This is a genomic window from Elizabethkingia sp. YR214, assembly GCF_003058195.1.
Classification (GTDB): Bacteria; Bacteroidota; Bacteroidia; order Flavobacteriales; family Weeksellaceae; genus Elizabethkingia.
In genome coordinates, this window is sequence record NZ_QBUH01000001.1 from 230,685 (window position 1) to 461,370 (window position 230,686).

Consider the following 230,686-nt stretch of genomic DNA (forward strand, 5'->3'; position numbering starts at 1 on the left):
CCTCTGCAACAGAGTGGCTCTGCCCGCCAGAATCTAGTTGTTGAAACATCTGATAAAAAATATATCCTTACTTTCAACGAAAAAATTGATGAAAATGAGAGTTTCTTCTATCTGACAAATACATTTCGCAATTTAGAGCTTCTCGTACCAAAAATTTATGCAATCAATGCTGAGAGAAATATTTACCTTCAACAATATGTTGGTTCCAATACTTTATCCGAAGTTATCACAAAAGAAGGACACAGCGAAAGGGTAAAGAATTTAGTTGGTAAGACAATTAAAGCATTAAGCAATTTTCAACAGAAAACATCAGGAAATATAGACTTCTCACATGCTTACGAATACGAGGCATATGATAGTTTTCCAATAACCCACGATCTTTATTACTTCAAAAACTTTCTGGTTGACGTACTAGAAATCGACTACCATAAAGGAAAAATATTACAGGAGTTCAAACATATTTCTGACAAAGTTCAGTCACTTCAGCCACTCTCCGTTATGATGCGGGATTTTCAGGCCAGAAATATTATGGTCGATGATTGGGATGAAATTTATTTTATCGATTACCAGGCAGCAATGCTTGGACCCGCTACTTATGATCTTGTTTCATTTCTTTTTCAGGCCAAAGCTAATTTTTCCACAGAATGGAAAAATGAGTTTCTTACCGAATATCTAGCGTTGAACAAAAAATCCTTTTCTGAAGATTCTTTCAAAGTAGCCGTAAACTACTGCAAACTTATGCGTTTCCTTCAGGTATTGGGAGCATATGGCTTCCGTGGCCTTATTCAGCGAAAAAAACACTTTATAGAAAGTCTTAATCAGGGCATAAAGAACATTAGTGAACTGAAAGAGCAGTGGAGAGAAATCAATGATTATCCCGAGCTCTCAAAAGTAATAGCAGAACTACAATCAGTCAATACACAACAAAAAGTAAATCAACTTATCAATGGACAATAAATTAACTATAGAAGTACATAGTTTTTCATATAAAAAAGGAGGTATTCCGAAAGACAATTCCGGTAACGGAGGTGGTTTTGTATTTGATTGCCGCGGAATACTAAATCCGGGTAGAATTGAAGAGTACAAACAACAAACCGGCAACGACATATCTGTACAGGAATATTTGGAAGAAAAAACCAAGATTCAGGATTTTCTGAATTCAGTTTTCAGTATTGTTTCTATTAATATCGATGATTACCTGGCACGTGGATTTGAGAATCTGCAGATAAACTTCGGCTGTACTGGTGGACAGCACAGATCTGTATATTCGGCTATAAAAACAGCTGCTTTTATACGTGAAAAATATCCGCAGGCAAACGTTATCCTGCATCATGATGAGCAACCTCAACTCAACTAATCTATGAAAGCTTTACTTTTTGCGGCAGGAAAAGGCACACGTCTAAAGCCTTTTACGGATGCCCACCCAAAAGCTTTGGCGAAGGTAAACGGAATTACATTATTAGAACGTAACATCAATTACCTGCAGTCTTTTGGCATCAATAATTTTGTAATCAACATTCACCATTTTGGAGAACAAATTGTTGATTTTCTGAAGAAAAAAAATAACTTCGGAGCCCAGATAGAAATATCCGATGAAAGTGAACTATTATTAGAAACCGGAGGTGGCTTAATGTTTGCAAAACCTTTTCTGGAAAAGGAAGAATGTTTTCTTATTATGAATGTGGATATCTTAACTAATCTGAATATTACAGATTTCATTAGTTTCCACAAAGAACAAGAAGATTTTGTTACTCTTGCTGTTTCGGACAGAGAAAGTAGTAGAAAATTACTTTTCGATGATTCTATGGTATTAAAAGGTTGGATGAACACCAATACCGGAGAACAAAAGCTTGCAGAATTCAACAAAGGTTTCCGCCCCTTAGCATTCAGCGGAATCCATTGTATTAATTCTCTTATTTTTGATAAAATAAAACGTACCGGAAAATTTTCCATTATGGAAGAATACCTGGACTTTATGATGACAGAAAGAATCAATGGCTATCTTCACGATGCATATCTTGTAGATGTTGGAAAGCCGGAGAGTATTCTGTTGGCGGAAGAATATTTTAAATAAAAATGTAGACACATGAAAAAGAAAGATACACCTAAAAATGATATTATTTTAGATGAAAGAGTAAAAGAAAGTTTTCGCCAGAAAAGCTGGGACGAGAAATTGACTAAGGACAGCTGGATGGTTTTTAAAATCATGGCTGAATTTGTTTCCGGATTTGAAAAGATGACGGAAATAGGTCCATGCGTTTCTATCTTTGGCTCTGCAAGGTTGAAGGAAGACCACAAATATTATCAAATGGCTACTGAAATAGCCGAAAAAATAACTGAATTAGGATTCGGAGTTATTACCGGTGGTGGCCCCGGAATTATGGAGGCAGGAAATCGTGGCGCATTCGGGCATGGAAAATCTATCGGTCTGAACATAGATCTTCCTTTCGAACAACATTTTAATCCATACATTGACAATGGCTACAATATGGATTACGACTACTTCTTTGTAAGAAAGGTAATGTTTGTAAAATACTCTCAGGGATTTATCGTTATGCCTGGAGGTTTTGGAACATTAGACGAACTAATGGAAGCCCTTACTCTTATTCAGACCAATAAAATCGGACGATTCCCTATTGTATTAGTAGGAAGCGAGTTCTGGGGAGGCTTAATAGACTGGTTTAAAAGCTCATTACTTAAAAACGGTCTTATTTCAGAAGAAGATCTTAATCTTTACAGAATTGTAGACAATGCGGATGACGCTGTTGCCCATATTAAAGCATTCTACGAAAAATATGCAATTAGTGTTAATTTTTAGTTAATTTGTGGCATATATTTTGACTCTTATTATTTGGAAATGAAATTAATTCTCTTAAAATGAAAAAGTTATTAGGAACATTAGGCATATTATCATTGCTAATTTTCGCATTTAGTTTTATGGAATTCCATTCTTCTATGACTAAGATAGATTACAATGAAGCGAACGGAGTTCTGAAGTTTACTACCAAAATGAACGCTTCAGATTTAGAGCAGGCTCTTAAAATGGATTCTAAAAGCGGAAGTTTTGATAATGCTGCTAAAAATTATGTAAACGCTAACTTTAGTACTAGTGTAAACGGAGCTCCTGTGAGACTTACATATACCGGAAGCCAAGTAAATGGTGAAGCAGTTTGGGTATATTTTGAGGCTTCAGGCATAGGAAATATCAGTACTATAAAAGTTAAAAACACAATACTTCTGAATGAATTTTCTAGCCAGATGAATCTGGTAACCGTTTCTTATAAAGGTAAACAGAAGACAATGACCTTCCAGAGAGGTAAAGAAGTCAATGAAGCTGCTTTTTAGAATTACTAAACAACAATAAAAAAACACTCAGGCCATATGGCCTGAGTGTTTTTTTATAACAATATAAGAAGCCGTACCTTTTTCTAGCTTAATTTAAAGTCTATTTAACCACTTTTATTATAAAAACAAATTATAGAGAAGGTTCGGACATATAATGTCCTCATTATTTCAGCACTATTAACATCTTTAAAATAAAAAAACCGGAAGAAATTTTCTTCCGGTTTTTTTATTTATATAATCAGATTATATTATTCTATTTTAATATTATCAATAAGAATATTATATGCAGAGTTACTTCCTACTTTTATAGCAAATAAACTTTTTCCAGCTGTTCTGTTAATATCTGTGATACCATCTAAAGACAATTCAACTAATTTCCATTGACCACCAGTATCAATTGACCCTGTATATGAATTGGTAGTAGCATAATCCAACATTGCTCCATTTCTGAATGTTCCTAGGTTATAGGCATAATAAGAAGCCCCCCCTTCCTTGTATACATTAAATGATAATGTTTTGCTCGCCGCTGTTCCTTTTATATAGAATGTGATTCGTTTAGGAGTTGCTGGTAATGTTGCATTATTTAACGCCGTAAATACAAAATCATTTTTTAGAGGAGTAGCATCAATCTGAAGAGCCGCCCCTCCATTATATCCCATACCTATACCTTGTTTTGAATATAACAATCCGAACTTATTCAATGATCCTAAGAAGTCAGACCAAGTTTCAAAATCAGCACCTTTAAAAAGAACAGTCGCAGAAGCAGAAGGAGCTTCAGGGACTCCTGGCTCGAATCTGTCTTTTGTAAAACTAATATCTGCAAGACTTCTTATATAAGCCTGTTCCGTAATAGCATTGTTAAACTGATTAGTGTAGCGGCTAAGAATAACTACTATACTACCACTTTTAGCATAATTCGGAGAGATAGGTGTAGTAGAGAAAGACGCATAATTACTAAATCTAAGATTTAATCTGTTAGATTTTTTATCTGTTATATAACGGTCTGATGTTTTATCAGTCTCCGCAAATGTCTTGCTAAGTTCAGCATCTTCAAACTGTACCTGATTAATTTTCACCAATTGGTTGGCATGTGCCCCATCTTTTACAGCCTCACTAATAGAATTAAATTCTAAAGGAACCATTTTAGCAACAACAGGCCCGCTTTCTCCACAAGACCTTGCAATATGATTTGGTATTCTTCTTGGGTTTATTCTTCCAACAGGATAATTTGGGTCATAAGGTCCTATTTTTATATTGTTGTTTACCCCCTGCACTACTAATCCTTTCAGATTAATTCTGATTTTAGATCCTTCAGGAAAGTTTGTATACTGATTTCCCTCATCAACATCAATTTCAATCCCCTGAGTAGGATTTTGAGGTTTATCCTGAACAAAAATAGCTTTGTAAATATTTCCGCTCTGATCATTTGAAGATACATAAGCATCCACAATATAATCCTCCTTAATTATATCTGATTCAGCCGGATTTGCTTTAGCTAATGCATTAAGGTCTGACAAGGCATGATTAGTTGCCGGAAACTTGTCTGTACATGTAATAGGTGGTACAGAGTAATCGTCACTTTTTACACACGAATTAACTACAGTTAAAACTGTTACAGTGCATAGTGTTTTAAAATATATTTTATTAATCATTTTTTGAGTTTTAAAGTTAGAAACGGAGCTGAACATTGAAGAAATAAGATCTTCCCTGTGAATAAAAATACTTTGGTGCAAAGCTTGGGTTTTCCTGATTAAAGCCCTCAACATAATTTTTATAATTAATATTTCTGGTTTGTTCAAAGCCTCCAGTAATATACTTGTGGCTATTAAGAATATTATTAACCGTCGCTGAAAGCACAAAATAATATTTCCCTATAATCCATGATTTCCCAGCACTTGCATTAAAGAAAAATGCTTCAGGTAATTTCACCTGCTTCAGAACCCTTCTTAATTCCGCTTCTGTAATGCCATCATATGGTACTCCCGGTGTATTCGGATTATAAATAAATGAATTTGTTCTGGTTGCAGGAGCCGGATCCAGATACGAATCACGTAAATAATTCCAGTTACCACTAATCCACCAGTATTTCGGGCTGCTGTATCTTAAGCCTACCGAAAAAGCCTGTTGTGGTGTTCCTCCTTGTTTGTAATTCTTCAGATAAGATTCACCTAAATCCTTGTAATCCCTTCTTTCAAGCTCTCCTTTATTATTATAATCAAAGAAAGTTCCCATTGCATCAGATGCAAAATAAAGTTTTGGATTATTTGTATAAGTATACTGACCAATACTTGCTAAACCACTTGCAGTTAAAGTCGGAGTAATCTTTACCTGAACGCCAACTTCAACACCCATGTTTCTCTTATTTACATTAGAAAGAACTTGGGTAACCATTGCTCTGTTATCCCCTTCAATTTCTTGTCCCTGAGAATCCAAAGTATTGAAAGATACACCATCTGCAAAATATCTTTGTATTTCGGTATCGTTCTGACTATTGGTAATATATCCGGTAAGTCTCAATTTGAAATTTGGAGCAGAAATAATGTAGCTAAGATCATTAGCATCTATAACTGTACTTCTGATATTTGGAGCTACAGTATTATTAGCTCTCGGATTAATAAAGATATCGTTAAGGAATGGCGACTGAGAATAGTATGCTCCGTTATAAACAAAGAACATTCTACCATTTAGTTTATAAGTCAACTGCCCTTTCATCCCAAAATTCCAGAAGTTCTGTGCTCCACTTTCTCCGTATGAATTATCATAAAGGTAGTGATTGAACAAACCTTCTCTGCTATTGGTTGAATAACCTACCAAAGCAGATATAAATGCATCAAACCTTCCTGTAGAGAATTTTAATCCCGGATTAAAATTAATATCCTGACGTCTGTAGATATAATCATAACCAATCTTATCTCCTACTTTTTTAGTAACATTATTGTCCAGGGTATTAAAGTTTCCACCTTTTGCTTCTTTCTCGAAAGGATTCAGATTAAGTGCAAAATCAGCTCCTAAAAGATCTTTAACTTCTCTGTATTGCTCTGAATAGTAATTCTGATAAGACAAGTTTAAAACAAGCTTTACTTTATCACTCAGATTATTAATATAATGTGTAGCAAAATTCCAGATTTTATTATTCTTCACATCGTTTTCCAGAAAATAAACTGCTCTATTACCTCCGTACTCACGCTCATAGTTTCCGGAATTTTTACGATAGAAACTATCCCAATCTAACTGAGTATATCTTTGATCATCATTCTGCCATGAATCTAGTGACTCCGCATACCTCTCAGGATTTGAGAACTTACTTCCTGGTGCATAGAAACTAGGTAAATTTCTGTAATATGTTGGAGAAGGATTATTGGCTTTATACCAGTCAAGACGAGCACTCTTTTCTTTTCCAAATTGGTAAGAAACAGTTGTCCATAGCTCAGATTTTTTGTTAATTTTCCAATAATCTGTTAGCTGAATCATTGGAAGGAATCCTGTCTTTACTCTTTCACTACGTTTTCTTCCATCTTGCCATCCCCAATAAGCATTATAATGAATACCTCTGTAATCATATACCTCCTGAGTATTTGGACTGGATGTACTTCTTCTGTAATCAGAACCAATAGCATTAAGTGTTACAGTATGTTTATCACTAAATTTCTTTTCAACCCCAAGATAACCACTGATAGCATCGTAGAAAGTTCCGTCCTGGATACCTTCCTGTGCCCATCTTCTGGCAATCATCCCCGTAAATGCCCACCCTTTCTTATTCATTCCGGAAGAGAACCTGTATGATAGTCTGTTATTGTAGTTACGATTAGTCAGAGAGTAGGTTAGTTGGCTACCTTTACGGTAATCACTCGCTTTCGTATTTTTATAAAATACAGATCCTACGCCACCAAAACCATATTCAGATGGACTGTGGTTCAGCGCAATTTCCGGATAACGTGTAATTTCATTAAGTCCACCCCACGTACTAAAATCTACCATTCCTGTATCCGGACGTGCAGTAGAAACACCATTAATCATATTTTCCCCTAGCCTCGAATCAATCCCTCTCGGGCGGAACCAGTAAAATCCAAGATCAAATGCTGCTATATTACTAAACACATCTCTGGATGATTGTAGTAAACCAACTGTTGATTGGTTATTAAGCTCATCAGACTGGTCGCTGTCATCAAGAATAGTAAATCCTTGATCTATATCATTAAAATTAGTGGATAATTTGATAACACCTAAATCCTGTCTTTTTTTACCTCCTTCAACGTCAAATTCTACAATCTGAGATTCAAAAGGAGGTTTTGAAACTGTAATCTGATAGTGTCCCGGCTTCAGGCCTACAAATTGGAAATATCCAATCTTGTCCGCTGTTACACTATACGATGATCCTTTCATGCTTACATCCGCACTCTCTACAGGTTTCCCCGCAGTATCTTTAATATACGCAAAAGCAGTAGTTTGCGCGTAATAAAAAGATGCCGGCAGCAATGTAAACAATGACAGCAATGATAGCTTTTTAATCATATCTTAAATATTGTTTAGTAATTATCGAGGTCATTTTCCGCAAATTTAGTTTAATTTTATTTAGCGGAGGGTATGAGCCCACCCCATTGATGTCATGTAAAATTAAAGATTTATTTCGGTTATCTTTGTAATTTCAAACCAATCTGACATGAGGAAATTTTTATTCATTACTCTATTATTTACGAATATATTACTTTTTTCACAAAGTAATATAAGAAGAGTTGCTGCTGTAGGATTTTATAATGTGGAAAATTTATGGGACATCTATAAATCCGCAGATTATATTGACGGAACAAAAGATGTAAGTAACCCTGCATTTCACAGGAGTATTCCTGTAGATTCTATACAGTTTCTGGAACACGAGCCTTATAAAGGACAATGGAGTGATGCTCTTCTGAAAGGAAAGAAGGCCGTAAGACAGCAATACTCGAATGGTGAATTTACGCCACAAAGTGCCAAAAATTATACTGAGAAAGTTTATCAGCAAAAACTGGGGAATATTGCTCAGGTTATTTCTGAACTGGGCAGTAAGTATACCAAAACAGCTCCTGCAGTTGTAGGTCTTGTTGAAGTGGAAAACAGACAGGTTATTGAAGATCTGGTAAAGCAACCTCAGCTTGCAAAATACAAATATGGAGTTGTTCATTTCAATTCTTATGATGCCAGAGGAATAGACAATGGGTTAATTTATCAAAAAAGTCGTTTCAAGCTTGAAAAAGTATGGAAAAAAGAGCTAAAAATATTTAATAACGGAAAGCGTGAATACACCAGAGATTTATTAGTTGTTCTTGGAGAATTAGACGGAGAAAAGTTTGCCTTCTTTGTAAATCACTGGCCTTCCAGAAGAGGTGGTGAAGCTATTTCGCTTCCGAAAAGAAATGCAGCGGCAGCACTGCTCAATCAGCAAATGGATAGTATAAGAAACAGCAATCCGGAATACAGATTAATGGCAATGGGTGACTTTAACGACGATCCGGTTAGTCCAAGTTTCAAAAATTATGTAAAAGCTACAGGTGATATCGATAAAGTAAGTGACGAAACACCATATTTTAATCCGATGTTTAAAATGTTTAAAAATGGTGTAGCTTCTTTAGCATACCAGGATGCACCAAATTTATTCGACCAGATTATTTATTCAAAAAATCTAATCGGAGACAAAGGAAGATCTGCACAAAAAAATTATACAGTATATACAACCGAAGTATATGCTCCGGGATACCTCATCAATAAAGAAGGAAGCTATAAAGGTTATCCTTTCAGATCATGGGATGGGGATCGATTTACAGGAGGATACAGTGACCATTTCCCGGTTTTCAGTATTCTGCAAAAATCTGCACAATAAAAAATTTAATAACCGCTAACCAAGCGGTTATTTTTTTGCACTAAATTTGATATATATTTAAAAATATTGATTATGAAAAACTTTATTTTTATCATTATCCTTAGTGCAGTGACATTCTCCTGTACATCCAGAAATGTTGCACCTCCAACCGAAGGCTCTCATCAGCCTGCAAAAGTAGAAAAGGGTGACGATGGAGAATGGGAGCTTACTGTTTTCGATACAGACTACGAAAACTTCCTGCTTACCAGAGCAAGACCTAAATCCATGTATACAGAATCTTATCTTAAAAGCAGAAATACGATTCTGGTAAACGAATGGAACAGTTTATATATGTCCGGAAGATATAGGAACATTGTAGAATCTCAGATTGATTATGATCCAAACGAAAAATACGGAATGGATTTCGAGTACAGGCTTTATCAGGTATTTGTTTATGTCAGATGGAAATACGGACTGAAACTATACAGCCTTAGCAACGTAGAAGGCTTGAGATAAAATATTTTTGCCATTAATATTATAATAACAATTGCCGGATATAATCCGGCAATTGCATTGAAGTTAAAGTAACTATATGAAAAAACTTTCATATTAAAATTAGTATCCTGGGTTTTGTTTAATTACGGTATTGATTAATTCCTTATATGGTATCGGAAGAATTTCATTTTTATTTGGCTTAAATCCTCTGTTTCCAAGTACTACAGGTGCATCTCCCCATCTTACCAAATCAAACCAACGGTGTCCTTCACCGGCGAGTTCTCTTCTCCTCTCATCTTTTATAGCCTGCATAGAAACGGGTACGGATGGCAGCCCCACTCTTTGCCTTACGGCGTCCAGCAATGCCTGAGCTCTGGCTCCGGAAGCATTTAGTGCTTCTGCTTCCATCAGATAGGTATCTGCCAAACGAATAGCATATATATCCTGATTAAAATTAAGTTCAACCGGTCCTGTTCCTGTCGTTTTGTTAGACTGCATTGGCAGGAATTTATTCAGAAAATAGCCTGTATCTTTATAAGCGGCCCCATAGGTAGCATATCCATCTGCAACAAGTTTTTTCACATTCATTATAGTTGCATTCAGCCTAGGATCGTCTTTCATAAAATTATAAAGATCCTCCGTAACCGGATTAAATGCCCATCCTCCCGAATATATATCCGGAGCATTAGCAGCTACACCAGCCTTAGTTCTATTAAAAGATCTGGGACCTATCATCTGGTTTACAGAATTTCCTTCATCATTTCCTTGACCCCACCATCCCCAATCTGTACTACCTTTACTTGTATATACAATTTCGAGTACCGATTCTGTATTGAATTTACTACCAAAACTCCACAGATCATTATAATTAGCCAGAAGTTTATAGCCATATTGGCTGGTTCCACCCGGAGTGCCATTTACATCTGCAAATTGTGCTGCTGCCAGATCTTTCTTTCCATCATATAAATAAATTTTCCCCAACATTGCCTTTGCTGCTCCCTGGCTTAGTCTTCCTTTCTCACCATCTGCCACTATTGCTGGTAAAGCAGCAATCGCAGTTAGCAAGTCGGTTTCAATCTGCTGGTAAATCTTTTTAGGATCTTCCTGTGGTACATTATACAAATTGTCCTGAGAACTGAGAATAGGCTTTAGCATTAACGGAATATTCCCAAACATTCTTAGCAACTCGAAATAATAAATAGATCGTAGAGCCAGTGCCTCAGCATTAAATCTTGCTTTTTCGTTAGTATCCATTGGTACTGCGGAAAGCTTATCCAATAATAAATTTGCTCTTGCTATTCCCTGGAAATAATTATTCCAGTAACTCTGTGGTATTTTATAAGAGTCTATTGAATAATTAGAAAAACTTTGTATACCTATTCCATCCGTAGCATTTCCTCCTCCTGCATTAAAATCATCTGAGGCAGCATTAAAAAAAGTAATTGTATTCTCAAAACCTGCAGCATATTTATTAATAGGATCATAGACCCCTATCAATGCCTGAAAAGCCTGATTTCTGTCTTTAAAAAATTCATCAGTATTGAAAGCTCCTTTATTCTGAACATCTTCTACATAATCGGAACTACATGATTGTATAGCTCCAAGTGATAAAACAGCCACACATAATCCAGAGATCGTTTTATTTTTTATATAATTTTTCATTGTAATATTCATCTTAAAATTCAATGTTAGCTCCAAAAATGAAAGTTCTGGCCTGTGGATAATAAGCTCTATCTATACCCAAAACATTTTTATCATTTGTATTTACACCTGCAACTTCAGGATCATAACCTGTATATTTCGTGAAGGTTACTAGATTCTCTCCTGTTACATAAAATCTTACTCTGCTTGCACCAAAGCTTTTTACCACATCTTTTGGCAAAGTATAACCTATCTGTACCAACTTCAGCCTTAGGTAATCTCCTTTTTGTAGGTAAAAATCTGACATCCAGCTAAAGTTTCTGTTTGTATCATTGGTTGTTAAACGCGGATAATCATAAGATGTACCCTCTCCATGCCAACGGTTCAGCACTTCTCTCTGATAATTGGCATCCTGAAGATCTAATCTACGCAGCCCCTGGAATACTTTATTCCCTGCCTGCCCTTGTGCAAATAGCATTAAGTCAAAATTCTTATAATTAAGATTCACCGTCAAACCAAAAGTAAACTTAGGAATGGCATTACCCAGATAAGTGTAATCATTGTTATCAATAACCCCATCACCATTAGTATCTACCCAACGGAAATCTCCTGGTTTGGCATCCGGCTGAATAAGTTGTCCTTTCGCATTTCTATATGAGTTAATTTCCGTTTGATTCTGGAATACACCGTTATGCTTCAGACCAAAGAAGGAGGAATAAGGCTGCCCAACCTGAAGTCTCTGCACATCTCCCATAGACTGAAAACCTGCATCACTGGTGGTTGTCCATAATTTATTATCTTCCAATGAAAGAATTTCATTCTTCAGGTAAGAGAAATTTCCATTTACAGAAATTCCGAAATCATCCGAAAAGCTTTTTTTATAACCCAATTCTACTTCAATCCCTTTATTAGACATATCGGCAATATTAGCAGCTGGTAAATCCGTAATACCTACATATCCCGGGATGTCATAATATCTCAGGATTCCTGTGGTTTTCTTCTGATAAGCATCAACTGTTAAGCTGAAATTATTGAACAATTTTAAATCAACAGCAATATTGGTTTGTGCAGTTCTTTCCCAAGCCAAGTTTTCGTTTGCCAAAGTTCTCAAGCGGTATCCGATATTGATAAATTCGCCCTCGCGTACTGAATAAAATGGATAGTTACTTTTACCAACAATAGTTGATTTAAATAAGAAGTCACCAATAGCATCATTACCCGTTTCTCCATAGCCTCCTCTAATTTTCAGCATATTAACCACCTTATTTTGCGGCCAAAAGCTTTCATTAGAAACAACCCATCCTAGTGAGAAGGCAGGAAAAGTCCCCCATACTTTATTTGATCCGAATTTCGAAGAACCATCTCTTCTGATTGTACCTGTGAATAAATACTTACCTGCATAATCATAAATTACTCTTCCGAAGTACGATGTTTTTTTAGCCTGAATACCATCATAGGCAGATGTTGTTCTGTCACTCTGACTTACATCAAAATTAAAAGATGCATCTCGCCAATTGTTTACAGGTAGGTTAGTATAAGTGGTTGTTTGCCCTTCTGCAATATTATATAGATAAACACCTTGCCCCGCTAATACATCAAAAGTATGTTCACCTACCTTTTTATGGTAATTAATGGTATTTTCCATACTCCATTCAAACTTCCTGTTTGTAGCTCTGGTTAGATTGTTTTTTCCTGTATTACTATAAGTTGGACTTAAATAATAAAGCGGTGTAAAACTCTGATTACCCCAGTACGAAAGTTTACCATTCAATGCTGACCGAACTTTAAAATCCTTTAATAGTTTCAGTTCACCAAAAACATTTCCTACAAAGTCGTCTGTCCAATTATAATTACCTTGCTGGGTCTGCTGAAATGCCAGTGGATTGGCCATTTCCTGATTAACTAAAGAAGAAATACCATAGGGCCTGCCTTGCGGATCTCTAATAATATACTGGTTGCTATAATTAGGTCCGTTTAGTTTTGCCGGATCTGTTTCCACAACAGGCGTTGTAGGATCTAAATTGATCGCCGAACTTAAAGGTCCGCCAAATTCACCATTAGCATTAATTCCCTGTGATTTGGTATGCGTATAATTCAAAGTCTGCCCTAACGTTAAAAAAGGCAATACCTGATGTGTAGAGTTCAATCTTGCTGTATATCTCTTATAATGTGAAATATCCCGCATCACAATCCCTTCCTGATCAAAATAACCAAAAGAACCAAAGTAAGTAGACTTATCATTTCCTCCGCTTACAGTAATATCATGCGATGTTTTAGCTGCCGTATTGAATATTTGTTTCTGCCAGTCTGTTCCTACTCCAAGAGAAGAAGGGTTTGAGAAAAATGGCTGCTCATTATTGTTAATCCTTTTTTCGTTAACAATCATTGCATATTCAGATGCATTCAACAGATCCAATTTCTTTGCTGCACTTCCAATTCCATAGAAACCGTTATAAGATAATGTCAGCTTTCCTTTTTTTCCCTTCTTAGTGGTAACCAGAACAACTCCACGAGCTGCCGAAACCCCGTAAATAGCTGAGGAAGCACCATCCTTCAACACTTCTATACTTTCAATATCCGACTGATTCAGGAAACCTATGTTATCCACGGCAATACCATCTACAATCCACAAGGGATCGTTACCGGCGCCAAAACTGGTAATACCTCTTACTCTAATGGTTGCTGAAGATCCGGGTTGTCCGGAGTTGGACACTACAGAAACCCCTGAAGCCCTACCTTGCAAGACCTGCTCTGGTCTTCCGGCTGGAACATTTTCTAGGTCCTTTGCTTTTATACTGGCAATAGCCCCGGTAACATTACTTTTTTTCTGTGTCCCGTACCCAATGACTACTACCTCTTCAATCTTTTTCTCATTAGCAGTCGTATCCTTTTTCGACTGCTGTGCATTAATATTTGCTGTAAAATATAAAACAGCAATTAAGCTTAGATTACGAATTGGTGATTGTTTCATATTATTATCTCTCTTAGAGACAATAATAATAAATATTATGATATGTTAACAAAAAATTTAACTTTTCTTAATATTCATCGGTTATAAAAGCTTATTTTTGAATACTAAATATTCGTTTTTGGGCAAAAAAAATTCACTAAAAATAGGACTCGCAATGAGTTTTTTTACATTTTCAATGCTTTTGAACTGTTTAAGCATTGTTATTCTTAATTATTTTGGACAAAAAAAATTCGTCCTCCTTGGTTCATTAGAAGTATTTAAAGATTTACCTATTGCCTTGCTGGCAGCATTTATATCTCGTTACATCCCTCGGATAGGTCACCTTAACTCTATTATAATAGGTTTATCCATAGCCTTTATTCTATGTATCATAACGCCTTTTGTCAATGATTTTTGGTTTTTCAAAATCTGGTTCTTGTTAATCGGATTATGTTTTATACTGGTGAAAATTTCTGTACTCTACATTACCATTAACCTGAGTAAAGCAGAGGAAAATGGCAGTCGTTTTATGCAGTTTATCGAAGCCTCTTTTATGGCAGGAATCGTTATAGTAAACCTTATTTTTGGACTTATTATGGGAAGTTCTTCACCATATCTATGGAAATATGGCTTTTGGGTAATTGCTTTTTTCAATCTTTTAACAATGGGCTTTCTATACTTCGGAAAATCTGCATGGCAAAAAGCCTATACCAACACATCCGATCAGAAAAGCACAATAGCATTAAGCAGCTGGCAAGTGATGAAAAAGTCTTTCTTATTTCTGGCAATCGTCTTTTTTATCATAATAACTGAACAAAGTTTTACAACATGGCTTCCAACATATTCTAAGGCTATATTCAATGCCGATCCGTTCTCAGCCACACAAACCACTGTAATATTTGCCTTTTCAGCACTTGCCGGAAGAATTATTTATGGCATGCTGATTCTTAAACGTTCCTGGAGCAAGCTGTTTGCAGGGCTATTAGTATCCATTCTTATTATTGTGTCCTGTATTAGCGGTATACTTATATTCGAAAAACCACATCAGGTATTTTTATATCTTATCCCTTGTATGGGCTTTTTTATTGGCCCGTTATACCCTATTATCAATGCACATCAGCTCTACAGCTTACCAAATGAACAGGAAAGAGGCACTCTTTTGGGACTTATTATTGTCTTTTCATCTCTGGCTTCGTGTACAAGTTCTTTGGTTATTGGTCTTACTCTGGATCATATACAACCAGAATATGCATTTACTTTACTATTTTTGCCAACAATAGCATTATCTGCATTATTTTTAAATTACAAACGAAAACCAATCTCATAAATACTATATGAAAAAAAATACAACTTCTGAAACCAATAATAACCTACAGACCCTTGTTGAAACTAATGATTTTATCAGACAGCTTTCAATAGACTGCGTGATTTTTGGTTTTCATAATAAAAGCCTGAAGGTTCTGATGCTTAAGTACTTCAATCTTGATACCTGGGCACTACCCGGTGGATTTATCTTTAGAGATGAAAATGTAGATGATGCGGCTTACAGATTGTTATACGAAAGAACTCATCTGGATGAAATATTTCTGGAACAGTTTTATACTTTTGGTAACAAGAACCGTACAGAATCAGATATCCACAACCGGCTTACAAAAAATAAGGAGATAGATCTTCCGAAAGATCACTGGCTTTTCGAGCGACACATTAGTATAGGTTATTATGCACTTATAGATTATACTTTGTCTTCTACATTCCCGGATGCATTTAGTGAAAAGTGCGAATGGTTTGATGTTCATAATCTTCCTAAGGAAATAGCATTTGACCACCGCGATATTATTGAAAAAGGCATGGAATTTTTACGTAAAAACCTGGACTACAAAATCTACGGAAGCAATCTGTTACCAGAAAAATTTACCATGAAGGAGTTGCAAAATTTATATGAATGTATTTTAGGAGAACCCCTTAGAAGGAATAATTTTCAGAGAAAAATGCTAAGCCTTGATTTTCTGGAACGACTGGAAAAGAAATTCGACGGATCAGCAAACAAAGCTCCATACTACTACAAATTCAAAAAATAAAAAAAGGGAACAGAATGTGTTCCCTTTTTTATGCTGAAGAAAAGTCTTATTTGTTATAATTCTCTTCTACTTTATCCCAGTTGATTACATCAAAAAAAGCCGTCACATAGTCAGGTCTCTTGTTCTGATACTTTAGGTAGTAAGCATGCTCCCATACATCAATACCTAATACAGGTGTACCTGCAACACCAGCTCCCGGAGTGATTGGGCTGTCCTGATTAGCGGTAGAGCCAACAGATACAGATCCGTCTGCATTTTTAATTAACCAAGCCCATCCTGAACCAAATCTTGTTTTAGCAGCTTCAGCGAAATCAGTTTTGAATTTTTCAAGACCGCCATAATTTTCGATAGCTTCTTTTACTTTTCCTACCGGCTCTTTTGATCCGCCTGGAGTCAAAATCTCCCAGAATAATGTATGATTGAAGTGACCTCCACCATTGTTTCTAACAGCTGGTTTGTCGCTACCTTCCTTAATTACTTCCTCGATAGTTTTACCTTCAAGATCAGTTCCTGCAATTGCCTTATTAAGGTTATCTACATAAGCCTGGTGGTGCTTTGTGTAGTGTATTTCCATTGTCTGAGCATCGATAGTTGGTTCTAATGCATCGTAAGCATATCCTAATTTTGGTAATTCAAATGACATTTTTAATAATTTTAAAGTTAATACTCAAAATTAAGGAATAAAACCCGGCAAAGCTAATTTGATTTTTAAATTTTATAAATCTTTAACATAGAAAAAGCCGTTTACTAGAAACGGCTTTGATATGATTTATAATCCAAATTCTTTTTTGATATCGTCCACTCTGTCGAGCTTTTCCCATGTGAAGAATTCAAGATCTTTTAGTGTAAGTTCATTAGCAGATCCTCTGTTAAAAGTTTTGTCTGCCACATAATATTCTTTCCCCATATGGCCATAAGAAGCTGTTTCCTGATAAATAGGATTTCTAAGTTTCAGATTCTGTTCAATAGCATACGGACGAAGGTCGAATACTTTTGAAACTTTGTTAGCGATCTCACCATCAGTTAAACCAACTTTAGAAGTTCCGTAAGTATTGATGAATAAACCACAAGGCTCTGCAACACCAATTGCATAAGAAACCTGCACTAAAACTTCGTCTGCAACTCCTGCAGCAACAAGGTTTTTAGCAATATGACGGGTTGCATAAGCTGCACTTCTGTCTACTTTAGAAGGATCTTTTCCAGAGAAAGCACCACCACCGTGTGCTCCTTTACCACCATAAGTATCTACGATGATCTTTCTTCCTGTAAGACCTGTATCACCATGAGGACCACCAATCACAAATTTACCTGTCGGGTTAATGTGATATTTGATCTGATCGTTGAATAATACCTGAATATGTTCTGGTTGAGTCGCAACAACTCTCGGAATTAATATATTTTTGATATCCTCACGGATTTTAGACAACATTTCTTCTTCAGAAGCAAAATCATCATGCTGTGTAGAAACAACGATAGAATCTATACGGATTGGCTTATGATCATCTGAATATTCGATAGTTACCTGGCTTTTAGCATCCGGACGAAGATAAGTAATCTCTTTACTTTCTCTTCTTATCGCTGATAGTTCTCTTAGAATAGAGTGTGCTAAATCAAGTGCTAAAGGCATATAATTAGCCGTTTCATTGGTTGCATAACCAAACATCATACCCTGGTCTCCTGCTCCCTGTGCATTCGCTTTAGCCTCGAAGCTCTCATCAGTAACTTTTCTGTCAACTCCCTGATTAATATCCGGAGACTGCTCATGAATTGCTGAAATTACACCACAAGAATCACCATTAAACATGTATTCTCCTTTGGTATAACCAATTCCGTTAATTACTTCTCTGGCAATATGCTGTACATCTAAATAAGCTGAAGATTTTACTTCTCCGGCTAATACAACCTGACCAGTCGTTACCAAAGTTTCACATGCTACTTTGGAATCTTTATCATAAGCTAAGAAATTATCAATTAGGGCATCGGATATCTGATCTGCAATTTTATCCGGGTGTCCTTCAGAAACAGATTCTGATGTAAATAAATATGGCATAATACAATATATTATTGTGTTAAAATACTGGAATATGCACTGATTGAAAAGACAAGAAATACCGTTTTAGCATTTTTTTAATGAGGTTGCAATCAGCACAAATTTTTCCTCTCAATAACTTGGTTGCAAATTTACATCTTTTATTTAAAAAACAATTAAACAAAAGATGCTTTTTATCATACTAAGTTAGTAGAGGTTTAGTCTACTCCGGCTTAACCCCCACAAAATCTGCAGGTGCGGCATCATACTTCAGTTTATTTTTCAGTGATTCACGAATAGAATCCGTCATTTCATCCAGAAGTTTTTGCTTGTATGTTGGCTTATAATAAATAAGACTTATTTCTCTTTTCGGGTAAGGTTTTCTGAAATGGAAGACCTTTTCTCTTTGTCCTTCCGTAAGGTGATCCACAGCCATTTCCGGAATAACCGTCAATCCTCCGACTCTGTCTACCATCTGAACCAAAGTATTAACGCTGGATGCTTTGAAATCCAGATTAGATGGCTTCAGTTCGTTTTCTTTTAATTTACAGATATTTTCTACCTGCGTACGAAGGCAGTTTCCTTCTGATAATAACCATACGTCTTCCAGATCAATATCTTCAGGGATAATGAAGCTGTCTCCGTCTTTGTTAAGATCTTTATTAGAAGAATAAATCAACAATTCTTCGTTGTACAGAAAATCACTAAAGAATTCATCTGCGGCGGCATAAGGCGTAGAAATAATCCCCGCATCAATCTCACCGGATTTTAGTGCCTTAATTACATTCTCTGTAGTCATTTCCTTCACATTCATTTCAATCTTAGGATTTCTTCTGAGGAAATCAAAGATCTCATTAGGCAGCAGGAATGCAGATACTGTAGGAATAATTCCAAGATTAATTTTCCCTGACACGATATTGTTCAGGAGATTGGCCCTGTTACGGAGTTCCATAACATCATCTATAATCTTTTTGGCTTGTTCTATAATTTGTTGACCGGCATCTGTCGTGCGAATAGGATGGCTTGTACGGTCAAAAATCTTGATATCCAACTCTTCTTCAAATTTCTGAATCATCGCACTCAATGTTGGTTGTGTTATAAAACATGCCTGCGCTGCTTTACCGAAGTGTTTATACTTGTCAACAGCGATCAAGTATTCAAGTTGTTGGATATTCATAGAATATATAAATTAAAAGTATAACAAATATAGCTATTTTCTTTTTGATAAAATGCCTAATTTTACTAATCCAAAAATACTTAAATAAAAATACAGTTATGGAAAATAAAAAGAAGCTTACCAACGCAGCCGGGATACCATACTACAATCATGAAGATTCACAAACTGTTGGTTCCAGAGGCCCTGTTTTATTACAAGACTTTATTTTACAAGAGAATTTAGCTCATTTTGTAAGAGAAAGAATTCCTGAAAGGATTGTACATGCTAAGGGTTCTGGTGCTTACGGAAAATTTACTGTAACTGGTGATATTAGTAAATATACCCGTGCAAAGCTTTTCTCTAAAGTAGGAAATGAATGTAAGATGTTTGCCCGTTTCTCTACCGTTGGTGGAGAAAAAGGAAGTGCTGATACGGAAAGAGACCCAAGAGGATTCGCTCTGAAATTTTATACTGAAGATGGTAACTGGGATCTGGTTGGAAACAATACTCCTGTATTCTTCATTAAAGATGCAAAGAAGTTTCCGGACTTTATACATACCCAAAAGAGAGTACCAAGAACTAACCTTAAAGACCATACTGTAATGTGGGATTACTGGTCTCTGAATCCAGAATCTCTACATCAGGTATTAATACTGATGTCCGACAGGGGTACTCCTCATGGCTACAGACATATGCATGGCTATGGTTCTCATACTTTTGCAATGATTAATGACAAGAACGAAAGACATTGGGTAAAATTCCATTTTAAAAGTCATCAGGGAATCAAAAATTTCAACAATGAAGAGGCTACTGAAATGAAGGGTAAAAACCCGGATTTTGCTCAGGAAGATCTTGTAGATGCAATAGACAACGGAAATTTCCCAAAATGGACAATGCAAATACAGGTAATGACTGAGGAACAGGCTAAAAACTTCCGTTGGAATCCTTTCGATGTTACTAAAGTATGGCCACATAGTGAATATCCATTAATCGATGTTGGTGTTATGGAACTGAATGAGGTTCCTGTAAACTATTTTGCACATGTTGAGCAAAGTACATTTGCACCAAGTAATCTTGTCGACGGTATCAGCTTCTCTCCGGATAAAATGCTTCAGGGACGTTTATTCTCTTATGCTGATGCTCATCGTTACAGAGTTGGTGTCAATTCCCATTATTTACCGGTAAACGCATGTCCTTTCCAGGTAAACAACTACCAGAGAGACGGTTATATGGCTATGGGAGACAACGGCGGAGATGCACCTAATTATTTCCCGAATAGCTTTGACAACATAGCTCCGGATCCGGCATATAAACCTTTCGAAGAGGAATTGGATAGCGCTCACGTAGCATTCTTCGATAGAAATAAGGATGATAACGATCACTACACACAGCCCGGACTTTTATATTCCAAAGCGATGAATGACGAGGATAGAAAAAATCTTATTCACAATATCGTGGAACATATGAAAGGAATAAAAGGGGAGAAAAAAGATCTTATTATCAATAGACAATTATGCCATTTTTTCAGAGCTAACATTGATCTGGGGATAAAAATAGCAGCCAGCCTTGGAGTAACTATAGACGCCAGCCAGATGCAACATTCAACCCAATAAAATATCAATTTTTTATAGATAAAGCCAAACTCATATTTTGTAGTTTGGTTTTTTTTATTACTTTTAACTAATATTCTTTATTTTTTTTCAAAAATTAGAGATATAATTCTTACAAAAAGAAGCTAATATGAACATTAACACACGCCAGGAAAACAATATTTTTACAATAGAAATTAATCGCCCTGAGAGTCTGAATGCACTAAACGGACAGACCTTGCAGGAGATTAATGAGGCTGTTTCCCATGCTGAGGAAAATCCGGAAGTCCGGGTTATTATTATTACCGGAAGTGGTGAAAAATCTTTTGTTGCAGGAGCCGACATTAAAGAATTCTCAGATTATAATGCTGCTCAGGCAGAAGAAATGTCCAGAAAAGGACATATAAATGTTTTTGATAAAATTGAAAATTTAAAGAAACCGGTTATTGCCGCAATTAATGGTTTTGCACTGGGTGGAGGACTAGAACTGGCAATGGCTTGTCATATCCGTTATGCATCTGAAACTGCCAGATTAGGCTTACCAGAAGTTACTTTAGGCCTTATCCCTGGATATGGCGGGACACAGAGGCTTCCAAAATTAGTAGGTAAAGGCCTTGCCAACGAAATTATATTCTCTGCGAAAATGATTCCTGCTCAAAGAGCTAAAGAAATAGGATTGGTAAATGATGTTTTTCCATTAGCTGACTTGATGGATAAAACAAAAGAGTTGGCATCTACAATTGCTAAAAACTCACCTCTTGCTATTACGGAAGCTATTGCTGCTGTAAATGCTTCATATTCTGAAAACGGATTTGAAAAGGAGATAAAATCTTTCGGAAAATTATTCGAACTGGAAGATAAAAAAGAAGGAGTTGCAGCGTTTATAGAGAAGAGAAAACCAAATTTCTAATGGGGGGTGAGATTACTAAATTTGATATCGCATATCTCCGTATGGCTAAAGAATGGGCCAAACTTTCTTATTGCAAAAGAAAGCAGGTAGGGGCACTGATTGTGAATAACCGTACCATTATTTCGGATGGTTATAACGGGACACCTTCAGGATTTGAAAATTGTTGCGAGGATACAGAGGGAAAGACACATTGGTATGTTCTTCATGCTGAGGCTAACGCAATTCTGAAACTGGCTAATTCTACACAATCATGTAAAGGAGCAACGTTATATCTTACTTTATCTCCTTGTAAGGAATGTAGTAAGCTTATACACCAGTCCGGCATTAAACGTTTGGTATACATCGATGCCTATTCCGATGATGCGGGGCTTAAATTCCTGAAAGAAGCAGGGGTTGAAATATTACAAATACACGACACACACCTTGAGAATATAATATAAAAATAATATCAAAAACACACACATGGATGAAAAAAAGAATTGGGATACACAAATTAAAAACTTTGCAGAATACTTAAAATTCGAGAAAAACTTTTCCAACAATACTTTAGATGCTTACATCAGAGATCTAAAAAAACTGGCAGAGTATGCTCAGGAATTTTTAGGAGACCTTTCGCCTGAAAATATCACTTATGATCATTTACTAGACTTTATGCAATATCAGTCTAAACAAGGCATTAGTGAAAGAACTCAGGCTCGTTGGGTATCTTCTACAAAAGCTTTTTATAAATATCTCTTCGAAGAAGAATTGATACAGGAAAATCCTACATCTTTACTGGAGGGTCCAAAATTGGGTTTATACCTGCCGGATACCCTTAGTTTTGATGATGTGGAAAAACTAGTTTCAGTTATTGACCAGAGTACTGATATCGGACAGCGGAACTTTTGTATAATCGAAGTTCTCTATGGCTGTGGCCTCCGTGTTTCAGAATTAATTGACCTAAAACTATCTGATATTAATTTTAATGAATCTTATATCAGGGTTGAAGGTAAGGGCAAGAAAGTAAGGTTTGTTCCATTGGCTCCTTACACTCAAAAAATTCTTCAGAATTATATTCAGCATACCAGAAGCCACATGCGTGTAGCTCCAAAAAGCACAGATGTAGCTTTTCTGAATACCAGAGGAACCGCTTTATCCAGAGTAATGGTATTTATCATGATCAAAGAAATGGCTGCAAAAGCTGGGATCTACAGAAGTATTTCTCCGCATACATTCAGACATTCTTTCGCAACACATTTATTACAAAATGGTGCCGATCTTAGATTCATACAGGAATTATTGGGTCATTCCAGTATTACGACTACCCAAGTATATACACATTTGGATACAGAGAACCTACGGACTGCTATTATTGATTTTCACCCACGAAACAATAAACATCATATAGAATAATATGCTAAATCTACAATTCTGCCCGAGCTGCGGAAAAGGGAGTCTGACTTTTAACGGAAGGAAAATGCATTGTACATCCTGCGATTTCGTTTTTTACAATAATACGGCTGCTGCTGTTGCAGTTGTAATAAAGTGTGGCGACGAGGTTATGCTAACCCGAAGAAATCAGGAACCTTCCTATGGAAAGCTGGATCTTGCCGGCGGATTTATAGATTTTGAAGAAACTGCAGAGAATGCCTGCCGCAGGGAATTATTTGAAGAAATGCAGATAGAAGTTGACGAAAGCAAACTAAAATACATTTGTAGTATTCCTAATACCTATCCTTACAAGGATATATTATACCATACTATGGATCTTTTCTTTGAATATGAAGTAACAGAAAAATTTGATGTTGTACTTGAAGAGCATGAAATTTCTGATACGATCTGGATTAAAAAAAATGAGATTGATCTGAATGAAATTGCTTTTGAATCGCAAAAGCAATTTTTTGAAAAATACAGATTACAATAAATAGAATGAAAGGCCCTAAAACAGGGCCTTTCTTATTTTCAGATATTCTTATAAAACTTGTATAATAAATTGATATTGCCGGAACAAAGTATCGGCACTGCTTCTGCAAGAACCTCTTCATTCCATTCCCACCATTTTATTTCGAGCAATATTGCTATATCGTTTTCACTAAATCTTTTTTTAATCAGTTTTGCAGGATTACCTCCAACAATAGCATAAGGTTCTACATCTTTTGTTACTAATGCACGGCTGCCTATTACAGCTCCATCCCCTACTTTTATTCCCGGCATAATCATCGCTTCGCCTCCGATCCATACATCGTTCCCGATGATTGTATCACCTGCATTTTTAAAGGCATCAATACTGTTTTCAAAGACTTCCACTTCATTCATATAAAAAAATGGAAAGCTGGATATCCAGTCATATCGGTGTCCCTGATTGCCTGCCATTATAAAACTAGCCCCAGTTCCTACAGAACAGTAAGATCCTATAACTAATTTATCTACATCGTCTCTGTCTGGCAACAAATAGCGGGCGCAATCATCAAATGAATGTCCGTGATAATAGCCTGAATAATAAGAATATTTACCGGCAATGATATTAGGATTCTGGATATGGTCTTTTATGATTTTCCCTTTGAAAGGGCTTTCGAAGAAATTTTTCACGTTTATAACTTTTAAATTTAACAATAGAAGAATTGGAGTTATATAGTAATAACTCCTAAAAAGTGATGTATGTTAATTTAAAAAAGCTAATGCGTTAATTTCATAAGACAAATTTATAAAAATATACCGAAACTATGACTAATAAAGCATTTAATACTTATTATCAGTCAGCAGCTTCTTAAAATACTCAGTGAGTGTATTTCTTTCAGTATTATTTAGATTTGCTTCCGGATGCTTTAATATATATGCTGGCATTGGCATAGAACGCTGCTCTATTGTAGCAACAGATTTCTGTAATATAGTTGTTTTCTGATCTTTATTGTACTGACTCCATTCAGAATAATTCAACCGTGCTTTACCTTCATTTACGTGGTCTTTTACCGTCCACGAAATAGGCGCAATATAAGAGTACCATGGATACTTCGTTTCATCAGAATGACAATCATAACAGGCACGTTGTAAAAGCTGCGTAACGACTGCCGGAGATTGTTGTATACTGACAAAGCTATCTTTCTTATCTACAGGTTTATTGGTTCTGTTTACAGGAATAAGCTGTATAACAACTAGTACAACAAGTCCCCAGAAGAAAATTTTCTTTATCATAGGCTATCGCTGATATCCCGGGTTTTGTAACTGCTGTTGTTGTTTCTGATACAGATCGTTCTGCTCTTTCTTCGTCTTATCGTCTTTATCTTTAGCCTTTTCTTTGGCTTTTTCTTTTTCCTGTTCTTCTATACTCTTAATTCCAGCTCCCGAAGGCATTAATGAATCCTCCTGGTCTTCTTTATCATTTACTGCTGTATCTTTTAGATCCCAGTTTTCTACCTTATCCCAAAGAGGTTTTACAGTCATTTTTTTACGATATAGATAAGCCTCTTCCGGCTGGATATGCTTTTCGAAATCGGCTCCGTCCCATACCCCGTTTTTATTATTATCTACTAATATCCTTATAGAGTAAGTTTCTGCTTTCAGGTTTTCGAATTTTATTTCTGTTTTACCTTCAACCTTCTGCTCTTTTACAACATCAAAATTATCATTCAGCAACTGAACCCAGAATGGTGCAGTAGGAGCATTAGCTAAACGGAAAACTAAAGACCCATATTCATCGCTTTTACCAACATCAAAATTGAATATAATTGGTTTTGCATTTTTAAAATAGAATGCAGACACACTTTCTTTTCCTACTCTAAGGCTATATTTTTTCCCAGCCAGAAGCTGGGCGTCAACCTGAATTTCAAATGGATTTGTTTTAGAAATTTGTGCCTGAAATGGTACTACAGTAGTACTATCGGCTTTCAGTTCCCACTGTGCGAAATCCACTTTATCCAAAGCCATATTGGCTTTAAGCCTCAGATTACTTCCCGGAGGAAGTGTTGTCCCGGAATTATTGTTTAGGGTTAACTCGTCTTTAGTATTTACTTTATAATATGTTGAAACAGTATCAACCTTTTTCTTCACATTATTGTAGAAAGAGAATTTCACATTCGTTGAAGACTCTTTGAAATCATTTCCTTTGGGATTTATCCATATATATGCAGAATCCGATTTAGGCTTACGCTGTATTTTAAAATCAGAAAGAGCTGATCCTACTTGTTTTATCTGAAGACTATCATCCGGTTTCCCTTCGAAAACCATATTAAGACCTCCCGGAATAGGTTTGCTCTCAACAAACCTGAATTTTTTCTTTGGTGGAGACAGCAAAAGACGCAATCCCTTTTTAGGCTCTGTCAGGTGCAAAGGTTCCGGTAAAAAGGCAACTCTCTCTTTCCCTGAATCGTAAATACTGTTCTGATTGTCATCCTGAAAAGCAACAAGATTATAATCTCCTGCAGCCAGATAATTTAATTCAAAATATCCATCCGGATCTACTCTCGAAATATAGTATGGTTTTTCTTTATAATCTTTTGCATCTGCTTTATACAAACCTACCACAAGAGGTTTATCCTTATCGTTTGTATTGGTATCCTTACTATTCTTTTTCCTTGGACGGAGAACATCATCTACATTACCACTTATATAAAGGCTATCGATAGTACTACCTGTTGAAAAAACAAAGTTGTAATACGGAAGCACATTTCCCTCATTATTATCTGCAATACTATTCCCGAAATTGAAATTATAGGTTGTATTTGCCTTTAATGTATCCTCCCATTGGATCAGGATATACTTATTCGCCATAGTAGACGGAATAATCTTCTTTAGCTTTTTTATAGGCGGAGAAATAACCAATTGCTTGGATGCATCTTTCAGGGTAATATACTCATCAAAATCAATCCTCAATTCTTTAAGACTCGTCGAAACGTTCTTTGCTAAAGAATCGGGTTTTGAGGATACAACTCTTGGCGGTGTTTTATCTTTTTCTCCTCCAACAGGTGCTCCCACCCTTGCGCAGGAAAAGAAGAGAATTATAAATAACAAAAAGAAGGCATTTCTCATACGGCAAATTTAGCAATTTTCTATTCGCCCGCGTCAGAAGGTTTTTCATCTACGGGAAGTCTATCCAGTTCTTTACTCAGACGCTCTCTTTCAAACGGAAAATCTTCAAATAATCCGGATAAAGCTAAGGTAGAGTATACTCTGGAAGAATATTTATTTCCGATGGCTATAATCGTTACTTTAGATTTTAGCAAATGTCCAAAAACAGCATTAGAACCATGCCACCATCCATTGTGATAAGTAAGTTTTTCTCCATTATTGAAGATTTTCATTCTGAAACCTATACCATAATTATTTACGCCTGCTTTTTCATTAGAATATGGCTGAAATACAAGATTCATAAGCTCTGGCTTTAGAAAATCTTTAGAGTACAAAGCTTTGGAAAAATTATACAAATCCCGAGGTGTTGTATAAACATTCTTATCTCCATAAATCAGGTCCAGATAATCCAAAGGAAATAATCTTTTCCCATTGTTATAGAAGGATTGCCCTGCCGTAGGAATATCTTTTTCCTGAAAGATATAAGTATTATTCATCTTTAAAGGCTTGAAAACCATCTCCTGCATAGCCTCCGGGAAAGGAGTCGCTGTTACTTTTTCTACTACCAGAGCAAGCAATGCAAAGTTGGTATTGCAATACATAAATCCGGTATCTGGCTTTCTCGCTAATTCAGGTTTATTTTTAATAATAAAATCCAGAATAAATTTATTACTGATATAATTGGCTTTCGGAACTTTTGCATCTTCCAGAAAATGTTCATATTTAGGCAATCCACTACGTTGCTTCAATAACATTTCTACAGTAATTTCCGGATAAGGAAAACCTGGAAATAATGTAGTAAGTGGCTCATTAATTTTTAATTTACCTGCCTCTATCAGCTTCATCACTGCCATAGCTGTAATCGGCTTACTAACCGATGCCACATGCAATGCTACATCTTTTGTAATCGGAATGGTATTATGCTCACGGGCAAATCCTCTGTACTTTTCATACAGAATATCATCTCCTTTAGCAACTAAAACACCACCACTAAGATCTCCCTTTTCCCATACATGTTTATAATAAGCATCTATAGCCTGAACTGTTGCATTCCTATCTGCAAGTTTAGAATCTTCAGGAGAGAAAACTTCTTTTAAATTGACACTTCCATAGTTGGGAAGCTTACTTTCATATTTTTCATCATTAGACTGTGCTTTTCCACCTTCTTTTTTACAAGCCGTAAAGGTTAAGGTGCAAAGTAAAAAAAGAGCACTATACTTCTTCATAAATAACATTTGAATTAAGGAACGGCAATTTATAAATTTAATTGCAAAATCTTGTCAACAATAAATTGCGCCAGCTTTATTTTGCTTTGAACAGTCCAGCCAGCAATGTGAGGAGTCACAATTACTTTTTCAGAATTTAATAAATAGTCTAAATCGGAATTTCCTGAGGTCTGAATATTCTCGAAAGAGGCTTTTTCAAATTCCAGAACGTCCAGACAGGCAGCTTTTACTTTTCCTTCTTTTAAGGCTTCTACCAATGCCGAGGTTTTCATATGTTTTCCTCTTGCAGTATTTACCAGGTAAAAGTCTTTATTCATATTACGGATGAAGATTTCATCTATTAGATAATGAGTTTCGGGAGTCTGTGGGGTATGAAGACTAATAATATCAGCTTCTTTCTGCAACGTTTCCAAACTCACCTGTGTCGCGTATTCATCACCAAGATCAGGAAGAATATCATAAAAGATAACTTTCACACCAAATCCTGATAATCTTTTAGCAACAGCCTTTCCCATATTACCATAGCCAATAATACCAAAGGTTTTGCCCATTAGTTCATCTCCGCGATTCTCCTCACGTAGCCATATTCCGTTTTTAACCTCCAACGAAGCTATGAATAAGCGATTCATCAGAATAAGTAGCATTCCAACAACATGTTCGGCTACAGAGTCTCTATTGCCTTCCGGCGAATTGATTAATGCGATACCCAACTCTTCTGCTTTTGGGGTATCTATATTTTCCATTCCGGCTCCTACACGGGCCACAAATTTCAGTTTTTTAGCTGCTTCAAAAAACCTGGCATCTACAGGAATCCGGCTACGGATAATGATACCATCATAAAGGTGAATTTTGGACAAAACCTCATCATAAGAAGAAGTGTAATCTTCTTCAAACTGAAATCCTTTTGCCGAAAGCTGTTCAACAATCAGGGGATGGTTTTTATCCAATAAGAGTATTAAGGGTGCTGACATTACAATTGGGCGTTTATTAGTGAATGGAGATAAAACAACCAGCAGATTTAAATATTAAATCTGCCGGATTATTTTTGTTATTTAGAAGATTTAAATCTCTCCTGCAAAAAGCTTTTTCAGCTCTACAGATTCTGTAGGCTTCATTCTTCCGGATAAAATTAAGCTTAGCTCTTTACGACGTAAAGCAGCCTTATAGCGCTCAATCTCCTCATCTGTTTCTGGTTCCAATTCAGGAACAGGAACAGGTTTATTGAATTCGTCTACTGCCACGAATGTATAGATTCCGGCATTAGTATGAATCTTTTTTCTGTGAATGGGATCGTCCAGCCATGCATCTACATATACTTCCATAGAAGTAGAAAATGCACGAGAAACTTTAGATTCCAAAACTACAACACTTCCTTCCGGAATAGGTGCATTAAAGGAAACGTGATTTACAGAAGCCGTTACTACTCTGCGCTCACTATGTCTGGATGCCGATATAGAAGCACATCTGTCCATTCTTGCAAGCAATTCTCCTCCGAAAAGATTACGCAAAGAGTTTGTCTCATTTGGCAATACAATATTGGTCATTACAGTTAATGACTCTAGTGCTTTTTTCTTTTTCTCCATTTTTTATCTTTTGAACTCCAGTGGGGAGTAGCCTTTTTTATTGAATCTTTTTTTATACTATCTGCCTTTATACTATCCATCTTCAGCTTTACTGCTTCCTGTTGCTGTTTTTGCAACAATTCTTCTTTAGTAGGTACATGTACTTTCTTCGGTTGTGCATTATCAAAAGATTTCTTTCCAAAAATTTCATCTTTCTGTGTAATTCCGAAATAAGAAATAGCGCCTACACCCCCAAGTGCTAAAAGTATCCAGATCCATGATCTGTTTGCTTTATAATCACTGGCTTTCTTAGCTTCATTTTGTAAACTTTGAACTGGCTGAATGCGGGTAACTTTAGGTAATGAAATTTCTTCAAGACCATAAAAAGAGTTACTCAGAATTTTTTCTTCCGGAAAAAAAATAACTTTTCCGGCATTATTCATCCATTTTCCCAGACCTTTAACCTGAACTTCTCCTGTTGACATCAGTTCTCTTATCCATTCCTGAGCGTGACTGGTATAGCTATTTTCTACGGCTTTTTTATCTGCAATAAACTCTATTTCCTGTTTCGGCGGAAGAATTTTATCATTGGCCTCATCTACTTCTGCATGCTTGGTAATGAGGTTCAATGTCCCTAAGCCAGAAAGCTCTACTCTCTTCCGGCTTTGTAAATCATGTATGATTTGCTGTGCAATATTCATCATGGGCAAATTTATTATTTTATTACAGGACTGCAAAATAGAAGTAGAGAGTCACTTGTATTTTTTAAAATATAATCATTCAATATCTTACCTATCTTATCCATAGTAAAAACTACAGCACACATAAATGCGTGCTGTAGCCAAAATAAAGTAAATTAATATAGAAGATGATTTAGTGAAATTTTAAAGAGATCCCTGCTAAGAAATTGGTTCCTGCCTGTGCATAATAGAATGGACCAGAGTAACCATTATTAATATATTTTTGGTTAAATATATTGTTTACCAACAGGCTGAATCCTATATCAGTTCTGCCCCATGCAACCTGATAACTCGCTATAAAATCTGACAGATAATAAGACTTTATTTTGCTCTCCGGCGCATTCGTGTTATCTAAATATTGAGAACCAACTAATTTATTCACCAGTGAAAACTGTAAATCTTTAACCGGAAGATAGTTCAGAGTAAGGTTTCCGATAAAGTTTGGAGAGAAAGAAGTGTTCGTCGTTCCTAAATTTTCAGTCTCCGTTTCTGAAAGCTGGATGATATAGTTTTTGTTTTTATTCTGACTAAAAGTAGCATTTAGTAAAGCATTAAACTTTTCTGAGAACTGATATCCTGCTCCCAATTCTATTCCGGCACGGTAGCTTCTTCCTACATTTTTTCGCAGTGAAGCCCCCACTCCATTAATAGCTCCGATAAGAACCAATTGATCCTTATACAGCATGTAATAAGCATTCGCCGTTATTGATAATCCGTTGAAAGTTTTGTTATATCCTAATTCAAAATCATGAAGCGTCTCAGGTTTTACATCCGGAGCATTTACAATATCATCTCTTACCGGCTCACGGTGAGCATTTGCATAGGACAGATATAGTGTGCCTCCATCCAGATGATAATTAAATCCAACTTTAGGATTAAAGAATGTAAACTTTTTATCAAATGTCGGAGCTTCCTCAGCATTCGCTTTTATCACATTGGAATGATAAGTAATATTTCGCAATTGCAGATCACCAAACATTTCTAAGCTACCAAATCTATACAAAGCTTTGGCATAACCCGAGATCTCATTTTTAGTTGCATTATTTCTGTAATATTCAATTGGAAGATTGATTTGCTGTAGATTGGATCCGCTTATAATTTGCCCGTAGTGTCTGCCATAATACTGATTGACAACTACACCAAAATTAAGATCCCAATTGTTTACTTTACCATTTAGCTCCGATACAATACCATAAAAATCATTATCCAGCCATTTTCTGCGAATCATATCACCACTTGTAACAGTTTCGGCTCCTATCACATATGGCGGAATTCCATATTTACTGAATTTCTGATTGGATTTATAATTTTCGTAATACCCCAAACCACGTGTATAGTGTAAAGTAGTATTTAGTTTCCAGTTATCATTGAAACGTTGCTCCCATAATAAATGATAATGTTGTTGCTTGTAGTTATCTGTTTCATTTTTATAGAAACCTATGACTTTACCATCTTTATCATAAATTTCTCCTGATGGATTGTAGCGCGGATTAATCTCGTACTGAGCCTTGGAAATTCCGTTCCATGCCTGATAAGTCTGTTGATCTCCACCAAAAGTCTGAAAACGGATCTTTGTATTTCCATCCTTATAAACTCCGACGAAATTATAGGAATTAAGATCCGAAAAAGCCCTGTCTATATAACCATCGGATTTTATAATGGAATAACGTCCCATAAAGGAGAGCTTACCATTTAGTAAACTTCCTGTACCAGCTTCAAAGGAGTGTTTATGAGTGTTAAATGAACCTACAGAATTTTGAGTAGAGAAATATGGTTGTTCTTCCGGGTCTCGTCCAATAATATTAACGCTTGCTCCAAAAGCAGCAACTCCGTTGGTAGATGTTCCGACTCCACGCTGGATAATAACATTGGAAGCTGAAGATGTAACATCCGGAATGTTTACAAAAAAGGTTCCCTGAGATTCACTATCGTTATATGGAACACCATTCAGCATTACATTGATACGAGTACCATCTACACCCCTAATTCTTAAACCTGTATATCCTACACCGTTACCGGCATCGGTTGTTGTTTCTACTGATGTTTGATTTTTAAGAAGATAAGGCAAATCCTGTCCCAGATTTTTTCTTCCCAAATCTTTTTCTACATTAACGATATCTTTCGTTATGGGAAGTCTCTTGATAACCCTAACTTCGTCAATTTCCCGAATCGTATCTTTTTTGCTTTGTGCAAAAGCTATTGATGCAGCACTTAGTGCTGATAAAAAAAATAATCCTTTCATTCTCACATATTAGTTGTGGAATAAAAGGATGCGCCTAAAATGACCTGGTCATTTTTACTTAGTTTCCCTTGGCAGCATTACCCGCCCAGGTTCATAGGGTATAATCTCAGCCTCCTAGAGGCACCCCTTTTTCCGGGAACAAAGCTAAAGCAAATTTCTGATATTAAAAAATTTTAACACAACGGAATATTAATCATTTAACTTATTCATTTACAAAATAATTAGTATTTATCAATTTCTAATTCTGGCCTCGTGTTTTAATCTGATATTTATTAGATGCTTTGTCCATAAAGAAGTATTTCTTTCCGTCTTGGCTTACCTCAAATAAATGAGCTTCTTTCCATGACATATTCTTCTTGATATCTTCATATTCAAATCCAATAACAACTCTGTTATTTTTATCTACAACCCCAAATTTATCATTCTTTATTGCAATAATCATCGGATTCTCCTGATCATCGGAATCCATAACAAACAAATACTGATATTGCGGTATTATATAAACCTGCGATAAATCGGCAGCACCCTGAAGATCTTTTTTTACGAGCCCATAATTCTCCCCATTCTTGTAGATCGTAAATGCAGGCATCTGAAAATCTTTTTTGCAGCGCCCCAAATCTTCACTCTTATATCGGTATAAAGCTTTACCTGTTTTGTCGATCCGATAAGCAACTTTATCTATCTCTACTGTAGCATAATTCTGTTTACCATACAGCCTAATTTTCTCATTTGGCGACTGTGTAAGATTGCAATCTTCGGTAAAGAATAAAGCCAGATTAAATTTTGGAGGAATCATAAGCCTTCCTGTAGTACTGATATAACCATACTTTCCGTTTCTGAAAACCGGGATCAGATCAGGAATATCATTCTTATCGGAAGTAGCCTGTACAACCTTATTCTGTTGTCCGTAAGCAATTATACTGCAAGAAAAAAACAAAATTGTTACAGCAAATATTTTATTCATTTGCGTTGTGTTTACTCACAAATTTGAGAAAACTTCTTCCGTCGGGCAAATTTTTAAGATTTTTTATAGGTTCCTCAGAAGCCAGAAAGCAATAACAACAAAAAGGATAATATAAATGGCTTTTTGCCCGAACAGAGCTTTTCTAAGCTTTGGATATTTGATTTTCACTTTATCCTGATTAAAGATAAGGCCTACAATAACATACGGAATTGCTATGATAAATAAAGGATTATAAGCAAAAGCCCCGTTTACATCTCCATGTAGTAAAGCATGTAAAGCCCTTTGCGATCCACATCCCGGACAGTCATATCCCGTCAGTAATTTAAACGGACATTGTAAAAAGAATCCTGAAGTTTCAGGATTATATTGGTAAAAGATATAAACTCCCCCTCCGCACAGCAAAAGCAGCACGACTACAGAGAGGAACTTATACTTTTTTATTATTTCCATTCACCTGTTGTAGTAGAAAGTACAATTGCGAAGACATAAAACGCCACTACAATTGCAACGATAATAAACCATGAAATCACAGACCATATTACCATTTGCTTTGCCAGTTTCGATGCTTTCTGGGCACCTAAAACATCGCCTCTGTAGAATTTAGATTCCACCGAAGCGGCATTAACTATTCCTATAATTCCAAGGATCTGGCAGCAAAATACAGTAACCAATACAGACTCAACCAGCCATGTTTTCGGAGGAAAGCTTTGTTGTGGATTAGGAGTCATTATAGAGGTATCATCAATGTGTTCCATAGCAATTTTAATTCAGCGTAAATATAATGCAAAACAGACAATTTACACTATATTTATAACCAATCTAAATAAGATTCACCTTAAAAGCCCGTATAAAATTCGTATTTTTGTATACTTTTTCACACCAAATGTGTGATTTACTAACGAATAAAACTTTGTAGCATATGACCTTTGATTTGGATATGATCAAAAAAGTTTATTCTGATTTCGACAACAGAGTAAACGCAGCAAGAGAGTTTATGGGAAGACCTCTTACTTATTCAGAGAAAATTTTATGTTCCCACTTATTTTCCACTCAACAGCCAGAAGCTTTCAAACGCGGAGAATCTTATGTAGATTTCGCTCCGGATAGAGTTGCTATGCAGGACGCTACAGCACAGATGGCTTTATTACAATTTATGCAGGCTGGAAAGAAGAAGGTTGCAGTTCCTTCTACGGTACATGCAGACCACCTTATCCAGGCTAGAGTTGGAGCAGACAAAGACCTTCAAGAAGCAGAAAATAAAAACAACGAAGTTTATCAATTCCTTCAGTCAGTTTCCAACAAATATGGTATTGGATTCTGGAAGCCGGGAGCTGGTATTATTCACCAGGTAGTTTTAGAAAATTATGCATTCCCTGGAGGAATGATGATTGGTACCGACTCTCACACTGTAAATGCAGGTGGTTTAGGTATGGTTGCTATTGGTGTTGGTGGTGCAGATGCTGTGGACGTAATGGCAGGAATGGCATGGGAGCTTAAATTCCCTAAAATGATCGGTGTAAAATTAACCGGTAAACTTAGCGGATGGTGCTCTCCTAAAGATGTAATTCTGAAAGTTGCTGGTATCCTTACTGTAAAAGGAGGTACTGGTGCTATCGTAGAATACTTCGGAGAAGGTGCTGAATCACTTTCTTGTACTGGTAAAGGTACAATCTGTAACATGGGTGCAGAGATCGGAGCAACAACTTCTATCTTTGAATTCGATAAGAACATGGCTAAATACCTAAGAGCTACAGGAAGAGAAGCTGTTGCTGCAGGTGCTGAAGCTATCGCTGATAACTTAAAAGCTGATAAAGAAGTTTATGCAGATCCTGCTAAATACTTCGATCAGGTTATTGAAATCAATCTGGATGAATTAGAGCCGGCATTAAACGGTCCTTTCACTCCGGATTTATATACTCCAATTTCTCAGATGAAAGAACTTGCTGAGAAAAACGGATGGCCAACTAAAGTTGAGGTTGGTTTGATCGGTTCTTGTACAAACTCTTCTTACGAGGATATCTCAAGAGCTGCTTCTATCGCTAAGCAGGCAATTGACAAAAACTTGGTAACTGCTGCTGAATACACTATTACTCCGGGATCCGAATTAGTAAGATATACAGTAGAAAGAGATGGTTTCCTAGATACTTTTGCTCAAATTGGTGGTAAAGTATTCGCTAACGCTTGTGGACCATGTATCGGTCAATGGGCTCGTGAAGGTTCAGAAAAACAAGAGAAAAACACAATCGTTCACTCTTTCAACAGAAACTTCTCTAAGAGAGCAGATGGTAACCCAAATACTTATGCATTCGTAGGTTCTCCTGAATTGGTAACTGCACTTGCTATCGCTGGGAAACTAGATTTCGATCCAAGAACAGACAAATTAGTTAACAAGGATGGTGTTGAAGTTCTTCTAGACGAACCTCAAGGTTATGAATTACCGATTAAAGGTTTCGACGTTGAAGATGCTGGCTATATCGCTCCTGCTGAAGATGGTTCAAATGTTGAGGTTATTGTAGCTCCTACATCTGACAGACTTCAGTTATTAGAAGAGTTTACACCTTGGGATGGTAAAAACATTACAGGTGCTAAATTATTGATCAAAGCATTTGGTAAGTGTACAACTGACCACATCTCTATGGCAGGTCCATGGCTGAAGTACAGAGGTCACTTAGATAATATTTCTAACAACATGTTGATCGGAGCTGTTAATGCTTACAACATGGAAACTAACAACGTGAAGAATGAATTAAACGGTGAGCATATGGAAGTTCCTGCATCTGCAAGATCTTACAAAGCTGCCGGAGTTCCAACGATTGTTGTTGGTGATGAAAACTACGGTGAAGGTTCTTCAAGAGAGCACGCTGCTATGGAGCCTCGTCACTTAGGTGTAAGAGCTGTATTAGTTAAATCTTTCGCTCGTATCCATGAGACTAACCTTAAAAAACAAGGTATGCTAGGATTAACTTTTGCTGACAAAGCAGATTATGACAAAATCCAGGAAGATGATACAATCAACTTCTTAGATCTTGATCAGTTTGCTCCAGGTAAGCCGTTGACATTAGAGTTTGTCCACGCTGATGGTTCTAAAGACATTATTCTTGCTAACCATACTTACAACGCAGGACAAATCGAGTGGTTCAAAGCTGGATCTGCACTTAACCTAATCAAACAACAAGGGAAATAATTAATTTAATTTCTCATTGAAATAGAAAAGCCTCGCAAATGCGGGGCTTTTTCTTTGAAATAATATAGAATTATGGATTGAAGGAATTAACTCACTTTAATCTCTTGTGCAGGGATGTTATTTTCAGGATCCTTTGGCAGGATTACGGTAAGAATACCATCTTCATAACCAGCAGAAATATTTTCGGATGCAACTTTCTCATTAAGCTTAAAAGAACGTTCAAAAGATGAAGCATATACTTCCTGATAGATATAATTTGCTTTCTCCTTGTCTTCAGTTGCTTTGTACGAAATAGTCAGTACCCGGTCTTTTAGCGCTATACTAAAAGCCTCTTTTTTCAGTCCGGCAGCAAATAATTGAAGCGCATAATATTCTTCATTTTCAGAAATATTTACGGGTTTGAAACTGCTAATTTTTTCAGCAAATACTTCTTTCATCGGATGTTTGCTATTGAAGAATCCTTCACGGAATTTATCGAATTTGCGGTCGAATTTTCCATTACAGAAATCTTTTTTGTTTCTAAAATCTTCGTTGTTATGATGTCTTGTATACATTGTTATTTTTTTTAGTTTAATAAATTAGTTAATTGGGATAATAGCGATATTTTCTGTTCTTGAATTTCTATAGTTTGGTCTTACAGCAAATTCACTATTATTTGAAGGATTAAAGCCTATTGGCAGATTTTCCTGATAAGGTTCAAAGTATCTTTCTCTCCTTCTTCTGAATTTTGAAGCTACCAGAGTTCCTATTCCTGCGATTAAGGTAACGGCCAGAAGTAATTTAAAAACCATACCTATAATCAGTGTTGCTAAACCTGCGATCACAGTAATTCCGATCAGTTTAGGCAATATATAACGCATTTTGTTTTTCATTTTTTTTGATTTTAAAGTTTAATAATAAAGGCCTTTGTATTGAAGACGAATAAAGAATTTGTTTTACTTTAAAATTTTTGAAAATAATTTCAATTCATTCACCAAATACCCTAGAACAGGAGAAAAGATATTCAAATAAAATATCCAGCAAACATTATAAACCCTGTAAATGACTTTAAATAAAAAACCCGAAACTTAAAAGTTCCGGGTTTCATTATTATTTAAATCGGCATCGGTCTCCAAACCGTTTTTGCCATTCCTCACGAAAGCGCTCCCTGTCTTCATCTGAAAACTCTTCCATTCGTCTTTTCATTTTTTCTTTAAAATTTCTTCCGCCACTACGACCTTTAAAATGGAAGCCACCGAATAGAATCTTACAAAGTACCATAATTCCGAAAGCCTGCCAGAAAGTAATTGCTTTTACCCCTAGTATTTCTGGTAATAATAAATTCCATAGCCATTGTACTACCCAGACTAGCAGAAATATCAATCCGATAATTAACGGAAAGATCAACCAAAATTTCTTCTTATTTCTATGTCTAAATCTACGATCCATATACTTAGTCCTTAAGTTCGTTGTATAAATGTTTTAATCTTTTGCGAAGGTGTTTTACAGCATATCCTTTTCTGCTGATAATAGTCTTTAGATTCTCACCTTCTTCGTCCGCAATCTCTTGCAAAGTTCTTTCCTCAACCTCATTCTGAAAAAATACCCGCCTTTGGTTATCCGGTAATTCATCCAGAGCCTTCATTAGTTCATCCCAGAAAATGTCTTTAAACATCTTTAATTCCGGATTGTTGGAGTCATCTGCTAAAAGAATTTCCTTAATGCTGAAACTTCCGTCTTCATCTTCATAAGTGTAGTCTTCCAGTGAATCATTTTTCTTTTTCCTGTAATTATCGGTAATCTTATTTCGGGTTACCGAATACAGCCAGGCACCAACATTTTCCAGATCATCTATATTTGTTAAACGGCTGGTCTGATACCAGACCTCCTGCAAAATATCTTCTGCATCCTCAGTTTTGCTCACTTTTCCTTTGATAAAGCGAAACAATTGTGAGCCGTAATCCTTTACGACTTCTGACAGTGAAGCAGTTTTTTTTTCAGCCATTTCATTCAAATATAGCAAGTCCATATTTATGAAGACGAACCAAAAGCAAAATTACTTTAACTTTTTCAAAAAATTTAATTTATAGCTCTCACCAATAGGAATTTCTCCTCCGGAGATAAGGTTTGCAGACTTAATGTTGACTGTTTTTATCTTGTCCAGATTAATGATATAAGATTTATGAACCCTGATAAAAGAAGTATCCGGTAGCTGTTGCTCAAAAGACTTTAGAGTATCCAGCACTATATATTCCTGATGCTCTGTTTTTATATTCACATAATCCTTGAGGCTTTCAATATACAATACCTCATCAAAATTAATACGGTGCTGCTGACCGGAAGATTTTACAAAAAAATACTGACCTGCTGAAGATTCATTATTAGAAAAACGTTCCTGAGCCTTCAGCGCACTTTTATAAAGTCTGTCGAAGGAAACTGGTTTTAATAAATAATCGACTATATTATACTCATAGCCCTCCAAAGCATATTCTGCGTAGGCAGTTGTAAGGATATATTTTAGCTTATTACCTGCAATTCCCATGAAATTAATACCGGTAAGTTCCGGCATTTGAATATCTAAAAATGCCAGGTCTGTCTCATTTTTCTGAATAAAATCTAATGCTTCTAAAGGATTCTCTGTACTAAAAACAAGCTCTAAAAACGGAACCTTCTGAACATAGCTACTCAACAGAGAGACTGCCAGAGGCTCATCGTCTACAACAATACATTTAATTTTCTCCATATTTAATACACCGCCGATTTATTTGTATCCAGCTCAATTTTCAAATCTACGATAAAAGTATCTTCAGTTTCTGTAATTTCTAGCCAATGTCTATCAGGATAGATTAATTGCAATCTCTTTCTCACATTCGCAATACCAATACCGGATGAAAAATCTTTCATTCTCTGCTTTTTGGAATTTTTAAGATAAAAGTACAATCTGCTATTATCATCAGACACTTTCAACTCCATTCCTTTACCATTAATATCACCATGTTTAAAGGCATTTTCTACAAACGGAACTAATAGCATTGGTGAGATTAATAATTTCGGATTTTTGAGATTTTTATTGAATAATATCAGATCCGGATTTTTAATCCTAAGTTTTTCCAAAGCAATCAGACTCTCCATATAGCCTACTTCTTTATCAAGCTGAATAAAGTCCTTCTCCAGATCCTTTGTACTATACCTCAACAATTGGCTTAGTTCTTCCAACGCTGGTAATGCCTTATCGGAATTCTGATAAACCAAAGAGTAAATATTATTAAGTGAATTAAATATAAAGTGTGGATTTATCTGAGTTTTCAATGCTTGGAGTTCTGCATTCTTCTTTTCCTCTATAAGCTGTACCCTTTCTTTTTCCAACTTCGAATAATATGTAAAGAGCCACAAACTAGTGCTAACAAAAATGGACAAAGCGGAATAATAAATATTATCGTAAAAATAGAAAACAAAACTAGTTCCTTCCGCGTAATTTCTAAATCCTGCAAAGATTGGTAACAAAACCTCTTCAAAAGAATATCTAAAAAACACAAAAACAACAACACCTAAAAAGTATCCCAGAATACTAAGATATAAGCGTTTAGGGTTAAAAAATTTGGGAGCAATAAAAAAATAGTTAATATAAAAACTAAGAAAATTGGCTGTAAAAAGGGTTACATTGATAAGATTAATATGATAATCTTCACTGTTCAAATATGTCACAACATATTTGAACAACAACAGCAGCCAATAAAAGACATGCACAAAAATAATTTGGTTCTTTTTCATGCTCAAATTTAATGCTAGTAAAACATTTTCCAATAGCCATTTTCGACAAACCTGCTTTTTTCATCGACGAAAAAAACAATCATCCCGTAAATACCCTGCTTCGTCTAAATGCTATTTCAGAGGGCATTCACACATTATACCTTTGGCATATCAAAACGATCAAAAAAACAACTAATTATAAAATATAACAATGAAAACTATAATCACTTTCTTTTTTATTACCCTTTCAGCTTTAGGTTTCAGCCAGGAAAAAATCAATGTAATCCTTATCGGAACTTATCACTTCAACAACCCGGGCTTTGACGCAGGAAAAGTAAAAGAAAGAAATATTCTGGAACAATCTAATCAGAGCAACCTGAACCAGATTACACAGAAAATTACTAATACATACAGACCGGATAAAGTTTTTGTAGAAAGTCCATATGAAGACAGAGAAAATCTGAATAAAATGTATGCTTTATACAAACAAGGAAAAGCCTATTATAAAGCAGATACATTGAAGAATAATTTTCAGAAACGGATGCTTAGTGAAAATGAGATCTTTCAGTTCGGTTTCAGATTAGCTCGTGAAGCTGGTAACCAGAAAATATATTCCATGGATTATGAATCACAAATGAATATTGGAGCTTTAAAATCTAAACTGAGCCTTAACCCTTCTCTAACTTACTCAGACTTTGAATCAAAAGTAAAACAACTATCCGACTTCATGAATAGCTGTATAAGTGAGAGTTCTCTGCAAAAGACCTTCAAATGCCTTAATTCCGAAAAACAATACTCCCTGAATAAAGGATTGTACATCACATACTTCAACAAAATAAATAAAGCTCCGGATTTTTATGGATCGCAGCTAGTAGCTGATTGGTATAAAAGAAATCTGATTATGTATTCCTACATCCAGAATCAAATCGAAAAAGAAGATAAAAACATTGTAATTATTGTCGGAGCAGGGCACGCAGCCATGATGTATGATTTTATTAAAAATGATCCGCAGTTTAATCTTATCGAAGTGAAAAATATTTTCTAAAAACTAAACCATTAACTATCCTCTATAAAAATATATCCATGAAAAAGGCCTCTATATTCATCGCAACTTTATTATACAGCTTATCATTCGCTCAGAAAAATCAGGATACTACTAAAGTACAAACAGTAAAAGCTGTAACTATTCAGGCAAAGAAAAAATTAATTGAAAGAAAAGCAGACCGTTTAGTCTTCAATGTTGAAGCATCGATGGCCTCACAAGGTATGGATGCCGTGGAGACTTTGGGCAATGTACCGATGATGAAGGTAGACGAAAATAAAGGTCTTATATCAATTGTTGGAAAAAGCAGTGTATCGGTCATGATCAATGGCCGTATGCTAAATCTTTCCGGGGACGCTTTAATGAGTTATTTAAAAACCATTCGTTCTGAAAACATACTTAAAGTAGAAGTGATTACAACTCCTCCGGCTAAATATGAAGCACAGGGAAACAGTGGGATAATCAATATTGTTCTGAAGAAGAATCCTAACATGGGTTTTAGTGGTAATGTAGGTTCAACATTTGTTCAGAGAACTTATTCTGGTGCATTAGGCAATGCTACACTCAATTACCAGACTTCAAAGTTTAGCATGAGCCTGAAAGGCAATTATACCAATACTGCAAAACGTACGGAAGAAAATTATGATATTATCGGCGCTACATCAAGTTACAGTCGCTCTGTACGTAAAGATATGTGGAAGGAATTTTCTCCAAGTCTTAACCTTTCCTATAAACTTAGTAAGAATTCAGAAATAGGGCTGAATTACCTTTATACCCGCCAGACACCAAATATGAATATTTTCAATAATACAGCTTATTTTAAAGGAGAACAACCAACAGAGACGCTAAGCACTCCAACAAAACATCGTGAAACAAACCGAATGCAGACCTTATCTGTTTACTACGATTTAAAATTAGATACATTAGGTAAAAAACTAAGTTTTACCGGAAATTATTACGAAAACAACTCTAATACAATTGTAGATTTCTCCACTTTCAAAGCTTCTGATCAGACAACCGAAAACGTACAGACCATTTCTAAATTAAAACCACAAGTCTTCTCTGGGCAAGCAGATTTAGAACTTCCTTTTTCTTTCGGAACCATAGAAACTGGAGTAAAATTCAATCAATTCAGGAATTTAGCCAATTTAAGCTATATTGATATTACCAATCATAATACTCCAGATGATAAATCTACGGCAAGCTTATTCGAGTATGATGAAAAGAATTATGCTGCCTATTTTAGTTTTGCTAAGAATTTCGGGAAAAATTGGGAAACAAAATTCGGCATCCGTTATGAAGATGCACACATAGATGGCTATGCTCCGGAAACTAATAAACGTACTAAATATGTATATGGACAATGGTTCCCATCAGCATATGTCGCTTATAAAGAAGGGAAAAATGCTTTTAGCCTTGCTTATTCCCGCAGAATTAACCGCCCTGATATGAGCAACCTGAATCCTTTCCGCTGGTACAGTAACATCAACTCTTATTCTTCCGGAAACCCATTATTGCAACCTGCGTACATCAACAATACAGAACTTGCATACACCTATAATAATAAATTATCTGTAAGCCTTTATTATTTAAGATTAACAAATGCTTTCGGACAAGTAGCTACCCTTGATGGTATTAAAGAAAGCAGCACATACCTAAATCATTACAACAATAATTTTTATGGTCTGAATGCCAGCTATACCGATAAGATTCTGCCTTGGTGGGAAACCAGTATCTCTGCAACGGCTACATTACAAAATTCTTCTGTATTCAATATACAAGCTGAAACCAAGAGTGGAACGTTCTTCAATTATTCTGCAAACAATACCTTCACCCTAAATACAAAGAAAACAATTGTATTCTTCCTAAACTACAATCAAACCCTTCCTTATAAAAATGTAAACTCATATTTCAAGAACTTTTCTGACCTGTCTTCCGGAATAAGAGTTTCCCTAATGGACAAGCAATTGCAGATCAATGCTAGTGTATCCAACATTTTTGCACAAAGATACCGTGCTGATAAATATTTCTCAGATAATAGGCAGTCTTTCAATAATTATTGGGATGGCAGAACACTACGCCTGAGTGTAAATTACACCTTCGGAAACTCAAAAGTAAAAGGAGCTCAGAAGGATATCAAATTCGAGGAAAAAAACAGAGCAAATTAACATTACCCTTCAAACAAGGAAATAGTTAATGTAACAAAAACAAATCTAGAATTGTCTTATATAAAGTTATAAACCGATACTCATGAAAAAGATACACATATTAGCCGCTACTTTAATCTCATATGCAGCATTTTCGCAAAATGTACAGGATACCACTAAAGTAAAAACAGTAGAAACAGTTGTTCTGGAAGGAAAGAAAAAACTGATTGAAAGAAAACCGGACCGCTTAATCTTTAATATCGGTAATTCTGTTGCCGCTGCCGGTGGGACTGCATTGGATGCCCTGAAAGCTACTCCGAATGTAAAAATAAATAACGATGCCATCTCTATCGTCGGAAAAAGTACAGTCCTTGTATTAATAGATGATAAAGAGGTCTATATGAGTGGTGAGCAGCTTAGTAGATATCTGGAAGGTATTAGTGCCGAAAATTTGTCTAAAATTGAAGTGATCACCACTCCACCGGCTAAATATAGTGCTGAAGGAAACAGCGGAATAATCAATATTGTTACAAAAAAAATGAAAGTTAACAGCTGGAATGCCAACGTTGGTTCTTCATATCAGAGATCGAGACGAAACACTTGGCGTTCCAATGCTGCCTTCAACCTTCAGAAGGATAAAATAACGCTACAATCATCCATAGATTTAGGCGACAGAAGATTTTTAAGAAACTGGAACAACGATCTTTATTATCCGGATGCTCATTGGGAAAATCGCGGAATTACAGATTTTAAAAACAATTATTATGCAGTAAAAGCAGCTCTGGATTATAAGGTAACAGAAAGGTTAACTCTGGGCACCAAATTCAATGCAAGCCTTTTCGATACTAAAAACAGCGGAACGCCAAGTTTTTCAAATATTTATGATTCAGCTGGGGCACTGCAAAAGTATATCTCTACGTCATCTTTCCAACGAGTCAAATCCCAGCAACAAATCTATAACCTGTATTCAGAATATAAACTAGATACTTTGGGAAAAAAAATTACGATGGATCTGGATTATGTAAATTATAATGGTCCGGGAAATCGACCATTTTCTTATGCCACATACAAACCAAATAACGAAATAGTACAGGGAAGCCAATTTATAGGGCTTAACAATACCGAAAGTCAGATTCAGAATTTCTCAGCAAAAATTGACACAGAACTTCCATTAAAATTTGTAAACCTGAGCTTTGGGGGCCGCTTTTCTACTGTGAAAACCACTAATGATATTGCTGCCTATAAAGAAGTAAACAACGAAATGGTACCAGACACCAATATTTCTAATTACTTCAGATACAGAGAAAATAACGAAGCTCTATATGTTTCCGGAAGCAAAAAAATTGGCAAGTGGGATTTACAGGCAGGATTACGAATGGAAGCAACCCAGACCACTGGATATTCCCGTGAATTGGATAATACTCATAAAAACAATTACATCAAGCTATTCCCTACGTTATATGCGATGTATTCTATTGCTGATAAAACAAGCATCAGTTTCAATTACTCCAGAAGGATTAACCGTCCTTCTTATGAAAGTCTGAATCCATTCAGAACCATTAACAACAGCAATAGTTATAATGAGGGTAACGCATTTTTACAACCGGCTTTCACAGACAATGTTGAACTTACTTTTACCTACAAAAATTTGGACAGCAGAGTTTATTTCTCAAGTCTGAAAAATGGAATCAGCCAGGCTTCTTTAATAGATCCTGCTACTATGAACAATAATTTTGTCTGGATGAATTATGTAGATGCTAATTCATTCGGTTTGGCAGAAACATTTACATGGAAGCCTGTGAAATGGTGGTCCAGTATGAACACCTTCAACCTTAGCCACAGCAATACTCAACTTAGCATTGGACCTGAACGTTATAAGGGCTGGACCGCAGATTTCTCTACAAGCAATGATTTTACATTAAACAAACTGAAAACTGCTTTCTTTAATCTTACTTATACTCAGGATTTTGGAGGTGTATATAATAATTTTACAAGCAAAGCATATTCAACTGTTGACATATCTTTTAAATATCTTGCCTTCGATAAAAAGCTAGTAATAAGCCTTGTTGGCAGCAATATATTTAACGGAATCGGTTATAGTTATCAGATGATGAATGGTGTAAAACAAAGTTTCAGAAACATCTGGGATAATCAAAGCTTCCGAGTTTCTCTGAATTATAAATTCGGTAATGATAAGATAAAAACCAGCAATCGCCAGTCCGGAAATACTGAAGAACTGAACAGAATGTAAAATAATCTATAAAACCAGTATTCCTAAAAATACCTTGAAGGCCATTTTATCCACCAAATCTTGAGTTTTAATAAACTTTAACAATTCCCAGCTGTAACAATACTGCAATTCTTAAGTCATATTGATAAAAAGTAAGATAACAGTATGAAAAACAAAATTATTATTTTAGGAATGCTCGCTCTAAGTATTTCTGCATTTGCCCAGGAAACTGGTTCAAAAGAGAAATCCAGAGAGAAGGAAATCCAGGGGGTGAGCATGACCAAAACCAAAAAAGCAGTAGAACAAAAAGCTGATAGAACAATTTTTGATTTCTCTGAACAACCCAGCCTAAATTCTGGTTCATCTTTGGATGGTATAAAAAAGCTTCCGGGTATGGTTGTTACCGATATTGCCGGTATGATGTATCAAGGAAAGCCTTTAGCTGTGTTTATGGATGGGCGCCCTCTTAATATCTCAAGTAATGATTTAACAGCTTTCTTGGAAGGAATGCCTGCTAATTCTATCGAAAGAATTGAAGTAGTTACCCAACCAGGTGCAGAATTTCCGGCAACTTCTGGTGGTGCTATTCTGAATATTATTACCAGTAAAAGTGCTAAAAGCTACCTTACAGCTACTTATTCCGGAGGTTATCGTTTTACCAATTATGACAAATTCAGAAGCCGATTCAATAATAGTATTTCCCTTAACTCCAGAAATAAAATATTTGGATGGCAGCTAAGTGCCGGACAAACCTACACCGAAGGTTTTAGCAGCAACAAAATGGATGATTTATCCAACAATTTCGTTGACAGATATGCCAGAGGATATTTTACAAAAGCTGCAATGACTTTTGATCTTGGTAAAGACAGATTACTACTAAACTACGACTTTTATCAAAATAACAACGATGGTCTTCTAAACGGAAGTGGGATCTCTCTTTATAAAAATGAAAATTTTGACCCTTCACTACCTGCTAGCGAAGCCAACCCTCAACTTGTTCCAAAATCTTATGCCAATACAGGGAAAAGCAAAAATAAAAGTTATAGAAATGAAGTTGCTGCTACATACCAGAAGCGTTTTAATGACAAAAACCAAAAACTGGATTTTAAACTGACTTACTCCAACTTCAGATCTAATTTCGATCAGTTTAATAACTTTACACAACCTTTTATTGCGTATCAGGAAGGCTATAATAGCTCTAAGCAAAACTTCTATAACTTCCGTGTTGATTATTCACAGCCAATTAAGCTATTGGAGGAAGGTAAAATTAGTTTTGGAGGTTTATATGAGAAAGTAGACTTTACTACCGATAATATGGGTATCAAAAATCTGGACTACCAAAGACAAACGGCATCCACCTATGCTGAGGTTAATGCAAAATTGAAGAAGTTTAGCTTTGTTGTAGGAGCTCGTGCTGAAGATTATGACATTTCAGGAGCCTCATTGAATTATAAGACTGCAAAGTGGGACAATTTAACACCTTTCAAAAAGTTTAAAATATTTCCTAATGCAAGTGTACAATATGATATTGCAAGATCTGTAAATTTTAACCTGAATTATAATAAAAAGATTTCTCTTCCAAGCACATCACAGCTAAATCCAAATAATAATACACTACAATCTCCGAATGTTGAGATTACAGGTAATCCAGATGTACAGCCTACAATATACGACAACTTCGAGGCAAAAATAAGTGCATTCGATTATGCTTTCGTCAGCTATAACGTAAGCCATGTAAAAGATCAGGTAATGATGTATGTAGAAAGAAAAGGTTATAATCTTTCTCAGACCAATGTAAACATCAGCAGTCTTACCCAGCATAGTTTTAATGTCGGAATGCCATTACCATTTATGATTTTCAGCAAGCCAATGAGCGAAATTATGAAATTTAATTTCAACCCGGATAAAATCAACTTCCTATATCTCTATGCTGGATATCAGTTCCAGGACATCAAGGATATTCAGGATAAAAAGGGGATGTGGTTCTTTAATGTTTCTGGTCAATTTATTCTTCCTAAGGGAATCAAATTTTCACCAACATTAATGTATTCTACGAAAGGGAATTATTATTTTTTCCAATCCACTACTCCTATTATGAATCGTCTTGATTTAACTTTAAGCAAAAAATTCAATCATGACAGACTGCAGGTAACATTATATGCTAATGACATTTTCAACAGCAGCAGAATGTATTTCAAAACTGTCAACAGCCCAAATCCAATTTATCTCTATAACAGAAATGACACTAGAAGTTTTGGAATTTCCGTTAATTATAAAATACCTACAAGAAACAAACTTGCAAAAGTGGATCAGAATATGTTGAATCAGGATGCTCCAAAAGAGGATAATGGGGGCATAATGAAACAATAATATTTTTTCTGATGGTAATTTGATTAATAAAAGATAAAATCACTATCTTTTCATTTTAATTCAAATACAAAATGAAATATAATCTCGACGATAAGAACCGACAAATTTTAGATATCCTTCAGCAGGATGCAAAGCTATCCGTCAAGGAAATAGCTTCCCGTATACAACTTTCGTTCACACCAACTTACGAAAGAATTAAAAACATGGAGGAAGCAGGAATCATTAGCAAATATGTTGCATTGGTAGACCGCCAGAGAGTAGGTTTAAAAGTTGCAGCATATTGCAATGTAACCCTGAAAGAGCAGTCTAAATTTGCTTTATTAAAATTTGAAGATGCTATTAAGGATATTCCCGAGATTATAGAAACGATCAGTGTTTCTGGAAATTATGATTATATGTTGAAGATTGTTTCAACAGATATTGAAAGTTATAACAAGTTCATTATCGATACCATTTCCAACTTACCAAACATAGGGCAATACCACAGTAGTATTGTAATGACAGAGGTGAAGAAGGAAACGGCATTCAAAATTCCGCATCCGGAAGAACTTTATTAATTAAGTTTATTGAAAACTTTATAAAAGTTTTCTCTGATTTCTTCAGTCGATAGATTACCTATACTGCCTTTGTGCGTATGATTTACAGATGTACTGGCCTGGAATTGATTATTTTCGATCTCCAGGCCAATTTTTTTATAGGCCTCGCGGAAAGGCAATCCATTCAATACTTCACGGTTTACAGCTTCTACACTGAATAGGTATTTATACTTTTCATCAGTTAGAATTCCGTCTTTTACTACAATATGCTGCAGCATAAAGTCTAAAATCTGGAGACAGTCTTTTAGAGTCTCTATTCCCGGAAAAATAATTTCTTTTGTAAGCTGCCAATCTCTGTGGTAACCAGATGGCAGATTATTTATCATTAAGGTTAATTCATTCGGTAAAGACTGAATTCTGTTGGATTTTGCTCTTACCAATTCAAATACATCAGGATTCTTTTTATGTGGCATAATAGAGCTTCCCGTTGTTAGAGAGTCTGGGAAACTAATGAATCCAAAGTTCTGGTTCATATACAAGCATGCATCATAAGAGAACTTACTAAGCGTACCTGCAAGGTTAGCCATTGCCATTGCCAGAATTTTCTCGGTTTTCCCACGTGTCATCTGAGCATAGACAACGTTGTAATTCAGAGTTTCGAAATCTAATTTCTCCGTTGTAAATTCGCGGTCAATTGGAAAAGAAGATCCATATCCTGCAGCCGATCCTAAAGGGTTCTTATTAGATACATTATAGGCTGCTACCAATAACTCCAGATCATCAGTCAAAGCTTCTGCATAAGCCCCAAACCAAAGCCCAAATGAAGAAGGCATTGCAATCTGTAAATGTGTATAACCCGGAATCAGTTTATCCTTATGAGCTTCGCTTAAAGACTGTAGTGTTACAAATAATTCTTCAGACAGCTTTGCAATCTCCTTAATCTCTTCTTTCAGATACAATTTAATATCAACAAGAACCTGATCGTTACGGGATCTTGCGCTATGAATCTTTTTGCCTGCATCTCCGATTTTCTGAGTAAGGTTAAACTCTACCTGAGAATGTACATCTTCTACTCCATCTTCAATTGTAAAATTACCTTTCTTTACTTCTTCCAGCATGATAAGAAGCTCTTTCTCTACCAGTTTCCATTCGGATTCTTCTAACAGACCAACACGGGATAACATCTCGGCATGAGCAAGATTTCCTTTTATATCATATTCTGCCAAAAGCAAATCGAAATCACGATCGTTTCCAACCGTAAATTTTTCAATGATCTTAGCGTGTTCAGCTTCTTTGCCATCAATATTTTTATCCCAAAGTTTCATAAAATGGATATTTTTAGGGCCTCGTCAGGGCTTGAAACCCTTACAAGACATTTTTAGTAAATAATTTTTTCTAGAATTTTAATATATAGTTCTATTCCTTCTTTTATTTCATGAAGGAATATATACTCGTCTGCACTATGGGATCTGGTAGACAATCCTGGTCCCAGTTTTAGCGATGCAAATGGTATTACAGCCTGATCTGATGATGTAGGCGAACCATAGCAGGTTCTTCCTAATTCTAATCCGGCCCTTACAATTGGATGCCCTTCAGATATCGACGATGAGTTTAGTCGAAGAGACCTTGGCTTAACTTCAGATTTCAGGTTAGCTTTAATCTTTTCATATACTTCCTGATTGGTATACTGATCTGTAACGCGTACATCTATCGTAAATCTGCATTCATCCGGAACCATGTTGTGTAGGGATCCCGCATTAATCACCGTAGTAGTCATCTTAACTTTTCCTAACCATGGTGATTCTTTCGGAAATTCATAGTTTTTTACCCACTCAATATCTTCAATTGCGTTATAAATGGCATTATCATTATTTGGGTGAGCAGCATGCGATGGAGTTCCTTTTGCTACACAATCCAAAACCAAAAGTCCTTTTTCAGCTACTGCCAATTGCATTTCTGTTGGCTCTCCAACAATTGCAAACTCCAGATTTCCTAAATGTTTCAGAATTGATTCTACACCATTCACACCTGAAATTTCCTCTTCTGCTGTTGCCGATAAAATAATATTATACTTTAAATCTGTCTTATCATAGAAATAAAGAAAAGTAGCAATAAGAGAGACTAATGGTCCACCAGCATCGTTGCTTCCTAATCCATAAAGCTTTCCGTCTTTTTCAATAGCCTTAAACGGATCATTCGTATAACTAAGATTAGGCTTTACCGTATCGTGATGGGAATTGAATAATATTGTTGGTTTGGCATCGTCAAAGTATAGATTCTTCGCCCAAATATTATTTTGCTCCCGATTATATGTTACTCCTTTAGCTTCAAGAAAATCTCCAATCACCTGCGCCGTCTGATCTTCTTCTTTGCTAAAAGATTGTGTTTCTATAAGTCTCTTCAGGAGTGCTAATACCTCCTGATATAAATTTTCCACTTCATTATGCAGTAATCCTTGTTCCATAAGCTTTTTTGGTTAAAATTAAAGAAGAAAGGTCTTCTGCCTGTAAGATATATACTGCTTTAACTCCTTTCTGTATTGCCGAAAATGCATTATCCAATTTCGGTATCATTCCCTGAAAAATCTTGCCTTCTTCTTTTAGTTTTTCATAATTAGAAGGGTTGATTTCGGGAACTACAGACTCTTCATTATCTACATCCTCCAGTACGCCTTTCTTTTCGAAGCAATAATACAAAAAGCTTTCGTAATTTCCGCTCATAGCCGTAGCAATTGCAGATGCCATGGTATCTGCATTGGTATTCAGCAACTGCCCGTTTCCATCATGTGTAATTGCACAGAAAACCGGTACAAATCCTGCCTGCAATATCTTATCAATATTTCCGAAATTAACCGTGTCCACGTCTCCTACAAAACCAAAATCTATAGAATTAACGGGTCTTTTATTAGCCAATACACTATTAGCGTCTGCTCCGGACAGCCCTATAGCTGTATCTCCGTTTGCAGATAAGGCTGCCACAATATTTTTGCTGATCAGCCCTCCATAAACCATTGTAATAAGCTTTAGCGTCTCCGCATCCGTAATTCTGCGCCCGTCTATCATCTGTTGCGGAATTTCCATTTTCACTGCCAACTCTGTTGCTATTTTCCCACCGCCATGTATCAGAATCTTGGGTTCTTTTATGCCCGAAAAGTTTCTCAAAAAAGCAGAAAGCTTTTCCGGATTATCAATGACGTTTCCCCCGATTTTAATAATATGCAGTGGCTGCTTCATACAATCTTGTTATGGTTTGTTATTTATAACCTCATAGATTTTGGAAACCTATGAGATTTCTTTATTATAAAATATTCTTCAGTACCCATTGTGCAGTAATCAAACGATTTCCTGCCTGCTGATATACTAATGCGTTTTCGCTGTCCAGTACCTCGTCACTAATCTCCACATTTCTTCTTACCGGAAGACAATGCATTACTTTAGCATTATTGGTTTGTTTCAGCTTTTCCAATGTTAGCAACCAGTCTCCTTTTACTTCCGGAGTAGCTCCATAATCACTGAATGAAGACCAATTTTTTACATAGATGAAATCCGCATCTTTTAATGCTTCATCCTGATCGTTCGTAATCGTTAATCCATCAGTATATTCTGTATCCAGATCATAACCTTCCGGGAAAGTAACCGTTACATCCGCATCTATTTCTTTTACCCACTCACAGAACGAGTTCGCTACTGAATGCGCAATAGATTTTACGTGAGGTGCCCAGGTTAGTACAACCTTAGGTTTTCTGTCCTCTTTCCAGTTCTCTTTTATAGTCAGCATATCCGTAAAACTCTGCAGCGGATGCCGGGTTGCCGATTCTAAAGAGATAATCGGAACTGTAGCGTGTTCAATAAACTGATTCAATACCTTATCCTGTGTATCTTCTTCTTTATCTTTGAAAGCGGGGAAACAACGAATAGCAATAACATCACAATATTCGCTTAACACTTTTGCAGCATCTTTAATATGCTCCACAGTAGTTCCGTCCATTACAGCGCCATCATGTAGTTCCCATGTCCATGCATCTTGTCCTGCATTAATAATAATGTAGTTTAAACCAAGATTCTGACATGCTTTCTGCATGCTAATCCGCGTACGAAGGCTTGGGTTAAGAAAAACCAGTCCTACAGTTTTGTTTTTTCCAAAATCCGGTGTTCCCAGCGGATTATTTTTAATATCTATACATTCCTGCAACGCCTGTTCCAGATTGGGGACATCGTCTACGCAAGTAAATTTCTGTAATTTAGCCATTGAGTTCCGTTTTTAAAGCATTAACAAATTGATCAATCTCCGTTTTGGAAACCGCTAATGACGGTAAAATTCTGAGTGTATTTTTGTTAGAAGCGTTTCCTGTAAGAATCTTATGTTTCCATAATAAGTTGTTACGCACCTCAGCACATGGCATTTCCAACTCTATTCCGGTCATCAGCCCAACACTACGAACCTCTTTTACTTTTGGCAAATCTTTTACCTGCTCAACAAGATAGTCACCCATTTCCTGAGCATTTTGAATAAGATTCTCTTTCTCCAGAATTTGTAATACAGCCAAAGAAGCAGCACACGCTAAATAGTTCCCTCCAAAAGTAGTCCCCAGCATTCCTTTTTTAGCCTCTATTTTTGGAGAAATAAGTACTCCCGCTACCGGAAAACCATTTCCCATTCCTTTTGCCGTTGTAATAATATCTGGCTTTACTCCGGAAAACTGGTGTGCAAAGAACTTACCTGTTCTTCCGTATCCTGATTGTATTTCATCCAGAATGAAAACAGCATTATGCTCCTTACACAATTTCTCTATTTTCTGAAGGAAAGAATCTGTTGGAATCTGAATTCCACCGACTCCCTGGATCCCTTCAATAATTACAGATGATATTTCATTTTCAGCAAAGGCTTTTTCCAATGCTTCTTCATTATTGAACTCTACAAACAATATGTTATCCGTTTCATTAACAGGTGCAACAATACTTGCATCATCTGTAGCAGCTACTGCAGCAGAGGTACGACCATGGAAAGCTTTGCTGAAAGCTATTACTTTCTTTTTGCCATTATGGAAAGAAGCCAGTTTCAATGCATTTTCATTGGCCTCAGCACCTGAATTACACAGAAATAACTGATAATCATCGTAACCACTTAATTTCCCTAATAATTCTGCTACCTGACCCTGAATCGGAATGTTTACTGAATTTGAGTAAAAGCCAATGTTCTGTAATTGTTCAGAAATTGTTTTTATGTAATGTGGATGTGAATGTCCCACTGAGATTACGGCATGTCCACCATATAAATCTAAATATTTTTCACCTTTATCGTCCCACAGATAAGAAGCTTCTGCTTTTACCGGCGTAAGATCGAAAAGGCTGTATACGTCAAATAAATTCATTTTTGTTGTTTTTATCAGAACATTATGTTCTTTAAGGTTAGTTTTCTTTAGGTCTCAACAAGCTCATCAGAAATTGAAATTCAACTCACAGAGCCTGCTGAAGTCCCTAATAAAAATCAATATGCTAAAGGTTTTAGTTTTAATCCTGCCTGCTCTTCAAAACCAAACATTAAGTTCATATTCTGAATTGCCTGTCCTGAAGCCCCTTTTAAAAGATTGTCAATTGCTGAATGTACGACAAGCATATTGTCTTGTTTTTCCAGCTGAATTGCACACTTATTGGTATTTACCACTTGCTTCATATTAATAGCTTCCCTGGAGACCCATACAAAAGGCTGGTCTTTATAGAACTCTTCATAAGCCTGATAAAGCTCTTCCAGAGAATGATCGCATTCTAATGTTGCACTTACAAAAATTCCTCTTGGCCAGTCTCCTCTCCATGGTACGAAATGTACACCAACTGTATTTTTATTTTCACTTTCCAGCGTCTGCTTTATTTCATCCAGATGCTGATGAGAAAGTGTTTTATATGCCGATATATTATTATTTCGCCATGAGAAATGTGTTGTATCCTGTAACTTTACACCAGCGCCTGTACTTCCGGTTACACCGGTTACAAAAATCTGGTTAAGTAATTTTTTTCCTGCCAGTGGCAATAATGCATACTGAATTGCAGAAGCAAAACATCCCGGATTAGCAACTTCATTAGCGCCTTTTATCTTTTCTTTTTGGAATTCCGGTAAACCATAAACAAAGTTTTTATCCTGAAACTCGCCTTCTAAACGAAAATCATTACCCAGATCAATAATCTTTGTTTCCGGAGAAACTTTATTCTTCTCCAACCAAGGCTGACTCTCTTTATGTGGCAGACACAGGAAAAGTATATCTGCAGGCTGCAATTCCGAAGAAAATTCCATTTCTGTTTCACCCAAAAGATCCTGATGAACACTGTAGATCTTTTTGCCAGCTGCATTTCTGCTCAAAGCAAAAGCCAACTCTGCATAGGGATGATTTAGTAACAAACGGATTAATTCTCCACCTGTATATCCTGTTCCGCCAACAATTCCGGCTTTAATTTTATTTTCCATATCCCGGATTTGTCTGGTGGTATATTGTTAATGAATTTGCCAGAATTTTGGAGAAGCCTTTTACATCATCACCTGTCCATGCATTATTCATCTCTCCATACTGGCCAAACTTTCCGGACATTAAATCAAATTGTGATTCAATTCCGTTCAAAACAAATCGGTAAGGCATAAAGGTTACAAACACTTTACCACTTACACTGGTCTGAGAGCTTTTGAAGAAAGCTTCAATATTACGCATCACAGGATCCAGGAACATTGCTTCATGCAGCCAGTTTCCATACATTACAGCTAATTGGTCTTTCACAACCAGCTGATTTTTAGAAAGCGTATGCTTTTCTAATAAATGGTGCGCCTTTAGCGCTATTAATGCTGAAGCAGCTTCAAAGCCTACCCGTCCTTTTATTCCGATAATTGTATCTCCTACGTGGATATCTCTTCCAATTCCGAAAGGAGCCGCTAGTTCTTCCAACTTTTTAATGGCTTTAGTAGGATGGTTATAAACTTCACCATCTATTCCTACTAATTCGCCATTATCAAAAAGTAAAGTATGTTGCTCCTGCTCAGTTTTTTTAACCTGAGAAGGAAATGCGTCTTCCGGTAAATATTCATGAGAGGTAAGGGTCTCTTTTCCTCCTACTGAAGTTCCCCACAATCCTTTATTAATTGAATATTTAGCTTTCTCAAAATTCATATCTACTCCGTATTCCTTCAGGAAGTTTATTTCCTCCTCACGGCTTAACTTAAGATCACGGATAGGTGTTATAATCTCCATCTGCGGTGCCAGAATATTGAAAACTACATCAAAACGAACCTGGTCATTACCAGCTCCCGTACTACCATGACAAATAGCCTCAGCACCAACTTCCAATGCGTATTCTGCGATTACTTTAGCCTGAATTGTCCTCTCTGCACTTACGGACAACGGATAAGTGTTATTTTTCAACACATTTCCGAATAACAGGTATTTAACACAAGACTCGTAGTATTCCACTACACTGTCTACGCATCTGTAAGAAGCAATTCCTAACGATAAAGCTTTTTGCTCGATCGTCTGAATTTCTTCAGCTGTAAATCCTCCTGTATTTACAGTTACAGCATGAACTTCGTATCCTAATGTTTTCGACAGATACAAAGCACAATAAGTCGTGTCCAGACCGCCACTATAGGCTAAGACTACTTTCTTCTTCATTGTTTTGAGATTTTTTAGGTTTATATAACATTGCCGTGCAGAGGCAATTTTTTCTTTCTTTACTCATCAGGATATCATAATTCACGCAGCTTTTACAACCACTCCAGAAATCTTCATCCTGAGTCAGTTCCGAATAAGTTACCGGCCAGTATCCTAGTTCGCTATTAATTTTCATTACAGCCAGCCCCGTAGTTAATCCAAATATTTTAGCTTCCGGATATTTTTTACGGGAAAGACCGAATATAGCGTGTTTAATATCCCGTGCCAGCCCAAACTTTCGGTATCTTGGATTAACAATTAATCCTGAGTTTGCAACAAACTCTCCTGTCCAGGTTTCTATATAACAGAACCCAGCCCATAAGCCATCGTCAGAAAAAGCAATTACAGCCTTCCCCTCCTGCATCTTTTTCTGAATGTATTCCGGTGTACGCTTAGCAATCCCCGTTCCGCGAAGTTTCGCGGAATTCTCCATTTCATCACAAATCATTTGCGCGTATTTGCCGTCTTCAGCAATAGCTTGTCTTACAACAAACGTCATTTTTAGATCAAATTTTAAAAACAGGGGACAAATTTAGGTAATTAATTTGCAAAAATGCAAATTAATTTAATTTTAAATCTTTGAAAATTACATACAGAAGATAATATTTTGGAATATCGGATTTAAAAAGATAAAATATCTAAAAACAAAAACTCTAATCTTCGAGATTAGAGTTTTTATTTATTTTCGTGTAAAAAATTATTTTTCGCAGGCCTGCCAGATTTTATCCTGAGGGTTGGTTGGCGCAATAATTTCAATTGCTTCTTTTGTTACCGGATGGACAAAACTAAGCTTTCTGGCATGTAAATGAATTCCGCCATCGGGATTAGATCTTGATGCCCCGTATTTCAGATCTCCTTTTATCGGAATCCCAACTTTAGCCAACTGAGCTCTGATCTGATGATGCCTTCCTGTTTCCAGGTCTATTTCTAAAAGATAATAATTATCCAAAGTCCTGATTACTTTATAATGCAAACGGGCTTCTTTCGCTCCTTCAGTTACTTTTTCGAAAACCGTGGCTTTATTATTTTTCTCATTTTTACGAAGATAATGTACCAACTTCTGCTCCAAAGGAATCATTTCTTTAGGTACTATTGCCCAATACGTCTTTTCAATTTCACGATTTTTCACCATCTGCGTCAGCCTCGACAAGGCTTTGCTGGTTTTAGCATAAATAACAAGGCCAGAAGTTGGCCTGTCTATACGATGCACTAAACCCAGAAAAACATTTCCGGGTTTATGATCTCTTATTTTAATAAAATCTTTAATTTCGTCCAGAAGGGATTTATCGCCAGTTTTATCTCCCTGCACTAATTGCCCTACCTGTTTGTTAATCACCAAAAGATGATTATCCTCATAAACGATCTGAGATTCTGTCATGTATTAATAACTTTCCTGCTGATTAGGGAAATCCTGAGATTTCACATCTTTTACATACTGTCCTACAGCACCAGCCACTTCATCAAAAAGATCAAGATATCTTCTTAAGAATTTAGGACTAAAACCTTTATTCATTCCTACCATGTCGTGGAAAACCAATACCTGTCCGTCACAGTCAGATCCTGCACCAATACCAATTGTCGGAATATTTATACTTGCAGTTACCTGCTTTGCTAGGGAAGCCGGAATTTTTTCTAATACAACAGAAAAACATCCTAATTCTTCCAATAGTTTAGCATCACTAATCAATTTCTGAGCTTCAGCTTCTTCCTTCGCTCTTACTTTATAAGTTCCAAACTGATAGATAGATTGTGGCGTAAGCCCCAAATGTCCTATTACCGGGATACCAGCATTAACAATTCTTTTTATAGATTCCGCTACTTCAGCACCACCTTCCAGCTTTATAGCATGCGCTCCGGATTCCTTCATAATTCTTACAGCAGAATCCAGTGCCTTTTGCGGATCGGATTGATAAGTACCAAAAGGAAGATCTACTATAACCAGCGCACGGGTTACACCACGTACTACACTTTGTGCATGATAAATCATCTGATCCAGTGTAATTGGCAAAGTTGTTTCGTGTCCGGCCATTACATTAGATGCAGAGTCGCCTACCAATACAGCATCTACTCCACCTGCATCTACCATTTTTGCAATAGAAAAATCATATGCTGTAAGCATGGTGATTTTCTCGTTGTCAAACTTCATTTTACGGAATGACTCTGTTGTCACCCTTTTAATTTCGCTGTGTACTGACATATTTCTTTGTGCTAAGGTTGAATGGGACTAAATAGATACGTGTCCCAGTTTTTTTAATTTATCGTGATTCAGAATTCTGATATTCCTTCCGTCTACACTGATAAGTTCATCCTGCTTGAACTCGGAAATTAACCGGATAGCGCTCTCCGTTGCTGTCCCTACAAGGTTGGCAATTTCCTCTCTTGTTAATGATATTTTGATAAAACCTTCTGGATCGGTTCCAAGCTTTTGTTCTAATAACAATAGTACTTCCGCAAGTCTTTCGCGCACTGTTTTCTGTGCCAGGAAAGTAATTGTTTTAGACGCTTCACCCAATTCGTACGCTATCTTTTGCAACATAGCATAAGAAAGTTTTGGGTCTGCTTCTAAAAGATGATTGAAGGTCTCGGCAGGAAGGAAGGTAATCTCAGCATCTTCCATTGCTTCAGCTGTTGCTCCGAACGGTTCATCACAAAGAAGGGAACGATATCCCACTAAATCTCCTTCTACACAAAACCTTAGAATTTGTTCTTTTTTGAAAAAACCTGACTTGGAAAGCTTAACTGTCCCTCTGTCAATAAAATAGACACCTTGTGGAAAATCTCCTTCGTCAAAAATAGTGTCTCCTTTTTTAAGACTTAGAACTTCTTTACCTTTAAGGTATCTTTCAAAATCTTCTTTAGAGAGATTTTCTTTGAAAGATTTTTCATTGAAAGTTTTTAAAAAAGCTGTCTCAATCTGTTGAAATTTAGAATCTGGCATCTTTTTGAAAGCTAATATGATAATAATCAGACAAATTTAGCGTAATTAAACTGCTCCTCAAAAGTTTTTGTCATAATTTTGCATGCTAAAGCTATAATAAAATGAAGGAAAGCTGTTTCCATTGTGGACAGGACATTGACAAAGAGATCATAAGCTTTGACGAAAAAACATTCTGCTGCAACGGATGTAAGTCTGTATATGAGATCCTTAATATGAATAACCTTACCGGTTTTTATGATTTAAATAAGAAAGCCGGGATAAGACCTAGTGATGACACAGCTCCTTTTGACTATCTGGACACAAAAGAAGTTTTCGACCGTCTTGTAGATTTTTCTGAAGGCGCTACTTCTTTGGTAACCTTCAAAATTCCGGTAATCCATTGTTCTTCATGCATATGGTTATTGGAAAGTTTACAGACATTAAATAGCTCTATACATTATTCTACCGTGAATTTCACTAAGAAAACAGTACAGATATCCTTTAATCATGAAGAATTAAAATTAAGTGAACTGGCTCAATTCCTTTCTAATCTTGGTTACAAACCAGTAATCAACCTCGAAACAGCCGAAAGAAAGACTGAAAAAGTCGATAAAAGCTTAGTGATTAAGGTTGCTATTGCCGGATTTGCATTTGGTAATGGTATGTTCTTTTCTCTTCCTGAATACTGGTCTAAATGGTTTGGACGGGACGATGTCTGGTTAGAACACTACACACCTCTTTTCCGTTGGCTAATGTTTATGATGGCAACGGCAGTTGTTATATTCTCCGCTTCCGATTACTACAAATCGGCATGGTATGGACTTAAAAACAAAAGAATTACGATAGATATTCCTATTGTTATTGGTATTCTTGTTCTATACTTCAGAAGTTGCTATGAAATTTTCTCGAACTACGGCCCGGGATATTTTGATACCCTTTGTGGACTTTTATTCTTTATGCTATCCGGAAAAATTTTCCAGCAGAGAACATACAATGCATTGTCCTACGACAGAGATTATAAATCCTTCTATCCGATAGCAGTTACGAAAGTTGATTTTGGCGGAGAACAGAAAAACATTCTGCTTTCCGAAATCAATATAGGCGACCGAATTTTGGTAAGAAACGAAGAAATTATACCTGTTGATGCTATCCTTATCAATGGCGAAGGTAATATAGACAACAGTTTCATCACTGGTGAAGCGGCTACTATTAGCAAAAAACCGGGAGATAAGATATTTGCTGGAGGAAAACAAAAGGGTTCTGTTCTGGAACTGGAGGTTATTAAAAATGTTGACCAGAGTTATCTTACCCAATTATGGAACAAGGAAGCTTTCAAAAAGCATGAAACTGGGTTAGATACACTTACCAATGCAATTAGTAAGTACTTTACTATCATCATATTAGCGGTCACTCTTTTTGCCGGAATCTATTGGTCTACTGTGGATATGCAAAAGATGTTTCAGGTTACCTGTGCTATCCTTATCGTTGCATGTCCGTGTGCATTAGCACTTTCCGCTCCGTTTACTATGGGACACATCATGCGTATTATGGGACGTCATAAAATGTATGTAAAGGATGCATTAACAGTAGAAAAGATGGCAAAAATCAACACATTGGTTTTTGACAAAACAGGTACAATTACCTATAACAAAAGAGCAAATATTGCTTTTGAAGGTATTGAACTAAGTGCTTTTGATAAGGAAAATATCAAGACTCTTCTTAAGAACTCTAATCACCCACTTTCTAAATCCCTGTATGAATTTCTGGATATTCAGGATCCTTATTACCCTACAGAAGATTTTGTTGAAATATCAGGAAAAGGTTATGAAGCAAAGGTCCGCAACCACTTGTATAAAATAGGTTCTGCAAAATTCACAGGAACAACTTCTGACACGATAGAAACCGCCGTTTACATCTCTAAAGACAGTGCTATTTTAGGTAAATATATTTTCAAGAACGAATACAGAACAGGTCTTAAAGAACTATTCAATGATCTGCCGGGATACGAAAAACACATCCTGAGTGGTGACAACGAGTCTGAAAGAGCTAATCTGGAGCAGATTTGCAGCATTAACGACCTTCACTTTAATCAGTCTCCTGAACAAAAGCTGGAATATATCCAGTCGTTACAAAACCAGCATAAAAAGGTTGCAATGGTTGGTGATGGACTGAATGATGCGGGCGCACTAAAACAAAGTAATGTAGGTATTGCCATTGCAGATGACAGCAACTCGTTCACCCCGTCATCCGACATTATCATGAACGGTGATATGTTGGGCTATCTTCCGGATTTCTTCCGTCTCTCGAAGGATGCAATCCGCATTGTAAAAGCAACCTTCATCATAAGTTTACTTTACAATGTTGTAGGTCTTACTCTCGCTGTAATAGGGAAAATGTCGCCTCTTGTAGCTGCTATTCTTATGCCTGCGAGCTCTATTAGTGTAGTCATATTTACATCCGCAACAACATGGCTGACCTCTCTAAAATATTTCAGATCACGCCGAACATAGTCGAAACCCCAATATACGCTTTTGTTATTTAGAAACGTTTTAAATTAACGCTTTTTAACGTTCAATGACTAATCTCATAGATAATATGTAAATTTGCAGAAGCAATTGTTTCATATATTTGCACAACTTATGGACATTCTATATTTAATGATTATATGCAGCGTTTCGTTGGCTGTTATCTTCTTAATTATTTTTATTATAGGAGCCAAAAACGGGCAGTTTGAAGACGACGAATCCCCTGCTGTAAGAATGCTTTTTGATTCTGAGATCCAGAAGGAAAAAGATCAGGAGAAAAAACAGACAGAGGACGAGATAGAAGAAGACGAAAAAATAGATAAAAAATAGCGATTTTATAAAATGGAGACACAAAAGTTTAGTTATGACAATAATATCGTCCGTGCATTTTTGTACGCAACGATTGTATTTGGTATAGCAGGATTTATATTAGGGCTTACAGCAGCTCTGATGCTTTTCTACCCTGAATTACCGGAATTCCTTTTCGGTACAGATGATACAACTATTCAGAGTTTGAAAAGCGGAAATATTCAGGGACTAATTAATACGCAAGGAGCACTTGGTTTTGGTAGAATCAGAATGATGCACACCAATACTGTTATCTGGGCTTTTGTATGTAATTCATTTTTCTGTGCCGCATACTACAGTATGCAAAGGCTACTGAAAACCAGAATGTACAGTGATACACTTTCATGGATACATTTCTGGTCTTGGCAGATTATGATTGTTGTAAGCTGGGTTACTTTTGCAATGGGCTTCAACACTTCAAAAGAATATGCTGAACACGAATGGCCTGTAGATATACTTATCCTTATTTCATGGGTAGTTTTCGGTCTTAACATGTTTGGTACGATTGCTAAGAGAAGAGTAAGGCACTTATACGTAGCCATTTGGTTCTATCTTGCAACATGGATTGGGGTAGCTTTACTTCACATCGTAAATAACTTAGAAGTTCCATTAGATTTCTGGAAGTCATATTCAGTATATTCAGGAGTAAAAGATGCTATCGTACAATGGTGGTATGGTCACAATGCAGTAGCATTCGTACTGACAACACCAGTATTAGGTATGATGTATTACTTTATGCCGAAAGCTGCAGACAGACCAGTATTCTCTTATAAATTATCTATTATTCACTTCTGGTCTCTAATCTTCGTATATCTTTGGGCTGGTCCTCACCACCTTCAGTATACAGCTTTACCAGGTTGGGCTCAGGCCTTAGCAACAGGTTTCTCTATTATGCTTATCGCACCGTCTTGGGGAGGTATGCTAAATGGACTACTGACACTAAGAGGAGCTTGGGATAAAGTAAGAGAGAATCCGGTACTTAAATTCTTCGTAGTAGCTGTTACATGTTATGGTATGGCAACTTTCGAAGGACCGTTATTAGCAACAAAAACATTAAATAAAATTGGTCACTTTACCGACTGGGTAATTGGTCACGTACACTTAGGTGCACTAGGATGGAATGGCTTTATGGCGTTTGGGGTTATTTACTTCATGGTTCCAATCTTATGGAGAACTAAACTTTGGTCAATAAAACTAGCTAACTGGCATTTCTGGTTAGGTACATTAGGAGTTATCTTCTATGCAGTACCAATGTATATCTCTGGTTTCACACAAGGTTTGATGTGGAAACAATTTAACCCGGATGGTACTTTGATGTACAAAAACTGGTTAGATACTGTAACAGCGATTATTCCTTACTTTAAATTAAGATTCCTTGGAGGATCTCTATATTTAACAGGTGCTATTCTAATGGTAGTGAATATCTTCAAAACTGTTAAGCAAGGTTCTTTCCAAAAAGAAGTTCCGGCAGAAGCTCCTGCATTAGCTAAAATTGGTAATGACAGAAAGGCTGGTGAGCCTGTTCACTTATGGATTGAAAGAATGCCTGTTTTACTTTCTATCGGTGCATTCATTACACTATCTATTGGTGGTGCTGTAGAGATTATTCCTACACTAACAATAAAGAAAAACGTGCCTACAATTTCTGCGGTTAAACCTTATTCTCCGTTAGAATTAGAAGGTCGTGACTTATATATCCGTGAAGGATGTAACTCTTGTCACTCTCAGATGATCAGACCTTTCCGTGATGAGATCGTGAGATTTGATGGTAAAAATGGTCAGTATTCCAAAGCTGGTGAATTCGTATACGATCACCCATTCCTTTGGGGATCTAAGAGAACTGGTCCGGATTTACAAAGAGAAGGTAATAAGAACCCAGATTCTTGGCATTTCAAACACATGTATAACCCGAGATCAACATCTCCAGGTTCTATTATGCCACGTTTCCCATGGTTAATTACAAACGAGTTGGATCGTACTCATATGGTAGACAAAATGAAATTAATGAAGAATTCATTTGATATACCTTATACTAAAGGACAAATAGATTCAGCTAACGCATGGGCAGATAGCCAGGCTAAAGTAATCGTTAAGAAAATTTTATCTGAAGCTGCGGATGTTAAAGATCAAGTAGATAAAGAAAAAGTTGCTAAAGGTGACAAATTTGTTCCTATAGAGAAGAGAGAAATTGTAGCACTTATCGCATACCTTCAGAGATTGGGTACTGATATTAAGACTACAGATGTACAGACAGCAAGCAACAACTAAAAAATAATAATAAAATGATCCCTCAGAACTTTAAAGACATACTAAGCAACGGCGAAAATGTAGGGTTATATCAGACTCTGGCGCTTATCTTATTTGTATTGTTCTTTATCGGATTGGTATATGTGGTTTTTAAAAAACCAAAAAAATACTACAGGGACAGAGAAAATGCACCATTGGAAGATGGTGACGAAATCAATAATAATCTACATTAAGAAAAAAACGATATGAAACCAAGAACGCCCGTATTTGTAAACTTTGTAATTGTGGTGGCTTTGCTAATCATTGTTTACAATATGTTTGTGCAAAACACTTCTTTCTTTGGCTCTCCATACTTCTGGGCTACTATTATTATTGCCGGAATTATGGTATTTATAGCAAACGGAATTGGTGATCTTATAGAAAACAATCGTTTTCAAAAGTTATCCGAGGAAGAGAAGAAAGCTTATCTTGAAGACAAGAAAACTCCATACTACAAAAGATTATGGGCTTCTGCATTCAAAAAGCAATCTAACGCTGAAGAGCAGGATATGATCATCGACCACGGTTTCGATGGCATTACCGAATTAGATAATGCACTTCCAAAATGGTGGTTAGGTCTATTCTACTTCGGATGTATATTCTGCGTAGTGTATGTTTCTGCTTATGCATTTACTGACTATGCTCACCCGGTAGCAGAATATGAAAAAGAATACAAAGAACAGTTAGCTGCAATTGCAGAGTATGAGAAAACAGCTCCTAAGATTACAGTAGAAACTGCAAAATATGACCCTGCGAACATCCCTGAAGGACAACAGTTATTCGACTCTAACTGTGCTTCATGTCACGGACAAGGTGGTAAAGGGGGAATCGGTCCTAACTTAACAGATGATTACTGGATTAACGTTAAAGAACCAGACGTTTTCCACAATGTTTTCTGGATGGACGAAAACGGATCTCCTAATAACCCTGCGATGAGAGCCTTTATTAAAGAAGGCGTAATTACAGGAAAAGATGCTGAAAAAATTGCAGCATATATTTACCACATTAATCAGGAGATACCTCCGATTACGCAAGCACAAGGAGGAGCAGCTCCGCAAGGAGAAGTCGCCCCATGGGTTAAAGGAACACCAAGAAAGTAATAGCCCAGCTATTACTTTTTATTTTTTATATAGGACTGAGTTATGGCAACAGAAAAACAAAAATCAGATTTTGAACAGGCTTACGTTGTAGAAGCCGAAACATTTCGGGATTCTGTAGGTACAATGGATAACACCGGTAAACGGAAATGGGTATTCCCGAGAAAACCAAAGGGAAAATACACCAATTACCGAAACATTGTAAGTACACTCCTGCTAATTGTATTTTTTGTTTTACCGTTCCTGAAAATAAATGGGAACCCGGTTCTGAAATTCAATATTCTGGATCGCGAGTTCTTTATTTTCGGACAGCCATTCTACCCTCAGGACTTTTTTATTCTGACAATAGGTGCTATTACAGGATTGATCTTCATTACACTCTTTACTGTTGTTTTTGGTAGAATATTCTGCGGATGGATATGCCCTCAGACAATTTTTATGGAAAGTGTTTTCCGTAAAATAGAATATCTTATAGAAGGTGACAGAAACAAACAAATTCGTCTCGACTCACAGCCATGGAACACAGAGAAAATCTGGAAACGCGGACTGAAGTGGAGCATTTTTATTCTTATCTCATTAATTATTTCTCACTTAATGTTCTCTTATATCGTAGGATATGAAAGAGTATTGGCAATAATGAAAGAAGGACCCGTTAAGAATTATGATAATTTCCTTGTCATGATTTTGTTTTCTGCTGCATTCTACTTTGTATTTGCATGGTTCAGAGAACAGGTATGTACACTGGTTTGTCCATACGGAAGGTTACAGGGAGTATTGATTGATAAAAAGACCATCAACGTATTTTACGATTTTAAACGTGGTGAAAACCGTTCTAAATGGAGAAAAGGTGAAGACCGTAAGGCTGCAGGAAAAGGAGACTGTATCGACTGTGGACAATGTGTTGTTGTGTGCCCAACCGGTATCGACATCCGTAATGGCCAGCAGCTGGAATGTATAAACTGTACAGCATGTATTGATGCCTGCGACGAAGTAATGGACAAAGTAGGCCTTCCAAAAGGACTTATTCGTTATGCTTCTGAAGATGAAATAGAGAAAGGAGAGAAATTTAAATTCACAACAAGAATGAAAGCGTATGCAGCAGTTCTTCTTTTGCTTGTTATAGGATCTTCATTTATCATCCTTAATCGTTCTGCTGTTGAAGGTAAATTTATAAAACCTGCAGGATCTACTTATTATGTAAAAGACAGCCGAACTGTCAATGTATACAATTATACCCTTCTTAATAAAAGTAACGAAGACAAGGTTGTTACTATTAAAATAATTTCACCTCAAAATGGAGAAATTGAAGTAATCGGCGGGGTTAACAAAATTATTATGAAGCGAGATGTTTCTACTAAAGGAACTATTAACATTTCCTTCCCTTCAAAAGAAATAAACCTTTCAAAACAAAATATAGTTATCGGAGTTTATGACCAGAAAGGAGCCCTTATCGACTCTTATGAAACCTACTTCGAGGGACCATTTAAAATGACGTTGTAATTATGAAATCTAAATTCACTTGGGGACATGGGATGGTCCTTGCATTAGCAGGCTTTATTGCTTTTATACTTGGAATGATATTCTTCTATACAAGAGGCTATCAGACCTCGGAAATGGTATCCGAAAACTACTATGAAGATGAATTAATATACCAGGATGTAATCGACGCTAAAACAGCAGCAGCTAGCTTACCTGAAAAACCTGTATATACTCAGAATGCTGATGGAATAAGAATTACTTTTCCAAAGCAGTTTACCAATGCTAATTCAAAATTCAAATTTTTCCTGTTCAGAACCGAAGATTCTAATCTGGATATTAAAAAGGAAACTGAATTAGACAGTAATAATTCTATTTTTATACCAGCAAAAGCAGGTATACTAAAAGACGGATCTTATACATTAAAACTTAACTGGAAAGAAAATTCCGGTAAAGCATATCAGATAGATTATAACCTTATATGGACTTCGCATTAGTCATATCAGCTATAGGATTAGGTTTTGCATCCGGGTTTCACTGTATCGGGATGTGTGGCCCTATTGCTCTATCTATGGGGCTGACTAAACAGCAGCAGACCAATTTTTATTTGCAAAATCTGACTTACCAGTTCGGACGTATACTTACATATACTATTTTAGGCGCCATTTTGGGCGTAATAGGCGAAGGATTTGAGATGGCCGGGTTCCAACAGGTTCTTACCATTTCCGTTGGAATTATGCTTATTATTATGGCTTTATTTTCTTTCGGTGGAAAAGACTTTGCTTCCAGATTACCTTTTATCAATAAAGCATTGTTAAAAGTGAAGATTAATCTGAGCCAACTATTACAGAAAGCAGATTACAAATCCCGTTTTACTACAGGATTACTAAATGGTCTTCTACCATGTGGCATGGTCTATATGGCGCTTACAGCTTCACTGGCTGCTGGTGGTGTATGGCAGGGTGCCACGTTTATGGGAATCTTCGGGCTTGGAACTTTTCCTTTTATGTTCGCAGTTGTACTGGTTGGAAATTTAATGAATCAGGCTTTAAGAATAAAAGTTTTAAAAGTGATTCCTATCGTTATGATTATCCTTGGCGGACTTTTTATTCTCCGTGGTATGGAAATAGGTATTCCATATCTTTCTCCTGCTTCTGAAGCTATGGGAATCTCTAAAGACCCTGCAAGCTGCCATACTCCGGGACACAGTTCCGAAGAACATTCACACTAAAATTTATTTTGTTAATTATAAAAAGAAAGCGACCCGATTAATAATCAGGTCGCTTTCTGTATATTATTGAATCTGATTAGATTTTATCAAATCCTGTATAAGCTCTTAATTTTTCCGGAATAGCAATTCCGTCAGCAGTCTGATTATTCTCTAAAATTGCAGCCATAATACGTGGCAATGCCATCGCAGAACCATTAAGTGTATGTACTAACTGAGTCTTACCATCAGCTTTATAACGACACTTAAGTCTGTTAGCCTGGAAAGATTCAAAGTTAGATACTGAACTTACTTCTAACCATTTCTCCTGTGCAGCACTCCATACTTCGAAATCATATGTCATTGCAGCTCCAAATCCGGTATCTCCACCGCATAGTCTAAGAATACGGTAAGGAAGTCCAAGGTCTTCAAGAATACCTTTTACGTGCTCTACCATTCCGTCTAAAGCAGCATAAGAGTTTTCAGGCTTTTCAAGTCTTACAATTTCTACTTTTTCAAACTGATGCAATCTGTTTAATCCTCTTACATGGGCACCATAAGATCCGGCTTCTCTTCTGTAACACTGAGAAAATGCTGTATGAAGAATAGGCAATTGTCTTTCTTCCAATAATTCGTCTCTGTAAAGGTTAGTTACCGGCACTTCTGCAGTAGGGATAAGGTATAACTGATCTTCGTTAATGTAGTACATCTGACCTTCTTTATCAGGCAGCTGACCTGTTCCGTATCCAGAAGCTTCATTTACCACATGTGGCGGATTTACTTCAATATATCCGGCTTCAGTATTCTTATCCAGGAAGTATTGTACTAATCCACGTTGTAAACGTGCTCCTTTGCCCAAATAAACAGGAAATCCTGCTCCGGCAATCTTCACACCCAATTCAAAATTGATGATATTATATTTAGCCGCCAGCTCCCAATGTGGGATTGCTCCTTCACCTAAACCTTCAACATCACAATTCTGGAATACAATTTCATTATCAGTTTCAGATACACCTGCTTTCACAAGCTCATTAGGGATATTCGGAATCTGATAAAGGATATGTAAAAGTGATTTTTCAACCTCATTTAATTCATGCTGAAGTTCTTTACTTCTTTCTTTAATGTCAGTAGTCTTTTGCTTCGCTGCTTCAGCTTCTTCTTTTTTGCCTTCTTTCATTAAAGCACCAATCTCTTTCGAGATTTTGTTCATTTCGGAAAGTTGTGAGTCAAGTTCAAACTGAATTTTCTTACGTTGGTCATCAGTGGACACAGCCAAATCTACCAATTCAGGGTTCTTGAAATTTCTCTTTTGTAAACCTTCTAAAACGCGTGCTTTCTCATCACGCAAAAAATTAACTTGTAACATAATATGAATTGTTTTGCAAAGTTAAAAAAACCATGCTGTAAATTATAAAATTCTGAAACGATGTGTGTATTATACCGGAAAATTATTGTTTGGTAATCGTGATATTCTTTTGCTGGCCACTGGAGCCATTAAAAACTTCAGTACCATTTAACTTGATACTCGATACGCTAAAAAGTGTTGGGGTCCAGGAGTAGACAATATCTAATTGATCCTGTGCCATCACTTTTGTATCATTAGTTACTTTATTATAATTAATTAAAATCTGTGATATATACGTCTTGCTGGTAGCTGTTGAATCGGATAATCCCTGCCTTGTAGCTCCGGCAATATACTGCATATAGTTTTTCTTGGCATCATCCACTCCCGGTGTTATACCCGAAACTGCAGTATTACCCGTAATAGACAAATCATCTATAAAGGTAATTCTACTGGCATATCCTGTAGGATCATTTGGAATAATCAGATCATTGCCATTAGTATCCTGAAAATAAAAATTGATCGTCTGATCAATATTCTGGTGCACACCATCATCCTGCCTGCAAGCTGTCACAAGCAGAAAAATAAATGCTAACCCGAAAAAAAATTGCCATTTCCTCATATACAAAACTAACAGCTATAATTTAGGCAATATGACCTGCCCAACTTTTTTTAAGCGGAAGTAAAAAGTTGCTTAAGAAATCCAGATAAGTATTTTTAGAAAAATCAAAAACTTCAACGTTCTCATCAATTTCTCCGTTTTTTACTTTAGAACGGAAATCTGTAAGTTTTAATGTTTTTACTTCTCCATTCTCCAGATAACAAGCTTTCATTCTGTCGAAAAGCCCAAGCTGATAATCCGCATCAATTTCATGCATTAGTTTACCCAATGCATCTATGCTGCAGCCAGATGCCATTTCTTTCTCCTCGTCTACACAGATAATAATAAATTGATTTTTTTCAATTTTAAAAGAAGCTTCAAGCTCTTTTCCATGAGCTTTCCATCCACCTAAAAAATCATAAATTCTTTCTGTAATATCTTTAGCTTCCTTAGCCGTAAATGCTCTGCTTGCCGGATAAGTAATAACTCTGTAATCGTTAGTTTCTACAACTTCTGAAGATTCAATTTTCATCACAATACAATTTAATTCTACAATTCTTCTGCTTCAGCTATAAGCTCAACAATATCTTTTACCTGAACTTCTTCGTTTTTATTAAAATGCTTCACACCATCTGTCATCATTGTATTACAGAACGGGCAACCCGTTGCTACAATATTTGGTTTCAGCTCCAGTGCTTCTTCTGTTCTTTCTATATTGATGTCTTTATTACCTTTTTCTGGCTCTTTAAACATCTGTGCTCCACCTGCTCCACAACATAGCCCATTGGTTTTGCAACGCTTCATTTCCACAAGCTCTGCATCCAGTTTTTCAAGGAGTTGTCTTGGTGCCTCATATTCATCATTTGCACGACCAAGATAACATGGATCATGGAAAGTAATTCTTCGTCCTTTAAAGCTTCCGCCTTCTATTTTCAGTCTTCCATCAGCCATTAACTCCTTTAGGAATTGTGTATGATGTAATACTTCATAATGACCACCCAGTTCCGGATATTCATTTTTCAGAGTATTGAAACAGTGTGGACAAGCTGTTACAATTTTTTTTACTTCGTATGCATTTAGGATTTCTATGTTGGTTAGTGCCATCATCTGGAAAACAAACTCGTTACCTGCACGTTTTGCAGGATCACCTGTACAGCTTTCTTCCTGCCCCAATACAGCAAATTCTACTCCTATTTTATTCAGAAGTTTTGCAAAAGCTTTTGTTATTTTTTTAGCACGATCATCAAAACTTCCGGCGCAACCTACCCAGAATAATACTTCCGGAGCTTTGCCTTCAGCCATATAATCAGCCATTGTTTTTATAGTGAAGTCCATAATAATTTATCAATTTACTAATGTGAAAAATGTAGCAATAACTTAGTTCTCGTTTGCCCAGTTTAATCTGTCTGCCTGATTATACTGCCAAGGTGCAGCATTGTTTTCAATATTCGTCATCATCAGATTAAGCTCCTGAGGTGCCGAAGACTGCTCCATTACCATAAACCTTCTCATTTCGAATATAATGGAAAGCGGATCAATAAGTACCGGACAAGCTTCTACGCAAGCATTACAAGTTGTACATGCCCATAACTCTTCACGGGAGATATAGTCGTCCAAAAGCTTTTTACCATCGTCTACAAACTTTCCGTTTTTATTAATGTTTTTGCCAACCTCTTCCAGTCTGTCTCTCGTTGCCATCATAATACGACGTGGAGAAAGCTTTTTCCCGGTAATGTTTGCCGGACAAACAGCTGTACAACGACCACATTCTGTGCACGAGTAAGCATTAAGCAATTGTACTTTATTCAGATCGAACACATCATTTGCTCCAAATTTATCAGGAACTGCGTTTGGATCTGCATCGGCAGGTGCTGCTGCATACGGATCTGCATTTGGATCCATCATTAGCTTTATTTCTTTTGTCACAGAATCAAGGTTGTTAAACTTCCCTTTCTTCTGAAGATTTGCAAACCATGTATTAGGAAAAGCAAAAATAATATGTAAATGCTTAGAGTAATACAAGTAGTTCATAAAGAAGAATACTCCTATAATATGAAACCACCATGCTCCTTTTTCTAAAATATGAAGTGTCGTATCTCCAAATCCATTGAACACACCAAACAGGCTCTGGCTAAAAGGAAAATATCCTTTAACATCACCTTCTCTTGTCATCAGCACGAAGTCTGATGAATTCATTAAAAAGAAAGCCATCATCAGAGAGAATTCAATTACAAGAATCCAGTTGGCATCATTCTTTGGCCAACCCAGAAGCTCTTTCATATTCAAACGACGGATATGTATAATATTCCTTCTGATAAAGAAAATAGCAATAGATACGGCAACTAAAAATGCCATAACCTCCAAAACTGCCGTAAATACATTATAAAAACCTAGTCCCAATACTCCCGCCAGAAAACGGTGAGTACCAAAAAGCCCGTCAACAAAGATTTCTGCAAGCTCAAGATTTACAATAATAAATCCTAAATAAACCAATATATGCAATATTCCCGCAACGGGTCTTTTAACCATTTTGCCCTGACCAAGCGCCACTCGGCCCATAACAGCCCAACGTTCATTTTTATTATCTGAACGATCGATATCCTTACCTAAGTTTACATTTCTTGTAAGTTCTTTCAGACTTTTAAAGAAAAGTCCGAAACCTACAACAATAAGGATAAGAAACAAAATGTTATCAATATATTGCATATCTAAATTTAATATTATTTAGCAGATTTACCAAATACCGAAATATTAATATAACGTTTCGGGTTTGCTTTAAGGTCTTCCATCAATGCATTAAGCGAAGCGGCAGACTTATTAAGGTTGTTATACAGGTCCTCGTCTTTGGTCAGTTTACCTAAAGATCCTTTTCCAGATTCTATCCCTGCAATAACCTTATTTAGCTGATCAGATGTTTCGCTTAATTTAGCAACCGCATCATTCAGCTGTTTTGTATTAATGCTTTCAGCGACCTTACCATATTTATCTACAGTACTGTTAGCTGTAATCATTGTTTTATTAGCATTATCCAGCACATTGTTCAGTCTACCTTCACTACCAGCCAAAAGCTTGTTGGTCTGTTGTGATGTTATTTTGAATGACTCAACCGTACCATTAAGATTTCTCAAAAGAAGCTTAATCTCTCTTCTGTTTTCATCATCCATAATTTTGTTGGTACTTGCCACAGCAGAATCAAGACGGGATAATACAGATGTTAGTTTATCTTTTACCGGCCCTACCTGAGACGAAAGGCTATTCATCATCGACTGTTTGAAAGCTCCCTTCAGAGTATCACCATTTTTAGCGTATGGTTGATTATATGCAAGATTAACTCTGATTTCTTTACCGGACATTAGTCCTGGCTCAAAAATTTCAACATTTGAATTTTTTGAAAACACAAAATCATTATTAACACTAATTTTCACCACAAAATAAATATGACCATTACTCTGGGTCATCGGCTTAATCTCTGTAACCTGACCTACCTTCAATCCATTGATGGACACAGGGCTTGATTTTGCGAGGCCTTCTACGTTGTCGTATTTTACATAGTAGTTATCATCTGTTGAGAATAAACTCTTCCCTTTCATAAACTGAAAAAGAATAACAAAACCAACGATGGCCAAAATTGCTATAAGTCCTGCTTTAACTTCTTTGGAAATTTTCACGAATATATATTTTAATGAGCAAATATAAGGTTTTTTAAAGTATGAAAAATTATTCAATAAATAGAAAAAGCAACCGTTATCGGTTGCTTTTTATGTTGTTAGAATATCTTTATTTTTAGTGCTGACCTGCAGCTGCCTTATTATAAATCTCTATTCTGTAATCTTTGATATCAGATTTGTCCTGAAGGCTCTTTAATAAAGCCTGTCCGTACATCTGTGATCCTTGCTGCATCAATGCCTGAGCAATTGACTTCGCATCTCCGCCTTGTTTGTTTTCAGCAACAGACTTTTTAACCACTACATATACTCCGGCAACACCTTCAACTGGCTTAGAGAGCTGATTAGCTTTTGCGCCGAATGCAGCACCTGCAACTTTAGGTTCCATACCACCGCCTAATGCAGGGTTTAGGATATTAATCTGTCCGCTTTCTTTAGCAACTCCGAAAAGTTTTGCAACCTGATCCAATGAAGAAGGCTTTTGAGCATCCATCTTTTCGATAATCTTTTTAGCTAAAAGTTGGTTCTTTACAATTGGTTCAATTTCTGAACGTACAGATTCAGGATCAGCAAGACCTGCATCTTGTTTTCCATTCAGGTAAGCTACTACATAATCACCATTACTTGTAGTAAAGATATTAGTATCTCCTGCTTTTGTTTTCTTATCAAATGCCCATGCTAATACATCTGCATCTTTATCTGTATTGATTCCCTGGATTTGTCCCTGGAAACGTTTTGCCATTTTTGGGTTAGCAAAAGTATAGTTCTTTTTCTTTGCAATGTTGCTAAAGTCATTGAAGCTCTTACCTTGTACTTCCTGAATAAATTTATTTGCTTCAGTATATACGGTACTATTTGTTTTATCAGAAGCTTTGATCTCTTTTACAAGATTAGCCACTTTGTAGCCCATAGCTCCTGGTTTCTTATCTTCGATGTTGATGATATGATAACCAAATTGCGTTTCAACAACTCCTGTAGCTCCTTTTGGATTTGCAGCTAAGTACGCTTTAAATTCAGGAACAAATGGCGTTTCTGGCGTAGTCCATCCCAATTCACCTCCTTGTGCAGCAGATCCCGGATCAGCTGAAAACTTAAGGAACTCGGTAAATTTAGCAGGGTTAGCTTTTACAACAACTCCAATACTATCTGCAAGTTTTTTAGCCTGCTCTTTTGTTCTTTTCTCTTTTCCTGCCTGATCAGCCGGGCTTCCTTTGAAAGCAATAAGAATATGTCTTGATTTTACAGAATCGCTAGGCTGTTTTCCAACTAATTTAGAAACAACATAGTAACGGTCTTGTACTTTGTATGGTCCGAATGACTGTCCTACAGCTGCACCACCTAAGAAGCTTCTGATTTCTTCTGGCTGCTGAGCCAATGCTAAGAACTGAGAATTGAAAGGTACGTCAGAATTAACAGTAACGAACATTGAATCGTTCTTTGTATTCTGGAAGCTTTCAACGCCTGCACCCATATCAGCACCCTGAGTATTCAGTTTGTTAATTTCTGTCTGAGTAGCAGCCTCATCCTGAGCACTTGGTTTAGCCGGGAACAATACTATCCCAATATTTCTGCTTGGATCTGCTTTGAACATCAATGGATGTTTTTTAATATAGTCTGCAAGATCCTGAGTTGTAACTTTTACATTATTGACACGTGCAAATGCAGCATAATCTACTTTCACATAATCAATATTTGCTAGCTGATCTCTTTCTTTCAAGATTTCAGCCGCTTCTTTATTGTTGGCAGTAACTCCGGCAGTAACGTTTGCAAAGAACTGTCTTGCCATGATACGGTATTCAATACCTTTTCTCATTTTAAGCCAGTTAGCATACTGCTCCGGGTTCTGGGCTTTCATAGCCTCAATTTCTTTTTTAAGTTCCTGAACTTTAAAGTTCCCTTTTTCGTCTACCAATTGAGGATTCTGAGCAAACATCGGATCGTACTGAATTTGATTCCAGAACATTTCGTCAGTTAATTTCAGCCCCATTTTTTCAAACTGTTGTTTGATTAGTTTAGACTGAATAATCATTTGCCATGCCTGCTCTTCTAAAGCCTCTCTAGGCTGTCCCTGAGACTGTTGTTGTAAAAGAAAAATCTGATCATCCAGTTCTTCACGGGTGATTTTTTCTCCGTTTACTTTTCCTAAAATATTAGGGTCTTTACCAAATACTTTGTCCAAGCTATCTGGATTAACCAGGAAAGCCAAAAGCGCGATGGCTAAAAAACCTATCAGGATCCAAGGCCTCTTTCTAATTTCACTTAAAACTGCCATTAATAATGTATTTTCGTTTTAAAATTATTTGTAAACTTTTATTGAATATCAAGGTGCGAAAATAAACATTTTTAATGGAATAAAGAATTTTTTTTAGTATACCTCAATAATTTTGAAAGCAGAAATTTTGTCCTAAAAAAAAAATTATTTCACAATGGCATATCTATTGTGCCATCTTAGCTACTCCCGAAAATTCAGTTGTTTATATACGAAGCTGAAACGGAGTTTATTTTTTTATGACAAACTGACATAGTATGAGCGACAAAGAAATATTAGAAATCGAAGATTTTTTAGAAGAAGGTTTCAACATTATTGAAGAGGAAATAAAAGACAGTATAGACAAAGAAACTGAGAAAAACCAAAAAATCTTCCCATTACTTGCAGTTCGCAACATCGTTCTTTTCCCTAAAGTAATTATGCCTATTACAGCAGGAAGAGAAAAATCAATTAAACTACTGCAGGAAGCACACAAACAAGGCAAACTTATCGCAGTAGTAAGCCAGAAAAATGCGTCAGAAGAAGAACCTACACTATCTTCTCTGAATACGATCGGAACCCTTGGTAAGATCCTGAAGATTATTAACCTTCCTGAAGGAAACATCACAGCCATCATTAAAGGTGTAGACCGTTGTAAAGTAAAAAAGATGTTGACTGAGGAACCTTACTTTACCACCGAAATTACCAGATTAAAGGATACAGAAGTTAAAAAGGACAAGCAGGAATTTGCTGCTTTAATAGATAACATCAAGGATATCTCACTGCGCATTATCGAAATCGACCCTAATATACCAAATGCAGCCAACTTTGCTGTAAAAAATATTACCGGAGAAGCAGATTTGCTCAACTTTATATGCTCTAACGCAAGTTTCCCAACCGAGACAAAGCAGCAGCTATTAGAAATTAAAGATCTTTATCAGCGCGCAGCCAAATGCTACGAGTTATTATCTGAAGATTTCCAGAAAATAGAATTAAAAAATCAGATACACCAAAAAACCAGTCGCGATCTGGATAAACAACAACGAGAATATTTCCTTAACCAACAGATCCGAACTATTCAGGAAGAATTAGGAGGCGGACCAGAAGGTGATGCCGACGAACTTCGCGAGAAAGCACAAAAGAAAAGCTGGAATGAGGATGTTGAACAGCATTTTCAGAAAGAATTAGGCAGACTGTTAAGACAAAACCCTAATTCACCAGATTACAACGTTCAGCGTAATTATCTGGATTTCTTTACAGATTTGCCATGGGCAACCTATTCTAAAGATATTTTTGATCTGAAGAAAGCACAAAAAGTTCTGGACAAAGCTCATTTTGGACTGGAGGATATCAAGAAAAGAATACTGGAACACATGGCTGTTCTAAAGCTGAAAAACGACATGAAATCTCCTATTTTATGTCTTGCAGGCCCTCCGGGAGTTGGTAAAACTTCTTTAGGAAAGTCTATTGCTGATGCTTTGGGAAGAAAGTATATCCGTATCTCTTTAGGAGGACTTCATGATGAAAGCGAAATCCGAGGCCACCGCAAAACATATATTGGTGCTATGGCCGGAAGAATCCTTCAGGCAATAAAAAAAGCAGGAACATCTAACCCTGTCATTGTTTTAGATGAGATTGATAAAATTGGTACTGGTGTACACGGTGATCCGTCTTCAGCACTTTTGGAAGTTTTAGATCCGGAACAGAACAATTCTTTCTACGACAACTTCTTAGAATATGGATATGATCTGTCCAAAGCAATGTTTATTGCTACAGCCAATAACCTTGGTGCTGTACAGCGTCCGTTGTTAGACAGAATGGAAATTATTGATATCTCTGGATATACACTGGAAGAAAAAACCGAAATTGCCAAAAGACACCTTATCAGTAAGCAGCTAAAAGAAAACGGATTAACATCCGACGCTATAAAATTAGGAAATAAGGAAATTGCCCATATCATTGAGGCTCATACTTCAGAAAGCGGTGTAAGAAGGCTGGAAAAAAATATTGCTTCTGTTGTTCGCTGGGTTGCTTTACAAAAAGCAATGGAGCAGGAATATGATTCAAAAATTACTGTAGAAAAGATTGATGAAATCCTTGGAGTACCTCGCCCTAAAAGCCTTTCTGAAACAACAAATGTACCAGGAGTTGTTACCGGACTTGCATGGACAAGCGTAGGTGGTGACATTCTGTTTATTGAAAGCATATTATCTAAAGGTAAAGGCACAACCATAACAATGACCGGTAACCTAGGTAATGTTATGAAAGAGTCAGCTACTATCGCCTTAGAATACATCAAAGCTAAGTATGAAGAACTGGGTATGACTGAAGAACAGCTAACAGATAAAAACATCCACATTCACGTACCTGAAGGTGCTACCCCAAAAGACGGACCTTCTGCAGGTATTGCAATGCTGACTTCTATGGTTTCCAGTTTTACCAATAAAAAAGTAAAATCTAATCTGGCGATGACCGGAGAGATTACACTTCGTGGGAAAGTTCTTCCTGTAGGTGGAATTAAAGAAAAATTATTAGCTGCAACACGTGCTGGTATCAAAGATGTCATTTTGTGCGAGGCCAACCGTAAAGATGTTGAAGAAATAAAGAAAGAATATCTTAAAAATCTAAACATTCATTATGTAAATAAAATGAAAGAAGTAGTAGAAATAGCACTTTAGTCATTCACAACATAAAACCAATATAATTATAAACTTCACATATTTTGTGAAGTTTATTTTTTATAACTTTGGTCTAAACTATTAAATTATAAAATTATGAAAATTGTAAAATTCATCATTTTCCTATTGTTTGGGCTAATGTTTATTCAGGCTGGGCTAGATAAGTTTTTCCATTTCATGCCAACCCCACAGTTAACCGAAGAGCAGAAAAAAATATTTGGAGCTATTATGGAAATTGGCTGGCTTCTTCCTTTGGTAGCCGTTGTTGAAATTACCGGCGGACTATTGGTTATCTTCCCTAAAACAAGAGCTTTGGGAGCTATTATTATCCTTCCTGTTATGGTAGGTATTGTTCTGCACAACCTGAAAGACACTACTGGCTTACCTATTGCGGCTCCTTTAGCATTAATCAATCTTTGGATGCTTATAGACAACAGCAGCAAATACAAAAATCTGATCAGCTAAATACACTAATCACTAAATATTTAATTAGCCGTCCAATTTTTTGGGCGGTTTTTTTATACTTATCTAATAGCCTAACCCTCATCAAAGAGAAATATTTTTTTTACAAAGAACTAATTATCAATTCATTAAAAACCAAAATTCATTTACAAGAATTTTGCGCTCAATTTTCAAGTGGCCAGATCAGAACTTTTAGATCTTTGGAATAGCTAACGATCAAAAATTCTAATTATGAAAAATAACACATTAAATCTAGCCCTTGCATCTGTACTTATTCTTAGTGTTTTTTCTTGCAAAAAACAGGAATCTGCTTCTATGTCTGATGCAAATTATGAATCCGCAAAAGCAGTAACAGCAGAAGCCCCTACATCTACCGGAGACAGTATCTCTTCTGCAGCCTCTACACAGGTAAAAGGTAAAGAGTTTGTAAAAACAGCAACAGTAAACATGGAGGTTAAAGACGTCTATGACGCAACTATTAAAATAGAAAATCAGCTGAAACAAATAGGAGGTTATGTCATCAACAGTGAACTCAAAAACAATTTGCTATCAGAGGAAACTTATAACCAGTCTGATGACAAAGCTGTTATGGTAAAAAAATCAAATATGCAGAATGATATGGTTGTAAAAGTACCCACCATGCAACTGGCAGATTTCCTGCAGCAGATTAATACCCAAAATTTGTTTTTAAATTCCAGAATCATCAATGCCGAAGATGTAACAGCGAATATCAAAATGGCCCAGCTGGAACAGCAAAGAATGAAGAAAAAAGAAGGCAATATCGAAAAGCTTAAGCCTACAACCACATCTGTGGAACAAGGGGACAACAATGAAAGGGATCACAATCAGAATATTATAGATTCTTATAATCTTAAAGATAATATTGCTTACAGTACTGTAAATCTGAGTATAAAGGAGCCCAACACCAGAGTTGCAGAAATAGCTGTAACAAATACCAAATCGATAGATGCAAAGTATAAAACCAACTTCTTTTATGAGGCTAAATTATCTATCATCAACGGATTTTATCTTATTCAACAATTTTTTATCCTTCTGCTAAATTTATGGCCATTTGCTCTTATTGTAGCAGGAATTATATGGTTTGTTCGCGCTAAAGGCGTGAAACGACCAAAATCTCCAAAACCAACAGTAAATGACTAAGTAAAAGGACTGCAAATGCAGTCCTTTTACTTTACAATCTATTCATACTCAAAAAAGTAAAAAATTCAATACGATTGCGTAAATTTGCGTCTTAAAACGATTACGAAAATGTCTTTAAACACAATCAATCCTACTGAAACCAAAGCCTGGGCACAACTAAAAGAGCATTTCGCAGAAACAGATTTCGATCTGAAGCAGCTTTTCACAGAAGATAAAAGCAGATTTTCGGAGTTTTCTATCCAGAAGGAGAGCCTTCTGTTTGATTTTTCAAAAAACCTTGTAGATAAAAAAGCTTTTCAGCTTCTTTTAGCGCTGGCAGAAGAGTGCCAACTGAAGGACGCCATCGAAAAAATGTTTACCGGAGATCTGATTAACCAGACTGAAAACAGAGCTGTACTTCATACTGCCCTTAGAAATTTTGGAGAAGAGAAGATTGTGGTAAATGGTAAGAATATCGGTGAAGATATTCAGAGGGTACTCAACCAAATGAAAGTTTTTTCTGAAAAAATTATTTCAGGAGAGCATAAAGGGTTTTCAGGAAAAGAAATCACAGATGTTGTAAATATCGGGATCGGAGGTTCTGACCTTGGCCCTGTAATGGTTTGCAGCGCGCTGAAGCATTATAAAACAAGATTAAACACACACTTCGTATCTAATGTAGATGGTAATCATATTGCTGAAGTTGTCAAAAATCTGAATCCGGAAACAACTTTGTTTATCATTGCATCCAAAACATTCACCACTCAGGAAACAATGACCAATGCTCTTTCTGCAAAAGAATGGTTCCTGAAGGCAGGAAAAGAGGAAGATGTTGCAAAACATTTCGTAGCACTTTCTACAAATGTTGAGGCTGTAAAGAATTTCGGAATTGCAGAAGAAAATATCTTCGAATTCTGGGACTGGGTTGGCGGAAGATACTCGCTTTGGAGTGCAATCGGATTAAGTATTGTACTAGCTGTAGGATACGACAACTTCGAAAAATTACTTCGCGGGGCACAGGACACAGATAAACACTTTAGAAATACAGAATTTGCAAACAATATTCCTGTATTAATGGGGGTATTAGGTGTTTGGTACCGCAACTTCTTCGATGCAAGTTCATATGCGATATTACCATACAGCCAGTATCTTGACAGGTTTGCAGCATACCTGCAACAAGGAGATATGGAAAGTAATGGTAAATCTGTTGACCGAAATGGTGAATTCGTAGATTACGAAACAGGACCTATCATCTGGGGAGAGCCGGGAACAAACGGCCAGCATGCTTTCTACCAATTGATTCACCAGGGAACTGAGCTTATCCCTGCTGACTTTATTGCATATGCAAAAGCAAACAATAACCTTAGTGATCATCAGGACAAATTAATGTCTAACTTCTTTGCACAGACAGAAGCTTTAGCTTTTGGTAAAACAAAGGAAGAAGTAATTACTGAGCTAAAAGCATCTGGAAAAAATGAAGAAGAAATTGCCTTTTTAACCAATTTCAAGACATTTACGGGTAATACACCTACCAATTCTTTCATTTTTGAAGAATTAACACCATTTACTCTGGGACAGCTTATTGTTTTTTACGAGCATAAAATTTTTGTTCAGGGCGTTATCTGGAACATTTTCAGCTTCGACCAATGGGGTGTAGAATTAGGAAAAGCTTTGGCAAACAAAATCCTTCCGGAACTAGAAAATACTGCAGAAATTACATCACATGACAGTTCTACCAACGGGCTGATTAATTTCTACAAAAATCATAAATAAATCGGATAAATCTAAATAAAGTAAAAAGAAAGAAAAATGGCACAAATCCTTGACGGGCTTAAAGTATCCAAAGAAGTAAAACAGGAAATAAAGGAAGAAGTTCAGAAAATTCTTTCCAACAAAAGACGTGCTCCGCACTTAGTTGCAATTCTTGTTGGAAACAATGGTGCAAGTAAAGCATATGTAAACAGTAAAGTAAAAGACTGTGAAGAAGTAGGCTTCTCCTCTTCACTAGTTAAGTTTCCTGCAACTGTTCCTGAAGCTGAACTTCTGGAGAAAATAGAGGAACTGAATAAATCAAAACATGTAGATGGTTTTATCGTTCAGCTACCTCTGCCTAAGCAGATTGATCAGGAAAAGATCATTATGGCAATTGATCCAAGAAAAGATGTAGATGGTTTCCACCCTGAAAACTTTGGAAAAATGGCATTGGAAATGGATACATTCCTTCCGGCAACGCCATTCGGGATTCTGACACTATTAGAAAGATACAATATTGAAACAAAAGGTAAAGACTGTGTAATTATCGGAAGAAGCCGTATCGTAGGACGTCCGATGAGTATCCTTATGGGACGTAAAGACTTCCCTGGAAATTCTACAGTAACCCTTACACACTCTTATACTAAAGATATAGAAGAATACACAAAAAAGGCTGATATCGTAATTACCGCTCTTGGAGATCCACACTTCCTGAAAGGAGAAATGATCAAAGAAGGTGCAGTAATTATTGATGTAGGAATTACCAGAGTAGATGATGACTCAGAAAAAGGCTATCACCTGGCAGGAGACGTAGATTTTGAAAGCTGTGAGAAAAAAGCAAGCTGGATTACTCCGGTTCCGGGAGGTGTTGGTCCAATGACCAGAGCTATGCTGATGAAAAATACCCTGATTGCCTACAAAACATCAGTGTATAATGATTAATGAAAATGAATAAAGAACAAGATATTTTATTAAAAGAAGGTAAAATGCTCCCTGTAATGGAGCATTTTTACACTTTACAAGGAGAAGGTGCTCATACAGGAAAAGCTGCATATTTCATTCGTTTAGGCGGATGCGATGTAGGCTGTCACTGGTGCGATGTAAAGGAAAGCTGGGATCCGAATTTACATCCGTTAATGAATGCAGAGGAAATTGCAGAAACCGCAGCAAAATACTGTAAAACAATTGTTTTAACAGGAGGTGAACCATTGATGTGGAATCTTGAAATTCTGACATCAAAATTAAAAGAATTGGGTTGTACCATCCATATTGAGACTTCTGGTGCTTATCCTATGAGTGGGCATTTGGACTGGATTACACTGTCCCCGAAAAAAACAGGTTTACCATTAGAAGATATTTACAAAGAAGCCAGCGAATTAAAGGTTATTGTTTTCAATAACAACGATTTCAAATTTGCGGAAGAGCAGTCCGCTAAAGTTTCTGACAACTGTAAACGCTATCTTCAGAGTGAATGGAGTAAGAGAGATGAAATGTACCCTAAGATTACGGATTATATATTAGAACACCCGGAATGGCAGGCTTCTGTACAGACTCATAAGTACCTGAACATTCCATAACCAAGACATTTCAAAGATCATTTTTGCAAACTGTTCATTCGGAGCAGGCAGATGCAAAAATTCTTAATTTAAATAAAAACATTAATTTCGCAGCATGTTAAAACTTTTTGGCGCAATTGGCGAATATTTTATGCTTCTGGGAAAGACCTTCCAGAAACCTCAGAAAATGAAGGTTTTCATGAAGCTACTGATGAGAGAAATTTACGACCTTGGAGTCAACTCCTTTGGTTTAGTACTTTTCACCTCTATATTTGTGGGGGCCGTCGTTGCCATACAGATGTATAATAACTTCAGTGCTTCCTCTTTTCCTATCCCGAATTCATTTATCGGATATGCAACCAAAGTAGTTTTGATTCTGGAATTTTCACCAACTATTATTAGTGTAATTCTTGCCGGAAAGGTAGGATCATATATTGCTTCCAGTATAGGAACCATGCGTGTAACAGAGCAGATTGATGCATTGGATATTATGGGAGTTAACTCTCCAAATTTTCTGATTTTACCAAAGATTATTGCCAGTGTTTTATTCAACCCATTGCTTATTGCCATCAGTATTGTATTTGGTATTGTAGGAGGCTACTGGGCCGGGGAACTAACCGGAAACTGGACACAGGCCGACTATATCACTGGTATCCAAATGTATATGCCAGCCTACTTTATTTGGTATGCATTCTTCAAAACAGCTGTATTTGCGTTCCTTATCGCTACAATCCCTGCATATTTCGGATTCTTTGTTAAAGGCGGATCTCTGGAAGTAGGACGTGCCAGTACGCAAGCTGTAGTATGGACTATCGTAGCTGTTATTATAGCTAACTTAATATTAACCCAATTATTCCTGAGCTAATGATTGATATAAAAGATTTAAGAAAGAGTTTCGGTGATGTAGAAGTACTAAAGGGCATTTCTACCTCTTTTGAAGACGGAAAGATCAATCTTGTGATTGGACAAAGTGGATCCGGAAAAACGGTTTTCCTGAAATGTTTATTGGGTGTTTATGAACCTTCATCTGGAATTATTGATTTTGACGGAAGAAATTTTGTACAAATGACTCCAGTTGAAAGGCTGAATCTACGTTCGGAAATCGGTACCGTTTTCCAGGGAAGTGCACTTTTTGACTCTATGACAGTGGAAGAAAACATTATGTTTCCACTGGACATGTTTACAAATTTAACGTACAGGGATAAGAAAAAAAGGGTTATCGACGTTATAGGTAGAGTGAAGCTGGAAAATGCTAACAATAAATATCCTTCGGAAATTTCCGGAGGAATGCAAAAAAGGGTTGCTATTGCCCGTGCTATTGTAAATAATCCGAAGTATTTGTTCTGTGATGAACCCAACTCCGGACTAGATCCAAGTACTTCAATAGTAATTGATGAATTGTTGAAAGAGATTACTGAAGAGTACAAAACAACAACTATTATCAATACCCACGATATGAACTCGGTGATGACAATTGGTGAAAAGATTGTCTATCTGAGAAACGGACTGAAAGAATGGGAAGGCTCTATGCACAACATTCTGACAGCTGATAATGAACATTTAATAAACTTCGTCTACTCTTCAGCTTTGTTTAAAGAGCTAAGAAAGACACTATTAGAAAAAAAGCAAAATTTATAAGTTATGAAGTCAAAGATTCAATCGACCTCTGTAATGAAGAAATTATTCATTCCGGTAATGCTAGGTGCAGCAGCATTTGCTCACGCTCAGGTTAGTCTTGGTGTAAGAGCCAATGCATTATTCAACACCTCATCTTCAAGATGGAGTGATATTAGCACGACGGCTAAAGGAGCTTTCAATAATCCTAAAGATGTTGCAGGTTTCAATGTAGGTCTTTCTGCAAAAATAAAGTTACCAATCGTTTCTTTATTCGTAATGCCGGAGATCTACTATACTAATTTCAAAAGTAAAGCAACTTATATAGAAGCTGATGGAAGTAATATTGAGCTTTCTGCAAAAAGCAACAGAATTGATATTCCGGTAATGGTTGGCTTTGATGTTATTGGCCCATTAAGCGTATTTACAGGTCCTGTTTTCTCAACAAATCTTTCCAGTAACAGTACTTTTGAAGGTTATAAAGAAGATACTTCTAAAAACTTTTCTGTAGGTTATCAGTTTGGAGCGAATGTAAAGATCTCTAAATTAATTGTAAATGCGCGTTATGAAGGTTCTTTCTCTAAAGACCAACGTAAATTCATCAACAATGTTACAGGTAATGGTGTAAACTATGACAACAGGCCAAGCTTGTTTATGGTAGGTCTTGGGTACCAGTTCTAATCTAAAACAGATTTAATAAAAAATTAAAGCCGGATTGTTATACATTCCGGCTTTGTTGTTCTTGCTCTTGTTGTGTAGCATCCTGCATTAGCTGAGCCTGTTTTTTTTCCAGCTCATCTTTTTCTTTTTGCAGTTGCTTAAATTGGCGCATTTTATTTTCCTGCTTTACAGCGGATCCTTTGCTTACATAACCTACAATTCCTCCGAAGATAAGGCCAACACCGATTCCGCATAAAGCACCATATACTACTCTTAGATCCAGAGCCATATTATTAAGGTAGAATAATACTACTCCAATGGCTAATAATATAATTCCGACAAATGTTAAATTTTTCATGTTGTGTAATTTAGTAATCCTCTCCAAATATATGTTTTTTGAAGAGGATTAATTAGTGATCGTTATAATTTGCCTCCTGCGGCTCTGTAATACTCCAAAGCTTTTGGCATCATAGCCTCTAAGGCTGCTTTTCTATTAACTGGGTTCGGGTGGGTTGACAAGAATGCCGGAGTACCAGCTCCTCCTCCCGAAGCATCCTGCATTCTTTGCCAGAATGCTGGTGCAGTACGCGGATCGTATCCCGCCATAGCCATTAGATAAAGTCCCATTTGGTCTGCCTCAGATTCTTGTTTTCTACCATAAGCAAGAAGCCCTACCTGAGCTCCCATAGGATATAACTGATTAAAAACGCTGGCCATTTGGCCATTGCTAAGTGAAGCACCAACTAATTGGCCTCCATATTGGGCTAATGTAGCCTGAGATATTCTTTCGTTCCCGTGTCCCGCTAATGCATGGGATATTTCGTGTCCCATTACAACAGCTAAACCGTTGTCGTCTTTAGTTACTGGTAATATTCCTGTATATACAGCAACTTTTCCTCCTGGCATACACCATGCGTTCAGTTGTTTGTCCTGAAGCAGGTTGAATTCCCATTGGTAATTTGCCAGATCCTGCTCTCTACCGATACTTCTGTAATAGTTTCTCGCTGCATTTGCAATCCGGGCTCCTACAGTTTTTACACGTGTTGCATCTGCACCAGCAACTACTTTAGATTTAGACAATGTGGTCTTGTACTCTTGTAAAGCCATCGTATTGATTTGATTAGCGTCAGCAAATTGCACTGACGACCTTCCTGTAATAGGATTGGTTACGCAACCTGTAAAAGTTGCGGCAATAGCTGCTGCACCTATAATGCTTGTTATTTTCATAGCAGTAAAATTTATCGTGATTTCGCAAAATTCAAATTCTATTCCAAAAAACAAAAACCAATTCAGGAATTGTGTAACTTTATTTAATAAAATCTGAATCAGACCTTTATTTGGTATAAAATTAGTATTTTAATAAAAGCAACGATCATTTAAATTCCAAAAAAATGAAAAAACAAGTATACATCTATCTATTAGCAGCATTAACCGTTACCTCTGTAATCTCGTGTGCTGCATCCAACAAGCCGACAGATATTGCTAAATCCGAAGAAGTTGCTAAATTAGTTAATCAGGATAGCTACACCTTTATTGCGACAAGAGCTTATCCAATGGATCAGTCGACCATTAATAATGTAATGAGTGCTATGAGACCAGCTGGTGCAGCTGCAACATTGTTTGACCTCAGCTATGGTTATGGTTTTAAAATACAACCAAATGATCTGAGCGTAGATCTGCCATATTTTGGCCGCATCTTCACACCGAGTATGGATCCTTCCCGAAACGGACTGAAATTTAGTTCTAAAAAGTTTACAATTGCTAAAAAAGAAAGTAAGAAGAAAATATCTTATACCATAAATGTTAATGATGTACAAAATATTCAGACTTTGTATATAGACGTTTATAATAACGGAAGAGCATTTTTGTCTGTAAATGCTAACGACAGACAACCTATTAGCTATGACGGATACATCAAAGCTACAAAAGCTGAGAAATAAGTTACTCGTTAAATAGCTTCTTAACAAAATCTTTTGCTTCAGAGATAGGATTTACCGCCAACTCTGAAGCATTTTTTTTATGTTCGTTGTAAGCATCTTCCAATTCTTTAGATGATCTTGTTTTACTCAGGATCAGTTCTTTAACCCAATAATCGAATCTCTTTTCAGCCTGCTGATGGCGTTCTTCTTCAAAAGTATTGTCTTTATGTTTCTGAAGAATATAATCTTCTATTCTTTCATAGCACTCTTCCAGTCCTTTCTTCTTTAAGGCAGAACCTAAAATAACCGGAACTTTCCAGACTTTATTCTTATGTGTTATAAAATGTAGTGCACGCATCAACTCAAGTTTGGCGTTCTTCACTGCCGGGTTATTATCTTCATCGGCTTTGTTAATGAAGATAATATCCACCATCTCCATTATGCCCCGTTTTATTCCCTGTAATTCATCTCCAGTACCGGAAACTTTCAGGAACAGAAAAACATCTGTAATATCCGCCACCATTACTTCACTCTGCCCTACACCAACAGTCTCAATTAATATATAATCATATCCTGCAGCTTCACAAATTAGCATTGTCTCGAATGTTGTATTGGCTATTCCTCCAAGAAATCCACCACTAGGACTGGGCCGGATAAAAGCATTTGGATCTTTAGCCAGCTCTTCCATTCTTGTTTTATCCCCGAGGATACTCCCATGATTCAGACTACTGCTAGGATCTATTGCCAATACTGCAACTTTATTTCCTTTTTCAATAGCCAGTTTTCCGAAGCTTTCTATAAAAGTAGATTTTCCGGCACCCGGAACTCCTGTTATTCCTACTCTTACCGATTTTCCGGTAAAAGGCATGAGCTGTCTCAGAAGCTCTTCCGCTTGCACACGGTGTTCCGGTTTTTTGCTTTCAACAAGAGAAATAGCTTTTCCCAGCAATCGGGTATTATTGCTTCTGATTCCGTCAATAAGCTGTTCTGTAGAAAGCGTTTTAGCCATACTATATTCAGTCTGAACAACAAAAATACTAAAGAAACAGTAATTTACAGAATCCTATCTATAAAAAGAAACCGGAAGAAAATCTTCCGGTCAGTTTTAAAGCCTATCAGGCCTTCTTTTTCTTTTTTCGGGATATTTTCCCTTTAAGAAATTTTTTACGGTCTTCAAGCTGATGTACCATTCCTTCGTCAAAGCTATGTTCCCTGACCTCTGATAGTATCTTTAACGCCTTTTTTATTTTCCCTTTTCGTTCCTTCAAGATAGATCTTAAGAAGAGAATATCAGCTTTATTGATTCCTTTCAGAGTAAGACTATAAGCAATAAGCTTTTCGGCTTCCTCATAATCTTCATTATGCAGCAGACACTTAATATAAAAATGGGGTATACTGATACTGGTTACATCATTTTTCATAGCTTCCTCAAAGTATGCCTTCGCAGTATTATAATCTTTCAGTATTTCGGAATACACTCTGGCCATAAGGCAGAGGCTATCCGCATCCTGAGGATCATAAGACAAAGCATAATTCAGAGCTTCTACACAATCCGGTATACTGTAAGGATAATGGTCTAAAGCTTCAAAATAATATTTGTTTTTAGTTAAGTTCATTTCTGTATTTTTTTAGCTCGCTTTTCAGGAATTGCCTTTGTTTTTTAAAGGATTTATCCTGATGATTTTTTTTAAAATCTGTTCCGGAATAAGTACGAATCGGACTTCCACGCTGCACCTGCATATGATTGCTCCAGGTCTCCTGCATTCTGCGCTGCATTTGCAAAATATGCTGTGCCATAACCTTTTCCTTTAAACGTGTAACTGATTGTTTTTTATTCTCCAGCTGTGAACGGGAATCCTGTACAAAAACACTTTCTCCGGTTGGTATATGGGTCGCCCGAACTGCCGTATTTACTTTGTTTACATTCTGCCCTCCGCTTCCCTGACTGCGTGTTGTCTGAAACTGAATTTCTTTTTCATCAAAATGAAATTCTTCTGCATCTTCAATTTCAAATACTCCAACAAACCAGTTACTCCTTTTATGCAGCTTCCTGAATGTACTCTTTCCGACCCAACAAATACTCCCTAACCAGCTTTTCAGAAATGTTGTTAATTCTTTATCCTTTAAAAGCAGGGTCACGGATTTTAGTGTCAGGTTTTCATCACCGTTTTCACGATGAATAATTTTATAATCTATTTTTTCTTGTTTCACTTCCTCCAGAAAAACCTTCAGAATTTTAGCGACTACCCACTGGCATTCTAAAGGTCCTCTTCCCGAGGTTATTTGTATGAGTTTTTCCATTTTTGTAAAATCTTTAAGATAGCGTCTCTGTTTTTCGCTTCTTTAATAAATGTTGGCAATCTTTCAACCATACGCATTTTGTATGGCAATCTGGTTCTCAGCTCAGAAGAGATATAGTTTTCCATTTCTAAAAGGTGCTCCATATTTCTAGCCCAGAATAAATTTCCTTTGAAATCTTCCTGAAAATAAAACGGGCATCCAAACACCTTATCACGAATCAGTCCTGCTTCTTTTGTAGAATAGTTCAGTACATATTTTTCTGTTTTGGACTGAATCTGAAATATAGAATCACATGCTTCACACTTTACAGGCAGGCTTTCTGGTTTTGTTTTCAATCCTCTTTGTATATGGTGAATAAAATGTCCACATGCAGGACAATTGAGCTTTACGATTGCTTTATAAAACTCCAAATCTTCCTTCTTCTTTCTGAGATTACAGTGCTGACATTCCAGTACTGCATTTTTATCACACCCACATTTACTTTTTACTGTCGCATCTTTTCCGCAAGACGGGCAGACAACCAGACAATCTTCGTGGTAGGCATAATATTGTTGTTTATATCTCTTTTTCATTTCTTTATTTTTTTTGTTAACACAAGGCTACTTGTCCATTCTTACAATTCTTGGTTGAAATGTCCCCAGAATATCAACTAATTCACTTTGTGCATTCATTACTTCATAAATATCTTTATAAGCCATTGGAGCCTCTTCAGTATTCCCGCCCATTAGTGTCACATTTTTCAATTTCAGTTCTTTCCTGATATCACTTTGTGTGAAAAGGCTTTTGCATGCTCCTCTGGAATGAGCTCTTCCGGCACCATGTGAAGCTGAATGCAATGAATCCGGATTGCCTTTTCCACGGACAATAAACCCTTTCGCCGTCATGGATCCCGGAATCATTCCCAGCTCATTTTCATTAGCCGGCGTTGCTCCTTTACGATGAACAATCACCTCTTTTCCGTTATGGATTTCTTTCCAGGCAAAGTTGTGATGATTTTCTATTTTAGCTTTCACTCTTCCTCCTACAGCTTTAACCAATCTGCGGTGAATATCATCGTGACAGGCTGAAGCATAATCTCCGGCCAGACTCATTGCGGTCCAGTATTCTAGGCCCATATGAGTACTGAGATCTAGCCATGCAAACTGTTGTGCTTCCTTAGGCAGCGGACATTGCTCTACAGCGACTCTTGAGTAATACTGAGCAATTTCCGCACCCAGACCACGGGAGCCGCTGTGAGACAAAATCCCCAAATATTTTCCTTTTGGAAGGCCGATTTGGTTATCTTCTTCCGTGATTTCCACTTCACCAAATTCTACGAAATGGTTCCCTCCTCCGGATGTTCCCATCTGTTTAATAGCCTTTGCTTTCAGTCTTCGCAACACCGGAATCATTCCGAAAGTATCTCTTTCGAAGATCTCATGTTCAATATGAGACTTATGAGTTTCGTACATCCCGAATTTGGTATGTTCGGCCAATGCCTTTTCATATTTATCTCTTGCCCCGTCCAGATATGAAACTGGTGTATCCAGGATGCTAAGACTCATTCTGCAGCCAATATCCATCCCTACACCGTATGGAATTACAGCATTCTCTACCCCCAGAACACCACCGATCGGAAGACCGTAGCCACTATGTGCATCGGGCATTAATGCTCCCTGAACCGATATTGGCAATTTTAGTGCTGTATAAAGCTGATTCTTTGCTTCCTCTGAAATATTGTGTCCGAAAACCTGAAACGCAGCTCTTCGGCTATTCAGCATTCGTTTTTCAGTTTTTTTAGATAATAATAAAGCTTCTGCTATTTGTCCGAAACTTAGGTCTTTTTCATAGTTTTCCGGATGTAATAGAATTTCCTTTAAAAGAGATTTTACATAATGAATATTTTTGGTTGCAAAATTTCTTTTCATAACTTCCAGAGCAACATTAACACTCTGATTATTAGGATAGCCAATCTTTAATATATCTTTTCCTTTAAGTTTTAAATTTCCCATTGTATTATTCTTTAAATTCATGATGCAAATACTTTAAGCAATGCATCGGCTATGCAGTCCACAAATTTTAAGGCCGCATTATTTTACTCAACTATACAAATAGTCGAAAAAGTTTATCACACTAAAATTTGTGATAAAAATTAATTTTGAAATAGAGATTCGGGGAAACTAAGTTTGAAATATTGCGCAATAAAAAACCCGAAATCTCTACGACTTCGGGTTTTGATATTTCATTGTACTGTTATTCTAAGAATGTACCAAACCACGAAGCCTCACCACCATAGGTGGCAATCCTGCTGAAGAGTTTTTCTGAAATCTGAACATTACTTCGTTGTTTTTAATTGGTTAAACTTTATTTTGAGCTGCAAATATATTAATTTTTATAAAAACCGGTATATTTTTTTGTTATCAGCTGCTATACATCCTATTTTTTTATTCAGACTAAATAACAAATGCGTGTCAGACAGCCTTTCTCAGGCGATTTTATGGCTAAAACCTGTACATTTAAATAACTAATTAATAAATAATAAGATATGAAAAAGACACTGATAGCAGGAGGACTAATGTTGTTTATATTTTCATGCAGCACTCGGACACAAGGTACCGCCAGTACCGGAAAGCCGGTTTACAAGCTGACTGAACAACAATTTGCAGCTGCCAAAAATCTTTTTGAAACCCGATGTGGTAAATGTCATGATCTGCCAAAACCGGAAGATCATACAGCAGAAAAGTGGAAGCCTATTATGGATCAGATGGCTCCAAAAGCAAAACTAACCGATGAAGAGAAAAACTGGGTTCTTGCTTATGTAAGTACAAATGCAAAAAAACAGAACTAAAAAATAATAAAAGAGCTGCCCTAAATAAGAGCAGCTCTTTTATTTTGATATATTACTTTCTATTCTTTACAAAGGATATCCCGTATACAATAAGAGTTGTAACTACAAAAAGTATTGTTAAAATTCTCAACACAAATCCTGACCAATAAAAGATATAGGGCAGATCTAATCCATAAATATTCTGTAAATAACCTCCGGCTATATAACAGAGTATACTTACCAAAATCAATATTAAAAATCTCTTTTTCATACCAGGTAATCAATTATTCCGCAGCAATCAGTTTCTCCAGAATCTCACATGCACATTGTGGCAGGTTTGTTCCCGGACCAAATATATGATCGGCACCGTTTGCATATAAGAATTCATAATCCTGTTGTGGGATAACGCCACCTACAACAATGGTAATATCTTCTGCACCTAATTTTTTCAATTCTTCCACTACCTGTGGAACCAGTGTTTTGTGCCCTGCAGCAAGTGAGGAAACACCCAGAATATGAATATCGTTTTCCACTGCCTGTTTAGCTACTTCTTCCGGTGTCTGGAATAACGGAGCAACGTCCACATCAAAGCCCATATCTGCAAAAGCCGTAGCTACTACTTTTGCACCTCTGTCGTGGCCATCCTGTCCCATTTTCACAACCATTAAACGCGGTCTGCGTCCTTCGTATTCTTCAAACTTTTGTGTCAGCTCAACAGCTTTAGCAAAGTATTCATTTTTAGATGCATTCATAGCGTAAACTCCCTGAATGGTTTTTATTTGTGCTTTATATCTTCCGAATTCCCCTTCCAGAGCATCAGAAATTTCTCCTAAAGTAGCTCTTCTTCTCGCAGCTTCTATACTCAGTGCTAAAAGATTTCCCTTACCAGTTTTTGCACATTCTTTAATCTCATCGAGAACCTGTTCTACAGCCTGATTATCTCTTCCTGATTTTATGCTATTCAGTCTTTCAATCTGCTTTTGGCGTACCAATGAATTATCAATATCCAGAATTTCAAATTGTGGTTGCTTCTGTTGAGTTCTGAAGCTGTTTACTCCGATTATAAATTCTTCGCTGCTATCAATTTTTGCCTGTTTTTTAGCCGCTGCTTCCTCAATTCTCATTTTTGGAATTCCGGCTTCAATAGCTTTAGTCATCCCACCTTCTTTCTCCACCTCATCAATGTACTTCATAGCTTCATCAATCATCTGCTGGGTAAGACTTTCTACAAGGTAACTTCCACCCATCGGATCTACAACATCACATATTTTGCTTTCCTGCTGCAATATAATCTGTGTATTTCTGGCAATTTTAGCAGAATAATCTGTAGGCAAGGCAATGGCCTCATCCAGTGCATTGGTATGCAAAGATTGTGTTCCGCCTAATGCTGAGGACAAAGCTTCGATAGCGGTACGGGTAATATTATTAAAAGGCTCTTGTTCTGTTAAACTCCATCCCGAAGTTTGGGAATGTGTTCTTAGAGCAAGGGATTTTGAATTTTGAGGTTTAAACTGCGCAATCAATTCGGACCAGATATATCTGGCCGCACGCATTTTGGCAATCTCCATAAAATGATTCATACCAATAGCCCAGAAGAAAGATAAGCGTGGTGCGAAATCATCGATATTCATTCCAGCCTGGATTCCGGTTCTTACATATTCTAACCCGTCAGCCAGCGTATAAGCCATTTCCAGAACAGGTGTAGCTCCAGCTTCCTGCATATGGTAGCCTGAAATAGAAATAGAATTGAACTTAGGGATATTTTGTGAAGTATACTCGAATATATCGGCAATAATCTTCATAGATGGTGCTGGTGGATAGATATAGGTATTCCTTACCATAAATTCTTTCAGAATATCATTCTGGATGGTTCCCGAGAGGAGTTCCTGATTTACCCCTTGCTCTTCTGCAGCAACAATATAAAATGCTAAAATAGGCAGCACAGCACCATTCATAGTCATGGAAACGGAAATCTGATCCAGTGGAATTTCATTGAAGAGGATCTTCATATCTTCTACCGAATCTATCGCCACTCCAGCTTTTCCAACGTCACCAACTACTCTTGCATGATCCGAGTCATATCCTCTGTGCGTTGCAAGATCAAATGCTACAGAAAGGCCTTTTTGCCCTGCTGCTAAATTTCTGCGGTAAAATGCATTGGACTCTTCTGCAGTAGAGAATCCTGCGTATTGCCTGATTGTCCATGGTTTCTGAACATACATTGTTGTATATGGACCTCTGAGATAAGGAACTATCCCCGCCGAATATTCTTTATCAATCAAAGCCTGGGCATCGTCTGCAGAATACGAAGTCTTCATCTGAAGTCCGTCCTTCTCAAAATTATAATTTTCAAATGCTGAAGGCTTAATATCAAAATCAGGTTTCGGCGTCGTTATATGTTTTCGCATTACTATGTAGCTATTGGTAATGGTAAAAATATGAATTTTAATAGATAAGAAAACAATATTGCGTATCAGATTTTAAAGTATTTTTACGTCGAAAAAAATGAAAAACTATGAATAAGCTTTTTACAATTATATTTTACCTGACTATTGGTATAACATTATGCTTTTCCCAACAAACAGAAATAATTAATTTTTCATATTCACTTCCGGAAAATTCTCTTTTTAAAATGAAATTTAAAATAGATAACAACGGGACAATGAAAATACGAGGAACAGAAGCTGAAATGGCAGCTATGAAAAAAGCGGGTTATAATTCGGATAGAAAAGTTCAATACTCCCTGTCTGCAACGATTAGTATGAAAACACAAAAAAAGATGAATGGTTCTTTACCCTTCCAGTTTACGTTCGATCAGCTAGAACAGAATATAAACAGTGATGGAAAAAAGAATAATCAATCTCTTTCACTATCTGATTTTCCTATAGCTGGTGAATTTAAAAATGGGCAATATGTTATTACTTCTATTCTGAACGTAGGAAATGCTCAGCAAGAAGCATTCATAAAATCGTTACCCAAAAACTTTATATCTAATGAAACTTTTATTCCACAAATTAAAATAGGAGAGCAGTTTACTATAAAAAAAGAGATATCAACAAACGAATACAAATCTACCGCTCAATATACTTACACACTAAAAAGTGTAGAAAACAATATTGCAATATTTGATATAAAAATTAAGATTATACCAAACACTAATAATAAAATAAAAACTTCTGGCCAAGGAAGTGGTATTATGAGGTATAATATTGATAAAAAATATGTAATTTCTGAAAGCTCTTCTTTTGTATATACAGGAAACCAGCAAGAAAAAACTTATAATATTACTGGGCAATCCACCGCCGAATCAAGCTTAAACATAGAGTTATTAGAATAATAAAGATTATTTAAAGTCTATCATTGACGTTCAATATATCACAAAAAAAAAACGGACTTAAAAGTCCGTTTAAATTTCTTATTCCTCGATAGGAGGACACAATGGAATTAATCCATTTGGACATCTCTGATTACATGGCCAAGGTTGCATTTTCCCATTAATACGGCAATATCCTTGTTGATCATTAAGATCTCCACCAACGATACTATTTAAGTTTTTTCTAGTAATTTTTTTCATATTAAATCTTTATTTGGTGATTTACATAGATACAATATTTCCCCCAATTAATAAAATACTTTAACATACAAAAACTTTTAATATTGCAGATATTGTACAAAAAAACGGACCATAAAGTCCGTTTAAATTTTTCAATTAGTTTCTACTAACATCACAAAAAGGAGTCATTCCATCAGGACATTTGCTATCGCAACCTCCTCCCCAGGCACGTAGTTTTCCATTGATAAGACAGTATGCCTGTCCTCCTCCTACATCGTTTCCTCCCTGGATACTGCTTAATTTTTTTCTGTCAATTTTTTTCATGATATGTCATTTATTGGTGAACTACATAGATACAATATTTTCTCCAATTAATAAATATAAACCTATTATGATTTGTAAATATTGAATAAAAAAACGGACTTTACAGTCCGTTTAAATTTCTATTCCTCAGGAGCAGGGCACAACGGAATTAATCCGTTTGGACATCTTCTGTTACATGGCCAAGGGCGTAGCTTCCCATCAATAAGACAATGTCCTTGTTGATCATTAACGTCCCCGCCAACAATACTACTCAACTCTTTTCGGTTAATTTTTTTCATAATAAATCATTTATTGGTGAACTACATAGATACAAGTTTTCTTTCAATAAACAAAATACTGTATTAAATAACCTTTTTTACATATTGAAAATAAAAAAACGGGTTATATAACCCGTTTAATTTTTATTTGAAAAGTATATTTTTAGAAGCCTTCTTCTTCTCCTTTCATTTTTTCAGCATTTTCAGCCATGATCACAGCATCAATCATCTCACCAATATCTCCATTCATATAAGCATCAAGGTTATAGATAGATTTATTAATACGGTGGTCTGTAACCCTACCCTGAGGATAGTTGTAAGTTTTAATCTTAGCGGAACGGTCTCCTGTAGATACCATTGTTTTACGCTGTGCAGCAATATCACCTATCACTTCCTGAAGTTTGATATCGTATAGTTTCGCACGAAGCATTTCCATTGCCAATTCACGGTTAGCCAACTGGGAACGTGCCTGCTGACAAACTACTACTATTCCTGATGGCTTGTGTGTTAACTGTACTTTTGTTTCTACCTTGTTAACGTTCTGTCCACCGGCACCTCCTGAACGGGAAGTCTGCATTTCAATATCCGCAGGATTAATTTCCACATCTACTTCTTCAGCTTCCGGAAGGACTGCAATGGTAATAGCAGAGGTATGAACACGTCCCTGAGATTCGGTTTCCGGTACACGTTGTACACGGTGAACTCCGGATTCAAACTTCATAATACCATAAACTCCTTCTCCTTCAACTTTCATAATCAATTCCTTGTAGCCTTTGGTAGCTTCGTTAGAATCGGTTACCTCATGTCTCCAGCCCTTAGTTTTAAAGTACATAGAATACATTCTGTAGATATCTTCCACAAAAATAGCAGCCTCGTCCCCACCTGTACCTGCACGTAATTCTACGATGATATTTTTATCATCCGCAGGATCTTTCGGGATTAATAATACTTTCAGTTCTTCTTCAAAACCCGGAATTTTTTCCTGAGCTTCCAGTTTCTCCATTTTAGCTAAGTCAGACAAATCTTTATCTGATCCGTCAGCAATAATTTCGTCGGACTCTTTTATCGTATCTAAAGCCGATTTGTACTGATCATAAACCTTAACGATTTTCCCCAGATCACTGTATTCTTTGTTTAAAGAAGAATATCTTTTCTGATCTGAGATAACATCCGGCTGAATGATCAAATCAGCGACTTCGTTATATCTTTGTTTTATAGCTTCCAGCTTCGGAATTAAACTCTTTGACATAATAGAATTTTAGGCTGCAAAGATACGGATTTTCAGGAGACAAGAAAAAAGTAAAAACAGGGGATTTGAACACCGAAAAAACAAAAATCCGTTCCTCAGAAGAGAAACGGATTTTCTTTATATAGTTTTGCTTTAAACTAGTGTGCGTGGTGACCATGCGCCGGGCGCTCACCTGCAGGTCTTTGGTAGATTACCTCAACACCTTCCTGCTCATATAGCTTTTTGTATCTTATTTCTTCAGGATCAAAGTTTTTGTTCTTTTTTCCGAAGTATTCTAACAAACCTTCTGTTAACCAAAGTGGAACAATGTATGTTGCGAACATAAAGATACACCAGAAACCAGCCAAGAACATTGCAAAGAAATACACTGTCCAAAGGAACTGATAGAATGGATAAAAAGATGATAAAATCATTTCTTAAATATTTTATAGGGCAAAAATAGACTTTTTTTACTTTTTAGCAAAGGATTTAAACGTCTATTTTTAATTTATACTCATTTTATATAGACTAGTGGGCTAGATTTGCAAAGAAATCATTTCCTTTATCATCGGTAATGATGAATGCAGGGAAATCTACTACTTCAATCTTTCTTACAGCCTCCATTCCCAACTCTTCGAAGTCTACAACTTCAACAGATTTAATGTTTTCTTTAGCAAGAACTGCTGCGGGACCACCGATAGAACCAAGATAGAAACCTCCATGTTTTGCACATGCATCTGTTACATCTTTACTCCTGTTTCCTTTTGCCAGCATTACCATACTTCCACCATTCGCTTGGAACTCGTCTACATAAACATCCATCCTTCCTGCTGTTGTAGGGCCAAAGCTTCCTGAAGCCATTCCTTGAGGAGTTTTTGCAGGTCCGGCATAATAGATCGGATGATTTTTGAAATATTCCGGCATTGGTTTTCCACTATCTAATAATTCTTTAATCTTAGCATGAGCAATGTCTCTTGCTACGATTAAAGTACCATTAAGTTTTAATCTAGTTTTAATTGGATATTTCGATAACTCAACCAATACTTCATTCATTGGCCTGTTCAGATTAATCGTTACAGGTTCTTCCAGATGCGGTGCTGTTTCTGGTAAAAATTTTTCAGGGTTTACTTCTAATTGCTCAAGGAAAATCCCGTCTTTAGTGATTTTTCCTTTGATGTTTCTGTCAGCAGAACAAGAAACGCCCATACCAACAGGACAAGAAGCTGCATGACGAGGTAAACGAATCACACGTACATCGTGTGTAAGGTATTTACCACCAAACTGTGCTCCGATAGCACTTTCCTGACAAATCTTTTGTACTCTCTTCTCCCATTCCAAATCACGGAATGCCTGACCACCAATATTTCCTTCAGTCGGAAGGTTATCATAATATCCTGCACTTGCTTTCTTCACTGCTGCAAGGTTAGCTTCTGCAGAAGTACCTCCGATTACTAAAGCCAAGTGATACGGTGGACATGCTGCTGTACCAAGATCCATGATTCTTTCTTTAACAAACTCCTCCAGAGATTTATCATTCAATAGTGATTTCGTCTTCTGGTAAAGGAAAGTTTTATTTGCAGATCCGCCACCTTTTGCAAGAAATAAGAATTTATAGGCATCTCCTTCCTCTGCATAAATATCAATCTGTGCCGGAAGGTTAGATCCTGAATTCTTTTCGTCGAACATCGTTAACGGAACTACCTGAGAATATCTAAGATTCTGATTTTGGTAAGTATTATAAATTCCTTTGGAAATCCACTCAGCATCATTTGCTCCTGTATAAACGTTCTCTCCTTTCTTGGCAACACATATTGCTGTTCCGGTATCCTGACAAGAAGGAAGAGCTCCTTTTACCGCTACAGATGCATTCTGTAATAGGTTATAAGCTACGAAACGGTCATTGTCTGTCGCTTCAGGATCGTCGATAATATTTTTAAGCTTCTGTAAATGAGTTGAACGAAGCATGAATGAAACATCCTTTAATGCTTCTTCTGCTAAAAGTTCTAGTCCTTTAGGATCAACAGTTACAATTTCTCTTTCACCTAGCTTTTCAACCTTTACATAGTCGGAAGTCAATTTTTTGTATTGTGTGTCGTCTTTTAGAATAGGAAATGGTTCCTGATACTGAAATTCCATTTTTAATTATTTTTCTGAAAAATTAGAGTCGTAAAAATAAGAATAATGAATGCTGTACTATCTCCAACATGAGTAAAATCACTCGATTTCATCGATATTTATAATGGTTATAAATTGCATAAAAACTACTCTTTGCTTAACTTTATAAAAAATTAGATCACAATGATTTACAGAACCGAACACGACACAATGGGCGAGGTAAAGGTACCCGCTGATAAATTCTGGGGAGCACAAACAGAGCGTTCCCGTAATAATTTTAAAATTGGACCAGAGGCTTCCATGCCACACGAAATTATAGAAGCATTTGCTTACCTGAAGAAGGCTGCAGCCTATGCAAATACAGATCTAAGAGTCCTTCCTTCCGATAAACGGGATATGATTTCTCAGGTTTGTGACGAAATACTTGAAGGAAAACTTTTTGATCAGTTTCCGCTTGTGATTTGGCAAACTGGATCGGGCACCCAATCGAATATGAATGTTAATGAGGTTGTTTCCAACAAAGCGCATGTAAATAATGGTGGACAATTGGGTGAGAAATCTGAAGTGCATCCAAATGATGATGTAAACAAGTCTCAGTCTTCTAACGACACCTATCCTACAGCTATGCATATTGCGGCCTACAAAAAGGTTGTAGAACATACTATCCCGGCTGTTGAAACACTAAAGAATACACTAAAAGAAAAGTCAGAAGCTTTTAAAAACATCGTAAAGATCGGGAGAACACACCTAATGGATGCTACCCCACTTACGCTGGGGCAGGAATTTTCCGGTTATGTAGCTCAACTGGAATTTGGCTTGAAAGCATTAAAAAATACATTACCGCATCTAGCAGAGTTGGCCCTAGGTGGAACAGCTGTGGGAACAGGACTAAACACACCTCAGGGTTACGATGTAAAAGTAGCAGAATACATTGCTAAATTTACCGGACTGCCTTTTATAACTGCGGAAAATAAATTTGAAGCTCTTGCAGCTCATGATGCTATTGTTGAATCACACGGTGCACTAAAACAACTTGCTGTTTCTTTATTCAAAATAGCACAGGATATCCGTATGCTGGCTTCCGGCCCACGCTCCGGAATCGGTGAAATTCATATTCCGGAAAACGAACCAGGATCTTCTATTATGCCTGGAAAAGTAAACCCAACACAAAATGAAGCTATGACCATGGTTTGTGCACAGGTCTTAGGAAATGACACAACTATTTCATTTGCCGGCACTCAGGGAAATTACGAGCTGAATGTTTTCAAACCAGTAATGGCCTATAACTTCCTACAGTCTGCACAGCTTATTGCTGATGCCTGTATTTCTTTCAACGACCACTGTGCAGTAGGAATAGAACCTAATGAACCAAGAATAAAAGAGCTGGTTGACAAATCACTGATGTTGGTTACAGCACTGAATACACATATTGGTTACGAAAATGCTGCTAAAATTGCTAAAACAGCTCACAAAAATGGTACAACACTGAAAGAGGAAGCTATCAATCTGGGACTTGTAACAGCTGAACAATTCGATGAATGGGTGAAACCAGAGGATATGGTGGGCAGCTTGAAATAAGGTTAATTTGTTTTATCATTCAATAGACTCATGAAAATTCGGGATGAAAAGCTCCGGGAAATAATAGACTGGGCTAACGGAAACGAAGATATCAGGGCGGTTATACTGACCAGTTCTCTTGTAAATCCTTTAGCTCCGGTCGACGATTTCAGTGATCTGGATGTAGAACTTATATTTGAAGATAACCAAGCTTATATCTCAGATCATAAATGGCTGAATCTTTTTGGCCAGCCAATTTCTATGATCGAAGAGGATGAAAGCTGCTTTAGCGGAGTACATGCCATGAAAATGGTTTTGTATGAAGACACTGTAAAGGTGGATTTCAAGCTTTATCGTAAATCTTCTTTTCTACAGGAAATTCAACATGAAGAGCTCCCCGAAGACTGGGATATAGGATATAAAATATTGCTGGATAAGGATGGTATTACCCAGAATATGAAACCTCCGACACATCAGGTTTCAATTATCAAAAAACCAGATGAAAAAGATTTTACAAAACTATTCACAGATTTTTGGTGGGACTGTACCTATGTTGCAAAATGTCTGGCGCGCGGAGATATTTTCTATGCTAAATTCGTATCGGAAAATATCCTCAGAACGGAATATCTGGTACCACTGTTGGAATGGCATATTGCCAATCAGCACAATTGGGATATTACAACCAATAAACATGGAAGGCTTTTCAAAAAATATCTATCACAGGATCTCTGGTCTAAAACTGAACAAACCTTTTCCGGAAGCAATATTGAAGAAAACTGGAAGGCTCTTTTTAACATGACTGATATAGTAGGAGAACTTGGGCGAAATTTAGCGGAAGAGCTCAACTATCCATATCCTTCGGAGATGGAGAATAATATCAGAACCTATCTGGAAACAGTATATAAACCCAATGTTTAACTTACCTTTTTGATTACATCTAAAAGGTACGAAGCAATAATAAAAAGCGGCCTCAAAGTTATTGAGGCCACTTTTACGTCTATGTTATTTTCTAAATTTTTACGATATAATCTGATCTGCAAAATATTTCTCCAGATCCTGCAGTGTCTCCGGATTGGTTTGTATATCTCTTACTACTTCACCTTTATTCAGAATCACAATTCTGTTGCAAACCTCCGTTGTATGGGAAAGGTCGTGGCTGGAGATAAGAAATGTAACATTAGCATCCTGCGACCAGTTTCTAATCAGGTTTTTCAGTTTAATCTGTGTAGAAGGGTCCAGATTAGCAAAAGGCTCGTCCAGGACAATGATTTTCGGATTACCTATCAATGCGCCTACAATACCGACCTTCTTCATATTTCCTTTAGAAAGGTCTCGGATATATTTTCCTGCATTCAGAATCTCTCCATTAAACAAATCCGAAAATTGCTTCAGAAATTCATCTACACTAGCTCTGTTCTGCCCTCTCAGTTCACCCAGAAAATAGAAGTACTCTTCTGGTGTAAGGTAACCAATAAGAAAGCTCTCATCTATAAAGGCACTAAGTTTTGTTTTCCAGGCTTCAGATTCGTTAACTTTAATGTTATCAATACTAATAAACCCCGATGAAGGCGCTATAAGATCTAATAGTACACTGAATAAAGTCGTTTTCCCGGCACCGTTATTTCCTACCAGCCCGAATGTCTCACCTTTGGGAATACTAAGTTCATGAATATTTAAAACTTTATTGGCACCGTAAACTTTTGATATATTTTGAATTGAAATCATTTTATTGAATTTGGATATTAATTTATAGTTACTCGTTAAACTGTATAATGTTGTTAGTCTACTTTTTTGAAAGCTGCGAGCGTAGAATACTTTTCGGATCTATAGATTTTCACTATCTGATCGAAAATCTTATCTCTTAAAAGGAATCCAATAAGCCCAAGGATACCCAAACTAATTACTGCTGCGTACATTCCGGCAAAGTATTTTACAATCCCAAATACAGCCATTGGAACCAGCATCTGCGGAATAATAATGATCAGTATCTTGACATTGAAATTATTTTGCCCTGCTGTGAATCCTTTTGAAGCTGAATTCAGATCAATCGGTTTTTTATTATAAGCTCCTGCTAATAAAGTAAGATAAGAGTTAACCCCCAGATTATACAGACCCGCCGCAAAGATGGTGAAATAGAATTCCCAGCTTGTGAAGAAAACGTAGAATGTAGCCAATACCATAGAAACAGCTGTAACGATAACGAAAAGCCACCATTTAGCCTTCAGATACTCTTTATACGGAACATTCTGTGTCATCATCAGTGGATAGTAGGAACTATCCCATGCCGGAACTCTTTGCCCGAACATTAAATTGAACCCACCGGTAACAAAAATTCCCAGAAATACCTGCATAAAGCTATGGGAATAGCCTTTATTAAAAATAAGCAATCCGTAAAATAAAAACAGAAAACCACCAATCAGTGCACTTCTGGCGGCTTTGCTTCTTTTAATAAGTTTAATATCATTATTAATGAAAGTTCCGATAGCACCAAAGCGGTTTAGGTATTCAATATTCTCTGTTTTTCCGACAGTTTTTTTCATTTCCAGACCCTTGTCCAGGTAAAGGTTTTGCTTAATAAAACTGAAAGCCATTTTACCCAAAGCCAGAACCAGAATTAACGGAATAAGAAATAGCCACCATTTCTGATATATGGAATAGATTAGTGTTTCGGAAATATTCAGTATATCAATAATCTTAAAATAATGTAATCCGCCTAATATGATAATAACCGCAAAAATGGTATATAGTAATGTATTATTCTTATTGATAAAGGTATTGATGAAGGCATTGGAAAAGATAAGTGCCACCACAGAAATAAATATAGCCAGTACCGATAATACACTAAAACCTCCATCCACTAACAGCAATACTGTAAACGGAAGCATAAACAACAAAAACACCCACGTAAAGAATGACAACAGGATCTTTACCAGAGTGTAGCTTGTAATTTTATTCTTGGGAATATTAAGGGTAAGTAATGGCTTTATATTATTGGCCGGCAACTGTTGCATAAAATATTTAAGCAACAGATCCAGTACCCAGTATACGAGAAAAAATCTGCTGAAAAGGATTAATGGATTGACTCCCTCTTTCCTCGCACCAAAAAATAAGGCAAATGCACCTCCGAAGAATATTAATGCCATATAGGCGAAGATGAAGAACATACCAATCTTCATCAGGATACCAGCTCCTAACTGCGGACTTCTGAAAAAACTTTTAAACTCCAGACGAATTAGTTTTGCAAACATGTTAATTAGCTTTACTTAATTAGTTAACAATCTGCAAAAAATGTTACAAAAAATTATTTTTTCTGGTCTGTATTTCTGAAAGGCATAGAACCCACATTAAAGCTACCATCAACAACAGCTTTCTCCAGTTCCAAAATACCTTTTAGGGATTCGTAATCAACTTTATCGGCATCATCTGTAGGTTTATGGTAGTCATCATGTCCGCCAGTATGGAAAAACAGAACAGGAATATCTTTTTCGTAGAAAGATGTCTGATCCGATCCTCCACGCCCTTCGTAGCCTGTATAGAATTTCACAAACTTATTAGGATCGATTTCTTTGAAAATAGTCTCAAATTCAGGTGATGTTCCATAACCGATAACTGAAACACCTCTCTCTTTGTTCAGTCTTCCGATCATATCCATATTCAGCATCCAAAGCACTTTACTAAGGTCATAAGTTGGATTTTTCACAAAATATCGTGAACCAACCAATCCTAATTCTTCTGCTCCGAAAGCAATAAATAGAAAATTAACTGACTCTTTTATGTTATTCTGGCTATAAACACGCGCTAACTCCAGCAATCCGGCAACACCCGAAGCATTGTCATCTGCACCATTGTGTATCATACCATAACTGTCTTTTGCCAAAGAGCTTCCTTGTTTTCCCTCTCCAAGATGGTCATAATGTGCTCCGATAACAACAGTCTTAGCAGCATTATTATTTAAAAAACCAATCACATTTCTGGCAGGTCGGATACTATCGGTAACTTTAACTTTTCTGACTTTAGCTTCAAAATCCTGATAATAACCATTTGCCCCTAAAGGCTCCAGTTTATATTTTTTAAATTGTGAAACGATATATTTTGCGGCTTCTTGATTTTGCTTACTCCCTGTTCCGCGCCCCTTCATTTGGTCACTTGCCAAAAAATAAACATGCTTTTTCAGGTTTTTAACTTCAATTTCCTGCGCATAGGAACATAGTCCCAGCAATAAGAAAGTAAATAGAATAGTATTTTTCATGGGTATTAATTCGTACAAAAATAGAGAAAACCCCGCAACGTCGCCAATCTTTGGAAAACGAAACTACAGCATCAGTTCTTTTGCCTGTTCTATTGCTGCCTCAGTGATCTTGCTACCACTAAGCAACTGGGCAATTTCCTGCAGCTTTTCGTCTTGGTTCAGAGGGATAATAGTAGACTGTGTTTTTCCGCCTATTTCGGATTTCATTACTTTATAATTGTAATCTCCTTTGGCAGCAACCTGAGCCAGGTGGGTAATAACAATAAGCTGCATACCCTGCCCCATCTCATGCATTAATTTTCCAATTTCTTCGGCTACACGGCCGGAGACTCCGGTATCTATTTCGTCCAGAATCAGCGTTGGCAATTCAGAATTTTCAGCCATAATCTTTTTAACAGCAAGCATTACACGAGATCTTTCTCCCCCGGAAATAGCGGTATGGACAGGTTTCATAGGGAAACCTGTATTAGCCTGAAATAAAAGCTGAATAGTATCACTACCATATTCATTAAATTCAGGATCTTCGCTTAGATCGACTTCCATTCTGGCTTTTTCCAAGCCAAGGCATTGTAAAATATGCTGGCTTTTCTCAACAAAAATTTTAGCCCCGGACTTTCTATTTTTAGTAAGTTCCGCTGCTATTTTTTTGAGTTTTGTCTTTTGTTGTTCGATATACTGAAGCTGCTCTTTGATGTGCTCTTCAAGGTTTTCTGCAAGATTTTGTTCTTTAGCATACTCATCACGGATATTAACAAGTTCTTCTACAGACTGTACCTGATGTTTGATCAATAATGTATTTACCAGGTTGAGTCTGGTATTAAGCTCTTGCAGAGCTTCAGGATTCATTTGTACTTTTTCAAGTTCGTTTTCACAAGAATCCGCTATATCTTTTAGTTCAAAATACAGGCTCTGGATACGCTCAGAGAGTTGTTCATAGCTTTCAGAATATCCTGTAATCTTTGAAAGCTTTACTCTAATCTCGTTCAGAACAATAAGTACTCCGGCTTCATCCTGCTGCAAAAGCTGATAAGTCTGCGATAATTGTTCTATAATAGTTTCTGCATTTTCCTGTGCAGAAAGTTCATTTTTCAGTTCATCCAGATTCAACTGATCCAGTTGTGCTTCCTCCAGCTCCTGTAAAAGATACTGATGGTAATCTGCCTCTTTATTGCCTTCTGCTAAACGTTTCTCTAACTGCAGAAGCTTGGCTTTTGCCTGTGTATAAATTTTAAATTCCGACTGATAATCGGCTAATAATTTCTGATTTTTTGCCAGTCCGTCGATTATTCCAAACTGGTATGTTTCTGAAAAAAGATTAGACGTTTCAAACTGCGAATGAATATCTATGAGTCTTTCAGAAAGTTCTTGTAATATGGATAATGTAACCGGAACATCATTAACAAAAGCTCTCGATTTACCGGCAGGTGCAATTTCCCTGCGAATAAGTGTTTCTTTCTCAAAATCAAGATCGTTATCTTCAAAAAAGCTTTTAAACTTCTCTTCATCCAGTACAAAAGTCCCCTCCACGATACTTTTCTTTTCAGTATCGGCAATTGACTTCAGATCTGCCCTTTCACCCATCATGAGGCGCAGTGCACCAAGAATAATCGATTTACCAGCTCCTGTTTCTCCGGTAATTACCTGTAGCCCCTTATGCAGGTCTACTTCCAGCCGATCGATCAATGCAAAATTCTGAATGAATATTTTAGATAACATTTTTCCTTCGTTTACGCTATTTGTTTAGTGTAATTTCTCTTCTACTACGTTTAAGATGTCCTCTGCTACTTCTGTCTTCTTTTTAAGGTCGAATACCTTGCTTTCTCCTTCTTTTGTAAAAATACTGATCTTATTGGTATCTCTCTTAAATCCTGCTCCGGAATCCTGAAGTGAATTCAGTATAATAAGATCCAGGTTCTTCTGTACCAGTTTAGATTTAGCATATTCTACCTCATTTTGAGTTTCCAGAGCAAAACCTACTAACAACTGATGGCTTTTCTTTTCACCCATTGTCTTCAGAATATCAGGATTTTTCACAAGCTCTATCATAAAGTCCTGTTCTTTCTTTTTGATCTTCTGATCCGAATAATATTTGGGTGTATAATCTGCTACAGCAGCACTCATAATGGCTACATCTACATTCTCATAATACTTAAATACTTCTTCCAGCATCTCTTTTGCTGAAATTACAGCATGTAATGAAATATTGGGATGCGTAGTATGCAAGCTGCTTGGACCAGAAATAAGAATAACCTCAGCACCTCTGTCTGCAGCTGCTTCTGCCAATGCAAATCCCATTTTACCAGAAGAATGATTTCCGATAAAACGAACAGGGTCTATTGGTTCGAAAGTTGGTCCTGCCGTAATCAGTATCTTCTTACCTTTAAGCAAAGAATTTGAATTCTCTGTACTAAAGAATTGTTGTAAATGTCTGAATATAGTTTCCGGTTCAGCCATTCTGCCAAGTCCCGTAAGTCCACTTGCAAGTTCCCCCTCTTCAGCCGGAATAATCCGGTTTCCAAAGCCTTCAATCTTTTTCAGGTTTTCGGTTGTTGTAGGATGTGCATACATATCCAGATCCATAGCAGGAGCCACAAAAACCGGACATTTAGCCGACAGATAAGTTGCCTGTAAAAGGTTATCACATAAACCTGTAGCCATCTTTGCCAGCGTATTTGCTGTACATGGAGCAATAAGCATTACATCTGCCCATAGTGCTAAATCAACATGATTATTCCAGGTTCCTTCTGTATTATAAAAATCTGTATATACCGGATTTCTGGATAAGGTTGAAAGACTGAGAGGTGTAACAAACTGGTGTGCATCCTCCGTCATAATCACCTGCACTTCTGCACCGTTTTTCACCAGTTCTCTTATCAGAAAATGGATTTTATAGGCAGCAATACCACCTGTAACGCCCACTAATACTTTTCTTCCTTGTAAACTGTTCGCCATGCTGAAAAATTTGTAGTAATAATACGACAAAAAGATGTCTTAAAAAAACATCTTCCTGCCAATATTCATAAAAGTCGTTGTAAAACGCTTAGTTTCTGTCTTCTGTCTTACGGAAATAGATATCACCATCCATCCATTCCTGAACTGCGATTGAAGTTGGTTTTGGTAATCTTTCGTAGTTCTTAGAAATCTCAATTTGTTCTCTGTTTTCAAAAACTTCTTCCAGAGTTGAGTTATGAACAGCAAATTCATCTAATTTTTGGTGAAGTTCTGTTCTGATTTCAGCATTAATCTGCTCCGCTCTTTTACCCATAATTACAATAGCTTCGTAGATGCTACCTACTTTTTCTTCGATCTTATTCTTATCGTAAGTGATGGTGTTTACTGGTGCTTTAGAATCTTTAACGCTCATATCTGATTTACTTTAATTTAAAATTTTAGTTGCTTTTTCTAGGTATTTTGAAAGTAGCTGCCGGAGGTGGTGTATTTAATATAGCCGAATCCTTTTGCAACCCTCTTACCTTATCTTTATATTCTTTTACAGCTTTAGCCTTGCGGTTATTCTCTGCTTTTTTTTCCATTTCAGCAGCTTGTTCAGCTGAAAGTTTTTTAATTTTTGCTTCTCTCTCTGCTCTTCTCTTCTCGTATTCTACTTTAAGTTTTGCAAAGTTTTCTTTCTCATGCTCCAGAGACTCTCTTATTTTCACAGCATCTTTACTGTTATCAGAGTCTGGGAATTCACGTTCCACCTGTTTGGTAAAAGAAATAGCATTTTCTATTCTGTCTGATTTCAGATCATAACTAGATAATACAGCCAATCTTTCTTTAGATCTCATCATATAATTAAAGATCTGTGGACGAAGTTTTGTAGAAGGATAATCTTCCAATACATTTTCAAATGCTATATCTGCAGCTTTATATTCAGCCATTTTATAATACTGACGCGCATTTTCGTAAGCTTTGAATTCTAGTTTGTAAGACAATTCATCTACAAGCTTAGAAATATTTTTTGATCTTTCCGAACCTGGATAAGTATTCAGGAATTCCTGAAGTTCATTAATCGCAGAAATTGTACTTTCCTGATCCAGATTATAATCTCTTGAATCCTGGTGGTAACAAAGTGCCGACATATAAGCAGCTTCTTCTCTTCGTGGATCTCTCGGGTTATTTACAGTAAAGCTTTTAAACTGGTGCCCTGCTAATTTATAACTTTTGTCATAGTAATTAGCATAAGCTTGTTTATAGCTCATATCGGCTAACTCATCGGTTCCTGCAAGCAGATTTGGTAATCTGTCGTAAAGCGCTAGAGCCTGCTTCCAATTCTTTTTTTCGTAATATTTGTCAGCTGCTTTAAGAATAACTTCTTTGTCTGCGCTTTTCATTGCGTTGTCAAACTCTTTGTTACAAGAAACAACGATCAATGCAAGAGTAATAAAGGTTAGAATCTTTTTCATAAATATTTCCGGGCTTTACCTAAGGAATCTTTTCCTTATTAGTTTGCCTATTCGATCTGCAAAAATAAGATTTTTTTTACAATAGAATTGTTTTTATGATAGTTTAACAGTATAGTAATCTCTTTTTAAGAAACCACTATACTGTTATTATCTGTTTATTACGATTCCGGCACCTGTTTAGTGCGCTGCGTCGGCAGGATTTATCTTTGATTTCCCCTGCTTGATGGAAAGCACAAACGGAATACAAATAAGGAATAGTATACCAAGATACAGGAAAACATCTGCATACGTCAGTACCATTGCCTGCTTCATCACCTGTCCTTCCAATAGTTTATATGCTCTTCCTAATGCCTCCTGTGCTGTAGCCCCTTTTGACATCATCATTTGCTGATACATCTGTATTCTTTGCGCAACAATATCTTTGGTGATATCAACATGGGCCATTAGATTTACTCTGTGTTTTTGAGAATCTCTCGCTATATATGTGGTAATAATTGCAATACCAAATGAACCACCTAATTGTCTCATCATCCCTGTAAAAGCTGCTCCTTCTGCAATTTCTCTACCTTTTAAGGATGAAAGTGATAGTGTTGTAATTGGCACAAATAACAGACCTAATCCAACCCCTCTAATTACTAACGGCCAGAAAAACTCTTCCGTAGAGGTATATGGAGTCATCTCATAATACATCGCAAGACTGTATACAAAGAATATTGCAAATCCCAGTGTAACCAAATATTTCTGAGGCACTCCTTTCTGAAGTAACTTCCCGATAATTGGCATCATAAGTCCGGTCATAATAGATGACGGTACCAGTAGTAATCCGGCATCTGTAGCCGTCCATCCTAATATAGACTGTGTATATATTGGGACAATAAATGTTGATCCGTATAAACCAAATCCTAATACAAAGGTAAGAACGGTTCCCACCGCCAGGTTAGTATTCTTCAATACTCTCAGGTTTACAATAGGATATTTTGCCGTTAGCTCCCTCCATAAAAAGAAGATTGCAGACAATACAGTAACTATACTCAGGATCAGAATAATCTTATCATTGAACCAGTCGTCTTGTTGACCATGTTCTAAAACGTACTGTAAAGATCCTACAGATGTAGAAAGCAGCATAATCCCCCACCAGTCTACCTCACTCGGTTTACGTTTCTCGCCATATCGCGGACTTTTTACAAAATTCATTGCCAACAATGCTGCAATAATCCCAAGCGGAATGTTGATATAGAAAATATATGGCCAAGAGAAATTATCTACAATATATCCTCCTAATGGTGGCCCTAATGTAGGTCCTACAATAACTCCCATACCATAAATGGCCTGAGCCATACCTCTCTTCTCCACCGGGAAAATTTCGGTAATAATGGTTTGCGAGGTTACCAGCAAGGCACCACCACCAAGTCCTTGTATAAACCTAAAGATAATAAGCTCCGCCATTGAGGTTGAATTTCCACAAAGGAAAGAAGCCGCGGTAAAGACAATGATGGAAGCTACAAAGTAATTTCTTCTACCAAACTGCTGAGAAAGCCATGCCGTCATGGGTACCATAATTACGTTTGCAATAGCATAAGCAGTAACTACCCAGGCAACATCTTCCAGTGTTACTCCCAAACTCCCTTTCATAGAGTCCAGAGCCACGTTCACAATGGTAGTATCTACGATTTCCAGAAGGGCACATAATACCGCCATTAAAACGATAATACCCCTTCTAAAACCATATTCTACCAGAGAATCCGGATTTTCCATTAATCAATTAAGGTATTTAGAACGGAGAAATCTCCGTTTCTTTTATTTATAAATTATTTAGTAGTCACATCAACATCCAGATTCATTCCCGGACGAAGATATTTCAGCATAGGATCTTTCGGGTTTACAAACTCGATAGATACTGGTAGTCTTTGTACCACTTTTACAAAGTTTCCTGAAGCATTATCCGGAGGTAAAAGAGAGAACTGAGCTCCTGTTGCCGGAGAGAAAGAGCTTACCTTAGCTTCGAATTTATGCTTTGGATAAGCATCCGCTTTAATTTCTACCTTCTGTCCGGTTCTTATTTTTTCTAACTGCGTTTCTTTAAAGTTAGCAACAACCCAGATATGCTCGTCTACAATGTTAAATAACTGCTGACCAGGGTTAAGTAATTGCCCCTGCTGTAAATCTATTCTTGAAACAAAACCTGAAACTGGTGCTGTAATTACAGTATAAGAAAGGTTGATTTTTGCAGCCTCTAACGACGCTTTGCTTTTCTCCAGATTAGCTTTTGCTACTGATACCTGAGAACCTACAGCGTGGCTTTGAGAAATTGTAGCTTGTGTTTGATTTTGGGTAGCTAATCTCTGACTTTCAAATCCTTTTACAGTTGCCTGAGCTTCAAGCATTGCTGTACGAGCCTGTTCAAATTGTTGTTTTGTAATGCTGTGGTCCTGATAAAGATTGCTGTATCTGTTATAATCTTGTGTTGCCTGCCAAAGTTTAGCTTTTGCAGCATCAATATTAGCGTTCATTGCAGCAACCTGACTATTTGTGATAGGCAATGTAGAAGTAGATGCTTCAGTCTGTGCCTGTGCTGCAGTAATACCGCTTTCAGCCTGAGAAACTCCGGCTCTTGCTTCTTCTACCTTAGTATTGATATCACTTGCATCAAGAATTAAAAGCGTATCTCCTTTTTTCACATACTGATTATCTTTTACTCTTACTTCTTTGATAAAGGCCTGAATTCTTGGAGTAATAGCCGTTATATTTGTTTCTATCTGCGCATCATCAGTTGTCTGGTGCACTTGCGCATGCTGATATTTATAAAATCCAAATGCCCCACCTCCGACAATAAGAACCGCAAGGATGGCAATAAATTTTGAATTAATTTTCTTTTTATTTGGAACTTGTTCAGACATTTCTATGTTTATTATTTGCCGTTATTAATATTTTATCTCTCCTGTTTGTCTTAGTAAATTGAAATAAGACCATTTTTTATCTGCTTTTCCGTAAACCAGATTAAGCTGAGCCTGAAGCTGCTCTACATCTGCAGTAAGAAGATCCGTTGTTGTTGCAAGACCATTGTCGAATTTGTTCTTCACAACTTTATAGTTTTCATTAGCCTGTCCCACAGCCTCTTCGTAAACTTTAATCTTCTCGTTTTGCAGCTGATAATCTTCAAATGCATTGTGGATATCAGTTTTCACCTTATCATTCAATGCTTTTTTATTCTCCTGAATTTCCACCTGTTGCAGCTTTGCTGTTTGTACAGTAGCTCTGTTCTTATACAGGTTAGCAAGATCATAAGAAAGGGATAAACCAGCCATTGTCATATGGTTAATCTGTAAAATATTAGGCATCCATGCATTGATATACCCTGCAGTAAGAGAAACTGTTGGATAATATGCTGCTTTCGCAATTTCCACATTAGCTTTTCCAACCTTTTCCTGCTCCGAAAGAATTTTATATTCCTGTCTTTGTTGTAAAGACTGCTCCTGAAGATTTTGTTCGTTTACAAATTCCTGTGCCTCGTCTCCACCAATTTCAGGATCTATATCGGTTCCTTCAGCTAATCCTAAAAGAACTCCAAGACTGTAGTTTAGTACATTAACATTCTTTTTAGCATCTGCCAAAGACAATTTAACGTTACTTTCCTGAAGTTTCACCCTCATCAGATCATTTCTGGCAACAACTCCGTTCAGTTCCAGTTTCTCGAAGTCAACACTTCTCTGATGTGATCTGGAAAGGTTCTCATTGATTACACTAATAGCCTGCTTTGCCTTATAAAGATTTACAAATCCCTGTGTTGCAGCTAAAGCTATATCCTGCTTGTCGTTTTCCAACTGATACTGCTGAATGCTTTTCTGGTATTCTGCAACAGCAATTCCGTTTTTAATCTTAAATCCTGCAAAAAGAGGCATTCCAAGATTTAGCTGTTGTATTGCCACATAATCCGGAGCAGACGGAGATGCCCCGCCACCATTCAGGAACGGAAGTTCTGATTTTATTTCCATTGTATTAAATGGCTTCATCAGGTTTCCGCTTAGTTTCAGATCTGGTAATCTCTTGTTCTTGGCCTCCAGGACTTTCGAGTCCATTGTATTCAGTTGCGCTTCAGCAATTTTAACTTTAGAGTTATTTTTCATGCTTAGTACTATAGCTTCGGACAAGGTTAGCTTCTGTACTGTTTGTGCAAATTCCAAGCCTGCGGCGCTAAATGCAGCCAACAGGAGAATTTTAGTTGTCATTTGTTTCATACCCTAGTAATGAAAATACGGTGTTGTATAAATGGGTTTTTAATCGTTCTTCTAATTTCTGATAGTAATCTTCTTCGTTATGCTCAGGCAGGTAAGTCTGGTAAAACTCTCTGTTTCTGATGCTAAAGATGATCGTCCCGAGAATAGTTGCCAGAAGATTTTCAGGCTTTACAGCCTTTTTAAATTCACCAACCACGATTCCTTTCTGAACTACTTCTTCAAATTTGGTTACGCATAATGCGTAAAAATCACGAAGAAATTCTTTATTAGGTTCCGCAGTATGGCATTCATTAGTTACAAATCCATGGAAATAATTGAATTTAAGGATTTGTCCTAGGATAAAATTCAGAATTTCTTTCATTTGCATAGCCGGGCTTGCTGATGAAATTGTTTGTGTAAAATTGCTGAAGTTCTCCTTTGCTTTCTGAACTCTGTACTGGTACAAATGAAACATCATCTTATCTTTCGAACCGAAATAATATGAGATCATGGCAACATTTATATTGGCCTGACTACAAATTTCTCTTACTGATGTTCCTTTAAAGCCTTTCTCTGCTATAAGGCTTTCCGCAACCTCTAAAATATGCAGTTGCTTTTCACTAAGTTTTTTTATTTTTCTCATTTTACGGATGCAAATTTAATTCACTTTTACGTTATTAAACAAACGTTTAATTAATTTTTTTTCAATTATTTTATTTTTTAATTTTGGAAGATGATATTTGACTTTCATCATCACCATAAGATCCCTGATTATAAGGGAGTTTACAACAAATCTATTCATGAAGAATTTTCTCCGGAATTCTACTCCATAGGTTTGCACCCTCAGGACATCAATGAAGATTGGAAGTCTGTAATTGAGAAAATTCATTTTGCTGCAAAAGCTTCAAACTGTCTATCCATAGGAGAATGCGGCCTAGACGCTCTCGTAAATACATCTATCGAAGAGCAAATAAAAGTGTTTAAATCACAAATTGTAATAGCGGAAGAACTGCAAAAACCACTGACAATCCACTGTGTCCGTCGTTACAACGAGGTTATAACGGTATGCAAGGGAGTTAGTATTCCAAAAATCATCCACGGATTTAATAAAAGAGAAACCATTGCAACACAATTATTGCAAAATGGTTTTCATTTGTCTTTTGGAGCTTCACTTCTGAATAATTTATCTTTGCAAAAAATTTTTCAGCAAATCCCTAAAGAAACCTTCGTATTAGAGACCGATACTGCTGATATCAGCATTGAAACGCTTTATGAAAAAGCCGCAATGATACGGGGCATTTCTATAATGGAACTGAAAAATATAGTAGATTATAATTTAAAAACAATTTTCAGATGGTAGATATCTGGCTGGAGCGCACCGAATTACTAATAAAAGAAGCAGGCATAGAGAAACTAAAAAAATCCAATATCCTAATAGTAGGAATGGGTGGAGTTGGATCTTTTGCAGCAGAATTTATAGCTCGTTCGGGCGTTGGTAATCTGACCATTGTAGACGGCGACATTATAGATATCACCAACATAAATCGCCAGCTTCCCGCTCTGCACTCAACTGTCGGAGACGATAAAGTTGAATTAATGGCGAGAAGAATTTTGGATATTAATCCGGAATTAAACTTGACCAGAATTAATGAATTTCTGAACCCTGAAAGAATGGAAGAAGTCATCCACGCAGGAAACTTCGATTATATTTTAGATTGTATTGATAGTGTAAGCCCTAAACTTGCATTGATTAAAGCTGCCAAAAGAAATAAAATAAAAATAATAAGCTGTATGGGCGCCGGCGGAAAAATGGACCCAAGCAAGGTAATGGTTCGTGATATCAGCAAGACTCGTAATTGCTTTCTGGCAAAACAAGTTAGAAAAAGGCTGAAAAAAGAAAATATTAATAAAGGCTTTCGCTGTGTTTTCTCTACAGAAATACAGAGAGAGGACAGTCTGAAAATGACAGACGGCAGCAATTATAAAAGATCTTTTTACGGGACCATTAGCTATATGCCCGCTATATTTGGGCTATATGCAGCATCAGAAGTTATAAGATATCTTATACAAGATAAAATAGCTGAATAAATAATCAGCCAAAAAAAATTAAATGAAAGAATTCGGGTTTCCATCTTCGGAAAAGTTAAAAGCGAAGAAAGATATAGACCGCCTTTTCAAAGAAGGCAAATGGATTACTACAGGTAATCTTCGCATTATATGGCTTGCCAGTGAATCCGAAACCAAAGTAGGTGTAAGCGTCTCTAAAAGGTACTTTAAAAAAGCTGTATACAGAAACAGAGTAAAGAGGTTACTTCGTGAAGCATACAGGTTAAATAAACCCCTTTTACATGAGAAATTCGGGGAATACTTTCACATTATGCTATTTTGGACATCCCCGCAACTTCCTGAAAATCTGGATCAAGTAAAATATTTTTACGAGAAACTTTGTCGTAAAAATTAATCATCTTATTTGTTTTTTGCATACATTTAATAAAATTTATGATATGCCGGAACATATTTCATATTTACAATATATTCTCGGAGCATTTATCGGAATAGGCTTAGCTGCTGCTTCAGGATTCAGGGTATTCATGCCCCTCTTTGCGGTAAGTCTGGCATCATATCTTGGCTGGATTCCTATGAATGAAAGCTGGCAATGGCTAGCCGGGCTGCCAACTCTTATAGCAACAGGTATTGCCATGATCGTAGAAATACTGGCTTATTACATCCCTTTTATAGATCATTTACTGGATACTATCAATATTCCTTTGGCTACAATTGCCGGAACGCTATTATTTGCCAGTCAGTTCACCCATCTCGGTGCTTTTCCACAATGGGCATTGGCCTTAATTGCCGGTGGTGGAACAGCCAGTGTAATAAGTTCAGGATTTGCTGGGCTCAGGGCCACATCTACAGCAACTACCGGCGGAACTGGAAATTTTATGGTTGCAAGTACGGAAACATTCGGCGGAAGCATAATGTCCATATTAGCATTAGCCGCACCTATTATAGCTTTTATTATTACAATCTTATTGATTGTTCTGAGCATCCGGTACGGAAAAAAGATCTGGCGCAAAATAAAACAGTTCCGAAGCCCTGACACGGAAATAAAATAATCTGATATTGATATCGATAAAAAAGTCCGGAAGAAAATCTTCCGGACTTTTGTTTATCTAATCTTCCTGCTGGATTTTACCAGACTTCAAATCTTTTATATAATTAATTTTTTCCTGGAATTCTTTCTTCTTTTCAGGGAATTTTTTCTGAAGAATCTCAAAGGCATTTATAGACTTATTATACAAACGCTGTCCTAAGTATAAGTTGGCAAGAGTTTCTGTCATCAGATGCGAAATATCATCACCTTTATCTCTTATCACATAATCTGATTCGTCCTTTAAAGCACTAATTCTTGGATTGCTTTCGATAAACTTCTCAATTGCCTTATTCTTTTTCTCAACGTCTACGTTTTCAGGCTTTTCTTTGTGAAGCCAATTCTGCCAGGTGTTAATAAATGAAGAAACATTACTTGTTACAATTGTTTCTTGTTTAGGTTCAGTCATTATTTCCTCTTCCATTTTTTCTTCATTACTATCCTGTGGTTCTTCTGTTACAGCCTCAGGTTTTACTTCTTCTTTCCCTTTATCAGCACCTGTTGCACCAAAGAAAGAATAATTGATTACCGGTCTTTCAGAAGATTCTGTTGCAGAAACTTCTTCTACAATTTCGTTCTCTATAACCTCTTCTGCTACAGGCGTTTCTTCATGAGCTTCTGCAACTTCAGGTTCCGGAATGATCTCTTCTTTTGATTCAGGTTCTGGTAATTTATCTTCTTTAACCTGCGTTTCAGATTTCCCAATCAATGCATCAGGAATATGAGCATCAAAACTCATTGGTTTCCAGTCATCATTTATAACCGGAGCAGGTTCCGGAGTTTCAGCTAATACAGACGCTTCTTCAATAATCTCATCAATTATTACAGGAATATTTTCTTCTTCCTCTTCTTCTGCTACTTTTATGTCTTCCGGCTCTTGAGTTTCAACTTTATCCGATATATCAGAAGAAATATTTTTCTCTACTGGTCTGCTCAGAAAATCAAAATGGGTATTGTCTGCAAAATCAAGCGTTGAGTGATCTATATGTTTCTCTTCTTCATGTTGCTCTTCTACAGATGCGGGTGCATCTCTAATTATCGGTTGTGTAATTGTAGTAACAAATGAATGTTGGAATCCCGGAACAGCAGAAGGCTTTTTCTCCTTGGTATATTCGGTATGATTATCCGGTATACTGAACTTAACATCCGGAAGGAAATTATCTGCACCGGCAAAACTAGTTTGAGCCGACAAATGATCTTCTTCTGTATGTTCTGCCTCTTTCGGGAGATCTATAATATTCTCTTCTTCTGAATCCTGAATTACAGCAACTGACTCTACATTCTCGGGAATAACTTCCTCTATTTTTTCTTCAAAAACAGATTCTTTTTCCGGCTCAGTTGTGCTTTCTTCAATTTCATCCACTTTTGGTTCTACAACCGCAACAGTTATTTCTTCTGTAGCTTTCTGAACAGGCACTTCTGCCACTTCTTCCTGTTGATAAGTCACCGGATTAATCAGTTGATACAAAATCTTTTTATCAGTTGTATAAGCCGCTGTTAATGCCAGTTCCTTCTGATAAGCCTCGGGCTGAAACTGATGTAATGCCATCAGAAATAAAGCCCGGATTGGCTGTATATATGGATAATTAGATATTTCTCTTCTGAGCTCACCAATATCCGATGCTTTTAAACTTTCGGGGAACTTTATTATATGTAAAATTCGTTCATTCATCATTACCAGTTGGCTACAATATCATTAAAAATTTTATTAATAATTCTGTCTGTTGCTACCTTCACGTAGTTGGCTTCTATATCCTGCATTGATGTTGTATTACTAAAGACAGCTTCATCAGAATATGTTCTGTCAAAACTTTCAGTGGGATATTTAGCATTCTCATAATGCACTTTTACAGTAATTGTAAGCTTATTCTGTGCAGCCATCAAAACATTTCCTGTCGCCTGTGATGTAGAAGGGGTTGATATAGCTGTTGGTGTTGATGGTTGATAATCTACAATCTCTCCTTCAATTAGAATATCCGGCATGTCTGTAGTACCCTTCAAGTTTGTTCTTTGTAAAAATCTGTTTTGCAGATCTGTTGAGAACTGCTGACTAAGATTGGGATTAAAAGAAGTATTATTGGGAAAATTCTTTATTAAAATTGTCTTTACATCCGGTTTTAAGGATGATCCCGTAAAGGAATAACAGGAAACCAAAAGTTGTGATATTAAAATCAAACTTCCTAAATGCAATATTTTAAATCTATTTTTAAAGGCTGCCTTCATAATCAATTTTTGGTTCTTCAAATCTAATCATAATATTTTTTGTTGCTGCATAACGCATGCAAATTGCTAAAGGTAAAGTTAAAAAAAGCCCCACACCACAAAGCAAAATTCCGACAGAAGTTATCATACTTATCATGATACCAAATAAGATGGAAGATAGTGCATTCTTCTTAAATAACTTCCAGGAAATCTTGAAAGCATTTGAAAAATCTTTTACACCATAAAGGGCAACCACTGCAACATAATAGTACATTACAGAGCTTACGACCATCATAATAGCAAAAATGATAAGCACCGCAATAATCATAATCAAAACAAAAACTGGAGCTTGTCCCTGATTTCTTTCGGTAAGCACAGCAGAAACAAGGATTACAACCTCTACAGGGATCAGCAAAGCCAAAACACCAAAGATCATAATCCCGGCAAAGATAAGGTAAGGGATCACATCATCGAAATTAAAAATATCTCCTGAATCAGTCTTCTCTCCGTTTTCTATTTTACGGCAGGCTTTATAGAAATTCCCCAGCCCCAACAGGCTGCATAACGGAATCATTCCCATAATAATCGTTAAAAGATAATTGATCAGAATATTGCCTGTATCTTTTTTGAAAAGCGCCAATCCATCCGAAAAAGCGTTTCCGATGTTTAACTGATAGTCAGGATTAATAATGTATTTCGGTTGTGATAAATTCTCCACTTAATCTTCCAGGTTATATTGTTTTATTTTACGGTAAAGCGTACGTTGTGAAATTCCAAGTTCATCAGCTGCTTTATTACGTCTTCCTTTATGTTTTTCTAATGCTTTAATAATCAAATCCTTTTCATTATTCTGTAATGACAAAGATTCAGGTCTTGCTTCTTCCAACTCAATATCTTCTATGTCCTCGTAGTTATCGTCGGCATTATTAGATATTATTGTGGGAGTCTGCGGTGTATTGCTGTTATTCTCGAAATACAATAAAGAATTCGGAACAACTGCCTGTTGAGGCTCAGGTGTATAAATCCTGTTGATCAACGTTTTTTCCTGATTGCTAAGATCCGATGCTCCTCTGTTCTTTATAAGTTCTGAGGTCAGTGTCTTCAGATCATTAATATCACTTCGCATATCGAAAAGGACCTTGTACATAATCTCTCTTTCGTTATTGAAGTCGCTATTGTTGTTATTCTGATTCGGCTGGGAAATAACCATTGGTGCATTAGACACCATTGGAATATAATGACTCAGCGCTTCCGATGTTATCTCTCGTTTCTGTTCTACAACAGTTAGTTGCTCTACAAGATTCCTAAGCTGTCTGATATTCCCCGGAAATGAGTAATTCTCAATATAATGAACACCATCTTCGGTTAAATAAACCTCCGGCATTCTGTATTTTTCTGCAAAATCTATTGCAAACTTCCGGAACAAAAGGTGAATATCTCCTTTACGCTCTCTCAGAGGAGGCATATCAATTTGTACTGTATTCAGACGATAATACAAATCTTCTCGGAAACGTCCGTCCTGAATAGCCTTCATCATATTTACATTGGTAGCAGCTACGATTCTTACATTGGTTTTCTGTACCACAGAAGATCCTACTTTCATAAATTCGCCACTTTCCAAAACACGAAGCAAACGAACCTGCGTCTGCAATGGTAACTCTCCTACCTCATCCAGGAAAATGGTTCCACCATCGGCTACTTCAAAATAACCTTTTCTGGTGGTTGTAGCACCTGTAAAAGCACCTTTTTCGTGGCCAAATAGCTCGGAATCGATGGTTCCTTCCGGAATTGCACCACAGTTTACCACAATATATGGCATGTGCTTACGATGCGAAAGGCTATGTATAATTTTAGGAATAAATTCTTTACCTACACCACTTTCACCAATTACTAAAACTGATATATCGGTAGGTGCTACCTGCATGGATTTCTCAAGGGCTCTGTTTAGAGCCGGATAATTTCCGATGATTCCAAAGCGGGCTTTTATATTCTGAAGTTCTGACATTTTAATATAAGATTAAAGATTTTTGGTTTTTACAAACCATGTTTTAGCTAAATAGAGTGTTCAATTTTTAAATTTTATACACTGAATCCAGGTAATCTTTATTTCTGATCTTCGAAAGCTTACTTTCTATTTTAAAAGGTGAACTTAAAAAAACGGTCCTGTTATTTTTATCAAAAACAAGAGCTTTAAAAGCATGTTCATCTCTAAAGCAAAATTCTTGTTTTTGTTGATTTACTTTTAATTTAAAAAAGGTGAGTGAAACGAATCGGCTTAGCGTTTCGATATGAGCTGACGACTGATCTGTCTTAAAGCATTCACCTTGCTGCTTTTTACAATACTTTCCGAATGGAGCAGGTACACAAGAAAAACTTTCTGACTGGTAGCTACCAATCAAAGACATCAAAATGATAATGTATGAAAGACTTCTCATTTAATTTTTACTCGGCTGTTCTCCCCAAAAGCGTACCCTGAGTGTTATCATGTACAAAAACGGACACCATGTCACCAATCTTCTGCCCTTCCAACTTATCGAATACACAAACTGCGTTTTGGGAATTCCTTCCTTTCCACTGATTCTCATTCTTTCTGGAAGTTCCCTCAATCAGAATATCATGCTTTCTGCCAACATAGGACTTCATCCGGTTTTTGGATAACTCTCCTTGTAATGCAATAACCTCAGCCAGACGCTTTTGCTTTATATCTGCAGGAATATTGTCTTCCATTTTCTTATGTGCCGGTGTTCCAGGCCTTTCGGAGTAAGCAAACATATAACCATAGTCATACTCCACCTCTCTCATTAAAGAAAGCGTATCCTGGTGATCCTCTTCTGTCTCTCCACAAAAACCAATAATCATATCCTGTGAGAAAGAGATATCCGGTACAATTTTCTTCGCTTCATTTATTAAAGACAAATATTCTGCACGTGTATGCTGGCGGTTCATCGCTTTTAGCATATTGTCACTTCCACTTTGTACAGGAAGGTGAACATACTTGCAGATATTATCGTATTTCGCCATAGTATGGAATACATCCAGGCTCATATCCTGAGGATTGGATGTAGAGAATCTGATGCGCATATCCGGAACAGCTGTAGCAACCATTGCCAATAAGTTTGAGAAGTCTACTGCTGTAGCCTTCTGCATTTCAGAAGCTTTTGCAAAGTCTTTTTTAGGACCACCTCCGTACCAAAGATAACTGTCTACATTTTGCCCTAACAAGGTTACTTCTTTATAACCATTGTTAAATAGCTCCACGCATTCATTTATAATAGAATGAGGATCACGGCTTCTTTCACGCCCTCTGGTAAATGGTACCACACAAAATGTGCACATATTATCACAACCTCTTGTAATCGTTACAAAAGCTGTAACACCATTACCACCTAAACGTACGGGATTAATATCAGCATATGTTTCTTCTTTGGAAAGAATTACATTAATCGCATCTCTTCCGCCTTCTGTTTCTTTTAAAAGATTGGGTAAGTCTCTGTATGCATCTGGCCCAACCACAAGGTCTACCAAATGTTCTTCTTCCAAAAATTTAGTTTTCAAGCGCTCTGCCATACAACCCAGCACTCCAACTGTTAAATTCGGATTGGATTCTTTCTGCTTTTTAAACTGAGAGAGACGCATACGTACAGTCTGTTCTGCTTTTTCACGAATAGAACAGGTATTTAGTAATATAAGATCTGCTTCTTCTACTTTTAATGTTGTATTATATCCTTGCTCGTTAAGGATCGAAGCCACAATCTCGGAATCAGAAAAATTCATCTGGCATCCATAGCTTTCCAGAAATAACTTCTTACCGTTTTCCGGCCTTTCAGCAATTGCAAAAGCTTCCCCTTGCTTGGTTTCGTCTATATATTTTTCCTGCACGGTTCTTATAATTTGAGAATCTGAAACATGAATTCTGGCGTCCATCGCAGTATCATACCGCCTGGAAAAATATCAACTCCTGTTTCGGATTAAGTTCAGTTTGCAAAGTTACGCTTTTTCTGCCAAAATGACAGAGCATTAATTTTTAAGAAAATTTATTTTTAAAGTATTCCTGTATCTAATTGGAATCCCTTTGTATTTTGCTGGTACCCAACCTTTTCTCATCTTTTTCGTCACAGAATTAAGATCTTTAAAAGAATATTCCTGTATTCTCCACATTAGGATCTATATCGAATTCCGGCACCTAATCTCTTTCAGTAATAAAAATAATTGTTGTTCTTGTCTCACATCTTTAGTCCAGCAGATTATTGAACTCTTTCATCTTTTTACGTCTTTCCGCTACAGCTTGATCTATAAAATCTTTGCTAAACCCACCGGCAATCTGAAACTGATTTCCACTTTCGTCAACCATAGTACCTTGCCTAAGCTTTACCCCCGGATCTTTAATATAATTAGACAAAGCTTTTTCGTATTTGCTTTTGTCTACCACAATAGATTTTTCATAGGCTGAGGGCAAGTATACCTTTTCAGCATTTTTATAAATAGCTTCAAGTGCAAAATGGAAATCATTCTTTTCATCAGAAATCTCAACAATTAACCCGGGAAGTCCGGAAAACTTATAAGGACCTTCAGGAAATAAAAGATCCGTAGTAAACCATGCTGTCCATTTTCGGCCTAAATATTCTGTCTCTGCTTTCTGGCAATTCCAGTTTTTAATCTTTTTAGATTCCTTTAGCATTTTCCATGTCATCTTACTTTCATCAGAAAATTTATACGAATCTCCATCTATAGTTTTAAATGAATACGTCTTAGCATTCTCTCTTATATATACCAACGGGTATTTTGCTTTTGGTAATGAATTAAGATCAATATTAACACTTCCTTCCCGTTCTGATTTTTCGTGTAAAACATTCATAATGGAGTCATTTTTATAATAATTGTGATTATAAAAACTTATCTTTTCCAGCTTTGGAAAAATATCCAGCGAATAATAGTCCGTTACTGCAGAATCTTTATCCTTGTTAGGCTTAAATTTCAATTCATAAATCGCTCTGTAATTTTGAGCGGACAGGGCAAATGCTATACTTATAAAAAACAAAACATATATTTTCTTCATATAAACTTGGATTTAGAGTTTAGACAAAAGTAAATATTATCTGATTTTATCGGTGAAAATTTTTTGCTCCTCCTCATTATCCGTATTTTAGCGGGGTTAAAAATAAACCGTAATGAAAAGATTATTCCTTTTGCTCACTTTTATGGTGAGTTTCGTACAAATGAGAGCCGACGAGGGGATGTGGCTAATGATGCTCATTAAGCGACTGAATGGTGTAGATATGCAAAAAGAAGGGCTACACCTTACACCGGAAGAAATTTATTCCGTAAACAACTCCAGCATGAAAGATGCAATTCTGCAATTTGGGGGAGGATGTACTGCAGAGATCGTATCTCCGCAAGGTCTTATTTTCACTAATCACCACTGTGGATACGGAGCTATTGCTGCAGCATCTACCCCAGAGAAAGATTACCTGACCAATGGTTTCTGGGCAAAAAACAATGGTGAGGAAATTAATTCTAAAGGCTTATCAGTAAGATTCTTTGTAAGAATGGATGATGCTACAAAACGCATCACATCTAAACTGAACAATGATATGAGTGCTGATCAGAGAAAAGCTATTATCGATGCTGAGATCAAAGCTATCCAGTCTGAAAACTCTGAAAACGGAAAATACACTGTAGTGGTGAAGGATTTCTTCAAAGGAAATGAGTTTTACTACTTTGTATTCCAGGATTTTAAAGACGTTCGCTTAGTAGGCACCCCACCGTCATCTATTGGTAAATATGGTGGTGATACTGATAACTGGGAATGGCCAAGACACACAGGAGACTTCTCTGTTTTCCGTGTTTATGCTGATAAAAATGGCAACCCTGCTGAATATTCAGCGAACAACGTTCCTTTAAAGCCTAAGCATCACTTACCAATTTCACTGAAAGGAAACAAGCCTGGTGATTTTGCAATGATCGTAGGATATCCGGGTACAACAAACAGATACCTTACTTCTTTCGGGATCGAACAGATGGTAAGCAAAGATTACCCGGCATGGGTTGAGGCTTCTAAAACAGCTATGGATGTTATGAAGAAGCATATGGATAAAGACGATGCTACAAGATTAGCTTACGCTTCTAACTATGCAAGTGTTGCTAACTACTGGAAAAACAGAGCCGGAACAATTGAAGCTGTTTACAAAAACGGAACAATTGGTGACAAAAAAGAGGTTGAGAAAAAATACCAACAGTGGGCTGATAAAGCTGAAAACAAAGCTGTTTATGCAAATGTATTAGCAAATACTGATGCATACTACAAGCAGATTTCTAACAGAAATATTGAGAAAAATTATGGTGCGCAGTTCCAGAGAAATGCTAAATACATCAGAAATTCTTTCCAGATTGGAGATGCTTTAACAAGCTACATGAAACAGGATGCATCTGCTCAGGCCGCAATGAAACCTAAATTAGAAGCGGCTGTTAAGCAGGCTTATGAAGGATTCAATACTCAACTTGAAACAGAAATGCTATCTCAGATGGCTTCTTTATATCAGTCAAAAGTAGCAGCAGATGTTGCTTCTGCAACTGTAAAATCTGTAAATGCTTCAGAACTTGCGAATATTGCACAGTCTTCAATTTTTGCAAATGCTGCTTCAGTAATTAACTTCCTGAATAATCCAAGCGCTGAAAAATTAGCGAATGACAAGCTATATAAGTTTGCTGCAGGTTATATCGGAGACAACAAAATATTAGCTGAAAAATATGCTAAAACTGATGAAGGCTTCCAGAAAGACAGCCGTTTATTCATGGACGGACTAATGAAAGCTATGCCTGAGAAGAAATTCTATCCGGATGCTAACTCTACTATCAGATTAACTTACGGTAAAATCGAGACGCTTCCTAAAAGAGCAGATAGAGACTACACGGGTATCAAGCAGAATTACTATACCACGATGGAAGGTATGATTAAGAAGTACAAAAAAGGTGACGAAGAGTTCGATCTTCCACAGGGACTTCTTGATCTTTACAAAAAGAAAGATTATGGTATGTACAAAGACAAAGATGGGCAACTTCATGTAAACTTCCTTTCTAATAACGATATTACAGGAGGTAACTCAGGTTCTCCAATTATCGATGGCTACGGAAGATTAATTGGTCTTGCGTTTGACGGAAACAGTGAAGCTTTAAGTGGTGACATTGTTTTTGAACCTAAATTACAAAGAACGATCAACGTAGACGTTAGATACGTACTTTGGGTAATCGACAAATTTGCAGGTGCTAAAAATTTAATTAGCGAATTAACCTTAGTAAAGTAGTTCTTTTGCAAATAAAATATAAACCTCACAATATTGTGAGGTTTTTTTGTGTAAATTCGTTACACCCGATTGAAAAAGATGCTTATTGCTAAGAATATAACAAAATGGATGTTAATAGGATTGTTCATCTGGTTTTTCTTACTGATGTGTAGGATTACATTATTCTATGTACCCTTTTCGGCTACAGCTTCTTTTTTGAATATTAAACAAACAGAGGTTACAACTTTCCCTTTTTATCTACCTATTTTTTACACGCATGTCTACAGCAGTATTTTTGTATTACTTGCGGGATTCATTCAATTCTTTACGACACGTAAAAAGCATAAAACTATCCACCAATATTCAGGATATGTATATGTGGCAGGACTTTTATTATTTTCCGCTCCTTCAGGTATATATATTGGCATACATGCTAATGGAGGTTTCTGGGCACAATTGTCTTTTATTATTTTAGGCTGCTTATGGTGGTTTACCACTTTCATGGCAATGGTAAAGGTTTTTCAAAAAGACATTAAGAGCCATCAGCAATGGATGAACAGAAGTTATGCGCTTGCTGTTTCTGCTTTAACCCTGAGAATGTGGAAGGTTATTCTGGTTTATCTTTTTCAGCCCAATCCCATGGAAGTTTATATGATTATTGCATGGCTAGGATGGGTTCCCAATTTATTAATCACCGAATTATTAATACTAAAAAAATATAAATATGAAAAAGCTCGTTATTTTCGGAGTCTTGCTCTCCCTGTTTTCGTGCAAAAAGGAAGCTAAAGTTACTTCTTTGGAGAATAAAAAAGATTCTGTTAAAGCAGCTCCGGTAAAAGTTATGGCTCCGGAGTTCCATAAGGAATTGTATGGTATCTGGACAGGATCTTTCTATCCGGACTACAAACGAAATCCTAATGATGAAAGCGGAGAGACCAAAAAAATAAGTATTAAAATAGATCGTATTACTGCAGATACTGTTTGGGCACAAAGTATTGTATCGGGAAATCAGCGTCCATTAATCGGGAAAACCAGTGATCAGGGCAATAAAATATCTTTCATCTTGGACGAACCTGGAAATCGTAAAGATGATGGAAGATTCGAGCTATTTACCCGAAACGATTCTTTAATTGGTCAATGGACAGCCTATAATACTACCAGTGTAAAATCTCCGTATAAAAAACTGGATCTGGCCCAAAAACAGTTTGTTTACAATCCCAACTTTATGCTGAGTAAGGATACAGAGTTTGTAGACTGGGCAACACCTAAAGAGAAAAGGGAAACTTATAAAGATGATGATGGCAAAATGCAAACCTATACCCAGCAGGTATACCGCTCAGCATCCGATGATGTTTACAAAATCAATTCTTCTACTCAAAAACTTACAGAGAAACAGTTGAAAAATCTAAGAAAACTGGACTTAGAAATTCTTCGTAACACCATTTTTGCCCGTCATGGATATTCTTTCAAAAAACAAACCTATCGTAACTTCTTTGAATATACAGATTGGTATGTACCTGTAAGTAATAACGTAGACAAAGAACTTTCGCCTCTGGAAAAAGAAAATGCACAACTCTTAAGCAGAATGGAGAAGTATGCGAAAGATACCTATGATTCCTATGGCAGATAAGGTAAAATTTGATGCTATTATTCTTCAGCATCAGGATATGAATGCTGCTTATGTTGACTTTCCTTTTAGTACAGAAGAGCTATTCGGCAAAAAAGGACAGGTAAAGATAAAAGCTCTTTTTGACGATACCGTTGAATATCGCGGGAGTCTTGCCAAAATGAAGTCTTCCTGTCATATGCTGGGACTAACACAGGAAGTACGAAAAAGTTTGAATAAAACATTCGGAGACAGTGTTTCCGTTGTATTATGGGAAGATAAAGAGGAGCGTATTGTAGAAATTCCGGAGGATATTTCGGAACTTTTCAACAAACACCCTGAAGCTAAGGAACTTTACGATGCGATGTCTTATACACATCGCAAAGAATATATGCGTTGGATTACAGATGCTAAGAAACCGGAAACACGAGAAAACAGAAAGTCAAAATTAATTGACATGATAATTTCCGGCAAAAAAGGCATCTAAATTCATAGATTTTTTGTATATTGTGGCTATAACAAATTGAACATGTCTATCAAGATCTTTCAGCCTTTCTGGGCATTTATCCTCCCTCTTCTTGCGTGGGGGATTTATATGCTCGGAATCAATAATAATATAATTTCAGAAATTTTCGCAGGAGTTTTACTTATCGGTTCTGTACTAGCAGCAGTACATCACGCCGAGACAATTGCACACAGATTAGGAGAACCATTTGGAACAATTATTCTGGCGATAGCCATCACCGTTATAGAAGTAGCTCTTATTATTTCGCTGATGGTAGCTGGTGGCCCCGAAGCAGAAACCTTACCCAGAGATACAGTCCTTGCTGCAATTATGTTAATTCTGAATGGTATTATTGGCTTATGTTTACTGATTGGTGGTGCCAAATTTCATGAGCAGTATTTTGGAAAAAAATCTGCAAATACAGCCCTGATTACACTTATTTCTATTCTCGTTCTTACATTAGTACTTCCTAATTACACAACAAGTGTACGTGGTCCATATTATAACACTTCACAGCTAATCTTCGCAGCCGTTGTGTCTTTAATTCTATATGGTTCTTTTATTATGGTACAAACAGTAAGACATAAAGATTACTTTGTTACCGAAGGCGAAAGCCAACCATATGAAAAGGTTACCACACAAAAGATGATTTTAAGTCTTGTATTTCTTATACTGTGTTTAGGAATTGTTGTACTACTGGCCAAAACACTTTCACCAAGTATAGAGAAAATGGTAATTGATATTGGTGCACCAAAATCGCTGGTTGGGGTAATTATTGCAGCTGTAGTATTGCTTCCGGAAGGGATTTCCGCTATTAAAGCTGCCCGAAAAAATCAATTACAAACCAGCCTTAACCTTGCATTAGGATCCGCATTAGCAAGTATCGGTTTAACCATTCCTGCTGTTGTTGTTGTATGCCTTATGTATGACATAGACCTTGTACTGGGTATAGATGTAAAGTCAATGGTATTACTGGCCCTGTCCTTCTTTATTGTAATGCTTTCGCTTAATCAGGGAAAAACCAATCTCCATTACGGAGTTGTATTATTAGTAAGTTTAGTCGCTTATATCTTTAATGTTATTGTTCCATAAATTATGAAAACATATGAAACTGAACGTCTGATTATAAAGCCTATAGCGCTTGATGACGCTGCTTTTCTTCTGGATCTGTATAACAGGCCTAAGTTTATTCAATATATCGGAGATAAAAATCTGCGAAGCATCAGTGATGCCGAGACTTATATTCAGAACAAATTTCTTCCCCAGCTGGAAAGATCTGGTTTCGGAAATTACACAATTACACTGAAAGAGAACAATGAAATCATTGGAGCTGTAGGTATTTTTGAAAGAGAAGGCCTTCCTATAATGGATATTGGCTATTCCTTTCTGGAAGAATACGAAGGAAAAGGCTACGCCTATGAAGCAGCCATAAAAGTAAAAGAAATCGGTATGAAAGATTTCGGGCTGGAAAAACTTTCCGCTATCACCTCCAAAGAAAACTTTGCATCACAAAAGCTTCTCGGAAAGTTAGGGTTGACTTATGTAAAAGACGTCTCCCTCCCAAATGACAATGAAGTACTCATGTACTTTGAAACTGAATAAAGTAAAAGGCCGGCTCAAATGAGTCGGCCTTTTTTTGATAGATTTATATCTGAGTTTAATTTAGTTAAGGTTTTTGAATTCCTCAGCAGAGATTTCTCCACTTGCGATTTTCTTCAACTCAGCCATGTGTGCACGGATTGTTTTATCAATTTCAGGATCAACCTTGAAGTTGCTGGCACTAGGCTGCAAAGCAGGATCCTGTCCATTTAACACATTGGAATAATAATAAAAGAAGTTAGAGTCAAAGCCTGTTGCAGTTAAAGAATACTGGCCTAATAAGAATCCTAGACGAACCGCAGCTCTTCTCTGAGGAGAAGTACCATGGTGACTTGGATCGTTTACATAATTATCTCCGATAGATGCAGCAAATTCATAAGCTGCCGCAATTTGAGAGAAATCAGTTTTATTAAACCCTGTAGGTCTTCTTAGGTAATAACCCGCAAAACCATCGGCTTCCAATTCACTCGAGCGTGCTGTGCTTTCCTGAACTGAAGGAATATTGTATCTGTATTGCAACTGATGCCCATACTCGTGAGCAAGGATCATAGCATTTACAATATTATCAGAACTTTTGGTTTTTGCATCCTTATAGATTGCATAGCCATAATAAATTTTTCCTGTTGAATACGAAATTGCATTGTAAGTAGATGAAGGATTTGACGGATCATCTACAAATCTAAGGGTAGGTGTACTTAGCCCCCAAAGCGATGCATTTTTCTGAACCTGAGTGTTCATAAAATTAGTGTCAGCAGTTGTAGTAAGTCCGGTCTTTAAAACAGAAGTAGAAGTCCAGTATCGATCTACATAGCTACATAGCAATTCAGATGCAGACGGCGCTACTAATGCTTCTGTTGTAATTGATTGTTCTGCTGTGTTGTCTTCTCTGTTACAGGAAACAAGAAAAGTCGTTGCTAGTGTCCCTACCAGCAACAGGGGAATGAATCTTTTTTTCATAATAAATTAATTTGTTATTTGGTTTATTCACATGATTAAGTATGACTTTTATCATGCGGTGGTAAATCTACATTTATTCTACCAATCAACTATAATTTAATACTTTTTATTACTATGCTCAACATAACAATGTCTCTACCCCCCTTCTGCAAACTATTCTTCTAATAATTGCTGCGTGTGATCTTTAGTTTTAACCTTATCAATAACCTTTATACAAGTTCCATTTTCATCAAAAACAAAAGTTGTGCGTACAATTCCCATAAACTCTCTTCCCATGAATTTCTTTAGCTGCCATACACCAAAAGCTTCTATCACCTCTTTATTAGTATCGGCTAAAAGATCAAAAGGAAAACTGTATTTATCAGAGAAATTCTTTTGTCTCTTTTCATCGTCAGCACTAACGCCTAATAGCTGATATCCTTTTTCTTTTAGTATTGTATAATTGTCCCTCAGATTACAGGCTTCCGCTGTACATCCCGGGGTGCTTGCTTTAGGATAAAAGAAAACAACTAGCTTTTTACCTGAATAATTTTTTGAATCGATTTCAACACCATTTTGGTTTATTCCTTTAAATTGAGGAAGTTTATCACCTACTTGTAACATATTCTTTATTTTTGTTTAAAATTACTACTTCTATGACCAAAAAGCAAAGAGCGGAAACTGTAATGACAGAACTGGAGAGACTATATCCTCAGGTTCCAATCCCCTTAGACCACTTTGATCCCTATACGCTTTTAGTTGCTGTAGCGCTTTCTGCACAGACAACAGACAAAAAAGTAAATGAAGTAACTCCTATGCTTTTTGCAAAAGCGCAGACCCCTCAACAGATGGCCCGTTTGGAAGAATTTGAAATCAAAGAGCTGATAAAAGAGATTGGCTTGTCGAATACAAAAGCCAAAAATCTGAAAAGAATGGCTGAGCTTCTTGTCGAAAGACATCAGGGAATTGTTCCGGAAAGTTTTGAAGATCTTGAAAACTTACCCGGTGTTGGACACAAAACAGCTTCTGTAGTAATGTCTCAAGCATTCGGACATCCTGCATTTCCAGTAGATACCCATATCAACAGACTTATGAAGCAATGGAAACTTTCCGAAGGTAAAAATGTGGAACAAGTAGAGGCTGACGCCAAAAAACTATTCCCCAAAAGTGCATGGAACAAGCTTCATCTACAGATTATATTTTATGGAAGAGAGTATTCTCCTGCTCGTGGTAAAGGTGAAAAGGACTTTTTAACTAAAATGTTATTTGATAAGTAGCGCTTATCTTTCATATAAAACAAGCTCCATTTCAGGAGTGAAAATCAGCCCCGATAAGAAAATTCTCTTATCGGGGCTGTTCTATAAATTAATAATAATTTGCAACTAAAACATATTGAAATTGAAATTAATTTAATAATAATTATTTATTAAATAAAATATAACAAATAAATCATACCAGATTACAGAATAATTTTTAATTTAGGAATACAAAAGTGAGGAAATTCTTATTATAAATAAACTACATAACGCCAAATTACAACACAATGAGTACAAACAGGCAAAAAGAAAAAAATTCGAACATTCTATATAATTACGGCATATCTGAAGCCCTGATCGGGGGGCTTTGTGAAGGCACCATTTCCGTTAAAAGCCTGAAGCAAAAAGGAGATTTCGGACTTGGCGCTCCAGGAATGCTGGACGGAGAATTAACAATACTGGACGGAAAGGCTTACCAAACCAAATCGGACGGAGAAACTACAATCTTGAAAGACGATCATATGATTGCATTTTCATCTGTTACATTTTTTGAAGCAGATTTGATTTCCCATATCAATACCACAACGGCCAGAGAATCATTATTCAGAATTATCACGAATACTCTCGAGAACAAAAATGCCATGTACGCTATAAAAATAACCGGAGAATTCCAACATATAAGAACAAGAGCTTTTCCGCTGACAGAAGCCCCTTTTCCTATTCTTTCTACTATTCTGGATAAACAGAGGGTATTTAACTTCAACAATGTCCAAGGAACACTTATTGGTTATTTTTTACCTGAATATTTAAACGGAATAAATGTGAGTGGTTTTCATTTTCACTTTCTCTCCGCCGACAAAAAACATGGCGGCCATCTTTTAGACTTTACAGCTGAAAATCTTAAAATAGAAATTGCAGAGCTAAAGAGCATGGAATTGGAAGTTTCTTCTGATCCCTCTTTTCACCAATTCAGATTCCGGAACAAACGCAATGAGGATTTGGAAAAAATAGGAAGAGGCTACTAAAGCGTTTCTTCTTTAGTAGTGCATTCTATAAAAAAACATCACAGGCAAGTACCTATGATGTCTTTATATTCCAAAGGATAATGTATCCGATTTTTTTATTGCTTCTTAGACCAAAGCTCCATTTTTCTTTCCAGAACACTTAGTGGCAGACATCCCTGACTTAGCACCTCATCATGGAAAGATGCCAGGCTAAATTTAGCCCCAAGTTGCTTTTCATATTTTGTTCTTAGCTCTCTTATTTTTAAAGCTCCGGTTTTATAACTCAATGCTTGTCCTGGTATTGCCATATAACGTTCAATCTCCGCAGTTGCTCCTGCTTCATCATAAGCTACATTACTCAGAAAATATTTTATAGCCTGCTCTCTTGTCATTTGCCCTGTATGAATACCTGTATCAACTACCAGTCGAATCGCTCTCATCATTTCGTCGCTCAATGAACCCAATTTTTGATAAGGATCCGTGTAAAGACCAAACTCTGGCCCCAGAGATTCACAATACAGCGCCCAACCTTCACCATAAGCTCCTAACCAGCCGAAACGCATAAATTTAGGCAGCTTTGTATTTTCCTGTTGCAAAGAAACCTGATAATGATGCCCCGGTATTGCTTCATGCAGAAACAAAGATTCCATTCCGCTGGTTACATTAAACTTCTTAGGATCAGGAATCGGAATATAAAAAATTCCCGGTCTCTTACCGTCAGGCGTTCCCTGCATATATTCCGCACTGGCAGTGGCCTCACGGAACTTCTCTGTCTGACGTATTTCAAATGGTGTTTTTGGCGTTACATTAAACATTGTTTTCAGCTTCGGGGTGATCTTTGTCAAAATCCCCTGAAATCCATCCAAAATTTCTTTTGAAGTTTTATACGGCATTGCTTTTGGATCATTTTTCACATGAGCTAAAAACTCTTCTAAAGACCCATTATAACCTACCTGCGCTTTTACTTTTTCCATTTCTCCACGGATTCGCGCTACTTCATCAAGACCGGTTTTGTGTATTTCATCCGGAGTTCTGCTGGTTGTTGTCCATGTTTTCACATAATAAGCATATATATCCTTACCATTTGGCAAAGCATTATAACCATCTGTATCACGGGCATTTGGCAAGTATTCTTCTTTCAAGAATTTACCCATACGGGAATACACAGGAATAATTTTATCTTTAATAGCTTCCTGGAAAAGTTTGGTATATTTCTGCTTCTGGTTTGCAGTAAAATCTTTTGGAAATTCCTTTACAGGTCCGTAAAAGATATTTTTATCAAATTCTGTTGTTATAATTTCAGCGGCATTCATCTGTGGGATCATTTTCACCACAAGCTTTTTAGGCAATACCATTTTATTTTTTATTCCTGTACGGAAGTTTTGCTCAGCAGTAGCCATCCATGCAGGAAACTGATCTATACGTTTTAACCAGTTATCATAATCTTTTGCTGTTTTAAAGGGCTGACTCCCCTTTCCGCTTCCCAGGAGAGGCATCGTAAGTGGCAGACCATCAAACTGGCTAAATGGAATATATTCGGGATGATAGACATAGCTTTCCACTTTTGTTTTAAGCTGATTATCCAGTACATCAAAGATTACTTTGTGCTGATCATCCAAAGCTTCATAATTAATTTTAGAAAGCTCTTTTATTGTATTATTGTAAAAATTAATTTCCCCGGTAATAACTTTTGCATCAATATTATCAGGCAACAAATCATTATACCTTACATCTCCCTGATATGTAGCATCTAAAGGACTAAGCTTCAGATATGCCTCATAGTATTTATCTGCAAGTTTTACCAGTTTATCATTTTCTCTACTATCCGCAGCTTCATTTTTTGCAGAATCATTCTTCTGACAGGATATCACAGCTAATGTCAATCCCATAGAGGCAAGCATCCCTATTTTAATTAGTTTTTTCATAGAAAAGATTGTTTACCCAAAAGTAACCATTCTTGGCATGATAAAAAACAGAAAATCAATATTTACGCGTCGTATCCTTCACTATAGAAAAAGCTTTGGAAGTTATGAACTACATGATAGAGTTGAGCAGCCAGGCTGATCTCCCGCCCAGTCTGGTCGTTTTACAGAGAACTCCGGATATAATTCTTCATAAGGATTCTCTAATGCTTTCAATAACTTGTTGAGTAACGTAAAATCACCTTGATCCGTCTCTTCAATACATTGAAAAAGAAGGTAATTTCTTAAAATAAATTTAGGATTTGTTCTCTGCATCTTTTGCAGAGATTCTTCTGCAGAAATTGTATTTTGTGCCTTTCGGTCTATGTAATGCTTTACAAAGTTCTCCAATTGCAATGCCTGCGACGGGGTAAGACTGTAGTAAAAACAAGGCTCGAAATGCAGAACAACATTGGTTTGAGCATCTACTTTCTCTAATAAAGAAAAAAACAAAGTATAATCCAGCTTTAGCTCGTCCATAAGTTTTTGCCATTCCAGAAGAAGTGACTGATCGCTTTCTTTTACCCCATCTAAGCCTAACTTCTCAGCCATCATCTTATCATAACCCGTCCAGAAGTATTTTGAAAAATCATTGAGTATTTCTTCTAAGCCTTCCTGATCATTTATAACAGTAAAAATAGCATTAGCCAACTGAAACAAATTCCAGTGTGCAATATTAGCCTGCTTTCCAAAGGCATATCTTCTTCCTGGCAGATCAGTCGTATTAGGTGTAAAATTCAAACTATATTCATCCAGCATACTGAAGGGCCCATAATCTATAGTTAGCCCCAGAATGGACATATTATCGGTATTCATTACACCATGAACAAAACCTACTCTAAACCAGTCAATAATAGTATCAGCTGTTCTCTGAGCAACTTCCCGGAACCAACTCAGGTATTTCTCAGTATCCGTTTCCCCTTTGATTTCCGGAAAATAGCGTTCTATAACCCAGTTCATTAATTGCTTTAGTGTATCAGTCTCTTGCCTTGCTGCCAATAATTCAAAATGTCCGAATCGAATAAAACTTTCCGCTGTTCGTATAATCACAGCTCCGTTTTCTGCTTCCGGATGCCCATTATAGAACATATCCCGTATTACATTTTCACCTGTTTTTACCAAGCTTAAAGCACGGGTTGTAGAAATTCCTAAATGATACATAGCCTCACTCATCAGATACTCTCTGAGTGAAGAGCGAAAAACAGCTCTGCCATCCGCATTCCTGGAATAAGGAGTACTTCCGGCTCCTTTATATTGCAATTCTATATTCTTTCCGGATCGACTCCTAACTTCTCCGATATTGATTGCACGGCCATCTCCTAACTGGCCCGCCCAGTTTCCAAACTGGTGCCCGGCATAGGCTGTAGCATATGTTGTAACTCCTTCCGGAAGCACCTGCCCGCTAAACAGACCGATATTATCTTTAGAGACCATTAGCTCTTCTCCTAATTCTTCATTGAAGAGAATCAGTTCAGGCTTTGGAAACTCCATAGGCTCAACAAGGGCATAAAGTACGCCCGGAGTCTGCCGTGGGTAATTATTATATGTATTATCACCTGGGAAGCCTTCTTTAAAAGGCTGTCTGATTTCTGGCAAGTTCATCATGATAAAAAAAGCCGGATATTATCCGGCTTATGTTTTTATTTATTAAAATCAATATCGTCTGTCTTATTGATCTTATCATTAATATTTTCTTCTTTTTTCGCCGGTTGCCCATTATTATCAGGGTTACCATTATTCGATGGCGGTCTTGGGCTTCTCACCTCATCAATCGTCTGAAGTCCTCCTTCATCACCATAGCCTCCAAGGCCTTTCAGTGAATTACAACCATCATAAGTGGAAGGTTTCACGAATCTGTCTTCCTGAGTTATACCCAATGATTTATCCTTGTAAACTCGCTGCATAAAGTATCCCCATATTGGTAGTGCCATTCTCGCACCCTGTCCTTCACCAGTACTATAAAAGTGGGTTGCACGGTCTTCCCAACCTACCCATACACCAGTTGCCAGCTTAGGAGTGATCCCCATAAACCAACCATCGGAGTTGTTATTAGTTGTACCTGTTTTAGCAGCTATTTCAGCATTAATTCCCAATCTCTTCAGTCCGGAAGATGCCGTACCATATTCAGCAACACCTTTCATCATATCAATCATTGTATAAGCATATACTTCATTCATGACTTCTTTAGACTCTGGTTTCACTTCTTTTATTAAACGGCCGTTTGGATCTTCAATACGCCATACCATTTCCGGTTTGGTATAAGTACCAAAGTTAGCAAAGGTACTGTATGCACCCAACATCTCATAAATAGTAATATCTGAAGAACCAAGAGCAATTGTATTATTTTTCGGAATATCACTTTGTACACCAAGATCACGTGCCAACTGTATAACCTTGTCTACGCCTGTACTTTCAATAAGGCGTGCAGCAACGGCATTCTGAGAATGAGCAAGAGCATCACGAAGCGCAAGAGATCCTCCACTTCTTCCTCCTCTTACGTTCCAGCCTCCTTTGCTATAATTGGCATTAGATATTACCGTACAAGGTGTATACCCTAGGTTCATAATTGCAGTAGCATAAACGAATGGCTTGAATGTAGATCCTACCTGACGTTTACCTTGTTTTACGTGGTCGTACTGATAGTGCTGCCAGTTGATCCCTCCTACCCAGGCTTTGATATTTCCTGTAGCAGGCTCCATAGACATTAATCCAGCCTGTGCAATTTGTTTATGATAACGGATCGAATCCCAAGGAGACATTTCTACTTCCTCTTCTCCATCCCATGTAAATCTTGTTAGTTTTGTTGGCTTTTTGAAATCCATCATAATAGAATCTTCAGACATTCCTTCAGCCTTCATTTGCTTATAACGTCCCGTTCTTTTTACAGCAGCCATCATCAGGTCATTTGCTGTTTTCTTACTAATCAGATAGTAAGGTCTGTTTGGATTTCGTGCCTGTTCAGAATCAAAGTTTTTCTGAAGAACCGTCAAGTGTTGCTTAATAGCTTCTTCAGCATATTTTTGCATTCTTGAATCAAGTGTTACATAGATCTTTAATCCATCACGGAAAAGATTCAGAGGTCTTCCTGTTTCCTTTTCATAATCTTTAAGATATCCGTCAATTTCTTTTCTAAGATAGAACTTGAAATAAGCCGAGTAACCTTCATTCACACTCTTTACCGGATGAAAATCTGTAACGATAGGCGTATTAATAGCTTGATTATAGGTATTATCATCGATATATCCTGTATCCAACATTTGCTTTAATACAACATCTCTACGAAGCTTTGCTCGCTCCGGATTTTTCAATGGGTTATTTGCATTCGGAGCTTCCAGCATTGCCACAAACATTGCAGCTTCAGGCAGGGTTAGCTCATTCGTATGTTTATTGAAATAGATTCTTGAAGCCATTTCAATTCCGTTTGCATTGTAGGTAAAATCGAATTTATTGAAATACAGTGTTATGATTTCTTCTTTTGTATACCTCTTCTCCAAGCTTACTGCTACAGACCATTCTTTTAGCTTTTGGAATACCCTTTGAAACTTATTCTTAGAAACATTTCTTGTAAAAAGAAGTTTCGCAAGCTGCTGGGTAATGGTAGATCCACCACCACGTCCACCACCAAAACGAACAGCTCTGAAAATGGATTTCATATCAATCCCTGAATGCTCTTTAAATCGCTCATCTTCTTTTGCTTGAAGAGCAAAAATAAGGTGAGGTGGCAGATCTTTGTATTTAATAGGAATAACTTTTTCCTTTTCAAACTTCCCTAACGAAACACCATCGGATGAAATAATCTCTGATGCAACATAGATATCAGGATTTTCAAGCTCTTTCACATCCGGCATTTCCCCAAGAAATCCCTGAGAAACCATAAAGAAAAGTCCGGCAATCCCAACGACAAAAGCCGCAAGAGCTAACCATATAAACTTTATCCATCTCTTCACCCCTTTATCCGAAGTTTGTTTTTTCTTTGTAGGGGGCAGCGGAAATGACTGCTGCTTATTTTTAGTGTTATTTTCCATTTAATATATTATGGCTTAACCGTTTCTATTTTTATTCCTATGTCTTCCAATCCCGTTAATGGACTCTTAAACATCAGGTGCTTTAGTTCAATTTTATATTTCCCGTTACCCGGAAATCTGTAATTCATCTTATAACGACCTAAGGTCTCTTTTGTTGCACCAAATCCTATACCGGTCCACATACCGTTAGGCTCTGCAAGCATATAATTCAGAATTTCAGTTGCTTTTCCTTTTTCATTAATCTTTGACACAGAGGCTTGTAGGCGTAGATTCATGTAAGGATATTCATTATTATTCCGGATAACAAATATAATATTTTTTGGATTCTGCGCATCCTGAATATCAAACTCAAAACGAGCCGGATATTTAGATACCCACTTACCATCAAGAGAGATTGTCCTAACTTGTTCATCAGGAGATACACAACCCGTTAGTACTTCTAGAAAAGCAATAACTACAAGAAATTTATACCCCTGCATCAGGTTTCGGTGGTCTCTTTTTATTTTTATGGAAATTCGCTTTACTTTTATTATTCGGCTTATTTGGTTTCTTTTCTCCCTGAGGAGCAACTTTAGCTGTATTTTCAACGTCTTGCTTCTGTCTAGGTTTAGAAACTTGTTCTACTTCCGATTTTGGCTGCGTCGGTCTGTTTTCCTGTTTATTGTTATTATTAGGCTTCTGGCTTTTCTGTCTGTTACGGCTGTTTTTGCTTTTTCTTTCAAAACGATCCACATTATTCTCCTGAATAAGGTCTACAGTCTGCAAAGGTTTATCGTCTACCTTATAATCTTCTAATGGCGGAATCTTTTCACCTCTCTTATTCATTCCAATAAACTTCTTCACAATCTGGATATCCAAATCGTACCAGCTCATAGAATTTTCCACATAAGCAAACCACATTTTTCGTTTGAAAACGTCGATTTTTATACAGAAAGCTCTTCCTTTTTCGGTATCTAAAACAGTCGATGAAGATGGAAAATCACTAAGAGCATCAACATAACTATCCAGCTCATAATTAAGACAACATTTCAGTTTACCACACTGACCTGCTAATTTCTGCGGATTAATACTTAGCTGCTGGTATCTTGCAGCTTGTGTATTTACAGAGCGGAAGTCTGTTAACCACGTGGAACAGCATAATTCGCGTCCACAAGAACCTATACCTCCTACTTTAGCAGCTTCCTGGCGATAACCAATCTGCTTCATATCAATCTTTGTACGGAAAGCAACAGCATATTCTTTAATAAGCTGTCTAAAGTCTACTCTTCCTTCCGCAGTATAATAGAATGTTATTTTTGCTCCGTCTCCCTGATATTCGATATCGGTAATCTTCATTTCAAGATTGAGATTCCGAGCAATTTTCCTTGCCTCCAGCTTAATAGCATCCTCCTTTCTACGAGCTTCCTGCCAGATTTCCACATCTTTAGCCGAAGCAACTCGGTATACTTTTAGGGCCTGATCTTCTGAGATCTTTTTCTTTTTCATTTGGATTTTCACCAGTTCTCCAGTGAGGCTCACTACACCTATATCATGTCCGGGACTTGATTCTACTGTGATAACACTACCCATATGAAGCGGTAGTTTATTTACATTATGATAAAAAGCTTTACGGTCATTCTTAAACCTTACTTCTACATAATGACATTGATTCGATGTAGGCTGAGCTACATTGGATAACCAGTCAAAAACGCTTAATTTATAACTATTCCCGCAGGTATCTACATTTTCACAGCCATTCGAGGAGATTTTCGGCCCACACGAATGGGAAGAATCGCCGGATGTCTTACATCCACAACTCATATTTTCTATTTATATTAATTACTGCAAATTTATAATATTTTTTTGATGCTTTTTTTATTTTATATTTTTCACAATCAGGTATGTTTTAATAACATTTTCTCAAATAATAAAACCTATTATTAAAAATATAAAAACAGTACTATTTCTGAATACTCCGCTAATTTAACAAATACAAAAATTAAACAAAAAAACAAGGCCCCTTAAACGCTCCTAATATAGTATATTTGTAGCTAAATAGTATTTTAAACATAGTTTTTCTTCCGATAAAACCTTAAATATTAACGAAGAATTAACAATTGTAAATAAAATAATTTTATATTTGAGAAAATTAATTATTCCAGTAATTATGAAAAAAGTTTTTTTATCTGTAGCACTAGCAGCAAGTATGGCAACATATGCAGGTGGTTTCAGGCTATCCTTACAAGGGGTTAAGCAACTTGCAATGGCTCATACCAGTGCTCACACAGAAGATGCCAGTGTAGCATTCTTCAACCCGGCAGGTATTTCATTTATCCCTTCTAAGCTTAGCGTTGCAGCTGGGGGCTTTGGGGTAAAAACATCAATGACTTTTCAGAATCCTTCAACATTACAATCTTACAAAACAGACAATCCTATTAGTACTCCGATATATGCGGCAGTAACTTATAAGGTTTTAGAGAATGTTTCTGTTGGTTTCAGTTTCACAACACCATATGGCAGCCACCTGATTTGGGATAAGAACTGGGAAGGCAGAGAAGTTGTTCAGGAACTAAATCTAAGATCTTTCTTCTTCCAGCCTATGATCTCCGTGAAATTAGCACCGTGGATGTCTGTGGGGGTTAGCTATATCCACGCAACAGGAAAGCTGGACTGGACAAAAACGGCTACACTTGTTAATGGTGAAGCAAATCTAAAAGATGAAAAAGCAAAAGGTAATGGATTTGGATTAGGTTTCTATTTCCGTCCGGACGAAAAATTAGACATCTCTATTGCATACCGTTCTGCAGTAGATATGAAAGCAAACAATGGTACTGTGCAGCTTAGCAATGTCTCGCCAGCGTTATATCCTGCATTAGGATTAAACAGCACCGGAGCAGATTCTTTCAAGGCAATGTTACCATTAGTTGATGAATATACAATTGGTTTAACTTATAAAGTAACTCCAAGATGGTCAGTTTCAGGGGACTTCAACTATTACGGATGGGATCGTTACAGCAAGTTGAATATCAACTTTGCTAACGCAAAATTAGGAAATGACCCAAGCGATATGAGAGTTTATTCGGCTCCTAAAAACTTCAAAAACACGAAATCTTACAGAGTTGGTACACAATACTGGTTTACTGATATGATTGCCGGAAGACTTGGATATTACTATGATGAGTCTCCTTACAACGATAACCAATTTAGCCCGGAAACTCCTTCTATGAATAACAATGTACTAACAGGGGGTATTGGATTGAAGTTTGGAAAACTTGGAGTAGACTTAGCAGCCAGCTACAATTTCTACAAGAGCAGAACTGTTAGCAATGACTTCTACAACATGAGCGGACAGATAAAAGGAAGTGCTTTTATCTTCGGACTTGGCCTTTCATATAATGCATTTTAATCTTGAATAACATGAAAAAATATATTTTAACATCATTATCTGTTGCTTCATTTCTTGCTTTATCGAGCTGTAAAACAGACTTCGATCAAAATGTATCAAGCATAAAGCCTACAAGTGGTGATGCTGACTTTAGCAACTATGTATCCTTAGGAAACTCTTTAACTTCAGGATTCAGAGACAATGCTCTTTATCTTGACGGACAGAAGGAATCTTACCCTTCCATAATTGCAGCTCAAATGAAACTTGCTGGCGGAGGTGATTTCAAACAACCTTTTATGCCTAATAATACAGGTGGATTTACAGATCTTAAAGACGATAAAGGCAATATTATATACTCGGGAAAACTAAACTTACAGGTGGTAAGCGGAGCTCTTTCTCCAGTTCCTTCAGCACCAGCAGCAGCATTAGACAATATTACATCAGGAGGACCATACAACAATATGGGAGTACCTGGAGCTAAATCATACCATTTGTTAGCTGACGGTTATGGAAATACTGAGTATGCCAAGGCAGGAAAAGCAAATCCTTATTTTGCAAGATTTGCCAGTTCTTCATCAACTAGTGTTATAAAAGATGCAGTTGCAAAGAAACCTACTTTCTTCTCTTTATGGATTGGTAACAATGATGTATTAAGCTATGCAACTAGCGGTGGAGCAGGAAAAGATCAGAAAGGAAATATTAATCCTGCTACTTATGGTAGTAATGATATTTCTGACCCACAAGTTGTTGCCGGATCTATTGAACAAGTGGTCGTTGCTTTAAAAGCAGCCGGAACAACAAAAGGCATTCTTGCTAATATCCCGGATGTATCAACAATACCATTCTTTACAACTGTTCCCGCTAGGCCAATAACAGGTTTAACAGCAGATCAGGTAGCTGCCTTGAACTCTGCTCAGGCATATGGAAAGTATAATGCAGGACTAGCAACTGCAAAAGGTGCAGGTTTATTATCAGATACAGAATACCAACAAAGGTTAATCAAATTTACTGCTGGTGCAACTATTAATGGAGCTGTAATTGTAGATAAAGATTTGACTAATCTATCTGCATTAGGAATTCCTAGCTACAGACAAACAACAGCAAAAGATATGATTATCTTACCTGCTTCGACTTTATTAAAGTCAGGATCAGGGACTCAAACAGCACTTGAAGATCAATACGTGCTAACTGAGAAAGAAGCTGCGAAGGTAGCAACTGCGGTAACAGCGTATAATGCTGCAATTGCTGCAATTGCACAGAAATATGGTTTAGCTTTAGTTGATGCTAATTCAAAAATGAAAGAACTGAGTTCTCAGTCAGGAATTCAATACAATGGTGTAAAATATACTGCAACATTTGTTACTGGTGGGTCTTTCTCTCTTGATGGTGTACACTTAACAGGTCGTGGCTATGCAGTTATTGCAAATGAGTTTATTAAGGCAATTAATAAAACTTACAAATCTACTCTAACACAGGTTAATCCTAACGATTACTCTGGCGTTAAATTCCCGTAAATCAAATATTTAAATATTAATTATAAAAACCACTCGAGCAATTGAGTGGTTTTTTTTAAATTTGCACCAAATAAAAAGTAAAGATGATTGAGAGTCAACCAACCTACCTTTTCTCTACAAGAACTAGTAAAGAACTGGCAGAGAAAATTGCTACCCACTATGGCCAGAATCTTGGAGCCATTAATATCTTAAATTTTAGCGATGGCGAATTTGAGCCTATATTAGAACAGTCTGTAAGAGGCGGAAGGGTATTCTTAATTGGATCAACATTTCCTCCGGCAGACAATCTGTTAGAACTTCTTCTAATGATTGATGCTGCAAAGAGAGCATCCGCAAAAAACATTACAGTTGTTATCCCTTACTACGGATTGGCAAGACAAGACAGAAAAGATAAGCCAAGAGCTCCAATAGGTGCTAAATTAGTGGCAAATCTTTTAACAGCAGCTGGTGCTACAAGAATCATGACAATGGATCTACACGCAGATCAGATTCAGGGATTCTTCGAAATTCCGGTAGACCATTTGTATGCTTCTACAATTTTCATAGACTACATTCAGTCTTTAAATATTGAAAACCTTACTATTGCATCTCCAGATATGGGAGGAGCTAAAAGAGCTAAAAACTATGCTGGCCACCTTGGTGCAGAAGTAGTAATCGCATATAAGGAAAGAAAAAAAGCTAATGTTGTAGAAGAAATGTTCCTTATTGGTGATGTAAAAGACAGAAACGTTGTTCTTATAGACGATATGATCGATACAGCGGGGACTCTTTGCAAAGCTGCCGATATCCTTATGGAAAAAGGTGCTAAGACCGTAAGAGCAATGGCTACACACGGCGTACTTTCCGGAAAAGCATACGAAAACATCGAAAAATCTCAACTTTTAGAAGTAATCGTTACAGATACAATTCCTGTAAACACTGAATTATCTTCTAAAATTAAGGTATTATCATGTGCTCCGTTGTTTGCAGATGTTATGAGAAGTGTTCACGAACATCAATCTATTAGTGATAAATTTATTATTTAAAAAATAATTAATATCTTTGCACTCGAAAAATTTTAAACATTTTAAAATTCATTTATAATGAAATCTATTACAATTCAAGGTACAAAAAGAGAAAGCGTGGGCAAAAAGTCTACAAAAGCTTTACGTGATGCTGAATTAGTTCCTTGTGTTGTTTATGGAGGTACTGAAATTTTAAACTTCTCTACAGAAGAGAGAAGCTTTAAGGCTTTAGTTTACACTCCTGAAGCACACACGGTATCTATTGAGGTTGATGGTCAGGTAATCCCAGCTGTTCTTCAGGACATTCAGTTCCACCCAATTACTGACAAAATTTTACATGTTGACTTCTACCAATTATCAGAAGATAAGCCTGTAATTATGGAAGTTCCTGTAAGAATTACAGGACGTGCAAAAGGTGTTGTTAGAGGTGGTGTTTTACGCCAGTCTTTCAGAAAATTGAAGATAAAAGCTCTTCCAGCTAACTTACCAGATGAAGTTGTTGTTGATGTTACTAAACTAAACATTGGTAACAAAATCTATGTTGGTGATATCAAAACTGACGTTTATGCATTCATGCACCCAGACAATGCAGTTATTGCAGCTGTTAAGATGTCTAGAAATGCAATGAAAGCAGGAGCTGCAGCTGATGATGACGATGAAGAAGAAACTGTATCTCCAGATGTTCCGACAACTGAAGAAAAATCTTTCGAAGGATAAGATCCCCAGAATATTTAAAAATAAAATCCCGCTTTATGCGGGATTTTTCATTTAGAACCTTATTTAAAAAATATTTGAAGAATAATTTTTTATCAATTATAAACTCAACGGTATCCCTGCATAGAAATTTAGTAATTTCTGACTAAACAGATAATTGTACTTTGCCTGTGCTACAGAGCCCTGAGCATTTGCATAGTTATTACGCGCAATATTCAGGTCATAAATTGTAGTTTTCCCGGCATCATAACTTTTCTGAGCAAAATCCAAAGCCAATCCTGTACTCTTTTCTGCTTCCTGTGCTGCCAGATACTTTTCATAATTAGCATTAACGTCAAATGCCGCCTTCTGCACATTTTCTTTAACAGCTTGTTTCTGCTGTGCCAATGAGTTTTTGGCAATTTCTTCATTAATCTTAGCCTGCTCTACCTGTACTTTTGTATTTCCCTGATTAAAAATCGGAATGTTAGCAGAAAGACCTAACTGTTGAGAAAAGTTGTCTTTATACTGCTTAAACAATGGTGGTGCAGTATACTGATTCTGATTTAGCGATGTATAATAGTTAGTTCCTATACCCGCATTTCCTGTTATTGAAGGCCAATAAGCAGCTTTTGTTATCAAAGTTTGGGTTTCAGATGATTTTATTCTTGATTCGGCCGCTTTAATCTGAGGCTGAGTTTCATATGCTTTGTTTAAAACACTATCATCGGATACTAAAGGGGCGGCTAGTCCATCTATTCTATGATCTTCTACATCAAAAGTTTTATAATCTGCTAATTGTAATAACTGCGCCAGATTAAACAAAGCTCTTTCAGTCTCAATACGAGCGTTACTAAGATTTTGCTTTTCTCTTGCTAATGCAGCTTCAGCTTCATACTGAACAGTCAAAGGAGTTGTGCCCACATCTGTTGTCATCTTTGCTTTATCAAAAGCCTTCTGAGCATTGTTTACAGCACTCTCATTAATCTTTATAATTTCTTTATTCAGTAAAACCGAAAGATATTGCTGAGCAATCTGAAGCGAAACATCATTTTTCACCGTTTCCAGATCATAGATACTTGCCTCTATATCATAATTAGCCTTACGTACCTGCTTTTCCAGCCTGCCGTTATTATAGATAAGGATATTAGCTCCTAGTCCGATAGAGTTATTGTAGTTATCGGTACGGTTAACAATACCTGTGTTTGTTATATTCTGTCCAAAGTTGGCATTATTGGATATAGACCCTCCCAGCGTAGGCAAAGAAGAATTTTTAGCCATTGAAAGATTTTTATCCTGAATCTGTTTATTGTACTGATTCTGTATGACTTTCAGATTATTTTTCATTGCATATTCTACGCATTCCTGCAAGGTCCATTTCTTTTGGGCACTTGCTGAAAAATAAAATCCAACGCATAACAATAAACAACAGATTTTCTTCATAGTCTTGTTTTACTTCAATTAGACGTATAAAATATTGGTTTGTTACAACACACTTCCGAAAATTATTTTTTCACCTCATTTTCCATTATAATCAATGCTTCCGTAAGGCTATTTGGTCTGTATCCCAGCCTCTCTTTTGCCAAAGAAAGATCAAACCCAGTTCTCACCGGTCTGTTTTTATCCTGCCCAATATCTTCTGATGAAATGGCTGTAATTAAGCTCTCATCCAGGTGATAAAACTGTGCAATTTTTCTGGCAAATTCTTCTATGCTGTATTCTTCCTCTCCACTAATGTTAAAGATTCCTTTAGCTTTCTTTTCTACTACCAGACGACAGGCCATAGCAAGATCATTAATAAAGGTAGGCATCCTCCAGTGATTGTTAACGACTTTAATTTCATTTCCTTCAGACAACATTTTCTTCGCCCATAAAACAAAATTTCCTCTGGCCGGATCATCCGAATTTCCATATACCAAAATAGTTCTTAGTATGGCATAGTCACATCCGGATTCTTCCAACTTCTCTTCTGCCAGAGCTTTGGTTCTTCCATATTCATTGACCGGACATTTCTTATCATCTTCTTTGTAAGGTCCGTTCAACCCGTCAAAAACAAAATCTGTTGATAATTGTATTACAAGACTTTCATGCTTTTTGGCCTGTTCTGCAATATTTACAACCGCATCAACATTAATGGCATATGCAAAATCTTTATCTTTTTCACACCCTTCTACATTGGTTACAGCTCCCGCATTGATAACAAAAGAAGGTTTGTACTCATTAAAAATATTGTTCACCTCTTCTTTATTGGCAATATCCAATTTTCTGAAGGTTGTATTTTCTGGTAAATCTGAAATTTTGTTTTCGCTAAGAGATGTTGCTATAATTCTATAAGACAGCCCCGAAAATTCTTTTATTAGGCGTCTTCCTAAAAAACCATTACTACCTGTAATAAGAATTATCTGAAGATTATCATTTTTACCATTCATTTTTATTATATTTATTGATACGAAGCTAAAAAAGATATTTCAATATTTTACTAAATTAGCGCAATGTTTATTAAGGAATATATTTCTAAAGACTATCCCGCCTTTCATCTATCAGATTCTCTGGAAGAAGTTAAAGCTATTGTGCAGGACTTTGGCTACTCCCATATTTTTGTAAAAAAGAATAGTGTATTTCTTGGAAATATAAGTACAGAACTTATAGAGGAAAGTGAAGCCAAGCATCTTAATGAACTAAATCATCATCTGGAAAGATTTGCAATGCTGGAAGACAGCACATCCCTGGACAGTATCAGACTTCTGCATACATTCAACGCAAATGTTGTTCCGATTATCAATCAGAATGAAAAGTACTTAGGCTACATTTCTTGCGAAGATGTTTTTGCGGATTTCTCCAAATACCCATTGTTTTCAGAAAACGGAGCTGTGTTAATTGTTGAGACCGCTACCCGGAATTACTCTATGACCGAGATTGCTAAAATTGTAGAAAGTAATAATGGTAAATTTTACGGAGCCTTCATCTATCATATGACTGAAGAAACGATTCAGATAGCACTGAAAATAAGCAGCGAGAACCTTAGTTCTATTGACGAAACATTTGACCGGTACAACTATATTGTGGTTCACAAATTTTACCACAATGAAAAAGATGACTTATTAAAAGATCGTTTTGGTTTTTTACAAAAATATATGGAATTTTGATTTATGAAGGCAGCAATATACACACAAAAGAGAGATCTGGACACATTTCTATATCTGAGCAGGTTTATCTCTGAGCTCAACAAACGAAATGTTACCGCTGTACTTCATAAGGACACTGCCGAAGGGCTACAGTTTTCCAAGGTTTTTCCTATTTTTTCAAACAAAGAAGATCTTAAAGATCAGGAGATCGATTATTTTTTCAGTTTTGGTGGAGATGGTACCATTCTGAATGCGTTAATTTTTGTTCAGGATTTGGGTATTCCTGTAGTGGGGGTCAATACCGGAAGATTAGGATTTCTCGCCAGTTTTACCAAAGAAGAAGTTTTTGACAATATAGATAAAGTTCTGGATAAACAACTTATTATTACTCAAAGATCAGTTATTAAAGTAAACGGGGTCAATATAGATTTTCCGTATGCATTGAACGATGTTACTATTTCCAGAAAAGAAACAACCTCAATGATTACGGTTAATTCTTATATCAATGATGAGTTTCTGAATGTTTTCTGGGGAGATGGCCTTATTATCTCTACTCCGACAGGATCTACAGCCTATTCACTAAGTTGTGGCGGACCTATTATCTCTCCGGAGAATGATAACTTTGCCATTACACCTATTGCACCACACAACCTTAATGTAAGACCCCTGATATTAAAAGACGATGTAAAAATCCGCCTGAAAGTAGAAAGTCGTGTACCGCAATATTCTCTTTCTCTGGATTCAAGATTATATCACATCGATACTTTAGAAGAAATTTCTCTTGAAAAAGCGCCATTCACACTGTCTTTAGTGCAGCCAGATGACATCAGCTTTTTCGAAACAATAAGACAAAAACTACTTTGGGGGAACGATAAAAGAAATTAGAAACACAAAATCACATTTTAATATGAAGGGAAAATTTATTTTTTTATTCTTAATTCTATTCATCCATTTTGGTTATTCTCAAATATGGATAAATGATATAAATGAGGCAAAAAAACTGGCTCAAGCAACTAATAAATTAGTGCTTATGGACTTAAATGCTGTTTGGTGTGAGCCTTGTAGAAAAATGCAACTCGAATATCTTAATAATCCCCAATATAAGAATACTTTAGAAAAATTCATTTTGGTATCTGTAGACATCGATAATGACAGAAATACAGCAGCCCAATATGGCATAAGAACCATCCCAAACCTACTAATTACGGATATTAAAGGTAATTCTATTTTTAATAAATCAGGATATGTGAATGCAAAAAGTACAGATGATGACCTCTCTGGATTTCCCGCATCCACCAGAGATTTATATAATCTGTTAGATTTTGCAAATCCTAAAAAGCCTACAGATGAAGAACTTTTGTCACTTGCATCATCTTATCAAGCTTTGTTACAAACATCCAAAAATACAAATGCAAAAGAGGCATTCAGAAAATTAAGCGATGACTCTTTTGTGAAGGCAAAGAAGGTTTCACTAAACAAAAACGACATTGAAAAAGCTGATATTTCTATAATTTACAATGATGTTTTATTAAATAAAACAAAAAAAGCTTTTAAAAATCTAGACACATCCAAAATTAACCCAGAAAATCAGTCATTTGCTTACTATGTACTAGCACAAGCCTATTTTATTGAAGGAAAAAATGAACAAGCATTACAAGCAATAGAAGAAATTAATAAACAAGGCAAAGAGGAATGGCTAACTAACGCCAAACTTTTAAGTAAGAAATATGAGAAGTAGATTTTTTCTTATCTTTACCAAATAAAATTTTAAATAACCTACATCAAATAAAAAATAAAAAAATGAGCAAAATGTTTCCAGCTGGCGTGGCCACAGGTTCAATGGTTACTGACATTTTTCAGTATGCAAAAGAAAACAAATTTGCCTTACCGGCAGTAAATGTTATCGGTTCCAGCAACATCAATGCAACAATGGAAACAGCCGCTAAACTTAATGCACCGGTTATTATTCAGTTTTCCAACGGTGGAGCAATCTACAATGCAGGAAAAGGATTATCTAATGAGGGACAGAGAGCTGCAATTCTTGGATCTATTGCAGGAGCACAACATATCCATACATTAGCAGAAGCTTATGGAGCTACTGTAATCTTACACACAGACCACTGTGCAAAGAAATTACTTCCGTGGATCGATGGACTTTTAGATGCTAGTGAAGCATTCTATAAGCAAAATGGAAAATCTTTATACTCTTCTCATATGCTTGACCTTTCTGAAGAGCCACTAGAAGAAAACCTGGAGATCAGTGCAAAATATTTCGAAAGAATGGCAAAAATGCAAATGACTTTAGAAGTAGAGATAGGCGTAACAGGAGGTGAAGAAGATGGTGTAGACAACTCTGGTATAGACAATTCATTATTATATACTCAACCGGAAGATGTAGCTTACACTTATGAAAAACTAAGAGCTATTTCTGACAACTTTACTATTGCTGCTGCTTTTGGTAATGTTCACGGAGTATACAAGCCAGGTAACGTAAAACTTACACCAAAAATTTTAGATAACTCTCAGAAATTTGTTCAGGAGAAATTCGGAACAGGAGACAAGCCAATAAACTTTGTATTCCACGGAGGTTCAGGTTCTACACTTGAAGAAATCCGCGAAGCAATTGGTTACGGTGTTATCAAAATGAATATTGATACAGACCTTCAATTTGCTTACGCAGAAGGAATCAGAGATTACATGAATGAAAAAATTGAATATCTGAGACACCAAATCGGTAACCCTGAAGGAGCTGACGTACCAAACAAGAAATTCTATGACCCTAGAGTATGGATCAGAAAAGGAGAAGAAACATTCTCTAAACGTCTGGTTCAGGCTTTCGAGGATCTAAACAATATCGATACCCTTAAATAATAAATCAACAGAAACAGAGTTAAAATTTTAGCTCTGTTTCTTCTCTTAAATAAATTAGAAAATGGCTTTTGACTGGTTTAAAAGAAAGAAACAAAACATCAACACTCCAACGGAGCAGAAGAAAGATTCTCCGAAAGGATTGTGGCACCAAACACCAACAGGAAAAATTATTGAACACGAAGAACTGAAAAACAATAACTTCGTTTCTCCTGAGGATGGATTCCACGTGAGAATTGGAAGCAGAGAGTACTTCGATATGCTTTTCGACGGCAGCAAGTTTAAAGAATTAGATGCTAATGTTGAAAGTGTAGATATTCTTAATTTTAAAGATACTAAAGCTTATACTGACAGACTAAAAGAAGTAAAAGGCAAGACTAAATTAACGGATTCTGTACGTAACGCTGTTGGTAAAGTAAACGGATTGGAACTTGTGGTTTCCTGTATGGATTTCTCTTTTATCGGAGGTTCATTAGGTTCTGTAATGGGAGAGAAAATTAGCCGTGCTATCGACTATGCAATGAAGCATAAATTACCGTTTATGATTATTTGCCAATCAGGTGGAGCAAGAATGCAGGAAGCAGCTTATTCACTAATGCAGTTAGCAAAAGTTCAGGCTAAGTTGGCTCAGCTTTCAGACAAAGGTTTACCATATGTTGCTTATTTAACTGACCCTACTTTTGGTGGTATTACAGCTTCTTTTGCAATGACTGCTGATATCATTATGGCAGAACCAGGAGCACTTATCGGTTTCGCGGGTCCTAGAGTTATCAGAGAAACGATTGGTAAAGACCTTCCTGAAGGTTTCCAAACATCTGAATTCCTTTTAGAAAAAGGTTTTGTAGACTTTATCGTAAGAAGAAACGAAATTAAAGATACAGTATCCAGATCAATGAGGTTACTGATGAATGTTAACGCTTAATATATCAGTTAATGAAAACCCTAAAAGTTTTTATTAATACTTTTAGACAATTAACATTTAAAAAATTTATAAGGTTGCTTAAACTCTCTTTAAGCAACCCTATTTTTTCTATATTATCCTTTGTTGCAACTGTCCGGGCCTATCTTATTGCCAAAAAATATTTCCCGAGAACCAACAGTACAGATGGTAAAGGAAATGCCTTCAGACATGCTTTGTGGTGTTGTCTGATCCTGATGTATTGCTGCAAGGTATCTTCACCCCGAAAGTGCATCCGTTGGTGCAAAAGAGTCACAGATTTTCATGAAGAGCTTTTCCCCAACGAGCCCTTACAAACCAAGATGGATCTACACAACAATGCAATAGGAATTCAGTTTTTTGAAAGCCTGTTACCAGGTGTCCACCGCCAGTTTTTCGAAACTTCATTTTTTATCAACGGTCTTATCGAAAAAACGCGTCATGCTGTATTTATTTCCAGTATGGATGAAGATGCAGGAAATCAGTTAATGTATATTCAGTTATAGTATTTGGCCACTTTATACTCAGTTGGTAAGTGCAAAATTTCCGTACTTGTATCTGGCAACAGGATCTGTTTTTTCAGCATAAATAATTTTATACCCACTATCCAAAACTATTGGTAAATACATTGCATTGAAATACAGAATTAATATTTTTCTGGGGTTTCTTATAAGAGACAATTCAATATTGTACATAACAACCTTTAAGACAGGTGGTGCAAAAGGATTAAAAAAATAGAATACATTTATATCGTCCGGAATTGTATATTTTGTGGCATCACAATTATAAACGGCATAATCAATTTCCTTTTTTCCTATAAATTTTCTGATATTCTTCCTACATTCTTCTGCCAATAAGGGAGATAATTCTACTCCAATATATCTCTTAAAATTGTAGCGTGTAGCCAATAAAATAGCAGCTCCTTTCCCACAGCCAATGTCAATAAAGGTACTTTCCTTCCAGTCCCAATCAATTCCTTTCAGCATCCTGTTGAAGGAATAATGCATAATAGGTTCGTACTTATAGGCATATATGTTCTGTATATTAAGCTGATCGGGAGTAAAGACTTTAGATAACTTTATTCTGTATTTTAAGAAATATCCATAGCGAGAATAAATAAATTTACAACTGTTGACAATTCCTCTCTCTTTGACCAGAAATGTTGCCCTTCTAATGATATATGGTATACTTCTCATTGTATATTGTGTGAAATGGTTTTAATGCAGATAAACAGCTATTATATAGTCAAATATAAGTTTTTTAACACTTATGTCTGATTATTTAACAATATTATTATCATAACCTTACTGTACCCGCGAATAAGAAGCAGAATCAATATTTTTTCCTTATTTTTACTAAAATTTAGCATAAATGGCTTTAAGCAGAATCTGGAGTGCTTTCATTATCGTTGCAATTGCCGTTGCAAGTATTAAATACCTCAGCTCTAATGATTATAAATCGGTCTACAATGATATGATTGTAGGAAAAAGCGGAGATACTATACAAATCGGAAAGAAAAATCTGACACAATTTTCACCAATAATCCGGGATTCAATTGCTAAAAATCCGAATTATCAGGAGAACAGAATTCATTATAGTAAGAAAGAAGGCAGTGAAGATATTAAGATATACCGGATTCAAGGTTCAGACGGGGTAATTAACACCAGTAAAACCGCTGTTGATATTTGTATCGGTCTTATCGGTATTATGACCTTATTCATGGGTTTTATGAGCATTGCTGAAAAAGCAGGAGGAATCAATTTCCTTAGTCGCCTAATACAACCTTTTTTCTCAAAACTGTTTCCGGAGATTCCAAAAGGACACCCGTCTTATGGGCATATGATGCTAAACTTTAGTGCCAACCTTCTGGGATTGGATAATGCAGCGACTCCTTTTGGCCTAAAAGCTATGGAAAGTTTGCAAACCTTAAATCCAAATAAAGACAGAGCCAGCAATGCACAAATCATGTTTTTATGTCTGCATGCCAGCGGATTAACCTTAATTCCCGTTAGTATTATTGCTATTCGTGCTTCTATGAAGTCTGCAACTCCTACAGACATCTTCCTTCCATGTATGATCGCAACCTTTTTTGCAACAATGGCTGCGATGATTATTGTTTCTTTTAAACAAAAAATCAACCTGTTACAGCCTATTGTCCTGGCTTATTTGGGAGGTATATCTGCTATTATTGCCCTTTTGGTAATGTTTCTGGTTCGCCTGAACAAGGAAGAGTTGGATGACTTTAGCAAGCTTCTGAGTAATGGTATCATCCTATTAATATTCTTACTTATTGTATTAGGAGGTATTTATAAAAAAATAAATATTTTCGACGCTTTTATAGAGGGCGCAAAAGAAGGTTTCTATACCTGTGTAAAGATTATACCTTACTTGGTAGGCATCCTTATCGCTATCTCTTTACTTAGAACCAGCGGTGTTTTCGATATTATCATCGACGGAATGAAATATCTGGCAAATCTTTCGCATTTAGATACCAGATTTGTAGATGGCCTTCCGACAGCATTAATTAAACCTTTAAGCGGCTCCGGAGCACGTGGTATGATGGTAGATACTATGCAGACTTTTGGGCCGGACAGTTTTCAGGGAAGACTTTCTGCTATATTACAGGGGAGCTCTGATACTACATTTTATGTGATTGCAGTATATTTTGGCGCCGTTTCTATTCGTGATACACGCTATACGGTGGGAGCAATGCTTTTAGCCGACTTAGTAGGTGTTATCACTTCTATTTTATTAGCTTATATGTTCTTTGGATAAATTAAAAATATGATTCAGGATAAAGACTTTACAATACGATTAATCAGACAACTTTCTCAGGCATTGGAAAAACTGCTTTTAGGGAAACCGGAAGAAAGTTTGATGCAGAAAGAACTGGATTTTGATTCTCTTATGAGAGATATTTTCAAAATGGATTTTCAGGATGTCTCTTCCAAAACTTCGGAAGAGCTTATTCAATTGGTTGAGGAAAGGGAAACTAAAGATCATCCCGATTATTATGAAATGCTGGGAAATCTTTTTTATTTCCATTATCAACAGGAAAATAATGCTGAATATGGAGTGAAAGCAAAAGCTATGTATCAGAAATACCTGCAAACCAGCGGGATATTCGCATTGCCTGTTATCAATAGAATAAACAGCATTCAATAGCAATACTTCTGAGAAGTATTTAGAAAAACAACATAAAAAACTCCCTGAAATTCAGGGAGTTTTATTTTATTTAGTTTTCTTCTGATTTGCTTTTTCAATAATTTTTTCCAGAATTCTTAATGTAATCAGATATGTTGGTTTTACACCTGTAAGACCCAATCCGCCTGAGGATAGTGTACTACCCGTTTCCAGTGGATTATCCGATGCGTAATAAGCATAGATTACAAACAAATCTTCTTCAATGTGATTTCTGATTTTTGATGCAATCTGAATCGCTTTCTGATAATGCGCACCTTCCATTTCCAGCCCTACAGCTTTCCATGAAGTCGTCATAAAGTAAGAAAGGATATCTTTATTCTGAAGTGAGGTTCCCAAAACTGTAATCATGCTTCCTTCGAATGCTTTCAGCTCATTGTCTGTAAAGTCATCTTTACTCAATGCATTTTTGAAAACATAGTTATCCGCAGTTCCTTCAAAAATATGAGATGTAGGAATCATAATATCTCCTTTACCTCCGGTAAGGATACCAGCTTTACCCATTACAGAAACAGATTTCACATTCATTTTAAATGTAATACTATTTGTTTCAAACGGACGAAGCAATTCATCCATTACCTCAAAAGCCTGCTCACCGAAAGCATAATCAAAAACCATGATAACATCGTCTCCGGAATACTTATAGTGTCCTAACGGGCTATTTTTAAGATCAGTCTTTGCCAGATCAATGATCTGAACATCGATATTACTTCCGCTGTCATCATCAATGTAAATAACACTTTTATTCTGAGCATAATCTGAAATCTTATCTCTAAGCTCTTTTGTGTTACTTATTTTCTGATATAGAAGGTAATCTACTTCTTTTGTAACTTTTTTGTTCAGTGCATCATTCGCAAAAAGCATATTCTGCACACTGTGCATATTGGCACTTATAATATGTAAAGGTCTTTCATGAAGATTATTTTCCACCAAGACTCTCTTTACATTATTCGCCCATTTTTCACCAAAGAAGTGATGCCCCACACGCTCCTGAAGGATCGAACTGAAATAAATTTCACGCTCTCTGCTTTCCTTCCAGTCATCAAGACTTATCTGGCCCAACCAGTAAATAATCTTGAATAAACGATCTGGGTTATCATCGTCTCCGAAGTTATTATATGCTTCTAAAGTTTCATCAAACGGTCTTCCCAGCAATGCTGAAAGATGAACCAATGCCACTTCTTTTTCCTTTCTGGAAAACTTTTTCTCTCCTAATGCAACCTCTTCAATAATTTTCCAAACACGCTTAGGACGCCCGCCTTCATTCATATCGAAGCCAATATCTCGTATTTTATCCGCTTCAAGATATAAGAATGTAAGGTGAGTTAGAATATCATAAATTTCTGATCTTCCCAAAAGAACTTCAATGTTCATTTGGTGTTCATCTATACGATAACAATTTCTTCGACGTTTTTTAGGAACGATAGGGTCAAAGCTTCCTTTTTCGAAGCCTTCATCTGAAGTTAAATGAATGAAAGCACATTCTTCTATTCCTTCCGGAAGTCTGTCCAAAACATATAAAAGACCATTAAGCTCTACTTTGTTGGGATTCCCCATACTACCATAGATCTCTGGTTGAATGATCATTAAAAGTTTTCGTAATGCTTCTCCGGAAATACCTCCAGGTTTGAAAAACCCTCTGTAGAATAAGTGTCGCATGGAAACATAGATACGCTCGATAGCCTCTGTCGTTTCTCTCGCTCTTGAATTTACCATACTATTTCTTTTAGCAAATATAGGAGATATTCTTATTCCGTGAAAGTTTTCCACCCTCTACACCACGTAAAAAAGCCTTTATTAAATAAAATTAATGATGCTTGCAGATCTCTTAAAACTATTTTACAACAAGGTAAATAACTCGGCATTTCTTCAGTAAAATAAAAAAGCCCTTACAGTATTTTGTAAGGGCTTTTTACTTATATCGCTAAGATTAGATTTTACTCAAAAGATTTCTGAAGTTAACCTTATCATCGATGATTCTCCTTAGTTCAGAAACCGGAACTCTTTCCTGTTGCATTGTATCTCTGTCTCTAAGTGTTACAGTATGATCGTTTAATGAATCATGATCAATTGTAATACAGAATGGCGTTCCTATAGCATCTTGTCTTCTGTAACGCTTACCAATAGCATCCTTTTCCTCATAATAAACATTGAAATCATATTTCAAATCATCAAATACTTTCTCCGCATATTCAGCAAGGCCATCTTTCTTCATTAACGGTAATACCGCCACTTTAAATGGTGCTAAAGCTGGAGGAAGAGAAAGAACTGTTCTTTCGGATCCGTCCTCAAGTGCTTCATCTTTCAGGCAGTGAGAAAGGATAGAAAGGAATAATCTGTCCAGACCTACGGAAGTTTCCACTACGTATGGTACATAGCTTTCATTTCTTTCCGGATCAAAATATTGTAGTTTTTTACCCGAGAATTTCTCATGTGCAGAAAGGTCAAAGTCAGTTCTGCTGTGAATACCTTCCAATTCTTTGAATCCAAATGGGAATTTAAATTCTATATCAGCCGCAGCATTTGCATAATGCGCTAGTTTCTCATGATCGTGAAATTTGTAATTCTCTTCACCAAGACCTAAAGCCAAGTGCCATTTCAAACGGGTTTGTTTCCATTTTTCATAGTATTCAAGCTCTGTTCCAGGAGGTACAAAGAACTGCATTTCCATTTGTTCGAACTCACGCATTCTGAAGATAAATTGTCTTGCTACGATTTCGTTACGGAATGCTTTACCTATTTGGGCAATACCAAAAGGAAGTTTATGGCGGGAAGTTTTCTGAACGTTCAGGTAATTTACAAAAATACCTTGTGCTGTTTCCGGACGAAGATAAAGATCCATTGCTGTTTCCGTAGTAGCACCAAGCTTAGTACCGAACATTAAGTTGAATTGTCTTACTTCTGTCCAGTTTTTAGAACCTGTATCCGGATCTGCAATTTCCAATTCTTCAATCAGAGATTTCACATCTGCCAGATCTTCATTTTCAAGAGATTTTGCCAGACGGGACAGAATAGTTTTCTGCTTCTCTCTGTACTCTATTACTCTTGGATTTGTAGCTTCAAACTGAGCTTTATCAAAAGCTTCGCCGAAACGTTTTGCTGCTTTATCTATCTCTTTCTGAGCTTTATCTTCTAATTTCGCACAATAATCTTCTACCAGCACATCTGCACGGAAGCGTTTTTTAGAATCTTTATTATCAATTAATGGATCATTGAAAGCGTCTACGTGTCCGGAAGCCTTCCAGATTGTAGGGTGCATAAAGATTGCTGAATCGATTCCCACAATGTTTTCGTTCAGTTGTACCATTGCTTTCCACCAATACTGCTTGATATTGTTTTTCAGCTCAGCACCATTCTGTCCGTAGTCATAGATTGCAGAAAGTCCGTCATAAATTTCACTTGACGGAAATATAAAACCATACTCTTTCGCGTGAGAAATCACCTTCTTGAAAACGTCTTCCTGTTTAGCCATAATATTATTTAAAGTGCAAAAATAAGTTTTTTAGGGAGTTCTTTCAATTTTTTCATAAAAGTCATTATTATTTAGATACTAATTAGTACTCCTTTTCCGTTTCAGAATACTAATTTTACCGAAAATGAAATTTTTTTTCCAAAATCTTATATGTATTTTTGACATTAGAAAAATAAAAATCTACAATGCCTGATATCATTAGACTCCTTCCCGATCATGTAGCTAACCAGATTGCCGCCGGCGAAGTGGTGCAGAGACCTGCATCCATCGTTAAAGAGCTTTTGGAGAATGCTATAGATGCTGGTGCAACGTCCATAGAACTAATTGTGAAGGATGGTGGCCGGACTCTGGTACAGGTTGTAGATAACGGAAGCGGAATGTCGGCTACGGATGCCCGGCTGGCTTTTGAGCGCCATGCCACTTCCAAAATAAGAACAACGGAAGATATTTTCCGAATTGCGACTAAAGGTTTCAGAGGTGAAGCTTTAGCATCTATTGCGGCTGTTGCTCAGATAGATCTTAAAACCAAACAGACAGACACTTCCTACGGAACACATATTATGATCCACGGAGGGGAACTGATTGAACAGGAACCTGTACAAAGTACAGATGGAAGTAACTTCGCTGTGAAAAATCTATTCTATAATGTGCCTGCAAGAAGAAAGTTCTTAAAATCGGATAATGTTGAAATCCGCCATATTATGGATGAATTCCAGCGTGTTGCTATTGCACATCCGGGATTAGAATTTTCACTTTATAATAATGATTCTGAAGTATTCCGTCTACGAAAAAGTACAGAATTACAAAGAATCATCGATATTTTCGGAAGACGTTTACATTCTCTCCTGGTTCCGATTAAAGAAGAGACAGATTGGGTAAGACTTAACGGATATGTAGGAAAACCAGAAGCCGCAAGAAAGAACAGAGGCGAACAGTTTTTCTTTGTTAATGGCAGGTATTTTAAAAGCCCTTATCTTTCCCGTGCGGTTCAGGAAGCATTCGAAGGTCTTTTGCAGCCTCAATATATTCCAAGCTATTTCTTGTTTTTAGAAATAGATCCGGCAAAAATAGATGTAAACATACATCCACAGAAAACAGAAGTGAAATTCGAGGATGAGAATGTTATTTTCGCAATGCTGCGTTCCTCTATCAAAAGATCTCTCGGGATTTATAACATCTCCCCAAGCTTGGATTTTGACAGAGAACCTATGCATGATGAAATGATTGTTTCTCGTTCTCCTAGTGACAGAGTTGTAATTCCTACCATACAGGTAGACCGCAATTACAATCCTTTCCGGGAAGAGACTTCTGCACCGAAACCACAAGAGATAGTTAGTCTTACAGAAATGTACCAGACAAGTGTTTCGCCTTCCCCTTCAAAAATCAATTTATTTGATGAAGACGATACGGAAGATGAATTGATGCGACTTCCTAACGGATTCTGGCTTTACAATCACAACAGTAAAACGTTGATGCTTGATCTGGGCAGAATGCACCAATTGGTGCTTTATGAAAGAAAGCAAAAGAAGAAAACATCTCAAACCCATAGCCAGAAATTATTATTCTCTCATGAAATTTATCTAAATGAGATAGAAAAGATGACCTACCTGGCGGTTCGTGAGAAGTTGATTAAAATAGGTTTTGATATGAATCTGGATGGAAGTGAACATATATTACATATTCATGCTGTACCGGAAGATTTATCAGACAAAGATATTATACCTCTTTTACAAAAAATTTTTGCAGAATATGAAGACGAAAGTTTAGACTTTTTTGAATTCTTTGAAAGCAAACAGGTAAAATTACAATCTAAATCCAACTTCGACTTCCATCAGAAAGAAGACGTAGAGAGCCTTATTGAAGATTTTTCAGCACTGGGATTCCCGGAATACAACCACAATAAAAAGAAGTGCTATATAGAGCTTCCTATTGAGGAACTGAAAAATAAACTTAAAATGTAAAAAATATGCAAAGATATATTCCACCTATTACCAAAACCCTGCTGATTGTTAATGTTCTGCTATTTGTAGCTACTTTTCTTTTAAAGCCCATTGGAATAGATTTAGGAGTAATTCTGGGGGCTTTTTTCCCGGGATCACCTAACTTCCAGTTTTATCAGGTGATTACCCACATGTTTATGCATGACGGGTATATGCACATCATATTCAACATGATTGCTTTATGGTCTTTCGGTTCGGCAATTGAAATGACTTTAGGACCTAAAAAGTATGCAATATTCTACTTTGTATGTGGTATTGGGGCTTATATTTTATTTAACATCGTTAACTATATCCAGGTAGACAGTCTTATTAACAGTCTTGTTGCGCAGGGAACAGATATCGAACAGCTTTTTCATCTTTCAAAGTTAGGTATTAACGGCTCTTTTGTTAATGATGTTCAGAATGCTACTTTTAGAGGAAATCCGCAAGAAGTTCAGGAACTTTTCGATTTTCTAAGAACACCAATGGTAGGAGCTTCAGGAGCCATTTATGGGCTTTTAGTAGCTTTTGCAATGCTTTATCCGGATGCTAAGATCATGATGCTGATCCCGCCAATTCCTATTAAAGCTAAGTATTTAATGCCTTTCCTTATCATCGTTGAGTTTTTCTTAGGTGTAAGAGATTCTCAGGGAGATAATGTTGCACACTTTGCACATCTTGGTGGCGCAGTTATTGCTTTTATCCTGATCAAAATTTGGACTAAAAACAGATTCAGGATAGATCGCCGATGAAAGTTATTCGACTTATACTTACATTATTGCATTTGGTGCTATTTTTTGCCCTTGCTGCAATGTTACTCAATAGTTTTATACCACCTAAGGTTTTTAAGTGGTTTAATTTTGTCCCTTTAGTATTTCCTCCACTTATAATTGCATACATTGTACTTACTATTGTATGGATTGCAACGTGGAAAAAGAGGGCTATATTTTTCCTTATTGGTCTTCTTTTCTTTTTCAACCCTATCAGAAGATGGGTTAATTACAGTCCAGGCTCTGTAGCAGGAAATCTAAAAGTTGTTACCTATAATATTCATGCTGGACGCGATCTTCCCACCCTAAAATCCTTTTTGGAAGGCGAAGCTCCTGATGTTATATTTTTCCAGGAAAAAGGCTACCACAATAAAGAATCTCTTTCTATTCCTGGGTTTAAGCATGTTGTAGAAGAACGAGTTGTCTCTATATATTCTAAATATCCGGTTAAAAATCAGGGTGAGATTATAAAAGATGGCAGCAATGGACATTCTCTGTATGCAGATATCAATATAAATGGAAAAACCATCCGTTTTATTAATGTTTATCTCGAGCCTTTTTATCTGAAAAAAGATATGCTTCGCCCAACCGGCGACAATAAAATTAATGAAGAAAAAGCAAAAATTTTAGGTTCCCGAATGGCGGAAAGTTTCAGAATTCACCAGGACCAGGTAGCTGCTGTACGGGAATTTGTACAAAACTCCCCCTATCCTGTTATTCTGGGTGGAGATTTCAACTCTGTACCTAGCTCCTATGAATATTACCATTTAAGCAAAAACCTTAATGATGCATTTATGGAAGCAGGTTCAGGATCTGCTACAAGTTTTCACGATTACAAATTTCCGATTCGTATAGATTATCTCTTCTGTAGCCCACAAATAAAGGCTACAAGCTATACAGTAGACAGAGAATTAAAAATTTCTGATCACTTCCCGGTAATTTCTTCTTTTAAAGTAAAATAAATATCATTTTTTTACGTTAAATTCACATCTTAAACATTTTAATCAACTAAATATGAAAAAAACAATTTTAGGTGTAGCAGTATTCTCTGCACTGGCTTTGACTTCTTGCAAAAAGGAAACTACAAGTACTGAAATTAAATCTACAGATTCCGGTACAGTTACAACGACTACAACTACTGAAACAAAATTAGATAGCGCGAAAGTAAAAGAAGGCGTTCAGAAAGCTGAGGACAAAGTAGAAAATGCGGCTAACAAAACTGGTGATGCAATAAAAAATGCAGCTGATAAAACTGGTGACGCTGTGAAGAACGCGGCTGACAAGACTGGTGATGCCGTGAAAGATGCTGCTCATAAGACTGGTGATGCTGTAGACAAAGCTGGTAAAGATATTAAGCAAGGTGCTCAGAAAGCAGGTGATAAAATAGACAGAGCTGCAACCGCTGCTAAAGAAGAATTAAAAAAATAATTAGATCTTCTTTTTCACAAGATATAACGGGCATTTCAATTGAAACGCCCGTTTTTTTGTTATGATTATTACATTTATCTATCAGAACAAGGCGTTTTCATAAATGAAATTTTTCATATTTTTGACGACAATTCTTTATTTTCCAACACACAATTTAATACAATTATCAAATGATCGAAAACTATTTACTCTGGGGAATAGGCATTGCCTTTGGTGTAATGCTCCTGGTAATGCTTGGACAAAAGATCCGCATTGCTTATCCTATATTCCTTACAGTTGCCGGACTTTTGATAAGCTTTATTCCTGGCTTACCAACTTTTCAGGTAGATCCTAGTATTGTTTTCCTTATCTTCCTGCCCCCTATTCTTTTTGAAGCGGCATGGAATACCTCATGGAAAGACTTTCTAAGGTTCAGAAGACCCATACTGGGACTCGCCTTTGGTTTGGTCTTTCTGACATCCATAGTAGTAGCATATCTCTCTTCTAATATGATTCCGGGAATAACTGTAGCAATGGGATTTTTACTGGGCGGGATTAACTCCCCTCCGGATGCTGTTGCCGCTACATCCATCTTAAAACACCTAAAGATTCCCAAAAGAACACTTAGCATCCTGGAAGGAGAAAGCTTAATAAACGATGCATCGAGTTTAATTGTAATGAAGTTTGCACTGGCAGCCATACTTACCGGGCAGTTCGTAATGCAGGAAGCCATAGGAAACTTCTTTGTAATGGCTATTATGGGTGCACTTGTAGGTCTTGTCGTTGCCTTCCTGTTAATGCTGATTTTCAGAATCCTGCCAACGACTTCTGATATCGATACTATCTTTACACTGATTACACCTTATATCATGTATATTGTTGCGGAACACTTCCATTATTCGGGGGTTCTGGCTGTTGTTACCGGCGGACTTGTTATGTCTTATAACTCTAACCGTTTTCAGACACATACAACACGTATACAGGCTGTAAATGTGTGGAGCACGATTATATTCCTGATGAATGCTTTTATCTTTATCCTGATAGGCTTGCAAATGCCCGGTATTATAGATGAAATGTCACCGGAAGCTATAAAATCCGGTTTAGGTTATGCCGTAATCATTGGCGGGGCTATTGTATTAACCCGATTTGTGTGGACCTTTACCTGGACCTATCTCCCGCCTTTATTATTTAAAAGCATCCGTAAAAAAGACAAACATTTGGATTGGAGGGAACCTTTTATATTAAGCCTTGCGGCCATGCGGGGTGTTGTATCCCTTGCCGGAGCGCTGGCCATACCCTTGGCTCTGCCATCAGGAGAAGCTTTCCCTCATAGAGATATGATTATTTTTGTAACATTTATTATTATCCTGCTCACCCTTGTAGGACAGGGGCTTTTATTGCCTATTATCCTGAAATACATTGATATTAAGGAAGTAGGAGCTACTATGTCTGAAGAAGAGCAAGAAACAAGAATATTGTGGAAATTAAAAAGAATTGCGCTACATACTCTGGAAAAGAATTATTCGGAAGAAGTGCAAAAATATTCTTTGGTCAATAACCGAAAAATGCAACTGCAGGCAGATCTGGAGCTACTGGAAAATCGATTAAAATGCATTAACAACAGTTTTCATGGTGATGCAGTAAAATCGGTTACAGAAATCCGGAGAGAGATTATAAAGGAGCAGAGAAAGCTACTTACTGAGCTTCGCAGAATGGATGAATTTGACGATTCTGTTCTTCGAAAACAGGAATTAAGCCTAGATCTGGACGAAGCAAAGATTACGGGATTCCAACATTAAAATAACATCATAAAAAAATGATCGGAAAATTTCCGATCATTTTTATCATATAAGAAAGATTTGTCTTCTTGTTTTATGCCAACATCTTTTGAGCTTTTTTCACACCCTCTGTTAAGATATCTATTTCTTCAAATGTATTGTATACAGCAAAACTGGCTCTTACCGTTCCTGCAACACCAAAATATTCCATGATTGGTTGTGTACAATGGTGTCCTGTTCTTACAGCAATACCCAATTTATCCAGGATCATACCTACATCCGAGGCAATACCTATTCCGGATAGATTAAAGGAAACTACACCTGCTCTATTGGCGTGTTCACCATATACTTTTAGGCCTTCTATTTCCAGAAGTTTACGTTGTGCATATTTTAATAATGCATGTTCATGTGCTGCAATATTGGATCTTCCTACTTTCTCCATAAAATCCACTGCTGTTCCTATTGCAATATTACCTGCAATATTTGGTGTTCCGGCTTCAAATCTGAAAGGAAGCCCTGCGTAAGTTGTTTTTTCGAAAGTACAATGGTCAATCATTTCGCCACCTCCGTGAAATGGATTTAACTGCTCCAAAGCGGATGCTTTTCCATATAAAATTCCGGTTCCTGTTGGTCCATACATTTTATGGCCTGAGAAAGCGAAGAAATCACAGTCCATTGCCTGAACATCTATTTCGAAATGTGGCGCAGCCTGTGCACCGTCTATAAATACAAAAGCATTAGATTTTGCTCTTACTTTTCTGATGATTTCATCAATCGGGTTAACAATACCTAAGGCATTGGAAACCTGATTTACAGAAACAAGCTTCGTTTTCTCAGAAAGCCATTCATCCAGAACATCTATTTGCAAAATACCTTCTTCATTCATCGGAATTACACGAAGTTTTGCTCCTGTTCTTTGACATAACATCTGCCAAGGAACAATATTAGAATGGTGCTCCAGGTAAGAAATAATGATCTCATCATCTTTCTTAATCAGATCAGTAATTGCATAAGCAACAAGATTAATCCCCTCAGTTGTCCCCTTAGTAAATAGTACTTCATAATCATGCTTTGCATTGATAAATCGCTGTACCTTCTTACGAGCATCTTCCATCATCTCTGTAGCTACCTGGCTAAGTGTATGAATCCCTCTGTGAACATTTGCATTGTAATGCTCATAATAGTTATTAATAGCATCCAAAACCATTTTAGGTTTCTGGCTGGTTGCTGCATTATCCAAGTAAACTAAATCTTTACCATTAACCTTTTCCTGAAGAATAGGAAACTGTGAACGGATTTCTTGTACATCAAACATTACTTTTAGTTTTTTTGTTCTGTTAAAGCCATTATAAAGGCATCAACTTCTGCTTTTTCATCAGCATATTTCTGTTGAAGTTCAGAGCCTTCACCCATTCTTCCGTAATATGTGTAAGCTTTGTCCGCAAAGAATTTTTTATGAAAGACGGAAAGTTCCGGTAACTGAGGAAAGCGCTTATGAAACAGCATTTCATAATAAGCCTGCCATTCTCTTTCATTTTTATCTTCAACAAAGTCTTTAGCTGCTCTTTGTGAAACATGAACCATCTCGTGGGCAATCACATTCATTACAAGAGCTAAATCAAAGTCAAACAGGTTCCGGGGAATTATAATCCGCTGGGCCTCTCCAAATTCTCCTTCTGTAGTCAACAAAATAGAGTTTGGCTCTATTTCTTCCCGAAAACCGAAACCTTCAAAGTCCTTATTCTCAAGACCAAACTGATGTACAACAAAATTTGCAGCATCCAAAATCTGGTTGTGCTCCTTATAAGCTTTGAGATTAAAACTGATCTGGCCCAGGTCCATTTTACGGTCTATATAACTACTGCTGTTCCGCTTGCAGTAACCATCAACATTCCTCCGTTCGGGCCAACAGTTTCGTAGTCTAAATCGATACCGATAACCGCATTAGCGCCCATCTGTACCGCACGCTCCTGTAACTCTCTTAAAGCAGTATCTTTTCCTTCGATAAGAACCTTTTCATAGGTAGTAGATCTTCCTCCGAAAAAGTCGGTTAATCCTGCCATAAAGTCTTTAAGAGCATTCGCTCCGATAATGGTTTCCCCGGTAACAATTCCTTTGTATTCTTTTACCGGATGTCCTTCGATTGTGTTGGTGGTAGTTAGTATCATCTTTATGTTAATTAGAATTCGATATCTACTTCTAACTTCTCAGCTAAAAGCTTAGAAACTTTTAACTTAAGAGGTTCAATGTCAATATTCTGCATTGCATCATGAGCAAAGGCATATAGCAATAGTGCTCTTGCTTCATTTTTAGAGATACCTCTGGCTCTCAGATAGAATAATGCTTCATCATCCAGCTGACCTACTGTACAACCGTGAGAACACTTCACATCATCTGCAAAGATTTCTAACTGAGGTTTGGTATCTATTGTTGCTCCTTCGCTTAACAAAACATTGTTGTTTTGCTGATAAGCATTGGTTTTTTGTGCAATTTTATCTACAAATACTTTCCCGTTGAATACACCATGTGATTTACCATTGTAAACACCTTTATAATTCTGGTAGCTTTCACAGTTAGGAAAGTTGTGATGTACAGCTGTATGGTGGTCTACTAACTGATCATTATTAATGATCGTAATCCCGTTCATAAAGCTGTTGATATTCTCTCCGTTATGAATAAAATCCAGGTTGTTTCTTACCAGCTTACCTCCGAAAGAGAAGGTATTTACAGTCGCAAGGCTGTCTTTCTCTTGTCTTGCGTAGGTATTATCCACTAAATAAGAAGTATCGCTGTCATTTTGCAGTTTATGCCAGTCTGCTTTAGCATTTGGATAAACAAAAATCTCAGTTACAGAATTGGTAAAGGTAAAGGTATCGTCGAAGTTATGATGACTTTCAATAACCTCAATTTTAGATCCTGCTTCAGCAATTAGTAAATTTCTTGTATTGTAGAAAGTGTTTTCTTCCTGATTTTGTGATAAATAAAATACATGAATTGGTTTTTCAATTACTGTATTTTTCGGTACATGAAGGAAAAAACCATATTTGCAGTACGCAAGGTTAAGGTCTGCAAACGGATTATCCTCATGGGTAATTGTATTGAAATACTTCTCAAAAACTTCTTTGTGCTTTTCATCATTCAACGCATAATTGAAAGATAAAAACTCTACATTTTCAATTGAAATTTTTGAAAACTCTTTGCGTAACTCTCCGTTAATGAAAACAATATAATCAAAATTCTCTTCACCAATATGTAAAGCATCCAGATCCTTTTTAGATACATTATGCTCTTTTTTAGGGAAGAAATTATATTCCTTGTTAACGATTTCCGCAAGGTTAGTATATTTATATTCTTCGTTTTTCTTTTTAGGAAACCCTATTTCCACGAATTTTGCCAATGCCGCTTTTCTTTTATCGTCCAGAAAGCGGTGTTTTAGGGTTTCTAAAAAAGCTTCGTGTTGTTGTAAAACTTGTTCTTGTAACATTGTAATGATTTAAGTTTGAATTTGATTATGATCTTCTTATCTCCTTCTAAGGATTAGATAAGCCAGTCATAACCTTTCGCTTCAAGCTCTAATGCTAAAGTTTTATCTCCTGTTTTTACAATCTTACCATCTGCTAATACGTGTACAAAGTCTGGCTGAATGTAGTTCAGTAGTCTCTGATAGTGAGTAATAACTAAAACAGCATTTCCTTCGTTACGGAATTTGTTTACACCGTCTGCTACAATTCTCAACGCATCGATATCCAAACCTGAATCTGTTTCATCCAGAATAGCTAATTTCGGATCTAACATCATCATCTGGAAAATCTCATTTCTCTTTTTCTCTCCACCAGAGAATCCTTCATTTAAAGAACGGGAAAGGAAATCTTTTTTGATCTCCAAAAGCTCAGATTTTTCACGAATTAACGCCAGCATTTCTTTTGCAGGCATTTCTTCCAAACCTTTTGCTTTTCTGGTTTCGTTCATTGCTGCTTTAATGAAGTTAGTTACCGAAACTCCAGGAATTTCTACCGGATATTGGAAAGAAAGGAAAATACCTTTGTGTGCTCTTTCCTCCGGAGCATCTTCAAGAATTTCTTCACCTTCAAAAAGAATTTCACCTTCAGTTACTTCATACTCTTCTTTCCCTGCAATAACAGAAGAAAGTGTAGACTTCCCGGCACCGTTAGGTCCCATAATAGCATGAACCTCACCTGCTTTTATTTCTAAATTGATTCCTTTTAAAATTTCTCTTTCTTCAATTCCTGCATGAAGATTCTTTATATTTAACATGTTAAATGTGGTAAATTATTGTTGATTATTTTTTTATCCTACTGATCCTTCTAATGAGATCTCCAAAAGTTTCTGTGCTTCAATAGCAAATTCCATTGGCAGCTTATTCAGAACTTCTTTACTAAAACCATTTACAATTAATGCAATTGCTCTTTCGGTATCTATACCTCTCTGGTTACAGTAGAAAATCTGATCTTCTCCAATTTTAGAAGTTGTCGCTTCATGCTCTAACTGAGCCGTAGGGTCTTTAATTTCTATGTAAGGGAAAGTGTGTGCTCCACATTCGTTACCCATTAACAACGAGTCACATTGTGAGAAGTTTCTTGCGCCTTTTGCAGAAGGCATTACCTTCACCTGTCCACGATATGAATTGTTAGACTTACCGGCAGAAATACCTTTAGAAATAATTGTTGATTTGGTATTCTTACCAATATGGATCATTTTAGTTCCGGTATCTGCATACTGATGGTTATTCGTAACTGCTATAGAATAAAACTCTCCTACAGAATAATCACCTTTCAGGATACAAGACGGATATTTCCATGTAACTGCAGATCCTGTTTCAACCTGCGTCCAGGAGATTTTTGCTCTTTTCTCACAAAGACCTCTTTTTGTTACGAAGTTGAAGACACCTCCTTTACCGCTTTCGTCACCTGGATACCAGTTCTGTACAGTAGAATATTTAATCTCAGCATCGTCCATTGCGATTAGCTCTACAACTGCAGCATGCAATTGGTTTTCGTCTCTGGATGGCGCAGTACACCCTTCCAGATAAGAAACATAACTTCCTTCGTCAGCAATAAGTAATGTTCTTTCAAACTGTCCTGTTCCTGCCTGGTTAATACGGAAATAGGTAGAAAGTTCCATTGGGCATCTTACCCCTTTCGGAATATAGCAGAAACTACCGTCAGAGAATACTGCAGAATTAAGTGCAGCATAGAAGTTATCTCCTCTTGGCACAACTTTACCAATATATTGTTTTACTAAATCCGGGTGATTTTTAATCGCTTCAGAAATAGAGCAAAATATAATTCCTTTTTCAGCAAGTGTTTCCTGAAATGTAGTTTTTACCGAAACGGAATCCATTACGATATCTACAGCAACACCTGTTAAACGTTTTTGTTCATCAATTGAAATACCTAGCTTTTCAAAAGTTTTTAGTAATTCCGGATCTACTTCATCAAGATTAGCCAATTCCGGTTTAACTTTTGGTGCAGCATAATAACGAATTGCCTGGAAATCAGGTTTTTCATACTTAATATTTGCCCAGTCCGGTTCTTCCATTTTCAACCAGATACGGTAAGATTCCAGTCTCCATTCCGTCATCCATTCTGGCTCTTCTTTTTTTGCCGAAATAGCACGAATAATATCTTCATTCAGTCCAATCGGGAAATCTTCATAATCGATCTTTGTTTCCCAACCGAATTCATATTTTTTATTCTCGAGGTCAACCCTTAGGTCGTCTTCTGTGTATTTACTCATTATTTATTTTGTTTTGGAAATTATGGGCAAAAAAGCCCCAATCTCCGATGTCTCCTGTATTTTTTATAAATTTATAAACTAAAGCTTTCTCCACATCCGCATGTTCTTGATGCATTTGGATTATTGAAGATAAAGCCTTTACCATTAAGTCCTCCGGAATATTCTAAAGTTGTCCCTACCAGATAAAGAAATGATTTTTTGTCTACGATAATTTTGATCCCGTTGTCTTCAAAAACCTGGTCAATATCGTGTTTTTCTTTATCAAAATTCAGAACATACTCCAATCCAGAGCATCCACCACTCTTCACTCCAACACGGATATAATCTTGTGTTGGATCAAAGCCATCCTCAGTCATTAACTGAACAGCTTTTAATTTTGCCTGATCGGATACTTTTATCATTATTTCAATAATTTAGAATAAATTTAGATTGCAAAATTAAGACAAATAATACCAAATTCAAATCCGTCCATCATATATTTATCTATAACAAGAATAGATAGCTTTAACTTTTTACAGGATACATCATCAAACCGGCATAAATTCTTTCTTAAAATGAAAAAGATATTTTTATATAACCCTATTGAACTTTATTAGATATTTTTTCATTGTCACTTTTAACATTGTCACTCTTTTATAATCCAAAAAGACAGAAATAATTACAATGAAAGTATTCAAACTATTACCAATATTTATTGTATCCCTTGTATTTTCACAGAGTACAAGATTTGTATATCAGGTAAGCATGAAGCCTGACGCTACAAATAAAGGGGATATTAAGACAGAACAAGCCAATCTGGATGTAACACCGCAAGGATCTATTTTCTACAGTGCTAAAACAATACAGAGAGATTCTATAATGGATCGTATGCGCCAGACAAGAAATTTTGACCGTACCCAGATGCAGGACCTTCGTTCTGCCATTAATTATATTATTGAAAAGGATTATCCAAAACAAAGTATAACTCTTAAAAACAGAATTGGCCGAGATCAGTATTCTTATTCTGAAAACCAGCCTTTCCAATGGAAGATACTAAATGAAACGGCTAAAATTGGAGAATACAACACCCAAAAAGCAGAAACACAATATGGAGGAAGAACATGGTACGCATGGTTCACAACAGAAGTTCCTTTTCAGGATGGGCCATATAAATTCAGTGGCTTGCCCGGACTTATTGTAAAAGCTGAAGATAATAATGGTGATTACTCTTTTGATCTGATGCAGACTAAAAAAATTGCAGAGCCATATGCTATTAAAAACAGAGGTGGCCAGGTAATAACTGTGAAAAAAGCCGATTACCTGAAAATGGAAAAGAGATTCCAGGACGATCCCGGATCTTTCTTCACCAACAATTCAGGTGGTGGCGGTGGAAACGGCCGAAGAATGAACATGGACCCTCAGCGAATGAAACAAATGCAAGACCGTTTTAAAGAAGAACAAAAGAAAAATAATAATCCTATTGAACTTCAATAAAAAATAGAACAAGCACTTCCAGATACAAGTGAAAAATCAAAAAAAATCTCACATTTATTGTGAGATTTTTTTTGATTGGCAATTTCGCCTGAATTTTGTTATATAATGTTAGCTTGAGTAATATTTCCTGTATTCTATAATATTTAAATCAACAGATTCATTTTTATATTTATTATAGGATTTATAGGGTTCAAATCCAAGTTTTTCAGGTATTCTTTTGCTTTTAATGTTATTTTTATCAACGGGATAAATTATATAATTTATTTTTAAATTTTGCTCAATAAAATCAATCAATAAAATTATGATCTCCGTTCCCAAGCCCTTACTTTGTGAATCTTCCTTTAACCACAACCCAACTTCAACAGATTCTTCGTTTATATTGTGAATTCCACAACATCCAAGAAAATTTTCATCTGAATCTAAAACTACAAAAACGATATCTGTTTTTTTTATTAAACTTTCTTTCGAATTTTCAACAAAGCTTATTATTTCATTTTTATTTCCATTTGGATTGAAAGGCATAAATTCTGTCACTTTCTTTGTGAAATTTATATAAATTTCATCAATATACTCTTCGTGGATTGGTTTTAGAATTAAACGATTTGTTTTTAAATTCAAGTCTGGATTTAGACCCATATTTGTTTGAAAATTATTGTAGCTCAAATGCCACTTGGTATATTTTAATTATTTGCAATTCTTGCCTTCTCCATACTCATATCATCCACTGGTGATTTTAACCATTGTGAAGAAGCAAGGTAATTCTGATCCGGATAATAAATAAATAATATATTTTTCTCTTTTATTGCATCGATAAGAGAGGCAGCTATATCTCTTGGAACAGCCGGACAGCCCCAGCTTCTTCCGATACGTTTGTGCTGTATTGCAAAAGCCTCGTTAACATAATCCGCACCATGCATTACAATTGCTCTTTTGTAGGCAGCATCGTTATAACCTGCATCTAATCCTTCTAATTTCAGAGAATATCCATTATCCCCCTGATAAGTATTCTCTGTTGTATAGAAGCCTAAGCTGCTCTGATGTGAACTTTCTCTGTTTGAAAATTTTTCTGCAAACTCTTCTCCTGTTCCTTTTCCGTGTGCAACCAAAGAGTTGAAAATAATCTTCTTCTCTTTTACATCAATCACCCATAATCTTTTCAGGTTAGAAGACAGACTAAAGTCGCAGATTGTTAAAAGGTTACTATTTTCAGGCACTTTCCCTGCCTTTTTCAGGTTTACATATCCAAGATATGCTTTTTCGAAAACTGTTTCTGATAATTTGCTGAAGCCGGTAAAGTCAATTGCCTCGTACAATACTGAGGAAGAAGAGACAGCTTCATGTTTTGTTTCTGTTTTTTTTACCGTCACGGCAACGTCTTTCTTTACCAAAGATTTTGATTCCTCAAAATTGGTATCGTTGACAAAAAAAGAGGTTGACACAACATAAACAGAAATTAATGAAATGATTAATTTCTTCATGTAATACTATTTAAAATGTCTTTTTTGAAAATTGCTTCGGCAAAATTAGAACAAATTCAATATCAACACTTTAAATAGACATAAGTTTAACTTTATTTAAGAAACTTTAACGCTGAGATTCACTATCCGGAACAAAATCCAGACTAACAGAATTCATACAATAGCGTACTCCTGTAGGCTCCGGCCCATCGTTAAAAACATGACCTAAATGGGAGTCACATCTACCACAAACAACCTCTATTCTTTCCATTCCGTGAGTAGAGTCTCTTTTATATTTCACAGCATCTTTTTCAGATTGAAAGAAACTAGGCCATCCGCAAGTGCTGGCGAACTTTGAAGATGAGCGGAAAAGATGATTTCCACATACGGCACAGTAATATTCGCCTAATTCATCTGTTTCATTATATTTCCCGGTAAAAGGACGCTCTGTTGCAGCTTCTCTGGCAACCGCATAGAGATCCGGAGACAATATCTTTTTCCACTCCTCATTGGAAACATTTAATTTCGTTTTATCTGTTCTGGAGTAGTATGGATTGTTTTTTGATGTTTCTGTATTCATAGAATTGGTTTTAACAGGCACTTTCATTTCTGAGCATTGTAAGAACAAACTCAGAATGCATAGATTAAAAATAAGATGCCAGATTTTCATATTTCAAATTTACTAAATTTGTTCAGATGACAGAATCACAAAAAAGAAAACAACTCTTTAAGTACAAAGCTCTGGCGACCGGATTATTTCTTCTGATGGCCTGTATCTTTATAACAACAACTGTACTACAAAAGCAATATACCTCTCACTGGATTGGCTATATACATGCGTTTTCCGAAGCAGCTATGGTAGGTGCTCTTGCAGACTGGTTTGCTGTCACTGCACTTTTCCATTATCCTATGGGTATAAAAATACCGCATACCAATCTGATTGAGAACAGTAAACAGAAAATTGGGGATAACCTGGGGAACTTTGTAGTCGAAAATTTTGCTTCTGCAGAAAATATCCGCCCGTATATAGAAAAAATAAAGGTAACCGGTTTTCTAAGTGAATGGCTTTTAAAAGAAAAGAATCAGGAAGTACTGGTGAAAGAAATTGCTATTTTATTGAAAAATGCCATCTCTCAGTTTCAAGATCCGGATATCATCAGCTTCATTGCCGGAAAAATAAAAGAAGCCGGAGAAAATCTGAAAATCAACCATATACTTTCTAATGGTATTTTCTATCTTCTGGAGAAAGGAGAACAGCATTCAATTATAACTTTTCTGTCCTCTAAAATCAAGAATTATATCCTTGAAAATGATGAATTAATCCGTGACAAGGTCCACCAGAATAGCTATTCTCTGGTTCCAAAATTTGTTGATAATAAGATAGCAAACAAAATCACAACGGGGCTAGCCAGCTTTTTTGAAGATATAGAAAACAATCCTGATCATAAGGTCAGAAATGAAATTTCAGAGAGTATTTATCAATTTGCAAATGAAATAAAAACATCTGATCGATGGGAAAATGAGCTGAGTAAAATAAAAGCTTCCATCCTGAATGAGGATAAATTAAATGATTACGCTACAGATATATGGCATTCTCTAAAGAAAACATTAATGTCTGAACTGGACAATGATCATTCCGCACTAAAGCAATATGCTCAGAAAAACATACGCCAGTTTGCAGAGGACCTGAACAAAAATGAGTCTCAACAAAACAAAATAGATCAATGGATCCGTTTTAACGCTTACAGGCTTATTCTAAAAAATACAGGAAAGGTTTCTGAACTTATCAGTACTACTGTTGGCAATTGGGAAGGTAAAGAACTAAGCCGAAAATTAGAATTAGAAGTGGGCAAAGACCTTCAGTTTATCAGGATCAATGGAACCATAGTTGGTGGATTGGTTGGGCTAATTATATATACCCTTGCTGCCTTTATTTAACCGATAATCGACAAAAACAATCATTGAATTTATTTCAATAATTTATATAAATAATTATCCAACAATTCAATTTCTCTGTTTAGCTTTAAAAATTAGATAATAAAACTAACATAATACTAGTTTTACCATAAATATATTTAAGCTTTTTCAATTCAAATTTTAACGTCATAACAGTAAAAAGTAAAAAGATTCATACTTACAATAAATAAATAGATTAACTTTTTTCTTATTTAACAAATCATTAAATTTTATTCCTACATTCGTTAACATTGTGTTAATATAAACTTGACACAAGAAGTTATTAGTCCAAATTATAAAATTTAAGTTAGTATGAAAAAACGATCCATTATGATGGTTCTTTTAGCATCCTCTATTGGCCTATACGCCCAGGAAGGAAAAGCTAAAGATTCTACAAAAACATCCAATATTCAGGAGGTTGTAATCACCTCTCTGGGTATTAAAAGACAAGCCAGATCACTGACCTACTCTGCCCAACAGATAGGGGGAGATGAACTTACTGAAGTCAAAACCCCAAACTTACTAAATTCCATTAACGGAAAAGTATCCAATGTACAAATCAATAAAACCAATGGTGGTGTCGGTGGTTCTGTAAGAATTGTAATGCGAGGAGACAAATCAACCAGAAATAGTCAACCTTTATTTGTTATAGATGGTATTCCTATTGTAAATAATACAGGAGGTCCAGAAACAATGGTATTTGCACAAATGCCTGACACCGGAGATATCTTCAGTACCATTAACCCGGAAGATATACAAAGTGTAAGCTTTCTGAAAGGGGCATCTGCCGCTGCCCTATACGGAGCACAAGGGAGTAATGGTGCTGTTTTAATTACTACTAAAAAAGGAGTAGCCGGTAAAAGCAAAATATCATTCTCATCCAGCTTAACATTTGATAAAGCCTATAGCCTTCCTAAGCTACAATACAAATATCTTCAGACAACCCCACACGATCTGGCAACACAAACGCCAGGTTCAGAAGAAAGCTGGGGACAGCCGGGTGCATCAAAAGATTACCTTAATCGCTTCTTGGATACAGGTGTAACTTTAATTAATAATGTAACTTTTAGTTCCGGAAACCAAAAAACAACTAACTTCTTTTCAATAGGAAATACTTCTAATGACGGAATTGTTCCAACCTCAACTTTCAAACAATATAATATCGGTTATAGAAATTCCAGTAAATTTCTTGACGACAAGCTAACTCTGGATGCCAATGTTATGGCCTCTCTTCAGGATTCTAAGAACAGATTAACACCTGGTGCATATTACTCTCCCCTTACCAATATTTACTGGTTACCAAGAGGAGTTGATTTAGATAATTACATGAATGATTATACATATCTCAACAAATCCCGAAACTTAACAGCTCAGAGGTGGTGGGCTATTGATAAAGATGGAAATTTTAGTGCTGAAAGCCAAAATCCAATGTGGATATTGGACAAAAACCCGGTATTAACCAAAAATAAAAATTTTTATGGGTCTTTAGCATTAAATTATGCAATCAACAGCTGGTTAAATTTTAAAGTAAGAGGAAATTATAGCTATTTCTATTCAGATTCAGAAAGAGATCTTTATGCATATACCCATCCAACATTTTTACCAGGATCATTCCAGGGTAAGAAAAACGGAAGGATCATTAAAAACACTATCGAAAGAACCACTAAATACGGAGATGCATTATTAATAGGTAGCCCGCATATCAATGATAATATTAGTTTTGATTTCACAGTTGGTGCCAGTATTTCCGATATCAGAACTACCACAACAAAACTGGACAACAGTATGTTAATGACTCCGAATTTGTTTGCTCTTAACAATCTGTACTGGCCTGTTGAACTTCAGAAAAACGCAGCCAGCCACACTATTTATCAGGGTAACAGACAGGACCAATCTGTTTTCGCCAGTACATCATTAGGATATAAGAAATTTCTTTATTTAGATCTAACCTTCAGAAATGACTGGTCTTCAACACTATCCAATACAGGAAGTTATTCTTTCGATTATGAATCCATTGGAGCAAATGTTATCCTTTCTGACATATTAACCCTTCCAAAAGCAGTTAGCTTCTGGAAAGTAAGAGCTTCTTATGCTACAGTAGGACAGGCTTTAGATCCTCTTACAACAGTAATTGCAAGAGGTCTTGATGCTGGTACTATAGATGGATTTAGTTCATCTCCCATTACACAGGAAAAATTTAAAGATTTATGGTTGAAGCCTGAATTAAATAAAACATTTGAAGCAGGAACAGAGCTAAGGCTTTTTAAAAACCGTTTAACTTTTGACTTTACTTATTACAGATCTAACGTTAAGAATCAGCTCCTTAAAAGTGTAGATGCTGTAAATTTTGGTGATCCATATAACACTGGAAAAATCGACATCAACGGAGGAAACATTCAGAATACAGGTTTCGAAGCAAACTTAGCTTATGATGTTTTTAAACAGAAAAAATTTGGTTGGACTGTAACTCTGAATGGGTCTGCCAATAAAAATAGAATCGTAGAACTACTTCCTGATAAATATTTTGGTGGAGACGCTCTAAACAATCCTTTACCCTTATTAGGTAGTGGTTATAACAGGCTTAAAGTAGGTGGTTCTTTTGGCGACATCTATGGTCGTGGTTACTTAAGAGATGCGCAGGGAAGAATTATCGTTGACGAAAAAGGAGTACCAAAAAGAACAGCTGATGACAAACAGTTTTTAGGTAATCCAAATCCTAAATTTATTCTTGGATTAAATAATTCATTTTATATTGGGAATTTCAGCCTAAGCTTCTTGATTGACGGTAAATTTGGTGGAAAAGTTTTAAGTATAACGGAAGCTGTTAATGATGCTCTTGGTGTTAGTAAGGCTTCTGCCGATGCAAGAGATGCGGGCGGAGTATCAATATCTAATGCTGTATACGAAAATGGGACAAGTTACACAGGCAAAACAAATGCACAGGAATATTATACTAAAGTAGGAGGTAGAGACCCTTTAACAGAAGCATATATGTATAGTGCCACTACTATCCGTTTAAGGCAAGCTTCCGCTTCATATACTTTTAAATTAAATTCTAAATATCTTGAAGATGCGACATTAAGCCTTATAGGAACCAACTTGTTCTTCTTCTACAAGAAAGCTCCTTTCGATCCAGAGCAAGTATCTGGAGTTAACCCTGGTGGTGTTGGTATTGACATTTATGGATTGCCACTTACCCGTTCAATAGGACTTTCTGTTAAGCTTAATTTCTAAATACAATTACAATGAAAAAATTTAATCATAAAATATTTCCGATTATCATCACCAGCTTACTCGCAGCTAATAGTTGTACGCGTGACTTCAATGACATTAACAAAGAGTATGTAAAAGGACTGGATGAAGAACAGTTAAATGCTGATTATGGACAATTAGTTACCGCAATGAAACTAATGCAAAAAAGCATATTAGGTATTGATTTAGGTGTTTATCAGTTAACTCAAAATCTTAATTCAGATATGTATAGCGGATACTTTAGTACTCCAAACCCTTTTGGTGGACCAAACAATCTTACCTACTTCATGAAAGACAACTGGAATGAGAGAATCATGATTACGCAACTGGAAGATGTTCTCAATCGTGCAGAAATATTCAAATCTGTTGCAACAAAAACATATCCAAGTTACGATTTTACACATGCAACAGCTATTATTAATATTGTTAAAGTAATATCATCATTAAAAACATCTGATGCACATGGGCCTGTAATCTATAGCAAATTTAATAACCCAAATGCTGATGGTTCTACCGATTTTGACTCTCAGGCAGATGCTTATCATTTCTTTATTGCAGATCTTAACAAGTCCATAACTGTACTAAGTAATAAAACTCTTTCACAAGAGGATAATTCAGTTATAAAAGGAGCTGATATATTCTATAACGGAGATACCTCTAAATGGATGAAGTTTGCTAATTCCCTTAAATTTAGAATAGCCATGAGAATGTCATATGCAGCTCCTGCTGATGCAAAAAAATACGCAGAAGAAGCTCTTGTTTCACCTGCTGGTTTAATAGAAAACAATGTGGACAATGCATTACTAAGTTATAATGCTCCATCTCCTCTAGGTGGTGATATTTACGATTGGACTGACTGTAGAGCCGGAGCTCCGCTGTTATCTTACATGACAAGTTATAAAGATCCTCGAATTACAGCATACGCAGACCCTGCAACTGATCCATTATTAAAAGGACAATACATTGGTATTAGAAATGGTATCAATCTGTCAAAAAATGGTAAATCATTTTATGTCAACTATTCTATTCCTAAAGCTGAAGCTGCTAGTGGAGCTTATTTCACCCGAGACAATGCTTCCGGTAAGGGTAAATTCTTCGGAGCTTCTGAAACATGGTTTCTAAAAGCTGAAGCCGCATTAAAAGGTTATGCAGGAGCTGGAGATGCTAAAACTAATTATGAAACAGCAATTAAAACCTCTTTTGAAGAATGGGGTAAAAGTGCTGATGCAATAGCTTATTTACAGGATGCCACTTCTGTACAACAACCATATATTGACCCTAAAGATTCGGGAAACAATATTCCTGCAGGAAGCCCAATGTTAAGTACAATTACCATTAAATGGAACGATGCTGATTCTAACGAACGAAAACTAGAAAGAATTATGACCCAAAAATGGTTGGCTCTTTATCCTGATGGTTCTGAAGCATGGGCTGAACAAAGAAGAACAGGTTATCCTATTCTATTCCAAAACCTTGTTAATGAAAGTCAGGGAACCATTGACACTAAATTAATGATTAGAAGAATTCCTATTGCTAATAAGTATAGAAATAATAATCCTGTAGGCTACCAGCGAGCACTAAGCACATTAGGCGGTCCTGATACCGGAGGAACTAAATTATGGTGGGATAAAAAATAATTTCAAAAAAGTACGGGAAAATTCCCGTACTTTTTTGTTTTATAAAGTCTGCATTAACTATTAATAAGGACAAATTTCTTCCCAACAGCTTAGCGGACCATATCCAAAATTGCCATGAACTTTGGTATAATTACTAAAACATTGTGCATACGAAGAGTAGTTAGCACTGAAATTACATGATCCGGCACTAGATCTACATGTACTATTTACATCCGCACATGTAGTTTGAGTAGCACCGCCACTGATATTTTTCAATTCTGTTCTTGTTAAAGGATTTCTTTTCATGTTTTTAAGATTTTTCATAGTAAATATTTTTATTTGGTTAGTTTATCGAAGATACAACTTTTTCATTATCAGAAATCTACCATTTAAAAAAAGCTTCATCATTCGTAAATAAAATATCTGATCGTGAAAAGATTCCGAGTATCTCCCTTTTTTTACCTGCAAATATTCTCTTTTTATCACTGAATATGAACAGTATCCTTTCTAAAACAGCAATCTCTTTATCATAATTTTTTATCTTTGGAAAAAATTAATAAAATGGTTAGAAACTTCCTTTCTATTGCTCTTATGCTGGTTTTCGGACTGGCACTAGCTCAAAAAGGGCCTTACTATCAGCAAAAGGCAAAGTACAAGATGGATATTGATGTAGATGCTACTAAGTTCACTTACCTTGGAAAACAAAGCATTCAGTACACCAACAATTCACCTGATGAATTAAAAGTTATTTATATGCATCTTTATTGGAATGCCTTCAAATCGGGCTCCATGATGGATGAAAGAGTAAGAAATCAGGGTAAAAATTCTGATAAAAGATTACAAAAGGACGGTGTATCACGTTTAGCATCAATTCCTACAGATCAGGAAGGACGCCAAAACATTCATTGGATTAAACAAAACGGAAAGGATCTAAAGTTTGAAATACAGGAAACTGTAATGAAAGTTATTCTTAATGAACCTTTAAAGCCTAACAGTACTACCTCTTTATCTATGGAATGGGATGCTAATATTCCAATGCAAATCCGTAGAGCAGGCCGTAACAACAGCGAAGGTGTAGATATGACGATGACCCAGTGGTATCCTAAAATTTCTGAATACGATTACGATGGCTGGGCAGCTTTCGACTATATTGGAAGAGAGTTCCACGCTCCGTTTTCAGACTTTGACGTTACTATAAAAATAGATAAAAACTACGTATTAGGTGCCGGAGGAACTCTGGAGAATTCTACAGAAGTAAAAGGTTATACTGCAGCATCAAATGTAAAAGCAGACCAGGATGGTAAGGCAACATGGAAATGGACAGCTAAAAATATTCTGGATTTTGCATGGGCTGCGGACAGAGATTATTCCGTTGACGAATTCACTGTACTGGGCGGACCTAAAGTTTATTTTGTCTATCAGAAGTCAGAAAAAACAAAATACTGGGAAGAGGCGAAGCCTTATATAACCAAATATTTCCAGATAATGAACGCACAGTTCGGGCAATATGCCTGGCCTTCTTATTCCTTTATACAAGGTGGAGACGGAGGAATGGAATACGGAATGTGTACCATGATCTTAGGAGAAGCGAAATCGGTAAAAGATTTATGTGGCCTTATGTTCCACGAAGGATCTCATTCTTGGTATCAGCAAATGCTGGCAACTAATGAAAGTGTGAGACCGTGGATGGATGAAGGATTTACAAGCTATGCAGAAGCTTATGTGAGCAATCAGCTTTTCCCTCCTGCAAAACCACAAGCTAATCCTTTTGTTTCCAGCATCAATAACTATATAAAATTTGTAAAAACTGGAAAAGAAGAGCCTGCGTCATGGTTAGGAGATCACCACGATGATGGAACTGCATATACTTTTGCTTCTTATGTAAAAGGAGAGTTATTCCTTGTAGAATTAGGCTACATTATGGGTGAGCAGAACCTTTCAAAAACAATGAAAAAATACTATGATGATTGGAGCATGAAACATCCTACAGATAGAGATTTCATACACATTGCACAAAAGATTTCCGGAATGGATTTGAAGTGGTTCCAGAATTACTGGATCAACACCACAAAAACGATTGATTATGGTATTAAAAGTGTAAAATACGGAGACACATCTACAACAATTACATTAACAAATAACGGAACCCTTCCGATGCCTATAGACTTCAATGTCTTAACCAAGGATAAAAAGGTATTAACATACCACATCCCGCTTAATATGATGCGTACACCTAAAACTACAGATATCTATGGTCCTATTACTGTAATGCCTTTCTGGAATTGGACAATGAAAGATTACGAACTGACTATTCCATACAGTAAGGCTCAGCTTCAGGCTATCGGAATCGATTTCAGTCAGCGTTTAGCAGATGTTAACCCTGCCGATAATATTATCGAGGTAAAATAGTTTTATGAGATCAATTGTCATCAATATAGGAAATACCAATATCCGTTTCGGTTTGTTTAACGGAGACAGTTGTGAAATTTCCTGGGTAATCAATACAAAACCATACCGTACAAGTGATGAACTCTTCATACAGTTCCTTACGCTTTATCAGTACAATAAAATTGATATTGATAATATTGAGAAAATCATCATTGGTTCCGTTGTACCTCAGCTTACCTATGATATTTCCAGAGCTGTACACAAGATCCATAATATGAAACCCATTCTGGTAGACCGCAGTACGCCTTCTGGTGTACAAGCCAAGTCTAAACAGATGGGTACAGATATTTACGCAAATCTTGTAGCAGCACACAATCTTTATCCGGACAGAAAAAAGATTATTCTGGATTTTGGAACCGCACTTACTGCAAGCTGCGTTGCAGAAACAGGTGAAACATTGGGTGTTATTATTGCTCCCGGTATTATTACCTCACTTAATTCGTTGATTAATCAGACTGCTCAGCTGCCTGAAATTGAATTAAAGAAACCAAAATCTGTATTGGGATTAGATACGGTAACCTGTATGCAAAGCGGAATGGTATACGGCTTCCTTGGAATGGTAGAAGGCTTTGTGGACAGAATTAATAGCGAAGTGAATGATGACTGCTTCGTAATTGCAACAGGCGGAGTATCCCATGTATACAAGCCTCTGACAGAAAAAATTCATGTTGCAGACAGGCTCCACACCCTTAAAGGGCTTTACTACCTAGGTAAAGATTTATAAAATGGAAGTTCCTTTAAAAATAGAAACAGAACGTCTGATTCTTTCTCCTCTGAAAGAATCAGATATTCCGTTGATTACAGAGTATTTACAGGAAAAAATTATTTCTGACAATACTTCTAATATCCCCCATCCCTATTCTGAATCCGATGCCCGGACCTGGATAAAAATGTCAGACGATGCTCTGACAGCTAAAACCGGCTATACTTTTGCCATACGTGAAAAAGAAGGAAAAATAATTGGTGCCATTGGTCTACACGACAGAAGTGATAATAAAGCTGAACTAGGCTACTGGATAGCTGTTCCTTTCTGGAATAAAGGTTATGCTACAGAAGCAGCATCTGCAATTCTGAATTTCGGAATTAAAGAGTTAAAGTTCCATAAGATTTATGCCACACACTTTATTCATAATCCGGCTTCAGGAAAAATTATGGAAAAAATTGGAATGCAGAAAGAAGCTATTTTAAAACATCATATAAAAAAGGAAGAGCAATACTTAGACATCCAAATGTACTCTCTTATCGTCTAACGTTTCGATTTGAAAAAATCTTTGATGAGTGCCGAGCATTCATTTTCCAGAACTCCGGAAACAATTTCTGTTTTAGGATGGAGAGATAAACCTTTATTGATAAATCCTCTCTTCTCATCCCTCGCTCCTATCACTATTTTTGAAAGCTGTGACCAAGCCAACGCTCCGGCACACATTACACAAGGCTCAAGCGTAACATACATTGTACAGTCTATAAGATATTTTCCGCCCAACATATTCGCTGCAGCTGTTATCGCCTGCATTTCGGCATGAGCTGTCACATCATTCAGTAGTTCTGTAAGATTATGTGCTCTGGCAATGATCCTTTCATTATAGACCACAATACAGCCTACCGGGACTTCATCCTTTTCCAATGCTGCTTGCGCCTCTTGAAAGGCCATTTTCATAAAATATTCGTCTGTAAACATCTAGTCAAATTTCATAGTAATCGGAAAGGTAAATCTGGATCGGACTGCTACACCATGCAATGTTCCCGGAATAAATTTATCCGGTACAAGATACATACATATTTCGGCCTGTCTGTTGAAGACAATATTGCCTCCCTCGGATTTTACCTGAGCAATGCTTCCGTCCCTTTCAACAACAAAGGTAACAATGCTTTTCAGCACTGCATTACGATCTACATCAGCATCAAAGTAAAAAGAACTGCTTACTATTTCTCTCAGCTTATCAATTCCACCTGGATACTCAGCTGCATGGTCTGGGTTTTTCTCTACAATTACTTCTTTTTTCTGGGGAACTTCTTTGTTTAGCTTTGCCAGTTGTTCAAGGTTTTTAGTCTTGATTAAAACGCCAAGATAGGCCTGGTTACGTACACTGTCCAATTTCTTGATAAAGAAACCATATTCACTTTCCAGTTTTATTTTTTCTTCGAAATTTCGAACCAGCCCCAGTCTTCGTTTAAACTCTTCATTAACTTTTAACTGATGCTGATCATAAAAATTCTTTACCTCTCTGAACTCTTCAGTTTGTTGTGAAAAATAAAAAACAGAAAACAATAAAAAGCAAAAACAATATAGAGATCTTTTCATAACCACGTTCCTCAAAATATAGTATCAAATATAGTCAAATAGTCTGTAAAGCGCAGCATCTTAAAGCGCTCTTAGACACAAATTATGAGGCCAATATAATTTGTAACTATTCTAAATTAATGAAATCTAATGAAAGTCATTTCACCGTTTATACATATCAATTCTTTTTAACAATTAATAGCTTAAATTTGCACCCTGATATAATGGCAGCCAAATTGAATACATATCAAACCTCACAATTTACGGTTCTCAGTATTAGTTTCGAGAAAGCCGATGCTGTTACCAGAGGGAGATTTGCCTTTTTCGACGATCATATTAAAAGTTTTGTTAATCATATTCACGATCGCGAAATGGGTGACGCTTTTGTCGTTTCCACATGTAATAGAACCGAAATTTATACCACAACACATAATTATATGTTTGTGGCGCAGTTATTTTGTGAAACCGTTGGTGTACAACTAATGGATTTCATGCAGTTTGTAACTGTAAAAAAAGGAACTGATGCTCTGGATCACCTTTTCAGAGTTGCTGCCGGTCTGGAAAGTCAGATTATCGGAGATTTTGAGATTATTTCTCAGATCAAAAATGCCTACAACCGTTTCAAAGAATACAAACTACATTCCAACGCATATCTGGAAAGAGCAATTAACTCTTCTATTCAGATATCAAAAAGAATAAAGAATGAAACCGGGATCAGTAATGGAGCAGCTTCTGTTTCTTATGCTGCGGTTCATTATATTCTAAAAACTCAGAAACAACTTCCTGAGAAAAACATCTTATTATTGGGTGTTGGTGAAATCGGGCAAAATACAATTGAAAATCTTGTAAAGCATATTTACAAACCAAAAGTAAAAATCGCAAATAGAACTGCCGAAAAAGCAGAGAAGATTGCCGAAAAATATCATATTCCTCATATCAATTTCGAGGACTTCCCTAAGGAACTGGAACAAACCGATATTCTTATCGTTGCAACAGGTGCAAGTAAGCCTATCCTGTATCCTGAGAACATGCCTAAAAAGGATATCCTGGTTATAGATCTTTCCATTCCGAATAACGTAGACAAAACAGTTGCTGATGTTGACGGAGTAGAGCTTATCGATGTCGATGCTCTTTCTGTTCAGATTCAGGAGACAATGGAACAACGTAAGAAAGAAATTCCTAAAGCAGAAATCATCATTAAAGAAATGTCTAAGGATTTTATAGAGTGGGAAAAAAAAAGAAAGATGGCCCCACATATCCATGTTTTTAAAAACAACCTGAAAAAAATTGAACAAAATGAAATTCATAAGGTTGCCCGGAAGAATGGTGAAGTAGATGAGGAAGATTTGCATCTGACCCGCAAAATGATTCAGAAAATTACCAATCGTTTCGCTAAATACATCATAGAAAATCCACACCGTTCGGAAGAAGTAACAAAGCTTCTGGATGACATCCTAAACCTCCAACCAAAGGAAGACAGTTATGAAGACCATTAAAATCGGTACACGAAACAGCCCGTTAGCCATGTGGCAAGCAGAGAGAGTAGCTTCTCAGCTTCAGACTCTGGGGCATAATACAGAACTTGTTCCGGTTGTTTCTACAGGAGATAAAAATTTACAACAACCTTTATATGCGCTAGGAATAACAGGTGTTTTCACAAAAGACCTGGATATTGCTTTGCTTAATAAAGAAGTTGATATTGCAGTACATTCACTAAAGGATGTTCCTACAGCTCTTCCTACCGGAGTTATTATTTCTGCTGTACTGGAAAGAGATTTTCCTGAAGATGTATTGATCAGAAATCCAAAAGCAAAAGATAAAGATATATCCGAGTTATCGGTTGCAACCAGTAGCCTGAGAAGAAAAGCTTTCTGGCTAAACCAATATCCAAATACTCATTTTTCAGATATTCGCGGAAACGTACAAACACGTCTGAAAAAACTTGAGGATGGACTTGCAGATGCTACCCTGCTTTCTTTGGCAGGAATAAAGAGGATGGAAATGGATGTTGAATATGAACATTTACCATTTCTGCTTCAGGCTCCGTCACAAGGAGTAGTCTGTTGTGCATCTTTAGCTGAAAATGAAGAATTAACTTCAATATTAGCTCAGATTAACCACGAAGAAACCAATAAGTGTACTAAGATTGAAAGAGATTTCCTTAGACATCTGGAAGGCGGATGTACAGCTCCAATTGGTGCCCGTGCAACAATTTCCGGAAACAGCATTACATTTGAAGGAAGAATTGCTTCTTTGGACGGCTCTAAAGAAATTGATCTGAAAGAAGTTGCTGAATGGAATGACGATCTGGGTGTACATTTTGCACAACAGGTTTTGGACAATGGTGGAAAAGCCATTATGGAAGAGATAAAAACCCAGCTATAAGACATGGCCATCCGTATTCTTTTCACAAAGGAATTGTCTAAAGAATACATCCAACAACAATTGGGTGATTATTTCGATCCCTCATTTCTTCCTGTTATCGGAATCCGTTATACGGAAGATCAAATTGATATCGAAGATTATCATCATTTTATTTTCACAAGTATTCAGGGAGTAAAAGCAATTAAAGAAAAAATTATCTTCCCGGAAAATTCAAAATTCTATACTGTAGGTGAGAAATCCCGAAAAGCTCTGGAAAAAATGGGATTTTCTGTGGAAATTGTAGCCAAAAATGCATTGGAACTCTCTGATAAAATTCAGGAGCTAAATCCCATAAAAATAATGCATTTTTGCAGTTCAAAAGCTTTAACTACATTAAAGCTTCAATTGTCCGAAGCTGGCTTTGATTTTGCCGAAAAGATAGTTTATGAAACCATACCTTTGTATCCAGAGTGGAATACCCCGACAGATGCTATTGTATTTTTCAGTCCTTCCGGTGTAGAAAGCTTTATGAAAAACAATTCTGTAAAAAATGAAAGATTATTTGCCATTGGTGAAACAACGACCAACTATCTAAAATCTTTTACAGACAACGAAATTATAAAAAGTGAACAAGAAACCCTCGAAGATTTGCTTCAGGTAATAAAAGATACTTATAGAAATGATTAAGAACGACTTATACTTAAGAGCCCTAAAAGGTGAAACTGTTGAAAGACCTCCGGTATGGATGATGAGACAAGCAGGAAGATATCTTCCTGAGTTTATTGCTCTTCGCGATAAATATGATTTCTTCACCCGTTGCCAGACTCCTGAGCTGGCTGCTGAAATTACAGTACAGCCTATCAGAAGATTTCCGCTAGATGCAGCAATCCTGTTCTCTGATATTTTAGTTGTTCCTCAGGCAATGGGCATCGATTTCAAAATGAAAGAGAATGTTGGCCCTTGGCTGGACAACCCTATACGTACAAAAGAAGCTGTAGAACAAATTGTAGTTCCGGATGTAGATGATACTTTATCCTATGTTTTTGATGCTATTACCTTAACACTGGAACATCTTAATAACGAAATCCCTTTAATTGGTTTCGCAGGCAGCCCTTGGACAATCTTGTGTTACTGCGTAGAAGGAAAAGGAAGTAAGGCTTTTGATATAGCTAAATCTTTCTGCTTCCAGCAGCCGGAAGCTGCGCACCAGCTTTTACAGAAAATAACTGATACTACAATTGCTTATCTGAAAAGAAAAGTAGAAAAAGGAGTTTCTGCAGTACAGGTTTTCGACTCTTGGGGAGGAATGCTTTCCCCTGCAGATTATCAGGAATTCTCTTGGAAATATATCAACCAGATCGTAGAAGCTTTAAGCCCACTAACCGAAGTTGTTGTATTTGCTAAAGGATGTTGGTATGCACTGGAAGACATGGCTAAATCTAAGGCTTCAGCACTTGGTGTAGACTGGACAGTAACTCCTGAAATTGCAAGAAAGTTAACTGGCGGAAATATTACACTTCAGGGTAATTTCGATCCGGCAAGATTACATTCTTCACCGGAAACGATCCGAAAAATGGTTCATGAGATGATTGACCGTTTCGGAAAAGATAAATACATCGCTAATCTTGGACACGGAATTCTGCCTAATATCCCGGTAGAAAATGCAGAAGCCTTCATCAGAGCTGTTGTAGAATATAAAGCATAACGTTAATATTATAAATTATAAGCCGGTTCATAGTGACCGGCTTTTTTTAGCTTACTGGTTCTGAGGTTATTTTTATATATTTATCAATAACTTATAACCATGAACAAATTTCTTAATCTTTTTATTCTGCTTTTTATTCCCTGCAGTATCATCGCTCAGGCAGTTAAAGAACCTTCAAAACCTAATATTATTTTCATTTTAGTAGATGATTTAGGATATGGAGATATTGGTATTTTAAATCAGAATCAAAGAAAAAAGGAAAGAAAACCCTATATAGCGACCCCATTTCTTGACAAACTCGCTACTCAAGGTGCTATACTTACCCAATCCTATAGTAATGCTCCCGTTTGTGCCCCTTCACGAGCCTCTCTACTAACGGGTCGCACGCAAGGACACTCCGAGGTAAGAGATAATCAATTCGATAAAGCTCTTGAAGACAATTATACGATAGGAAATACCCTGCAGAAAGTTGGATATACAACAATAGCTATAGGGAAATGGGGACTACAGGGAACAGATGCAAACTGGCCTTCTCATCCACTTAAAAGAGGCTTTAATGAATATTACGGATATATCAGACATTCCGATGGTCATGAGCATTATCCTAAAGAAGGAAAGTACAGAGGCAAGAAGGAGGTATATGATAATTACACCAATGTAGCTGAAGATCTGGACAAATCTTATACGGGAGACTTGTGGACAGCCCGTGCAAAATATTGGATTACTCAACACAACCAGAACCAAAAAGACAAACCATTCTTCATGTATTTAGCCTATGATACGCCTCATGCTGTTATTGAGCTTCCTACACAAGGATATCCAAAGGGAAATGGGCTAAATGGAGGATTGCAATGGCTTGGTAAAAAGGGACAAATGATCAATACAGCATCTGGGGAAATCGATTCCTGGTATGCACCCGAATATGCAAATGCCACCTATAAAACAGCTGACGGAACAGAACAACCGTGGACAGATGTAAACAAGAGATACGCAACGGTAATACAACGTTTAGACGCTCAGGTTGGTGATCTATTACAACTTCTGAAAGATCTGAAAATTGATCAAAACACGTTGGTTGTATTCTCTTCAGACAACGGTCCTTCACAGGAGTCTTATTTAAAAGAACCCTATACACCCGAATTTTTCGATGGCTATGGCCCTTTTGACGGTATAAAAAGGGATCTATGGGAAGGTGGAGAGCGCATGCCTGTTTTTGTACAATGGAATAGCAAAATCGCACCGGGACAGAAAATTGATCTCCCGAATATGCTGTCCGACTGGATGCCGACTTTTCTGGATGTAGCTGGAGCAACAACTCCACAGCGTGCAGATGGTATATCTATTTTACCAATACTTACCGGAATGGTTGATCAACAAAATGCCCCTATTGTCTATGCAGAATATTTCGAAGAAGGACATACTCCTAATTACACCGATTTTGAAGTCAAAAGACGTAAAAGAACACGAGGACAAATGCAACTGGTCCGTTTCGGAAAATACAGTGGTGTACGCTACAATATTAAAGATGCACAAGATAACTTTGAGATTTATAATGTAGTTACTGATTCTAAACAAAAAACAGACTTAGCAGCATCCATGCCTTCGCTGCAACAAAATATGAAAGATTTCGTTCTGCAGAACCGCCGTCCAGACTCCTCCGCAGTGCGCCCGTACGACAAAGCATACATCCCGGGAATCCCTCATAAATCAGCAAAAAAAGGTATTCAGTGGTACAGTTATCAGACAAATTCTCCATGGGTACCAGATACAAATAATCTGAAGCCTGTAAGCAACGGTACTCTTACTACTCCTATCATCATAAATAAAAGTATCAAAGGAAATATTGTTACTATAAAAGGAGCTCTCAATATTCCTCAAAATGCCAATTATACATTTTACCTCAAAGCATTTGGAAAGGCTTTTCTGAGAATACATAAAGCAGCTTTAATCGATGCTGACTACAACTACATTTCCGGAACAGAAAAACGTGCAGAGATCTTACTAAAAGCAGGTCTTCACCCATTTACACTCACTTATAAAAAGCCGGAAAACGATGTAACTGCAAAGGATTTTATATTCGAATGGAGCAGCGAGAATTTCAGCAGAAGAAAGTTCTCTCCGGAGGATTTCCATTAAAAACACAATATAGTTTTTCCAATTACCTGCATTTGATGCTTTCAATAACAATACGTTTTTCAATAGATTAAGTTGTTGTAACTTTGCAAAAAATTTTTGTAGAATGAAAATTGTAGTCGGACTATCCGGAGGAGTAGACTCCAGTGTGGCAGCTTATTTACTAAAACAACAGGGACATGATGTTGTTGGACTTTTCATGCGTAACTGGAACGATGCTTCGGTTACTCTGGAAGATGAATGCCCATGGATAGAAGATAGTAATGATGCACTAATGGTTGCCCAAAAGCTGGGAATACCTTTCCAGGTAATCGATATGAGCGAACTTTATAAGGAACGTATTGTAGATTACATGTTCGAAGAATACGAAAAAGGACGTACACCCAACCCGGATGTTTTGTGTAACCGTGAGGTAAAGTTTGATGCCTTCATGGATGTTGCACTTTCTCTGGGAGCTGAAAAAGTGGCTACAGGTCATTATGCACAACTTTCTTCTGTAGAAAAAGATGGTGAAACAATTTACCGCCTGTTAGCCGGTAACGACAATAATAAAGATCAGTCTTATTTTCTTTGTCAATTAAGTCAGGATCAGCTTTCCAAGGCTCTTTTTCCGATTGGTCATTTAACAAAACCACAGGTAAGAGAAATTGCAAAAGAAATCGGTTTGGTAACAGCTGACAAGAAAGACTCCCAAGGACTTTGTTTTATTGGGAAAGTAAGTCTTCCTGAATTTTTGAAACAACAGTTACAGCCAAAAGAAGGTGAAATTGTAGAAATATTCAGAGACTTTTCTGGGTTTAATAAGTCTCAGCCTGAATTCTCATCAAAACAAGAAGAACTGGAGTACCTTTCTTCAAAAATCAGGTATCAGAAAAGTGACGGAAAAGTCATTGGCAAGCATCAGGGCGCTCAGTATTACACAATTGGTCAAAGTAAAGGCCTTGGTATAGGGGGGCATAAAGAATCTTGCTTTGTGATCTCCCGTGATATGGAGAATAATATACTTTTTGTAGGAGAAAGCCACAGCTTCCCGGGATTGTATAAAAAAGCACTGAAAATAAATAATGACGAAGTAAAATGGATCCGTAAAGATCTGCAGCTTCAAAATGGCGAAAGCCGTGAAGTAATGGCCAGAATCCGTTACAGACAGCCTTTACAGAAGGCTACAATTTATCAGTTTGAAGATGCTTTTTATATAGAATTTGAAGAACCTCAATCAGCTATTGCTGAAGGGCAATTTGCAGCCTGGTACGTCGGAGAAGAAACGCTTGGAAGTGGTGTAATTTCTTAAGGTATGAAACCTCGGATTTTAGCTATTATTGGTAGTACAAGACCCAATTCTTCAAACCAAAAGATTGTAGAAAAGATTGAAAAGCTGCTTCATCATAATTTTACAATCACTTATTTTAACGGATTAACAAGCCTTCCCTATTTCTCGCCAGATCAGGCCTTTGAAAATACGCCTGAAAAGGTGATCGCATTCAGGGAAGAAATAAAATATGCAGACATCGTTCTGATCTGTACACCGGAATACATTTTTAGTATTCCGGGAGTACTGAAAAATGCTCTGGAATGGCTTGTTGCAACAGATATATTCTATCAGAAGCCATCAGTGCTTATTACAGCTTCCGCATCCGGAGAAAAGGGACAAGAGGAACTACACCTCATTATGAAAACCCTGGGAGCAAAATTTTCTGAAGAATCTACCCTTCTGATTCCGGGAGTAAAAGGGAGATTCAATACCGATGGACAGCTTACAGATCCCGATACCATTGAAGCTCTTCAGAAATTATCAGAAAACATCAAAAATCTGCTGTAACTTTTTCTATTTTAGATTGTCTTTATCATAAAGAACTGCAATCTATGAAGAAATTACTCTACACTACTTTTCTAGCTTCTATTATTCTTTCATCATGTTCAGGAACCTTTGGCTTTAGGGGAGTTTATGCCCAACTTTGGAATATTGATGGCCAGAAAGAATACATACTGACTTCTAACACTTCCAGAAATCACAAATTTGATTTAATTAATACCTCCACTGAGGATTCCACTTTTAAGATCTATACTTCTGATCACAAATTGTATCAAATCATTAAGAAAGGCGAAAAAGCATGCTTTATGGACACTTCCTTTAATGGAATCATAATAGAGAATACGACTTCTGTAAATGGAAAGGTACAATTCTATGCCTACATCCAGGAAAAAGGATATCTTACGGCTCCCACAGTCAAAATTTCAGAAGTAAAGAGATAGCATGTTTTCTTTATTATAAAAAAACCGTTATTTGATTAGCCTGGAAAATAAAGAAGGCCTCCTATTATGATGTTTGATTATTTATTATCCGGGAATCATTCGTATTATCTTATTAAGTATTTTAGGGATAATGATATTTGTTTATGATGCCTATCTAACATAATCTAATTTCCCGAACTTCTTTATTATTAGTACAATTCAGAATTTGAAAAATAAATTTGGAGGGTAAATAAAAAAATACTTATCTTTGTCGCCTTTCATTTTTACTTTTTATTAGATTTATTTCAAACTGCAGCGGCGTTCCGCTCGCAGTTTTTTTATTTTTATTTATTGGCTCTCAGAAAAATAAGTCCAGAAATAATTAGTACAGCACCTGCTACCTGCACCATATTTAAAGTTTCACCATCTACAATTCCCCAACCTACAGCCACAATAGGCATTAGTAAAGTTACTGAAGAAGAAAACAAAGGTGTAGAGATATTCACCAGGCGATAGTTAAGCATCATAGCCAGCCCTGTTCCAAAAACAGATAACAGAGAGACAAAGCCTAAGCCCTCCCAGAAGCTGGCATCTGCCTTGAAGTTGGTAAAAAAGCCTGCAAAGACAAGGGTAAGAAGCGAGGGTAAAAATAATACCAATGAAAAAACATAGGCTGACAGCATTTTCGCTGGAATTGAACCTAACTTTGCCTTAACCGTTGTAACATTTATAGCATAGAATACCGTTGCCAGTAAAAGTAATAAAATAGGGATTATCTCAATGGAGCCACTTTCATTTTTGGAGGCCAGCATCAGAATACAAGCTCCTACAAAGCTAATTCCAACGCCAATCATCTGTTTTTTTGTCGAATTAATTCCCCACAATAATGGCCCGACTATAATAACAAAAATAGGTAGCATAGAATTAATAATTCCGGCAATACTGCTGCTGATTCTGGTTTCTGCAATCGGAAACAGAAACATTGGAAAAAAATTACCACAAAGTGCTACCACCACAACCCATTTAAGTTGTTTTGCAGGAAAGCTTTTCAGGTGTTTTATTGCAATAGGCATTAGTATCAGAGAAGCTATTAGAATCCTCAGTGCTCCCACCTCAAACGGATTAAAATGCTGTAAAGATTTTTTAATCAGGATAAATGATGAACCCCATATTAGGGTAAGCACCATCAGAAGAACCCATTTTTCCCTATTTGTATCCATTTATTTTAAAAAATTTAAATAATCCTGCTTATCTATCATCCTTGCTCCAAGGCTTTCCAAGTGGGCCGTATATACCTGACAGTCTATCACATCATACGTCTCTTGATATTTTTTTGCGAAATAAATAAATCCGGCTTTCGAAGCATTACTTACTTTCGCAAACATACTCTCTCCACAGAAAACATTTCCCAGATCTAGCCCATACAAACCACCAACCAGCTCTTCATCTTGCCAAACCTCAATACTTTTGGCCTTTCCGAGTCTGTGCAACTCTATATAAGCTTCTTCCATCTCGTCAGTTATCCAGGTCCCGTCCTGATCTTCTCTGTAAATATCTTTACAGTTCCTGATTACCTCGATGAAGCATTGATTTTCGGTAAAAGAAAATGCTTCATCACGAAAAACCTTACGCATAGATCTAGAAATCTTTATTTCGTTCGGAAACAAAACAAATCTCGGATCCGGGCACCACCAAAGAATTTCTTCGCCCTCATTAAACCAGGGAAAAATACCAAGCTGGTATGCAAACCAAATCCTTTCGACAGAAAGATCTCCGCCAAAAGCCATTAGCCCTTCTTCCGGATTATACAATGCCGGGTCCGGGAAAGAAATATCATTAGGGTCTAGCTGATACATAGGAAAAACAAAATCCTACTCAATAAACAGTAGGATTTATATGATGGTATAAAGATTTCTGATTAGAATGGTAAATCATCATCGTCATCGTTACCAAATACATTGGTATCCTGACTTGCAGTTGACTGATTAGCCTGCATAGGAGCAGCCTGAACTGGCTCATTAAAATCACCTGTCGCTTTTTCTACTCTCCATCCTGTAATAGAGTTGAAGTAACGGATTTGACCATCCGGTGCCTGCCATTCTCTACCACGAATGTTAATTCCGATCTTTACCTGCTCTCCTTCTGAAATAGTATTGAGCAAATCAATTTTATCTGATAAAAACTCTATACTTATAGGCTGCGGGTATTGTTCCTGAGTCAGAAGAATCAATTCTCTTTTCTGAAAACCGCTGTTAAAAGTCTGAACATCAAATAATTTCTTTACTGTACCTATTAATTCCATTTCAATATTTTTTACGAATTGTAAAGGTAATAAAATTGGAATGAAGAGTGGTGAACGGAAGTGAAATTTTGTTGATTTTAAAAAAAAATGAAAAATTTCTAAAAAAGATTTGGAGGGAATACAAATTGTCTCTATATTTGCACTCACAAAAACGATAGAGAAGTTCTTTAAATAAAGCGGATGTGGTGTAATTGGTAGCCACGCCAGACTTAGGATCTGGTGCCGTGAGGCGTGGGGGTTCGAGTCCCTTCATCCGCACTATGCGAAAATAGCTCAGCTGGTAGAGCACAACCTTGCCAAGGTTGGGGTCGCGGGTTCGAATCCCGTTTTTCGCTCCACTTCACACCCTGGTGGTGGAATTGGTAGACACGCAGGACTTAAAATCCTGTGCCCATTTGGGCGTACGGGTTCAAGTCCCGTCTGGGGTACAAAAAGCATTGTTAATCTTTGATTGACAATGCTTTTTTCGTTTATAGCCTACCTTCATTTCTCTCTATATAGAATATATAGATATCTGAAAATAAAAATTCCTATTTTTAGATATTTAATATTAATTGTCCTGACAAAAACCTTTTATAAAAGATTAGAAAATTTTAATATTAAAACATTTGCAGTAAAACGCAAGAAATTTTGTTTTTTTGCGTTAAATTTATGCTAAAATTATTGTAGCAGGCAGAAAGTCTGCTTGTTTAATTTGTATCTTTGTCAACTTAAAAATCAGAAGAAAGAAATGGGTTTATTTGATATGTTCACGCAAGAAATTGCTATTGACCTTGGGACGGCGAATACGCTGATCATCCATAATAATAAAATTGTAATCGATCAGCCTTCTATCGTTGCAATAGAGCGATCCACCGGAAAGCCAATTGCTGTCGGTGAGCAGGCTAAACATATGCAGGGAAAAACCCACGAAGATATCAAAACTGTCCGTCCACTTAAAGATGGAGTTATTGCTGATTTCCAAGCTTCTGAACATATGATTAAGGAATTCATCAAAAAAATTCCTGGAATCAAAGGAAAGCTTTTCCAACCAGCTTTACGTATCGTAATCTGTATCCCTTCTGGTATTACTGAAGTTGAAAAACGTGCTGTTAGAGATTCTGCCCAAAAAGTGAACGCTAAAGAAGTTCGTCTGATTTATGAACCAATGGCTGCTGCAATAGGTGTTGGTATTGATGTACAAAAGCCTGAAGGTAATATGATTATCGATATAGGTGGTGGTACAACCGAAATTGCAGTTGTTGCATTAGGAGGTATCGTTTGTGATAAATCTGTGAAAATTGCAGGTGATGTATTCACTAACGATATTGCATATTACCTGAGAACGCACCACAATTTGTATATTGGAGAAAGAACCGCTGAAAGAGTTAAAATTGAGGTTGGTTCTGCAGTTGAAGAACTGGATATGCCGATTGAAGATATTCCGGTACAAGGTAGAGACCTTATCACTGGTAAGCCTAAAGAGATTATGGTAGGTTACAAAGAGATTGCACGTGCATTAGACAAATCTATTATCCGCATTGAAGATGCTGTAATGGAAACACTGTCTCTTACACCTCCGGAATTGGCTGCTGACATTTACAAAACCGGTATTTATTTAGCTGGTGGCGGTGCCTTACTAAGAGGTTTAAGTGACAGAATTCACAGAAAAACAGGTTTGCCTGTATTCGTAGCAGAAGATCCACTAAGAGCCGTAGTTCGTGGTACTGGTATCGCGTTGAAAAACATGGATAAATTTAACTTCCTGATTAAGTAATTGTAACCCTATATTCCCTCTGAAAATTAAATGAGCTTTCTGATAAGATTATTTTCGAAGAATGGATTCTTCGTCTTCTTTATCGTCTTGCAGATTATTGCTGTAATCTTAATTTTCAGAAAAAATTCTATGCAGCAATCTTTTATTGCTGCGCAAACTTCTGCTTTTAACTCCAGGATTTCCGGATATATAGACGAAGGAACTAATTATCTGAAACTAAAACAGATAAATGAGGATCTCGTTGCCCAGAACAAAGCTCTTATGATAGAGCTTTACGGAAAGGATTATTCGGGTCCGGCAAAACTTACAAAAGTAAATGACTCTGTAAAAGGAGAACAGGTTTACACATTTGTAGATGCCGATGTTGTTTTTAACTCTATTAACAGGAGTGACAATTATTTTACGATAAACAGAGGATCTCAGCAGGGAATTGCACCAGAAATGGGTGTAATCTCACCACAAGGGATTGCCGGAATTGTAATTAATACAACCAGCAATTATTCTCTTGTGCAATCTGTACTGAGTATCCACAAAATAAGAATTAATGCCTCTCTTAAAAATTCGGGGTATTTTGGTACACTAACATGGAGAGGTGAAGATTCCAGAACAATGCATCTTTCGGATGTACCAAAATATGTTCCTCTGAAAATCGGAGATACCGTTGTTACTGATGGTAAATCTTCTATTTTCCCAAAAGGAATTATGATTGGAAAAATTGCCGGTTACGATGTAGATCCTAAAACCGGTTTCTGGGATATCTCAGTAGAGCTGAGCGAGAAACTGGGGCAGACCCAGAAGGTATTCATTGTGAATAACTTTAAAAAAATGCCTGCAAAACAAATTCAGGATACTTTAATCAAAGTGCAGAATGGTAAGTAGAAATGTTATAACAGACCTTTTAATGATTGCATTGCTTATTGCGTTGCAGATATTTCTGTTTAACAGACTTTCAATCTCCGGATATATACCCGTGGTATATCCTATTTTTGTAATGTTCTACCCATTCTACCGTAATAATTATATTTATTTATTTTTAAGCTTTTTATTAGGTCTTGGTATTGATGCTTTCCTTGGAACATGGGGAATTAATGCATTTGCTACATGCCTTATAGCTTATTTCAGAACACAATTATTTCAGTCTTCAATATCCAATGAAGCTGATAGTTTTTCATTTCAGTCCATTCAATGGACACAATTTTTGTTTTTTATATTTATCAATATTTTTATCCATCAGCTATTGGTACAATATCTTGAATTTTTTAAATTGAGCAGAATTCTGGAAGTCTTTATAAATGTTATTTTTACTACAATTATTTCATTTGTATTTATCCTCCTGTATGCCTTAATTTTTAGAATCAAACAAAAAGTGTGAAACCGTATTTCAGAATATTGGCCTTTATTAGTATTATCGCGTGCATTTTCGTTGCGCGCTTGGCCTATTTACAGTTGTTTACCGACAGGTATGCTTTGAATGCTGCCAATACCTCTATTAAAATCGAATATGTTATCCCTCAGCGCGGTGTTATATTTGACAGAAATGGTAAAATTATGGTGGGCAATCAGCCTTCCTTCGAAATTTCATTCACTCAGGCACTTATGAAGCCTGATTTTGATACGATTTCTTTCTGCAGCCTGGTGGGAATGAACAAAGCACAGTTTATCCAACGTATAGAAGAAGTAAAAGCTGAAAAATATTATTCGAAGCTTACTCCAATGACCTTTATCAAGGATTTGGGAAGAGAGGATATTGCCAGAATTCAGGAGCGTATTTTTAAATATCCAGCATTTTCAATTGTTTCGAGACCACAAAGACAATACGAAATCAATACTTCAGGAAACCTTTTAGGCTATACCAATCAGGTAAACCCTTCTTATATCAAAAGAGACTCTACCTATTATCTTCCGGGAGATATTGCCGGTATGACCGGGGTTGAAAAATCTTATGAAAAGCAGCTTCGTGGTGTTAAGGGAATGAAGTATATCCAAAAAGATATCCGCCTGAGAAATATTGGTTCTTATAAAGATGGTAAGCTTGATAAACAAGTTGTTCCCGGGGACGACCTAACCCTGACAATAGACTACGACCTTCAGAAAATAGCTGAAGAAATGCTTGTTAACAAACATGGTGCTATTGTCGCTATAGATCCTAATAACGGAGAAATTCTAGTTTTAGCTTCCGGTCCGGATATAGATCCTAATCAATTTACCGGTCCTGAGAAAAATAAAAACCTGTACAGACTACAGGTAGATACACTTTATGATAACAAGCCTACCTTCGACAGATCATTACAGGCAGCATATCCCCCAGGGTCGACATTCAAATTACTTACAGCTTTGGCCGGGATGCAAATGGGAGTAATGGACGAGAAGACAGTATACCCTTGTGGCGGTGGCTTCAATTACAGAGGACTGAGAATTAAGGGACATGGCGGTGCAGATCCATTGATTCCTGCAATACGAGTTTCCAGTAACTGTTATTTCTCCTATGCTTTTATCTCAATTATGAATAAATATCCGGGAGATCCTACCAAAGGAGTGGACGAATGGAAAAAAATAATGAATAGCTTTGGTGTTGGTGAATTCCTAAACAATGACTTAGCTGTTGGTTCTAAAGGGCGTATTCCGTCCGGAGAATTCTATGAGAAAAGAAGCGGTACTAAAAACTGGTTCTCCGACATTACCAGAAACGGAGCTATATTCAATGGTATGGGACAGGGAGATGTACTTCTCACACCACTTCAGATGGCTAATGCAGTTGCTGCAATTGCCAACAAAGGATGGTACATAACACCACATATTGTAAAGCTTGTTAACGGAAAACCTAACCCAGATCCTCGCTTTAAGGAAAAGCACAAAACTCTTGTAGATCCTAAGCATTTTGAGCCAATTCTGAAAGGTATGGAGCAGGTTGTATTAGCAGGTACTGCAAGAAGTTTGAGATCTTCAGACTTTACACAGCTAGCAAAAACAGGTACGGCTCAGGTTCCGCAGGGTAAGGATAACTCTATTTTCGTTCTGATTGCACCTGCGGACAAACCAAAAATTGTGGTAGCAGCCGTAATGGAGCATGCCGGATTCGGTGCCACATGGGCAGGGCCTGCCGCAACAGTGGTTGCTGAAAAATATATAACCGGGGAGCTTAAACGGGAACACCTGTACAAAAAAATGATAACTTCCAGCTTTATGCCGGAGTATAAAAGACAATGGATTGTTGACTTGAAGAGAAAGGGACTTTACGTAGAGCCAAGCAAACAAGATTCTATCCAGAAAAAGAAAAAAACAGAAGATAGCCTGAAGGCATTGAGAATATCTGCGGAACAACCGAAACCGCAACAACAACAAAATAAAACCAAAAATTAGTATGAAGTGGGCCGAAGGAATTGATAAGCTGGGACTAGGACTATACTTCCTGCTTTGTATTTTCGCTATTGCAAATATCAATAGTGTGGATGCCGAATTGGGAAAGAAGCAATTGGTATTCTTTGGTATTTCGGTGTTTGTTGGTATTATCATATTTTTTACCCGGAATAAGTTTTTCGAGAATATGGCCTCAATTATCTATGTTGGCGGAGTATTACTACTTATTGGTTTATTCCCTTTCGGAAAAGAGATTTTAGGACAAAAAAACTGGTACAAATTCGGGAGCTTTACCATGCAGCCCGTAGAATTTGCTAAAATTGGTACAGCACTTATGCTGGCCAACTATGTTGCCGGGCCCGATTTTAATTTAAAAAATAAGAAATCCCTGTGGACAGCTCTTGCTATTATTGGGATTCCTGCAGTTGTAGTTCTTGCGATTCCGGATGTAGGATCACTTTTGGTATTTGGTGCATTTTTTATCGCTTTATACCGCGAAGGACTTAGTGGGTGGCTATTTGGTTTAGGTTTCCTTTTTGCCGTAGTTTTTCTGGTCTCTCTTGCCATAAATCCACTTTATGTCGTTTTAGGAATTCTTATTATTACCGGATTACTTATCTTCTTTAATTATTACAAAATCTCCTGGAATATTATTTCCATCGCTTCTATTGTAGGCTCGGTACTTGTTTTGAGCGGACTGGCTATGGCTTCTCCAAAAATCCTTGAAAAACTCCCTAAGCACCAGAGAGAAAGAATTGAGGTACTTTATAAAGGTGAAAGAATGTTTCGTGATACCTCTGGTTACAATCTTTTATATTCCAAGACCGCTATAGGTTCTGGTGGACTATGGGGAAAGGGCTATAAAGAAGGTTCTGTAACTCAGGGTAAGTTTGTACCTGAGCAGCAAACCGATTACATATTCTGTACAGTGGGTGAAGAATGGGGCTTTATAGGAAGTGCTACGCTTATTATTTGTTATGTTTTGTATATCGGACGGATATATTATTTGGCAGAAAAGCAGAAAAGCACCTTTAACAGGGTTTTTGGCTACAGCTTTGCTTCTATCCTTCTTTTACATTTTTGCATCAATTTAGGTATGGTTATGGGCTTATTTCCGACTGTTGGTATTCCTATGCCTTACTTCAGTTACGGTGGTAGTTCCTTACTGGCCTTTTCCATGATGACGTTTATATTTTTCAAACTAAACTACGCAGACCGTAATAGCCTGGTATAACTTATTTTAACCTTATATTATGCTTCCTGACAATCGGGATTAGCTGCTCCTGCTTACATATGTTATTCCATCAGGATTATCTGTTGATATAGTTTTGTAAAGAATTCTAGCTGTTCCTGACCAAAAGAATATAAAAGATTATAATATTATAATTGTCCCAAGAATATAATAACGGATATAAAAGCCGTTTACAGCCAATAAAACTGTTTTTCCGGGAAGAATATCATCTATAAAGATTAGGACTTAAATACACCCTATAAAAAAACAAAGCCTTTAGAAATCTAAAGGCTTTGTTTTTGTTATTTTCATTTATTCTACAAAATACTAGTTCTCTGCAATAATTCTTTTTGCTGATCTGTATTTTCCTCTCCAATATGAATCATCCAGTGAAGATACCATTACCCCTCTTGATGTTGAAGCGTGGATAAATTTAATTTCACCAGAAGATGTTACTTCTTCAACAATTCCTACGTGAGAAATTCGTCCTCTTCCTGAGTGAGCAAAGAAAATAAGGTCTCCCTTCTTTAAGTTTTCTTTTGCTATAGCTTCTCCTTCATGAGCCTGAGACGCAGCTACTCTTGGTAATTCTACACCTGTAGCTTCTTCATATACTGACAAAACAAAAGCAGAACAATCTATTCCGCTTCTAGTTGTACCGCCTAAACGGTACGGTGTACCAAGGTATGTATATGCCTGCTTCAGGACATTATCTATTGTATTATTTCTTTTTACTGATGCGTTTAATGCTTCTTCCATTCCCGCCTTCTCTAAGCTCGCAAATGTAGCCACAGATTCGCCTACATTTTCTTTGATTTCTTTTTTAGCTTCTGCTATTTTTTTCGGGCTTAGTTTCGCCAGTTTGGCATCGGTTTTGTATTGTACAGGGCTGGAAACAACATAATTAGAAACACACGATTGTAGTGACATAGCTCCTACAATTGCTATTAAATAAAGTGAAATTCTTTTCTTCATATATATTTAATTACTGTGTTAAAATGTACTCTTTTTTTGAAAATTGCTTCACAAATTTAGACAAAGGTGTTTTTCGAGCACTGCTCAACCACCATGCACCCCGTACATTTTAACACTTTTTAACGTTTATATAGAGAGTGTTAAAAAAAAAGAAACCGCAAACTGCCTTTTTTGGCGATTTGCGGTTTCTTTTTATTAAGATTCTTTAACAAATTTATTTCAATCTGTCTATAAATACCATTGATACTAGAAATTAAAGGTATATGAAAGATTAAATGTTCTTCCTCTTCCTTTATAATAGAACAAGTCCGGAACACCGTAAGCACCATACAGAATCTGCGAACGTTTGCTCCATATGGTTTGATAATCGGTATTGAAAAGGTTCTGAATACCAAGATTGAATTTACCCCATGGCAGCTGATAGCCAATCATAAGGTCTGCAGTATCGTATGCATCGATTACATTTCCTAAATCGTCTTTAAGTTTAAAGTTTTGTAAATGCTGGTATCTGAAGTTCCAGTTTTTAATTTGATATCCTATATATGATACCATCTTAGAAGGCGAAGCATTATAGACTTCCTGCTTGTTCCACGCTCCTTTATTATCTACTTCAGACTTTATTAAAAGTCCACTCGCTCCAAAATATACTCCGTTAGGCATATAATAAGATACCTCTGCCTCTATTCCCATATTTCTAAGCTTCAGATCATTTACAATCAACTGAAATGTTTGTTTGTCTACTGTTATGCTTTTATCAGAATTGCTTAGGAACCCTGAAACCTGTGCTTTAAAACCATTACTGTTAATACGGTAACCAATTTCATACTGATTTGTTTTAATCCCCTGTAATGGTTGCTCTTTAACATTAATACTGGATACTACGTTCCAGTTTCCTGTTTTCTGATCCAGTGCATAAGTTCCCGCACCATAATACTTGGATGGATCTGCAAGACTCACCCCTTGAGAGAATGTTCCCCATACCTGATTCTTTTCATTAATCTTATATAAAAGTCCTGCATTGGCTAGCGTCATATTGTAATCGCTTTTTCCACCAGGAATGGCCGAAGCAGATTTACCATAGCCCATTGCTACCTGCACTTGCTGTGTTGCACCTACAAAATCATCTACCTCTACATTAATTCTCTGATAACGTACTCCTGCATTAAGTTGCAATTTAGGAATGATATCATATTTTACCTGTGCATATCCTGCATAACTTCTGGAACGGTTGGTTGGGTACCTGCCAAGCTCGTATTGTGTTGTATTAATTAATCCGCCACTTGACATTGTTTTCTCAAGATTGTATACCGACTGGTTTGCGTCGAATTTTTCAAAATCTATATCAACTCCGTAAGTAATATTTAGTTTATTCCAGTTTTTGGAAAGCAATGCTTTTATACCTGTATAATAAGTATTTTGTTGAGAGGACGACATATAACTTATCGTACCTGTCTGTAGCTTCAGATTCCCAGGAAAAGGATAAAAGCCTAATTTTTCGCCTCTTGTAGCTACCTGTACATAAAGATCCTGCCCTCCTAATATATTGTTTCCGGTATACGCTAAAGTCCCCATATAACGTTCTGTTCCGATATTTTTGTCTGAAGAAAACCCGTCTCTCATAGATAAGATTTTTGGATCTCTTTTTGTAAAAGCACTAAGATTCTCACCAAGAAAAACACTTCTGTCCCCATTGAACTTGGAATTATAATACTGTACAGATGCTGTAATCTTATGCTTGTTGTTAAATTTATAACCTCCTGTTGCAAGGATATCTATTGACTGATTATACTGTAAATCCGTCTGGGTGATATCAGTAATCAGCTGTTTCTGATCGGCACCATATACACCACCATTCTGTTGATAAGCAACACCTAGTCTTCCAAATAACTTTTCGCCTTTTCCGGCGATAGACTGAGCAGCACGATAGTCGTGATCATCTTTCCCCATAAAGCCTGTACGGACACCTAATTCAGTCTCACCACTTAATCCTTTTTTAGAAGGTGTTTTGGTAATAATATTAATAATACCACCTGTAGCATTACCTCCATAAATTGCACTTGCTCCGGACAGAACCTCAATTCTCTCTATATTAAAAGGATCTATGGCATCCAGCTGGCGGCTGATTGTTCTTATACTGTTTAGAGAAACTCCATCAATCATTACCAATGCAGAACGGCCACGCATATTTTGACCATAATTAGTTCTACCCTGCGGTCCTATGTCTAAACTCGGTATAAGAATAGAAAGCATTTCTTTAATAGGAACTCCGTTCTTAGCCTGTAACTCAATTTTATCTTTTGGCACTACCCAAACTGTTCCGGGAATATCCGATATCTTCGTTGGCTTCCTGGAAGCGACAATCACAACATCATCTATATTCTTAGTATTTCCGGAATCTTTTACACTTTGTGCATATCCTGGGAAATAAGCCAATACAGCTATAGCAGGTAATATTATTTGTTTTTTCATAAACAGAACTGAATATATTTTAACTGGCAGCAAATATAGTTTTTATTAATTCTAAATTAAAACAAAATAATAGTGAAATTTATCAGGATAGCTATTCTAAGAATAAGAAATAAACCGTTAACATCAGCTAATCAGATTCCGAAGCATTAAAAGCAAAATAAGAACAGAAAGATTACAGAAATAAGGGCATAAAAAAAGCACCTACATTTCTGTAAGTGCTTTATAAGAAGCTCCTCCTGCTGGGCTCGAACCAGCGACCCTCTGATTAACAGTCAGATGCTCTAACCAACTGAGCTAAGGAGGAATGTCCTTTGTTTTAAGTGGTGCAAATATACACACATTTTATATTCACTGCAAATATTTTTTTATATTTTTTCGCAATAAATCCTCTATCAATTGAAAATCAGCTTATAAATATCACTGCCGAATATAAGAATCATAAGCCCTAACAGGAATATTACCCCTATCATCTGGGCATTTTCCAATACTTTCTGAGGAACAGGTTTTCCTGTTACCATTTCCCAAAGTGTAAATAAAACGTGACCTCCGTCTAATCCAGGAATAGGAATAAGGTTAAGGAACGCCAACCATACAGAGAACATTGCCGTAAAGGACCAGAATGCAACCCAGTCAATCTGTGCAGGCATTTGCTTTATAATACCAATCGGCCCGGAAACTTTAGTATAGCCTTTTGTTTTCTGGTTAAAGATAATTTTAAACTGCTTTATCTGCATTACCAGTACATCTATGGTTCTGGTAAATCCTCTCGGAATGGCCTGAAGGAATCCGTATTCTTTTGTTACACTCGTTTTTTCAAAAGAAGCCATCATTGTTTTAATGTCTGGAGTGAAGCCTATCTTCCCTTTAGCATCTACATTTACCGGAAGTTCCAGCTTTTCACCTTTTCTTTCTACTCCTATCGTAATGGTTTTGTTTTTGTTGGCAGTTACCTCTCCCGAAACTTCATCAAAGAAAAGTGCAGGTTTTCCATTTATAGAGATAATTCTGTCCCCTTTTAATAATCCAGCCTTTTGCGCTCCCATGTTAGGAGCAACAGAATCTATAACGGCAGGAAATCTTGGAGAGAAATAAGCTTTTGCCTCGTTAGATTTAATAACTTCTGCAACGCCGTTCTCATTAACCGGAAATGTGACTTCTTTTCCATTACGCAATACTGTAGCTTCATCAGCGAAAAGCATATTGATCATGGATGTTTCCATTCTTTCAGCAGGCTTTCCGTCAATTTTCAGGATTTTATCACCCGTCTCTAAGCCCATTTTGCGGCCTTCTTCGGAAACAGCTATACCATTTTCGAATTTAGCATTATCGTGGTAAGTTTCCCCATTAAAGAAAGAAAGACACGAATATATTAACCAAGCCAAAAAGAAGTTAACAGTTACCCCTCCCAGCATGATAATAAGACGCTGCCAAGCTGGTTTAGATCTGAACTCCCAAGGTTCAGCAGGTTTCTTCAATTGTTCAGTATCCATACTCTCGTCTACCATTCCGGCAATTTTCACATAACCACCGAAAGGAAGCCAGCCTATACCATATTCTGTCTCTCCGATTTTCTTCTTTACAAGGGAAAACCAAGGATCAAAGAACAGATAAAACTTTTCAACTTTAGTTTTGAAAAGTTTTGCCGGGATAAAGTGTCCTAATTCGTGTAGGATCACCAAAATTGAAATACTTAAAACGAATTGAAATATCTGATTAAATAACTCCATTTGTAATATTTGAAATGCAAAAATAGGAATAATATTCGAGCCTGAGGGGAAATAAAAAAGTTGCCTTAAAATAAGGCAACTATGCTATTTTTAATGTTTATGGATTACAATGTAAACTTGAATCCAAATCCGAATCTACCTACATTAGAATCTCCACCATCTGAAAGCCAGAATGCTGGTCTCCAGTCAAATGAAAATGCAATAGGTGCACCGTTAATCTTGTACTCTAAACCTGCCATCGGACGGATTGCAAACTGAGTATCTCCTCCTTTAACAAAACCTAAAGCTGGTCCGATACCTAAATACCAGTTAAGACCTTTAGCTCCGGAAATACCTTTGTTATAAGAGTACATTGCCTGTAGCATCGTAACGTGATTACCAAATACTACTTCTGCCTGTCCGGCATTGTTACCGTCGAAGAAGTGCTTTACAGCTGGTCCTACCAAAGTAGATCCATCTCCAAAATCTACAGAAAGCCCTAAGCTCGTTTTGTAGATCTGTGCCTTTGCCTGAGTTGCTCCAATTGCTAAAAAAACAACAGCAAATAAAGATTTCAATAAATTTTTCATAATCGTCAATAGTTTATATTTATTTGTTTTTACTTTTCGTTTTATTATTTCAGGTTGAATACTACACCTATCCCACCTCTGTTACCTACTTCAGCAAAAGCTCCGATTGTAGGTGTAAAGAAATATCTGAATCCTATATGTGCTCCAAAATCAAATGTATCACCAAGAACTCCCATTGTTATCCCTGGATAAATATCGAATTTTTCCGGAAGTTCCAACACATCTTTTAGATGGTAATTAGCACGTGCATATACAGATATTCCTGTTTTTTTATTTCCATCTACGGTTTTACCTTCAGAATAAATACCAACTCCGGCACCTATAGAGATTGCATCAGCAATTCCGTAGTCATAAGATCCTTTAACACCAAAACCACCTTTTCCCCATACATTCATGCCTGCCTGTATTTTTTGGTCACCTTGCCCGTTCCAAGCCTGAGCACTGGCCATCTGAATGGCAAACATTCCAATTATAGAAAACAATACCTTTTTCATAAAATAATCTTATATTCCTTTTTATTATCAATAACTTTACTAACGCAATTTTAATAAATTTATTCTTACTGTTTATGAAAAATTTAAAAATATTGGGCTTACAGCATGATATTCAATGGAAAAATAAAGTTAAGAATTTTGAAATAATCGAAAATCTTTTACCTAAAGAAGATAAACCGGATATTTTTCTTCTTCCGGAAATGTTTGCCACAGGCTTCTGTATGGACATAGAAGAAATTGCTGATCAGAATGGTGAAGTTCTGAAATGGATGACATCTTTAGCTGCAGATCACAATATTGCTGTAGGCGGAAGCGTTGCTGTAAAAGAGAATAGCAAATTCTACAATCGTTTTTACTTTATAGAAAAAAACGGAACTGTACATCATTACGATAAAAGACATCTTTTTTCCTATGCAAAAGAAGATCAGTTTTATACACCAGGAACAGAAAAAGTAGTTATAGAATATATTGGCTGGAAAATATGTTTGCAGGTCTGCTATGATCTTCGTTTTCCTGTTTTTGTAAGAAATACGGAAAATTACGACCTGATCCTGAATGTTGCCAGTTGGCCATCTACCCGAATAGACGCCTGGGACACATTGCTAAAAGCAAGAGCAATCGAAAATCAGTCTTATGTTTTTGGTCTTAATCGTGTTGGAAATGATGGTAATAAATTAGAATATAACGGTTCTTCTCATTGTTTCTTTGCAGATGGTTCAGAAATAGCACTCTTAAAGGATAATCTTATTTATGCAGAATTAGATAAAGATTTATTGACCGAATTCAGAGGTAAGTTTCCGTTTTTAGCCGATCAGGATATTTTTAGCCTTTCTGTATAAGCAAATCTTACAAATAAAACATAAACAACTATAAATCAATATGGTAAAATAAGCTATATTATTTTATCAATTGAGATATCATAATATTCTTCATTCGTAAATAGACAATATTAAATTCACCTATAAAAGTGATAGATTTTTTCATTGGGAATTGTTTATAATCGTTCTAAACAATACCGTTTTCTTCCCTTCTGTGTTAAGAAAATTTAATATTTTTGCAACATAAATAAAATGAAATGGGACTTATTCTTAAACCGATTGATGTTGTAGACGACATTTCTCAGGAAGATTTCCGCGAAAAATATCTTAAGCCACGTAAGCCTGTGGTAATAAAAAATATGGCTAAAAAATGGCCCGCATACCAGAAGTGGACCATGGAATATATGAAAGAGGTGGTTGGTGATGTAACCATTCCTTTATATGACAGCTCAAAAGCTGACCCTTCTGCTCCTATTAATTCATCGGCTGCAGAAATGAAATTTGGCGATTATATAGACCTTATTCAGAAGGAACCTACTGACCTTAGAATTTTCCTCTTTGATCCAATAAAGTTCGCTCCGAAATTACTGGACGACTATATCTCTCCAAAAGATTTAATGGGTGGGTTTCTGGATAAATACCCAAATATGTTTTTCGGAGGTAAGGGTTCTGTAACCTTCTTACATTTCGATATCGATATGGCTCACATCTTCCATACACACTTTAACGGAAGAAAACATATCCTTCTTTTCGACTACAAATGGAAAGAGCGCTTATATCAAATTCCTTATGCAACTTATGCACTGGAAGATTATGATATCGAAAATCCGGACTTCAGCAAGTTTCCGGCACTGGACGGTGTAGAAGGAATTGAATGTTATCTGGAACATGGAGATACTTTGTTTATGCCAACAGGATGGTGGCACTGGATGAAGTATCTGGATGGTTCATTCTCTATTTCACTCCGTGCATGGGATAAAAGCTGGGGTGTAAAAGCACACTCTCTTTGGAACCTTACTGTTCAGCGTAAGTTTGATAATTTCATGAAATCACGTTATAAAAAGCGTTACATGGATTGGAAAGAAAAAAAGGCTTTTGAAAGAGCGAATATCGCACTGAAAAGAGGCCTTCCAAAATAAAATAAAAACCCGGTATTTTGCCGGGTTTATTTTTATAATATCCTATAAATCGGATATTGCTTGTGGGTCTTTTTCTCATAATAAGGAGAGTTTTCATAAACCCAGTTCAGCTGTGCTTTGCCATCTTTTGCAAAATCTTTATCTATTTTCTTCTTGGCTTCAAACGCAGTTCTTAGTGCTGTCTCATTTTTCATGAGGTCTGCTGCTGTATCTTCAAATATATATGCAGAATAGTATTCCTTTTGCCCCAGCATGGCATCAAAGAAATTCCAGTTAAAGAAAGAATCTAAAGCTTCAGGTTCTAATGTTTCTAATATATATTTCACGCCGGATTGCTGTGTTGGTACCACATAATCTCCCGCCAGAAACTTAATTTGTTTATTGGATTTCCCTACAACTGTTTCATAGTGAATATAATGTCCTTCGTAAGGATTCTTTACAGTCTTGAAATCATTGATTTTATAAGATTCTACTGTAGCAATACTGTCACGCTTCAATATGTTCATCTTAATATGATTTCTTTTTAGTTCCTCTATTACACGATATTCCGATTGTGGAATTACATAATACCTCGGGATACTTACAAATCCGGTTGGAGCATAGGTATTGAAGAGTTTTATCTTTTTTGTAAAAGGCTTATTACGGTCATAATACAATCTTTTCTGTCCGGAGATTCCACTTGGCTTATACCCCGCCTCAAAACCTTTAAAATCCATTGTTGAATACTTCGTAGAATCTACTTTCCAACGAATAGGATATTGTTTCCCGGCTGTATATTGTTTAAGATTTTCATTACGAAGCTCTTTTATTTTCTTATAATTCTTATCGATATTCTCAAGATTTACCAGCATGTATTTGTAGGTAGCATCTACTCTTTTATCATAGGGCTTCAGCATATGGGTTTCCACAACCGTCCCAATAGAGTTGAATAAGCTTGTATAGCCGGTAGCATAGCGTGGAGAATCTTCGAAAGCAGCAAAGCCTATTTCCGGAACATCTCCGTGAATATTAACATAAGGAGTACTTTCGTATCCCAATGACTGCATTTGCTTTAGATTGTCAGCCTGAAATTCGTTGAAAAAGTAATCACCAAGTGATTTTCCAAGTCTTTCCTTATGTGTAGAAATATAGGTGAAAGTATATTGATAATCGGCTCCGTTGCTCACGTGATTATCAATAAATACATCGGGGTTTAACCATTGGTATATCTGCTGGAAACTTCTGGCATTTTTTGTATCGGCTTTTATAAAATCCCTGTTCAGGTCATAGTTTCTGGCATTTCCGCGGAACCCATATTCTTCCGGTCCGTTCTGATTTGCTCTGGAATAAGATCCTCTGTTCAGCATTCCACTAACATTGTATGCTGCAATCGCCGCTATAACAATATTATTAGGAGCTTTTATCTTCTGCGTTGCCAGATCTCGCATCAGCATCATGGTAGCATCTATACCATCGGGTTCTCCGGGATGAATCCCATTATTAATCATCAGAACAGTTTTGTCCTTACCCAGCTTTTCTATTTTTTCTTTAAATGGATTAAAAACAACCACATAAATTGGCTTTCCGTTATCGTCTTCTCCTTTCTGCAGGTACTGAATATTTTTGAAGTTTTTAGACAAGTCCTTGTAGAAAGTATTCATCTCATCATAAGTAACGGACTGATTGCCGTTTCCTTTTTCGTAAGGTGTCTGATATGTATTCTGTCCAAATATCAGCCCTGAAAAGCAAGACAATAAAAGAAATTTAAGCTTCATGAGTTTATAATTTTTCAAAACTTAAATTTACAACATTGTCACCATAATTTATTTACAGATCAGGGATTTCTTCCCTTTTCATCCGGATACAGATCCGGAAGTAGCTCACTTTGCCAGAAATTCTTGGTATTGATATCCAAAATAGAGACAGCTCCGGTAAAAGCAGCTCCGGTATCTACATTCCAAATATTAGCCTTATTCAGGGGATGAGATACTCCTAAATGGAGCGTAGGTGTATGGCCTATAAATATTTCACTGAATAAAAGCAGTCGTTTTGGATATTGTACAGAATTTTTCTCAATTCTTGTATCCAAAGCTACTGCAGTCTCCCACAATGTTCTGTCCCATCTGTAATTACTGGAATGCATTTCTTTCTCGGGTCCATGCATAGAAGAATAGCCAGCATGTATAAAAAGCCGATTCTGCTCATCAGTATAATAATTATGCATTTGGCCGAAAAATTCCAGATGTTTATCAATCTCCTTATCTGAATAATCTGCGTAACTCTCCATAGTACTTACGCCGCCGTTTAGTAGCCACATTTCAGGTTTATGACCAAAGGCTAACCATTCTTCGCAATAAAGATCATGATTCCCTTTAATGAATATACACTCCTGTTTTTGTGAAAGTTCTATAAGAGCATTGATTACTTGTGAGGATTCGCTCCATCCATCTACATAATCTCCAAGAAAAATCAGTTTATCTTTATCTGTAACGTTTGCACGCTCTAATACCTGTTCCAGAGCCTTAAGCCCACCATGAATATCTCCTACAACTAATGTTCTGCTCATTTATTTCGAAATGTATTTTGTATTTACATAATCTGTTAACCACACCCCATTTTCAGATTGATAAAACAGAATTCCGTCATTATGCATCTTTCCTGTTCTAATGGTTAGGATAACAGGTTCACCATGGCGAGATCCAACTTTTACAGCGGTTTCTTTGTCACTACTCAAATGTACATGCTGCCGGCTTCTCTTTTCTATTCCGTTTTCCAGAATTGAAGAAATATTCGCTCTGGCAGTACCATGATATAAAAATTCGGGTGGTTGTTGTGGTTTCAGAGCAAGGTCGATAGCAATTGAATGCCCCTGACTCGCTCTTATTTTGGTATGGTCTTCATTAAAAGCAAAACGTTTTTTATTATTCTTTTCAACAACTTCATTTAGCTCTTCTATCGTAAAACGAATTCTGCTTTTCGCGGACTTTATAATTAATTCATTTACATCTGCCCAGCCATTTTCATCCAATTTTAAATTAATAGATTGTGGCTGATGCCGGAGAATAAGGCTTAAAAATTTGCTTATCCTCTTTAATTCAACTTCATTCATATTTTGTGTTAATTAATTTCCGAACTATCCTAAACAAAGTTAAGGAATGATCCTTGTTCTAAATCAGGAATACCTGATTTTATGATATATATTAGGTAATGAGTTATATAACCATATCTATTTTAGCAATTGCCTGTATATCATCTCATTTTCTGCATCAAAACATACAAAAATGATTTTTTCTATTGTATCTGATTCCAGATTTTCAGCGACTTTAACCGCTATTGCTGCTGCCAGTTCTTTTGGAAACTTGTATATTCCTGTACTAATGTTAGGAAAAGCGATTGTCTTAGCTTCTAGTATTTCAGCTTGTTTTAATGCATTTTTATAGCAGTTACCCAGCAATCTTTCACATCTTTCCTTATTATCATTCCATACAGGCCCTACAGTATGAATTACATACTGTGCAGGAAGATTACCCGCCGTTGTAACAACGACTTCACCTGTATTACATTTTCCTTGCTTATTTCTGATTTGAATACATTCATCAAGGATTTGTTTTCCTCCGGCACGGTGGATAGCTCCATCAACCCCACCACCTCCTAATAATGAAGAATTGGCAGCATTAACGATTACATCTGCCTGAATTTTTGTGATATCTCCTTTTATAATTTCAATTGTTGTTCTCATTATATAACTCCAAATGGTTTTAGCATTTCTTCATTCTTGGTAAGAATAGCGAAAACAACCCGCCTAAACTGTCCCTTATACTTCCCGTGTAAATGATTTTTAAATAGTTCTGCAATGTCTTCTGGCGAATTTTTAAATACACCGCAGCCCCATGCTCCTAAAACCAATACTTCATTTTTCTGTTCTAATGCCAAAGCCAGCATTTTATCTATTCTTTCATCCATCACCTTTATAATTTCTGTCACTCTTGCATGTTCTGTATGTTTTACAACTCCTGCATTTACTGCTGCAGATGTAATAAAATTACAAAAAACAGGTTTGAGTAGTAACTCTCCTGTGTCATCTCTGAAAACGGGAACTTTTGGACTATAAATCATATTATCCGTATAGAAACATGATTTCATACTACGATGTATTTTATAAAAAGTTTCTGCTTCCAACTGACTTGTATATAATCCCGAAGCTCTTGCCAGACTCTCTTCTTGAGCTACTGCTCCATTAATAAATCCACCTCCCGGATTCTTTGCAGAAGCAAAATTAAGGCACATTATAATGTCCTGACTTTCTGTATGACTTAATTGTAAAATAGCTTGTAGTGAACTGCAATTCTGTACTTCAATTTGCGTGTCATAATTAGTTTCCGAAGTTTTATTTTTTATCAGAAAAGAAAGCTCTTCTGTTGTGAAGAAACAAGTATTATCCTTACTGAAGTCTAATCTATTTTCTAGATCTATCTTTTCCCCATTCTTGTTTATATAATATTTACTGGTTAAAATATCTAGTGTTTCCTGTGCTATTTCTTTATTTGTGTTTTTCATGTTTCTAAATGTTATTCAAAATCATATACACATACATCAACTTTTCTATGTATTAATGTTCTGATAATTATCTGCTCTATTTTTTCCCAGTTTCCACCAGCCAGGCCACAACCTATCCGCGGCATACATACAACTGCATTTAGATTCAGCGCTTCTTCAGCGAGTTTTTTCAGGCATATTTCTACAGCTTCATATCTTATAGGTGGAATTACATTGGGGTTTTGATTAATCTTATGTTGCCCAATCATATTGGCAATCCATATATCGGAGGTTGCCTGTACAAGACGGATCTCTCCAAGATTAAAGTTTTCTCTTGATTTATACCATTCTCTGTAAGATATAGCTCAGGTTCTTTCCATCTTTTGGAAATAGCAACAACAAAGCCTTTTCCCCAGCCTCCAATATCATTACAGATATGCGTTCCAACCATCTCAGGCTTGGTAGCATCTCCTTTTAAATAATTAATCGTTTTTATCCGTTTAGATTTCTCTTTATTAAGTTCTCTATTTCTTGATCTTTAGATTCTAGAAACTGATCACCGACAAATATTTTCAAAACCTTAATAGGACCAATTATTGATAGATTAAATTTTTCTAGTTCCTCAGCCGGAACCCATATCTCGTTATGATTCCGTGCACCTACATTTTGTACTGGATACTGATTCATAATATCTTTTGGAATATCAAAATAAGTAACAAACCCCAAGTAGTTACCAAACTCATCTCTTGTATTCCATTTTTCTGCAATTTCTGCAGCATAATCCTCATCTAATACAGGATAAAAAATAGGTTGCCATTCTAATCTTGGCGGAAATTTTCTATACCCACTTTGAATAATCAGACTCATTTCTTTTTCTCCTACTGGCCTGTAAAGTTTTTGTGTTTTCATCATTTTTAATTTAATACTAAAATAGCTTCCTCGTCTGATAATCTGATCTCGGCCGTTGCTCCGCTGTTAAACTGTAAGAAATCCTGTTCTATTCCATCACTAAATATAAAGCCATTATTTGGCATTAGAGATTCTACAGTTAGCTTATTTCCTTTTTTAATAGTTCCGCCACAAACATCTATTTGGGTTCTCATACTTTTGAAAGGCTCTCTTACCGCAAAATACAACTCATCCTCATTCAACTTAGGGTACCTTAGCTTTGTAGATCCCAGAAGCCCATAAGCCATATTAAAAATAGAACTTAGCCAACCTGTACTACCCGTTTTAGTAGAAACAATGATTCCACTGGAAGAGTGTGTTTCCTCTTTTCCGTTCAGCGTAATTTTATATCTGGCAGAACTGTGAGAAGAAATTCCTATAAACAAATCATTTACCGCCAATAATCGTTGACCATCATTAAGAATAGCCTCTGCAAATCTCATTCTTTTGGCTTTAAAATCTCCATTCAAAACAGCCTCTACGCCTTGTAGAAAATCATGTACACCAAAAGGAAGCAATACACCATCATATCTTTCCTTATCAGGATTTACCGCTACAATAGGTATATTTTTAGAATATTTAGCCACATTTGCCACTAAACCGTCCTGGCCAACTACCACGATTATATTTTTTTCTGAAAAAATATAAGAAGAAATGAACTCTCTCTCAACAACCTTATTTTTAATAATTTTGGAAAGACTTGTCTGTACTTTCAGAAAAGACTGATAAAACATTTCATGCTCCTCTACATATTCCTGGAAATTTCCGCCGGAACTTTCAATATAAAACTGAGCTTGTGCTTTGGTATTAAACCTCTCGATTAGTAACTCCAATCTTGTTTTATTCTTGATGATGATGGCATATTCAGCTTTCATTTTTTTTAATTTTCAGTGAGTAAATTCTCTAGCAAATCTGGGCTAATATTAAGATTGCCTATTTTACCGGCATTCTCCGCTAGCTCTCTGAAGGCCAATGCAATGTTGGTTCTGGCATCATGACCTCCATTTAAAGCTGTAAGAATTTTCCAGTCAATATCTTTATAGGCATTCAGAGATGTTTCCAGTATATAACCTTGTGTTTCTGCTTCTTTTCTGTCATTTTCCGTTTTCTGATCTATGAGCTGTTTTCTCTGATTTTCAACTGCTATATCTGCAGTGATCTTCATTTCTCTAAGAATTTTATTATTCTCTTCTCTCTGAACATCAGCTTCCATCCTTTTCTCATCTATTTGCTTCTGTTTTTCTTCTATAGCGATTTCCGTATTCAATTCAGATTCTTTAATTTTCCGTTCTTGCTCTACTGCAAAGTTCCTTCTTTCATAAATCGCTTCATCTGCCTGTTGCTGAAGTTTTTCTCTTGTTTCCGTTTCCAAGGCTCTTGCCATTTCAGGAGTTGTCTGTACCGCCAGAATATTTACACCAATAATTTCAATACCCATAGCCTGAATAGTTTCAGACACTTTTAATCCGTCCAGTATATTTCCTTCGATATTCTGTGCAGAACGAATCGCTTCCTTCAGGCTCAGATGATGAATAAAGGATGATGTAGAAGTCTGTGCCAGATTAATGATTCGTTGATTCAGTTTTTCTATATCGTTTTTCTTGTAAACTCCGGATTCGTCTACAGTAAAATCAAGTGTATTAGAAAGCGCTTTTGGATCTGTAATTTTGTAGCTTATCTGTCCCTGAATTTTTACACTCTGGTAATCCATTGTATTCTCACTAAAAATAAACGGAAGATCATTACTTCCCATAGGAATTGCAGCTATAGAGCTGTTTGGAGCAAAATAGAAGAATGATAAACCTCTTCCTTCTTTTACGATTTTTCCATTTCTAAAATGAAGTACGTAAGTCATTGAATCGAATTTAATGTGTCTGAAACCAAACATATCTTTGAGTTTTATAATTAATATTTGTGTTGTTTTTACGCTAATTAAAGAAGGTACAATTATACATTACTGATATAAAAACAATCCTTAATTGCGTTATTCTTACACAAATATATAAAGACACTTGATTATCTACAAAATATATTTGCGTTTATTTTACACTAATTTATTTAACTCATTGATTTTCAGAAATAAAAATTACAATAGCTTTATTTCAAAATAGAATCCTTCTTCTTCAAGCTCTTTATATTTATCCTGATTGAAGGTAAATAACTTACCCGGTCTCCCACTTCCCTCTTTTTTAAAGTTATTGGTTTCATTAAGCAACCCATAACTCATTATTTTTTTCCGAAAGTTTCTCCGATCAATCTCCTGCCCAATAATTGTTTTATAGAGGTTTTCCAGGTCCGAGAAAGGAAATTCTTCAGCCAGAAGATTAAAGCCGATAGGCTGATATTGTATCTTGGTACGCAGCCTTTTTAAAGCAGTATCTATTATACTCTTGTGATCAAAAGCCAGTGTTGGTAATTTATTAATACTAAACCACTGTGCATCCTCTGCGTCAGAATCTGCAAAAAGTTCATGATACGAAGGATTCACAAGGCCAAGATAGGCAATAGAAACAACCCTGTTTCTCGGATCTCTACCTACATTTCCAAAGCTGTACAATTGTTCCAGAAAATCAGGTTTTATCCCTGCTTCTTCATACAATTCCCTTTTTACAGCAGTATCCAAATCTTCATCATCAAGAACCAATCCTCCAGGTAAAGCCCATCCCCCTTTAAAGGGATCAATTTTTCTTTTAATGAGAAGAATCTGTAGATCTTCTTTATCAAAATATCCAAAAACAACTGCGTCTACCGCTACTTTAATATTCTGCATAATACAATTTGCGTTACCAATACACAAAAATAAGATTTAAATTGATTTCTATGTGCAATAAAATTTTATTTGATTATAAACAAAACCATGATTATAAAAAGGGTTGGCTCAACTGATAAAGATTTTCAAAACCTTGTCAAATCATTAGATGCTGATTTAGCCATTCGCGATGGTGATGATCACGCTTTTTACCACTAGTACAAAAAATAAAGCATATGAATCCTTCAAAGCCTTTTCGGAAGTCGGTGTGGAAATAAAAAGGATGTATTCCAAGCCTGGAGAGAGGAAATCGGGTTTGGCTTCCAAAATACTATATGAACTGGAGATTTGGGCTAAAGAAAACCGGATATAAAAATGTGTATTGGAGACAGGTATAAAGCAGCTTGAAGCAATTGCTCTTCATCAGAAAAACTAATACTATAAAAATACCCAACTGAAACCAATACACAAGTATTGAAAATAGTATATTTTTTGAAAAACGATTATAATTATTTAATGAAAAATTGGCTCAAAAATTATACAAACAAAATAAATAAACGACTTAATGATAAAAATTCATAATTTTAATAATGAAATATAAACCTTTTAAAATTAAACAATTATGAAAAAATTATTATTGATTTTTGGTACGGCAATGCTGTTTGTTGCCTGCGATAAAATGAAAAATACCAGTGAGAAGGAAAGTGAGAAAACAGACTCTTCTACAGCAAACTCTGATTGGAAACCTGTAGATTCTGCTACGGCAAATAAAGCATGGATGGAATATGCTACTCCCGGCGAACTACATAAAGTTCTTGCAAAATATGACGGAAACTGGACTGGTGAAACAACTACATGGATGGAAGAAGGCGGCCAACCTACAAAAAGTACTTCAGATTGTACCAATAAAATGATTTTTGATGGACGCTACCAACTAAGTAATTACAAAGGAAATTTCATGGGAATGCCTTTTGAAGGGATGAGCATTATGGGATACGATAATGCTAAGAAAAAATTTGTCAGTACCTGGATTGACAATATGGGAACAGGAATGATGACTGCTGAAGGGGAATGGAATCCTTCAAAAAAATCTATAGAATTTAAAGGGCATATGACAGATCCTACACAAGCTAATAAAGAATGCGAAATAAGAGAAGTCTACACTTTTAATGATGACAATACACATACTCTGGAAATGTTTGGACCGGGCTCTAAAACTGGTAAGGAAATGAAAACAATGGAGATTAAGTTTGTCCGCAAGAAATAACAATAAATAAAAAGACCGGAACAATATCCGGTCTTCTTTATATTTAGTCATTAAGCTTTAATACTGCCATGAACGCTGATTGTGGCACTTCTACTCTACCAATCTGTTTCATTTTCTTCTTACCCTCTTTCTGTTTCTCCAAGAGCTTACGCTTTCTGGAGATATCCCCACCATAACATTTTGCTGTTACATCTTTTCTAAGGGCTTTAATAGTCTCTCTTGCGATAACTTTGGTACCCAATGCAGCCTGAACTGCAATATCAAACTGTTGTCTCGGGATTAGTTCGCGCAGCTTCTCACACATTTTCTTACCAATATGGTATGCATTACTATCGTGAATTAGTGAAGATAGGGCATCCACCATATCACCATTAATCAGGATATCCATTTTTACAAGCTTAGAAGCTCTGAATCCAATTGGGTGGTAGTCGAATGAAGCATAACCTTTAGAAATCGATTTCAGACGGTCGTAGAAGTCAAATACAACTTCTGCCAATGGCATATTGAAGATTAGTTCAACTCGCTCTGAAGTCAGATAACTTTGGTTAACGATTTCTCCTCTTTTCTCTATACATAAAGTCATTACAGAACCCACAAAATCCGATTTAGTAATGATAGATGCTTTAATATAAGGCTCCTCTACCCTGTCCATAATTGATGGATCCATCATTTCTGAAGGGTTATTAATCAGAATAGGAACTTCAGGTTCTTTTTTAGAATATCCAAAGTAAGATACGTTCGGAACCGTAGTAATAACGTTCATATTAAACTCTCTATCCAAACGCTCCTGAACAATTTCCATGTGCAACATTCCAAGGAATCCGCATCGGAAACCGAAACCTAATGCTGCTGAACTTTCAGGTTCAAAAACCAGAGAAGCATCATTAAGTCTTAGCTTTTCAAGTGAAAATCTAAGTTCTTCAAAATCTTCAGAATCAATTGGGTAAATACCAGCAAATACCATTGGTTTTACTTCCTCAAAACCTTCAATCGGTCCTGCTGCAGGTTTGTCAAAAGAAGTAATGGTATCTCCTACTTTTACTTCTCTTGCGTCTTTAATACCAGAAACCAGATAACCAACGTCACCACACTGAATGGTTTTCTTTGGTACCTGTTTTAATTTCAAAGTTCCTACTTCATCTGCGCCATATTCTTTACCTGTAGCAAAGAATTTGATTTTTTCATTTTTAGAAATACTTCCGTTTACAACTTTAAAGTAAGCTTCAATACCTCTGAATGGATTGTATACCGAGTCAAAGATCAATGCCTGAAGTGGAGCTTCCGGATCTCCTACAGGTGCAGGAATTCTTTCAACAATTTGCTCTAACAGATTATGAACACCTTCTCCTGTTTTACCTGAAACACGAAGTACGTCTTCATATTCACAACCGATAAGATTCATAATCTCATCTGTTACTTCTTCAGGATTTGCAGAAGGAAGGTCTATTTTATTAAGAATAGGAATAATGGTAAGATCATTCTCTAATGCCAGATAAAGGTTGGAAATGGTCTGAGCCTGAATACTCTGGGCAGCATCTACAATAAGCAATGCTCCCTCACATGCAGCAATTGAACGGGAAACTTCGTATGAAAAATCCACGTGTCCCGGAGTATCAATAAGGTTAAGGATAAACTTTTCCCCTTTATACTCATAATCCATCTGAATTGCGTGACTTTTAATAGTAATTCCACGCTCTTTTTCCAGGTCCATATCATCAAGAGTCTGCGACTGCAATTCTCTTTGTGATACAGTATTTGTATATTCTAAAAGCCTATCAGCCAAAGTACTTTTACCGTGGTCGATATGGGCGATAATGCAAAAATTTCTTATATTCTTCATTGATTCCTTGAGTAACTGCAAAGATAAAAAAAAGAGATAGCTTTATATCTCTTTTTATTTCAATGCTGTAATTTTTTATTTATCAAATATATATTCACCTGTCAATGGGTCTAAATATATATTATATTTTTCGGCCTTTTGATTCTTTTTATTTTTAGAATTTGTTTCTATAGTTCCAGCTATTCCCCCAATTAATCCAAACATTCCATAGGTAGAATCCATTGTTTCCAAAATAAGATATCCTTTGTTTGTAAATAAAAAATATCCTTTATTATCTTTCTGAATCTCAATATCCTCTGTTGCTGTATTTTTATATGCCTTGCCATTTTCAACATAGGCATAGATTTTATTCGCAGAAACTTTAGTTCCATTTCGTTCTGCTTTTAGCATTACTCCACTATTATTTTTTTTCAGTGTAAAACCCTCTTCTGGTGTCTGATCAAAAAATGATTTATAATCCAAATAAATCCCGTCTTTAAGTCCTTGGTTTTTATATGCTGCCAATTGTTGCTTAAGAGTATTATTATAATCTTTGAGATTATCTTGGGATAATGGTATATTAGATGGCATTACAGTATATGATTTATTAATTAAATCTCTTAGCGCATAGCTAATTGTTGACGCAATTTCCCCTGGTGCATCTATAGCAATATGGGTATTCACAACTCCACTAATATCATATCTGCTCAGAAAATAATATACTCCATTATCTCTTTTAAAAACACTAGCTTTCAGTTTATATCTTGAGATTTGTTTCTTATTCTCAATATCATCTTTAATGCTAATATCCTCTAGCTGCAGAATTAAATTATTTGTCCCTTTTACTTTATTAGAAGCATCAAACCATTGGGCAACATCTTTATCAAAATTATCACCTAATGATAATGTATAAATCTTAGTTTTATTATCTTCCGAGCTGGTTTCTTTACTGGTACCTATAACTTTATTTTCTCTATTATCAATAACTCTAAGGCTTCCAGTCATCCCAGATTTATCTTTAATTGAGCCTCTTAGCTTAATAATTTTTATTTCTTGGCATAATAAAAATGCCGGCAACATGACCAATAGTAGTTTTTTCATCTTATAGTAGTAATATTTACTGCGAAAATACTTTTTTTATACAGATGTTCAAAATATAAAAAAACCCTGCCTAAGCAGGGTCTAACACTAAAACTACTATTAATGAAAAATGCTATTTTACAAGCGTTTATCCAATTTTTAAGAAGGATATGTTAGAGTCATTCCTCATTGACTTAGTACATTTATTTTTTCACATCCTCCTGATGTTTTTTATCCATTATCCTCCGTCCCATTCTTTTCTCCATTTCAAACATTTTTTCAAGTTGTTTAGGAGTCAGAACTTTCAAAAAACGATCAGCGTATGTTCTTTTGTTGTTTAATAGTTTCTGCGAAACATCAAACCCTGTATAAATTTTTTCTTTTGTTTCTTCTTCAGAAAGTTCCGATTTGTTATATTTTTCCTTGAACTCCTTCATTACAAACATCTGGCTTACCTCATAATTATTGTAAACCTCTCTGAAAGCTTTTTCCTGATTTTCATTCAGTCCAAGATTTTTGACAAGAATATCAACTCTTGCCTGATGATAATCGTTCATTCTTTCCTCCTTTGTTTCTGTATTTCCACCAGAAGAAAGGTTGCTTTTAATCTGAGCATGTGTTGAAGAAAACATTCCTAACAATACTAAGAAGCTTAATATTTGTGCTGTTTTTATCATTATTAATATAAGTCTAAATAAGTATCAATCTCATATTTCTTACTCTGCTCAGCCAACTCCTGAGAGCTTAGATTGCTTATTGCTTTGTCAAATTTTTTATCAACTGCATTAATAGCTTTTGGTCTGCTATACGCATTTTTGGAATCTGTAAGCATTGCTTTCTTAGAGTTAGATGCAGAATTTTCCGCAAAGTTAAATCCATCATCAGATTTTTTTTGATTTTCTGCAATTCCTTCACCAGAACCTTCATCAGAAGGCTGTTTTTTATCATCAGAATTTTCTGCAACCTTAGGCTGTATATTCTCTGCCACTATTTCCCTGTCTACTATTTTCTCTTGTGTCTGTACAGCACTGTTGTTTGTATAGTAGAATAAAATAGTTCCTATAATAAGAGCCAAAGAAGCTGCAATGCCGGACAGCATCCTCATAGGAAGTAATTTTCCCTTAGGCTTCTTGTGTTCTGCCACTCTTTCAAGGACATTACTCTGCATATCTTTGAAAAAGCCTTCAGGAACATCGTAAATATTACGGCGTTCAAAATCTTCAATATCTGTCTTTTTCATCTTTATTTATTTCCTTTTTTATTCAAATTCCTCAATGTTCTGCCGCAAATACTCTGTTACTTTTTCTTTTGCGTAATGATAGTTTGTTTTTAATGTTCCAACTGACATATCCAGTATCTTAGACATTTCTTCATAGGGAAGATCGTCATAGTACTTCAGTGTGAAAACCAATCTTTGCTTTTCAGGCAGGCACTGGATTGCCTTCTGTAACATAATTTCTAATTCTTCAGCATCGTGCTTCGCATTTTCTGCAACAGCATTCTGCAGATAATACTCTGCTCCCTCATCAGTCAACTGCATCTTTTTTATCTTATTCAGGTGTTGCAAAGCTTCATTTGTAGCAATTCGATAAAGCCATGTATATAATTGGCTTCCACCTTTAAATTTATCAAAATTATGATAAACTTTTACAAATGTATCCTGCAACAAATCCTGAGCATCATCATGCTGAACCACTAGCCTTCTAATATGCCAGTATAATCGACTCTGGTAGGCACTCATAAGCATCCGAAGTCCCTCTTCACGGGTCTTCGGAGACTTCATTTGTTCAATAATGAGCCCCTCATCGATTTTCATTCCTTTGTTTGATATCAAATTCTATGAAAAGTTAAATTATTTTTTCTTACAGATGCTTTATTTTATAAAAAAGCCCTTGTCATTGTCTAACCAGGGCCTGTAAATTCAATATAAAATTTTAATACTAATTGCATAAAATTCCTACTCTGTGAGAAGTTCGGACTCCTGAATTTTATGATTACAATTTTGTTCTCTGTTTTTCTTCAGATAAGAATTAATAGCAAGAATAAGCAGAGAAATAATACCAAATCCTGCTCCTATCCATGGTGTAACGGAAATTCCCTTTGAAACAATAATCCACCCTCCTATTGAGGTTCCTAATGCAACACCAAGATTACCTGTTGAGTTTTGCAAACTGTTCGCAAACTCCAATGCATAAGAAGGCGCATTAGAAACCATATACACAACAGCTATCATTACACACGGACCATACCAGAATCCCCAGATGGAAATAATACTAATTGTAAGTACCGGATTGGTATTGAAATTTAATAAAAAGGGAAGTACAATAGTTCCTAAAGAAAATAATATTACTGCCGGCATCATTCTTTTATTAAGCATTTTTCTGGCAACCCAATTAGAACCAACTCCCATTACTCCGAATAAAAATATCATATAGCTGGTTGTTTTTTCATCCATTGCCAGACTTTTTTGAAGGTATTCCGCAATATAACTGTAGGTGCAGAACCAAGCAGTGATAAGAAACAGATTAAAAGCCATACTTAGCAGAAATACGGGATCTTTAAGAATAACCAATTGTTTCTTCAGTGAGATTGTTTCTTTAGGTGCCGGAACCGATGGCAGCATTTTATAAATAATAACAATAGTAAGAAGACTAATAATTGCCTGTAAAACATAGGCTGCCTGCCATTGCTGAAAAACACCTGATACATAGCCCGAAAGTGGAACAGTAACTACTGAAGCAACCGCAATTCCACTTATAACTATACCTATAAGTTCATTTTTATGTTTATCGTCTCCCAATGCCACTGCCGCATAAATAGCTGCAGCAATACAAGTAGGCTGCAGGAAGGCCGGCAACATTCTTACAACGAGTAAAACTCCAAATGGAGGAGCCATAATCGATAAAATATCCGATAATAAAAATAACACCATAGCGACCAGCATTATCTTCTTCCGATTAAATCCGGAGGTAAGAAGTGTAATTATAGATCCAGTAACTGCTATTGTAATCGAAAAAATACTCAAAAGACTTCCGGCTTTATCTATAGAAACTCCATAATATTCTGAGATCTGCGGGAGTATACTGATAACCCCAAACTCTGTACTAATAATTCCAATTAATGTAAGGCACCCTATATAAGCTGCTTTTTTCATTCTGATTTTTTTTCAAAATTAAATTTATACGTCTAAATTTGCATATAGTACACTAAATTGTATGCTACTATAAAAAAAGTAAGTAATGGGGAAAATAAAAGAAACATCAACCAATAATATAAATAAACAATACATTATAGAATGCGATACACCTTATGCTATTTCACAGATTGGAGGACGGTGGAAACTTCTTATTTTGTGTCAGTTAGAAGGTGGAAAAAAGCGTTTTGGAGAGCTTCATAAGAGTATTTGCAATATTACCGAACGGATGCTTACTACACAACTTCGCGAGCTGGAAAAAAGTAATATTATAAAAAGAACAGTATATGCCGAAGTTCCACCACGGGTGGAATATGAATATACTGAAATGGGCTTGGAGCTAGTTCCTATCCTAAAGCAATTAGGCTGCTGGGGCGCCAGAATCCGTAAAATTACTAAAGACGAATCTTCAGAAGATTAAGACCATATCCTAAAATCTTATACCTATATTTGTAGTATGACGACAGTAATAATAGGCTCAGGGAATGTTGCCTGGCACATGGCTAAAGCCTTTAAAGAAGCAGGAATAGATCTTATTCAGCTTTATGGAAGAAATGAACAAGATCTAAAAAAATTATCCTCGGAAATTAATGTTGAATATTCCACTGATCAGCTAAAACAGGCAGATTTTTATCTTATATGCACCAGTGATAAAGCAATAGCTGAAGTTTCAAAACAGATACCATATGAACAAGCTCTTGTAGCGCATACATCAGGATCATTATCTCGTGATGTACTGGAAGGTCCATACCGAAAAGCTAGCTTTTATCCTCTGCAAACTTTCTCTAAAAGCAGAAAGTTAGATTATTCAAAAATTCCACTTTTTGTAGATGCAGGGTGGGAGAGTGACAATATTCTTTTAACTGAGCTGGCAAATAAAATCAGTACTAATGTGATGCGCATCAATCACGAGCAGAGGAAGCAAATGCATCTTTCTGCTGTATTTGCCTGCAATTTTGTTAACCATCTCTATGCCCAGGCTGAGATAATCTGTAAGCAGAATGATATTCCGTTCAGTTATCTTTTACCATTAATAGAAGAAACTGCTGATAAAATAAAAACAATTTCTCCTAAAGATGCACAGACGGGTCCAGCTGTAAGAAATGATCAGAATGTAATCCGATTTCAGGAAAATCTGATTGACAATGATAATCAGCTTGAAATTTATAAAATACTTACCGAATCTATAACCAAAATGTATGAGCTATAAAGAGAATCTGAAAAATATAAAAGCATTTGTATTCGATGTAGATGGTGTTTTTACTGATGGGTCTATTATCCTTCAACCGGATGGGAGCATGAGCCGTATTATGAATGTTCTGGATGGATATGCAATTGTAAAAGCTATTAAAGAAGGTTTTGTAATCGGTATTATTACTGGCGGAAACGATCCTATGGTAAAAAACAGAATGCAATATCTGGGAGTAACGGACATTTACATGAAATCTCATGATAAAATGGAAGACTTCGAAGATTTTGTTTCAAAATATCAATTTCAGAACCATGAGATTTTATTTATGGGAGATGATATCCCGGACAAATATGTTATGGAAAAAGTAGGAATTGCTGCATGTCCAATCAATGCAGTCCCGGAAGTAAAAGAGATCTCTCATTATATTTCCAATATCCACGGAGGAAAAGGATGTGTCCGTGATGTTGTAGAGCAGGTAATGAAAGCTCAGGGAAAATGGCATGATGATAATACCCAAAGCATCTGATAAAGTACGAAGTTAGAAGTACGAAACGTAAAATAAACAATTCCACGATTAACCGATTTAGCTTAAATTTAGAAGTTCTAAATCAGAAATAAATACAAAATATTTAATTAAAATACATGAAGATTTTATTAGCTTCACAATCCCCGAGAAGAAAAGAGCTTATTTCGGCTCTTGGCTACGATTTTAGCACTGTAAAAATAGATTGTGAGGAAATCTATCCGGAATCTTTACCGGTTGCTGAAATACCAGCTTATTTGGCTGAATTAAAAGCTAAAGCATATACTGCCATACAAAATGACGAAATCCTGATTACCGCAGATACTATTGTGGTACAAGATGGGGAAGTATTGGGAAAACCAAAAGGAGAGGAGGGTGCAAGAGAAATGTTGAGAAAACTTTCAGGAAAAACACACCAGGTAATTACAGCTGTCCGTATTTCTTCAGGTGAAAAATTCTTTACATATACTGATATTGCTGATGTTGAAATGGAAGATATTTCGGATGAGGAAATACATTCTTATGTCAGGGATTACAAGCCAATGGATAAAGCGGGAGCATATGGAATACAGGAATGGTTAGGTATGGCTAAAATAAAGCGTATTAATGGGAATTTTTATACCATAATGGGGCTTCCAACACATTTGGTTTATAAAGGGCTGAAAGAATTCGGGTTATAACCTGACATTAAAATAAAGATTACCTTTCTAAGTAATAGAAAAGTCCGGAAAAAGAAGTGTTAAATAACTTTATTTCCGGACTTTTAATTTTTTTAAGAACAGAGTTAACTACCTGCTGATTTTTTCTTTACCCCTTGAAAATCTTTCAGATAAAAAGGCTCAAAATAAGCAATATCTTCAAAGTTTTTATTTTTTGCTGCTTCTGATCCCTTGCGTACAAGATGTTGAGCAGAAGGATAGATTTCAGCTTTATATTCAGCTTTTGAAAGCTGCAGTATTTCCTGGGACTTTTTTGCACCGTCTCCAACAAACAGAACCTTATAATCCTGATACTCTGAAAA

General features: G+C 36.4%; 219 protein-coding genes, 4 tRNA genes, 1 pseudogene and 1 riboswitch (2 of these 225 only partly in view). Of the genes and pseudogenes, 101 read left to right on the forward strand and 123 right to left on the reverse strand.

Annotated features, from left to right (window positions below; all coding sequences use genetic code 11):
* The 5 genes in view from C8J95_RS00950 to C8J95_RS00970 are tightly spaced (at most 59 nt apart) and all read left to right on the forward strand, a layout consistent with a single transcriptional unit that may run on beyond the window.
* A protein-coding gene (locus C8J95_RS00950) for an aminoglycoside phosphotransferase family protein (protein WP_107807235.1) crosses the window boundary here: on the forward strand, positions 1 to 957 show its 3' portion. Its footprint begins 66 nt before the window's first position; only the last 957 of its 1,023 coding nucleotides appear in the window; its start codon lies beyond the left edge, outside the window; its stop codon occupies positions 955 to 957.
* A complete protein-coding gene (locus tag C8J95_RS00955) occupies positions 947 to 1,357 on the forward strand; it encodes an RNase adapter RapZ (RefSeq protein WP_078794005.1) in 411 nt (136 codons plus the stop codon). The genes C8J95_RS00950 and C8J95_RS00955 overlap by 11 nt, the downstream gene beginning before the upstream one ends.
* 3 nt (positions 1,358 to 1,360) lie before the next feature.
* The gene (locus tag C8J95_RS00960) at positions 1,361 to 2,074 is read left to right on the forward strand and encodes a sugar phosphate nucleotidyltransferase (protein ID WP_107807236.1); all 714 of its coding nucleotides are present in this window, start codon (positions 1,361 to 1,363) and stop codon (positions 2,072 to 2,074) included.
* 12 nt (positions 2,075 to 2,086) lie between these two features.
* Positions 2,087 to 2,818, forward strand: a complete 732-nt coding sequence (locus C8J95_RS00965; RefSeq protein ID WP_059325623.1) for a TIGR00730 family Rossman fold protein — start codon at positions 2,087 to 2,089, stop codon at positions 2,816 to 2,818.
* A gap of 59 nt (positions 2,819 to 2,877) precedes the next feature.
* On the forward strand, positions 2,878 to 3,345 hold the full coding sequence (locus C8J95_RS00970) for a DUF6702 family protein (protein ID WP_107807237.1): 468 nt from the start codon (positions 2,878 to 2,880) through the stop codon (positions 3,343 to 3,345).
* A 248-nt stretch (positions 3,346 to 3,593) separates the two neighbouring features.
* Here the strand turns inward: C8J95_RS00970 and C8J95_RS00975 are convergent, their stop codons facing one another.
* Together C8J95_RS00975 and C8J95_RS00980 are read right to left on the reverse strand one after the other, a co-directional pair.
* Entirely contained in the window at positions 3,594 to 4,997 is a 1,404-nt protein-coding gene (locus tag C8J95_RS00975) for a DUF5689 domain-containing protein (RefSeq protein WP_107807584.1), read from the reverse strand.
* 16 nt (positions 4,998 to 5,013) lie between these two features.
* Positions 5,014 to 7,857, reverse strand: a complete 2,844-nt coding sequence (locus C8J95_RS00980; protein ID WP_107807238.1) for a carboxypeptidase-like regulatory domain-containing protein — start codon at positions 7,855 to 7,857, stop codon at positions 5,014 to 5,016.
* 148 nt (positions 7,858 to 8,005) lie between these two features.
* On the opposite strand from C8J95_RS00980, the gene C8J95_RS00985 reads away from it, so the two are divergent.
* Together C8J95_RS00985 and C8J95_RS00990 are read left to right on the forward strand one after the other, a co-directional pair.
* Positions 8,006 to 9,199 (forward strand): endonuclease, encoded by a 1,194-nt coding sequence (locus C8J95_RS00985; RefSeq protein WP_107807239.1) that lies wholly within the window; start codon positions 8,006 to 8,008, stop codon positions 9,197 to 9,199.
* Positions 9,200 to 9,271: 72 nt separating this feature from the next.
* Positions 9,272 to 9,694: a DUF6146 family protein gene (locus tag C8J95_RS00990; RefSeq protein WP_107807240.1), complete on the forward strand. Its 423-nt coding sequence runs from the start codon at positions 9,272 to 9,274 to the stop codon at positions 9,692 to 9,694.
* Between the two features lie 99 nt (positions 9,695 to 9,793).
* Here the strand turns inward: C8J95_RS00990 and C8J95_RS00995 are convergent, their stop codons facing one another.
* Both C8J95_RS00995 and C8J95_RS01000 read right to left on the reverse strand, forming a co-directional pair.
* A complete protein-coding gene (locus tag C8J95_RS00995; protein WP_107807585.1) occupies positions 9,794 to 11,335 on the reverse strand; it encodes a RagB/SusD family nutrient uptake outer membrane protein in 1,542 nt (513 codons plus the stop codon).
* Positions 11,336 to 11,348: 13 nt separating this feature from the next.
* Positions 11,349 to 14,285, reverse strand: a complete 2,937-nt coding sequence (locus C8J95_RS01000; protein ID WP_107807241.1) for a TonB-dependent receptor — start codon at positions 14,283 to 14,285, stop codon at positions 11,349 to 11,351.
* 154 nt (positions 14,286 to 14,439) lie between these two features.
* On the opposite strand from C8J95_RS01000, the gene C8J95_RS01005 reads away from it, so the two are divergent.
* Positions 14,440 to 15,591, forward strand: coding sequence for a sugar MFS transporter (locus tag C8J95_RS01005; RefSeq protein ID WP_255412694.1), 1,152 nt, complete (start codon positions 14,440 to 14,442; stop codon positions 15,589 to 15,591).
* Positions 15,592 to 15,598: 7 nt separating this feature from the next.
* The gene (locus C8J95_RS01010) at positions 15,599 to 16,342 is read left to right on the forward strand and encodes an NUDIX domain-containing protein (protein ID WP_107807243.1); all 744 of its coding nucleotides are present in this window, start codon (positions 15,599 to 15,601) and stop codon (positions 16,340 to 16,342) included.
* Positions 16,343 to 16,388: 46 nt separating this feature from the next.
* On the opposite strand, the gene C8J95_RS01015 is transcribed toward C8J95_RS01010, so the two are convergent.
* The 3 genes from C8J95_RS01015 to C8J95_RS01025 all read right to left on the reverse strand — a co-directional run bounded on the left by C8J95_RS01015 (position 16,389) and on the right by C8J95_RS01025 (position 19,548).
* On the reverse strand, positions 16,389 to 16,985 hold the full coding sequence (locus C8J95_RS01015) for a superoxide dismutase (RefSeq protein ID WP_009086893.1): 597 nt from the start codon (positions 16,983 to 16,985) through the stop codon (positions 16,389 to 16,391).
* Between the two features lie 126 nt (positions 16,986 to 17,111).
* Complete coding sequence (metK, locus tag C8J95_RS01020) at positions 17,112 to 18,392, reverse strand: methionine adenosyltransferase (protein WP_107807244.1); 1,281 nt, start codon at positions 18,390 to 18,392, stop codon at positions 17,112 to 17,114.
* Positions 18,393 to 18,594: 202 nt separating this feature from the next.
* Positions 18,595 to 19,548: a hydrogen peroxide-inducible genes activator gene (locus tag C8J95_RS01025; protein ID WP_009086889.1), complete on the reverse strand. Its 954-nt coding sequence runs from the start codon at positions 19,546 to 19,548 to the stop codon at positions 18,595 to 18,597.
* A 98-nt stretch (positions 19,549 to 19,646) separates the two neighbouring features.
* Between C8J95_RS01025 and C8J95_RS01030 the strand changes: the two genes are divergently transcribed.
* From C8J95_RS01030 to C8J95_RS01050, 5 genes are all read left to right on the forward strand, one after another.
* Entirely contained in the window at positions 19,647 to 21,140 is a 1,494-nt protein-coding gene (locus C8J95_RS01030) for a catalase (RefSeq protein WP_107807245.1), read from the forward strand.
* Positions 21,141 to 21,267: 127 nt separating this feature from the next.
* On the forward strand, positions 21,268 to 22,026 hold the full coding sequence (locus tag C8J95_RS01035) for an enoyl-CoA hydratase/isomerase family protein (protein WP_107807246.1): 759 nt from the start codon (positions 21,268 to 21,270) through the stop codon (positions 22,024 to 22,026).
* Positions 22,026 to 22,466: a dCMP deaminase family protein gene (locus tag C8J95_RS01040; RefSeq protein ID WP_107807247.1), complete on the forward strand. Its 441-nt coding sequence runs from the start codon at positions 22,026 to 22,028 to the stop codon at positions 22,464 to 22,466. Before C8J95_RS01035 ends, C8J95_RS01040 begins: the two co-directional genes overlap by 1 nt.
* Positions 22,467 to 22,488: 22 nt before the next feature.
* Positions 22,489 to 23,418 carry a site-specific tyrosine recombinase XerD gene (gene xerD / locus C8J95_RS01045; protein ID WP_107807248.1) on the forward strand — a complete coding sequence of 310 codons (930 nt, stop codon included), beginning with the start codon at positions 22,489 to 22,491 and terminating at the stop codon, positions 23,416 to 23,418.
* Position 23,419: 1 nt separating this feature from the next.
* Positions 23,420 to 23,929, forward strand: a complete 510-nt coding sequence (locus tag C8J95_RS01050; protein WP_107807249.1) for an NUDIX domain-containing protein — start codon at positions 23,420 to 23,422, stop codon at positions 23,927 to 23,929.
* A 38-nt stretch (positions 23,930 to 23,967) separates the two neighbouring features.
* On the opposite strand, the gene catB is transcribed toward C8J95_RS01050, so the two are convergent.
* The 11 genes from catB to C8J95_RS01105 all read right to left on the reverse strand — a co-directional run bounded on the left by catB (position 23,968) and on the right by C8J95_RS01105 (position 34,558).
* Positions 23,968 to 24,594 carry a type B chloramphenicol O-acetyltransferase gene (gene catB / locus C8J95_RS01055; RefSeq protein ID WP_107807250.1) on the reverse strand — a complete coding sequence of 209 codons (627 nt, stop codon included), beginning with the start codon at positions 24,592 to 24,594 and terminating at the stop codon, positions 23,968 to 23,970.
* A 150-nt stretch (positions 24,595 to 24,744) separates the two neighbouring features.
* Complete coding sequence (locus tag C8J95_RS01060) at positions 24,745 to 25,197, reverse strand: heme-binding domain-containing protein (protein WP_107807251.1); 453 nt, start codon at positions 25,195 to 25,197, stop codon at positions 24,745 to 24,747.
* Positions 25,198 to 25,200: 3 nt separating this feature from the next.
* Entirely contained in the window at positions 25,201 to 27,030 is a 1,830-nt protein-coding gene (locus tag C8J95_RS01065; protein WP_107807252.1) for an Ig-like domain-containing domain, read from the reverse strand.
* A 20-nt stretch (positions 27,031 to 27,050) separates the two neighbouring features.
* Positions 27,051 to 28,295: a serine hydrolase gene (locus C8J95_RS01070; RefSeq protein ID WP_107807586.1), complete on the reverse strand. Its 1,245-nt coding sequence runs from the start codon at positions 28,293 to 28,295 to the stop codon at positions 27,051 to 27,053.
* A 29-nt stretch (positions 28,296 to 28,324) separates the two neighbouring features.
* Positions 28,325 to 29,266: a 2-hydroxyacid dehydrogenase gene (locus tag C8J95_RS01075; protein ID WP_107807253.1), complete on the reverse strand. Its 942-nt coding sequence runs from the start codon at positions 29,264 to 29,266 to the stop codon at positions 28,325 to 28,327.
* Positions 29,267 to 29,356: 90 nt separating this feature from the next.
* Positions 29,357 to 29,878 carry an acyl-CoA thioesterase gene (locus C8J95_RS01080; RefSeq protein ID WP_034871703.1) on the reverse strand — a complete coding sequence of 174 codons (522 nt, stop codon included), beginning with the start codon at positions 29,876 to 29,878 and terminating at the stop codon, positions 29,357 to 29,359.
* A complete protein-coding gene (locus C8J95_RS01085) occupies positions 29,854 to 30,561 on the reverse strand; it encodes a hypothetical protein (protein WP_107807254.1) in 708 nt (235 codons plus the stop codon). The genes C8J95_RS01080 and C8J95_RS01085 overlap by 25 nt, the downstream gene beginning before the upstream one ends.
* Positions 30,562 to 30,730: 169 nt before the next feature.
* Positions 30,731 to 32,839, reverse strand: coding sequence for a TonB-dependent receptor (locus tag C8J95_RS01090; RefSeq protein WP_107807255.1), 2,109 nt, complete (start codon positions 32,837 to 32,839; stop codon positions 30,731 to 30,733).
* Positions 32,840 to 32,886: 47 nt separating this feature from the next.
* A riboswitch (TPP riboswitch) is annotated at positions 32,887 to 32,977 on the reverse strand.
* A gap of 100 nt (positions 32,978 to 33,077) precedes the next feature.
* On the reverse strand, positions 33,078 to 33,803 hold the full coding sequence (locus C8J95_RS01095; RefSeq protein ID WP_107807256.1) for a WG repeat-containing protein: 726 nt from the start codon (positions 33,801 to 33,803) through the stop codon (positions 33,078 to 33,080).
* A 63-nt stretch (positions 33,804 to 33,866) separates the two neighbouring features.
* A complete protein-coding gene (locus C8J95_RS01100; protein WP_107807257.1) occupies positions 33,867 to 34,253 on the reverse strand; it encodes a DUF2752 domain-containing protein in 387 nt (128 codons plus the stop codon).
* Positions 34,244 to 34,558, reverse strand: a complete 315-nt coding sequence (locus tag C8J95_RS01105) for a CD225/dispanin family protein (RefSeq protein WP_107807258.1) — start codon at positions 34,556 to 34,558, stop codon at positions 34,244 to 34,246. Before C8J95_RS01105 ends, C8J95_RS01100 begins: the two co-directional genes overlap by 10 nt.
* A gap of 164 nt (positions 34,559 to 34,722) precedes the next feature.
* Here C8J95_RS01105 and C8J95_RS01110 point away from each other — a divergent pair, with 164 nt between their 5' ends.
* A complete protein-coding gene (locus tag C8J95_RS01110; RefSeq protein ID WP_034871711.1) occupies positions 34,723 to 36,987 on the forward strand; it encodes an aconitate hydratase in 2,265 nt (754 codons plus the stop codon).
* Positions 36,988 to 37,073: 86 nt separating this feature from the next.
* Here the strand turns inward: C8J95_RS01110 and C8J95_RS01115 are convergent, their stop codons facing one another.
* From C8J95_RS01115 to C8J95_RS18895, 6 genes are all read right to left on the reverse strand, one after another.
* Positions 37,074 to 37,541 carry an Hsp20/alpha crystallin family protein gene (locus C8J95_RS01115; RefSeq protein WP_107807259.1) on the reverse strand — a complete coding sequence of 156 codons (468 nt, stop codon included), beginning with the start codon at positions 37,539 to 37,541 and terminating at the stop codon, positions 37,074 to 37,076.
* 24 nt (positions 37,542 to 37,565) lie between these two features.
* Entirely contained in the window at positions 37,566 to 37,859 is a 294-nt protein-coding gene (locus C8J95_RS01120; protein WP_024568547.1) for a hypothetical protein, read from the reverse strand.
* A 217-nt stretch (positions 37,860 to 38,076) separates the two neighbouring features.
* Complete coding sequence (locus tag C8J95_RS01125) at positions 38,077 to 38,415, reverse strand: hypothetical protein (protein ID WP_107807260.1); 339 nt, start codon at positions 38,413 to 38,415, stop codon at positions 38,077 to 38,079.
* Positions 38,416 to 38,419: 4 nt separating this feature from the next.
* A complete protein-coding gene (locus tag C8J95_RS01130; RefSeq protein WP_255412695.1) occupies positions 38,420 to 38,971 on the reverse strand; it encodes an RNA polymerase sigma factor in 552 nt (183 codons plus the stop codon).
* A gap of 51 nt (positions 38,972 to 39,022) precedes the next feature.
* Complete coding sequence (locus C8J95_RS01135; protein ID WP_107807262.1) at positions 39,023 to 39,709, reverse strand: LytTR family DNA-binding domain-containing protein; 687 nt, start codon at positions 39,707 to 39,709, stop codon at positions 39,023 to 39,025.
* A gap of 2 nt (positions 39,710 to 39,711) precedes the next feature.
* Positions 39,712 to 40,332 carry a sensor histidine kinase gene (locus C8J95_RS18895; protein WP_255412696.1) on the reverse strand — a complete coding sequence of 207 codons (621 nt, stop codon included), beginning with the start codon at positions 40,330 to 40,332 and terminating at the stop codon, positions 39,712 to 39,714.
* Positions 40,333 to 40,927: 595 nt separating this feature from the next.
* Between C8J95_RS18895 and C8J95_RS01145 the strand changes: the two genes are divergently transcribed.
* The 5 genes from C8J95_RS01145 (at position 40,928) to C8J95_RS01165 (ending at position 49,062) form a co-directional block, all read left to right on the forward strand.
* Positions 40,928 to 41,761 (forward strand): DUF5694 domain-containing protein, encoded by an 834-nt coding sequence (locus C8J95_RS01145; protein WP_107807264.1) that lies wholly within the window; start codon positions 40,928 to 40,930, stop codon positions 41,759 to 41,761.
* Positions 41,762 to 41,799: 38 nt separating this feature from the next.
* Positions 41,800 to 43,926: an outer membrane beta-barrel family protein gene (locus tag C8J95_RS01150; RefSeq protein WP_107807265.1), complete on the forward strand. Its 2,127-nt coding sequence runs from the start codon at positions 41,800 to 41,802 to the stop codon at positions 43,924 to 43,926.
* Positions 43,927 to 44,008: 82 nt separating this feature from the next.
* A complete protein-coding gene (locus C8J95_RS01155) occupies positions 44,009 to 46,156 on the forward strand; it encodes an outer membrane beta-barrel family protein (protein ID WP_107807266.1) in 2,148 nt (715 codons plus the stop codon).
* Positions 46,157 to 46,300: 144 nt separating this feature from the next.
* Positions 46,301 to 48,505: an outer membrane beta-barrel protein gene (locus tag C8J95_RS01160; protein WP_107807267.1), complete on the forward strand. Its 2,205-nt coding sequence runs from the start codon at positions 46,301 to 46,303 to the stop codon at positions 48,503 to 48,505.
* A gap of 71 nt (positions 48,506 to 48,576) precedes the next feature.
* Positions 48,577 to 49,062: an Lrp/AsnC family transcriptional regulator gene (locus tag C8J95_RS01165; RefSeq protein WP_009086825.1), complete on the forward strand. Its 486-nt coding sequence runs from the start codon at positions 48,577 to 48,579 to the stop codon at positions 49,060 to 49,062.
* Here the strand turns inward: C8J95_RS01165 and argH are convergent.
* The 11 genes from argH to C8J95_RS01220 all read right to left on the reverse strand — a co-directional run bounded on the left by argH (position 49,059) and on the right by C8J95_RS01220 (position 59,666).
* Positions 49,059 to 50,366, reverse strand: a complete 1,308-nt coding sequence (argH, locus tag C8J95_RS01170) for an argininosuccinate lyase (protein WP_107807268.1) — start codon at positions 50,364 to 50,366, stop codon at positions 49,059 to 49,061. The genes C8J95_RS01165 and argH overlap by 4 nt on opposite strands.
* A gap of 53 nt (positions 50,367 to 50,419) precedes the next feature.
* Complete coding sequence (locus tag C8J95_RS01175) at positions 50,420 to 51,505, reverse strand: M20 family metallo-hydrolase (RefSeq protein ID WP_107807269.1); 1,086 nt, start codon at positions 51,503 to 51,505, stop codon at positions 50,420 to 50,422.
* Positions 51,483 to 52,274 (reverse strand): acetylglutamate kinase, encoded by a 792-nt coding sequence (argB, locus tag C8J95_RS01180; RefSeq protein ID WP_107807270.1) that lies wholly within the window; start codon positions 52,272 to 52,274, stop codon positions 51,483 to 51,485. Before argB ends, C8J95_RS01175 begins: the two co-directional genes overlap by 23 nt.
* 64 nt (positions 52,275 to 52,338) lie before the next feature.
* On the reverse strand, positions 52,339 to 53,289 hold the full coding sequence (locus C8J95_RS01185) for an N-acetylornithine carbamoyltransferase (protein WP_059156009.1): 951 nt from the start codon (positions 53,287 to 53,289) through the stop codon (positions 52,339 to 52,341).
* On the reverse strand, positions 53,282 to 54,412 hold the full coding sequence (locus C8J95_RS01190; protein WP_107807271.1) for an aspartate aminotransferase family protein: 1,131 nt from the start codon (positions 54,410 to 54,412) through the stop codon (positions 53,282 to 53,284). Before C8J95_RS01190 ends, C8J95_RS01185 begins: the two co-directional genes overlap by 8 nt.
* A gap of 116 nt (positions 54,413 to 54,528) precedes the next feature.
* Complete coding sequence (gene argC / locus C8J95_RS01195) at positions 54,529 to 55,500, reverse strand: N-acetyl-gamma-glutamyl-phosphate reductase (protein WP_107807272.1); 972 nt, start codon at positions 55,498 to 55,500, stop codon at positions 54,529 to 54,531.
* Positions 55,490 to 56,689: an argininosuccinate synthase gene (locus C8J95_RS01200; RefSeq protein ID WP_107807273.1), complete on the reverse strand. Its 1,200-nt coding sequence runs from the start codon at positions 56,687 to 56,689 to the stop codon at positions 55,490 to 55,492. Before C8J95_RS01200 ends, argC begins: the two co-directional genes overlap by 11 nt.
* On the reverse strand, positions 56,661 to 57,227 hold the full coding sequence (locus C8J95_RS01205) for an N-acetyltransferase (RefSeq protein ID WP_078722500.1): 567 nt from the start codon (positions 57,225 to 57,227) through the stop codon (positions 56,661 to 56,663). Before C8J95_RS01205 ends, C8J95_RS01200 begins: the two co-directional genes overlap by 29 nt.
* Before the next feature lie 198 nt (positions 57,228 to 57,425).
* Complete coding sequence (locus tag C8J95_RS01210) at positions 57,426 to 58,106, reverse strand: RluA family pseudouridine synthase (protein ID WP_107807274.1); 681 nt, start codon at positions 58,104 to 58,106, stop codon at positions 57,426 to 57,428.
* 3 nt (positions 58,107 to 58,109) lie between these two features.
* On the reverse strand, positions 58,110 to 58,925 hold the full coding sequence (gene panB, locus C8J95_RS01215; protein WP_107807275.1) for a 3-methyl-2-oxobutanoate hydroxymethyltransferase: 816 nt from the start codon (positions 58,923 to 58,925) through the stop codon (positions 58,110 to 58,112).
* A 27-nt stretch (positions 58,926 to 58,952) separates the two neighbouring features.
* Complete coding sequence (locus C8J95_RS01220) at positions 58,953 to 59,666, reverse strand: Crp/Fnr family transcriptional regulator (protein WP_009093794.1); 714 nt, start codon at positions 59,664 to 59,666, stop codon at positions 58,953 to 58,955.
* A gap of 101 nt (positions 59,667 to 59,767) precedes the next feature.
* Here C8J95_RS01220 and C8J95_RS01225 point away from each other — a divergent pair, with 101 nt between their 5' ends.
* The 8 genes from C8J95_RS01225 (at position 59,768) to C8J95_RS01260 (ending at position 68,608) form a co-directional block, all read left to right on the forward strand.
* Complete coding sequence (locus tag C8J95_RS01225; RefSeq protein WP_107807276.1) at positions 59,768 to 62,155, forward strand: heavy metal translocating P-type ATPase metal-binding domain-containing protein; 2,388 nt, start codon at positions 59,768 to 59,770, stop codon at positions 62,153 to 62,155.
* A gap of 129 nt (positions 62,156 to 62,284) precedes the next feature.
* Positions 62,285 to 62,500, forward strand: a complete 216-nt coding sequence (ccoS, locus tag C8J95_RS01230; RefSeq protein WP_059325665.1) for a cbb3-type cytochrome oxidase assembly protein CcoS — start codon at positions 62,285 to 62,287, stop codon at positions 62,498 to 62,500.
* A gap of 12 nt (positions 62,501 to 62,512) precedes the next feature.
* Positions 62,513 to 64,786: a cytochrome-c oxidase, cbb3-type subunit I gene (ccoN, locus tag C8J95_RS01235; RefSeq protein WP_107807277.1), complete on the forward strand. Its 2,274-nt coding sequence runs from the start codon at positions 62,513 to 62,515 to the stop codon at positions 64,784 to 64,786.
* A 14-nt stretch (positions 64,787 to 64,800) separates the two neighbouring features.
* Entirely contained in the window at positions 64,801 to 64,998 is a 198-nt protein-coding gene (locus tag C8J95_RS01240) for a cbb3-type cytochrome c oxidase subunit 3 (RefSeq protein ID WP_021347422.1), read from the forward strand.
* 12 nt (positions 64,999 to 65,010) lie between these two features.
* Complete coding sequence (locus C8J95_RS01245) at positions 65,011 to 65,904, forward strand: cbb3-type cytochrome c oxidase N-terminal domain-containing protein (RefSeq protein ID WP_034871735.1); 894 nt, start codon at positions 65,011 to 65,013, stop codon at positions 65,902 to 65,904.
* Between the two features lie 42 nt (positions 65,905 to 65,946).
* Positions 65,947 to 67,401 carry a cytochrome c oxidase accessory protein CcoG gene (gene ccoG / locus C8J95_RS01250; RefSeq protein ID WP_107807278.1) on the forward strand — a complete coding sequence of 485 codons (1,455 nt, stop codon included), beginning with the start codon at positions 65,947 to 65,949 and terminating at the stop codon, positions 67,399 to 67,401.
* A gap of 2 nt (positions 67,402 to 67,403) precedes the next feature.
* Positions 67,404 to 67,874 carry a FixH family protein gene (locus C8J95_RS01255; protein ID WP_107807279.1) on the forward strand — a complete coding sequence of 157 codons (471 nt, stop codon included), beginning with the start codon at positions 67,404 to 67,406 and terminating at the stop codon, positions 67,872 to 67,874.
* Complete coding sequence (locus tag C8J95_RS01260) at positions 67,859 to 68,608, forward strand: sulfite exporter TauE/SafE family protein (RefSeq protein ID WP_107807280.1); 750 nt, start codon at positions 67,859 to 67,861, stop codon at positions 68,606 to 68,608. The genes C8J95_RS01255 and C8J95_RS01260 overlap by 16 nt, the downstream gene beginning before the upstream one ends.
* Positions 68,609 to 68,684: 76 nt before the next feature.
* Here the strand turns inward: C8J95_RS01260 and serS are convergent, their stop codons facing one another.
* From serS to C8J95_RS01295, 7 genes are all read right to left on the reverse strand, one after another.
* Positions 68,685 to 69,950 (reverse strand): serine--tRNA ligase, encoded by a 1,266-nt coding sequence (gene serS, locus C8J95_RS01265; protein WP_078772262.1) that lies wholly within the window; start codon positions 69,948 to 69,950, stop codon positions 68,685 to 68,687.
* A gap of 82 nt (positions 69,951 to 70,032) precedes the next feature.
* Positions 70,033 to 70,548 carry a hypothetical protein gene (locus tag C8J95_RS01270; RefSeq protein ID WP_107807281.1) on the reverse strand — a complete coding sequence of 172 codons (516 nt, stop codon included), beginning with the start codon at positions 70,546 to 70,548 and terminating at the stop codon, positions 70,033 to 70,035.
* Between the two features lie 22 nt (positions 70,549 to 70,570).
* Positions 70,571 to 71,059 carry a hypothetical protein gene (locus C8J95_RS01275; protein ID WP_034871740.1) on the reverse strand — a complete coding sequence of 163 codons (489 nt, stop codon included), beginning with the start codon at positions 71,057 to 71,059 and terminating at the stop codon, positions 70,571 to 70,573.
* Positions 71,060 to 71,076: 17 nt separating this feature from the next.
* Positions 71,077 to 71,862, reverse strand: coding sequence for a (Fe-S)-binding protein (locus C8J95_RS01280; RefSeq protein ID WP_034871741.1), 786 nt, complete (start codon positions 71,860 to 71,862; stop codon positions 71,077 to 71,079).
* Between the two features lie 42 nt (positions 71,863 to 71,904).
* Positions 71,905 to 73,233: a (Fe-S)-binding protein gene (locus C8J95_RS01285; protein WP_107807282.1), complete on the reverse strand. Its 1,329-nt coding sequence runs from the start codon at positions 73,231 to 73,233 to the stop codon at positions 71,905 to 71,907.
* Between the two features lie 14 nt (positions 73,234 to 73,247).
* Complete coding sequence (locus tag C8J95_RS01290; RefSeq protein ID WP_059156023.1) at positions 73,248 to 74,195, reverse strand: MlaD family protein; 948 nt, start codon at positions 74,193 to 74,195, stop codon at positions 73,248 to 73,250.
* Between the two features lie 115 nt (positions 74,196 to 74,310).
* A complete protein-coding gene (locus tag C8J95_RS01295; protein ID WP_107807283.1) occupies positions 74,311 to 76,464 on the reverse strand; it encodes a peptidylprolyl isomerase in 2,154 nt (717 codons plus the stop codon).
* Positions 76,465 to 76,718: 254 nt separating this feature from the next.
* On the opposite strand from C8J95_RS01295, the gene lon reads away from it, so the two are divergent.
* From lon to C8J95_RS01340, 9 genes are all read left to right on the forward strand, one after another.
* Positions 76,719 to 79,118, forward strand: coding sequence for an endopeptidase La (lon, locus tag C8J95_RS01300; protein ID WP_107807284.1), 2,400 nt, complete (start codon positions 76,719 to 76,721; stop codon positions 79,116 to 79,118).
* A gap of 96 nt (positions 79,119 to 79,214) precedes the next feature.
* Complete coding sequence (locus C8J95_RS01305) at positions 79,215 to 79,583, forward strand: DoxX family membrane protein (RefSeq protein ID WP_034845878.1); 369 nt, start codon at positions 79,215 to 79,217, stop codon at positions 79,581 to 79,583.
* A 228-nt stretch (positions 79,584 to 79,811) separates the two neighbouring features.
* Positions 79,812 to 80,741 (forward strand): DUF4349 domain-containing protein, encoded by a 930-nt coding sequence (locus C8J95_RS01310; protein WP_107807285.1) that lies wholly within the window; start codon positions 79,812 to 79,814, stop codon positions 80,739 to 80,741.
* Positions 80,742 to 80,849: 108 nt separating this feature from the next.
* Positions 80,850 to 82,493 (forward strand): glucose-6-phosphate isomerase, encoded by a 1,644-nt coding sequence (gene pgi / locus C8J95_RS01315; RefSeq protein WP_107807286.1) that lies wholly within the window; start codon positions 80,850 to 80,852, stop codon positions 82,491 to 82,493.
* Positions 82,494 to 82,529: 36 nt separating this feature from the next.
* Complete coding sequence (locus tag C8J95_RS01320) at positions 82,530 to 83,414, forward strand: bifunctional 5,10-methylenetetrahydrofolate dehydrogenase/5,10-methenyltetrahydrofolate cyclohydrolase (protein WP_059345714.1); 885 nt, start codon at positions 82,530 to 82,532, stop codon at positions 83,412 to 83,414.
* A gap of 5 nt (positions 83,415 to 83,419) precedes the next feature.
* Complete coding sequence (locus C8J95_RS01325; protein ID WP_034871978.1) at positions 83,420 to 84,049, forward strand: 7-carboxy-7-deazaguanine synthase QueE; 630 nt, start codon at positions 83,420 to 83,422, stop codon at positions 84,047 to 84,049.
* A 94-nt stretch (positions 84,050 to 84,143) separates the two neighbouring features.
* Entirely contained in the window at positions 84,144 to 84,893 is a 750-nt protein-coding gene (locus C8J95_RS01330; protein ID WP_034871749.1) for an ABC transporter permease, read from the forward strand.
* On the forward strand, positions 84,893 to 85,666 hold the full coding sequence (locus tag C8J95_RS01335) for an ABC transporter ATP-binding protein (RefSeq protein WP_034871750.1): 774 nt from the start codon (positions 84,893 to 84,895) through the stop codon (positions 85,664 to 85,666). The genes C8J95_RS01330 and C8J95_RS01335 overlap by 1 nt, the downstream gene beginning before the upstream one ends.
* Before the next feature lie 3 nt (positions 85,667 to 85,669).
* Positions 85,670 to 86,323: an outer membrane protein gene (locus tag C8J95_RS01340; RefSeq protein ID WP_107807287.1), complete on the forward strand. Its 654-nt coding sequence runs from the start codon at positions 85,670 to 85,672 to the stop codon at positions 86,321 to 86,323.
* Between the two features lie 37 nt (positions 86,324 to 86,360).
* Here the strand turns inward: C8J95_RS01340 and C8J95_RS01345 are convergent, their stop codons facing one another.
* Both C8J95_RS01345 and C8J95_RS01350 read right to left on the reverse strand, forming a co-directional pair.
* The gene (locus tag C8J95_RS01345) at positions 86,361 to 86,660 is read right to left on the reverse strand and encodes a hypothetical protein (protein ID WP_034871752.1); all 300 of its coding nucleotides are present in this window, start codon (positions 86,658 to 86,660) and stop codon (positions 86,361 to 86,363) included.
* A gap of 62 nt (positions 86,661 to 86,722) precedes the next feature.
* Positions 86,723 to 87,529, reverse strand: a complete 807-nt coding sequence (locus tag C8J95_RS01350) for a M48 family metallopeptidase (protein ID WP_107807288.1) — start codon at positions 87,527 to 87,529, stop codon at positions 86,723 to 86,725.
* A gap of 164 nt (positions 87,530 to 87,693) precedes the next feature.
* Here C8J95_RS01350 and C8J95_RS01355 point away from each other — a divergent pair, with 164 nt between their 5' ends.
* Entirely contained in the window at positions 87,694 to 88,242 is a 549-nt protein-coding gene (locus C8J95_RS01355; RefSeq protein WP_059156033.1) for a DUF4251 domain-containing protein, read from the forward strand.
* A gap of 1 nt (position 88,243) precedes the next feature.
* Here the strand turns inward: C8J95_RS01355 and meaB are convergent, their stop codons facing one another.
* The 5 genes from meaB to C8J95_RS01380 all read right to left on the reverse strand — a co-directional run bounded on the left by meaB (position 88,244) and on the right by C8J95_RS01380 (position 92,513).
* Complete coding sequence (gene meaB, locus C8J95_RS01360; RefSeq protein WP_107807289.1) at positions 88,244 to 89,230, reverse strand: methylmalonyl Co-A mutase-associated GTPase MeaB; 987 nt, start codon at positions 89,228 to 89,230, stop codon at positions 88,244 to 88,246.
* Positions 89,231 to 89,336: 106 nt separating this feature from the next.
* Positions 89,337 to 89,837, reverse strand: coding sequence for a hypothetical protein (locus C8J95_RS01365; protein WP_059325685.1), 501 nt, complete (start codon positions 89,835 to 89,837; stop codon positions 89,337 to 89,339).
* Positions 89,824 to 90,522, reverse strand: a complete 699-nt coding sequence (prfH, locus tag C8J95_RS01370) for a peptide chain release factor H (RefSeq protein ID WP_107807290.1) — start codon at positions 90,520 to 90,522, stop codon at positions 89,824 to 89,826. Before prfH ends, C8J95_RS01365 begins: the two co-directional genes overlap by 14 nt.
* Positions 90,501 to 91,094 (reverse strand): hypothetical protein, encoded by a 594-nt coding sequence (locus C8J95_RS01375; protein WP_107807291.1) that lies wholly within the window; start codon positions 91,092 to 91,094, stop codon positions 90,501 to 90,503. Before C8J95_RS01375 ends, prfH begins: the two co-directional genes overlap by 22 nt.
* Positions 91,095 to 91,121: 27 nt before the next feature.
* Positions 91,122 to 92,513, reverse strand: a complete 1,392-nt coding sequence (locus C8J95_RS01380) for an RtcB family protein (RefSeq protein ID WP_107807587.1) — start codon at positions 92,511 to 92,513, stop codon at positions 91,122 to 91,124.
* A gap of 533 nt (positions 92,514 to 93,046) precedes the next feature.
* Between C8J95_RS01380 and C8J95_RS01385 the strand changes: the two genes are divergently transcribed.
* Positions 93,047 to 93,349 carry a hypothetical protein gene (locus tag C8J95_RS01385; protein WP_034871759.1) on the forward strand — a complete coding sequence of 101 codons (303 nt, stop codon included), beginning with the start codon at positions 93,047 to 93,049 and terminating at the stop codon, positions 93,347 to 93,349.
* 263 nt (positions 93,350 to 93,612) lie between these two features.
* On the opposite strand, the gene scpA is transcribed toward C8J95_RS01385, so the two are convergent.
* Positions 93,613 to 95,736, reverse strand: a complete 2,124-nt coding sequence (gene scpA / locus C8J95_RS01395; RefSeq protein WP_107807293.1) for a methylmalonyl-CoA mutase — start codon at positions 95,734 to 95,736, stop codon at positions 93,613 to 93,615.
* A 254-nt stretch (positions 95,737 to 95,990) separates the two neighbouring features.
* Between scpA and C8J95_RS01400 the strand changes: the two genes are divergently transcribed.
* A complete protein-coding gene (locus C8J95_RS01400; RefSeq protein ID WP_146165443.1) occupies positions 95,991 to 96,665 on the forward strand; it encodes a hypothetical protein in 675 nt (224 codons plus the stop codon).
* A gap of 372 nt (positions 96,666 to 97,037) precedes the next feature.
* On the opposite strand, the gene C8J95_RS18625 is transcribed toward C8J95_RS01400, so the two are convergent.
* The 5 genes from C8J95_RS18625 to C8J95_RS01415 all read right to left on the reverse strand — a co-directional run bounded on the left by C8J95_RS18625 (position 97,038) and on the right by C8J95_RS01415 (position 100,826).
* A complete protein-coding gene (locus tag C8J95_RS18625; RefSeq protein ID WP_158267934.1) occupies positions 97,038 to 97,205 on the reverse strand; it encodes a hypothetical protein in 168 nt (55 codons plus the stop codon).
* A gap of 119 nt (positions 97,206 to 97,324) precedes the next feature.
* Positions 97,325 to 97,483, reverse strand: a complete 159-nt coding sequence (locus C8J95_RS18630) for a hypothetical protein (RefSeq protein ID WP_158267935.1) — start codon at positions 97,481 to 97,483, stop codon at positions 97,325 to 97,327.
* A 142-nt stretch (positions 97,484 to 97,625) separates the two neighbouring features.
* Positions 97,626 to 98,711 (reverse strand): peptide chain release factor 1, encoded by a 1,086-nt coding sequence (gene prfA, locus C8J95_RS01405; protein WP_107807295.1) that lies wholly within the window; start codon positions 98,709 to 98,711, stop codon positions 97,626 to 97,628.
* A 137-nt stretch (positions 98,712 to 98,848) separates the two neighbouring features.
* On the reverse strand, positions 98,849 to 99,124 hold the full coding sequence (locus C8J95_RS01410) for a hypothetical protein (RefSeq protein ID WP_107807296.1): 276 nt from the start codon (positions 99,122 to 99,124) through the stop codon (positions 98,849 to 98,851).
* Between the two features lie 94 nt (positions 99,125 to 99,218).
* Positions 99,219 to 100,826 carry a fumarate hydratase gene (locus C8J95_RS01415; protein WP_107807297.1) on the reverse strand — a complete coding sequence of 536 codons (1,608 nt, stop codon included), beginning with the start codon at positions 100,824 to 100,826 and terminating at the stop codon, positions 99,219 to 99,221.
* A gap of 162 nt (positions 100,827 to 100,988) precedes the next feature.
* Here C8J95_RS01415 and fumC point away from each other — a divergent pair, with 162 nt between their 5' ends.
* The gene (gene fumC, locus C8J95_RS01420) at positions 100,989 to 102,383 is read left to right on the forward strand and encodes a class II fumarate hydratase (protein WP_107807298.1); all 1,395 of its coding nucleotides are present in this window, start codon (positions 100,989 to 100,991) and stop codon (positions 102,381 to 102,383) included.
* Between the two features lie 30 nt (positions 102,384 to 102,413).
* The gene (locus C8J95_RS01425) at positions 102,414 to 103,280 is read left to right on the forward strand and encodes an AadS family aminoglycoside 6-adenylyltransferase (RefSeq protein WP_107807299.1); all 867 of its coding nucleotides are present in this window, start codon (positions 102,414 to 102,416) and stop codon (positions 103,278 to 103,280) included.
* Between the two features lie 99 nt (positions 103,281 to 103,379).
* Here C8J95_RS01425 and C8J95_RS01430 read toward each other — a convergent pair whose 3' ends face one another.
* The 11 genes from C8J95_RS01430 to C8J95_RS01480 form a co-directional block, all read right to left on the reverse strand.
* Complete coding sequence (locus C8J95_RS01430) at positions 103,380 to 104,087, reverse strand: ABC transporter ATP-binding protein (protein ID WP_107807300.1); 708 nt, start codon at positions 104,085 to 104,087, stop codon at positions 103,380 to 103,382.
* A gap of 53 nt (positions 104,088 to 104,140) precedes the next feature.
* Complete coding sequence (locus C8J95_RS01435) at positions 104,141 to 105,610, reverse strand: DUF5687 family protein (protein WP_107807301.1); 1,470 nt, start codon at positions 105,608 to 105,610, stop codon at positions 104,141 to 104,143.
* A 53-nt stretch (positions 105,611 to 105,663) separates the two neighbouring features.
* Entirely contained in the window at positions 105,664 to 106,611 is a 948-nt protein-coding gene (locus C8J95_RS01440) for a M20/M25/M40 family metallo-hydrolase (protein ID WP_107807302.1), read from the reverse strand.
* A 63-nt stretch (positions 106,612 to 106,674) separates the two neighbouring features.
* Complete coding sequence (gene recN, locus C8J95_RS01445; RefSeq protein ID WP_107807303.1) at positions 106,675 to 108,327, reverse strand: DNA repair protein RecN; 1,653 nt, start codon at positions 108,325 to 108,327, stop codon at positions 106,675 to 106,677.
* Between the two features lie 24 nt (positions 108,328 to 108,351).
* Positions 108,352 to 109,563, reverse strand: coding sequence for a bifunctional phosphopantothenoylcysteine decarboxylase/phosphopantothenate--cysteine ligase CoaBC (gene coaBC / locus C8J95_RS01450; RefSeq protein WP_107807304.1), 1,212 nt, complete (start codon positions 109,561 to 109,563; stop codon positions 108,352 to 108,354).
* 88 nt (positions 109,564 to 109,651) lie between these two features.
* Complete coding sequence (locus C8J95_RS01455; protein WP_009086749.1) at positions 109,652 to 109,975, reverse strand: DNA-directed RNA polymerase subunit omega; 324 nt, start codon at positions 109,973 to 109,975, stop codon at positions 109,652 to 109,654.
* 25 nt (positions 109,976 to 110,000) lie between these two features.
* A complete protein-coding gene (gene bamD, locus C8J95_RS01460) occupies positions 110,001 to 111,017 on the reverse strand; it encodes an outer membrane protein assembly factor BamD (RefSeq protein WP_107807305.1) in 1,017 nt (338 codons plus the stop codon).
* A gap of 177 nt (positions 111,018 to 111,194) precedes the next feature.
* A complete protein-coding gene (locus C8J95_RS01465; protein WP_107807306.1) occupies positions 111,195 to 112,772 on the reverse strand; it encodes a DHA2 family efflux MFS transporter permease subunit in 1,578 nt (525 codons plus the stop codon).
* 53 nt (positions 112,773 to 112,825) lie between these two features.
* Positions 112,826 to 113,914: an HlyD family secretion protein gene (locus tag C8J95_RS01470; protein ID WP_107807307.1), complete on the reverse strand. Its 1,089-nt coding sequence runs from the start codon at positions 113,912 to 113,914 to the stop codon at positions 112,826 to 112,828.
* A gap of 24 nt (positions 113,915 to 113,938) precedes the next feature.
* Positions 113,939 to 115,243: a TolC family protein gene (locus C8J95_RS01475; RefSeq protein WP_255412697.1), complete on the reverse strand. Its 1,305-nt coding sequence runs from the start codon at positions 115,241 to 115,243 to the stop codon at positions 113,939 to 113,941.
* Positions 115,233 to 115,874 carry a TetR/AcrR family transcriptional regulator gene (locus C8J95_RS01480; protein WP_107807309.1) on the reverse strand — a complete coding sequence of 214 codons (642 nt, stop codon included), beginning with the start codon at positions 115,872 to 115,874 and terminating at the stop codon, positions 115,233 to 115,235. Before C8J95_RS01480 ends, C8J95_RS01475 begins: the two co-directional genes overlap by 11 nt.
* Positions 115,875 to 115,964: 90 nt before the next feature.
* On the opposite strand from C8J95_RS01480, the gene C8J95_RS01485 reads away from it, so the two are divergent.
* Genes C8J95_RS01485 through C8J95_RS01500 form a run of 4 tightly spaced genes read left to right on the forward strand, consistent with a single transcriptional unit; the run spans position 115,965 to position 118,347 of the window.
* Positions 115,965 to 116,591 carry a TatD family hydrolase gene (locus tag C8J95_RS01485; protein ID WP_107807310.1) on the forward strand — a complete coding sequence of 209 codons (627 nt, stop codon included), beginning with the start codon at positions 115,965 to 115,967 and terminating at the stop codon, positions 116,589 to 116,591.
* Positions 116,585 to 117,319 (forward strand): ThiF family adenylyltransferase, encoded by a 735-nt coding sequence (locus C8J95_RS01490; RefSeq protein ID WP_107807311.1) that lies wholly within the window; start codon positions 116,585 to 116,587, stop codon positions 117,317 to 117,319. Before C8J95_RS01485 ends, C8J95_RS01490 begins: the two co-directional genes overlap by 7 nt.
* 22 nt (positions 117,320 to 117,341) lie before the next feature.
* Entirely contained in the window at positions 117,342 to 117,692 is a 351-nt protein-coding gene (gene rnpA / locus C8J95_RS01495) for a ribonuclease P protein component (protein WP_107807312.1), read from the forward strand.
* A 43-nt stretch (positions 117,693 to 117,735) separates the two neighbouring features.
* Entirely contained in the window at positions 117,736 to 118,347 is a 612-nt protein-coding gene (locus C8J95_RS01500) for a DUF4126 domain-containing protein (RefSeq protein WP_107807313.1), read from the forward strand.
* Between the two features lie 57 nt (positions 118,348 to 118,404).
* On the opposite strand, the gene C8J95_RS01505 is transcribed toward C8J95_RS01500, so the two are convergent.
* From C8J95_RS01505 to C8J95_RS01535, 6 genes are all read right to left on the reverse strand, one after another.
* Positions 118,405 to 120,054, reverse strand: a complete 1,650-nt coding sequence (locus tag C8J95_RS01505; protein WP_107807588.1) for a hypothetical protein — start codon at positions 120,052 to 120,054, stop codon at positions 118,405 to 118,407.
* A 2-nt stretch (positions 120,055 to 120,056) separates the two neighbouring features.
* Positions 120,057 to 120,605 carry an LptE family protein gene (locus C8J95_RS01510; protein WP_059325708.1) on the reverse strand — a complete coding sequence of 183 codons (549 nt, stop codon included), beginning with the start codon at positions 120,603 to 120,605 and terminating at the stop codon, positions 120,057 to 120,059.
* Complete coding sequence (locus tag C8J95_RS01515) at positions 120,589 to 121,302, reverse strand: hypothetical protein (protein ID WP_107807314.1); 714 nt, start codon at positions 121,300 to 121,302, stop codon at positions 120,589 to 120,591. Before C8J95_RS01515 ends, C8J95_RS01510 begins: the two co-directional genes overlap by 17 nt.
* Positions 121,303 to 122,589, reverse strand: a complete 1,287-nt coding sequence (locus C8J95_RS01520; protein WP_107807315.1) for a sigma-54-dependent Fis family transcriptional regulator — start codon at positions 122,587 to 122,589, stop codon at positions 121,303 to 121,305. It abuts the gene before it with no gap.
* Between the two features lie 437 nt (positions 122,590 to 123,026).
* A complete protein-coding gene (gene miaB, locus C8J95_RS01530; protein WP_107807589.1) occupies positions 123,027 to 124,463 on the reverse strand; it encodes a tRNA (N6-isopentenyl adenosine(37)-C2)-methylthiotransferase MiaB in 1,437 nt (478 codons plus the stop codon).
* A 352-nt stretch (positions 124,464 to 124,815) separates the two neighbouring features.
* Positions 124,816 to 125,640, reverse strand: a complete 825-nt coding sequence (locus C8J95_RS01535; protein ID WP_107807317.1) for a GLPGLI family protein — start codon at positions 125,638 to 125,640, stop codon at positions 124,816 to 124,818.
* A 112-nt stretch (positions 125,641 to 125,752) separates the two neighbouring features.
* On the opposite strand from C8J95_RS01535, the gene C8J95_RS01540 reads away from it, so the two are divergent.
* From C8J95_RS01540 to C8J95_RS01565, 6 genes are all read left to right on the forward strand, one after another.
* A complete protein-coding gene (locus C8J95_RS01540) occupies positions 125,753 to 127,885 on the forward strand; it encodes a S46 family peptidase (protein ID WP_107807318.1) in 2,133 nt (710 codons plus the stop codon).
* A gap of 78 nt (positions 127,886 to 127,963) precedes the next feature.
* A complete protein-coding gene (locus C8J95_RS01545) occupies positions 127,964 to 128,650 on the forward strand; it encodes a DUF2306 domain-containing protein (RefSeq protein ID WP_107807319.1) in 687 nt (228 codons plus the stop codon).
* Positions 128,589 to 129,494, forward strand: a complete 906-nt coding sequence (locus C8J95_RS01550; RefSeq protein WP_185124581.1) for a YARHG domain-containing protein — start codon at positions 128,589 to 128,591, stop codon at positions 129,492 to 129,494. Before C8J95_RS01545 ends, C8J95_RS01550 begins: the two co-directional genes overlap by 62 nt.
* Entirely contained in the window at positions 129,484 to 129,957 is a 474-nt protein-coding gene (locus C8J95_RS01555; RefSeq protein ID WP_107807590.1) for a YdeI/OmpD-associated family protein, read from the forward strand. The genes C8J95_RS01550 and C8J95_RS01555 overlap by 11 nt, the downstream gene beginning before the upstream one ends.
* Before the next feature lie 42 nt (positions 129,958 to 129,999).
* Complete coding sequence (locus C8J95_RS01560) at positions 130,000 to 131,067, forward strand: calcium:proton antiporter (RefSeq protein ID WP_107807321.1); 1,068 nt, start codon at positions 130,000 to 130,002, stop codon at positions 131,065 to 131,067.
* A gap of 3 nt (positions 131,068 to 131,070) precedes the next feature.
* On the forward strand, positions 131,071 to 131,577 hold the full coding sequence (locus tag C8J95_RS01565; protein ID WP_107807322.1) for a GNAT family N-acetyltransferase: 507 nt from the start codon (positions 131,071 to 131,073) through the stop codon (positions 131,575 to 131,577).
* A gap of 60 nt (positions 131,578 to 131,637) precedes the next feature.
* On the opposite strand, the gene C8J95_RS01570 is transcribed toward C8J95_RS01565, so the two are convergent.
* Both C8J95_RS01570 and bcp read right to left on the reverse strand, forming a co-directional pair.
* Positions 131,638 to 132,531 (reverse strand): metalloprotease, encoded by an 894-nt coding sequence (locus C8J95_RS01570; RefSeq protein WP_107807323.1) that lies wholly within the window; start codon positions 132,529 to 132,531, stop codon positions 131,638 to 131,640.
* Between the two features lie 153 nt (positions 132,532 to 132,684).
* Positions 132,685 to 133,134: a thioredoxin-dependent thiol peroxidase gene (gene bcp, locus C8J95_RS01575; protein WP_107807324.1), complete on the reverse strand. Its 450-nt coding sequence runs from the start codon at positions 133,132 to 133,134 to the stop codon at positions 132,685 to 132,687.
* Between the two features lie 32 nt (positions 133,135 to 133,166).
* Here bcp and nth point away from each other — a divergent pair, with 32 nt between their 5' ends.
* A complete protein-coding gene (gene nth / locus C8J95_RS01580) occupies positions 133,167 to 133,787 on the forward strand; it encodes an endonuclease III (protein ID WP_107807325.1) in 621 nt (206 codons plus the stop codon).
* A 266-nt stretch (positions 133,788 to 134,053) separates the two neighbouring features.
* Positions 134,054 to 134,791, forward strand: coding sequence for an acetolactate decarboxylase (gene budA, locus C8J95_RS01585; protein ID WP_107807326.1), 738 nt, complete (start codon positions 134,054 to 134,056; stop codon positions 134,789 to 134,791).
* 95 nt (positions 134,792 to 134,886) lie between these two features.
* On the opposite strand, the gene C8J95_RS01590 is transcribed toward budA, so the two are convergent.
* The 5 genes from C8J95_RS01590 to C8J95_RS01610 all read right to left on the reverse strand — a co-directional run bounded on the left by C8J95_RS01590 (position 134,887) and on the right by C8J95_RS01610 (position 142,556).
* Entirely contained in the window at positions 134,887 to 136,695 is a 1,809-nt protein-coding gene (locus C8J95_RS01590) for a DUF885 family protein (protein WP_107807327.1), read from the reverse strand.
* 102 nt (positions 136,696 to 136,797) lie between these two features.
* Positions 136,798 to 138,336, reverse strand: coding sequence for a YdiU family protein (locus C8J95_RS01595; RefSeq protein WP_107807328.1), 1,539 nt, complete (start codon positions 138,334 to 138,336; stop codon positions 136,798 to 136,800).
* Between the two features lie 35 nt (positions 138,337 to 138,371).
* On the reverse strand, positions 138,372 to 140,756 hold the full coding sequence (locus C8J95_RS01600; RefSeq protein ID WP_107807329.1) for a penicillin-binding protein 1A: 2,385 nt from the start codon (positions 140,754 to 140,756) through the stop codon (positions 138,372 to 138,374).
* Between the two features lie 8 nt (positions 140,757 to 140,764).
* Entirely contained in the window at positions 140,765 to 141,235 is a 471-nt protein-coding gene (locus C8J95_RS01605; RefSeq protein WP_107807330.1) for a gliding motility lipoprotein GldH, read from the reverse strand.
* Positions 141,222 to 142,556, reverse strand: a complete 1,335-nt coding sequence (locus tag C8J95_RS01610) for a regulatory iron-sulfur-containing complex subunit RicT (RefSeq protein WP_107807331.1) — start codon at positions 142,554 to 142,556, stop codon at positions 141,222 to 141,224. The genes C8J95_RS01605 and C8J95_RS01610 overlap by 14 nt, the downstream gene beginning before the upstream one ends.
* Before the next feature lie 346 nt (positions 142,557 to 142,902).
* On the opposite strand from C8J95_RS01610, the gene C8J95_RS01615 reads away from it, so the two are divergent.
* The 4 genes from C8J95_RS01615 (at position 142,903) to C8J95_RS01630 (ending at position 147,355) form a co-directional block, all read left to right on the forward strand.
* Positions 142,903 to 144,141 carry an OmpP1/FadL family transporter gene (locus C8J95_RS01615; RefSeq protein WP_107807332.1) on the forward strand — a complete coding sequence of 413 codons (1,239 nt, stop codon included), beginning with the start codon at positions 142,903 to 142,905 and terminating at the stop codon, positions 144,139 to 144,141.
* Between the two features lie 11 nt (positions 144,142 to 144,152).
* A complete protein-coding gene (locus tag C8J95_RS01620) occupies positions 144,153 to 145,634 on the forward strand; it encodes an SGNH/GDSL hydrolase family protein (RefSeq protein WP_107807333.1) in 1,482 nt (493 codons plus the stop codon).
* A gap of 83 nt (positions 145,635 to 145,717) precedes the next feature.
* Positions 145,718 to 146,659, forward strand: coding sequence for a ribose-phosphate pyrophosphokinase (locus C8J95_RS01625; protein WP_034871800.1), 942 nt, complete (start codon positions 145,718 to 145,720; stop codon positions 146,657 to 146,659).
* Positions 146,660 to 146,716: 57 nt separating this feature from the next.
* Positions 146,717 to 147,355 (forward strand): 50S ribosomal protein L25/general stress protein Ctc, encoded by a 639-nt coding sequence (locus tag C8J95_RS01630; protein ID WP_059325730.1) that lies wholly within the window; start codon positions 146,717 to 146,719, stop codon positions 147,353 to 147,355.
* Positions 147,356 to 147,451: 96 nt separating this feature from the next.
* Here the strand turns inward: C8J95_RS01630 and C8J95_RS01635 are convergent, their stop codons facing one another.
* Positions 147,452 to 148,774: a TolC family protein gene (locus C8J95_RS01635; protein WP_107807334.1), complete on the reverse strand. Its 1,323-nt coding sequence runs from the start codon at positions 148,772 to 148,774 to the stop codon at positions 147,452 to 147,454.
* A 62-nt stretch (positions 148,775 to 148,836) separates the two neighbouring features.
* Entirely contained in the window at positions 148,837 to 149,760 is a 924-nt protein-coding gene (locus C8J95_RS01640) for an NAD(P)-dependent oxidoreductase (RefSeq protein ID WP_107807335.1), read from the reverse strand.
* Positions 149,761 to 149,823: 63 nt separating this feature from the next.
* Between C8J95_RS01640 and C8J95_RS01645 the strand changes: the two genes are divergently transcribed.
* The 6 genes from C8J95_RS01645 (at position 149,824) to C8J95_RS01670 (ending at position 154,767) form a co-directional block, all read left to right on the forward strand.
* Positions 149,824 to 150,477, forward strand: coding sequence for a CBS domain-containing protein (locus tag C8J95_RS01645; RefSeq protein WP_107807336.1), 654 nt, complete (start codon positions 149,824 to 149,826; stop codon positions 150,475 to 150,477).
* 3 nt (positions 150,478 to 150,480) lie between these two features.
* On the forward strand, positions 150,481 to 151,341 hold the full coding sequence (locus tag C8J95_RS01650; RefSeq protein WP_059325733.1) for an NAD kinase: 861 nt from the start codon (positions 150,481 to 150,483) through the stop codon (positions 151,339 to 151,341).
* Positions 151,342 to 151,363: 22 nt separating this feature from the next.
* Entirely contained in the window at positions 151,364 to 152,194 is an 831-nt protein-coding gene (locus C8J95_RS01655) for a thioredoxin domain-containing protein (RefSeq protein WP_107807337.1), read from the forward strand.
* Between the two features lie 62 nt (positions 152,195 to 152,256).
* Positions 152,257 to 153,327 carry a class II fructose-bisphosphate aldolase gene (gene fbaA, locus C8J95_RS01660; protein WP_059325734.1) on the forward strand — a complete coding sequence of 357 codons (1,071 nt, stop codon included), beginning with the start codon at positions 152,257 to 152,259 and terminating at the stop codon, positions 153,325 to 153,327.
* A gap of 61 nt (positions 153,328 to 153,388) precedes the next feature.
* Positions 153,389 to 154,246 (forward strand): acetyl-CoA carboxylase, carboxyltransferase subunit beta, encoded by an 858-nt coding sequence (gene accD, locus C8J95_RS01665; protein ID WP_059156077.1) that lies wholly within the window; start codon positions 153,389 to 153,391, stop codon positions 154,244 to 154,246.
* An 11-nt stretch (positions 154,247 to 154,257) separates the two neighbouring features.
* On the forward strand, positions 154,258 to 154,767 hold the full coding sequence (locus tag C8J95_RS01670; RefSeq protein ID WP_107807338.1) for a hypothetical protein: 510 nt from the start codon (positions 154,258 to 154,260) through the stop codon (positions 154,765 to 154,767).
* An 18-nt stretch (positions 154,768 to 154,785) separates the two neighbouring features.
* Here the strand turns inward: C8J95_RS01670 and C8J95_RS01675 are convergent, their stop codons facing one another.
* Positions 154,786 to 155,457, reverse strand: a complete 672-nt coding sequence (locus C8J95_RS01675) for a class I SAM-dependent methyltransferase (RefSeq protein ID WP_107807339.1) — start codon at positions 155,455 to 155,457, stop codon at positions 154,786 to 154,788.
* A gap of 175 nt (positions 155,458 to 155,632) precedes the next feature.
* Between C8J95_RS01675 and C8J95_RS01680 the strand changes: the two genes are divergently transcribed.
* Positions 155,633 to 157,036 carry a nucleoside recognition domain-containing protein gene (locus C8J95_RS01680; protein ID WP_107807340.1) on the forward strand — a complete coding sequence of 468 codons (1,404 nt, stop codon included), beginning with the start codon at positions 155,633 to 155,635 and terminating at the stop codon, positions 157,034 to 157,036.
* 9 nt (positions 157,037 to 157,045) lie between these two features.
* A complete protein-coding gene (locus C8J95_RS01685) occupies positions 157,046 to 157,426 on the forward strand; it encodes a hypothetical protein (RefSeq protein WP_107807341.1) in 381 nt (126 codons plus the stop codon).
* 66 nt (positions 157,427 to 157,492) lie between these two features.
* Here the strand turns inward: C8J95_RS01685 and C8J95_RS01690 are convergent, their stop codons facing one another.
* On the reverse strand, positions 157,493 to 159,178 hold the full coding sequence (locus C8J95_RS01690; protein ID WP_107807342.1) for a hypothetical protein: 1,686 nt from the start codon (positions 159,176 to 159,178) through the stop codon (positions 157,493 to 157,495).
* A gap of 214 nt (positions 159,179 to 159,392) precedes the next feature.
* Positions 159,393 to 160,934 carry a glycine--tRNA ligase gene (locus C8J95_RS01695; protein WP_107807343.1) on the reverse strand — a complete coding sequence of 514 codons (1,542 nt, stop codon included), beginning with the start codon at positions 160,932 to 160,934 and terminating at the stop codon, positions 159,393 to 159,395.
* 185 nt (positions 160,935 to 161,119) lie between these two features.
* On the opposite strand from C8J95_RS01695, the gene mutL reads away from it, so the two are divergent.
* The 5 genes from mutL (at position 161,120) to C8J95_RS01720 (ending at position 166,889) form a co-directional block, all read left to right on the forward strand.
* Positions 161,120 to 162,895 (forward strand): DNA mismatch repair endonuclease MutL, encoded by a 1,776-nt coding sequence (gene mutL, locus C8J95_RS01700; RefSeq protein ID WP_107807344.1) that lies wholly within the window; start codon positions 161,120 to 161,122, stop codon positions 162,893 to 162,895.
* A 5-nt stretch (positions 162,896 to 162,900) separates the two neighbouring features.
* Positions 162,901 to 163,665, forward strand: a complete 765-nt coding sequence (locus C8J95_RS01705) for a rhomboid family intramembrane serine protease (RefSeq protein WP_107807345.1) — start codon at positions 162,901 to 162,903, stop codon at positions 163,663 to 163,665.
* Positions 163,662 to 164,645: an endonuclease/exonuclease/phosphatase family protein gene (locus C8J95_RS01710; RefSeq protein ID WP_107807346.1), complete on the forward strand. Its 984-nt coding sequence runs from the start codon at positions 163,662 to 163,664 to the stop codon at positions 164,643 to 164,645. The genes C8J95_RS01705 and C8J95_RS01710 overlap by 4 nt, the downstream gene beginning before the upstream one ends.
* A gap of 52 nt (positions 164,646 to 164,697) precedes the next feature.
* Positions 164,698 to 165,111, forward strand: a complete 414-nt coding sequence (locus tag C8J95_RS01715; RefSeq protein WP_107807347.1) for a hypothetical protein — start codon at positions 164,698 to 164,700, stop codon at positions 165,109 to 165,111.
* A gap of 170 nt (positions 165,112 to 165,281) precedes the next feature.
* Positions 165,282 to 166,889: a Na+/H+ antiporter gene (locus C8J95_RS01720; protein ID WP_107807348.1), complete on the forward strand. Its 1,608-nt coding sequence runs from the start codon at positions 165,282 to 165,284 to the stop codon at positions 166,887 to 166,889.
* A 73-nt stretch (positions 166,890 to 166,962) separates the two neighbouring features.
* On the opposite strand, the gene C8J95_RS01725 is transcribed toward C8J95_RS01720, so the two are convergent.
* The 7 genes from C8J95_RS01725 to C8J95_RS01755 all read right to left on the reverse strand — a co-directional run bounded on the left by C8J95_RS01725 (position 166,963) and on the right by C8J95_RS01755 (position 173,026).
* A complete protein-coding gene (locus C8J95_RS01725; protein ID WP_107807349.1) occupies positions 166,963 to 168,183 on the reverse strand; it encodes an aminotransferase class V-fold PLP-dependent enzyme in 1,221 nt (406 codons plus the stop codon).
* A gap of 5 nt (positions 168,184 to 168,188) precedes the next feature.
* Positions 168,189 to 168,710, reverse strand: a complete 522-nt coding sequence (locus C8J95_RS01730; protein ID WP_107807350.1) for a hypothetical protein — start codon at positions 168,708 to 168,710, stop codon at positions 168,189 to 168,191.
* Positions 168,711 to 168,718: 8 nt separating this feature from the next.
* Positions 168,719 to 169,036: a YbjQ family protein gene (locus C8J95_RS01735; RefSeq protein ID WP_059325747.1), complete on the reverse strand. Its 318-nt coding sequence runs from the start codon at positions 169,034 to 169,036 to the stop codon at positions 168,719 to 168,721.
* An 11-nt stretch (positions 169,037 to 169,047) separates the two neighbouring features.
* Complete coding sequence (sufD, locus tag C8J95_RS01740) at positions 169,048 to 170,352, reverse strand: Fe-S cluster assembly protein SufD (RefSeq protein WP_185124582.1); 1,305 nt, start codon at positions 170,350 to 170,352, stop codon at positions 169,048 to 169,050.
* Positions 170,353 to 170,405: 53 nt separating this feature from the next.
* A complete protein-coding gene (gene sufC / locus C8J95_RS01745) occupies positions 170,406 to 171,143 on the reverse strand; it encodes a Fe-S cluster assembly ATPase SufC (protein ID WP_107807351.1) in 738 nt (245 codons plus the stop codon).
* Between the two features lie 33 nt (positions 171,144 to 171,176).
* Positions 171,177 to 172,625 carry a Fe-S cluster assembly protein SufB gene (gene sufB, locus C8J95_RS01750; RefSeq protein WP_034871825.1) on the reverse strand — a complete coding sequence of 483 codons (1,449 nt, stop codon included), beginning with the start codon at positions 172,623 to 172,625 and terminating at the stop codon, positions 171,177 to 171,179.
* A gap of 71 nt (positions 172,626 to 172,696) precedes the next feature.
* Complete coding sequence (locus C8J95_RS01755; RefSeq protein WP_009086664.1) at positions 172,697 to 173,026, reverse strand: iron-sulfur cluster assembly accessory protein; 330 nt, start codon at positions 173,024 to 173,026, stop codon at positions 172,697 to 172,699.
* A gap of 262 nt (positions 173,027 to 173,288) precedes the next feature.
* On the opposite strand from C8J95_RS01755, the gene C8J95_RS01760 reads away from it, so the two are divergent.
* Positions 173,289 to 174,098, forward strand: a complete 810-nt coding sequence (locus C8J95_RS01760; RefSeq protein WP_107807352.1) for a GLPGLI family protein — start codon at positions 173,289 to 173,291, stop codon at positions 174,096 to 174,098.
* A gap of 108 nt (positions 174,099 to 174,206) precedes the next feature.
* Here the strand turns inward: C8J95_RS01760 and C8J95_RS01765 are convergent, their stop codons facing one another.
* The 3 genes from C8J95_RS01765 to msrB form a co-directional block, all read right to left on the reverse strand.
* Positions 174,207 to 174,734 (reverse strand): GNAT family N-acetyltransferase, encoded by a 528-nt coding sequence (locus C8J95_RS01765; protein ID WP_107807353.1) that lies wholly within the window; start codon positions 174,732 to 174,734, stop codon positions 174,207 to 174,209.
* A 44-nt stretch (positions 174,735 to 174,778) separates the two neighbouring features.
* Complete coding sequence (locus C8J95_RS01770) at positions 174,779 to 175,576, reverse strand: murein L,D-transpeptidase catalytic domain family protein (protein WP_107807354.1); 798 nt, start codon at positions 175,574 to 175,576, stop codon at positions 174,779 to 174,781.
* Between the two features lie 106 nt (positions 175,577 to 175,682).
* Entirely contained in the window at positions 175,683 to 176,135 is a 453-nt protein-coding gene (gene msrB / locus C8J95_RS01775) for a peptide-methionine (R)-S-oxide reductase MsrB (protein WP_185114185.1), read from the reverse strand.
* Positions 176,136 to 176,251: 116 nt separating this feature from the next.
* Here msrB and C8J95_RS01780 point away from each other — a divergent pair, with 116 nt between their 5' ends.
* The 3 genes from C8J95_RS01780 (at position 176,252) to C8J95_RS01790 (ending at position 182,400) form a co-directional block, all read left to right on the forward strand.
* A complete protein-coding gene (locus C8J95_RS01780; protein WP_107807356.1) occupies positions 176,252 to 177,493 on the forward strand; it encodes a DUF445 domain-containing protein in 1,242 nt (413 codons plus the stop codon).
* Between the two features lie 330 nt (positions 177,494 to 177,823).
* Complete coding sequence (locus tag C8J95_RS01785; RefSeq protein WP_255412698.1) at positions 177,824 to 180,745, forward strand: SusC/RagA family TonB-linked outer membrane protein; 2,922 nt, start codon at positions 177,824 to 177,826, stop codon at positions 180,743 to 180,745.
* Between the two features lie 11 nt (positions 180,746 to 180,756).
* A complete protein-coding gene (locus C8J95_RS01790) occupies positions 180,757 to 182,400 on the forward strand; it encodes a SusD/RagB family nutrient-binding outer membrane lipoprotein (protein WP_107807358.1) in 1,644 nt (547 codons plus the stop codon).
* 60 nt (positions 182,401 to 182,460) lie between these two features.
* Here the strand turns inward: C8J95_RS01790 and C8J95_RS01795 are convergent, their stop codons facing one another.
* The gene (locus tag C8J95_RS01795) at positions 182,461 to 182,703 is read right to left on the reverse strand and encodes a hypothetical protein (protein WP_107807359.1); all 243 of its coding nucleotides are present in this window, start codon (positions 182,701 to 182,703) and stop codon (positions 182,461 to 182,463) included.
* A gap of 237 nt (positions 182,704 to 182,940) precedes the next feature.
* Here C8J95_RS01795 and C8J95_RS01800 point away from each other — a divergent pair, with 237 nt between their 5' ends.
* Genes C8J95_RS01800 through C8J95_RS01810 form a run of 3 tightly spaced genes read left to right on the forward strand, consistent with a single transcriptional unit; the run spans position 182,941 to position 186,077 of the window.
* On the forward strand, positions 182,941 to 184,788 hold the full coding sequence (locus tag C8J95_RS01800) for a M1 family metallopeptidase (protein WP_107807360.1): 1,848 nt from the start codon (positions 182,941 to 182,943) through the stop codon (positions 184,786 to 184,788).
* A gap of 4 nt (positions 184,789 to 184,792) precedes the next feature.
* Positions 184,793 to 185,551, forward strand: a complete 759-nt coding sequence (locus C8J95_RS01805) for a type III pantothenate kinase (RefSeq protein WP_107807361.1) — start codon at positions 184,793 to 184,795, stop codon at positions 185,549 to 185,551.
* A 1-nt stretch (position 185,552) separates the two neighbouring features.
* Entirely contained in the window at positions 185,553 to 186,077 is a 525-nt protein-coding gene (locus C8J95_RS01810; protein ID WP_107807362.1) for a GNAT family N-acetyltransferase, read from the forward strand.
* On the opposite strand, the gene C8J95_RS01815 is transcribed toward C8J95_RS01810, so the two are convergent.
* The gene (locus tag C8J95_RS01815; RefSeq protein ID WP_107807363.1) at positions 186,074 to 186,505 is read right to left on the reverse strand and encodes a nucleoside deaminase; all 432 of its coding nucleotides are present in this window, start codon (positions 186,503 to 186,505) and stop codon (positions 186,074 to 186,076) included. The genes C8J95_RS01810 and C8J95_RS01815 overlap by 4 nt on opposite strands.
* Entirely contained in the window at positions 186,506 to 187,129 is a 624-nt protein-coding gene (locus tag C8J95_RS01820; protein ID WP_107807364.1) for an energy transducer TonB, read from the reverse strand.
* Between the two features lie 203 nt (positions 187,130 to 187,332).
* Here C8J95_RS01820 and hemA point away from each other — a divergent pair, with 203 nt between their 5' ends.
* From hemA to C8J95_RS01860, 8 genes are all read left to right on the forward strand, one after another.
* Positions 187,333 to 188,604 (forward strand): glutamyl-tRNA reductase, encoded by a 1,272-nt coding sequence (gene hemA / locus C8J95_RS01825; protein WP_107807365.1) that lies wholly within the window; start codon positions 187,333 to 187,335, stop codon positions 188,602 to 188,604.
* Entirely contained in the window at positions 188,591 to 189,493 is a 903-nt protein-coding gene (gene hemC, locus C8J95_RS01830) for a hydroxymethylbilane synthase (protein WP_107807366.1), read from the forward strand. The genes hemA and hemC overlap by 14 nt, the downstream gene beginning before the upstream one ends.
* A gap of 3 nt (positions 189,494 to 189,496) precedes the next feature.
* A complete protein-coding gene (locus C8J95_RS01835) occupies positions 189,497 to 190,159 on the forward strand; it encodes a uroporphyrinogen-III synthase (protein WP_107807367.1) in 663 nt (220 codons plus the stop codon).
* Complete coding sequence (hemE, locus tag C8J95_RS01840; RefSeq protein ID WP_009086637.1) at positions 190,152 to 191,177, forward strand: uroporphyrinogen decarboxylase; 1,026 nt, start codon at positions 190,152 to 190,154, stop codon at positions 191,175 to 191,177. Before C8J95_RS01835 ends, hemE begins: the two co-directional genes overlap by 8 nt.
* A gap of 99 nt (positions 191,178 to 191,276) precedes the next feature.
* Complete coding sequence (locus tag C8J95_RS01845; protein WP_107807368.1) at positions 191,277 to 193,313, forward strand: sulfatase-like hydrolase/transferase; 2,037 nt, start codon at positions 191,277 to 191,279, stop codon at positions 193,311 to 193,313.
* Positions 193,314 to 193,416: 103 nt separating this feature from the next.
* The gene (gene mnmA, locus C8J95_RS01850; protein WP_107807369.1) at positions 193,417 to 194,601 is read left to right on the forward strand and encodes a tRNA 2-thiouridine(34) synthase MnmA; all 1,185 of its coding nucleotides are present in this window, start codon (positions 193,417 to 193,419) and stop codon (positions 194,599 to 194,601) included.
* A 3-nt stretch (positions 194,602 to 194,604) separates the two neighbouring features.
* Positions 194,605 to 195,129 carry an NADPH-dependent FMN reductase gene (locus C8J95_RS01855; protein ID WP_107807370.1) on the forward strand — a complete coding sequence of 175 codons (525 nt, stop codon included), beginning with the start codon at positions 194,605 to 194,607 and terminating at the stop codon, positions 195,127 to 195,129.
* Between the two features lie 44 nt (positions 195,130 to 195,173).
* Positions 195,174 to 195,563 (forward strand): hypothetical protein, encoded by a 390-nt coding sequence (locus C8J95_RS01860; RefSeq protein ID WP_107807371.1) that lies wholly within the window; start codon positions 195,174 to 195,176, stop codon positions 195,561 to 195,563.
* Positions 195,564 to 195,886: 323 nt separating this feature from the next.
* On the opposite strand, the gene C8J95_RS01865 is transcribed toward C8J95_RS01860, so the two are convergent.
* The 3 genes from C8J95_RS01865 to C8J95_RS01875 form a co-directional block, all read right to left on the reverse strand.
* Positions 195,887 to 196,762, reverse strand: a complete 876-nt coding sequence (locus C8J95_RS01865) for a DMT family transporter (protein ID WP_107807372.1) — start codon at positions 196,760 to 196,762, stop codon at positions 195,887 to 195,889.
* A complete protein-coding gene (gene aat / locus C8J95_RS01870) occupies positions 196,763 to 197,398 on the reverse strand; it encodes a leucyl/phenylalanyl-tRNA--protein transferase (RefSeq protein WP_107807373.1) in 636 nt (211 codons plus the stop codon).
* A gap of 62 nt (positions 197,399 to 197,460) precedes the next feature.
* Positions 197,461 to 197,844: a DUF3127 domain-containing protein gene (locus C8J95_RS01875; RefSeq protein ID WP_009089942.1), complete on the reverse strand. Its 384-nt coding sequence runs from the start codon at positions 197,842 to 197,844 to the stop codon at positions 197,461 to 197,463.
* 176 nt (positions 197,845 to 198,020) lie between these two features.
* Here C8J95_RS01875 and C8J95_RS01880 point away from each other — a divergent pair.
* The 8 genes from C8J95_RS01880 to rodA all read left to right on the forward strand — a co-directional run bounded on the left by C8J95_RS01880 (position 198,021) and on the right by rodA (position 204,191).
* Positions 198,021 to 198,102: transfer RNA gene (locus C8J95_RS01880), tRNA-Leu, on the forward strand.
* A gap of 4 nt (positions 198,103 to 198,106) precedes the next feature.
* Positions 198,107 to 198,182, forward strand: a tRNA-Gly gene (locus C8J95_RS01885).
* 6 nt (positions 198,183 to 198,188) lie between these two features.
* Positions 198,189 to 198,272: transfer RNA gene (locus tag C8J95_RS01890), tRNA-Leu, on the forward strand.
* Between the two features lie 302 nt (positions 198,273 to 198,574).
* Positions 198,575 to 199,600, forward strand: coding sequence for a rod shape-determining protein (locus tag C8J95_RS01895; RefSeq protein ID WP_009089961.1), 1,026 nt, complete (start codon positions 198,575 to 198,577; stop codon positions 199,598 to 199,600).
* A gap of 30 nt (positions 199,601 to 199,630) precedes the next feature.
* Complete coding sequence (mreC, locus tag C8J95_RS01900) at positions 199,631 to 200,479, forward strand: rod shape-determining protein MreC (protein ID WP_107807374.1); 849 nt, start codon at positions 199,631 to 199,633, stop codon at positions 200,477 to 200,479.
* A complete protein-coding gene (gene mreD / locus C8J95_RS01905; protein ID WP_107807375.1) occupies positions 200,469 to 200,972 on the forward strand; it encodes a rod shape-determining protein MreD in 504 nt (167 codons plus the stop codon). Before mreC ends, mreD begins: the two co-directional genes overlap by 11 nt.
* Positions 200,969 to 202,960, forward strand: a complete 1,992-nt coding sequence (locus C8J95_RS01910; RefSeq protein ID WP_107807376.1) for a penicillin-binding protein 2 — start codon at positions 200,969 to 200,971, stop codon at positions 202,958 to 202,960. The genes mreD and C8J95_RS01910 overlap by 4 nt, the downstream gene beginning before the upstream one ends.
* A gap of 1 nt (position 202,961) precedes the next feature.
* Entirely contained in the window at positions 202,962 to 204,191 is a 1,230-nt protein-coding gene (gene rodA, locus C8J95_RS01915; RefSeq protein ID WP_107807377.1) for a rod shape-determining protein RodA, read from the forward strand.
* A gap of 324 nt (positions 204,192 to 204,515) precedes the next feature.
* On the opposite strand, the gene C8J95_RS01920 is transcribed toward rodA, so the two are convergent.
* From C8J95_RS01920 to C8J95_RS01945, 6 genes are all read right to left on the reverse strand, one after another.
* A complete protein-coding gene (locus tag C8J95_RS01920) occupies positions 204,516 to 205,163 on the reverse strand; it encodes a C40 family peptidase (RefSeq protein WP_059322935.1) in 648 nt (215 codons plus the stop codon).
* A 246-nt stretch (positions 205,164 to 205,409) separates the two neighbouring features.
* Positions 205,410 to 207,632: a TonB-dependent receptor gene (locus tag C8J95_RS01925; RefSeq protein WP_107807378.1), complete on the reverse strand. Its 2,223-nt coding sequence runs from the start codon at positions 207,630 to 207,632 to the stop codon at positions 205,410 to 205,412.
* Between the two features lie 230 nt (positions 207,633 to 207,862).
* A tRNA-Asn gene (locus C8J95_RS01930) sits at positions 207,863 to 207,936 on the reverse strand.
* A gap of 88 nt (positions 207,937 to 208,024) precedes the next feature.
* Positions 208,025 to 209,359 carry an RIP metalloprotease RseP gene (gene rseP / locus C8J95_RS01935; RefSeq protein WP_107807379.1) on the reverse strand — a complete coding sequence of 445 codons (1,335 nt, stop codon included), beginning with the start codon at positions 209,357 to 209,359 and terminating at the stop codon, positions 208,025 to 208,027.
* 104 nt (positions 209,360 to 209,463) lie between these two features.
* Positions 209,464 to 209,928 (reverse strand): hypothetical protein, encoded by a 465-nt coding sequence (locus tag C8J95_RS01940; RefSeq protein WP_059156118.1) that lies wholly within the window; start codon positions 209,926 to 209,928, stop codon positions 209,464 to 209,466.
* Between the two features lie 44 nt (positions 209,929 to 209,972).
* On the reverse strand, positions 209,973 to 210,422 hold the full coding sequence (locus C8J95_RS01945) for a DUF6646 family protein (protein ID WP_107807380.1): 450 nt from the start codon (positions 210,420 to 210,422) through the stop codon (positions 209,973 to 209,975).
* 74 nt (positions 210,423 to 210,496) lie between these two features.
* Here C8J95_RS01945 and C8J95_RS01950 point away from each other — a divergent pair, with 74 nt between their 5' ends.
* Both C8J95_RS01950 and C8J95_RS01955 read left to right on the forward strand, forming a co-directional pair.
* A complete protein-coding gene (locus tag C8J95_RS01950) occupies positions 210,497 to 211,261 on the forward strand; it encodes an amidohydrolase (RefSeq protein ID WP_107807381.1) in 765 nt (254 codons plus the stop codon).
* Between the two features lie 236 nt (positions 211,262 to 211,497).
* Entirely contained in the window at positions 211,498 to 212,379 is an 882-nt protein-coding gene (locus C8J95_RS01955; RefSeq protein WP_107807382.1) for a cupin-like domain-containing protein, read from the forward strand.
* Between the two features lie 32 nt (positions 212,380 to 212,411).
* On the opposite strand, the gene C8J95_RS01960 is transcribed toward C8J95_RS01955, so the two are convergent.
* From C8J95_RS01960 to C8J95_RS02005, 10 genes and pseudogenes are all read right to left on the reverse strand, one after another.
* Positions 212,412 to 214,133: a hypothetical protein gene (locus tag C8J95_RS01960; protein ID WP_107807383.1), complete on the reverse strand. Its 1,722-nt coding sequence runs from the start codon at positions 214,131 to 214,133 to the stop codon at positions 212,412 to 212,414.
* Positions 214,134 to 214,192: 59 nt separating this feature from the next.
* Positions 214,193 to 214,924 (reverse strand): metallophosphoesterase, encoded by a 732-nt coding sequence (locus C8J95_RS01965; protein WP_107807384.1) that lies wholly within the window; start codon positions 214,922 to 214,924, stop codon positions 214,193 to 214,195.
* Positions 214,925 to 215,467 (reverse strand): RNA 2'-phosphotransferase, encoded by a 543-nt coding sequence (locus C8J95_RS01970; RefSeq protein WP_107807385.1) that lies wholly within the window; start codon positions 215,465 to 215,467, stop codon positions 214,925 to 214,927. It abuts the gene before it with no gap.
* 117 nt (positions 215,468 to 215,584) lie between these two features.
* Complete coding sequence (locus tag C8J95_RS01975) at positions 215,585 to 216,097, reverse strand: O-acetyl-ADP-ribose deacetylase (RefSeq protein WP_107807386.1); 513 nt, start codon at positions 216,095 to 216,097, stop codon at positions 215,585 to 215,587.
* Positions 216,097 to 216,915 carry a TIGR02452 family protein gene (locus C8J95_RS01980; protein WP_107807387.1) on the reverse strand — a complete coding sequence of 273 codons (819 nt, stop codon included), beginning with the start codon at positions 216,913 to 216,915 and terminating at the stop codon, positions 216,097 to 216,099. Before C8J95_RS01980 ends, C8J95_RS01975 begins: the two co-directional genes overlap by 1 nt.
* 11 nt (positions 216,916 to 216,926) lie before the next feature.
* Positions 216,927 to 217,390: pseudogene (locus C8J95_RS01985) on the reverse strand (macro domain-containing protein).
* Entirely contained in the window at positions 217,387 to 217,803 is a 417-nt protein-coding gene (locus tag C8J95_RS01990; RefSeq protein ID WP_107807592.1) for an ADP-ribosylation/crystallin J1, read from the reverse strand. The pseudogene C8J95_RS01985 and the gene C8J95_RS01990 overlap by 4 nt, the downstream one beginning before the upstream one ends.
* 5 nt (positions 217,804 to 217,808) lie before the next feature.
* A complete protein-coding gene (locus C8J95_RS01995; RefSeq protein WP_107807388.1) occupies positions 217,809 to 218,717 on the reverse strand; it encodes an NAD(+)/NADH kinase in 909 nt (302 codons plus the stop codon).
* A gap of 5 nt (positions 218,718 to 218,722) precedes the next feature.
* Complete coding sequence (locus tag C8J95_RS02000; protein WP_249078550.1) at positions 218,723 to 219,697, reverse strand: SPFH domain-containing protein; 975 nt, start codon at positions 219,695 to 219,697, stop codon at positions 218,723 to 218,725.
* A 231-nt stretch (positions 219,698 to 219,928) separates the two neighbouring features.
* The gene (locus tag C8J95_RS02005; RefSeq protein WP_107807390.1) at positions 219,929 to 220,612 is read right to left on the reverse strand and encodes an NUDIX domain-containing protein; all 684 of its coding nucleotides are present in this window, start codon (positions 220,610 to 220,612) and stop codon (positions 219,929 to 219,931) included.
* Positions 220,613 to 221,213: 601 nt separating this feature from the next.
* Here C8J95_RS02005 and C8J95_RS02015 point away from each other — a divergent pair.
* Entirely contained in the window at positions 221,214 to 221,858 is a 645-nt protein-coding gene (locus C8J95_RS02015; RefSeq protein WP_107807391.1) for a DUF1579 domain-containing protein, read from the forward strand.
* 43 nt (positions 221,859 to 221,901) lie between these two features.
* Here the strand turns inward: C8J95_RS02015 and lepA are convergent, their stop codons facing one another.
* The 6 genes from lepA to C8J95_RS02045 all read right to left on the reverse strand — a co-directional run bounded on the left by lepA (position 221,902) and on the right by C8J95_RS02045 (position 227,911).
* Complete coding sequence (lepA, locus tag C8J95_RS02020) at positions 221,902 to 223,698, reverse strand: translation elongation factor 4 (RefSeq protein ID WP_107807392.1); 1,797 nt, start codon at positions 223,696 to 223,698, stop codon at positions 221,902 to 221,904.
* A gap of 75 nt (positions 223,699 to 223,773) precedes the next feature.
* Positions 223,774 to 224,778, reverse strand: coding sequence for a hypothetical protein (locus tag C8J95_RS02025; RefSeq protein ID WP_107807393.1), 1,005 nt, complete (start codon positions 224,776 to 224,778; stop codon positions 223,774 to 223,776).
* A gap of 182 nt (positions 224,779 to 224,960) precedes the next feature.
* A complete protein-coding gene (locus C8J95_RS02030; RefSeq protein ID WP_255412699.1) occupies positions 224,961 to 225,434 on the reverse strand; it encodes a hypothetical protein in 474 nt (157 codons plus the stop codon).
* Positions 225,435 to 225,436: 2 nt separating this feature from the next.
* A complete protein-coding gene (locus tag C8J95_RS02035; RefSeq protein ID WP_107807395.1) occupies positions 225,437 to 225,997 on the reverse strand; it encodes a hypothetical protein in 561 nt (186 codons plus the stop codon).
* Between the two features lie 18 nt (positions 225,998 to 226,015).
* A complete protein-coding gene (locus C8J95_RS02040; protein ID WP_078403148.1) occupies positions 226,016 to 226,573 on the reverse strand; it encodes an RNA polymerase sigma factor in 558 nt (185 codons plus the stop codon).
* Positions 226,574 to 226,714: 141 nt separating this feature from the next.
* Positions 226,715 to 227,911 (reverse strand): MFS transporter, encoded by a 1,197-nt coding sequence (locus tag C8J95_RS02045; protein ID WP_107807396.1) that lies wholly within the window; start codon positions 227,909 to 227,911, stop codon positions 226,715 to 226,717.
* 85 nt (positions 227,912 to 227,996) lie between these two features.
* Between C8J95_RS02045 and C8J95_RS02050 the strand changes: the two genes are divergently transcribed.
* From C8J95_RS02050 to C8J95_RS02065, 4 genes are all read left to right on the forward strand, one after another.
* Complete coding sequence (locus C8J95_RS02050) at positions 227,997 to 228,371, forward strand: helix-turn-helix domain-containing protein (protein WP_107807397.1); 375 nt, start codon at positions 227,997 to 227,999, stop codon at positions 228,369 to 228,371.
* Positions 228,372 to 228,407: 36 nt separating this feature from the next.
* On the forward strand, positions 228,408 to 229,160 hold the full coding sequence (locus tag C8J95_RS02055) for a Rossmann-like and DUF2520 domain-containing protein (protein WP_107807398.1): 753 nt from the start codon (positions 228,408 to 228,410) through the stop codon (positions 229,158 to 229,160).
* Entirely contained in the window at positions 229,150 to 229,668 is a 519-nt protein-coding gene (locus C8J95_RS02060) for an HAD family hydrolase (protein WP_034871942.1), read from the forward strand. Before C8J95_RS02055 ends, C8J95_RS02060 begins: the two co-directional genes overlap by 11 nt.
* Before the next feature lie 116 nt (positions 229,669 to 229,784).
* Positions 229,785 to 230,345 carry a Maf family nucleotide pyrophosphatase gene (locus tag C8J95_RS02065; protein ID WP_107807399.1) on the forward strand — a complete coding sequence of 187 codons (561 nt, stop codon included), beginning with the start codon at positions 229,785 to 229,787 and terminating at the stop codon, positions 230,343 to 230,345.
* A gap of 104 nt (positions 230,346 to 230,449) precedes the next feature.
* Here C8J95_RS02065 and tsaB read toward each other — a convergent pair whose 3' ends face one another.
* Positions 230,450 to 230,686, reverse strand: the 3' end of a protein-coding gene (tsaB, locus tag C8J95_RS02070) for a tRNA (adenosine(37)-N6)-threonylcarbamoyltransferase complex dimerization subunit type 1 TsaB (protein WP_107807400.1). Its footprint extends 441 nt past the window's final position; only the last 237 of its 678 coding nucleotides appear in the window; the start codon falls outside the window, past its right edge; it ends in the stop codon at positions 230,450 to 230,452.

Bases quoted from the DNA above. Each gene is read 5' to 3' on its own strand.
- C8J95_RS00955 (WP_078794005.1), top strand. From the start codon at position 947: ATGGACAATAAATTAACTATAGAAGTACATAGTTTTTCATATAAAAAA.
- C8J95_RS00960 (WP_107807236.1), top strand. From the start codon at position 1,361: ATGAAAGCTTTACTTTTTGCGGCAGGAAAAGGCACACGTCTAAAGCCT.
- C8J95_RS00965 (WP_059325623.1), top strand. From the start codon at position 2,087: ATGAAAAAGAAAGATACACCTAAAAATGATATTATTTTAGATGAAAGA.
- C8J95_RS00970 (WP_107807237.1), top strand. From the start codon at position 2,878: ATGAAAAAGTTATTAGGAACATTAGGCATATTATCATTGCTAATTTTC.
- C8J95_RS00975 (WP_107807584.1), bottom strand. From the start codon at position 4,997: ATGATTAATAAAATATATTTTAAAACACTATGCACTGTAACAGTTTTA.
- C8J95_RS00980 (WP_107807238.1), bottom strand. From the start codon at position 7,857: ATGATTAAAAAGCTATCATTGCTGTCATTGTTTACATTGCTGCCGGCA.
- C8J95_RS00985 (WP_107807239.1), top strand. From the start codon at position 8,006: ATGAGGAAATTTTTATTCATTACTCTATTATTTACGAATATATTACTT.
- C8J95_RS00990 (WP_107807240.1), top strand. From the start codon at position 9,272: ATGAAAAACTTTATTTTTATCATTATCCTTAGTGCAGTGACATTCTCC.
- C8J95_RS00995 (WP_107807585.1), bottom strand. From the start codon at position 11,335: ATGAAAAATTATATAAAAAATAAAACGATCTCTGGATTATGTGTGGCT.
- C8J95_RS01000 (WP_107807241.1), bottom strand. From the start codon at position 14,285: ATGAAACAATCACCAATTCGTAATCTAAGCTTAATTGCTGTTTTATAT.
- C8J95_RS01005 (WP_255412694.1), top strand. From the start codon at position 14,440: ATGAGTTTTTTTACATTTTCAATGCTTTTGAACTGTTTAAGCATTGTT.
- C8J95_RS01010 (WP_107807243.1), top strand. From the start codon at position 15,599: ATGAAAAAAAATACAACTTCTGAAACCAATAATAACCTACAGACCCTT.
- C8J95_RS01015 (WP_009086893.1), bottom strand. From the start codon at position 16,985: ATGTCATTTGAATTACCAAAATTAGGATATGCTTACGATGCATTAGAA.
- metK (WP_107807244.1), bottom strand. From the start codon at position 18,392: ATGCCATATTTATTTACATCAGAATCTGTTTCTGAAGGACACCCGGAT.
- C8J95_RS01025 (WP_009086889.1), bottom strand. From the start codon at position 19,548: ATGAATATCCAACAACTTGAATACTTGATCGCTGTTGACAAGTATAAA.
- C8J95_RS01030 (WP_107807245.1), top strand. From the start codon at position 19,647: ATGGAAAATAAAAAGAAGCTTACCAACGCAGCCGGGATACCATACTAC.
- C8J95_RS01035 (WP_107807246.1), top strand. From the start codon at position 21,268: ATGAACATTAACACACGCCAGGAAAACAATATTTTTACAATAGAAATT.
- C8J95_RS01040 (WP_107807247.1), top strand. From the start codon at position 22,026: ATGGGGGGTGAGATTACTAAATTTGATATCGCATATCTCCGTATGGCT.
- xerD (WP_107807248.1), top strand. From the start codon at position 22,489: ATGGATGAAAAAAAGAATTGGGATACACAAATTAAAAACTTTGCAGAA.
- C8J95_RS01050 (WP_107807249.1), top strand. From the start codon at position 23,420: ATGCTAAATCTACAATTCTGCCCGAGCTGCGGAAAAGGGAGTCTGACT.
- C8J95_RS01060 (WP_107807251.1), bottom strand. From the start codon at position 25,197: ATGATAAAGAAAATTTTCTTCTGGGGACTTGTTGTACTAGTTGTTATA.
- C8J95_RS01065 (WP_107807252.1), bottom strand. From the start codon at position 27,030: ATGAGAAATGCCTTCTTTTTGTTATTTATAATTCTCTTCTTTTCCTGC.
- C8J95_RS01070 (WP_107807586.1), bottom strand. From the start codon at position 28,295: ATGAAGAAGTATAGTGCTCTTTTTTTACTTTGCACCTTAACCTTTACG.
- C8J95_RS01075 (WP_107807253.1), bottom strand. From the start codon at position 29,266: ATGTCAGCACCCTTAATACTCTTATTGGATAAAAACCATCCCCTGATT.
- C8J95_RS01080 (WP_034871703.1), bottom strand. From the start codon at position 29,878: ATGGAGAAAAAGAAAAAAGCACTAGAGTCATTAACTGTAATGACCAAT.
- C8J95_RS01085 (WP_107807254.1), bottom strand. From the start codon at position 30,561: ATGATGAATATTGCACAGCAAATCATACATGATTTACAAAGCCGGAAG.
- C8J95_RS01090 (WP_107807255.1), bottom strand. From the start codon at position 32,839: ATGAAAGGATTATTTTTTTTATCAGCACTAAGTGCTGCATCAATAGCT.
- C8J95_RS01095 (WP_107807256.1), bottom strand. From the start codon at position 33,803: ATGAATAAAATATTTGCTGTAACAATTTTGTTTTTTTCTTGCAGTATA.
- C8J95_RS01100 (WP_107807257.1), bottom strand. From the start codon at position 34,253: ATGGAAATAATAAAAAAGTATAAGTTCCTCTCTGTAGTCGTGCTGCTT.
- C8J95_RS01105 (WP_107807258.1), bottom strand. From the start codon at position 34,558: ATGGAACACATTGATGATACCTCTATAATGACTCCTAATCCACAACAA.
- C8J95_RS01110 (WP_034871711.1), top strand. From the start codon at position 34,723: ATGACCTTTGATTTGGATATGATCAAAAAAGTTTATTCTGATTTCGAC.
- C8J95_RS01115 (WP_107807259.1), bottom strand. From the start codon at position 37,541: ATGTATACAAGACATCATAACAACGAAGATTTTAGAAACAAAAAAGAT.
- C8J95_RS01120 (WP_024568547.1), bottom strand. From the start codon at position 37,859: ATGAAAAACAAAATGCGTTATATATTGCCTAAACTGATCGGAATTACT.
- C8J95_RS01125 (WP_107807260.1), bottom strand. From the start codon at position 38,415: ATGGATCGTAGATTTAGACATAGAAATAAGAAGAAATTTTGGTTGATC.
- C8J95_RS01130 (WP_255412695.1), bottom strand. From the start codon at position 38,971: ATGGCTGAAAAAAAAACTGCTTCACTGTCAGAAGTCGTAAAGGATTAC.
- C8J95_RS01135 (WP_107807262.1), bottom strand. From the start codon at position 39,709: ATGGAGAAAATTAAATGTATTGTTGTAGACGATGAGCCTCTGGCAGTC.
- C8J95_RS01145 (WP_107807264.1), top strand. From the start codon at position 40,928: ATGAAAACTATAATCACTTTCTTTTTTATTACCCTTTCAGCTTTAGGT.
- C8J95_RS01150 (WP_107807265.1), top strand. From the start codon at position 41,800: ATGAAAAAGGCCTCTATATTCATCGCAACTTTATTATACAGCTTATCA.
- C8J95_RS01155 (WP_107807266.1), top strand. From the start codon at position 44,009: ATGAAAAAGATACACATATTAGCCGCTACTTTAATCTCATATGCAGCA.
- C8J95_RS01160 (WP_107807267.1), top strand. From the start codon at position 46,301: ATGAAAAACAAAATTATTATTTTAGGAATGCTCGCTCTAAGTATTTCT.
- C8J95_RS01165 (WP_009086825.1), top strand. From the start codon at position 48,577: ATGAAATATAATCTCGACGATAAGAACCGACAAATTTTAGATATCCTT.
- argH (WP_107807268.1), bottom strand. From the start codon at position 50,366: ATGAAACTTTGGGATAAAAATATTGATGGCAAAGAAGCTGAACACGCT.
- C8J95_RS01175 (WP_107807269.1), bottom strand. From the start codon at position 51,505: ATGGAACAAGGATTACTGCATAATGAAGTGGAAAATTTATATCAGGAG.
- argB (WP_107807270.1), bottom strand. From the start codon at position 52,274: ATGAAGCAGCCACTGCATATTATTAAAATCGGGGGAAACGTCATTGAT.
- C8J95_RS01185 (WP_059156009.1), bottom strand. From the start codon at position 53,289: ATGGCTAAATTACAGAAATTTACTTGCGTAGACGATGTCCCCAATCTG.
- C8J95_RS01190 (WP_107807271.1), bottom strand. From the start codon at position 54,412: ATGAATTTATTTGACGTATACAGCCTTTTCGATCTTACGCCGGTAAAA.
- argC (WP_107807272.1), bottom strand. From the start codon at position 55,500: ATGGAAAATAAAATTAAAGCCGGAATTGTTGGCGGAACAGGATATACA.
- C8J95_RS01200 (WP_107807273.1), bottom strand. From the start codon at position 56,689: ATGAAGAAGAAAGTAGTCTTAGCCTATAGTGGCGGTCTGGACACGACT.
- C8J95_RS01205 (WP_078722500.1), bottom strand. From the start codon at position 57,227: ATGACGTTTGTTGTAAGACAAGCTATTGCTGAAGACGGCAAATACGCG.
- C8J95_RS01210 (WP_107807274.1), bottom strand. From the start codon at position 58,106: ATGACAGAATCTCAGATCGTTTATGAGGATAATCATCTTTTGGTGATT.
- panB (WP_107807275.1), bottom strand. From the start codon at position 58,925: ATGTCAGTACACAGCGAAATTAAAAGGGTGACAACAGAGTCATTCCGT.
- C8J95_RS01220 (WP_009093794.1), bottom strand. From the start codon at position 59,666: ATGCCAGATTCTAAATTTCAACAGATTGAGACAGCTTTTTTAAAAACT.
- C8J95_RS01225 (WP_107807276.1), top strand. From the start codon at position 59,768: ATGAAGGAAAGCTGTTTCCATTGTGGACAGGACATTGACAAAGAGATC.
- ccoS (WP_059325665.1), top strand. From the start codon at position 62,285: ATGGACATTCTATATTTAATGATTATATGCAGCGTTTCGTTGGCTGTT.
- ccoN (WP_107807277.1), top strand. From the start codon at position 62,513: ATGGAGACACAAAAGTTTAGTTATGACAATAATATCGTCCGTGCATTT.
- C8J95_RS01240 (WP_021347422.1), top strand. From the start codon at position 64,801: ATGATCCCTCAGAACTTTAAAGACATACTAAGCAACGGCGAAAATGTA.
- C8J95_RS01245 (WP_034871735.1), top strand. From the start codon at position 65,011: ATGAAACCAAGAACGCCCGTATTTGTAAACTTTGTAATTGTGGTGGCT.
- ccoG (WP_107807278.1), top strand. From the start codon at position 65,947: ATGGCAACAGAAAAACAAAAATCAGATTTTGAACAGGCTTACGTTGTA.
- C8J95_RS01255 (WP_107807279.1), top strand. From the start codon at position 67,404: ATGAAATCTAAATTCACTTGGGGACATGGGATGGTCCTTGCATTAGCA.
- C8J95_RS01260 (WP_107807280.1), top strand. From the start codon at position 67,859: ATGGACTTCGCATTAGTCATATCAGCTATAGGATTAGGTTTTGCATCC.
- serS (WP_078772262.1), bottom strand. From the start codon at position 69,950: ATGTTACAAGTTAATTTTTTGCGTGATGAGAAAGCACGCGTTTTAGAA.
- C8J95_RS01270 (WP_107807281.1), bottom strand. From the start codon at position 70,548: ATGAGGAAATGGCAATTTTTTTTCGGGTTAGCATTTATTTTTCTGCTT.
- C8J95_RS01275 (WP_034871740.1), bottom strand. From the start codon at position 71,059: ATGAAAATTGAATCTTCAGAAGTTGTAGAAACTAACGATTACAGAGTT.
- C8J95_RS01280 (WP_034871741.1), bottom strand. From the start codon at position 71,862: ATGGACTTCACTATAAAAACAATGGCTGATTATATGGCTGAAGGCAAA.
- C8J95_RS01285 (WP_107807282.1), bottom strand. From the start codon at position 73,233: ATGCAATATATTGATAACATTTTGTTTCTTATCCTTATTGTTGTAGGT.
- C8J95_RS01295 (WP_107807283.1), bottom strand. From the start codon at position 76,464: ATGGCAGTTTTAAGTGAAATTAGAAAGAGGCCTTGGATCCTGATAGGT.
- lon (WP_107807284.1), top strand. From the start codon at position 76,719: ATGAGCGACAAAGAAATATTAGAAATCGAAGATTTTTTAGAAGAAGGT.
- C8J95_RS01305 (WP_034845878.1), top strand. From the start codon at position 79,215: ATGAAAATTGTAAAATTCATCATTTTCCTATTGTTTGGGCTAATGTTT.
- C8J95_RS01310 (WP_107807285.1), top strand. From the start codon at position 79,812: ATGAAAAATAACACATTAAATCTAGCCCTTGCATCTGTACTTATTCTT.
- pgi (WP_107807286.1), top strand. From the start codon at position 80,850: ATGTCTTTAAACACAATCAATCCTACTGAAACCAAAGCCTGGGCACAA.
- C8J95_RS01320 (WP_059345714.1), top strand. From the start codon at position 82,530: ATGGCACAAATCCTTGACGGGCTTAAAGTATCCAAAGAAGTAAAACAG.
- C8J95_RS01325 (WP_034871978.1), top strand. From the start codon at position 83,420: ATGAATAAAGAACAAGATATTTTATTAAAAGAAGGTAAAATGCTCCCT.
- C8J95_RS01330 (WP_034871749.1), top strand. From the start codon at position 84,144: ATGTTAAAACTTTTTGGCGCAATTGGCGAATATTTTATGCTTCTGGGA.
- C8J95_RS01335 (WP_034871750.1), top strand. From the start codon at position 84,893: ATGATTGATATAAAAGATTTAAGAAAGAGTTTCGGTGATGTAGAAGTA.
- C8J95_RS01340 (WP_107807287.1), top strand. From the start codon at position 85,670: ATGAAGTCAAAGATTCAATCGACCTCTGTAATGAAGAAATTATTCATT.
- C8J95_RS01345 (WP_034871752.1), bottom strand. From the start codon at position 86,660: ATGAAAAATTTAACATTTGTCGGAATTATATTATTAGCCATTGGAGTA.
- C8J95_RS01350 (WP_107807288.1), bottom strand. From the start codon at position 87,529: ATGAAAATAACAAGCATTATAGGTGCAGCAGCTATTGCCGCAACTTTT.
- C8J95_RS01355 (WP_059156033.1), top strand. From the start codon at position 87,694: ATGAAAAAACAAGTATACATCTATCTATTAGCAGCATTAACCGTTACC.
- meaB (WP_107807289.1), bottom strand. From the start codon at position 89,230: ATGGCTAAAACGCTTTCTACAGAACAGCTTATTGACGGAATCAGAAGC.
- C8J95_RS01365 (WP_059325685.1), bottom strand. From the start codon at position 89,837: ATGAACTTAACTAAAAACAAATATTATTTTGAAGCTTTAGACCATTAT.
- prfH (WP_107807290.1), bottom strand. From the start codon at position 90,522: ATGGAAAAACTCATACAAATAACCTCGGGAAGAGGACCTTTAGAATGC.
- C8J95_RS01375 (WP_107807291.1), bottom strand. From the start codon at position 91,094: ATGAAAAAGAGATATAAACAACAATATTATGCCTACCACGAAGATTGT.
- C8J95_RS01380 (WP_107807587.1), bottom strand. From the start codon at position 92,513: ATGGGAAATTTAAAACTTAAAGGAAAAGATATATTAAAGATTGGCTAT.
- C8J95_RS01385 (WP_034871759.1), top strand. From the start codon at position 93,047: ATGAAAAAGACACTGATAGCAGGAGGACTAATGTTGTTTATATTTTCA.
- scpA (WP_107807293.1), bottom strand. From the start codon at position 95,736: ATGCGAAAACATATAACGACGCCGAAACCTGATTTTGATATTAAGCCT.
- C8J95_RS01400 (WP_146165443.1), top strand. From the start codon at position 95,991: ATGAAAATACGAGGAACAGAAGCTGAAATGGCAGCTATGAAAAAAGCG.
- C8J95_RS18625 (WP_158267934.1), bottom strand. From the start codon at position 97,205: ATGAAAAAAATTGACAGAAAAAAATTAAGCAGTATCCAGGGAGGAAAC.
- C8J95_RS18630 (WP_158267935.1), bottom strand. From the start codon at position 97,483: ATGAAAAAAATTAACCGAAAAGAGTTGAGTAGTATTGTTGGCGGGGAC.
- prfA (WP_107807295.1), bottom strand. From the start codon at position 98,711: ATGTCAAAGAGTTTAATTCCGAAGCTGGAAGCTATAAAACAAAGATAT.
- C8J95_RS01410 (WP_107807296.1), bottom strand. From the start codon at position 99,124: ATGATTTTATCATCTTTTTATCCATTCTATCAGTTCCTTTGGACAGTG.
- C8J95_RS01415 (WP_107807297.1), bottom strand. From the start codon at position 100,826: ATGGAATTTCAGTATCAGGAACCATTTCCTATTCTAAAAGACGACACA.
- fumC (WP_107807298.1), top strand. From the start codon at position 100,989: ATGATTTACAGAACCGAACACGACACAATGGGCGAGGTAAAGGTACCC.
- C8J95_RS01425 (WP_107807299.1), top strand. From the start codon at position 102,414: ATGAAAATTCGGGATGAAAAGCTCCGGGAAATAATAGACTGGGCTAAC.
- C8J95_RS01430 (WP_107807300.1), bottom strand. From the start codon at position 104,087: ATGATTTCAATTCAAAATATATCAAAAGTTTACGGTGCCAATAAAGTT.
- C8J95_RS01435 (WP_107807301.1), bottom strand. From the start codon at position 105,610: ATGTTTGCAAAACTAATTCGTCTGGAGTTTAAAAGTTTTTTCAGAAGT.
- C8J95_RS01440 (WP_107807302.1), bottom strand. From the start codon at position 106,611: ATGAAAAATACTATTCTATTTACTTTCTTATTGCTGGGACTATGTTCC.
- recN (WP_107807303.1), bottom strand. From the start codon at position 108,327: ATGTTATCTAAAATATTCATTCAGAATTTTGCATTGATCGATCGGCTG.
- coaBC (WP_107807304.1), bottom strand. From the start codon at position 109,563: ATGGCGAACAGTTTACAAGGAAGAAAAGTATTAGTGGGCGTTACAGGT.
- C8J95_RS01455 (WP_009086749.1), bottom strand. From the start codon at position 109,975: ATGAGCGTTAAAGATTCTAAAGCACCAGTAAACACCATCACTTACGAT.
- bamD (WP_107807305.1), bottom strand. From the start codon at position 111,017: ATGAAAAAGATTCTAACCTTTATTACTCTTGCATTGATCGTTGTTTCT.
- C8J95_RS01465 (WP_107807306.1), bottom strand. From the start codon at position 112,772: ATGGAAAATCCGGATTCTCTGGTAGAATATGGTTTTAGAAGGGGTATT.
- C8J95_RS01470 (WP_107807307.1), bottom strand. From the start codon at position 113,914: ATGTCTGAACAAGTTCCAAATAAAAAGAAAATTAATTCAAAATTTATT.
- C8J95_RS01475 (WP_255412697.1), bottom strand. From the start codon at position 115,243: ATGACAACTAAAATTCTCCTGTTGGCTGCATTTAGCGCCGCAGGCTTG.
- C8J95_RS01480 (WP_107807309.1), bottom strand. From the start codon at position 115,874: ATGAGAAAAATAAAAAAACTTAGTGAAAAGCAACTGCATATTTTAGAG.
- C8J95_RS01485 (WP_107807310.1), top strand. From the start codon at position 115,965: ATGATATTTGACTTTCATCATCACCATAAGATCCCTGATTATAAGGGA.
- C8J95_RS01490 (WP_107807311.1), top strand. From the start codon at position 116,585: ATGGTAGATATCTGGCTGGAGCGCACCGAATTACTAATAAAAGAAGCA.
- rnpA (WP_107807312.1), top strand. From the start codon at position 117,342: ATGAAAGAATTCGGGTTTCCATCTTCGGAAAAGTTAAAAGCGAAGAAA.
- C8J95_RS01500 (WP_107807313.1), top strand. From the start codon at position 117,736: ATGCCGGAACATATTTCATATTTACAATATATTCTCGGAGCATTTATC.
- C8J95_RS01505 (WP_107807588.1), bottom strand. From the start codon at position 120,054: ATGAATGAACGAATTTTACATATAATAAAGTTCCCCGAAAGTTTAAAA.
- C8J95_RS01510 (WP_059325708.1), bottom strand. From the start codon at position 120,605: ATGAAGGCAGCCTTTAAAAATAGATTTAAAATATTGCATTTAGGAAGT.
- C8J95_RS01520 (WP_107807315.1), bottom strand. From the start codon at position 122,589: ATGTCAGAACTTCAGAATATAAAAGCCCGCTTTGGAATCATCGGAAAT.
- C8J95_RS01535 (WP_107807317.1), bottom strand. From the start codon at position 125,640: ATGAAGAAAATATATGTTTTGTTTTTTATAAGTATAGCATTTGCCCTG.
- C8J95_RS01540 (WP_107807318.1), top strand. From the start codon at position 125,753: ATGAAAAGATTATTCCTTTTGCTCACTTTTATGGTGAGTTTCGTACAA.
- C8J95_RS01545 (WP_107807319.1), top strand. From the start codon at position 127,964: ATGCTTATTGCTAAGAATATAACAAAATGGATGTTAATAGGATTGTTC.
- C8J95_RS01550 (WP_185124581.1), top strand. From the start codon at position 128,589: ATGAAAAAGCTCGTTATTTTCGGAGTCTTGCTCTCCCTGTTTTCGTGC.
- C8J95_RS01555 (WP_107807590.1), top strand. From the start codon at position 129,484: ATGGCAGATAAGGTAAAATTTGATGCTATTATTCTTCAGCATCAGGAT.
- C8J95_RS01560 (WP_107807321.1), top strand. From the start codon at position 130,000: ATGTCTATCAAGATCTTTCAGCCTTTCTGGGCATTTATCCTCCCTCTT.
- C8J95_RS01565 (WP_107807322.1), top strand. From the start codon at position 131,071: ATGAAAACATATGAAACTGAACGTCTGATTATAAAGCCTATAGCGCTT.
- C8J95_RS01570 (WP_107807323.1), bottom strand. From the start codon at position 132,531: ATGAAAAAAAGATTCATTCCCCTGTTGCTGGTAGGGACACTAGCAACG.
- bcp (WP_107807324.1), bottom strand. From the start codon at position 133,134: ATGTTACAAGTAGGTGATAAACTTCCTCAATTTAAAGGAATAAACCAA.
- nth (WP_107807325.1), top strand. From the start codon at position 133,167: ATGACCAAAAAGCAAAGAGCGGAAACTGTAATGACAGAACTGGAGAGA.
- budA (WP_107807326.1), top strand. From the start codon at position 134,054: ATGAGTACAAACAGGCAAAAAGAAAAAAATTCGAACATTCTATATAAT.
- C8J95_RS01590 (WP_107807327.1), bottom strand. From the start codon at position 136,695: ATGAAAAAACTAATTAAAATAGGGATGCTTGCCTCTATGGGATTGACA.
- C8J95_RS01595 (WP_107807328.1), bottom strand. From the start codon at position 138,336: ATGATGAACTTGCCAGAAATCAGACAGCCTTTTAAAGAAGGCTTCCCA.
- C8J95_RS01600 (WP_107807329.1), bottom strand. From the start codon at position 140,756: ATGGAAAATAACACTAAAAATAAGCAGCAGTCATTTCCGCTGCCCCCT.
- C8J95_RS01605 (WP_107807330.1), bottom strand. From the start codon at position 141,235: ATGCAGGGGTATAAATTTCTTGTAGTTATTGCTTTTCTAGAAGTACTA.
- C8J95_RS01610 (WP_107807331.1), bottom strand. From the start codon at position 142,556: ATGAGTTGTGGATGTAAGACATCCGGCGATTCTTCCCATTCGTGTGGG.
- C8J95_RS01615 (WP_107807332.1), top strand. From the start codon at position 142,903: ATGAAAAAAGTTTTTTTATCTGTAGCACTAGCAGCAAGTATGGCAACA.
- C8J95_RS01620 (WP_107807333.1), top strand. From the start codon at position 144,153: ATGAAAAAATATATTTTAACATCATTATCTGTTGCTTCATTTCTTGCT.
- C8J95_RS01625 (WP_034871800.1), top strand. From the start codon at position 145,718: ATGATTGAGAGTCAACCAACCTACCTTTTCTCTACAAGAACTAGTAAA.
- C8J95_RS01630 (WP_059325730.1), top strand. From the start codon at position 146,717: ATGAAATCTATTACAATTCAAGGTACAAAAAGAGAAAGCGTGGGCAAA.
- C8J95_RS01635 (WP_107807334.1), bottom strand. From the start codon at position 148,774: ATGAAGAAAATCTGTTGTTTATTGTTATGCGTTGGATTTTATTTTTCA.
- C8J95_RS01640 (WP_107807335.1), bottom strand. From the start codon at position 149,760: ATGAATGGTAAAAATGATAATCTTCAGATAATTCTTATTACAGGTAGT.
- C8J95_RS01645 (WP_107807336.1), top strand. From the start codon at position 149,824: ATGTTTATTAAGGAATATATTTCTAAAGACTATCCCGCCTTTCATCTA.
- C8J95_RS01650 (WP_059325733.1), top strand. From the start codon at position 150,481: ATGAAGGCAGCAATATACACACAAAAGAGAGATCTGGACACATTTCTA.
- C8J95_RS01655 (WP_107807337.1), top strand. From the start codon at position 151,364: ATGAAGGGAAAATTTATTTTTTTATTCTTAATTCTATTCATCCATTTT.
- fbaA (WP_059325734.1), top strand. From the start codon at position 152,257: ATGAGCAAAATGTTTCCAGCTGGCGTGGCCACAGGTTCAATGGTTACT.
- accD (WP_059156077.1), top strand. From the start codon at position 153,389: ATGGCTTTTGACTGGTTTAAAAGAAAGAAACAAAACATCAACACTCCA.
- C8J95_RS01670 (WP_107807338.1), top strand. From the start codon at position 154,258: ATGAAAACCCTAAAAGTTTTTATTAATACTTTTAGACAATTAACATTT.
- C8J95_RS01675 (WP_107807339.1), bottom strand. From the start codon at position 155,457: ATGAGAAGTATACCATATATCATTAGAAGGGCAACATTTCTGGTCAAA.
- C8J95_RS01680 (WP_107807340.1), top strand. From the start codon at position 155,633: ATGGCTTTAAGCAGAATCTGGAGTGCTTTCATTATCGTTGCAATTGCC.
- C8J95_RS01685 (WP_107807341.1), top strand. From the start codon at position 157,046: ATGATTCAGGATAAAGACTTTACAATACGATTAATCAGACAACTTTCT.
- C8J95_RS01690 (WP_107807342.1), bottom strand. From the start codon at position 159,178: ATGGTAAATTCAAGAGCGAGAGAAACGACAGAGGCTATCGAGCGTATC.
- C8J95_RS01695 (WP_107807343.1), bottom strand. From the start codon at position 160,934: ATGGCTAAACAGGAAGACGTTTTCAAGAAGGTGATTTCTCACGCGAAA.
- mutL (WP_107807344.1), top strand. From the start codon at position 161,120: ATGCCTGATATCATTAGACTCCTTCCCGATCATGTAGCTAACCAGATT.
- C8J95_RS01705 (WP_107807345.1), top strand. From the start codon at position 162,901: ATGCAAAGATATATTCCACCTATTACCAAAACCCTGCTGATTGTTAAT.
- C8J95_RS01710 (WP_107807346.1), top strand. From the start codon at position 163,662: ATGAAAGTTATTCGACTTATACTTACATTATTGCATTTGGTGCTATTT.
- C8J95_RS01715 (WP_107807347.1), top strand. From the start codon at position 164,698: ATGAAAAAAACAATTTTAGGTGTAGCAGTATTCTCTGCACTGGCTTTG.
- C8J95_RS01720 (WP_107807348.1), top strand. From the start codon at position 165,282: ATGATCGAAAACTATTTACTCTGGGGAATAGGCATTGCCTTTGGTGTA.
- C8J95_RS01725 (WP_107807349.1), bottom strand. From the start codon at position 168,183: ATGTTTGATGTACAAGAAATCCGTTCACAGTTTCCTATTCTTCAGGAA.
- C8J95_RS01730 (WP_107807350.1), bottom strand. From the start codon at position 168,710: ATGGACCTGGGCCAGATCAGTTTTAATCTCAAAGCTTATAAGGAGCAC.
- C8J95_RS01735 (WP_059325747.1), bottom strand. From the start codon at position 169,036: ATGATACTAACTACCACCAACACAATCGAAGGACATCCGGTAAAAGAA.
- sufD (WP_185124582.1), bottom strand. From the start codon at position 170,352: ATGTTACAAGAACAAGTTTTACAACAACACGAAGCTTTTTTAGAAACC.
- sufC (WP_107807351.1), bottom strand. From the start codon at position 171,143: ATGTTAAATATAAAGAATCTTCATGCAGGAATTGAAGAAAGAGAAATT.
- sufB (WP_034871825.1), bottom strand. From the start codon at position 172,625: ATGAGTAAATACACAGAAGACGACCTAAGGGTTGACCTCGAGAATAAA.
- C8J95_RS01755 (WP_009086664.1), bottom strand. From the start codon at position 173,026: ATGATAAAAGTATCCGATCAGGCAAAATTAAAAGCTGTTCAGTTAATG.
- C8J95_RS01760 (WP_107807352.1), top strand. From the start codon at position 173,289: ATGAAAGTATTCAAACTATTACCAATATTTATTGTATCCCTTGTATTT.
- C8J95_RS01765 (WP_107807353.1), bottom strand. From the start codon at position 174,734: ATGGGTCTAAATCCAGACTTGAATTTAAAAACAAATCGTTTAATTCTA.
- C8J95_RS01770 (WP_107807354.1), bottom strand. From the start codon at position 175,576: ATGAAGAAATTAATCATTTCATTAATTTCTGTTTATGTTGTGTCAACC.
- msrB (WP_185114185.1), bottom strand. From the start codon at position 176,135: ATGAATACAGAAACATCAAAAAACAATCCATACTACTCCAGAACAGAT.
- C8J95_RS01780 (WP_107807356.1), top strand. From the start codon at position 176,252: ATGACAGAATCACAAAAAAGAAAACAACTCTTTAAGTACAAAGCTCTG.
- C8J95_RS01785 (WP_255412698.1), top strand. From the start codon at position 177,824: ATGAAAAAACGATCCATTATGATGGTTCTTTTAGCATCCTCTATTGGC.
- C8J95_RS01790 (WP_107807358.1), top strand. From the start codon at position 180,757: ATGAAAAAATTTAATCATAAAATATTTCCGATTATCATCACCAGCTTA.
- C8J95_RS01795 (WP_107807359.1), bottom strand. From the start codon at position 182,703: ATGAAAAATCTTAAAAACATGAAAAGAAATCCTTTAACAAGAACAGAA.
- C8J95_RS01800 (WP_107807360.1), top strand. From the start codon at position 182,941: ATGGTTAGAAACTTCCTTTCTATTGCTCTTATGCTGGTTTTCGGACTG.
- C8J95_RS01805 (WP_107807361.1), top strand. From the start codon at position 184,793: ATGAGATCAATTGTCATCAATATAGGAAATACCAATATCCGTTTCGGT.
- C8J95_RS01810 (WP_107807362.1), top strand. From the start codon at position 185,553: ATGGAAGTTCCTTTAAAAATAGAAACAGAACGTCTGATTCTTTCTCCT.
- C8J95_RS01815 (WP_107807363.1), bottom strand. From the start codon at position 186,505: ATGTTTACAGACGAATATTTTATGAAAATGGCCTTTCAAGAGGCGCAA.
- C8J95_RS01820 (WP_107807364.1), bottom strand. From the start codon at position 187,129: ATGAAAAGATCTCTATATTGTTTTTGCTTTTTATTGTTTTCTGTTTTT.
- hemA (WP_107807365.1), top strand. From the start codon at position 187,333: ATGGCAGCCAAATTGAATACATATCAAACCTCACAATTTACGGTTCTC.
- hemC (WP_107807366.1), top strand. From the start codon at position 188,591: ATGAAGACCATTAAAATCGGTACACGAAACAGCCCGTTAGCCATGTGG.
- C8J95_RS01835 (WP_107807367.1), top strand. From the start codon at position 189,497: ATGGCCATCCGTATTCTTTTCACAAAGGAATTGTCTAAAGAATACATC.
- hemE (WP_009086637.1), top strand. From the start codon at position 190,152: ATGATTAAGAACGACTTATACTTAAGAGCCCTAAAAGGTGAAACTGTT.
- C8J95_RS01845 (WP_107807368.1), top strand. From the start codon at position 191,277: ATGAACAAATTTCTTAATCTTTTTATTCTGCTTTTTATTCCCTGCAGT.
- mnmA (WP_107807369.1), top strand. From the start codon at position 193,417: ATGAAAATTGTAGTCGGACTATCCGGAGGAGTAGACTCCAGTGTGGCA.
- C8J95_RS01855 (WP_107807370.1), top strand. From the start codon at position 194,605: ATGAAACCTCGGATTTTAGCTATTATTGGTAGTACAAGACCCAATTCT.
- C8J95_RS01860 (WP_107807371.1), top strand. From the start codon at position 195,174: ATGAAGAAATTACTCTACACTACTTTTCTAGCTTCTATTATTCTTTCA.
- C8J95_RS01865 (WP_107807372.1), bottom strand. From the start codon at position 196,762: ATGGATACAAATAGGGAAAAATGGGTTCTTCTGATGGTGCTTACCCTA.
- aat (WP_107807373.1), bottom strand. From the start codon at position 197,398: ATGTATCAGCTAGACCCTAATGATATTTCTTTCCCGGACCCGGCATTG.
- C8J95_RS01875 (WP_009089942.1), bottom strand. From the start codon at position 197,844: ATGGAATTAATAGGTACAGTAAAGAAATTATTTGATGTTCAGACTTTT.
- C8J95_RS01895 (WP_009089961.1), top strand. From the start codon at position 198,575: ATGGGTTTATTTGATATGTTCACGCAAGAAATTGCTATTGACCTTGGG.
- mreC (WP_107807374.1), top strand. From the start codon at position 199,631: ATGAGCTTTCTGATAAGATTATTTTCGAAGAATGGATTCTTCGTCTTC.
- mreD (WP_107807375.1), top strand. From the start codon at position 200,469: ATGGTAAGTAGAAATGTTATAACAGACCTTTTAATGATTGCATTGCTT.
- rodA (WP_107807377.1), top strand. From the start codon at position 202,962: ATGAAGTGGGCCGAAGGAATTGATAAGCTGGGACTAGGACTATACTTC.
- C8J95_RS01920 (WP_059322935.1), bottom strand. From the start codon at position 205,163: ATGAAGAAAAGAATTTCACTTTATTTAATAGCAATTGTAGGAGCTATG.
- C8J95_RS01925 (WP_107807378.1), bottom strand. From the start codon at position 207,632: ATGAAAAAACAAATAATATTACCTGCTATAGCTGTATTGGCTTATTTC.
- rseP (WP_107807379.1), bottom strand. From the start codon at position 209,359: ATGGAGTTATTTAATCAGATATTTCAATTCGTTTTAAGTATTTCAATT.
- C8J95_RS01940 (WP_059156118.1), bottom strand. From the start codon at position 209,928: ATGAAAAATTTATTGAAATCTTTATTTGCTGTTGTTTTTTTAGCAATT.
- C8J95_RS01945 (WP_107807380.1), bottom strand. From the start codon at position 210,422: ATGAAAAAGGTATTGTTTTCTATAATTGGAATGTTTGCCATTCAGATG.
- C8J95_RS01950 (WP_107807381.1), top strand. From the start codon at position 210,497: ATGAAAAATTTAAAAATATTGGGCTTACAGCATGATATTCAATGGAAA.
- C8J95_RS01955 (WP_107807382.1), top strand. From the start codon at position 211,498: ATGGGACTTATTCTTAAACCGATTGATGTTGTAGACGACATTTCTCAG.
- C8J95_RS01960 (WP_107807383.1), bottom strand. From the start codon at position 214,133: ATGAAGCTTAAATTTCTTTTATTGTCTTGCTTTTCAGGGCTGATATTT.
- C8J95_RS01965 (WP_107807384.1), bottom strand. From the start codon at position 214,924: ATGAGCAGAACATTAGTTGTAGGAGATATTCATGGTGGGCTTAAGGCT.
- C8J95_RS01970 (WP_107807385.1), bottom strand. From the start codon at position 215,467: ATGAATGAAGTTGAATTAAAGAGGATAAGCAAATTTTTAAGCCTTATT.
- C8J95_RS01975 (WP_107807386.1), bottom strand. From the start codon at position 216,097: ATGAGAACAACAATTGAAATTATAAAAGGAGATATCACAAAAATTCAG.
- C8J95_RS01980 (WP_107807387.1), bottom strand. From the start codon at position 216,915: ATGAAAAACACAAATAAAGAAATAGCACAGGAAACACTAGATATTTTA.
- C8J95_RS01990 (WP_107807592.1), bottom strand. From the start codon at position 217,803: ATGAAAACACAAAAACTTTACAGGCCAGTAGGAGAAAAAGAAATGAGT.
- C8J95_RS01995 (WP_107807388.1), bottom strand. From the start codon at position 218,717: ATGAAAGCTGAATATGCCATCATCATCAAGAATAAAACAAGATTGGAG.
- C8J95_RS02000 (WP_249078550.1), bottom strand. From the start codon at position 219,697: ATGACTTACGTACTTCATTTTAGAAATGGAAAAATCGTAAAAGAAGGA.
- C8J95_RS02005 (WP_107807390.1), bottom strand. From the start codon at position 220,612: ATGCAGAATATTAAAGTAGCGGTAGACGCAGTTGTTTTTGGATATTTT.
- C8J95_RS02015 (WP_107807391.1), top strand. From the start codon at position 221,214: ATGAAAAAATTATTATTGATTTTTGGTACGGCAATGCTGTTTGTTGCC.
- lepA (WP_107807392.1), bottom strand. From the start codon at position 223,698: ATGAAGAATATAAGAAATTTTTGCATTATCGCCCATATCGACCACGGT.
- C8J95_RS02025 (WP_107807393.1), bottom strand. From the start codon at position 224,778: ATGAAAAAACTACTATTGGTCATGTTGCCGGCATTTTTATTATGCCAA.
- C8J95_RS02030 (WP_255412699.1), bottom strand. From the start codon at position 225,434: ATGATAAAAACAGCACAAATATTAAGCTTCTTAGTATTGTTAGGAATG.
- C8J95_RS02035 (WP_107807395.1), bottom strand. From the start codon at position 225,997: ATGAAAAAGACAGATATTGAAGATTTTGAACGCCGTAATATTTACGAT.
- C8J95_RS02040 (WP_078403148.1), bottom strand. From the start codon at position 226,573: ATGAAAATCGATGAGGGGCTCATTATTGAACAAATGAAGTCTCCGAAG.
- C8J95_RS02045 (WP_107807396.1), bottom strand. From the start codon at position 227,911: ATGAAAAAAGCAGCTTATATAGGGTGCCTTACATTAATTGGAATTATT.
- C8J95_RS02050 (WP_107807397.1), top strand. From the start codon at position 227,997: ATGGGGAAAATAAAAGAAACATCAACCAATAATATAAATAAACAATAC.
- C8J95_RS02055 (WP_107807398.1), top strand. From the start codon at position 228,408: ATGACGACAGTAATAATAGGCTCAGGGAATGTTGCCTGGCACATGGCT.
- C8J95_RS02060 (WP_034871942.1), top strand. From the start codon at position 229,150: ATGAGCTATAAAGAGAATCTGAAAAATATAAAAGCATTTGTATTCGAT.
- C8J95_RS02065 (WP_107807399.1), top strand. From the start codon at position 229,785: ATGAAGATTTTATTAGCTTCACAATCCCCGAGAAGAAAAGAGCTTATT.